This window comes from Nostoc sp., from assembly GCF_036917275.1.
Lineage (GTDB): Bacteria > Cyanobacteriota > Cyanobacteriia > Cyanobacteriales > Nostocaceae > Nostoc.
This window is the reverse complement of sequence record NZ_JBALDF010000015.1, coordinates 1-191,377: the sequence shown is the minus strand read 5'-3', so window position 1 is coordinate 191,377 and position 191,377 is coordinate 1. Positions and strand designations below refer to the sequence as shown.

The following is a 191,377-nucleotide window of genomic DNA, read 5'->3' as shown; positions in this document are numbered from 1 at the left end:
TCACCTACATGGTCACTCAGTTGTCAAGGTTCACTACCTTGCGGCTAATCCTCCAGACCTATATAGGTCTTAGTTTCTAGCCAACGACTCGCACTCCTATAACAACGTCAACGTCCAAAATATCAAAGATGCCTTCGAGCATTTTTCCGATGTCGTTGTTAGCGACTTCGACCCCTTTAGCGATAAACGAGTTTTAGAAATCCTGTTCGCAGAACTGAAAAAGTCCGGAGTCTACACAGAATTCTTTGAGACTTTTCTCAGAGCATTCAATGATGATGCGAAACGTAACAATCCAGAGAGCTATCTCGATTTAGAAAGCAGCATCGAAAAGTATATTGCAGCAAATCCCAAACACACCGCTCATGCCAAAGCAAAGGCAGCCCAGTATTTTACCATCCTCAACCGCCTTGAGTATGTAATTACCCTAGATGCAAAATACAGCGAACCTAGTTTCTTAGAATTTCTACGTTTATTCAATAATATCTATAATAGGCTAAACCGAACTGATGATATCAAAGATGCGATCGAGGTTTATTTTGATAATCAAATTGGCATTATCGAAGTCGAAACTCAAGATCCAGAGCCGAAAAAAAAGAAAATAACTAAAGTCGCGGAAGGCAAAGAACCGACCAGCAATGACTATCAATTTGATATTTTAGCTATCATTGAAGCCCGTAACGAGCAAGAAGACCTAAAGGGAGAACGCATTCAAGAATTTGAATTAAAAATTAGCGCCTTGTTTGACTATGTGCGAAATTGCGATGAGGGCAAACGGTTGATGATTAAAATTAAATCAAATGTTTCAGAAGACGAAATATATGATGACTTTGCCAAAATCTACCGTAAGTACAAAATCTTAAATCGGCGGCAAGTCGGAGATTATTTTTTCAAGGAAATGGAAGATTTGGTCAATAAACTGTGTGATGATTTTGAAGTCATAGTACGTAATACAGAGGAAAAACCGGAGGCATAAGCGATCGCGCCTTTTCTATGCTTTTCTGTAGGTTGCGTTGAGGAACGAAACCCAACACTATCGAGACTTTGTTGGGTTTCGCTACCGCTCAACCTAATACCAATTCTATGTGAGGCTGCGCTTTATTCGCGTAACGGCAATTCATGAATTGCCACTACAGTCTGTAGTTTTGCATCAGTCCTATAGTATATTTGCTCATTAAGATGCTCTTTACCCGATTTCACGCAATTTGAGTTACTTGCTGATTCACACGGGGACGGCCAAAGCGCTCCCAAGCACTTCCACCTCGCAAAAACAACTCTAGGAAGCGCAATGGTTCTCCAGAATCGCCTCTTGACCAACCGGAACTACCAGGAGCAAAGGCTAAAGTTCCTTCAGACACCTTGAAGCTGCCATCAGAATACACTGCATCACTGACCACATCTCCAATTCGGATTACGATCTTGGTTTGAGGCTCCAAGTTAAGTGTATGCGCCCCAATAGTTGTTTTGATGTTGCCGTAGCCATCAATCCAGGCAATTCGATCAGGTGGAACATTTGGGATTTGCTCATTCTTAAGGCTATCTCCCAGAAGGCTAAAATCTTCACCCATAATCGCAGCCGCAGCCGGAGGAAACACATCCCGTGAGCGAAACTGTGAGCCACCACGAGAAACGTTGACTACTCGCAACTCTTTTGTATAGTCTCTGATAAAGGAAAGGGTGTAACCTGCATTCACACCTACTACTTTTACACCATTGGGTAAAAGCGCATAAGTTAGTCCTTCACCTTCATTGTCCCGCCTGGCTTCGGGATCATCCTGACGAGGCGCACAGTTATGATAAATTAAGCGATCGCCAGGGCCTGGGTTGAGTCCCAGTTGAGCAATCCAGAATCCCGTTGCCAAGGTACTGAATGCTGGAACCGAAAGCAAGTGAATTTGGGCATCGGGAAAAGCCATCAGCAGACGTTGTGTGACTTCTGTAAATGCCGGATCTCCTGTACCGTAGTCTGCAATGACGCAGATAAACATTTTGCTTCTCCTTCTGATGGGTGGTAATTTGCAATCAACCTAATTCATAATTATGAATTATTCAGTCATCATGTGATTACAGGGTGAAATGAGCAGACAAGTGTTCATTTCACCCTTATTAGTAACGTTAAAGTCTTAGTTAACGCAATGAAAACAATCACTTCACTTTTTAGCGAAGAACGCAACCAACTCCAGACAGATATTGATAACACAACCAGCATTGAGCAGATAGTTAAGCTGGTTCAGAACCGACTCGATCATCTTGAAAGAATTTACATTGAAAAGCTTAATTTGGCTCAAGTTCGTCTGGCTTCCTTTTTTATGGATACGCTGCGGCAGTCGATCGCCACTCTCGCGGCGGCTAACTATTCTCAACTTGCTCCAATAGAGCAAAGGCAAATTACTAACCCAGGTACAAAGTTTTTTGCCAACAGATTAATCCTGAAACTGCTACAGGCACTAATTTGTATAGGCATCTTAGGCTCGTTGTTTTCTTTAACTAAAACTACCCCAGGCGCATGGATGGCTATCTTATTAACCTCTCTACTTATAGGACTAGAAATTGTACTTCAACTCGAATTAAATAACCAGCAAAATAATTCTATATCTGAAGGGCTATTGGAATTACCTCAACCGATTCTCCGAGTTGATAGCAAAGTATTTCTAGATTGCCTTAGCGATGCTCTCAACACTATCGACCTAGCAGTAGCTAGAGTAGAAGAATCAAATAAACATGAAGGCGACTTAGCAATAGAAGAATTACCAGAGCTATTAAATTTTCTGCAAAGGCTAATGGGCGCATCAAAACTTGATAAACCCCAAATGGCTCATGAACTGGCGAAGCTTCTGCCACAGATTTTAATGTCTCAGGGAATTAACGCTCAAATTTACCGACAAAATGACCCTCATAGCGATCGCGAGTATTTTGACTTTGAGCCAAGTATCGACCCCGATACCAAAGATCACGTAACTCTAACCCCGGCTTTGTTGAAAGGCGATCGCCTTCTTAGGCGCGGCCGGGTAATTGAGCCAGCGTATTCTTCTTCTAAAGAATCATAGACAATAAGGGTATGGAAATTTTAGAAACAATCGGTTTTGATTTAGGACACGGTGAAACGGCTGTAGCTAAAGCTATAGTGGAAAGCATCGACCCCCCCCAGATGTTGGAGATTAATAACAAGAAGAACCAAGTTACAGCTCTTGGTTGGCATCCCAAACTCGGTTATCTTGTGGGAGAACAAGCATTAATTCAAGCTGGCGTTACCCAGCTAACAATCTCTTTCAAACAAAAACCCAACAACGATCCCAAATATCGGGAAACAATTAGCACTTTTGCGGCAACCTACTACCGCCTTTTGAAAGAAAGCAAGCAAGTTCAAGGTGGGGAAGGTAGCTATTTTTACATTGGTTGCCCTTCCGGATGGTCAGTTAGCGATCGCTCCGAATACCAAAAGCTACTTCAAGAAGCTGGCATTCCCCGACTAAATGTTGTACCAGAATCGCGGGCTGCTTTCATGCAAGCCAAGGAAGCCGGGAAGTTAGAGTACGACAAACTTGTTGCATCGGTGCTAATTGTCGATATTGGTTCTTCAACCACAGATTTTACTTTAGTTAAGAGCTTAGAAGAGATCCCGATAGATTTCGGGAGTAATACTTTAGGAGCATCTTTAATTGACAAAGCTATTTTTGCCCGGACTCTCGCCAACCACGAGCAAAAAGCATTACTCGAAAAAGTATTTCAGGAATATCCACACCACCAAGCTCGTTGTGAACTTGCTTGTCGCAAAGCTAAAGAAGATTACTTTTCTAATGAACAGCTATACAGCGATCCTGAATCCTTTGCGCGTGGCTTTGAGTCGATTAACGAACAGATTTATTTCATTCCCCAAGTCAATAAATTGCTGATGGAGGAAATTTTAAACCAGCCCTTACCGGAATTGGAGCATCATAGTTGGGTGCGATCGTTTCGCGACTCTTTAATTGAGGCAAAAGAAAAACTGGACGAACTTGGAGTTGTGCCCAAACTTCTGCTGATGACTGGCGGCGCATCTCGCATGAAGTTCACGCACGTTCTTTGTCAGGAAATGTTTCCCGAACCAGAAACGCTGCTTCGCCCCGATCCGGAACCGGAACGATGTATTGCAATGGGTTTAGCACGAGTAGGACGATGGGATCTACGTGCTGCTGCTTTTAAAGAAGAAGTCAATCAACTATTTACCTCGAACAAGCTCAAAGATTTAATTAAGAGGCATATCCCAGAGTTAATCGAATCATTAACTAAGCCTTTAACAGATGGCTTGATTGTCAACGCAGTTAAACCAGCTTTAAAAGATTGGCAAAAAAACAAAATACGGACTTTAGCAGATTTGGAAACAGCTTTGATCGGTCAAGCAGAACAGTGGCTCAAAAGCGATGCCTCCGGCAACGTCTCCGACGAACGCGCTGGACAGATAATTAATAATCAATGCACTTCTTGGTTTAATAAGAAAATCCAACCTGATTTAGCTGCACAAACTGATCCAATATGTCGAAAGTTTCAGATACCTAGAAGTAGCTTGAGATTCGAGGATAGCATTGACCCAAATTTTGTTAACCCAGAGCTACGAATTGGAGATGCTATCATTGCTGAGACAGTGGCGTTTATTGTCAATGTAATAATTGGTGGCGGCGCTGTGGCTAGCATCATCACTTTAATACTAACTGGACATTTAACCTGGCCTATTGCACTAGTATATGGGGCTTCGCTTATGGCAGCAGGAATGGAGCTAAATCGCAAGACTGTTCAAGAAGTAATCAAGACAAATGTGGATGTACCTGGTTGGATTCGTTCTAGTTTTTTGAGCGACAGAAAAATCGAGGATATATGTGAGCAAATAAAGCCTGAGTTACAGAAAGTTATTCAAGAACAACTGACGGCGGATCAAGAGGCTTTTGACAAACTGATTGGCAAAGTTGAGCAAGGGCTTCAAAAAACCCTTTCCACCAAGGTTCAATCTTGTATAATTCTGATCCAATAGCGGTGATGGGTGGCAGTAAATATAGTTTTTATAAATTCTTATCGCATCGCTGAAGATTTTTTCAATGGTGGCAAGAGTTACTGGACTTTGGACTAAAAGGCTAGAGAAAAGCAGTCATCAGTAACACTGACTGCCGTAAAGTCAATGAAAGTAATCGATAAATCATTGACGTGATGATGCTGACACAACTAGAAAAATTCCGCCAAGCTATCTACGATTGTTTGGGGAAGAAAAATATCGCCGTCAAAATGTACCCCAACGTCAAATAAATCTTCATCTTCTGCTTCTGTTACCTCAATTATTCCAGCCTTATATAGTTCGGTAATTTCCCTGCATTACTTCGTCAGATGTACCCCTATCATATATTAAATAATGTGCAATTCACTCATGGTAAAGTTTCATGACAAGTTTTGACACGAGTAAAAAATAAGTGCATCTGCCATACTAGCCAAGATCCAACTCGCCAAGCTGCCATTGACAGGGGGGTTGTAGATGAATATGAAGGTATGTCTAATATATTTTGGTCATAATGTAACCATTTAACTGGTAGATGTCCCATCGGTGTCGTCGGGGATAATTTAAAAGTTAGTTGATCGTAATTTAACCAGTTTCCCTCTTTTCGCCAACCCAGGCGATCGCCAAGTCTTTTTTCTGTTTCATAATCTATTTTACCGCCTATTTCGTTCCAAATACTTTGCTGAACACTAAAGCCAAAGTAACCTTGACTGTATTGTTGCCAAAATTGATCAATTTTATGAAAAGCTTCACATGAAAAGTTAAGAATATCCTGTTTATAAACTTCATTCCAATCATTCTTACCCATGACTTTTAGCATTAATTTAGCTGTTTCAATATCAGCTTCTTGCCACTTGTACTGTGTAAGAAGGTTTTGCAATTTACTGTAATCAATATTCCAATTACTTTTAAATTCTGTAGTCAACTCAATATCAATATTAGGTTGTTCCGTCAATTCTATTTTCTCTATAAAAAGTTGAGAATAATCAGAAACAATATCTGTTTCATCTATCCCTAGCACTTTCTGTTGATCAACCAGTTGAGTAGACATATAATTAGATATTATGTAAATCGCTTGATTTAAAGTTATCTCATCTTTACTAAAATCAAAGTCATAAACCTGTAAATCTAAAAATTTTGACTTAAAAAAAGCATCTTGTAGTCTATCTTTCTTATCATAACTTGCCACTAATAAATTAAGGATGTCATGAGATATAGTACTAATATCTTGTATCGTCAATAAATTAACTTGAGAATTTAGAGTACTACTTGCTAAATTTTGAATTTCTCCTACAATTGCGTAAAAGTCTGCATCTACTTTTACTACATCATCTATTAAAGATTGAAACGGACTAAAGTAATCTTGTAGAGACTTTTCTAGATTAATTGCTGTTTCAGCTATTTTTGCTATTTCTTGACGAATTTTTGTAGCTCTGACTTGGTATTCATAAATTTCTTGATACACCTCTATATCTTTAAGTATTTTCTGAATAGCTTGCTTTTGATTTTTGGTATCTTCTGCTAAATTTTTAATTCCTTCACTAAGTAGCTTTACTTTTTCTAGTATTAAAAAGTTAGTATTACTTAACAGCAAAATAGATTTTAAATTTTCTTCCTCTTCCCATTTCAAATTATCAATTATTTGAGGATTTGTATGATTTTTTATCTCTAGCTTATTTCTTTCTTCATTTACTTTTCTAATTTCATCATATTTTTGATTAAACAAACTTTTCCAGTCATCTATAAATTTTAATAAAAAAGTTTGATAACTATTTTTATAACTTTCTAAAAAATTAATAAATTGAGTATAATCTCTAATTAATAATTTAACCTCTGCTAAAGTTTCTCCTTGATTAATTTCTTTTTTACATTTGATTATTCCCCAAAAATAAGAACGATATTTAGTACCTTCTTTAATTAAAGTTTGACATTTTCTAATTTTTCTTTGAACTTTTTTTAATTTTGGATTTTTTAAAGTAGGAAATTTGTAATGTGTTTCATAAATCGTAATAGATTCATAAGTAACTAATTGTTTTTGCTTTCTAGTTAGCATCACTTGTTTTAAAATATACAAATAGTTACTAAACTCTTACCCATTTCAATACCTCCGGGTTTTTGTTATAGCGGTAGGTTACACCATCTCTAGTAGTCACAGACTTTTCTTGACTAGCTTTGCTTCTGATCGTAGTAATAGAATAGTCTGTTAATGTCTGAAGCTCTTTATGAGAAAGTCCTACAATTGTAGCGCTCGCTGCTGATTCTGGTTTCATTTTGAGTTCATTTTTAGGGTAAATATCTATCGTAATTTGCTCCTTTTGTAATGGTTTAACAACAATCCCTTTTTGCAATTGATAATCTGGCATAGAAACAAGTTGCCAATTAGATCCTTGTGAAAGTTCTAACACCCATTGATGATAATTAAATAAGCTTTCTCTATGTCCAACACTGATAAAAGTTGTTTTCGTTGATTGTAACTGTTGATATAGATTGCCTTCGTTATTTAAATCTAAAGCACTCGTTGCTTCATCTAAGATAGTGAAACTAGGATGTGTAATTAATAGCCGTGCAAAAGCGAGGCGTTGTTGTTCTCCTAAAGACAATATATTTTCCCAAGGAACTTCTGTATCAAAGCCGTTTACGCGGCTAAGTAAGTGTTGTAGGTTAACTTGTTGCAAAATGTGTTCAAGTTCGCGATCGCTCATCTTCTTGTCTGTGTGAGGATAGAGCAACTGTTGGCGCAAAGTCCCTAAAATAATATAAGGCCGTTGGGGTAAGAATAACACTTCTTTTAGGGGAGGACGCACTAGACGACCAGTTCCCGCATTCCACAAACCAGCGATCGCTCTTAACAAAGAACTTTTACCCCTACCACTAGGGCCAACAATCAATAACCCTTCACCTGCCCCAACAGCTAGTGACAAATTCTCAACAATCACCTGTTCATAATTTGGTGTTTGTAAAGTAACATTCTCAAAAGCTAAACGTTCTTCTTCTAAAATTTGAATAGTACTGACGTTCTCTGGTTGTTTACTAGCAGCCTGTAGTGCATCTGAAAACTCTGCTAAACGCTTTACATAGCCAGAAAACCGCCCTGAAATCCCAAACTCGGCTATTAGTTCTCCTAGAGCATTAGAAAACATAAAGCAAGCAAAACTAGCTTGGTTAATTTGTCCATAATCAATTTTATCCTGAAGAAATAAAGGTGTAAGAATGAACATCGAAAATATGCTAATGGCAGACTGATATGCTCTGCCAAAAGCGTCTTGTCCCCTCTCCAAATTCAGCCTGCGTTCAGCAGTTTTTAAAACATTATTAAATCGGCGCTGAATTATATTTAATTCTTCATCTTCTCCCTGAAAAAAAGCGATTGATTCGGCGTGATTACGAACATGAGTTAAGCAATATGCAAAATCTGCTTTAAATGCAAGTTCTTCTTGGTTAACTTTATTTATTCCTTGATTCAAGTAAACAGCTATTAAATTACCTATAATTGTATAAATAACTAAATAAATTGTAATTTCTGAAGAAACTATCCAGAGAATTATCAAAGAACTTCCCATTTCTAAAGATTTTTCTAGTAAAGAAGATGAGAATCTCAAGCCAATACTAGTAATAGGTTCTATTTCTTGGGATAAGCGTTGATCTGGATTATCTATATCAGATTTAAAATTGATTTTATAATAAGCTTGATTACTTAGATATTTTTCCAAAACGTAATTGTTTAGCCATTTGTACCAGTCAAGAATTATTTTTTTTCTAACATATCTCAAACAAGTTACTAACAAGACCATCACGACAATAATGAGACTGGACAGCCATAAAGTACTGTTGTATTTATCAAGGTCTCTTTGTTCAATAACGATATCAATTACATAGCGATTCCAGTAACTATTTGCAGCATTTGCACAGACAATTACGACTATTAATAATACTAATAAAATGAGCATTCCCCATGAGCGAATCACATCTGAAAATGCTCTTCCTTCTGCTTTTGTTGGATACCAATAAGGCGCGGCAACTACTTTCACATCCTGCCAAAACTGAATCAAGGCTGAAAAAGGATTTGTTGTATTTTGCTCACGCACAGATGGAGTTTGCATATTCTAAAAATGTAGCCGTTACTAATTACACTAGGAATTTTCAAATGGCCTTTGAGAATCAAGTTAGACTCAGAGGCCATTTTTCCTTTTAGAAAATGTCCGAAAACTTTTATGGTGTTGTATTTGAGATTTGCAGATCCCCCTAAATTCCCCTTTTTAAGGAGGAATTTAATTAAATTTCCCCCCTTTTAAGGGAGCCAGCGCTGTGAGTGGGTTTCCCGACTTGTACCCTACGGGGAAGCCAGCTACGCTGTCAGCGTTAACGCAGGGTAGTGACTGGCGTGGGGCTAGGAAGATCAAATCGAATGCACTAGATCAATGGTTCCTCATCAACAATTTCGACTGTTCTGGGAAAAGGGCCTTGGCCAGGCTCAGTAACGACTACTGGGCTAATATGATGTTTCAGTTTGAGTTTTAACTCATCTGAAATGGGCAATTCTTGAATTTCTTTGAGAATAAATCTGACAGATTCAGTTTTGCTACGTTCTGTATAGATGAGCTTGAGAACGTTTTCAATTCCAAATCCCGCTATATATTCCCCTAGAACACCTACCAGCCCAAGCAAGCCTAAACCTCCTAAGAGGCCTAAAGGCCCGCCCAGCGATGAAAGCATAGCGACAACGGCGGCGACACTACCCCCTGATGCAGCCGTTGCAATCACGAAAAGTATGCCAGGAAGGCCTAAACCGGAAATTTTTTTGACGAGTTCATCCATTGTACTTACCTACAATCCTTATAAAGTGAAAACATGACTAAGAGAGTCATTACTAATTTCTTTTGTGAAGAAATTAAAAATCTTACATCTTGCACAAACTAACTGGTGCAAGATGTAAGAAATGTGAGTTAGCCCAACAAAAGACTACACAGTTCATCGATTTGTTGACTTTTATTAGATATTAGTCGATGGGCTATAGCTTGTAACTGACGTGTATTTTGGAGTTTGGTATTATCTATTTCTTCTAGTTCACTATCTAACAATGTTTGAAAGCGATAATAAAAACTTTTAGCTTCTTTATCACTAGGTTCAAACAACTGTTCTAATTCTCCAGCTACCACCTCACTACTACCGTCAAACATAATATTTAAAAGCGGTCTTCCCCATTGCAAGAGTCCCCAATTTTTGACTTCTTTATAAGGGTAGATACTCGTCAGCGAACCGGTACCTAAAGAAACTACTAAAATATCTTCTGTATTCAGGACTTTTTGTGCTTTTCGTTTACTACTAATTTGTGCTTCTAAAATAGCTAAATGGGCTGGATTATTAGCAAATACTCCACCATCGATTAAAGTATAGACGATGCTACTATTGTGGGGGTTTACAAGCCGATGAGGAGCAAAATAAGTCGGAGTGGCACTAGTTGCCAATGCTGCATCTAGGAGCGAAAAACCACCACATAGCTTCTGAAAATTCTTAGATTCTGTTTGCTGTTTTTCTAGTTTGTTTGTAAAAAATATCGGAATTCGCTGCTCTATATCGTAAGTCGTTACAAAAACTTCTTTGAGATTATTTTCTAAAGAAGCATTACCAAAATATTGCCTGAAAATTTTTTCTCTGCTTTCGGAAGGATATTTTGGCTGGAGAAATATATCCTCTAACGGGCCAAGTAGTCTTTCAAACAACGGCTCATAAAATATTTCTACCCCATACTCAATAAATAGCTGTAGGAGATCCTCAGCAGTGTATTCAGCTACTGGCAAGTTATCAGATACATTGGAACTTAATCGGGGTTTAGTTAGTCCAAGTGCTAAAATTCCGCCGCTAGAAGTGCCAGTAATTAAATCAAACAAACTGAATATAGGTTTTTGTGTCCGCTTTTCAATTTCTGATAGGAGTAATGCCGGAATAATACCTCGAATACCGCCTCCATCAATAGAAAGTATTTTATATTTGGGACGGGCTTTTGTATTCATAGTTTCTGGCGATTCCTCCTGAGTTAATATTTGTGCTTGTTGGATATTGACGGGATCTTCAGTTTGGTCTTTTTTGCTTTCCTCGTCATGTGGACTGAGAGCGATCGCAGTTGGAATAATCTCGGATTCTTCGCTATTTGTTTCTGTCTGTTGAATTTCCTTTGATTGGTTTTCGTCGCTTACTAACGATACTGTTGCTGCTAATAAATTTGTGGTTAATGGTGAGATATTTTCTTCAGAAATAACTGCTGTCTCAGTTTGGATCTCTTCAAGTTGAATATCTTCTTGATTGGATGGTTCTGTTGCAAATATAACTGGATTTGATGGTTGTGTTGCAAATGAAATTTCTGCTAAAGTCCAAATAGGATTACCACGAAAATTTCCTTGATAAGACTTTCCAGTTTGGTTTTTGACAGTTGTACCTTGTCCTTCGTCTAATTTCCAGTAAGCCACTAATCCCTCTTCATCCCCGACTATTAGCCCACAACGATGAGTCTGGATTTGTGCTTGAGTACAAGGATAATTCCAAACGCTAATGTTTGCTAATTGTCCTTTAAAATAGACCTGTTTATGTAACGTTGCTCCCAAAGTTATAGAACTTGTTGCTTTGTTTAAAGATGAACCTCTAAGAGAATCGTTGTATTCACGATCGTCAAGGTATACGGTTAGTTGACCGCTATTAAAAACAATAGCAAAAAAGTGCCATTGCCCTATAGTTAGTTCTCCTTGCCCAAAGGTTTTGATACCCTTGCTAACTGTTTCATCAATGTAGACATCTAGGCTTCCTGCTTCACTGATGCCGAATTCAAAATTATCGCTGTATGTCTCTGAAGAACGCGCAAAAAATACATTGCGCGTTCCGTAACTAGTGGCTTTATTTGTTAACTCATGTGGATTTACCCATCCTGAAACTGTAAAAGCTGAACTCCCTTGAGCGAAAACGCCACCAATATCGTTTCTGCCAAAATCTATATAATCATTTACCCCATCAAATGTTAAAACTGTTTGTGTATTTACTAGGTTTATCACAAGGATTTAATCTCCAAACATCAATAATTTGTACTTGTAAACGAGGGATTTAATATTAATAAATTTAATAGTCAAAACTCACTATAGCAGTCCTAAATCATTTGTGAAAATTATATGTCTCTTTCTTCTTTCTTCCCTTTGCGTCCTTGGCACGCCAGTTGCTTCAAGTCGGCACAGCCGCCCAACGCACTGGCTCGTCCTTGGCGGTTCGTTTCATTATCTATATTTTTCACAATTCAGATAGGATTGCTATAACACTTTTAAAAATAAAAGACAAAGAAAATATACGAGGCTCAATCCCCTAATTTTTATTAGTTAGCAATACTTCTGCGATCGCCTGCGAAATGGGGTAGTGTGGTGAATATATCTCCATCCAAAAAAATTCCCCGACTGGGTTAACTTCGAGGAATACATGCCGATCATCGGGGGTGACAATAATATCAATTGCTCCATAGTTTAAGCCAAAATAAGCCATCAGTTTGAGCAGTTTTTTTTCAATATCTTCTGGCAAATCGTAGGGTTGCCAATTTTTAACTAAGGCTCTCCCCTCTTTGCGCCAGTCGTAAGTAGATCCTTCTAAGCTTTGGGAATCTACTGCGGCAGTAAATACGCGGTGTCCGACAATAGTTGCCCGTAACTCCAGCGCCTTGGACACATTTTCTTGAAATGTCATCGGACAAAAACGTAGTCCTTCCATATTCTCCAGATCATCATTTGTAACTGGAGTGGTAAACACAACGTTTTCTCGTCCCTGCTGATCATAAATAGCAAAAGAAGAAAGCATCTTGGTAACTATACCTTGCTTACACTCTTGAGCAAATTGCTTGACTACTTCTGGATTGTTTGAAGTCAGAGTACGTGGAGTTACAAGACCAACTTCTCGTGCAACTTGCAATTGTAGTTGTTTATTATTAGCCCGATCCACATTGGACATTTTATCAAAGTGGAATCCCTGAAGGCTGGCAATCATTCCCCTGACTGTGGCGCGACATTCGTTAATTGACGCATCTCTGTATTGCTTATCCATTAAGTCGGGAATTTTTTCTCCGTAGCGCATCCGCCGATACCAAACTGAGGAAACCTCACTCAAATCTAGCTTCTGTTCACTATCAGTAATAATTACTCGTTCAGTAACGCCAGAGTAAATATCTAGCTTGACTTCAGTGGGATATCTGTCTGTGTCAAACCGAAATGCTTTTTCTCCTCTAGCCTCAATTTCGTTGATGACTAGAGGAATGCTTTCGTTATCTTTACTAAACGTGATTATTAATACAGTCATAAAAAGTATGAAGTGTGAAGTATGTAGACACCTTTTGGGTGGCTTGCCGCAGGCTAATATAAAATATTAAATTTTTGATTATTCATTCTTTCTTTGAAGTAGGGCATCTGCGATCGCACTTGCAATGGGTAAGTTTAAATCCTTTTCCAGCATTCCCCACTCCCCCACAGGGTTGATTTCCAAAAACACGTATTCGCCTGATGGTGTGAGGATGAAATCTAACGCTCCAAACAACAGCCCAAATTTCCCCATAAAGGCTTTGAGACGACGAATTACTTCATCAGGAAGCTGGTGATGTTGCCATGCGCCAACTTCAACACCAGGTTTACGCCAATCAACTTTGGCTGCTGCATACACGTCTGCATTTAGCGCCCCCACAAATACATTACCATTCACATATACTACCCGTAATTCCAGTTGCTTTCGAATTTGCTCTTGAAAAACCATTGGGCAATAGCGGAGTGATTCGGCATCTTGTAAGTCTTCTTCCTTGACGATGCTGGTGTACAGAAAAAACGAGGAGTTAGCTTCCATACTGCGGGAAAGAGCAGTTAAAAGCTTACTCACCATTTTGCCCTTGACTTGCCCGAAAAATTCTCGTGCTGCTTGGGCTTTGTTGGTGACAAGAGTCTGGGGAATAACAAAACCTACTTCAGACGCAATCCGTAGTTGGCGCAGCTTGTTACTTGCATAATCTATCCGCTCTAAATTATCTACCCACGTGGTTCCATTGAGGCTGTCCCAAAAACCATCTAAAGTTGCTTGTGATTCTCTTAGGCAAGCTTCTCGGAACTTTGGCGCTAATTCTTGACTCAGTTGTGGTTCCCAAATACGGCGCATCCAGACAGCTTGCACCTGCTCTGTGCTGATAGAGCGGTTGTTACATTCTATAGTGTGGTAGCTTTTAGACTTATCAAAATGTGCTGTTAATTGTACTTCTAGAGGAAACTTATCAGTATCTAGACGAAATGGTTGCACCCCTTTTTTTGATAAGGCTTCTGCCACTCTATCTATAGTGAAGAAATCACCACTGTGGGTAATTAATAAAACAACATCACGAGACAGGTGCATAAAATATTTTTTTGATAATTTGAGGAGGTAGCTATTAAGTAATAGCAAAAAAATGCTTTCTATAACCCAAAAATCTTTGAAGAATTTAGGGAATTAGAAAAAGCAATTACCTCCATTTTTTAAAAAAGTAATATGAAAGCGATCGCCTACAGCGGGCGCTCTGCACTATCGCGTCTCTAGGAGTAATTTTCAGTTATTTTTTAACTGCTACTCTATTAAATTATTATGAAGTCAATTACAAGGTATTTTCCTGATAAGAAAGGTATTTTCAGATGCAGTAGACTAAATTATTTATCTTCCAAATCTGAAGGATACTTGTAAGTCCAAGGAACCTCTGTTCCTTCAGTAGCTTGCTCTTCCAAGAAACGCACAAAGAATGGTACTGCTACGACATCAACTATTTTGACTGTGTTTGTAGACATAGACTTGTCCTTAAAAAATATTTTTCAATTATATATATATCATTAATTAAATATATTTTCAAGGTCAGTTAAGACAGTTAATAAATAATTCTTATCAGATACTTAGGAAAGTTAAGAAAGTTAAGAAAGTTAAGAAAAAAGTATTTAATAATTATCAATACTAAGTAATCAATATCAAGCTATAGCAATTTTATTTAATTATTGAACAAGTAGGGTGGGTTCGCGGAGATCATTATAGGACTTACGCAAAAATTGCCAAAAAGCTTAATTTATCAAACCGCCAAGACGCCAAGAGCGTCGAGAATTCGTAAAGTGTGCGTAAGTCCTACATTATTAGTAATTAATAATATTTTTAAACCCGTCCCTACTCTTGCATTTTTTTTTACTGTTAACTTCTTTCATACATAATTAATAATAAACCAGATTCCTATACACATAAGTCATAAGTCATTAGACCTCTTGCATAAATTGAATAGACCCCCCTTATAAAGGGGGAAAACTTGAAATCTTGCTCCCTCCCCAACGCATACGGGCAGGGTTGGGGAGGGGTGATTCAAGGATTTTTGCAAGAGGTCTATTCATTCGTGAACAACAAGATCCCCGACTTTAAAAGTCGGAGATCTGAGCAAGGACAATTTTTATAAATTAAAACAGAAACCTATTCTTTCACAGACGATAATTCATGAACAGATTGTCTAACCGCTAAACTCTCAGCCATTTCAACACACTTGAGTTCTTGTCATAGCTGTACGTCAAGCCGTCTCTAGTAATGATAGAATCTCCTCTGCTTGCCTTACTTCTGATAGTGCTAATGGAATAGTTAGTTAATTCACTTATTTCCTTATGAGAAAACCCTTCACTTCTAACTGTTTCTGTCAGTATTTTCGATTGACTTTGCAACTCATTATTAGGTGTGGTTTGAATATTTATTGCTTTTTGATTTCGATAATCCTGCACAGTTAAAAGTTGCCAACTAGAATCTTGTGAAAGTTCCAGAACCCATTGATGATAATTAAATAAACTTTCTCGATGCCCAACACTAATAAACGTCGTTTTCGTCTCTTGCAACTGTTGATATAAATTTCCCTCATTCTTCAAATCTAAGGCACTTGTGGCTTCATCTAATATAGTGAACCTTGGATTAGTCACCAACAGGCGTGCGAAAGCCAGGCGTTGTTGTTCTCCCAAGGACAATATATTCTCCCAAGGAACTTCAGTATCAAAACCTTCAACTCGACTTAGCAAGTTTTGCAGATTAACTTGTTGCAAAACTTCTTTGAGTTCTGCGTCGGTCAATTGACGATTAGTTTTAGGATAAAGCAACTGTTCGCGCAAAGTTCCTAGAATTATATAAGGACGTTGGGGTAAAAATAAGACTTCTTTTAGGGGAGGACGCACCAAACGACCTGTTCCTGCATTCCACAAACCAGCGATCGCTCTCAACATAGAACTTTTCCCTCGACCACTTGGCCCAACAATCAATAAACCTTCTCCTGGGCCAACAGATAGTGACAAGTTTTCGACGATTACCTGTTCATAGTTTGGCGTTTGTAAAGTGACGTTCTCAAAAGCAAAATAATTCTCTTCTATTGTTTTAATAGTACCGACGTTTTCAGGTTCTTTTGCCACTGCTTCTAAAGCATCTGAAAAATCAGATAACCGCTCAACATAACTAGAAAATCGCCCAGAAACGCCAAATTCAGCTATTAATTCTTCCAAAGCGCCAGCAAAGAAATAGCAAGCTGTAGTAGCTTGTCCAATTTCTCCGAAATCAATATCACCTCTAATAAATAAAGGTGCAAGTACTAAGAGTGTGAGAAATTCGATAGTAGCCCGATATCCCCTGTTAAAAATTGCCTGATTTCTTTCCCAATTAATCTTTTCTTTAATATTTTTTATGAGGATACTAAATCTACGTTGAATTATATTCAGTTCTTGTTTTTCTCCTTGAAAAAAAGCTATTGACTCAGCGTGATTGCGGACATGAGTTAGACAATAACTATAATCAGCTTTAGATTCAAGTTCTGCTTGATTAATCTTAATTAATTCTTTATTTAAGTAGACAGCAATCAAATTGCCTATGATTGTATAAAGAAGCAGAGCAACAGCTATCTGTTGGGAAATTGACCAGACAACTATTAAAAAAGTTATCATTTCTAGTGCTTTTTCTAGTAAAGTAGCTGAAAAACTGATAGCACTACTGGTTATCGGTTCAATTTCTTGAGATAAACGTTGATCTGGGTTATCAATATCAGCTTGGAAATTGATTTTATAATAAGCACGATTGTTCAAATATTTATTTAAAATATGATTATCGAGCCATTGATACCAATCAAGAGAAATTTGTTTTTTAATAAATTTAGTAAATCCTACTAAAAGCGTTATCAAGACCAGTCCAACAGCATAAAATGATATAGTATAAGTAAATTTAGAATAATCTTTTTCTTGAATTATGACATCGATTAAATAGCGATGAATGAAACTATTATAAGTAGTTGCAGCTACAAGGGCGAATATTAGCAATATTAAGAGAATAAGCATTCCCCAGGCGCGAAGAACGTCTGAAAAGGCTCTATCCCCTGGCTTTGTTGGATACCAGTAAGGCCCAGCGATCGCTCTTATATCTTTCCAGAATTGAATAAAATCTGAAAATACATTTGTTGAGGGTTGAACTTGAACAACTTGGGTTGGCATATTTTAGAATTAAATTTAATACTTTTTGGTGTTAAATAATCAGCACTAATTTTTCAACTTATATTACCTAATTCTTGAGTGCGGCTCAAAGCAGCAAGCACTGCATTTGAGATGACAGTTCGCATACCACCTTTTTCTAACTCGTAAAGACCAGCAGCAGTCACTCCCCCAGGACTTGTCACCTTGTTTCGTAAGACTGCTGGATGTTCGTCAGTCTGAAACATAAGTTCTACACTACCAGCGATCGTATGCAATGTTAGTTCTTGGGCTTGTGTCCGAGTTAAACCGATCTGAACCCCAGCATCAATCATCGCTTCAATGTACAGAAACACAAATCCAGTCCCCGCGCTACTCAATGCCGTTGCCATATCAAGGTAATGTTCATTTTGGCTAGCAAATTCTTTGCCTAATGGTTGTAAAATTGCTTGAGTATGTGATCGCTGTATTTCTGTCACACTTGATGATGCGCTCCACACCGTAGTCCCATAACCAACTTGTACTGCAATATTGGGCATTGTACGGACAACAGCAGGATGATTCAACCCTTTGCACAAAGATGAAACACTTGCTCCACTCACAATACTAATTACTAAAGTATCAGGTGAAATTTTATCCTTTAGCATAGCCATCACCTCTACCAAAACCTGCGGTTTCACTGCCAATATCACAATTGATGCGCCTTGTACCGCTTCTATATTGCAGGTTGTAATACGTACTCCATATTCTTTTTCTAAATAATGGCATCGCGCAGAAACCGGATTGCTGACAATAATTAGCTCAGATTTTTCAACAGTTTTTGTTGATAACAATCTACTAATTATCATTTCGCCCATTGTACCACCGCCGATCAAGGCAATTTTTAAATCTGTGAGCATATTTTCTCCCTATTATCCAAGTCATTTGATATGTGGTTGGCATCAAGATAGATTAGGTTGAATCACAGCTTTTAATACAGAACCTTGCTCTACATCTGCCAGGGCTTGATTAATTTCTTGTAGTGTGTATGAACGACTAATTATATTTTTCCAAGCAATATTTTTACTGGAATCACTATGACGTTTTAGTAATTCGATCATTCTGTAAAAATGGCTGAAATCAATTCCCCAAGTTCCGCGAATATCAATATGTTTTAGATTAATCTCTAAGTGGGGATTGATGAGAATTTCACCCGTGTTTGTATAATGGCCGACAATAACATAGCGACCTCCATTTCTGGTCATATTTAAGCCCTCTTTGACAGCAATGGGAATGCCTGTAGCTTCAATAGTGACATCAGCACCGTGTCCGTTTGTCAATTCCAAAACCCGCTCAATATGTTGTCGTGGATCGTCAGCCTGAATTATAAGGGTTTCATCTACACCGAAAGATTTGGCAACTAATAATCGGCTCTCAAATTTATCGATGACAATTACTTTACCTGCACCTGATAGTAAAGCTAGAATTGCCACACTCAAACCTACAGGCCCAGAACCCTGCACCACGACAACATCGCCAATTTGAATCTGCGCTCGATCGATAGCGTGTAGTGCAGTTGGTAAAGCACATCCCCCAGCAATGAATTGCTTTGGTGAAACTTGTTCGGGTAAAGTGAGAACTTTCACCCCTGGTTTGAGATAAATTAGTTGAGACCAACCACCGAGTAACCCATCTTTGGCTGAGTAGGTGACACCATAAACTTTGCGTTGGGGACAGCGAGTGGATGCTTTGGCTACTAGACAATACCAGCAGTTGTAACAGGTTTCGTGGACATCGAGAAAGGTGGCGATCGCTCCAGGCTCAATTAAGTTACCATTGACATCGTTAACCCTTCCACCTGTTTCCACAACACGACCAACTGAGAAGTGTCCAGGGATGATGGGATACGGTACTCCCTCTAAACGTCCATGTAGTAAATGTACATCAGTTCCACAAACTTCACTATATAAGGTTTCAAGAATGATTCCACCCTTTTCCAGAATCGGGTCTGGTAATTGTTGCACTACAACTGGTTGATTAGGTGCAGTCATCACAGCTGCTAAAGGCATGAATTACTTCCTCACTATATTTACCAAATTGCTTCCTACTTCCTACTTATCAGCTTCAAGACCACAAAATAATTTCACCATTAGGAAGTAATCCGATCGCAGAAGTAAAAGTCACACGTTGTCCATCCATCGGTTCAACAATGTGATAGTTGCGTGTATTGAAAATGAACACATCTCCTACATAAGGTTGGAAGCTGATTATGTCTGCATCTACAATTACTGTATCACCATAGCCGTAGGAATCGAGTTTATATTGGTCATCTCCTGATTGCCACTGGCGATCGTAAATACGTGTTTTGCCATAATTATTAGCAGAAAATTTTAAGTACAAATTCCAGGAAAGTTGAAAAATAACTGTACCAACTTCCCATTCAGATTGTTCTAACGGAGCATAATCAATATGAAGTTGAGTCCCCTGCTCTATTTTTCTAATCAACCCTGTGTAGTAACTACCATAGAATGGTTCAGAAGCAATTCGCACAGTCGCACCTGTACACTCTCGGATTTTCACCATTAAGCGTTCTAATGGATTAAAAGAGGCTGCCATAATGTAGTCTCTTAATTTAGCTGTGCGTTCTACTGCTTGAAAATAAGCTGCTTTACTAATGCGATTATATTCAAACACTGTGATCCCAATTCGCTCAATCTTGGGATTCACATCTTGATAGCAGTCAAAATTGAAAAATTCAGCTTGATCAACTAACATTTCACACTCTTGGGGTGTAGCAAATTCTTTTAGCCGAATTAAAGGAATTCGGTTTTCCAAGAGCATTCTTAAAGACTCTGTAGTTAAAGGATATTCTTGCTTGTTGTCCCAAACCTTGGATTTAATCTGGTTAGAAGTAGTAGTCATAATACAGTTCCTTACATTTTAATTCATACCTATCGATAGGTGTGTTACTCCCAATTCCGAGTGTTTACAGACAACGTAAAGACGCAAATTTAGCGTCTCTACATAGTTTTTATTAGATGTCGATAGCAGTCCTAAATCATTTGTGAAAATTATATGTCTCTTTCTTCTTTCTTTCTTCTTTCTTCCCTTTGCGTCCTTGGCGTTCTTGGCGGTTCGTTTCATTGTCTACATTTTTCACAACTCAGATAGGATTACTATATTAATTAGTCTCTTGCTTGTTCAATAAACTTTTCGAGTTCTTGAGCTAGGGTCTGGACATGAGGTGGTAACACCATGTTTAGATGATTACCAGGAACTACAACAGTTTCTATATGTTCCACTAGTTCATTCCAGTGATATTCAAGATCGGCATCAGTCTCACTGGCTTTAAATAGAATAATTGAGCCTGAGTAATATTCACCTTTGTAATTTTGTACCGCTTCAGCATTGATCTGGAAAATTTTCAGAAGATGGGGAGCTTGCTCAAAGTCAAAACCTTCTATAACTACATTTTTCTGTTTAGCTTGTTGCTCGACATAAATTATCTGCTCCTCTTTTTCTAATTGTCGCAGTTCCTCTAAACAAAGGTCTAAACGATCTTTGAATAACTCTACTAATAGAAAAGCATAGTCTACTGGTTCTTTATAACTTAGATAAGGAGGATTAGTATCTATTAGAGCTAACAGAGCTATCTGTTCACCTTGATGAGAAAGTTGTTGAGCCATCTCAAAAGCTACTAAGCCCCCAAAAGACCAGCCAGAGAGAAAATAAGGGCCATGAGGTTGAACAGTTTGTAACTCTTGGATATAGTGAGTTGCCATTTTCTCAATGCTAGTATGAGGTTTATTTTCGGGATTTACACCAACACATTCTAGTCCATAAAATGGTATGTCTGAACTCAAATAATAAGCAAGATGGTGATAGCAAACAACATTTCCTCCACCAGGGTGAACACAGAAAACAGGTAGCTGATTGCCATTTTTTTTGATAGGAACTAGGGCAGACCAAGGTAAATAATCTGTTGAAGAACCCAGAAAATGTGCTAGTTCTTCGATAGTGGGATATTGGAACAAAATACCTAAAGGTAAATTTATCTGGAAATGTTTTTGAATCTGAGACATGAGACGGACAGCTAGAAGGGAATGACCTCCAAGTTCAAAGAAGTTATCTTGTATGCTGAGAGCATGAATGTTTAGAATGTCTTCCCAAATTTGTAACAACTGAAATTCACACAGATTTCTAGGTTCGTTAAAGCCCTTTTGCACTTCTTTCTGAACAAGTTTTGGAAGCTGTCTAACTTGCGGAATTTGCTCTGCTGAAATCCTTTCTATCAGTGTTTCAAGGTGCTGCTCTGGAAGGTCAACAATACTGTTCAATAAAGTCTGAAAATGTTCCAAAATAAGGTTTATAGTCGGATTGTCATAACGGTATCGGTTGTAGATGACGCGAAACTCTAGCCCTGAACTTGGGCTAACTAGAATAGTGAGGGCATATTTTGTTTGTGCGCCTATAAAACGAGTCTGAGATTGATTCTTTTCATCGTTCACCGACTGTTTTACTGATGAACCAACTGGATGGTTTTGGAAAACCAGAAGACTTTCGTAAAGAGGTAACGAGCCGGGTACTTCACTCCATTCGTGAATTTGTCCTTCAGAGCAGTATTCATAATCGCGTTGCGTGAAGCTTTGATTTTGGATATCTCTAAGCCAAGACCAAAATGATGCTTGGGGAGAAACCAAAAGCCGCATTGGTAGGGTATTAATGAAAAGACCTAACATAGATTCGGCCCCTACCAATTCCGAGGGACGACCAGAGACAGTCGCGCCGAATACCACATCTTCAAGACCGCTATAGCGACTCAAGAGCAAAGCCCAAACGCCTTGAATTAGAATATTTAAGGTCAAGTGATGTTGCCGCACCAAAGACTGTAAGGCTGCTGTCGCCACAGCTGGTAAGCAGGCTTTTTGTTCACCATAGCGCTCCTCCTGGGCAGAAAAATTAACAGCTTCAGCTTCTATTCCCACTGGGGTTGGACTTTTAAAACCTTGAAGTTTGTCCCGCCAGAATGCCTCTGCCTGCGATAAATCCTGCTGTTTTAGCCAGGTAATATAATTTCTGTAGGGATGACTGGGTTCCAGCAATAAATCTTGACCTTTGCTGAATGCCTCGTAGAATGCGAAAACCTCCTTGAAGATGAGAGGCACGCACCAGCCATCTGTAAGTATGTGATGAGAAGTCCAGACGAATTGATAGGCATTTGAATCTACTTGGAAAAGCGCCAAACGCATTAGCGGTGGTTTAGTCATCTCCAAACCACGCAGTCGGTCTGCACTGAGATAGATTTCTAATTTTTCTTGCTGCTGGGACAGAGAAAGTCCGCGCCAATCTTCTTGTTCTAGTGAAACTTCTACTCCCTTCAGCACAACTTGAAGTGGCTCATTTTGAGCTTCCCAAATAAAGGCTGTTCTGAGGACTGAGTGCCGCTCGATAAGACGCTGCCAAGCTTTTTCAAAAGCTAACGAGTCTAGGTCTTCTTGCAAGTTTAAAATGCACTGCTCAAGATGTATCCCTGACTCAGAAGCAGATAGAGTCTCGAAAAGCATTCCCTGTTGTGAAGGAGAAAGTGGATAAATTGATTCAATGTTTTTAGTTTGGAATCGAGTTAATAATTCATCCAGTTCTAATTGATTTAACTGTGCATCTGGAAAATCGCTCGGTGTATATCCTCTATTCTCTTTTAACTGGCAATGTTCTATTATTGACCTGATTGATTGAATATAGCTCTGTGCTAATTTCTCCACTGTGGAACGAGTGTGAATATGACTATCGTAAGTCCACTCAATTCCTAGTTTACCTTCTACGATTAGAGCATTAATATCAAATAAATGGTCACGACTTTGCTTTAAACTCTGGTTAATGCCAGCAGATTCAGGCGCAAATTTCCAACCGGTTTCTGATTGTACTTGATCAAATTGTCCCAGATAGTTAAAACTAATTTCTGAAGCGGGAATTGTCTCTATTTGTTCATTAACAGTCGAATTTTTACACAAGTAACGCAATATCCCGTAGCCAATTCCCCGATTAGGAATTGCTCGTAATTGTTCTTTGATTGATTTGATTATTTCTCCTGGTTGGTTTAATGAAGGTAGTTGCAATAATACGGGGAACAAACTAGTAAACCAACCTACAGTTCTTGATAAATCTATATCTGGAAATAGTTCTTCTCTGCCATGTCCCTCTAAATCAATTAGTACGGTTGAATTTCCCGTCCACTCTGCTATTGAAAGTACTAATGCACTTAGCAGTATATCGTTAATTTGTGTGTTGTAAGCTTCGTTTACTGACAACAGTAAAGTTTGGGTTTCTTCTTGAGTTAATTTCACTGACACACAAGCAGCACTACCTACTGTATTTTCTGGTTGAATGTCAGCATCATTTAATGGTAATGGTGTTATCTTCGACCAAGGATGTTTCAGCCAATAGTCTAACTCCAGTTTTATAATTTCTGACTGTGCATAATTGTTTAATTTCTCCGCCCAATCAATAAATGCTGTTGTTTTCGCACTTAGCTTTGGAGGTTTCTGAGTAACTAATTGTTGATAAACTCTTTGTAGGTCTGATAATAAAATTCGCCAACTTACACCATCTACTGCTAAGTGATGAATAATAATTAGTAACCTGGCATCATTTTCATCACCCAAGTTAAACATCACCACTTGTATTATTGGACCTGTTGACAAGTTTAAACTTGCTTGATATTCTGCGGCAATTTTTTCTAGAGCTAGTGGTTGTTCATTTTTAGGTGTTGATGATAAATCTACTACGGCGAATGGTACGTTATCATCTAACCCTTGGTTTATTTGTTTGTGTTCAGATGCAACTGATGTGAATTTTAAACGCAAAGCATCGTGATGCTCTAGCAATTTTTTCAAGGCTATTACAATTAATTCAGTTTGCAGATGATTTGGAATCTGCAATAAGACTGATTGGTTATAATGGTGTTGCTCTTGTCTATTTTGTGCAAAGAACCTTTGTTGAATTGGTGTTAGGGATGCAACTCCAGTCACTATACCTTGTTTAGACTCAACATTCACTGTTGTATTGGCAACCCTGGCAAGTTCAGCAATGGTTTGGTTTTGGAATATTTGTTTGGGAGTGATTCGTAATCCTGAGTTTTTGGCACGAGAAACTATTTGAATACTCAGGATGGAGTCGCCACCAATTTCAAAGAAGTTATCGTGGATGCTGACTTTTTCTTTAAGCAGCAGTTGTTGCCAGATGTTGGTTAATATTTGTTCTATGGCTGTACGTGGTGCTACATACTCATGTTCACGGCTAATTTCCCCATCAGGTGTTGGTAGTGATTTGCGGTCTATTTTGCCGTTGGGTGTTAACGGTAGTTTATCTAAAGTAACAAAGCTACTGGGAATCATGTATTCTGGTAGCTGTTGCTTGAGGAATTGACGCAGTTGGTTGGTACTAAGTGATTCATCACTCTTGACTACATAAGCAACTAAGCGTTTACTTCGACTCCGCTCAGTACAAGTGTTACCTAAAATATCCTCTGTGACAATGACTACGGCCTGTTGGATTTTGGGATGGGTGTTGAGGGCTGCTTCGATTTCTCCAAGTTCGATGCGGAAGCCGCGAATCTTCACTTGGTTATCGATACGACCAAGGTATTCAATTGTGCCATCCGGTAAATAACGTGCTAAATCATTAGTTTTATAAAGGCGAGAATCTGGTTCATGGCTAAAAGGGTTAGGGATGAATTTTTCTTTTGTCAACTCAGGACGGTTGAGGTAGCCTCTTGCTAATCCAGCACCGGCAATGTACAGTTCTCCTGGCACACCAATCGGAACTGGTTGCAGATATTCATCTAAAATATAAACCTGCGTGTTAGCGATCGCACGACCAATAGGAACAATTTGTCGTTTAATTTCTTTTTTGCAAGTCCAGAAGGTTGCATCAATACAAGCTTCCGTCGGCCCATAGAGATTGTGCAAGTTCACATTGAGATTACTTAACACCTGATCTTGCAAAGCAACTGGTAAGGCTTCACCTCCGCAGAAGATTTGTTTGAGGGACTGACAAGTTTCGAGTCCTCCTTGTTCTATGAGTATTTGTAACAATGATGGGACAAATTGAACAGTAGTAACCTGCTCTTGGGCAATTAACTCTAACAGGTAAGTAGTGTCAGCATGACCTCCTGGTTGAGCTAATAGCAACTGTCCACCTACTAATAAAGGAGCGTAAAATTCCCAAACTGAGGCATCAAAGCTAAAGGGAGTTTTCTGTAGCACTTTGTCTGCTTCAGTCAGGGGGAATGTTGCTTGCATCCAGAACATGTGGTTGCAAAGGTTGCGGTGAGAAAGCATCACTCCTTTAGGCTTTCCGGTAGAACCAGAGGTATAAATCACATAAGCCAAGTTAGTTGCTTGCACACCAGCGCTCGCATTCTCCTGACTTGACTGAGAAATAAATTGCCAGTCAGTATCTAAACATACAACCTCCGCTTGATGCTGAGGCAACTTTTCAAAGAGTTGCTGTTGTGTCAGCAGCACTGGAACTTGAGCATCTTCAAGCATAAAGCTCAAGCGTTCTTGAGGATAGTCTGGATCGAGTGGCAGGTATGCTCCCCCAGCCTTGAGAATACCCAGTAGTCCTACCACCATTAAAAGCGATCGCTCTACACACAACCCCACTAGCACCTCTGGTTTTACACCCAAGGATTGCAAGTAATGTGCCAACTGGTTAGCGCGACAATTCAATTGCTGGTAAGTTAATTGTTGATCTTCATACACCACCGCCACAGCATCCGGGGTGCGCCCAACCTGTTCTTCAAACAACTGATGGATACACAAATTTTGTGGATAATCAACCTGAGTATCGTTCCACTCTACTAACAGTTGATGTTGCTCAACTTCTGTCAGCAGGGGCAATTGGGAAATTTGCTGTTGCGGATTAGTAACAATGCTTTCTAGCAATGTCACAAAATGCCCTGCCATTCGCTCGATAGTGCTGACATCAAATAAGTCAGTGTTGTACTCCCACGCACCCACGAGTCCCGTAGCAGTGTTCTGCATTGATAAAGTCAAATCAAATTTTGCCGTTGTCCCTTCACCGATCAATGGAGTAACAGTTAACCCAGTCAACTCTACTTGAGACATGGGCGTATTTTGAAGAACAAACATTACCTGGAACAGAGGTGTATGGCTAAGATCCCGTTCTGGCTGTAATGCTTCCACCAGCATTTCAAAAGGCAAGTCCTGATGAGCGTAGGCTCCTAAAGCTACTTCTCGAACACGAGTGAGTAATTCACTAAAGCTCGGATTATCTGCCAAGTTAGTACGTATAACTAAATTGTTGACAAAAAAACCAATTAACCCTTCAACTTCCAAGCGATCGCGGTTAGCAATTGGCGAACCCACCAAAATGTCTGTTTGTCCTGTGTAGCGGTAAAGCAGAGTATCATAAGCTGCTAACAGTGTCATGAACAACGTCACTCCTTGCTGTTGGCTCAGTTTTGTCAACCTATCAGTTAACTCAACTGACAGTGCAAACTTTTCATCCGCTCCAACAAAAGTCTGCACAGCAGGTCTTGGTCGATCTGTGGGCAGTGACAATAAAGCTGGTGCATCTTTTAGTTGTTGTTGCCAGTAATTCAGTTGGCTTTGTAATACATTCCCTTGCAACCAGTCTCTTTGCCAGATAGTAAAATCTGCATACTGAATCGGCAGTAGTGTTAAAGGTGACAGCTGACCTTGAGAATAAGCATTGTACAGTGCTGCTAGTTCTTGGATAAACACACCCATTGACCAACCATCAGAGACAATGTGGTGCATACACACTAACAAAATGTGTTCTGTCTGGGACAGCACTACTAATGTCGCCCGAAATAATACTTCATTGTCCAAGTCAAACGGTTGAATAGCTTGTTGTTGCGCTAATTGTTGTGTAACTATTTCTTGTTCGCTTAGTGGCAGATATTCGCACTCAACAACTGAAACTGTCCAATTCGTTTGTGTTTGAATGATTTGAGAAGGTTTTCCATTAACGGCGACGAAATTAGTACGTAAGGCTTCGTGGCGATGAATAATTTCTTGTAAGCTTTGCTGTAGTGCTGCAACATTAAGAGTTCCAACTAGACGCAAAGCCACAGGAATGTTGTAAGAGGGGCTGTTCGGCTCAAACTGGTCTAAAAACCACAAACGCTGTTGAGCATAAGACAGTGGTAAGTCTGTATTCTTGGTTCTTGGTAAAATGGATGGTGCAGACAGTTGTAAGTTTTGTTGCTGTAGCTGTTCAATTGATTGTGCTAATTCGGCTACTGTTGCTCTTGCAAACAACTCACGCAATGGTAATTCCACTTTAAAAATATTGCGGATACGTGAAACCAATTGCGTTGCTATTAGCGAGTGTCCTCCAAGTTCAAAGAAGTTATCATGTATACCTACAAGCTCTAGTTTCAGCACTTGCACCCAAATTTGTGTCAACAGTTCTTCGATTGGAGTCCGTGGGGCTACATATTTGTCTGTGCGATCATTATATAAATCTGGTACAGGCAAAGCGCGGCGATCTAGTTTGCCGCTAGGAGTTAGTGGCAAAGACTCCAAGATGACAACAGCATTTGGAACCATATACTCTGGCAGCTTTGCTTTCAGGAATTGCCGAAGCTTGCTGGTTGTGTGTGTAGAGTTCTGATGTGCTACCACATAAGCGACTAAGCGCTTATCACCAGGGATATCTTCGCGGGCGATGACACAAGATGCTTGCACATCACTATGTTGGCTTAGAACTGCTTCAACCTCACCCAATTCAATGCGGAAACCACGTATTTTTACTTGATTGTCAATACGCCCCAAGTATTCAATATTGCCATCTGGTAAATAACGTGCTAAATCCCCCGTCTTATATAGTCTTGAATTGTTAAACGGATTAGAGATAAATTTTTCTTGTGTCAATTCGGGACGGTTGAAGTAGCCTTTTGTTAATCCAACACCAGCAATATGCAATTCTCCAGGCACACCGATAGGTACAGGCTGTAAATATTTATCTAAGACATATATCTGTGTATTGGCAATTGGTTGCCCAATCGGAGGCAGTAGCGGCCATGTCTCTACTGAATTAGTCAGGGTAAAATTGGTGGCTACATGGCTTTCCGATGGCCCATAATGGTTGTGCAAAGTACAATCAGTCAATTTGTACAACCATTGAGAAATGGCGGGAGTAATTTGCAACTGTTCACCAGCAGTGATGATTTCCCGTAGATGAGTAGTACCTAATTCACTATCAACAGCTACTTCAGCTAGTTGCTGCAAAGCAACAAAGGGAACAAACAGTCTTTCAACAGCTTTTTCTTGAATAAAACCTAATAAAGCCACTGCATCACGACGCAATTCCTCTGTAATTAACAGCAATGTGCCTCCAGAACACCAGGTAGAGAATATTTCTTGGAAGGAGACATCAAAGCTGATGGGAGCAAATTGCAGCGTTTTTGCTCTACGAGAAATTTTCAGGTTTTCCCGATGCCATAAAATCAGATTGCTAAGGGCAAGCTGATTCATGGCTATACCTTTAGGTTTACCTGTAGAACCAGAGGTATAAATTATATAAGCTAAGTTATTGGCTTGTACGCCAGAGATAAGATTGTCCTGACTGCACTGCGAAATCAGTTGAGTGTCAGTATCTAAGAAGACAAGTTTTGCTTGATGCTGGGGTAGTCTGTCAACGAGTGACTGCTGAATCAACAACACTGAAACTTGAGCATCTTCTAACATGAAACTCAGGCGTTCAGTCGGATACTCTGGGTCAAGTGGCAGGTATGCCCCACCTGCTTTGAGAATCCCTAATAGTCCCACAACCATTTCTAAGGAACGTTCAACACACAACCCAACCAATACATCGGCTTTCACTCCTAAAGACTTCAGGTAGTGCGCCAACTGGTTCGCGTAGCAGTTTAATTGGTGGTAAGTTAGTTGTTGATTTCCAAACTCTACCGCCACTGCATCGGGTGTACGTCCAACCTGCTCCTCAAACAACTGATGGATAGATTGATCGCGCGGATAATCCACCTGAGTATTATTCCATACTAACAGTTGCTGTTGCTCAACTTGTGTCAGTAGGGGTAATTGGGAAATTTGCTGCTGTGGGTTGGTAACAATACTTTCGAGCAACGTCACAAAATGACCCGCCATCCGTTTTATGGTGCAAGGGTCAAACAAATCTGTGTTGTATTGCCATATAGCTATCAGCCCAGAGGGAGTATTTTTAATGAATAAAGTTAAATCAAACTTGGCAGTTGTCTTTTCTGTCGCTAATGGACTGAGAGTTAGCCCAGTCAGTTCTACCTCAGATATGGGCGCATTTTCGAGGACAAACATCACCTGAAACAGTGGTGTATGGCTGAGGTCTCGTTGTGGCTGTAAGGTTTTTACCAACTCCTCAAAGGGGAGGTCTGGATGAGTGTAAGCTTGCAGTGTCAGTTGCCGGACTCGACTTAGCAACTGTTGAAAACTAGGGTTGCCTGACAAATCGGTACGTAGCACTAGAGTATTGACAAAAAAGCCAATTAACCCTTCAAGTTCCAAGCGATCGCGATTAGCAAGGGGCGTACCTACTACAATGTCATCGGAGCCTGTGTAGCGATGAAGCAAGGTAACATAAGCACAGAACAGCGTCATGAATAAAGTAGCTCCCTCTTGCCTACTGAAATTGGCAAGGGCTTGACTCAGTTCATTTGAAAATTCTCTATATTGGATTGCGCCCCGGAAAGTTTGAATAGCTGGTCTTGGTCTGTCTGTGGGTAATTCTAGTAAGGTAGGAGCGTTTTTGAGTAGTTGCTTCCAGTAATCAAGCTGCGTTTGGAGTACTTCTGCTTGCAACCATTCCCGTTGCCAAATAGCAAAATCGGCATACTGAATTGGTAGCTCAGGTAGCTTTGGCGACAAGTTATTGCAGAGAGCTGAGTAAATGGTTGCTAACTCGTGAATCAATACGCCCATTGACCAACCATCAAAGATGATGTGGTGTATTGTTAATACTAAAGCGTGTTCTACCTCTGTGAGTTTAATTACAGAGGCTCGGATTAAAGGAGAGTTAACAAGGTCAAAGGGTCGATTAGCTTCAGTTGTGGCTAATTGTTGGCAAGCGATCGCTCTTTCACTTGCAGGTAGTTCTGTGAGGTCTACTATTGGTACACTTAAAGTTAAGCTGTCAGCAATTACCTGGACTGGCTGCTCGTTGATAGTGCGTAAATTAGTACGTAAAGCTTCGTGGCGAGAGATAATTTTGTTGAGGCTTTGCTCTAGTGCCACGACGTTCAACTTACCGTAAAGTTTTAGAGCTGCTTGTTCGTTGTAGAAGGGGTTATCTGGTTCCAACTGGTTTAATAACCAGAGTCGTTCTTGGGCAAAAGACAGAGGTAAGTTCTGAGGACGTTTAGTTTTGATGAGGGGTAAATCTGTATCGGTGTCCGCATTTTTATCGTGCAGCAACAAGATAAGTTCTGCTTTATTTTTAGCTAATAAGTCACGAGTTTCTAGCGTCAATACTCCCTTGGGAGCATTAGCACGCAACTGCTCACCTTCAACCCACAACTTTACACCCTGTTTATTAAGATCGACTACTAATTGCTCGATATTCATATAATTATTACCCTCACCCCAGCGAATTCGTAATTTAAAATTATTTGTTACTCAAATTGATATTTCTTCTCTCTCAACTGCACCTAAGTTATTATTTGACTCTAGTTTGTTTTCTAACTGGAATGCTATTTCAGCTATTGTGGGAGACTCAAACAAACTTGCTACAGTTAATTTAATAGCAAAATTATTTCGTAATCTGGATAGAACCTGAACAGCTATTAGGGAATCTCCTCCTAATTGAAAAAAGTTATCATGGATTCCTACCTGCTTAATTCCTAATAATTCTTGCCAAATATCGGCAATTTTTTGCTCAATATCATCACGGGGAGCTATATAATAATTGGGTAAATCAGGTCTGGAGTGGAGTGCAGATAATTTTTCTGATTGAAAAATATTCGGCTTTGTTTGTAATGCAATTTCTGATTTTTGGTCAGTCTCTTTTTGCCGATATTTTGTGCTAAATGCGGCTGATGCAGAAGCTTGACCCATAATAATCTGATGCTCAAACGCTTCAGTTTCAGGAAACGCAGCAACTTGAACAAAATCCTGAATGCATAATGCTTCAAACCATTGATCTTTGGTGATAAAAGGCTGACCGGGGTTACGTCTTTTCTCATCTAAAGGTTTCAATAGCAGACCCCAACTGATATCAAAGTCTATTTTCGGCTGAGTTATTTCCCACACCAAGAGGAAGCCGCCAGGAGCTAATAAAGAGTGTATATGCTGGAGTGTTTGATCTATGTTCTGAGTGGCGTGCAACACATTAGAGGCTATGATTACATCAAAACTATACTTTTCAAAGCCTTGTTCAGTTGGCGATTTGTCTATATCTAATAATCGATATTCAACAAATGGATAATCGTTAAACTTCTGTTTGGCTTGAGTTAAGAAACCGCCACCAATATCAGTAAAAGTATAGTTGGTTTGTTTAGGTGGCAACACAGGTAATAATGCTTGCGTAGACACACCAGTACCAGCGCCAATTTCTAGAACTCTTAGCTGAACAGATGATGGCAATGACTTGACCACCTGTTCCAAGCTTGAGCGCAAGATAGAGTTGTAGTAACTAATTAAAGGAGATTCTGAATATGAACCATTGTTTTCTTTTTGGTAAACTAGTTCATTGAAAATCTCTAATGGTTCTTGTTCGCCAATAACAACAGCAGCTAAATTTTCACCACAGCGTTGCACTAAATCTAAATCTACTAAAGATGAAGCAGCGAACCTCGCTCTGACTTGTTCTAAATGTTCATGAATATAATCTTGTGAACACGGCACTAACCCAGAAAATAACCCTTCATGCTGCTGTATTTGTCCTTGTTCTACTAATATTTGCAACCATCTAGATAACAATTGCTGATAGCGGGGAGAAATATAGCATTGCTCCAACAAATTCTCTAAAGAATACTTGTTTTCAGGATTGCTAAAAACCCCTAATTGCTTAAATGCAGAGTTAATGTAGGCTGTACATAAACGATCCAACCACTGTCTATTTTCTAGATATGTTAACTCGTTAAGTTCTACATTTCTAGTATTTGCTTGGTTTTGACCTGCTTGTGTAAGCGATGTCCACAATTGTGATGTTGGGGGTAAGGTTTGCAACTGTTCCCAAGCTGCTTTTTGTGGGGGGTCAATCCAATAACGTTGGCGTTCAAAGGGATAAGTTGGTAGGGGAAGACGATAATATTCATTCTGACTATAGAATCCAAACCAATCTACCTTCACCCCAGCTAGCCAAAGTTGACCGAATGTGGTGAATAAAACACGAGTATCGGATTGCTTTTCTTGAGGATGACGTACCGAAGTCAAGACAGCTTGTGCGGCTGCTTTGTCTGGATGTCTTTTGACTAATGTAGTTAGTGTGTGTCCTGGCCCCACCTCTAGTAATACTTGCTCAGGTGTTGCTAATAATTTCTCGACACCTTGGGCAAACAGCACTGTGGAACGCAGATGTTGAGCGTAGTAGTCAGGATTTGTGGCTTGGGTGACTGTAATCCAAGTACCAGTCAGGTTGGAGATATAAGGAAGTTTTGGGGGATTTAAGGTAACTTTTTTAACTCGTTCTACAAATGCTTCTAAGATTGGTTCCATCATTTGCGAATGGAAGGCATGGGAAGTATGCAAACGCCGGCATTCAATCCCTTGAGCAGCAAGCCGATTTTGTAGTGCATCTATGGCTGCTATGGAACCGGAAACTATACACTGCGAGGGTTGATTAATCGCGGCAACAGAAAGTTCTTGCCCTAATAGGGATTTTAGCTTGTCTGCGGGCAAGGGAATTGAAAGCATTGCGCCAGTAGGAAGTTGCTGCATCATCTGTCCGCGTGCTGCTACCAGAGATAAGGCATCTTCTAAAGAAAAAACTTCTGCTAGAGTTGCTGTTACATACTCGCCAATACTATGACCGATCGCAGCTTGTGGCTCCACTCCATAAGACTGCCATAATTTAGCTAGGGCGTACTCAATTACAAAAATAGCAGGTTGAGCGATCGCTGTTTGTTGAAGTTGCTGCGATGCTTCATCAATTTTTGATTCACTGGGATAAATAATATGACGTAAATCTAGCCCTAGCAATGGTTTAAGAATTTCTGAGCAATAATCAACTTGTTCTTTAAATACTGTTTCAGTTTCGTAAATTTCCCGCGCCATGTTGACATATTGAGAACTTTGACCGGGAAACATAAAGACAACAGGCCGTTCTGTAATCTCTGTATAGTTAGTAAAAACTTGTTGGGCTGCTAAACTACTGAGAGATTCCACACCATCTTCTAAGTCTTGACAAATTAACATCCGTCGGTAATTAAAACCCCGGCGACCACTATTGAGGGTATAAGCCACATCACCCAAATTAAGTTCTGGATGCTCTTTTAAATGCGTGATTAAATTATTTGTTGCCTTCTCAAGAGCATTTGCAGTTTTAGCCGAAAGTACCAACAGTTGATAATTTCTCCCCTGCCCCCCTGCTCCCCTGCTCCCCTGCTCAAAAACAGGAGCTTCTTCTAAAATTACATGAGCATTAGTACCCCCCATACCAAAAGAACTAACTCCAGCACGGCGAGGGGTGTTATTTGTTTTCCATTCAGTCAGGGTTGTATTGACATAAAAAGGACTGTTGGCAAAATCAATTTTGGGATTAGGTGTCTGGTAGTGCAAACTCGGAGGCAGCATTTTATTTTGCAGCGCTAAGACAGTTTTAATCAAACCTGCTATACCTGCTGCTGTATCCAAATGTCCAAAGTTGGTTTTTACCGAACCAATCGCGCAGAAACCTTTTTTATCGGTAGTTTGGTTAAAAGCTTGAGTTAAAGCTGCAATTTCAATCGGGTCGCCTAAAGGTGTAGCTGTACCATGAGCTTCGATGTAGGAAATTGTTTCGGCATTTACACTAGCTAAAGCTTGAGCCTCGCCAATCACGGCAGCTTGACCGCTAACACTAGGAGCAGTGTAGCCGACTTTCATTGCACCATCATTATTAATTGCCGAGCCTTTAATGATTGCATGGATGTGGTCGCGATCGCTTATTGCATCCTTTAATCTTTTCAATACCACAATCCCAGCACCGCTACCGCCAATTGTTCCTTGTGCCTTAGCATCAAAAGTACGGCAGTGTCCATCAGGAGAAAGAATCATTCCCTCTTGATGTAAATAACCTATTTTTTGGGGAATGGCCAGAGTTACTCCACCAGCTAAAGCTATGTCACATTCACCATTTAAGAGACTTTGACAAGCTACATGAACAGCAACCAAAGAAGTCGAACACGCTGTTTGCACATTTACTGCGGGGCCAGTCAAGTTTAGTTTATATGCAACTCTTGTCGGTAAAAAATCTTTATCGTTGGAGATTCCTAATTGGATAGGGTCAATTGTTGCTAATAATTGATGATTAGGATAGAGATTATTCAGCAAATATCTACTCATCCCTACACCACCATAAACCCCGATTAAACCATTGTAAGTTTGCGGGTCATAACCAGCTTTTTCTACAGCTTCCCAAGCCAATTCTAAAAATAGGCGTTGTTGTGGATCTATTAACTCAGCTTCTTTGGCACTATAAGCAAAGAAATTCGCATCAAACAATTCAATGTCTGATAAAGCAGCGCTAGCTTTTACATAATTAGAATTACTCAACGATTCTAGAGAAATGCCAGAATTTATCAATTCTTCATCTGTCAGCCAGGATATTGATTCTACACCATCACGTAAATTCTGCCAAAATGATGCAATATCTTTTGCACCTGGAAATCTCCCAGTAACAGCAATTATTGCTACTTCAGAATTGTTAAATTCATTATTGTTATGCACTGAATTTATGGTCATTTTTACCTTTTTATCTGAGAGCGATATTGTTGTCTGGATTCCAATTGTTTGCTTTTTAAAGATTTAATTTCACTACGATATTGATTCCGAGTAGTGTTTTGCTTGATTGGATCTTCTTTGTGAGTCTTAGGACTTAAGTATTGACTTAAACTATGTATAGTTGGGTAATTAAACATATCAACTATTGACAATTCTAAACCAAATTCTTCTTGTAGTTGCTGGTTAATTTTTACTAGTAGTAACGAATGACCCCCTAGCTCAAAGAAATTATTATAAATTCCTACCTTTTCTACTGCTAATGCCTTTTGCCAAATGCCAGCAATGATTCTTTCTACTTCGGTATTTGGCATTACGTAATCTGATAGTTCCTGATGTAAATCTGGGTCAGGTAAAGCGCGACGGTCTACTTTACCATTAGGTGTCAAGGGTAAGGACTCCAATATCACAAAAGCAGTTGGCAACATATAACTAGGGAGTTTATTGGCAAGAAACTGACGCAGTTCGTCTGTTGTGGGTGTCACATCTTTTTGTGGCACTATGTAGGCGACTAAGCGCTGATTACTCGGAGTTCCTTCATGAGCGATGACACAACAATTCTGCACATCACCATGTTGTCCTAATAGTGTTTCTATTTCTGCCAATTCAATGCGGAAGCCCCGAATTTTTACTTGATTGTCAATGCGTCCCAGGTATTCAATATTGCCATCGGTTAAGTAGCGTGCTAAATCCCCAGTTTTGTAAAGACGACCAGAACGAAAGGGGTTGCTGATAAATTTTTCCTGAGTTAGTTCGGGACGGTTGAGGTAGCCTCTTGCTAACCCCACACCACCGATGTGCAACTCTCCTGGCACACCAATCGGCACTAGTTGCAAATTTTCGTCTAAAATATAAACTTGCGTGTTGGCGATCGCTCTACCAATAGATATTTTATCGTCATCTTCAGTGCATTTGGCGATCGTGGCACAGACAGTAGCTTCTGTTGGCCCGTAAGCGTTAAAGAAGTTTCTGTCAGCAGACCATTGCCTAATTAATTCAGCAGGACAAGCTTCTCCACCTACAATTATTGTTTGCAGTGCCGGAAGTTCCGACCCAGGCATAACTGCTAACGCCGATGGTGGTAGAGTGATATGGGTAATGCAGCGATCGCGTAATTGCTCAATTAATGGTTTCCCTGGCAATAGTGAGTCTTTTGTTCCCAAGTAAAGCGTCCCACCTGACCTGAGCGCCATTACGACTTCCCAAATAGAAGCATCAAAACTGAAGGAAGCAAATTGGAGAACGCGACTATTAGAGTCTACACCAAAAGTCTGAATCTGAGCTTGAGCTAAGTTGCATAGTCCCTTATGCTCAACCATGACACCTTTAGGTCTACCTGTAGATCCTGAAGTGTAAATCACATTAGCTAGATGAAAAGGTTTGACTCCACTGGTTGGGTTTTCTCGATCGTTTTGGGCAATTTGTGACCAGGCTTCATCTAAAAAGACTTGTTTTGCTTGATACTCAGGAAGTCTTTGAATAAGTTGTTGTTGAGTCAGCAGCACCGAAACTTGAGCATCTTCTAGCATGAAACTCAAGCGTTCTTGGGGATACTCTGGGTCAAGTGGTACATACGCTCCACCTGCTTTGAGAATCCCTAAAAGTCCAACCACCATATCTAAAGAACGTTCTACACAAATACCCACTAGCACATCTGGTTTTACACCCAATGAGCGTAAGTAATGAGCCAATTGGTTAGCACGACAATTTAATTGGTAGTAAGTCAGTTGTTCATTTTCAAACACCACAGCCACAGCATTGGGGGTATTCAAACACTGCTCCTCAAACAACTGATGGATACACTTATCAAAAGGATAATCTACCTGAGTGTTGTTCCATTCCACTAATAACTGTTGTTGCTCAACTTCAGTCAGCAGGGACAATTGTGAGATTTGCTGCTGTGGGTTAGCAACAATTGCAGAGAGCAAAGTTACAAAATGATTACTCATCCGCTTAATTGTGCTGGCATCAAACAAATCAGTGTTGTACTCCCACACCCCTACCAGTCCAGTAACAGTGTTTTGCATTATTAAAGTTAAATCAAACTTTGCCGTTATCCCTTCACTTATCAATGGAGTAACAGTTAACCCAGTCAACTCTACTTCAGATGTGGACGCATTTTGGAGGGCAAACATTACCTGAAATATTGGTGTATGGCACAGATCCCGTTCTGGCTGCAATGCTTCCACCAGCATTTCAAAAGGCAAATTCTGATGAGCATAGGCAGACAACGCGACTTCTCGAACACAAGTGAGTAATTCACTAAAGCTCGGATTGCCTGCCAAGTTAGTACGCATCACTAAAGTATTGACAAAAAAGCCAATTAACCCTTCTATTTCACTGCGATCGCGGTTAGCAATTGGCGAACCCACCAAAATATCTGCCACACCTGTATAGCGGTAAAGTAGTGTATCATAAGCTGCCAACAGCGTCATAAAGAGAGTACAACCTTGCTCCTGGCTCAGTTTTTCCAATCTCTGGGTTAACTCAATTGAAAGTGCAAACTCTTGATATGCTCCAGCGAAAGTCTGCACAGCAGGTCTTGGTCGGTCTGTGGGCAGCGACAACAAAGCTGGTGCATCTTTTAGTTGTTGTTGCCAGTAATTCAGTTGGCTTTGTAATACATCTCCTTGCAACCACTGTCGCTGCCAAATTGCGAAATCTGCGTACTGAATCGGCAGTGGCATTAACGATGGGGGTTGACCTTGAGAATAAGCATTGTACAGCGCTGCTAGTTCTTGAACAAAAACACCCATTGACCAACCATCAAAGACAATGTGATGTATACACACTAATAACCCGTGTTCTGTCTCAGACAATACTACTAATGTTGCCCTGATTAATGCTTCAGTTCCCAAGTCAAAGGGTCGTTGCGCTTGTTGTTGTGCTAATTGCTGCAAAGCAATTTCTTGTTCGCTTACTTCGGCTTCGCTCAGTACAAGTGTGGATAAATGCCTTAAATCAACAATTGATACTGTCCCCAGTCCCCTCCTATTGTGAATAATTTGAGTTGGTTGTCCATCAACTGTGATGAAGTTGGTGCGTAACGCTTCGTGGCGATGAATAATTTCTTGTAAGCTTTGTTCTAAGGCTGTAACTTCAAGATTTCCGACTAGACGCAAAGCTAAGGGTATGTTGTAAAAGGCGCTGTTCGGGTTTAACTTGTCTAAAAACCATAGCCGCGTTTGAGCAAACGATAGTGGTAATTCTATATCCTTTACTCTCGGTAAAATGGCTGATGCTGTTAGTTCTAAATCTTGTACTGAGCGAAGTCGAAGTACCTGTTGCTGTAACTGTTGAACTTTTTGGGACAATTGGGCAACTGTTGGTGCAGCAAATAAGCTACGCAATGGTAATTCTACTTTCAAGCTGGTACGCACGCGGGAAATCAGTTGCGTTGCTAGTAGCGAATGTCCTCCAAGTTCAAAGAAGTTATCATGAATACCCACTTGCTCTACTTTTAGGACTTGCGCCCAAATTATTGACAGGATTTCTTCAATTGGGCTGCGTGGAGCAACGTATTTATCTGATAATTGGCTCTGTAAATCAGGTATGGGCAAAGCGCGGCGGTCTAGTTTACCGTTGGGGGTAAGCGGTAGAGCTTCTAAAATAACGATCGCACTTGGTACCATATATTCTGGTAACTTTTCCTTCAAAAAGCTACGTACAAAGCTTAATGTGAGCGTCTGCTCTTTTTGAGGCACAATGTAAGCGACTAGGCTTTTGTTTCCAGGAATGTCTTCGCGGGCAATGACACAAGATGACTGTACTTGGGGATATTGGCTCAGAACTGTTTCGATTTCGCCCAATTCGATGCGGAAACCGCGAATTTTAACTTGATTGTCTATGCGTTCTATATATTCAATGTTGCCATCGGGTAAATAGCGTGCCTTATCCCCTGTTTTGTAAAGGCGAGAATCGAGGTCAGTGCTAAATGGATTAGAGATGAATTTCTCTTGGGTTAACTTTGGTTGGTTGAAGTAGCCTTGCGCTAAAAGGACACCAGAAATATACACTTCTCCTGGTATACCAATGGGTACAGGCTGTAAGAACCTGTCTAGGATGTATATTTGGGTGTTGGCAATGGGACGACCAATGGGAGGAATTAGCGGCCAAGTTTCTACTAAATTATTCAGAGTAAAACTGGTGGCTAAATGGCTCTCTGATGGCCCATAATGATTGTGCAAAGTACAATCACTTAGTTTGTTTAACCATTGAGAAATAGCGGGAGTAATCTGCAACCTTTCACCAGCAGTAACGATTTCTCTCAAATGACTATTAACTAATTCACTACTAACACCGACTTCAGCTAGCTGTTGTAAAGCTACAAAAGGGAGAAACATTCTCTCAATTGCTTTTTGTTGGAGAAAACCTAACAAAGCTGAGGTATCTCGGCGTAATTCCTCGCCAATTAAGAATAATGTGCCTCCAGAACACCAGGTAGTAAAGATTTCTTGGAAGGAGACATCAAAGTTAATCGAAGCAAATTGCAGAGTTTTTGCTCCACGAGAAATTTTCAGATTTTCTCGATGCCACAAGATCAGATTGCCAAGGGCAAGCTGATTCATGGCTATACCTTTAGGTTGACCTGTAGAACCAGAAGTATAAATTATATAAGCTAAGTTATTTGCTTGTACGCCGGAGATGGGATTGTCATCACCTGACTGGGAAATCAGTTGAGCGTCAGTATCCAAACAGACTTGGTTTGCTTGATGCTGGGGGAATCTGTCAACGAGTTGCTGCTGGGTCAGCAACACTGAAACTTGAGCATCTTCTAAAATAAAGCTCAAACGCTCAGTCGGATACTCAGGGTCAAGTGGCACATAAGCCGCACCCGCTTTGAGAATCCCCAGTAGTCCTATGACCATCTCTAAAGAACGCTCTACACACAGACCGACCAGGATATCTGGTTTTATACCTAAAGACCGCAAGTAGTGCGCCAACTGGTTAGCACGGGAGTTTAATTCATAGTAAGTAAGTTGTTGATTGTCAAACACCACAGCTATAGCATTGGGTGTAAGTTCAACCTGCTCCTCAAACAACTGATGGATGCACAAATCTTGTGGATAATCCACTTTTGTATCGTTCCACTCGACAAGTAACTTTTGTTGTTCGGGTTGTGTCAGCAGTGGTAATTGGGAAATTCGCTCCTCTGGATTAGCAATAATACCTTCAAGCAATGTGACAAAATGACCAGTCATGCGCTCAATAGTGCTGGCATCAAACAAGTCAGTGTTATACTCCCATATCCCTACCAGTCCAGTGCTTGTACTGAGCGTAGTCGAAGTGGCAGTGTTCTGCATGATTAAAGTTAAATCAAATCTGGCATTTGCGCCTTTCATTGGGAATGGACTGACAGTTAGCCCAGTCAATTTTACTTGTGATGTGGGCGCATTCTGGAGAGCAAACATCACCTGAAACAGTGGTGTATGACTGAGATCCCGTTCTTGCTGCAATGCTTCCACCAGCATCTCAAAAGGCAAATGCTGATGAGCGTAGGCATCCATTGCGATTTCACGGATACGAGTCAATAATTCGCTAAAACTGGGGTTGCCTGCCAAATTGGTACGCATGACTAAGGTATTGACAAAAAAGCCAATTAACCCTTCTATTTCACTGCGATCGCGGTTAGCAATTGGCGAACCCACCAAAATATCTTCTGTACCTGTGTAGCGATAAAGCAGGGTATCAAAAGCTGCCAACAGTGTCATGAAGAGAGTACAACCTTGCTCCTGGCTCAGTTTTAGCAATCTCTGGGTTAACTCAACTGACAGTGCAAACTCTTGATATGCCCCATTGTCTGTCTGCACAGCAGGTCTGGGTCGGTCTGTGGGTAGAGGCAATAAAGCTGGTGCATCTTTTAGTTGTTGCTGCCAGTAACTTAGTTGGCTTTGCAATACATCCCCTTGCAACCACTGTCTTTGCCATAAGGCGAAATCTGCGTACTGAATTGACAGTGGTGCTAACTGTGACGGCTGACCTTGAGAATAAGTATTGTACAACGCTGCTAGTTCTTGAACAAACACACCAATTGACCAACCATCAGAGACAATATGGTGCATACACAGTAATAAAACGTGTTCTGTCTCGGACAGCACTACTAATGTTGCCCTGATTAATACTTGTGTTGCCAGATCAAACGGTTGTTGCGCTTGCTGTTGTGCTAATTGCTGCAAAGCAATTTCTTGTTCGCTTACTTCGGCTTCGCTCAGTACAAGTGTGGATAAATGCCTTAAATCAACAATTGATACTGTCCCCAGTCCCCCCCTATTGTGAATAATTTGAATTGGTTGTCCATTAACAGTGACGAAATTGGTGTGTAAGGCTTCGTGGCGATGAATAATTCCTTGTAAGCTTTCTTCTAAAGCGGGTATATTGAGAGTTCCTACTAGACGCAAAGCTGTAGGGATGTTGTAGAAGGCGCTGTTTGGGTTTAACTGGTCTAAAAACCACAAACGCTGTTGAGCATAAGACAGTGGCAATTCTGCGTTGTCTGTCCTTGGTAAGATTGGGGGTGCAAAGAGTTCTATGTCTTGTTGCTGCAACTGCTCAATTTCTTTTGCTAATTCGGCAACGGTTGCTGCGACAAACAACTCACGCAATGGTAATTCTATTTTGAAAATGTTGCGGATGCGTGAAAGCAATTGCGTTGCTAGTAGGGAGTGTCCCCCCAGTTCAAAAAAGTTATCATGAATCCCCACTTGCTCTAATTTCAGCACTTGCGCCCAAATCTGTATCAGCATTTCCTCAGTGGGAGTGCGTGGGGCGGCATAAAATTCTCGCAGTGTGCTGTCTAAATCTGGTTTTGGCAGTGCGCGGCGGTCTACTTTGCCGTTGGGAGTCAGGGGTAAGGATTCCAGCAATACAAAAGCACTTGGCACCATGTACTCTGGTAGCTTTGCCTTGAGAAACTGTCGCAGTTCTGGGACTGTGGGAGATTCTTCTACCTGCGGTACTACATAAGCAACTAAACGTTTGTCGCCTGATTCATCTTCTCGCTGCACTACCACATTTTCCCATACTGTTGGGTGAGAAACCAGTAATGCCTCAATTTCTCCCAATTCAATGCGGAAACCACGAATTTTAACTTGGTGGTCAATTCTGCCTAAATATTCAATATTGCCATCAGAACGATAACGTGCTAAATCACCCGTTTTGTATAAATATTTTCCGGCTTCAAAGGGGTTAAAAATAAACTTTTCTTGAGTCAATTCAGGTTTATTCCAATAACCACGCGCTAATCCCACACCACCAACGTGTAACTCACCACTTACTCCAATGGGAACAGGTTGTAAATGTTTATCTAAGATATATATCTGTGTATTGGCAATTGGACGACCAATAGGAACAATTTTCTCATTACTATTGGGTTGACAAGCCCAAAAAGTTACGTCAATTGCCGCTTCAGTTGGGCCATAAAGGTTGTGTAGCTCGGCGTTTAATCGTTCAAAGCAGCGTTGTTGTAGATCGAAAGATAGCGCTTCACCACTACAAATTACCCGTTTGATACTACCACATTTATCTAGTCCTGTTTCTTCTAGAAACACTTGCAACATTGAGGGAACAAAATGAAGTGTAGTAATTTTTTCTTGGGCAATTAGTTGAACTAAATAACGGCTATCTTGATGTCCACCTGGTTTGGCTATAATTAAGCTTGCACCTGTTAATAAAGTCCAGAAGAATTCCCAAACTGAGACATCAAAGCTGAATGGTGTTTTCTGTAAAACTTTTTCGGTTGCTGTTAGTTGATATGTATCTTGCATCCATAATAGACGGTTACACAAACCTTTATGAGTGTTCATTGCACCTTTGGGCTTTCCTGTGGAACCGGAGGTGTAAATTACATAAGCTAAGTTTTCTGCTGTAACTTCACTAGTTGGGTTTTCAGGGCTATAAGCAGCAAATTCTTGACAGTGGGAGTTAATACATACTATTTGCGCTTGGTGTGTCGGTAGTTCTTGGACTAAATGGGGTTGCACTAACAGCACCGACACTTGGGCATCTGCCAACATGAATGCTAAACGTTCTTTGGGATAAGTAGGATCTAAAGGTACATAAGCACCACCTGCTTTGATAATTGCCAATATCCCAATTACCATCTCTAAAGAGCGTTCCATGCAAATGCCAACTAATACGTCTGGTTTCGCATTTAGGGTTTTGAGATAATGGGCGATTTTGTTAGCGCGTTGATTTAACTCTCGGTAGGTAAGTTTTTGATTTTCAAAGATGAGAGCGATCGCATCTGGTGTACGTTCTACCTGCTGCTCAAATAACTGATGGATACACTTATCCTGGGAATAGTCTATTTGAGTACTGTTCCACTCCACCAACAATTGCTGACGTTCTGCTTGACTCAACAGTGGTAATTCTGCAATTGGCGCTTTAGGATTAGTAACAATTGCTTTGAGTAAATTTTGAAAATGTTGGGCTATGCGAGTAATTGTAGCCGCATCAAATAAATCAGTGTTATAACTCCAAACACCCTCTAGACCTCCTGAAACTTCCCAGTAGTTCACCTCTAGGTCAAACCTGACCATTTCATCAAGTGGTAAGGACATTTTCTGGGTGGTTAAACCAGGTAAATCCAAAAAAGACTGTGAGTCATTCTGGAGGGAAAATAGCACTTGTACCAGGGGATTACGGCTTAAATCTCGTTCTGGTTGTAGCTTTTCTACCAACATTTCAAAGGGCAAGTCTTGATGAGCATAAGCTGACAATGTGGTTTGCCGCACTTGTGCTAAAAAGTCAGTAAAGCTGGGATTGCCAGAGAGATCGCCTCTTAAGGCTATGGTGTTAGTAAAAAAACCTATTAGCTGCTCGATGCTCTTGTTGTTGCGGTTAGCGATGGGAGAGCCAACAATAATATCTAACTGACCACTGTAACGAGAAATTAAGACCAAAAAAGCTGCCAGTAGAGTCATAAACAATGTTGCTTGTGACTCTTGGCTCAACTGCTTGAGGCGTTGTGTAAGGTTGCGATCGAGTTGAAAACGCTCAACTCCACCCCGGAATGTCTGAACTGGAGGACGTGGTTTATCAGTAGGCAAGTCTAGTACAACTGAGGCATCCGCTAACTTTTGCTGCCAGTAATTCATTTGGCGTTCCAGAACTTCACCTGTCAACCACTGGCGTTGCCAAACTGCAAAGTCAGCATACTGGATGGGTAATTCTGGTAGTGGGTTGCCCAATCCTTGAGCGAAAGCTGCATATAACTGAGATAATTCATTTTTAAAAATGTTTAAAGACCAACCATCGTAGATGATGTGGTGCATCTTCAACAGCAGTACATATTCTTGATTACTCAGTTGGAGTAGAGTGAACTGTACTAATGGCGCAACAGCTAGATCGAAAGGCTGGGACGCAAGAGACTTGGCAATTTCTCGAATTTGCTCAGTCTGCTGTTGCGCTGACAACCCCTGCAAGTTATGGATTGGCAAAATTAAGGCAGTGGGAGGAGCAATGACTTGGACAGGTTTTCCGTCTACGGTGGGGAAAGTAGTTCTTAAGACTTCATGGCGGCGAATGAGTTCACTCAGGCTCTGCTCTAGTGCAACTATATTCAGCGACCCATGTAGTATTTGAGCATCCAGCAAATTATAAGACCGACTGTCTGGTGATAAATGATGGACAAACCAGAGTCGCTGTTGAGCAAAAGACAGTGGAGCTTCACCGTCCCGTAGCACTCTTGGAATGGGCAATTGATGAGAGGTTTTAACCTGCTTTGCTTGTTGTAAAAACAGGATAATTTCTGTTTTTCGTGCAGCTATTTCCTGACGTAGCGATGGAGTTAATACCCCTTCAGGTGCATGACACCGCAAGCGAACCTCTTTCAGAGCCGCTCCGCTAACGCCATCTGCCTCTAGTTCTATACTTAAATTTGTCAGGTGACGAATAAATTCAAACGTGCTGTTAGTCATGCTCAAAACTCCACTACCTCGCTACTGACTTCTTTAACTGATAAATTCTGTGTTACCAAATCCACTACTTCTATGTAGGCTGCTATCCCAGCTACTGTGGGAGACTCAAATATCATCTGTATAGATAGATCGAGTCCAAAAGCTGAGTTAATCTCTGACAGGACTTGGGTAGCGAGTAGCGAATGACCCCCTAGTTCAAAGAAGTTGTCTTTAACCCCAATGCGTTCAACTCCTAAGATTTCACTCCAGATTTGAGCGATTTGAGCTTCAATAGGCGATCGCGGTAAAACAAAGCCAGTGGAAAGATTTCTCGTGGCTGTATCAGGTGAAGGCAGGGCGCGACGATCTACTTTGCCATTGGGGGTTAAGGGCAGGGAATTGAGAACAACAAAAGCTTGCGGAACCATGTAATCGGGTAGCTTTTGTTGGATATATTCACGCACCTGTGGCACTAGTTTCTGAACCAACTTGCCGTATAAGGGATTGTTTGTGTATTCAGTCCAGGGTTTGGTTGTGACGGCTGAACTATCCCAAAACTTGTACTGAGCGCAGTCGAAGTGAGCGATTGTCTCATCAGATGTCTGCGTTAAACTATGACGGCAGAACACCACATCATAACAACCATCCTGGCTACTCTCCCACCAACTGAGGTGAACTGTGTAACCGAGTTGCTGCCCCAACTGGTAAAACTGTTCTGGATTGATCCCAACTGTTGGCTGTTGTGCTAATATCTGCCGCAGTTGGTTGACTGTTTCCACAATTGGGGGATTTTCCAACCACTGCCAAATCTGTAGTGCTTGCTGTACCCGTTGATTCGGCACACGCCTAATTCCTAAAAGTTCTGGCTGCTCTTTGTGCAGTTGATTTTGAATTTCTGTGAACGAGAGCTTGTCTAGTTGCCAATTTAACCAAGCAATGGTAAATGGCTGAACCTTAGTACCGATATGGAGGGTAACATCATAGCGGAATTGGGTTAGCTCATTTTGCGCGTAACCACGTTTGGGCTGAATTTCCACCCAACCAATCTGGGGAAAACGTGTCTGGAGGGCAATGAAGAAACCCGGATCAATAACCAATTCTTCCTCGGCGGCCAGACTCTGGTGTACCATTCGCTGCCATTGCTCAATAGTTCTATCCGACTCTGCTTGGGACAACTGCACGGCTGCATGGTATTGCTCCAGTAATGGCAAGCTGCGGACATCGCCCACGAAAATTGTACCCTGTTGAGTAATTGTGGCGTTGGCGTAGCCCGTCGTAGACATCGCTCCTTCTAAAACCTGCAACAGATACTCAATGCTGGGGAAATACTGCACGATTGAGTTCAAAACAACAGTGTCGAATTCTCCTTGCGGGATGCCTTCAAAGTTATCTGCCATTTGGTGCAGCAGGCGCACATCTTCTAGACCCTCAACTGTGCTGCATATCTGCTCAACGTGCTGTATGGCGGCGATGGAATAATCGGTTCCCCAATACTGTTGAGAGTGCTTGGCAAGACGAGATAGCAGTAACCCTGTTCCACAACCAATTTCTAATACGCGCTGGGGAAAGTTAGCTTGAATTCGGCTGACTGTATTCTCAACCCACTCCTGCATTTCCCGATCTGGAATTGGCTGTCTGGTATAACTACTGTTCCAACCAGCAATATTAAATATAAGGTCATCTGTGGATGTTTGATTTTGGCTGTAGAGTTGTTCATAGAGCATTTGCCAATCATTAACATACTGACTCTGCCATTGACTAACCTGCTGGGGTAATGTTTGACGATGAAGAGTCGGTACTAAGTAAGCTATCAGACGTTTATCACCAGGCGTATCTTCTCTTACAACCACAACACTCTCTTGCAACAAGGGGTGTTGACTCAAAACGGTTTCAATTTCTCCCAACTCGATCCGGAAACCTCGTATCTTCACCTGATAATCGATCCGACCGAGAAATTCAATATTCCCATCACTTAAGTAACGTGCCTTATCTCCAGTTTTGTAGAGGCGGGAACTGGGGATTGGGGATTGGGGACTGGGGACTGGGGACTGGGGATTAGGAAGAATTTCTGCTTCTTTGCCCCCCTGCTCCTCTGCTCCCCTACCTCTTAAGAAGGGATTAGGAATAAATTTTTGGAGAGTTAATTCTGGTTGATTGAGGTATTCTTTTGCTAGACCATCACCCCCAATATAGAGTTCTCCTGGTACACCAACGCCCACAGGCTGTAGTTGGGGATCTAATAAATATATCTGTGTGTTGGAAATTGGCTGCCCGATGGGAATAGTTGTAGCGTCTTTCGGGACATCCTGCACTAAATACCAGGAACTAAATGTGGTATTCTCTGTTGGCCCATAAACGTGCAGTAGTCGCTGTGGCGCACCATTTTCTAGTACTTCTTTCACCCATTTAGGATCGACAGCTTCGCCTCCAAATAAGAGATGTCGTAGTGAATTGAAAGCATAGGGGGCTTCCTGAGCAATTTGATTGAACAAGGCAGTCGTCAAGAATAATATACTGATTTTTTGCGATCGCAAAAAATCAGCGAACTCTCTGGGCGAAAGGGCTAAATCTTTGCTCACCCCTACTAACCGCGCTCCGTTTAGTAACGCTCCCCAAATTTCAAAGGTAGCTGCGTCAAAAGCGTAATTTGCAGCTTGGGCAATGACATCTGTTGGTTCTATGTTGATGTAGTTTGTGTTGATTACCAAGCGATTCACGGCTCGGTGAGTCACAGCTACTCCTTTGGGTTTCCCTGTGGAACCTGAAGTGTAAATTACATAAGCGAGATTATCGGGTGTTACTGCTGCTATGGGGTTTTGCTGGCTGAAGAGAGCGTTAGCGGAGCTTAACGAAGTTATCGCATCTGCATCAGTATCAAAGCAGACAATACACGCTTGGTGTTTGGGAATTGCATTAGTTAATTTCTGTGTTGTCAACAGCACCGATATCTGAGTGTCTTCTATGATGAAAGCCAAACGCTCTTGAGGATAATCTGTATCCAAAGGCACATACGCCGCACCCGCCTTGAGAATTGCCAATAACCCGACAACCATAGATACAGAACGTTCGACACAAATACCCACCAGCACACCTGGTTTCACGCCCAGTTTTTGCAGATAATGTGCTAGTTGATTTGCCTGTGCATTCAACTCCTGATAAGTGAGCTTTTGCTGCTCAAAAACCACCGCGACTGCATTACTGTTTTGTGCAACTTGGGCTGCAAACAAATCATGAATACATTTATCTGCCGGATAATCCGTTTGGGTGGCGTTCCACTCTACTAACAATTGCTGCCTTTCTTGTGCTGTCAGTAGAGGTAATTGGCTGACTGGTTGTTCTAGGTTAGTAACAATCGCCTCTAGCAAATTCTGGAAATGTTTTATCATCCGGGCGATCGTTGCCGCATCAAATAAATCGCTGCTGTAATAGCAAAAGCCCTCAAGACCTTCGGGAACTTCCCAGAGGTGAACTTCTAGGTCAAACCGCACCGCCTCAACCCCCCAATGCATTTTCTCGACCCTTAAACCAGGTAAATCCCAAGGGTTGGTTGGCGCATTCTGAAGGGCAAACATCACTTGCACCAGTGGGTTGCGATCTAAGTTTCGCTCCAGTTGCAACTCTTCAACTAACATCTCGAAAGGCAAATCCTGATGGTCATAAGCGTTTTGAGTCACCTGTCGCACCTGCTCCAGCAAGGCTTTCAAGGTCAGTTGTGGGGACAGATCGAACCTTAGTGCTAGAGTATTGACAAAAAAGCCAATTAACCCTTCAATTTCTTTGCGGTTGCGATTTGCGATCGGGGAGCCAACTACAAGATCCGTTTGACCACTGTAGCGAGACATTAACACGACAAATCCCGTCAACAGTGTCATAAACAGAGTCGTTCCAGACTTGTGGCTCAGTTGTCTAAGCCGAGAAGTCAGCAAGGCATCAAGTTGAAATCGCTCTGTTCCGCCTCGAAAAGTCTGGATAGCTGGGCGGGGGCGGTCTGTAGGCAATTCCAACAAAGGTGGCGCTGCCGCTAACTGTTGTTTCCAGTAACTTAACTGAGGTTCAAGTACCTGAGTTGTCAGCCATTGGCGCTGCCATAAGGTAAAGTCGGCATACTGTACGGATAACTCTAGTAATTCAACTGCGCTACCTGTGGTAATGGCTTGATAATGGGCAGACAATTCGCGGTTCAAAACGCCTATTGACCAACCATCAGCAGCAATATGGTGAATGGCTATCAGTAGTACATACTCGTCAGTCGCAACTTGCCACATTTTGACCCGCAACACCGGATCTTTCGCCAGATCGAATGGTTTGTAGGCTTCTTTGATCGCTAGTTGCTCTACTTGTTTCCAGGGGTCTGCGACATTTTGTAGATCCACCACTGGTAATGTTATGGCTATATCAGGGGCTATTACCTGTATTGGCTTGTCATGCTTGATCTCAAAACGAGTCCGCAGAACTTCATGCCGCCGCACCATTGCCTCAACCGCTTGTTCCAAAGCTTTGATATTGAGATTCCCCACCAAACGCATCGCGAAAGGCATTGTGTAGGCTCCACTTTCGCCTTCTAAGTGATGGAGAAACCACAGGCGTTCTTGCGCCCAAGATAGAGGTATGTTTTGTCTTGTGGAAACTGGTAAAATTGCTGGAAGCATCAGACTCGAACCAGTTTTCAGTTCACGTAAGATGACTTCACTTAATTGTGCGATCGTCGGTGACTCAAATAGCGATCGCAACGGCAACGAAATCCCAAAAGCTTCTGGCAAGCGAGACATTACTTGAGTCGCTATTAGAGAATGCCCACCTAGTTCAAAGAAATTATTATGAATGCCTACTTTCTCTAACTTCAGCACTTGTGACCAAATCAGGGCTAATTTTTCCTCAGTGGGATTGCGGGGTGCAACAAATTGATCTGCTATTTCACTGAGTAAATCCGGTGCAGGTAAAGCGCGACGGTTTACTTTGCCGCTAGGAGTCAGGGGTAAGGCTTCTAGAATCACAAAAGCACTGGGTATCATGTAATCTGGCAATTTGGCTTTCATGAATTGCCGCAGTTCGCTGATTGTTGGTATCACCTCTTTTTGCGGCACTATGTAGGCGACTAACTGCTTACTTCGACTTCGCTCAGTACAAGTTTGCCCAGGGTGATCCTCACGGACGATGACGGTAGATACTTGCACATCACCATGTTGATTCAGTACTGTTTCAATTTCTCCTAACTCGATGCGGAAACCCCGGATTTTTACCTGATTATCGATGCGTCCCAGGTATTCGATATTACCATCCGGTAAATAGCGTGCCAAATCTCCTGTTTTATATAACTTACCTTCTCCCGTCTCATCAAAAGGATTGAGGATAAATTTATCTTGTGTCAACTGAGGACGGTTAAGGTAGCCTCGCGCTAAAGAAACACCACCAATGTACAATTCTCCAGGTACACCAACGGGTACAGGCTGTAAATACTTATCTAAAATGTAGATTTGTGTGTTACTAATAGGACGGCCAATAGGAGGAAGTAGCGGCCAAGTGTCCACTGAATTAGTCAAGGTAAAAGTGCTGATTACATGGCTTTCCGATGGGCCATAGTGATTATGCAAAGTACAATTATCTAGTCTACTGAACCATTGAGAAATGGCCGGAGTAATCTGCAACTGTTCTCCAGCTGTAACAATTTCTCTTAAATGACTATGAAAAAATTCACGACTAATAGCAACTTCAGCTAGCTGCTGCAAGGCGACGAAAGGAACAAATAACCTCTCAACAGCTTTTTCTTGGAGAAAACCTAACAAAGCTACAGGATCTCGTCTTAGTTCTTCCGTAATTAAGAATAATGTACCTCCCGAATACCAAGTAGAAAACATTTCTTGGAAGGAGACATCAAAACTAATAGGAGCAAATTGCAGCGTTTTCGCTCCACTAGAGATTGGATTATTTTTTAGTTGCCACAGAATCAAATTGTTAAGGGCAAGCTGATTCAGGGCTACACCTTTAGGTTGACCCGTAGAACCAGAGGTGTAAATTACATAAGCTAAGTTAGTTGCTTTTAAATTAGTAATTAGATTATCTTGATCCGACCGAGAAATCGATTGCCAATCAGTATCCAAACAGATAGACTCCGCTTGATGATTCTGTAGCCTCTTAAGCAATTTTTGTTGAGTCAACAGGATGGAAACATCTGCATCTTGCAGCATGAAGCTGAACCGCTCTTGGGGATACTCTGGATCAAGTGGCACATAAGCACCACCTGCCTTGAGAATGCCCAAAATTCCCACTACCATTTCTAGCGATCGCTCTACACAAATACCAATCAGCGTATCTGGTTTTACACCCAATGAGCCTAAGTAGTGCGCCAACTGATTAGCACGACAGTTCAACTGCTGATAAGTCAGTTGTTGATTTTCAAATACAACTGCTACCGCATCCGGGGTACGCTCTACCTGCTCCTCAAACAACTGATAGATACACTTATCACCAGGGTAATCCGCCTGAGTATTGTTCCACTCGACTAATAACTGCTGTTTCTCAGTTGTTGTCAGTAGAGGTAATTGTGAAATAGACTCATGTGGGTTAGTAACAATACCTTCCAATAAGCTCACAAAATGCCCTATCATCCGGGTAATTGTAGCTTGTTCAAATAGGTAAGAGTTGTACTCTAAACTGCCACTAAGTCCTTGCTCACTCTCTATCATCGACAAGGTTAAATCATACTTAGCTGTGGAGTTTTCTATTTCTAAGCGAGTTAGAGATAAACCAGGTAATTCCAATTTTCCAGGCGGCGTATTCTGCAAAATGAACATTACCTGAAATAAGGGAGAGTAGCTGAGGTTTCTTTCTGGCTGCAAAGCTTCTACTACTTTCTCAAACGGCACATCTTGGTGAGAGTATGCTTTCATTGCTGTTTGGCGTACTCTTTGTAGTAATTCCCAAAAGCTGGGATTAAGAGAAACGTCAGTACGCAACACCAAAATATTGACAAAAAAGCCGATGAGAGATTCTATTTCACTACGGTTGCGGTTGGCGATCGGAGAACCGACGAGAATATCTTCTTGATTGCTGTAGCGCGATAGTAAGATGACAAAGCTAGTCAGCAAAGTCATAAATAAGGTTGCGCCTGACTTTTCGCTAAGGCTTTTGAGTTTTTGAGTCAGATACTCATCTAGCTGAAAGCGTTTAATGCCACCACGGTTTGTCTGTATGGGTGAGCGCACTCGGTCGGTAGGAAGTTCTAGCAGGGGAGGCGATCCTGCTAATTGTTGCTTCCAGTAGTCCAGTTGAGTGTCTATGACTTGACCTTGCAGCCACTGTCTCTGCCAAACAGCAAAGTCTGCGTACTGAATCGGCAGTTTAGACAATGGAGAAGGCTTACCAGTCGAAAAAGCTGTGTACAAGGCTGTGAGTTCGCGCCACAAAACACCCTCAGACCAACCATCAAAGACAATGTGGTGGACACTCAGCAGTAGCACATATTCATTTTCACGTAGCTGCACTAGAGAAAAGCGCAACAGCGATCCTTGCTCTAAATCAAAGGGTTGTTCAACTTCGTTTTTTACCAGTTGCAAAACTTGAGTTTCTCTTTCCCTTTCAGAGAGTTCTTGAAGATCCACTACAGGTAACGTCAAGTTGAGATTGGGAGAAATCACCTGAACAGGCTGGTTTTCTGAAGCTAGAAACGTAGTTTGCAATACTTCGTGGCGTTGGATAATTTCATTGAGACTATCCTCTAATGCAGAAATGTTGAGTAAACCCTGAAGACGAAAAGCTAAAGAGACATTATAGGCGGAGCTATCTGGCTGCAACTGTTGAATGAACCATAATCTTTCTTGTGAAAAAGACAAAAGCGGATGTTCATTCCGAGATACAGGCTTCAAATCTGGAGCTTGATTCTGTAAATCGAGAATGCTTGCGATCGCTTGCCAAATATCTTCTCTACTTTTTACTGGTTTGTTTGGTTCTAATGAATTGATTTCAGCAGGATAGCTCATTTTAGTCTTTTTACTTCAGGTTTTTAGGGATATTCTGGAGTATTTGGTTTTGCGAAAAAAGCCCATTTCTAAAAATTATCAGCCTTGCTTTTGCTCAATCAGCTTCACAATAGTTGCTACGCTTTGAAAATTTTCTGCATTAATATCATTAATCTCAAATTTAATGCCAAAATTATTCTGTAATTTAAGTACAAGTGACATAGCATTGACCGAATCTAGACCTATACTAAAAAGATTGCTAGACTCTGATAAATCTTCACCATTAATATTTGGTAAGATGTTTAATACAATATTTTTAGTTTCTTTTTCAATTAAATCAATATTTTTCATGACCTTATAGTTTCTGACAAATTATCAATTAAGTTTTTTCTTAATATTTTACCTAATGGACTTTTAGGAATCTCATCACGAAATTCAATAATTTTTGGTATTTTAAAATCAGCTAACTTTTCTTGACAGTAAGCTAATATATCTTTTGCATCACAAATATCTCGGTTTTGAGGTACAATAACCGCCTTAATAACTTCTCCTGCATAGGAGCCTTTGATGCCAACGACAACGGCTTCTTTAACCCGATCGTGACTTATCAATATGTTTTCTATTTCTAGTGGATCAACTTTGTAACCTCCTGTATCAATGAAGATTTGCTTTCTACCAGTAATATAAATACGCCCGATTTCATCTTTCTTGCCTAAATCACCAGTGAAAAACCAATCATCTTTAAATACCTGTCGATTTAGTTCTGGTTTATTACAATATCCTTCAGTCAGTGCTTGACTTTTGACAATTATCTCTCCAATACTTCCAGTTGGTACTTCTTTTTCGGCATCATCAATAATTTTAATGTCAATATTTTTTAAAGGCAAACCTACAGAAGTATATGTATTTTTTATATTTTCATCTAGATTAATTGCTATAGCACCAGCTTCTGTACAACCATAAAGTTGTCTTACAGGAATGCCAAATCTCTGAAGAAATTTATCAAAAATATCTTTTGATAAAAAGTTACCTGCCGAAAAGCATAGTTTCAGTATGGAAATATCAATTTGAGTGTCATTGGGTGTTTCTGCTAGAGTATTCAAAATATAAGGAACAGCAGGTAAAATAGTAATGTTTTCTTTTTCTATAAGCTCTAATACTCTCGCACGTCTAAAAACAAATGGCACTTCAATGATTTTTCCTTGATGTGAAACTTGTTCTAAAATCACCAGAGTTGCGCCATTCTGTATAGCAGCTAATAAGCAATTTCCTAAACCATGTGCATGGTAAAGTGGCACTACACATAAAATATTATCTGCTGAAGTTATATTAGTAGATTCAGTAAAGTTTTTAACTTCGTGATATAAATTACTTTGAGTTTTACAAACTCTCTTAGGCCTGCCTGTAGATCCAGAGGAATATTGATAAAGTACATCACCTATAAAAGTAGGGATACTTTCCGTAATTGTGGAGTTGTCTAATTCTTTGGTAAGTATATCAGTCTCATCAAGAACAATTAATTCTATTTTTCTATCAATTTTTGAGATAATTTTACGGCTAATTTCTGCTCCATCACTATTAGTAACAATTGCACTAGTATTGCTGTCAATGATGTAGTATTTAAGTTCATCCTCTTTGAGAAGGGGATTGATTGGCAAAGCTATAGCATTTAATTTGGCAGTCGCGTAAAAGGCGATCGCAAATTCTGGACTGTTGGGTAAAATCAAGGCTATGCAGTCACCTTGGCCAATACCAGCAGTACTTAAATGGTTACTTAAGTGTGTAATATAATTATAAAACTGTTGATAGCTAATTCTTAATTGATCGTAGGCGATCGCAGTTTTATCAGGGTATTTTTTGACAACTTCGGCAAGCCTTTGCTTTAACATTATTCTTCTTCCATTAATTTTTAAAATTATACAGGTTTAAGTAAATCTGTGCTTATTTAGAAAACAAATCGTTCATTATCTTTAATAAAATAACTTTCAGGAAACTTTTCTGTAATCATCATTATCGGTTGTTGATTAGAAAAAACTCGATAAGTCCGAGAAAGCATTTTATCTTCTCTAGCAATATTAAAATAATGGAATAATTCTTCAGATATTTCTACACCTGAATCAATTATTTCTTTAAAAGTTTCAAGTTTATGTTCTAACCAGAGCCTACCTATTGGTTCCTGCGATTCAATTAGTCTAGATTTGAATCTACTATCTAGCCTTTCAGGGACAATTATAGATTCAGCATAAATAAAGTTGTTTAAACTAATTTTGCCGCGCAACAGAACTTTTCTCTCAATTACTTGAGTACCTACTTCTAAATTTAAAGCAAGAATAGGTTTTGCAATTTTTATTAATTCTTCTGATAATTTGACTAATTGGATTTTTTCTAATAAATAAGCTTCTAATATTTCTGTCAATGTGCCATCAGTTGTTAGTAAAATTCTTTGAAAAGAACTTAAATTACGGGGTTCAATATATTTAGATACCAATATTTTCTGCATTTTTAATTGAAAATTTGTGTAAATTTATAGTATTTTTGTATTTACAATAAAAAGTTTGTGGATCAACTCATGGGATCAGTGCTAATTCATACACAGTTAAAAAATATTATTTAGGATTTATGCACTTTACAAAATTACTATCATGTGTACTAATGGAAATCTGTTGTTTCAGACTATTGGCTACTAGCTTAATGATCAGTAGCCCTTGCTGGCTAATAGTAAAAAAATCAAACTTGAATGCTTGAAAATCCACACCCACATTTAATTGCTTCTGTTAATGCTTAAGTCATTGTTTAGTTTTAAGTTGACATTAACAATTTATTTATTAGTTTTCTTCAGATATACAATAAACAGATGATCTCAGTTTTATCAAAAAAATACAATAACAGTTAAGACAGTTAAGAACATAGTTAAAACATTCTCTTAGGACATTTAAGAAAGTTAAGAAACTTAAGAAAGTTAAGCCGACACCGCCGACTGGACTTACCAGCATACTTGACTTTCCACAGAAAATTACCAGACGACTGAAGTCGCTGCTAAATGAGCAAAACCCTCGCAGGCGGGTTTCAAACCCTTGATTTTCCATTAGTCCACTCAGGCGGTGAGGGGGTCGCAGTCTTCTCTACGAGACGCTTTGCGTATCGCTAAAGCGAAAGCTCCGCTAACGCGTAGCGTTCGGTTTGTACATCGTCCCGTAGGGAAGGAAAGGTGCTTCCCGTCGTAGGCGGAACGCCTTCCCGTAGGGTATGCGTTAGCCAAGCATTAACGATGTTCGCCTAGCGTCTCCCTCAGGAGAAGGAGCATCGCCCCCGAACCTGGAGGGACTTAGTTTCTGCCACGAATTCCATTTGTCAGGGCTAGGTGCAAGGGAATGAACCAATTATTTCATCAGCTAGTAAAACCAATGGCAAGGTGTGAAACATTGGCAACATTTTTAAATGGGCTAAGAAGTTGTTTGAAAAGTATGATTGTTAAAATTTAGATGCGTTTGCCCTAACCCATACCTCCTACACCCCTGTGTTTCTTGAGAGGTCAGAATTTTACTCATTTTTAGATCAAATTGATTAACTATCTTAAATTTCCTTGATTTTTACTTTTAGGTAAGAGAAGATAATTCTGCAAATGATATAGCGATCGCCTTCTCCACTATCTCTAAGATAATTGCTTTATAGTTATCTCAAAATACATAGCTTTTTTATCGAAGAATTTCTTTATTCATAGAATAATTCCATATAAATAATATTATGTCCTACAAAGTAAAAATATCCTATATAATTTTTAATAATTGACTTGACTATGAGATATCAAGTCGGTGGTAGCCTGAAGTATGATGACTCTACATATATTGTCCGTGAAGCAGACGAACAACTTTATACTGGATTAAAAACCGAAAATTTTTGTTACGTCTTCAACTCTTACCAAACAGGCAAATCATCTCTACTACACCGGACTATTTATCGCTTAGAAAAAGAAAATCATATATGTGTTTATCTGAGTTTAGCTCTATTAGGTACTAATCAAATTACACCTATACAATGGTATAAAGAGATTATTTTCAGCCTGTTTCACAAGTTAAATCTGACAAAACGGGTCAATTTTGAGAGTTGGTGGGAGCAACAATCAGAGCTTGATACTGTACAAAAACTGTATCAATTTGTTGAACAAGTATTGCTGAGAGAAATTCAAAATAATCGCATTTTTATCTTTATCGATAATATTAATAGCCTGTTAAATTTGAATTTTCCGGTCAACGATTTTTTTATCTGGATTAGTTACTGTTATGAGCAGCAAGCACATAACTCAAATTTTAAACGTTTGGGTTTTGCTTTGTTTGGTGTAGCTAGTCTATCTAACCTAATTGTTGCTCGACATCGAACCCCCTTTAAGATTGGTCAAGCAATTAAATTATGCGACTTTCAATTACATGAAGCTATGCCCCTGCTTGAAGGTTTAGAAGAAGTAGTCAGCCAGCGACAGGCAATATTACTGCATATTATCCATTGGACAAGAGGACAGCCGTTTCTCACCCAAAAGCTTTGTCAGTTAGTTGTGCAAGTTGCCTTAGAAAGTTATAAGACACCGATTACCATACCGAACGGTACTGAAGGATATTGGGTAGAACAGTTGGTGCGATCGCGCATTATTCAACATTGGGAATTTCAAGATGAACCTAAACATCTTCGTACTATAAGAGATCGCTTACTTTTTGACGAACACAAAGCAGGAAAGTTATTAAACATTTATCAACAGGTGTTACAAGTAGAGGGACTAAGGAATAGGAACCCGATAGAAAACTTGATACCAGCCGATAATAGTGAAGAACAGACAGAACTGTTGCTATCTGGTTTGGTGGAAAATTATAACGGCTATCTGAGAGTTAAAAATCCGATTTACCGGAGTGTTTTCACTCCTCAATGGGTATCAAGACAGTTGGAAAATCTTCTCTTTTCTTAATAAGAACTAGTAATCAGAATACATCTGTTAGATAAGTTCTGCATTGCTTATTTGATAAATAAGTATAAATTGCTACTATGAATACACATTTAGTCGTATATCTGTGGACTTTGCTTGTGCATAATTTCTGCCGAGTTTTGATCATCAGTAGTTTTATAACTATTAATACTCAGTATGTATAGTTATCCTAAAGCGATAATATTTTTGTAACACACAAACAGAAAAGTCATAACTTATATAAATTAAAAATATTACATTATTTATTTAATCCTATCTATACAAATTTAGGCAAAGACAAGTCCTTTATTTCTTCAAAGAGTTTTTGCAAGACTACCATGAAAATACCGAGTTTAAAAGTAGGAAAAGTAGGAAAAGTAAGATAAATAGATAATTGATGTCAGTATTTACTATCAAGCTAATATAATGTAACTTAGTTGATTAGAGTCTTTATGGATTTTACAAAAAAGGAAAAAATAGTGTATCAAAAATTGCTACATTAAATTTCAGTTTCAGTAGGTAAATAGAAAAAGTTATTGCTTGTGACACTCATTTATAATAAAAACCTGTAATAGCAATGTATAAAACTAAACGGACACGAGGAGTTGTACTAACATCCACAGGAATTAAACGGTTACAAACAGCAATTCTTTCTGTGGAGATAGTAGAAAATAAAGGCGAACACTTGAGTTTAGAAGAAATAAGCTCGCGCATTCATGTTTCTACTAGAACTTTGAGTAAATTATGGTCTTTAAGTGAAAGTGTAGATCAAAAAACTATAAAACTCTGCTTTAGCGCTTTTAATCTAGAATTACACAGCGAAGACTACACCATAGTCAACAAAGCAAATGAGACTGAAACATCTGAGTTATTATCTATTGCAAATATAGAAGAAGATTTATCTCAACGTTCCGAATTCACCTCATTTGTCAAAGAATATCATACACAAACTGAACAGATAGAAAATCTTTGGTCATACCCGGATGGCCCCGTACCTTTAGATTCTCACTTTTATATTGAACGTCCTCCATTAGAGAGAAAGGTTTACCGAGAAGTAACTACTAGTGGCTGCGTGATTTGCATTAGGTCTCCCAAACAGATGGGTAAAAGTTCTCTTGTGTTGCGCCTTTGTGCGTTTGCAGAGAAATTTGGGTATCAGACTGTGAATCTGAATTGCTACCAATTCGATAGTGAGTGTCTAACTGATTTAAATAAACTGTTGCGTCGTCTTTGCTGGAAAATTGCAACAGGGTTAGGTATTGACCCCAACCTTAAAGAAAAATGGAATGAAGAAATTGGCTACAACTTGAGTAGCGGCTTCTATTTAGAAAACTATTTGCTCGATCAATGTCAAAGCCCAGTGGTTTTAGTGTTGAATGAAGTTGACCGTTTTTTTGAATATCCTCACATTTGTCACGAGTTTTTTGCTTTGTTGCGGTCATGGTGTGAGGAAGCACGACACAATCCCAAGTGGCAAAAGCTGAGGTTAGTAATGGTTTACTCAACGGAAGAGTACATCTCTATGGATATCAACCTCTCTCCTTTTAATATTGGTCTACCTATTCGTCTGAACGATTTTACTCAACCACAAGTAGAAGATTTAGCTAGGCGGTATAGTTTAGACTCGTTTAAAGCTAAAGATTTTACCCAATTAATATCATTAGTAGGAGGACATCCAGCACTAATTCAGATTAGTTTGTACTATCTTAGGTCTCAAGAAATGACCCTCCAAGAAATAATAGAGGAAGCGATGGCCAATGGTGGCATCTACCGCGATCATTTATGGCGACAGTTGATCAAACTGCAAGAAAATCCTAGACTTGCCAAGACTTATGCTGAAATCCTGGCAGCAAAACAAGGTATTTCTCTTAATCCTATTGACACTTACAAGCTTGAAGGTTTGGGCTTAATTCGCTTTGAGGGCGATCGCATCTTACCACGTTGCGAACTCTACCGTGCCTATTTTGTCAAGCAACTATGTACAATTGTTTGATAGAGTAACAGTAAGGCATTGACTCAATATCAAGTACCGCGTAGGCGCAGCCCACCGTAGGCATCGCAGGATGCTGATAATATTTAAATACATCTAAGTAAGTAGGCACAATTAAACCAAACTACGTAAACTTATGTAAAGCACAATAAACGCATTGAATATAAGCTTTTAAGTAATTTATATTTCTTAATCTAGTTATATTTTTTAACGCCCATCTACTTATAACAATAGGAAGACATCAGCAATTTTCCGGGGAATTTAATGAGTAAACACTAATTAGAAACCTGGGCAATAATGCATAGTAAATATGCAAAAATAGTAATGGTTTGACCTAAAATCAACTAACCTATAGGACTACTGTTTGATTTCTAAATAATATCTCAGATATAGTTAGGACTTACGCAAAAATTGCCAAAAAGCCTAATTTATCGAACCGCCAAGACGCCAAGAGCGCCGAGAATTCGTAGAGTGTGCGTAAGTCCTAATAGTAAGGGACTGGGGACTAGGGACTGGGGAATGGGTGAAAAGCCTTTTTGTGTCTAAGTTTTATCATTTGTTAATGTCCTAACTACCTTGGCTGTTGCTATACAACCCTGATCAAACGGGCTTTTCAGTCTCAGTATTTTTTCAAAAATAAAATCGGAGTCCTATATTACATAAAGCTGTGCTGTAATATTTGCAATATTTACTTTTAATAATATATTCTACAAATTACTGATCATTTTGTTAATTACTTCGTTTAAAAATTACACTTAGATATGAGATATCAAGTAGGAGGTAGTCTCCGCAGCGACGACCCCACATATGTTATTCGTCAGGCAGACGAAAGACTTTATACCACCTTGAAAGCTGGGGATTTCTGTTACGTCTTCAACTCTCGTCAGATGGGCAAGTCATCCTTAGTACAGCGTACAAGTTATCGTCTTAGGCAAGAAGGGTATAGTTGTGTTTACTTAGACATGACCCGCTTGGGTATCGAGGATACTACACCAGATCAATGGTATAAAGGCATTATTATCAGCTTGATCTACAGCTTAAATTTAGCCGAACAGGTCAACTTTAAGCGTTGGTGGGAGATGCAAGCAGGCATTTCCTCGGTGCAAAAACTACACCTGTTTGTTGAAGGAGTTTTATTACCAAATATTCATGAACGTATTTTCATCTTTATTGATGAGATTGATAGCCTGCTGAGTTTAAGTTTCCCAATTAACGACTTTTTTGCCTGGATTCGTCAGTGCTATAATCTACGACCACATAACTCAAACTTTGAACGCTTGGGATTTGCACTATTTGGTGTAGCAAGTCCCTCTGACCTGATTGCTGATAAACGCCGCACACCCTTTAACCTTGGTAAAGCAATTGAGTTACACGGCTTTGGACTCCATGAAGCCACGCCCTTGCTTCTAGGATTAGAAGAAGTAGTCAGTCAACCACAAACAATACTACAAGAGGTTATTTATTGGACAGGCGGACAACCCTTTCTGACACAAAAACTCTGTGAGTTAATTACTGAAGTTGCCTTTGAAACTACTACAGGAATGATTACCCTACCTTCAGGTACAGAAGCATTGTGGGTAGAGCAATTAGTGCTTAAGCAGATTATTCAAAATTGGCAGTCACAAGACGAACCCGAACATTTGCGTACTATTCGCGATCGCCTTTTATTCGACGAACAACAGGCCGGGCGGTTGTTGGGTATCTATCAACAGGTATTGCAAGCAGAAGAGGCTCTTGAGCGGGAGAGCCAGGGAGCAGGAGAGCAGGGGAGCAGGGGAGAAGAGTTTTCCCCTTTACCCCTTCATTCTGTTCCGAGTGATGATAGTCGAGAACAGACACAACTGTTATTGTCCGGTTTAGTAGAAAGACACAACGGCTATCTCAAAATTAAAAATCCCATCTATCGAAATGTTTTTAATGCCCAATGGGTGTTAAGACAATTAGATAATCTCCGTCCCTACTCGCAAACATTTAACGCTTGGGTAGCATCGCGTTACAAAGATGAATCACGTCTGTTGCGAGGACAAGCTTTAAAAGATACTCAAAATTGGTCACAAGGCAAGAGTCTGAGCGATTTAGATTATCAATTTTTAGCCGCAAGTGTTGAATGCGATCGCAAAGAAGTGCAAATGGCATTGGAGGCAGCACGAGCCAAAGAGGTAGAAGCACGACTCGAACAAGAGAAAAGAACGGCTTTATTACAGAGATATCTACTAATTGCAGTAAGTATTGGGTTGCTCGTTTCTAGTAGTTTGGGAATAGGAACTTTCATTTTGTATCGCCAGACTCAAGAAAGCGAAACTCAAGCTAGAAACAGTGAAATTCAAGCGCTTGTATCTTCTTCTGTGGGATTGTTTGCCTCAAATCGAAAATTGGATGCACTTGTAGAAGCAATCAAAGCAAAAAAAAGACTGCAAAAATTAGGTAAATTAAATATAAATCTTGCACCTCAAGTGGAAAATGCACTGCAACAAGCAGTTTATGGAGCAGATGAATACAACCGTTTTTCTGGTCATACAGCAGCTGTTCTAGCTGTAGATGTCAGTCCTGACAGTTCTCTAATAGCCTCAGCAAGTCTAGATCAAACAATCAAGCTTTGGCGACGTGATGGTACACTAGTTGCAACTCTTAAAGGTCATAAGGGAGCAGTTAGGACAGTCAATTTTAGCCCTGATGGTCAGACACTCGCTTCAGCAGGTGAAGATGGCACTATTAAACTGTGGAAGCTAAACGGTGAGCCAGCACTGTTCGCGCAGCGTCTCCGCCAGGAGAAGACGGGTTTCCCGTCGCAGGCGACTGGCGAACCCCGAAGGGGTCAGTTGCTAAAAACTTTTAAAGGTCACACGGCTTTGGTCTGGGGAGTAGCTTTTAGTCCCGATGGTCAGTTCATTGCCTCTGCCAGTTGGGACAAAACAGTGATAATCTGGAAGCGAGATGGCACAAGGATTAATACGTTTCAAGGTTACATAGACGCATTTAACGGAGTAGCCTTTAGTCCCGATGGTCAGCTTCTTGCTGCCACAAGTGTAGACAAAACAGTAAAACTCTGGAAACGAGACGCTACAGGCTGGCAAAACGCCAAGCTAGTACAAACTCTCCAAGGTCACACTAGTTGGGTTCTAGGAGTAGCTTTCAGCCCTGATGGTAAGACTATTGCTTCATCAAGTGAAGATAAAACTGTCAAACTTTGGCAGCGAAATAGCACAGATGGAAGCTACCGCCAGTATCAAACTCTTACTGGACACAGTGCCGGGATTTGGAAAATTGCCTTTAGTCCCGATGGTCAGACTATAGCCTCCGCCAGTCTCGATAAAACAATTAAACTTTGGAACATTGATGGTACAGAACTGAGGACGCTCAGAGGTCACACTGCGTCAATTTGGGGAGTGACTTTTAGCAAGGACGGTAGCTTTATTGCTTCGGCAGGCGCGGAAAACGTTGTCAGACTCTGGCAGAGTGAAAACCCATTCCAAAAGTCTATCATTGCCCATCAGTCCGGGATTTGGTCAATCGCTATCACCTCCGACAGTTCGACCATAGCCACAGCTAGCCACGAAAATACCGCGAAATTTTGGAGTCGCCAAGGCAAATTGCTCAAAACTTGGACTGAATCTGGAGGCTCAATCTCCCAGGTTTCATTCAGTGGAGATGATAAATTAATTGGTCTTGTCATTAACTATAATACGGTAAAACTCAAGAAGCCAGACGGCACCAATGTTGCTACTTACAAAGTTCCTTACAGCAAAATCATCGGAGCGCTATTAAGTCCAGATGGTCAAACAGTTGCGATCGCAACTGTTGAAAAGATTGCTCAGATATGGCAACGCAATCGCTCTGCACCGCAGATTCTCAAAGGACATCAAGCAGAAGTTTGGCAAGTTGTATTTAGTCCAAACGGTCGATTCATTGCTTCAGCCAGCGGCGACGGTAGTGTTAAGCTGTGGACGCTTGATGGTAAGTTGTTTACAACTCTTGTAGGACACAGTGCAGCAGTATGGAGAGTTGCCTTTAACCAAGACGGTAAAATGGTAGCTTCTGGAAGTGGCGACAATACTGTTAAGCTGTGGACGTTGGATAGTAAGTTGCACAAAACACTTAAAGGTCACACAGCCGCCATTTGGGGAGTTGCGTTTAGTCCCGATGGAAAAATACTTGCTTCTGGTAGCGTAGATGCTACTGTCAAACTCTGGAAGCTTGATGGTACGGAAATAACGACCCTTAGAGGACATACCGCAGCGATTAGGCAAATTGCTATCAGCCCCGACGGGAGTTTTCTAGCTTCAGGGGGTGATGACAACATGCTCATTCTTTGGAATTTGCAGCGAATTCTCCACTTAGATGCACTGAATTATGGTTGCAAGTTGGTGCAGGATTATCTGAAAACTAACACAGCAGTTGACAAAGGCGAAACTCCTGCGGAGTCGCAGCGCTAACGCTTACTCTGCAATCACTCTCAGAACTGAATAGCACGCTTGTAAAGCCGAGTTCAAACTGAATTTTCGTTCTCAGTATTATCTCGTAGTTTTTTTCATAAATCAAATATGATTTCTATATTACCTAATATTTACAATTTGCGCGGTTTTTCTGAGGTAATGATTCTTCGATAATTTTACTCGCAATATTGACAAAATCTCTTTAACTGGCGCTTTATCTGCTTCTAGCTTCTTTATTCTCCGTAATAGTCGTTTTGGAATATACTTGCACTTTTTAACCAGGCGATCGCCATCTTTCCAAAACTCATAAGCTAATCGGCATTAAAATTGCAACATAGCCACCATTGCCCTTGTTTTTTGTCTTTCGATGCCACTTAATGACTAACTCACCCTGATTGAAGAGCTTATCTAATAAAGACTTTAACTCATCTACTGATTGGAATAGCAGTTCAATATATTCAGGTGTGGCTTTTCGATTATGCTCGTACTCTCGTTTATTTTTGTATTGTTTCTAGGTTGTCTGGATCTCCTGCTTGCCAGTAAATTAAATATATAACCTGTTCAAAAGTCAATGATTAAAACAATAGTTTTCTTTTTCATCATTGCACTGATTCTCACTGGGATTTTAGTCAATCCCATTTTAGTCAAAAGGCGAAGAAACCGTCTCAAACATCGTCCTTTTCCTCCACTTTGGAATGCTATTATTGAGAACACTCTTCCCATTTATCCTTGTCTTTCTCCCAATGAACTCAGACGACTTCAAGGACATATTCAAGTGTTCTTAGCAGAAAAGCAATTTATTGGCTGTAAAGGATTACAGGTAACAGAGGAAATGAAATTGACCCTTGCATCCGTCGCTTGTTTACTCCTACTAAATGAACGTGGGCAGTACTTCCCCAGACTTCGCTCAATTCTGGTGTATCCCAATACTTATTTTGTTCAGGAAACGACTTCTATCGGAAATTATGTTGTTGAAGAAAGGCGTGTGGCAAGATTAGGGGAATCGTGGACAACTGACCAAGTAGTACTGTCTTGGGAACAGGTGAAACAAGACACTAATAACTGGAGGGATGGACGTAACGTTGTGCTTCATGAATTTGCCCATCAGTTAGATCAAGAAGATGGTAAAGCTGAAGGAGTTCCGATACTGCAACGCAATTCTGACTATCCTATTTGGGCGAAGGTGATGACACAAGCATATCAGCAACTTTGTAATGATGTTATCCAAGGCGTAAAGACGGTAATGGATAGCTATGGCGCAACGAATCCCGCAGAATTTTTTGCCGTAGCAACTGAAACATTCTTTGAGAAACCGCACCAATTGTTATCCAAGCATCCAGCACTTTATGAGCAACTGCAACGTTACTATCAATTAGATCCTGTGCAATGGGTATCACACAATTTTAGATTTTAGATTTTAGATTTTAGATTGAAAAAAGCAATCAAGTCATTGGCTCTGTCATTTAATTTTAGATTTTGCGGAAAGTCTGTAGCAAGATCCCGCAGGGTGCGGAGGCTTCCTCCAATCAGAACTTTCCAAGACGGATTTTAGATTTATTCCACCAATAAATTTGCTTGCTCTCAGACCTTTTTAAATTTTGCGGAAAGTTGCATGGGCGGCTCTGCCGACTTGAGCAAACTTTCCAAGACGGATTTTGAATCTTCTCTACGAGAGGCTCCGCCAACAATTCCATTATCCAAAATTTAAAATCTAAAATTCGGTGAAGTACCCACTGCTTGGCTTAACTGCGGTAAGCTATGACGGCATAAAATGGGTCTCCTCCAGCTACACCCAACCACTGTAATAAATTTGGTAATGTTGACTTATGAGCTATAACTTCTGCCGTTGTAAATCCTGGAACTGAGGCGAAGTACTCTTTGACTAATTCTACTCGTTGTGCTTCTGAAGCCTCCCGCCAAGCTTGAATTGCCTTTTCAAAAAACATCCGGTTAGAAAAGTTGATAATTGCGACACCACCAGGTTTCAGGATGCGGTAAATTTCAGAAAATACTGCTTCTGGATATTGCACATACTGCACAGATACGCAATTGAGAACAGCATCAAAATCCTCATCTGGTAAAGGTAGCTGCGGATTTTCGTTAAGATTTTGGACAAAGTAATGATTTAAGCGGGGATTTCGTGCTAGTTCCTCATCGTTGAGTCCGTGTCCCTCCACATGGTCAAACTCCATCTCATCTGGCAGATGAGACACCCAACTGCTCATCATATCAAAAATGCGGGTGTTGGGTTTGAGGCGATCGCGATATAAATCCGTTAGCTGTTGAATAAATCCTTCATCGACATGGGTGACGAAGCGGGGATAGGCATAGAACAGCTTATCGTCTGTGTCGTCTAATTTCAGGCGTTGATTCGGTCTTAACTGCATAAATTTCTGTTTGGGATTACTTTTTCCGAAAAATGCGGCAATTTCAGGTATTTTTTCACAATCACTATGTAAGATATTTTAATAACAGCAGGACACATAAACTCGTCTAAATAGCAGCATTCAATTTTGCTCAATTAAATGTTCTATAAACTACACTTCTTGCAGCATATTTGGCGACAAATCCGTCTAGTCAGATTATTACCCTATTTTAGTTTGTTAGTTTGGATACTGCCCTTATTATTACTTACTTCTGGGCACAATAGTCTGATGGCACATGACGAAGGGCTTTACGCATCGCGTGCCCGTCTGATGTTTGATTCTGGTAATTGGATAGATCCTTGGGAAAGGGCACATCATAAAACCCCTGGTCCTTATTGGTTAATTGCCAGCTTCTACAAGCTGTTTGGGATCAGTGATACCAGTGCGCGTCTTCCTAGTATGATTGCTGGGATTTTTAGTTTATGGCTGGTGTATGAAATCGGCAAAATTATGCTGGGCAAAAAATTAGCTTGGCTAGCTGCTGCAATTTTAAGTGTGGAATTTCTCTGGCTGCAATACTGCCGCTTAAGTACACCTGATGTACCGATGATTTTATTGGTACTTTTAGCTATTTTGTCTTTAATAAAAACAGAATTACATTTTAAACATCGCTATTTTTGGAGTTTTATAGCTGGTTTAAGTTTAGGTTTAGGCTTCTTAGTCAGAAGCTTTATGATTTTTTTGCCTATTATAGCTTTATTCCCTTATTTAATTTGGGAACATCGCCGTCATCGTCATCTTACTAACCCAATTTTGTATTTAGGCTTTTTCGTAGGTTTAATCCCTACCTGTATTTGGCTGTGGTTAAACTGGTTGCACTATGGAAATCAAAGTTTTGAGGAGTTGTTCAAGTTTGTTGTGCGGCAAGGTTCTGAGGATAATTATAATAATGGGCCGCTGTTTTATATATGGAATATCCCTTTAATAGCATTTCCTTGGGCTTGTTTCGGGATTTTAGGTTTAGTTTCGACTCTCCGTCGTCCCATTCATCGTTACCAGTTAATACTAGTTGGCTTTCCACTTGTCCTATTTTGTGAACTTAGTATTTTTAGCAGTCGTTTCCCTCACTATAGTCTCTGCCTTTATCCGTTCATAGCTTTATTTGCATCTGTGGGTTTAAACTGGTTAGGCAATATTTACCAAACAGGCATTCCCTCACAATTCCCTCTTCAAAAACGTGGAATAAATATATTATCCCTTTTTGCCATCAAGAATCTGCCTCGAAATCTCAGTTATGGCTTTGGTGGGTTAGGTGTTTTACTTGTGATAGCAAGTATCGGCGTTCTTAGTTGGGGTGGTTCTGATATTCGTAAGTATGCAACTATTGGCTTGGCTATGGGCTTGGGTTGGTTAATTTTGCCTGTAGTGTGGATTAGTCGTTATCACTTTGGTAATAAGTTTCTCACAGCCCGTTACTGGATTGCAGGTTGGTTAATTCCCTGTTGGCTAGCTTTGGCGGCGACAGGTAGCATAGGGCTGTTAAGTGACTATAACCCTGCTTTGAAAGTGTTTTTACAACAACCTGCGATCGCCTCAATTATCCAAACTTATCCTACCTACTATGTGGAAATAGACGCTAAAACCAAAGTACTGCTTAATTTCTATCTTTCTATTCGCCCCCAACCAGTAATCTCTATTTCTCAAGTACCAGCTTTGAGCTATGCTTGGATCTATACTGACCAGTCTTCTAAATTATCTCGACCTCACCGCATTCTTGGTACAGTAAAAGAGTATCAGTTGATTCAAGTTCTTCCCTAAGACAGATACAAATCAACTATTGCTAAAAAAGATCAATCTTGGTAAAATAATAGTACGTACACTAAATATTTTACTCAATGGTTTCTACATCTAATCACTCCCCACCTTTACAGTCGTGGCAGCAAAATCTGGCACCATACAATTTGGGCTACAGAATAAAATTAGTCTCACAACTCCTCAGTCGCAAGTTTACTGAGAAACTAGAACCGTTTGGACTTACGCCATTTCACTGGCTAGTGTTGTGCTGTTTGTGGCAAGAAGATGGTTTACCAACTTCTTGTATTGGGGACAAACTCAAACAAGTGGGAGGGACTTTAACAGGCGTACTAGATCGGATGGAAGAACGCGGCTTGGTGCGTCGAGAACGCGACACCCACGATCGCCGCATCTGGCGAATCTGGCTAACGGATGCAGGTAAGCAATTAGAAGTTGTCTTACCGCCTATTGCGGCAACAGTGCGTGATGAAGCAATGGACGGTATTTCCTTCGCTGACCGGGAACTGTTTTCCCAAATCTTAAACCGGGCGATCGCTAACCTCTCCTAAAGATTATCACACTATCACCCGACCGGGGGAGGTAGTGTGAAGATTTATTTTGAGATAATAGTACGCATACTAAGGAAAAAAGATTTTTTTCCGGAAATATTACGCATTCTAAATAAACGACTATTAATCAAATTATTGAACGAGCAAGCGAGGTAACCATCATGGGCGCTAATACTTTGAACGGACGCAACGGACACAAGACCCCAGTTTTAGAAAAACAAGTGATTCCTGATTTAGAGAGTTTAGAAGCTTTGACAACAGAGACATCCGCAACAGCAGAAGCACCGATTGTAACTCCTGAGATAGAGAAAGAAGTTCCAGCGAAACCGAAACGGAAAAAACCGACTGGTTTAATTTTGGCAGGATTAGGCGTGGGTGCAATCGCCGCAGGTACTTTTGGTTTTCACTACTGGCAATACGCTTCCACCCACCAGGAAACAGACAACGCCACCGTTGCCGGAAATATTCACCAAGTTAGTACCCGCATTCCCGGAACTGTGAGTCAGGTGCTTGTGAATGATAACCAACTGGTGCAACCGGGACAATTGTTAGTCAAGTTAGATCCACGGGACTATGAAAGTCAGGTACAACAAGCAGCAGCAGCCCTAGAAAATGCGCGTGGTCAGGCGCAAGCCGCCCAAGCAAATATTGCCTTAACTTCCCAAACTACCACTGGTAAGACAAGTCAAGCGCAGGGCGATGTCAGCGGTGCGGTAGCAGCAATTTCTACAGCCCAAGCAGCAGTACAAGAAGCCCAAGCCGGGATACCAGCGGCGCAAGCTGAAGTCAGACTAGCCCAAGCGGGGATTCCCGCCGCCCAAGCGCAGGTAGCGCAAACAAATGCGAATTTGGAAAATGCCCAAGCAGATTACAATCGTTACAACCAGTTGTATAAAACAGGCGCGATCGCTCGTCAGCAGCTAGACGCAGCCAAGGCAACTTATAATGTGGCTACGGCACAAAAAAATGCCGCTATTCAGGGAGTAGAACAAGCCCAAGCTAAGTTAGCCTCTGCCAAAGTTGGTGTAGCCAAAGCCCAGTCTCAACTAGCACAAGCGCAAGAAAATGTCACCAACGCCCAAGCTAAATTGGCAGCATCTAAGGGAGGATTGCAACAAGCGACTGCTGGCGGACAAGATACAACAGTAAAACGTAGTCAATACGAAGCGGCAAAAGCGGCGATCGCCCAATCAGAAGCATCGCTAAAAGATGCACAATTGCAACTATCTTATACCAATGTTACTGCTCCCAGTGCTGGACGAGTCGGGAGGAAAAATGTGGAAATTGGCAACCGAGTTGCAGCGGGAGCACCATTAATGGCGATCGTGGATAACAACTATTGGGTAGTTGCGAACTTCAAAGAAACCCAATTAGAAAAGATGCGGCCCGGAGAACCAGTAGAAATCAAGCTGGATACTTTCCCTCATCACACCTTTATTGGTCGTGTTGACAGTGTTTCGCCAGCTTCCGGCGCTCAGTTTGCCTTATTGCCACCGGATAATGCTACAGGTAACTTTACCAAAGTTGTACAGCGCATCCCAGTTAAAATAGTTTTCGACCAAAAGAGCATTCAAGGGTATGAATCGCGGATTACTCCGGGGATGTCTGCGGAAGTTGCCGTGGAAGTCAAGTAATATCATGTCCACTAAATTACCCATAATAAAAGAACCCCACCCCCAACCCCTAAGAGCAGGCTCTTAGGGGAGATAAAGCATAGCTTTGGCTCTTTGGGGTTTTGCGGGTTTAATAAGTAATCAAACGGTAAACGTTATAATACCAAATTGCCTGCAAACAGATGGAAAATCTCTTTCTTGCTATGACATTTTCATACATCTAAAGACAGGCGTATAAAGATGAGGTGAGATGATATTTGTGAGAGCAGATTGGTATAAAACAAACCTTAGATGAAAAAACCGCTACTACCTGCATTAAGGTCAAAAAACTACCAGCTGTTTTTTGCCGGACAAGGTATTTCCCTAATTGGGACGTGGATGACGCAACTGGCGACGATTTGGCTAGTTTATAACTTAACAAACTCCCCATTAATGCTAGGAGTTGTAGGATTTTCGAGTCAAATTCCTAGCTTTTTTTTAGCTCCCTTTGGTGGAGTTTTTGTAGACCGCTTTTCTCGGTATCGTACCTTAATTAGTACGCAAGTCTTAGCGATGATTCAATCGTTAACCTTAGCAGTGCTGGCGCTAACTGGTGTGATTCAGGTATGGCATATCATCGCCTTGAGTTTGTTTCAAGGATTTATTAACGCCTTAGATGCGCCAGCCCGTCAAGCATTTGTGCCAGAATTGGTTGAACGCAGAGAAGATTTAGCCAATGCGATCGCCATCAACTCCACGATGATCAACGGTGCGCGATTAATTGGCCCTGCGATCGGGGGTTTATTAATTGCTAGCGTTGGAACTGGCTATTGTTTTTTAATAGATGGTTTGAGCTACGTTGCTGTAATCGCTGCTTTGTTGGCAATGAAAGTTAAACCTTGGAAAAATTCGGTAACTGACGGTAATCCCTTGCAAAAAGTCAAAGAAGGATTTGTATATGCATTTAGCTTTCCACCTATTCGCTCCATCTTATTGCTATCAGCTTTAGTTAGTTTTATGGGGCTACAAAATACTATTCTCGTACCAGTTATTGCAGAACAAGTTCTCAAAGGTGGTGCAGAAACCTTAGGATTTTTGATGGCGGCATCTGGAGTTGGAGCCTTAACTGGTGGAATTTATCTAGCTACGCGCCACACAATCTTAGGAATTGGTAAATTGATTGCTTTAGCTCCAGCAATTTTAGGAATTGGTCTAATTGCCTTTTCTTTCTCTCGATTTTTACCGCTTTCTTTATTCACAATGTTATTCGTTGGCTTAGGAACAATTCTCCAGATTGCTGCTAGCAACACATTTTTACAAACCATTGTTGAGGACGACAAACGTGGGCGATTGATGAGCTTATACACAATGTCATTTTTGGGGATGATTCCCGTGGGTAATTTATTAGGAGGTGTATTAGCAAGTCATATTGGTGCTACCAATACTTTGATTATTGATGGGATAGCTTGTATTTTAGGGTCGATCATTTTTAGCAGACAGTTGCCTGCTTTAAGGCAAATAATGCGTCCAATTTATGAGCAAAAGGGAATTTTAATAAGTAATAAAGCTTAGGATATAAAACCGCGAATAGATGGTATAAGATTTTATAATAATTTTGTTACTTAACCTTGGAACTGGAACAACACTATGGCTAATACAGGTGTAATTCGTCAGCAAGGGCAAAATCCTGCTGTACCACCAGAACGTGTACCTCTAAGAACCTGGATTGGTGTATTAGCAAGTATGCTTGGTGCATTTATGGCGGTATTGGATATTCAAATAACTAATGCTTCACTGCAAGATATTCAAGCAAGTTTAGGAGCAACTTTAGAAGAAGGTTCTTGGATTTCTACGGCGTATCTTGTAGCAGAAATTGTGGTAATTCCTCTAACAGGATGGTTGTCACGAGTGTTTTCTCTACAACGTTATCTGTTAGTCAATACTGGATTATTTATTTTCTTTTCTATTTGCTGTGGTTGGGCGTGGGATCTTAATTCCATGATTTTTTTCCGCGCCTTACAAGGTTTTAGCGGAGGAGTATTAATTCCTACCGCTATGACAGTTGTTTTAACAACTTTACCCCAATCAAAACAATCAGTTGGGTTAGCTGCATTTGGATTTAGTGCAGTTTTTGCACCGTCAATTGGCCCGACATTAGGAGGTTGGTTAACCGAAAATTTTGGTTGGGAATACAACTTTTATATAAATGTAATTCCAGGGGCATTAATGCTGGCTGGTGTTTGGTACGGAATTAAGCCAGAAAAACCCCAAATTAATTTACTCAAACAAGGTGACTGGTGGGGAATTATTGCAATGGCTATTGGGTTAGGTTCCCTGCAAGTTGTTTTAGAAGAAGGTAGCCGTAAAGATTGGTTTGGTTCAGCTTTGATTGTGCGCCTAAGTGTGATTGCAGTAATTTTTTTAACCGCGTTTTTCTTTATAGAATTAACTCGTAAACAACCATTTATTGATTTACGGCTTGTGCTCAGGCGCAACTTTGGTTTAGCGAGTATTGTTAATGTGTCGTTAGGAGTAGGATTGTATGGTTCAATTTATATTTTACCGCTGTATCTTACCCAAATTCAAAAATACAATGCGCTGCAAATTGGTGAAGTATTAATTTGGGCTGGTATTCCTCAACTGTTTATTATTCCCCTCATACCCAGATTGATGAAACGCATTGATGTGCGGTTAATGGTGGCTGTTGGTGTGACTTTGTTTTCCATCAGTGCATTTATGAACTCTGGAATGACTAATGAAACAGGATTAGATCAATTACGCTGGTCGCAATTTGTGCGGGCAATGGGACAACCCCTAATTATGGTGCCGCTTAGTTCTATCGCCACTGCTGGTTTGAGTCAGAAAGAAGCAGGTTCGGCAAGTGGTTTATTTAATATGATGCGGAATCTGGGTGGTTCTATCGGAATTGCTTCTTTAGCGACTTTATTAGCAAATAGAGAACAATTTCACTCGAATAGATTGGGTGATACAGTATCTTTATATAACCCAGAAACTCAACAGCGAATTGACCAAATGACACAGTATTTTGTTAGTCGGGGAGCAGATTTGAGTACAGCCCAAAATCAAGCGATCGCATCCATATCCAACATTGTCCGCCGGGAAGCGTTTGTGATGGCTTTTAACGATTGTTTCTACTTTATTGGCATTGCTTTGTTACTCAGTGGACTTGCTGTTTTATTCCTCAAGAAGGTGAAGCCAACTGGTGGCGCTGCTGCTCATTAAATTTGTTGTATCAGTTACAATATTTGATAAAACTACTAAGGTACTAAAATGGTCATTAGCCCAAGTGAGTACTATATCTCCCCAGAAGAATATCTAGAAGGCGAGAAATTTAGTGAAATAAAACACGAGTATATCGATGGGCAAGTCTACGCAATGGCAGGGGCAAGTGATGCTCATGTCACAGTTAGCATGAATATATCTATGCTGTTGCGAAACCATCTCCGGGGTAGTGGATGCCGTGTCTACATGTTAGACATGAAAGCACAAATTGATGTCATAAATCGCTATTTTTATCCTGATGTGATGGTGACTTGGGATGCACGAGATAGAGAATTTGAATATTTTAAGTCCCATCCTTGCTTAATTGTCGAAGTGCTTTCTGAGTCAACAGAAGGCTATGACAGAGGAAAGAAATTTGCTAGTTATCGACACTTAGAATCATTGCAAGAATATGTGCTAATTTCACCAGACAGAATGAGTGTGGAATGCTTCCGCCGCAATGAGCAAGGACATTGGGTACTTTACCCTTATGAAAAAGAAGAAGAAGTGCATTTAGCTAGCGTTGATTTTCGTTGTGCGATCGCAGCTATATATGAAGATGTATTATTAGTAGATTAATTAACTTCTCCAATAGTAGATGCTGCACGGACTAAAATCACAGTTTGGTTATTATTGCGGCAGATAGTTGCTGGGATATTACCATGCACTACTTGTTGCAACATTCCTTCACGAGAAGCTCCCAAAATAATCACATCACTCTGGTTGCGTTTAGCACAATCCAAGACGGCTTCTGACACAGAATTTGCATAGAGTGGATCAATTGTTACTAAACCTTTGAGCCGTTGTTTGAGAAAATCAGCAGCTTTTTTGAGAGTTGTTGTATCCGCTTCAGTTTTATTTGCTTCAAACACTTGACATAAGTTAACCACTGGAGTTTTACTCAGTGAAGTCAGTGCTGGAAGCAATTGAATTGCCTGTTGGGAATTGGGGCCACCCGCTATCGGCACTAACCAGCGTTCCAAGTGGGTTTGCTTATTCAGCTTGACTAACACCACATCACAGGCTGCTTGCCGGATAACTGTATCTACTACCCGACTAAAGACCCTTCCCGGTGTGGCTGTGCTACCCTTCCAACCCATCAGCATAAAATTAATATGACGGTCTTGGATAGTTTGCAAAATTGCTTGTGACAAGTCATGAGCAACTCGAATTTGGGTATGTACTGGGATATGCCATGTCCGTCCCAAACGTATTGCTTGCCGCAGTGGGCCCATAGCTGCCTTGATATTCACTTGGGTTTCTGCAAGAATCTTGTGCTGGGGGACAACAATAATATGCAGACATTCTATTTCATAATGGCGATCGCGGGCAATTGCGATCGCCATCTCCAACAGCATACTTGCTGTTTTCGGGTTACTTAATGGCACCAGTAACCTTCCCTGTCCAGTTTCCGGCGCACTGGTATGGTAAATCACGCGGGATGGTTCGGCTTTAGAACCTACAAAATCTTCCGAACCATTGAAATAGGCAGCTTCCACCCGAATAATATCACTACGTGTAATGATACCCACTAAGCGGTTTCCTTGCACAACTGGTAAACAGTTAATCTTGTAACGGTTGAGCAAGTGCAGCACATGGGCAAGGGTATCAACAGGAGAGGTAGTTACTGGTTCTGGAGTCATCACTTGGGCGACAGTGGGATGCTCACTTAAACCTGTTTGGGAGAGATTTGTGATATCTTGTTGGGTTAAGATTCCGACCAATTTACCCTTTTCCAATACTGGAAAGTGGCGGTGGGAGGATTGGGAAAATGCCTGCAATGCCTCATCCCAACTCATCCGGCTCCCCAGAGTTTCTACACTCGGTTGCATGACATTGGCTGCGGTTAGTTGCGTCCAAGGAGCTTGGGGATTGGTTTCTTTTGGCAAATGAATGCCTTTAAATTCTAATAAATGGTCGTATAGTGATCCCGTTTCTAGGGCTTCTGCCACCAAATAAGCAGTTACCGAAACAATCATCAACGGTAACACCAAATTAAAGTCAGTTGTCATCTCAAACACGATGATCACTGCCGTAATTGGGACTCGCGCCACCCCACAGAAAAATGCCCCCATCCCGACTCGTGCATAAGTTGTCGCCAAACTCACAGCCAGGAAGTGGTGTTCTAAGGTTCCTACCAAATAACCCAAAGCTGCTCCCAGTCCTAGTGTGGGAACCAGCAATCCAGCAGGCGCACCAGAAGCGTAGGTAAACAGGATAAGTAGGAACTGAAGAAAGAAAACTAGCGCTACTAATTCCCAGTTTGCTTCACCCGTCAGCAACAGTTCCCGTAATCCAGCGTTGTCCCGAAATAATGAGGGAAGGCAAGCAAATACCAATCCTGTCACTAATCCAGCCAGTCCCATCCGCCAAGGTAAGCTGATTTTGAGAAAGCGACGACTTAAACCCAAACTGGCGAGAACTCCCCGATTGAACAGCACGCCCCCGAATCCTGCCAAAATTCCCAATAGCAGGTAAAAGGGAATTTCCGACACATAAAAGCTGGTGTTGGCAGCCGCTAAATGCAGATTTAAATCTAAACTATGGGTGTCACAAATACGGGCAACAACAGAACCAATAAATGAAGCCAGGATTGCCGTTCCCAAGGTGATGTCAGAGACATCTTGTAAAAGTTCTTCTACAACAAATAATACCCCAGCAATCGGGGCATTAAAGGCAGCCGCCAGTCCCGCCCCGGCTCCGGCTGCAATCAGTTGGCGACGGTGTTCAGGGGAAGTGGGAAACCAGCGACTAAACTGACTGGCTAAGGCTGCACCAATTTGCACTGTAGGCCCTTCCCGCCCCAAGGGCATCCCAGATGCTAGCACCAGCGTTGCACCGACCAATTTCACCACAGCAATTCGCAAGTTGAGGGGCATGGGCACCTTTGCCAGCACCGCTTTTACTTCCGACATGCCGCTACCAGCAGCTTCAGGGGCGATGCGTTCCACCAACCAGCCTGCGAGAAATCCGCCCACTAACCCAATTATCGGCAGTGCCAACAAAGCAGGAAACTGATGGGATATTTGTAGTCGCCACCCACCTAACAATCCCACACCTTGCCCTAACAAGACAGCAGCCAATCCAGAGACTAAACCAATCAGACAAGCTTGCACCATTGCAAGGCGTTTAGTGGGCAAAAGCTTATGGGAGAGCCGCTTCCAATAAATCTGCCCCATGCGTGCCATCTTGATTCTAAACTTGACAACCAATTGGCTACTCATTCCATTCAACCACTATATATAAGAATCACACGAAAAAGTTACTAGGGCGCGATCGCTTCAATTCCAGAGATTTTGCTGGTGTTGGTGTTGACACCGTAGTTGGAGTATCAGAGGATTGCCAAGGCAATTGGTGATGGTTAAACCAATAATCTACAGAAAATCCCATGACGGCAGCTATTAGTAATAATAAATATAATTCTTTTCACCCAACGTTATGGCTGAGTTTTCAGTCAAGCTGGATTGAGATAAATTCGAGCTTCCATCAACAGTGTGATGTCTCATAGAATACCTTCAACTCTCTTGTTAGCAACATGGAAGAGGATTTTTATTAGTTTAAATCAAAACCCCCCGAACCGAAATTACGTATTTAGTTCGGGGAAATTTTGCTATGTGGTGTTCCGAGAAGTTATTCAGAATATCAGCTTAAAAAATAGTTGTGGAAATATCAGGTAGAAATCGGATAAACAATCACAAGCCAAAAACTAAAGCTGCTTCAGACGATAGCCTAGTCCGTGAACTGTGTCAATAAAATCATCAGGATCGCCAAATTCTCGGAGTTTATGACCTAAACTTTTGATATGAGATTTAACAGTTTGTTCGCTCGGTGGGTCTTGCAATGACCAAATTCGCTCAATAATTCCCCCTCGACTCAGTACCCGGCGATCGCTAGAAACCAGGAGTTCCAACAGGCATATTCTTTGGAATTTAGGTATAAAATGTTCGTCTGCATATATTTACTTCATAGGTGCTAAAATTTAAACGCAGACTTCTCCAACAAAGGTCAGCTGAAGCTGTTGCTAGGCTGCAACATTGCTCGAATCTGAGCCATTAATTCCGCCATTTCAGAAGGTTTTGTTATATAGTCATCAGCCCTAACATCCAAACCAATAATTTTATCTGCAAGGCTGTTGCAAGCTTAGTTTACTAATAAAAGATTAACTAAACTTTGAGTAATAGGAAATTTTGTTTGTTGCTCAAAGTGTAAAAACATCGGACTGGGATTTGCTTCTAAAAAGACATACTCACCCGTTGGTTTTAAACGCCAGTCTATCGCCGTCCACTCTAACATCAAGGCTTTGCTGATGGCTAAACATTGTTGTTGAACTAAGTCAGGCAGTTCCACCGGAATTAACTGTGCTTTTTCATCTTCTCGAAAGTCTAGAGAATTACTGCGAATCTCCGCAGCATAAATATCTTCTCCTATTACATAGCTGCGGATATTAGTGCCAGGAATATACTCTTGGAATGTTACCGGAGAAAGTCGTAATACCAAATTTAGCCGATGGGGTTCTAAATGAAAGTCACTCACAAACTGAGTATGTGTCCCACCGTAGACTGGCTTAAAAATTGTCTTTGGTTGGATTTTACAGAATTCAATTACTTGTTGTGGGTTGTTGCTGATTAATGTCGCTGGAATTTCAACGCCCAGAAGCTTAACTTGACTTAGTTGCAAGGGTTTTTCTTTGTGAAACTGGTAAGCTTGCCAAGAATTGACCCATCTAACTGGTTTAGCTTGAAGCAGTGTCCGCAGTACACTCGTTGCATCACTAAAAGCAATTGTCTGCTGACCTTCTGGTAAATTAGGAATGTAAGGAGCAGAGAAATTTCGCCAAAAAACACTCTTAATATCTTGCAAATTTAACTGATGTCCCCCTGGTAGAACCAAGCAGCCAGCTTGAATATCAGGTTGCCAAGAAATTTGTATTTGAGTTGGGAATAAACGAGTATCCAAGTAATTTACTGCTGTACCTGCTTTTGTCAGCGCATCTCTCATGTGTAAAGCATGAGCATCAAAAGAATTACCTAATACGAGAATATTCATCCTTATATAAAATATTGATAGGTCTAATACATAAGTTAGTAGATTACAAGTAACAACCAGCTGCCTCTTGATGAAATAAATTGGCTAAGTAGGTGGACATAATTAAACGTAAAATTATAATCTTTGAAACTCTCTCAGGAAAAAACTTTGTCCATCCTGCCTTCAATTAGAACTGCCAACTGAGCCTCCTACCTAGCACCAGAAATGGATCACAGGATATTATCTTTCAAATGGAAACATAATCATCAAGATAAGAAAGTTTAGTAGTGGCACAGACCACCACCTTCTTCTGCTGCCTCACCCACTTTCGCAGTAATATGATGAGTAGTAGCCACTGGGCCGCCACCACCTTCTTCTGCTGCTTCACCTACTTTTGCAGTAATGTAATGAGTAGTAGCCACTGGGCCGCCACCACCTTCTTCTGCTGCCTCACCCACCTGAGCAGTAATGTACTGAGTTGTAGCTTGTAATCCTCCTGTAATCTTTTCAGATGACTCATCTGTCAATGGCTCTAGAAAATCTAGCTCAATTGCTTCTAAGTCAGATACTTCTAGTTCAAAGGGATGTTTCATATAATTCACCGAAATTTTTCCAGATAAATGTATTCTACGGTACTATATCATAGTCGGAAATATAAACATTTTTGTCCCTTTGGAATCTAGTTATAAAGTGGGAGCAGTGCTCCAAAGTGATGTGCTAAAAATTCTGGGTATAAATCACCTATTTAGTAGTGCGTAGGCAAGCCAGTGCGGTCTTCTCTCTTTGGGAGAGGCTAGTACCAAGGGGTTTTTTCATGAGCAACTGGCGTGCGACTTCTAGTCGCCAGGACTAGATGAATTGAGACTTTCTAAACATCCTCTAATATTGGCTACAAATTTGCTTTCGAGACTTTTTCAATTTGCCCAGTAAAGTATGCTTCCTGATGTTTGAGTTGGTGCGCTAGTTCTAACCCTTTTTGAAAAGCTGTTACTGCTTGAGGAAACTCTTTGCGTTCTAGATACAATTGTCCAATTTGGTCATAAGCTTGCATCAACCCGTAAAAGTTGGCGGCTTGCGTCTGTATCTGCACAAGAATTTCACTAGCCTGCAAAGCCTCGTCTGTTTGTCCTTGAGAACGATACAGTGCAATTAGTTTTTGCAAAGCTTCACCAGCACGAACGTACTCCTGTAATTGCCAAGCAGTTGTATAAGCTTCTTGATAATTTTTAAAAGCTTCTAACAGTAAGTTAGGATCTTTCTTTGCTAGAGATTCGTAATTTGAAGCGATCGCTAGCTTTAATTCTGGTATTTCAGTAAGATTATTTTCATTGACGTAAATTTCTGCTAATTTATTAAGTACATTCAATGACTGCTGTGGTTGGTTTGTCTGCTCGTAAATCTCAGCCAGCCGTTGCAAATATGTTAGCTCGTTTACACGATCGCCAACAGAAGTAGCTAAACCCAACAATTCCTCGTAGATTGGCGCAGCTTTGCGATAATCAAACCAACTCAAATTTAGTTCCCCAATTGTCTTAAGGATTTCTACTAGGACTGTGGTACTTTTTTGCTGTCGTACCACTAACAAAACTTGGTCGTAAGCTTCAAGAGCGAGTTTAGGCGATCGCACATTTTGGTAAGCTTGCCCTAGCGATCGCCACAATTCTAGATCAATTTGGGCAGTTTTTTTCTGAGATTGTACCTGCTTTTGAATTGCTTGCAATCGCTGCGTAATATATTGTACTTCTTGGCTGTCGTTTTGCTTCCAGGCGATCGCCCCGACTCGTGATAGTGCTTGCACCTCTAGTGATGAACCTAAAAAGCGCCGCAAGCGAAGTTCCCGGTTCCAAATTTCAAACGCCGCTACCTGATCCCCTGCTTGCAATTTTGCCGCTGCTTCTTGGTTTAAGGCATCCAACGCTGGTTCTAAGTTTTGCTGTTCTTCGAGAGTTAACGGCTGTTTATTCTTGGGCAAACGTGGTAACAGCGGATCGGGTGTGGTAATTTCTAGGGGACTAGGAGGAAATTTATCCGGTGGTTTGGGCTTTTTAGTCTCTGCCAGTGTCAAGGAACTACTAAAGAGTGTAGCAGCAGTAACAATCACAATTAAGCGCTTGAGCATGGGTACTTTACCTTGCCTTAAGTTAGTTGCATGAGATAATTGGTAATTATCACCATGCCCTATTATTGCCAATACTCAGTTAGGAGTTAGGAGTTTTTTCCCTTCTCTTTCTCTTTTGATGCTCGTTCGCGTGTCAAGCTATCAATAGCATCACCCAAAGCAGTAGTAAGGCTATTGCGGGTTTGGGCGTGGTTATCCTGCTCAGTTTTCAAAGCTTGCAAGAGGCGTGAGCGTTCTTTGATTACGGCGATGAGTTTAGCTTGCAAGTCCTCCACAGATTTTAGTTGTTCTATTTCTTGTTGGATCGCTGTTACTGGTGTCCCAGCAGCCAGTGTCTTGACCTCAAGACCCTGGAGTTTATGCAGGTCTGCCTTGAGGGATGCGATCGCCTGTTGGGACAGTTGGGCATGTGTACGGCGTTGTTCTGCTTCAGTATTGTAAAGCTGACGCCATTTTTGGGCACTTTCCCAAGCAGCATCGCGATCGTGTTGAAGTTCCGCCATCTGCTCTTTGAGTACCTGGATTTCTGTCAACCACTGTTGTGTTAAATCTTGATCCATAAATAAATAGTTATTAGTCAATGGTCATTAGTCAATAGATGCGATTGCTATCCCAAATTTGGGAAAGTAATTAATAAAGGCAACCACTTTTAACTCTAAATCATGCCAAAGCCTCGTTTTTTTCGCTTCTTTCGCCACCTCAATTGGCACACGCTCAAAAAAACTTTTGCCAGGACAATCGAAAGACGACTTTTGGGACTTGCCTCGGAAATCGCCTTCAATGCCATGCTATCGCTGTTTCCAGCAATTCTGGCTCTGCTCACAGCCATTGGCTTATTGGCAGAATCTTTGCAAGCCACCTTTAACAAACTGGCGAATCAACTTAGTCAAGTCCTACCTGAACAAGCCTTGGATCTGATTCGTGATTTTGCCACCACAGAAATTACCAACTCCAAAAACAGCAGTTTATTTTCTCTGAGCTTTGTATTAGCAATTTGGACTGCTTCTGGGGCGGTGAGTACCGCTATGACAGCCCTCGACCAAATCCATCAAATTCCTCCAGAAGACATTCGCCCCTTTTGGAAAGCCAAGCTCATTTCTCTAGGATTAACAGTCGGTACTATGTTGCTTTTAGTATTGGCTTCTTTCTTAGTGTTTACCAGCGACTGGCTATTGGCAATGGTAGTGCGCGGAAATGGTTCTTTGATATTCTTGTTGCATCTTTGGCAGTTGTTACGCTGGCCTTTAGCTTTAAGTATTGTTGCTTTCGCCTTTGGCTTTGTCTATCGCTATGGCCCAAGCCAGTGGAACTCAGGCACGCCAATGATGCCTGGAGCAATTTTAGCAGCTGTTTTTTGGGCAATTTTGTCAGCCCTATTTCGGCTTTATGTGGCGAATTTTGGCAATTATAATAAAGTTTATGGTGCAGTAGGGGCTGTAATAGTTTTAATGCTCTGGCTGTCGATGAGCGCTGCTGTTCTGTTAATCGGCGATCAGTTGAACGTAACTGTCGGCGAAGATATGCGCCCAAAAGCACAGTCAGAATCCCCCGATAAATAGAAAATATAGCTGAAATCTCTGTGGAAATTTTTGCCAAAGCTCAGTAGAAGAGTAGAATATCTAACGATTCAATCCAAAGCTAGCGATCGCCTTTATGTCTGATTCTCCGCCTCGATTTTCGATCATTGAACCTGATGCCAAAGCACCCACTTTGAAGCGCCTGCGTCAGTTAAGTCGGCTGCTGGATAATGTTATTACCATTCCTGGTACGAAAATTGGTTTTGGTCTAGATCCAATTTTAGGACTTATACCTATTGGTGGTGATTTTTTGGGAGTCATGTTTTCTAGCTACATCATCTTAGAAGCAGCGCGGCTGGGTGTATCTAGAGCCACTTTAGGCAAAATGGTTTTGAATGTGATCATTGATGGCTTGGTAGGTGCTGTCCCAGTTTTGGGAGACTTTTTTGATTTTGCCTGGACAGCTAACAGCTATAATATCAAGCTCTTGGAAGAGTACTTAAAGTTTCCTAGCCAGCAAAAGAGTGCAGACAGGTGGTTTATCTTTGCCGTTTTGGCTGGATTGTTGCTAATCTCCATTGTTTTAGTGGCATTACCAGTAATACTAATTAGAATATTGTGGAACGCCTTAACTGGCGGTTAAATTATTTATTGATAAAGGAATGAAAGATTGGTGGCAAGCTACTTTTCCTGAAGGGCAGCAAAGTCTAGTTATTACTGATGCTAAAGGGTATCCTGTACAAATTGCTTATGGCGAAAAAGGTAAAGGTAAACCGCTAATTTTATTACATGGCATGGGTAGTTGGAGCTATAATTGGCGGCACAGTATAGCACCATTATCGAAATATTTTCGGGTAATCTGTTTTGATGCCAAAAATTTTGGTTTTTCCGAAAAACCATTGTCTCGTAGAGAAGACAACAGTCATCAAATTATTGAATTTAAAAGAATTATTCAGGCATTATGTGATGAACCCGCAGTGATTGTAGCTGAATCTCTGGGGGGATTAGTTGCCCTTGCCCTTGCTCAAGAACATCCGCAGTTAATCGCGCAGCTTGTAGTAGTAAACGTACCTATTTTTACCGAACATCTACCCCATTGGGCTATGTGGTTACTTGCCCTAATGCCCTTAGAAATAATGCAAACAATTGACTCCTTACGGCTGGCATATTTGTTTGCACCTCTATTTAGAGAAATTATGGCAATAGAAAGACGTGGGGTATTATTCGATCCATCAATTTTGACACAGGAAGATGTCTATTGGATAACTTACCCGTTTATTGAACTGCCAGGTACGGTTGCCAAAGTTGCTGAAGAGTTACAAATAGCAGCGCGAGAAATTGAGAATTGGCAAGCAAATAAGCCCAATATGCTCACCCAAATTCAAAATAATCTAAGTTCAATTAAATGTCCTACACTAGTTTTGTGGGGTGATCAAGATAGTTGGTTTCCTGCTAGTCATGGTGAAAAATTGCATCAGCATATCCCCAATTCCAAATTACAAATTTTGTCTAACTGCTGTCATGATGCCTCAACTGGCGCTTTTGAGGTGTTGAATGCAGCGATTCTTGAGTTTTTACGGGATAGTGATTTATAAAAAGAATTTATGTTCTAATTGAGTTGATAGTTGTTTTTTTGATTGGCATATCTGAGAGCGATGCCAGCAGCAGTCACTGAGCTTGCGTTACCCCAAGCTACGCCGTAAAGCCTACGGCATAGCTACACTTACAGCATTTTGCATCTAAATGAAGTACATCCTTACCCTCCTTAATCCCCCCGATGTATTGGGGGGAAATTCCCAATCTAGTTCCCTCCCCAATCTATCGGGGAGGGTTAGGGAGGGGTATTTTTGTACTTCATTAACTTGCAATCTGCTGTAGGGCGCAGCGTCTCCAAGAGTTCGATCTAAGTGCGGGCTATCCCTACGCTAAATAAAAAGAAGAGTGGGAGGAAGCATATCAGTCAGCTTTCAAACTCCCACTCTGCCATTTGCCGCTGAAGTGACAGGAATATATGTAGACGTTGCCCGTTATTTGGGGGCTAATGCGTACTTTAACAACAACGCCCATACATATTTAATATTCCTGTTGCAGCAAATGCCAAACCTGATTATTGATATTTATCTACTGAGAAAATCCTCCGCAAATAATTAGTAGAAATAGTTTTTTCTTTTTGAAAATCACTTAGTAAATAGTGTTTTGCAAAAGTAATTTGCCTACGTGGTAGTCCCTGATAACAAAACCCTTGAAGTCGTTTATCTTTATATAATTTAACTTGGTTAATCAGAATCTGGTTGCCATTTTGGCAGGTTTTTAAATTTTCTAATTGTTCATAAGTAACCTTTATGAACTGGATAACCATCTGATCATTGTCCCAATACTTTTTGGCAAGTATAAAAGTGGATCATGCATCCAATCCAATAATTTCAACACACTATCTTCCCAATCTTCTCCAAACCAGCCTACTTATTAGCGCGATCGCTGGATTGTTGACGATAACTCTAATCAAATTTTGCAGATAATAGCTGAACACCGTTTCAATCAAGAGCCTATAATTTATCAACCCCAACTTTGGAAATTGCACAGGACTTAGGAGCAGCGTTGGAACTCTTTCAAAGTATCACTGAAAATTTGGAAGTGAAATTATAAAATAACGCTATGTAAATAGACCTAGACGAAGACGACAGAGATTACAGCTATTTTCAAGGTAAATAGACCACATCTGTCGTAGGGGCGCAAGGCCTTGCGCCCCTACGACAGATGTGGTTTAAATACTTGAATTCTGCTGTAAGCTCACTAGGGATTCCTGATTAACCACTCTTAGGCGATAGTATAACTGTAGATTCTTTCAATTCTCTGATCACCCATGCCAAAACAGTCTATAGGTCTTGATAACCAACTCTATAATTACCTTTTATCCGTTTCGCTGCGCGAACCGGAGATTCTTTTGAAGTTGCGCCAAGAAACCGCTAACCATCCCCGAAGTAGAATGCAGATTTCACCAGAACAAGGGCAGTTTATGAGACTACTGGTGCAACTCATTGGAGCGAAGAAAACCTTGGAAGTTGGAGTGTTTACAGGTTATAGCTCACTCTCAGTTGCCTTAGCCCTTCCTGAGGATGGCAAGATTATCGCTGCTGATGTGAGTGAAGAATTTACTGCGATCGCCCGCCGATATTGGCAAGAAGCCGGAGTTGCTGATAAAATCGATCTGCGATTGGCACCAGCTTTGGAAACTTTAGATGCATTATTGGCATCTGGGCAAGCCGAGACATTTGATTTTGCCTTTATTGATGCTGATAAAGAAAATTATGATGGATATTATGAGCGATCGTTGCAATTGGTGCGTCCAGGTGGATTGATTACTATTGATAATGTTTTATGGTCAGGACAAGTTGCTGACCCGCAAAATCAAGATGAAAGCACTCAAGCTCTCCGGGCGCTCAACCAAAAGTTACATCATGATGAACGGGTTACCCTCTCCCTTGTCCCCATCGCTGATGGACTTACTTTAGCAATCAAGCTACCTTAATACAACATGAGTTTGATGAACCTCTCCCGGACTTGAACTTTAATTCAAGTCTGTACCTCTGCGAGTCGCAGAGGGACGGTTTTGCGTAGTATAGCAAGGGACTGCGGACTGGGTGAAAAGCCTTTTTGTGTCAAAGTTTTATCATCTGTTAATGTCCTAACCACCTTGGCTGTTGCTATAAAACCTCATGGTAAATTCATACTATGATTAATTTGTACAGCGCGTAAGTCCTAATTAAATCATGTGCGGCAAATTACTTGTGATTGTTGTGTGACCTCTCAAGAGCAACCCCTCCCCTTGTAGGGGAGGGAAACCTGTAGCTTTAGCTATAGGCGGGGTGAGGTTATTTTATTATGGGCAATTCAGCGGACATGATATAGATCCTGGAAACGAGGCTTTAAAAGAGTTTTGGCTTAAATTGACACCAATGACAGATGTGCGCCCCTACTGCGTGTTCTACTTCTATTTACTTAGAAGTTATAGCCAATTCCTAATTGTAGTCCGACATCAGTGTCATCCAAAAAAGCAGCATTTACACCACCTGTTAGCGTAAGTTTAGAACCGAGAGGAAGGTCTACACCACCAGTTAACAGTAATCCAATATCAGTATCAGCATTAGCTTCAATTGCTATGCCAGCACCTATGTAAGGAGATATAGCAAAAGTTCTTTCACCCACCGAACCTGCTCTGCGGGGAGAAAAATCCAAAGTTACGGGAACCAGAAATACTGTATCGTCGCCAAATATCACCGATGGTCGCACTGATAGAAAGTTTGTCAGACCAAGTTTGCTGATTACTGTAAAGTTAGTATCGCTCAGAGCTGTATCGTCGCCGCCCAAACCAATGTTACCACCAACCCCGATGTAGCTTCTGCCACCACGAGTAGCTCTACCTACCGTAGGTGTTCCATTTGTGCTTCCTGTTGGTGGCTGATTTAACTGACTAATATTAACATCAGGCGGGATCAGGACTTGGTTGACTGCATGGATAATACCATTGCTAGCTTTCACGTCTGCCTGGATAACTCTGGCATTATTCACCTCGACTTGATTGTTAGCGCGATCAATTTTAATATTTACAGGTCTTCCTTCATCGGTTGCCAGTTTTCCAGGCGAGAATTGACTAGCAGTTACTGCACCAGGAAGCACATGATATCTCAAAATTTTAATCAATGCTTCTCTGTTTTCTGGTTGCTGTAACTGCTGTAAGGTAGCAGCAGGTAAAGCCGCAAATGCTTCATCAGTAGGAGCGAAGACTGTATAAGGGCCTGGCTGTTGAAGAATATCAGTTAAACCAGCTGTCTTTAATAAAGAAGTCAGAGTTGTCAAAGAACTACTGGATGCAGCAAGAGAAACAATATCGGTACCTCTTTGAGTTCCACCAACAATATACTGAGTAGCTGGAAGATTGCTAGCAATGGGTTGCACCCTTCCCTGTTTAGCCAAAGCTTGATATAAGAGTGCCGCAGCTTCTGCACGAGTCAGGGACTGTTGCGGATTGAGTTGTTTTACATCTGGATAATTAACAACAATATTAGATTGTGTTGCTGCTGTCACACTATTTACAGCGTAGTTCGGGATACTTGAGGCGTCATTGTAATAGGTGCTGAGGTCACTACTAGTTCCAGTGTTACTAGGAGTTAAACCTAAACCACTTGCTAAGGCAACTATCCCCTGCACTCTAGGAATTTCTTGATTTGGTCTAAACACATTTCCAGGATAACCTGCCAAAAATCCAGTTTCATAGGCACTCTGAATTGCAGAAGCCGCCCAATAGTTAGCAGGAACATCACTAAATCCACCTGCGCTTAACTGGCGAACTCGGTTTTGGTTACCAAAAGCTTTTTGAATTAAAGCGGCAAATTCAGCACGAGTCACAGCTTGATTCGGCCTAAAGGTGCCATCAGGAAAGCCAGCAATCACGTTATTGTCAGCTAGGGCTTGAATGAAGGGACGCGCCCAATAATCTGAGGAAACATCAGACAAGTTAACTGTTGAAGTAGGTGATGGTGTTGTAAGCGATGGTGTCGCAGGCGATGGTGTGTCAGACGATGGCGTTGTAGGCGATGGTGTGTCAGACGATGGCGTTGTAGGCGATGGTGTATCTAGCGATGGTGTCGCAGGCGATGGTGTGTCAGGTGATGGTATCGTAGATGGAACAGTATTTTGAGATGAAGCTGGGGTAGAAATTACGATGGGAGCTATTATAGCAGATGTCATTCCTAGAACTAGTAAAGCAACCCTTGCTGATGACCAACGAAACAAACTAGACATGGAAATATCCTCTTTTCAAATTCTTGGATTGACTATTGGAAAATGCTGGATAGAAGGTTAAATGAATACAAATATCGAGATGATTGTTTGGTTTGCCTCTATATGGAAACCACAAATACAACCGTTAACTCTGGAAAATTTAAATGTTGGGCATTATAAATAGCTGCTCTGACATCTGATAAAATTTATCCAAATGTTCACCACACATAGTATAGGATTCCTATTTGATTTTTAAAGAACCGCAGATAACACTAATAAGGATAAACAGGCATACTGTGGTAATATGGTATGTTGCAACAATCGACATAATAAGTGCAAGTAGCGAATTTTATAAGTTATAAAATCGCAGTCAAGCTCTAGGAAAATTGGCTTTTAATAGCCGTCTCTTTATGATTGCCCAGGGGGGTTAATGCCGTCAAGCCCAATGTATCATGATCTTTAGCAAGATTAAAGAAATAAAATGTGTTTTGGCAATAAGCTGTATTGTTACATTTTTAATCAAAATTATACAACTAACTAAGGGCTGGATTCCGAGGAAAAACTTTCACTCTTTAGATAGTTGTCCGTGATGGGCAATTTTCAAATGCTAGACTGGAAATTTGCGATCGCAATCTAAATTTTCGAGCATAATTGCGCCAATATTTTTGGCTAGGAATTATTTTTTTGCAAAAGACAATTTTATGAAAATGAACCCACAGATAAACTAGGATTTTCGGAAAATGTCTAATCTGCATAAATTTTGCTTATAACTATAACTCCTTTGCCATTGCCTGGATTTAAACTGGTCTTGTAGCACCAACCTTTGATATAAGCCACACACCACATTCAAGCAAGGTTTACCTGTATTCTGGGTAACGATCGCAGAGTAACTTTCACCTCCGAAAGGAGAGCCATCTTCATAAATAAAATGCTATTTGGGATTAAGCAAATTTTGCCCCACAAGCTGTTCTGCCGTCAGTCCCAAAATGCGATCGCAAGTTGCACTGCAAGCCTGGATAGTGCCATCAGCCAACTGAAGCACCATTCCCTCTTCTTTCCTGACTACCAAAGAATAATTTGCTTTTTTACTAACTTGTCGGTGCAGCAGCTTGTCACTAGCCAGCTGGTTTTGGGACTTTTCCGCGTCTGACATTCTCAAAAGTTAAATAGATTTAAAGTTAATCTAAGATTCCGCGGGTCATACCTAACATAAATTTTAGGACAATATCTTCCACCTTTAGGCTGAATATAGCTAAATTTATCCACCTTTGATCCTCGTGAATGAGTCTTTGATCCTCGTTCATCCACCTTTGATCCTCATTAACGAGTCTTTGATATTCATTCATCCACCTTTGATCCTCGTGAACGAGTCTTTGATATTCGTTCATTTCCACACAATAGGGGCAATCGCTAATTATTCCTAACTTGCCGACAATCAGCCGAAGGTACGCTTATTAATAATGCTACGGGAGCCATAAAATAAAATAAAATTCGCTGTTTTTCCCTTTTGCTACCCAAATACCAAGATGCCTTCTAAGCGAATCCTATTTATCAGTAACGGACATGGAGAGGACAACCATACCTCTTATGTTATTCAAACCCTGCGCCAATTGTGTCCTTCTCTTGATATGGCAGCAATGCCGATTGTCGGGGAAGGAAAAGCTTACCGCAACTTGAAAATTCCCATTATTGGCCCGACGCAAACGATGCCCTCTGGGGGATTTTTTTACATGAAGCGCCTCTATTTGCTCAAAGATTTTCAATCGGGATTGATTGGGTTAACGTGGCGACAGTTACAAGCGTTGTTGCATTATGCTCCCAATTGCGATTTGATTATGGCTACTGGGGATGTTGTCTCTCAGACATTTGCTTACTTAACAAAGCGCCCCTTCGTCTCCTTTATCTCTTGTCTTTCAGCCCTCTACGAAGGGCGGTTACGACTCAATCCGCTGCTGTGGCATGATCTTAATTCTTCTAGATGTCTGGCAGTTTTCACTAAAGATCCTTATACGGCTTATGACCTCCAACGGCAAGGTTTAACTAAAGCTCAGGTTGCTGGCATTCCGGCTTTAGATTGGCTCGTCCCTGCTGGCAAAGACTTGCACCTGAAACCGGACGGGAGAGCGATCGCTCTCCTACCAGGGTCACGGATGCCTGAAGCCGCGCGAAATTTTTGTTTGCAGTTGCAACTAGTGGTAGAAATCGCCAAGGTGATGCCTGAGTCAGGATTACAGTTTCGTGCAGCCTTGATACCGGATTTGATGGAGCAACTAGACGACATTGCCAAAAGTCAAGGTTGGCAGCTGACTCAAGGTATACTCACTTATTCTCTTGCAGGAAATTCTGCTGACAAATCAGCGATTGTGGAAGTGAGATGTTATTCAGATGCCTTTAGTGACATCCTATGTTATTCTACTCTCGTCATTGGTATGGCAGGGTTGGCAGTGGAGGAAGCTGTAGCGATCGGCAAACCAATCATCCAGATTCCTGGAGAGGGTCCTCAATTTACCTATCAATTTGCAGAGGCGCAAACACGGCTGTTGGGCATTTCTGCCCAAACCATCGGCACCAAGCCAGCAACCCCTGAGATTCTCAGGCAAGCGGCTCAACGAGTAGTCGAGACTTTACAAGATTCAGAGTACCTGATTAAGTGCAAAGAAAATGGCCCTGAGCGATTTGGCCCGCGCGGTGCATCTGAGAGAATTGCCCGCCTTCTGCTAACCTATCTGGGAGAAACTGAGGAGAAATTACCGTTGCTGCCAAATTTTAATAATGAAGGTAGGGATAACAGAATGTAGGTAAAACAGCGAGTTATTACAGCAGAATTCAAGTATTTGAACCACATCTGTCGTAGAGGCATAGCAATGCTCATTGGTGTCAACTTAACGTGAAAGTTAGTTTAGAACAAGCTTTTAGAGATTGTCTGTTGTCTGGTTGTTGTCTGGTTCCCAGTCTCTGACTGGGAATGCCTAGTAAGAGGCTCCGCCTCAAGACTAGCGGCAGCAGCCCAATTGAAGTATATTTCCAGCCTTTGGCTGGAAACGAGGTTTTAAAAGGCTTTGGGCTTAAGTTGACACCAATGAGCTTTTTCTCTGCCCAAGAGGACGTGGTTTATTTAGCTGAAAATAGCTAAATAAATCATCAGGCATGAGAGCAAAAAGATGTTATGTGTGGAAAGCTGCTAATTATTGCATTCGGCAATTTTTTATCTATGGTGATACTGCGATCTTCCAACCAGATGGATAAGTTAATACAGCCAATTCACGAGGACAAAAGTTTATCTGCCAAGGTTACACAATAAATTTTGAGATTATTGGATAAATCATGGAAGGGATACTTTGCGGCGCTGGCAGAATATAAGCATACAGTAATTGAACTATGAAAGTCCGCTCTAGCTACTGGCAACTGTTGCCTTATCTGTGGCCCCAATGGCCGCTGTTAATTCGGGGATTGGCTTGTATCTTAGGATTTGTGTTGTTCACCCTAGCAATACCCTATTTAGCAGGTAAGGTCGCTTCTTTTCTTAGTCAGGGAAATGTTAACCAGATTGCCTACTGGCTCGGACTAGCCACTTTAGTATTTTTAGTTCGAGGGTTTTGTCAATACGGGCAGAATGTCTTTATGATCGCTGCTGCTCTGGAAATGGCTTTAAACTTGCGTAAGCGAGTTTACGCTCACCTGCACAAACTCGGATTAGATTATTTTGAAACCACACAGACGGGAGACCTCACTTATCGCCTAACTGAAGATATCGACCGGGTAGGCGAGATTATTGACAAGTTATCCCATCAGTTTCTTTCCAATCTGTTGCAGTTAATTGTAATTCCCATTTACATGCTCTACCTGAATTGGCCGCTGACGCTTGCAGGTTTGATTTTGGCTCCCCTCATGGCTTGGTTGATCGGAGAATTTGGTCAGCGATTACTCGTGCTATCTCGCCAGAGTCAAAATCAGGTTTCCAATTTATCGGCGCTGCTAACTGAAGTATTTAGCGGGATTCGCGTTGTTCAGGCTTTTGCGGCACAAGAGTATGAAGTGAAGCGATTCAATCAGGAAGCAGAACACAATCGTCAGGCTCAGTATCGCACTCAACAACTCAAATCCATTCAGTTTCCTGTTGTCGGTTTTTTGGAAGCAGTTAGTATTATGCTGCTATTTTTATTGGGAGGATGGCAGATTTCTCAGAATCAGCTGACATCTCAAGGGTTTATCAGTTTCTTAGCTGCTGTAGCTTTACTGATTCAGCCAATCGACATGATGATTAGCAATTACAACGAGTACAAACAAACTGAAGCTTCCGTCGAACGCATCTTTGAACTGATGGCCAAGCAGCCTAGCCTCAGCGAAAAATCGAATGCTCTGGAAATGCCACGAGTTATTGGCAAGGTAGAGTATCGTCATGTCAATTTCGCCTACAATCCCAACGAGCCAGTGCTAAAGGATCTCTGCCTGCACGCTTCTCCTGGTGATGTCATGGCTTTGGTTGGTTCTTCTGGAGCAGGCAAATCGACGTTAATTAACCTTTTACTTCGATTTTATGATCCTCAGGCGGGTCAAATTCTGATTGATAATATTGATATCCGTGACGTTACACTCACCAGCCTGCGCCGTCAAATTGGGATTGTTCCCCAAGATATTACCCTTTTTTCGGGAACGATCGCCGAAAACATCGGTTACGGTCAGGAAAAATTAGATTTAGCAGCGATTCAAGAAGCGGCAAAGATTGCCAACGCTCACTCCTTTATCACCCAGTTTTCTCAGGGTTATCATACCTGGGTGGGCGAACGGGGAGTTAACCTATCAGGAGGACAACGCCAAAGATTAGCGATCGCCAGAGCAGTTGCCAACGATCCGCGAATTCTCATCCTGGATGAGGCCACCTCTGCTTTGGATTCGGAATCAGAAGCATTAGTTCAAGAGGCGCTGGAGCGAGTGATGCAAAACCGTACCGTGTTTATTATTGCCCATCGCTTGAGCAGCGTTCGTCGGGCTGACTGCATTCTCGTACTAGAACAAGGACAGGTGGTTGAAGCTGGTACCCACGCCTCTCTACTATCTAAGGAAGGACGGTATGCCCGTTTTTACGCCCAACAGTTCTACTCTACAGATGAGTAGGGCATTGTCATCCTAAAAATTGGCTGACAATATTTCCTAGAGTTAAAAAAACATCCCATCCCTGCGGGACGCTCCGCGAACGTAGGGGCGCAAGGCCTTGCGCCCCTACAAATGTACAAATAATTTTGAACACAAAGTTACTTTTAATAGACCTCTTGCAAAAATCCTTGAATCACCCCTCCCCAACCCTCACGCCACTTGCTTCAAGTCGGCAGAGCCGCCCAACGCAGTGGCTCCCCTTCATAAGGGGAGGGGGCAAGATTTAAAGTTTCCCCCCTTTATAAGGGGGGTCTATTCGAGCTTATGCAAGAGGTCTAATATTCACGAAGGTATCGACAGCGCAATTTTGATTCTTAAGCATCGGAACTACATCGAGATATTTAAGTAGTGAAAGAGTACGGAGATATATCTTTTTTTACAACCCCATGACTGTGCGATAATGTGCTTCAATTTGCGCGACAGTTTGAGACTTACGCTTTGTCTCCCATTGACTGCGATTAAATAATTCTTGCCGTAATTCATCAACGTTAATTGTTGTCACTTTACCATCAGTAATAATTTGCTTGCCATTCACCCAAGCACTATCGACAACATTACTAGGACGCCCTAAAACTAGCAACCCAATGGGATCTGTACGCGGTAGTAATGATAAATTGGTGAGGTCATAAAGTACTAAATCTGCTTTTTTACCCACAGCAAGGGAACCGAGTATGTCTGCCAAATTCAATCCTTTTGCACCGCCCAAAGATGCCATTTCGACTGCTTGTCTGGGCGTAATCCAGTGTTGATAATCTGAGTCTGTAACATTATGTAAAATAGAACCAATTTTGATGGCTTCTAGCAAGTCTTGAGAGTCATTACTAGAAGCACCATCGCAACCAAAAGTCACATTTACCCCAGCTTGGCGATATTTTAAAATTGGGGCGATGCCACTGCCTAAACGCAGATTACTTAAGGGATTATGAACAACTGTAGATTGAGTTTCGGCCAAAATAGCGATATCAGCATCATTTAACCAGACGCAATGGGCAAGTGTTGTGCGATCGCTCAAATATCCGATTCTTTTCAAATGTTCCACAGCAGTACAACCGTACTTTTGTTGAGCGATTTTTTCCTGTGCCCTGGTTTCGAGTAAATGGGAGTGACGACAAAGATTATAGCGATCGCTTAACTCGATACATCCCTCAAATAAAGCATCAGTACACAATGGAATCCCTGTTGGTGCGACTAAAATATTTATACCCTCATCTGGGCGATGAAATTGTCGCACCGCCTCTTCGATGATTTCCAATGTTGCCGCAGTTGAGCGAAAATAAGGTTCATGAGTTTTTGCTGATTCCCCGGATGGTATACCTGCGCTGAGGGATTCATCTTGAATTAAGGGGGCGATAAAAGCGCGAATTCCAATTTCTCTGTAAGCGCGAGTTGCAATGGCGATCGTTTCTAACTCAAGTTTAGGAATTAACACCAGATGATCTACTACACTCGTCCCGCCGGAAAGTAAGGTTTCCACCGCAGTACCCAAGGCGCTCAGATAAACGTGTTCGGGATCGAGGGGGGTAAAATCATACAGTTCTGCTAACCATAATTCTAAAGGGAAGACTGACATGATTCCTCGCTGCCACATCTCTGATGAGTGGGTGTGGGCGTTGAAGAAGCCAGGAAGCAGTAGCTTATTTTTGCCATCTATGGCAGTGCCGATTACTTGTAGATTGGGGGCAATGGCAGCAATTTTACCATCTACAACCTGTACATCTACCGTTGCATAATCATCACTGACGGCAATCAAAACATTTTGGATTGTGAAAATTACCATATTTAACCTTGATTAAGTAATTGTATTTTCAACTAAATTTCAAGTTACAAAATAGAAAATGGTCTTAGGTATTGCAATTTTATGAATTTACCATTACGGACATTGGGAGTTGCACCAAATGCGTGGACAGTGAATGATGCGATCGCAGATATCACTCGTCCTCAAAAGACCCCACAACCCGTTATTTTATCTACAGAAACTAAAACCCTGCATTTAGACTTGGCAAAAGCTGCTATCCTCGTCATTGATATGCAAAACGACTTCTGTCACCCTGATGGCTGGTTAGCGCATATTGGTGTGGATGTAACTCCAGCGCGTCAGCCTATTGAACCTTTAAACAACTTACTTCCAGAACTCCGTGAGGCTGGTGTCCCAGTCATTTGGGTAAATTGGGGGAATCGTCCCGACTTGCTCAATATTAGTGCTGGTTCGCGTCACGTCTATAATCCCACAGGAGGAGGTGTGGGATTGGGCGATCCATTGCCAAGCAATGGTGCTAGAGTACTCATGGCAGGTAGTTGGGCAGCGGCAATTGTAGACGAACTGGAACAGATTCCGGAAGATATTCGTGTGGATAAATACCGCATGAGTGGCTTTTGGGATACGCCCTTAGATAGTATCTTGCGGAATCTAGGAAGGACAACACTATTTTTTGCTGGTGTTAATGCTGATCAATGTGTGCTAGTGACCTTATGTGATGCCAACTTTTTAGGATATGACTGTGTGTTAGTTAAAGACTGTACCGCTACTACTTCTCCTGAATATTGTTGGCTGGCGACATTGTACAATGTCAAACAATGCTTCGGTTTTGTCACTGACTCGCAAGCAATTTTAACAGTGCTGTAAAAGAGTGAGGAGTAATTCGATTTGAGATTGGAGATTAATTTCATGCATGAATGTTCTTTATTTGCTCAATAATTTGAGATTTTAGATTTGTTCTTGCGTTTAAATTCGCTTGATCTCAAACTTTTTAAATTTTGGACTTTACTGCGGAACGCTACGCGTAGCTAGCTTCCCCGCATAGGTACGGCGTGAGCGCTTAGGCAACGCTTTTGAATTATTTGATCCCAAAATCCAAAATTTGAAATCTAAAATCTAAAATTGGGTGATTTAGACATACAACTAATAACTCAATATTCAGGACTTGGATTTTAGGAATTTTCATACCCAACAATCACTTCCAAGGGGATAAATAAATGAATGCTACTCATTGTGTAATTCCGGTTATCAAATCTACCAAAGATTACCAAGTATATCGCATCAGTCCCAACGACTCTAATCGATTAGCAATTATCTTTGATTCGACAAATGCTAATACTTCCTTGACTTGCTGCATTGAAATTTTTGATGTTGGTGGACAAACACCGCCAAATCGCCATCAGTGGGCGGTGGAAATGTTTTTCGTCCTGAAAGGGGAAGCGATCGCCATGTGTGACGGCAAGACTACCACAATCAAAGCTGGAGATAGTTTATTGGTGCCTCCGACTGGGACTCATTTGATTAAAAATACTGGTTCTACTCGCTTGTACACGTTGACTATTATGGTTCCCAATGAAAACTTTTCGGAATTGATTCGCAGTGGTATTCCGACGGAGTTAGATGCAGAAGATATGGCAGTACTGGGGAGATTAGATGCTTTGATGCCCTGTTAAAGATATTTGAAACCTCACTTCTATTTCTCTCTTCTACAAAGCTACGGTGTACACACAAGTTTTGCCGTAGCTATATCTTTATTAATAAATGAAATCTCACATTGCGCTTCTATCTCGCCTCCCCTACCTCCCTACGGTGTACACACAAGTGCAAATTACCCCCCTTAATCCCACGCCACTTGCTATAACGGAGGGAACCTCCGCAACGCAGTGGCTCCCCTTATAAAGGGGGGAAATAAGAAATCTTGTTCCCTCCCCTTGACAAGGGGAGGGTTAGGGAGGGGTAAAACTTACGCTTCAAGTCAGTTCTACCGAATAATTTGTTTAACAACAGTAATAAAGCGTTCCATGTCAACTTGGGTAATAGCTCCCATTGTCGAGACTCGGAAGATAGATTGAGCTAAATTTCCCTGTCCAGAATAAATAATATAATCTCGTGCTTTCAGTTGGTCGTGAAATTCTTCATAGCTGAAACCATCTGGCAAATAGTAGGCATTCAAGACAACGGATGAACTGCCAACAGGAAGTAGAGGTTTAATTCCAATTGAGGCTAACCCGTCTCTAACTAAGCTGGCGAGTTGGTTGTAATGGCTGTGTCTGGTACGCCAACCCCCTGCTTCTGCCATTTCTTCCAAAGCTTCCGTTAAAGCATAAAATGTCTGTACTGATTGCGTAAAAGGTGTGCCGCCTCGGTCTTGTTGCTGGCAATAGGTTGCTAAATCTAAATATAAGGTGCGGGGGATTGTGGCAACTGACGGCAGTGCATCCCGTTGCAGGATAACAAAGGAGGTTCCAGGGACACCATGCAGACATTTATTAGCTGTCGCAGCGCAAGCGGTAATTCCCCAATCTGCAAAATTTAGTTCCTCAGCACCAAAGCTGCTGACAGCATCTACTAAGAGTTTGATGCGGCGTTCTTGACAAATTGGCGCAAGTTCTGCCAAATTATTTAGGCGACCGGTAGTAGTTTCGTGATGGACGACAGCAAGGTGGGTGATGTCGGCGTTTTCATCTAAAAGTTTGACTAAACCGTTGATATCTATTTCGGCATCCCAAGCGTGGGAAAGTGTTATGTAATTAATACTGTGGATTTTGGCGATTTTGGATAGTCGTTCGCCATACACACCGTTTTCAATGACTAGTAATTTCCCATCATTGGGGACTAGACTGCTGATCATTGCTTCCATCGCTGCGGTACCAGAACCTGTGAGGAGAACTGCTGCCCAGCCTACGCTTCCAAGACCATAAACTTGAAGTAATTGTTCGCGGATTCTGCTTTGAAGTTGGGAAAATTCCACCTCACGGTGACACAAATCGGGACGCAACAGGGCATTTCTGACGCGATCGCTCAAATTCACTGGGCCGGGATTTAATAAAATCATTACAAAGGGACGCGATTAATCGCGTCTGTACAACAGTTAGAATTTTATTGCCAGTCGGAACCAATATGTTTCATAAAGCGCTGTAAAACTGCTTCTGGGGTGATATCGGGTCTGGGTAGCTTTTCTAAAGTTCCGGGACGGATTTTTAAATGAGCGAATTTAGGTCTAGTGTTGGCATCTGTGGTAAATAAGGCATCTAAAAGCGCTGGATCGTCTCCGGCTAATGTAACGCCGTAACCACACGCTTCGGCAATTTTGGCAAAGGAGATACCCGCAGAGACGGTGGCTTGTGCGCCTGTGGAATCATGGACTTCATTATCTAAGAGAATATGGATTAAATTAGCACCGCCATAAGTGCCGATGGTAGCAAAATTACCCATTCGCATTAGCGCTGCTCCATCGCCATCAATCACTACTACCTTCAGGTCTGGACGTGCTAAGGATAGTCCCAATCCCATTGAGGAAGCGCAACCCATCGACCCGACCATATAAAGATGATTGGCGCTGTCTTTACTGGCGAAGAGTTCCCGCCCCGTGTAGCCGGTGGTGGCAATTACTACAGTGTTTTCTCCATCAATGAGTTCCACAATTCGAGCCAATGCTTCGCTGCGAGAAACGCGTTGTTCTTTGTGATTCCGAAAAAAGCTTTGCTGAATATGAGCGCTACTACTATTTTCTCGTTCGGGGATAGAAGAACGGGTGAGTGCATGGGGGGCAATCGCTCCTTTACGCATAATTAAAGCATAAGGACAGCGTTCTTGTTGCATATAGGCTGTGGCTCTTTGCAGAACGGGTTCTATTTCTGCCGCGTCTGTGGGAAAAAATTCCCAAGGTATAGTCATTGTTTGCAGCAATTTCTCTGTGATTTGCCCCATTAATTCATGTTGTGGTTCATCTTGCAACAGGCGATCGCCTCGCAGGGTACAAATCAGCAGCAGTGGAATCCGAAAGATATAATTTAGGGACGTTAGCGGGTTAACTGCGTTTCCCAAACCAGAGTTTTGCATCATTACTACTGCTGGTTTTCCACCAATTGCTGCTCCAGCTGCGATCGCTACAGCATCTCCCTCATTGGCTGCGGAGATATATCTAAGTTGAACGTCATTGATGACGTAGTTAATAAAAGGCGTGAGAAAAGAACAGGGTACGCCAGTGTACCAGCCAAAGCCAAGATTACGCGCAGCTTCTACAAATTCCTCTGCCTGAATCATAATTAAAAATTTACAGCAATTTTCAGGTATTTAGACGATTGAGATGGGGAGTTGGGATGAAAGATATTACTTCGACTTCAGAAAGGTCAATGAGCAATTTTATTTTTGTAACCCTTCGTACCAAGAGTCTCAAACGTTGCATGGTGGCTGGTGAGAGGCTTGCTACTTTTGGGACTATTTTCATTAGAATCCTGATTGGCATGAATTCGCATCTGCAATAAATTGTTTCCTGTTGCACTTAAATAAAAAATAATTTGTAGAAATATTAAAAACTTTTGAATTTTATTATTCCACTGTTCCGATAGTTTTTGACTTTGATTGTTCATGATAACTCCGACTGAATTCATCTTTTTACGATAATAAACAACTTGAGTTTAAAAAAGCTCAGATGAGAATTAAATCTACTCAAAGCTAAGAAATTACTCTTTTTTAAGTAATTTTATGATTTGCTCAACATCATTAAGAGAATAGCTTAAGTGTGAATCAATAGCGTTACTTAATTTTTCTTGGTTTAGCTCAAGTATGGCTTGAAAAATTTCCACGTGGATCGCGTTTTGTCCAATTGCCATATTAAATTTTAGTTGGGGAATCCAAATTTTAAAAAAATCCATATAATCTTGTCTATATCGTTCTACCAACCTTCTTGCATATTCTTCAGGATGAGCATTCATAATACGGGTGTGAAGATACTCATCCAAAACAATCATTAATTGATTATCTTTCTCATTAGATGCTAGTTTATATAACAAATAAACCTCTTGAAGACTAATTAAATCTTTTGCTTTTAAAGGTTTTAAAAAGTATTCTATAGCTTCCTTTTCATACTTAAATCTTACTTTTAATCGCTGACAAAATTGTCCAATAGAATACTGTGGAAAGTGTTCAAGCAGAGGATTAGATAAAGTTTTGGCAAATACCTCTCGAAGAGCTTGATTAGGAGGAGTTTCTCCCGTTTCAATTGCTACTATAGTCCTTCGACAGGTATAACACTCTTGAGCTAACCTATCTTGTGACCAAATTATATTTTTTCGTGAGTTTTTCAATATGCGCCCATAGGCTAGCTTTGTTAGCTTATCTTGTATTAAACCATCCATAATTATTTTGGTTCGTTTAGAAGCTTAATTATTTTTTAGTCTATCAAAATCAAATAGTAAATTTAGCGCATGTTTTATGCTCAGGGATGGACGAGCATTGGGCATGGGGATTAGAGAGGAAAGATTATTATTTGAGCTTTAAAACTCAAAACTTGAGCTTCATAACTCGAAACTTCAACCTCACAATTCCCCATGCCCCATGCCCCACTCCCTATTGCTTTAATTGAAAAGCAAGGTCGAGATCATCTAAAGAATTAACATCTAACCAGTTACCGCGAATATAAAGCACCTTGATTGGTTTTCCCTGCTCGATTAAATAATTGCATAATTCTGGCAAACCCAAACTGTTGAATTCCGGTCGTTTTTGTAATTCATTGAGTGCTTCACTCAGCCACTCTCTACCTTGACTCCGCAGGCGTAGCATCCCAATCCAGCGCCCACTAAATTTCCCCAATTGCGTTTGTGTTGTTTTAGAAATGTCTAACAGGTTTACATCCTGTCCAAACAGAGAAAGGTCGTCTGGAATTGAGCAATAAGCGTAGTCAGGTGAACCGCTAACAGACTTACTGTTCGCCACAGAATCAACCACAGCCACAATTTCTCCAGGACATTCTAATAAATCCCGCAGAATGTAGCTTCTAAATAGTAAATCGCCGTAAAGCACCAGCATCTCGTCACTGAAGTTGGTTTGAGCTACGGCTAAGGATGCTAATTCTCCCGTTGTTTCATAATCTGGGTTGCGAATGACTTTAGTCCCCGGAACATTGATGGTTTCTGCTTTGTAACCTGCGACAACGGTAATATCGTTGATGGCAAGTTTCTTGAATTTGTCCACCAACAACCTGAGTAAAGGTTTACCTCCAAGGGGTAACATTACTTTCGGTTTATCTTGCGTCAACGCTGCTAATTCTTGGCCTCTGCTAGCAGCCAAAACGATCGCTTGGGTATCGTGGCGTCCATTGTTAAAGTAACGTTTTTCAGCTTCTTGGAGTTCATCCGCCCCCTGTAGCCGGAAAATTTCTTTTACAGGCGCAATCTCATCTTCAATGTTGATTAAAGTTTCGCTGGCTTTCACTTCGCGAGCGATCGCTTGCATACTAGCAACAGCAGCTCGAATCAGATGATTTGCCCAAATGACTAAATTCACTTCAGCTTTGCGAAAAACATCGGTGGGAGTGCTGTAATATTTGGTTGGTATAATTACTAACGGGGAACGACCCGCCCACTCTTTAGCAAAGGCTAACACTTGATCAGGACGCGATGATTTACTGTGAATCAGGATGGCGTTGGCTCCTGCGGCGTGATAAGCTTCAGCTCGGCGCATTGCCTCTGAAAGATCCCACCCGGCAATCAAAGCTTCGAGTCGGGCGACGATGCAAAAATCTGGATCTGTTTGACTATCTTTACCTGCCTTAATTTTGCCGGAGAATTCATCAATATCAGCCAAAGCTTGGCGACTACCATTAATGAAACTATTGGTTTTGGGAAAAAGCTTATCTTCAATACAGACTCCAGCAATACCTCGCTGTTCTAACTTCTTAACCAGGCGACGCATATTATTAAAGTTGCCATAACCAGTATCCCCGTCTAGCAAGATGGGGATACTGGTGACATCAGACATGAACTCTAGCATTTCCACAACTTGAGTCCAACTGGCTTCATTATTATCTCGAACGCCATATTGAGCCGAAAGGGCGAGTCCACTCGCCCAAATTCCTTTAAATCCAGCCTCTTCCACAATCCGGGCGCTAATCCCATTGTGAGCTTCCATGATGAAGTCAAGTTGAGGCGATTCTAGTAATAACCGCAATTGGGCACACTTATTTAATTTTGCAGCGTTGACAATGGGTGCAAATATTTGATGCATTTATTCTACTTTTTTCAACCTATATAATATAGCGGTTCTCAATCGCATGGAATACAGACCTAACCCCCAGCCCCTTCCCTATAAGGGAAGGGGGGTAAGATTCAAAGCCTCTCTCCTTTTAGGAGAGAGGAATGGAAGTGAGGTCAAACTGTAATGTATCCAAACCAAAACCGCTAGAAATGAAGATATTTTCAGACCTTTTCTACGACTTCTATCTGAGGTAAAATCTCGTTTTGGGCGCGTTGAATATCCTGGGGAAAATCAATTTCGAGCCAAGGTAAACCAGTGATGTCTTCGTAGCCAAATGTTTCTGGAGTTTCTAAGAGCAGATCCCGAATTACTTCTTCATAAGGTTCATTATCGCGTCCGTCTGCAACATATTGTTCTGTGCGAGTAGCAATCCGGTGAGCAGCAGCACTTCCAAAACGAAAGAATCCCACTGATTCGCCAATCAAATCATAAGCCAAACCAGGAGGTACTTGTTTGCGAAACTCCACTAGATACTTATCTCTAACGCAAAGCTTCACAGGTTCATCTCCCGGTTCAAAATCTCGATCTAGTAAAAAGCTGTTGGCGATATTTGTCTTTACCAGTCGTTCGATGATGCCGCGATCGCACAACACATCTGCATCCATTAATAATATGTCATCGCCAGCAACTAAATGCTGACGTACAGTCCAAAGGCTGATCGTACTGCCTTTGGTGTAGTCAGGATTATAAATTGTACTGACCCAATTTTCGGCTCCTAATGCTTTGATTTCATCCTGAATTCTTTGTGCTTGATAACCCACAGCAATCACTACTTCGTCAATCTGATAATGACGGAGGTTGTTCAAATGGCGCTCTAATAGAGATTTCCCGTTAAATTTCAGTAAGCATTTGGGTTGATTTTGCCCATCTTTACCTAAGCGTCGGCCAACGCCAGCAGCTAATATAATTGCCTTCATTGTCAAGTCACCAACAAAGCTATAACACCAGGAAATCTAAGAATTTTCCCAGTATTTATAATGACTGTTTTTTGTTCAAAATAATGTTTATTAATTAATTCTTAATCTGGAATAGGTTTGTTTTGTTCCGACTGGGAATACAATACGCTTGGGTTATGCTTTAGCTTACATTAATCAACAATAAAATTAGCTGATAATAAAATCTCATAAAGATTAACATCATTTTGAACTAAGCAAGCATGACCGCTATTAGGTAAAGTTATTATCTGAGAATTAGGAAAAATATTATTTAAACGTTGTGCTTCTGCTGATGAAGGTAAAAGTCGGTCATCTTTACTAGCAATTAATAAGACAGGTTGAGTAATTTTAGATAATTTTTTCTCATCAATATCAAATTCTCTCATCAAAGATAGACGTTGATTAGCAGTTTCTTTTGGTGCAGAACTGGTTGAGTTTGAAAGAGCTTGACTAGCAGCAGGTGAAATTTTATTTAAATTAGCTAGAAAAGGCAAGGATAAAAACGAAGAAATTTTATAAAATAATTGAGGTGTGTAAGGGAACAAAAGCGAACCTAAATTTAACCAAGGTACTCGATGAAATGAAGAAGCAGAATTAATTAAAATAATTTTTGTAAATAGTTGAGGGAATTTTTCTAAAACTTTTAGCGCCAAGCAACTTCCGAATGATTCTGCACAAAGATAAACAGGCGAGCGCGGTACTTTTTCTAGTTCTATTTGGGTTAAAGTTACCATTTCTTGTGTCATTTCGTCCCAACTTGTTAAATCGTCAGACGGAATGACAAAACAACGGACATCAAAAGCAGCCTCTAAACCTGCTGTTTGAATATACATCAGTTCCTTTCCAGTCTCATCCATGCCTGGGATAAATACAAAGAGTGGATAATTAGGATTAGATGGCTGGGGAGCCAGAAAATAGGGATGGCTGCGAACTTTAGATAGCATGGCTAAACTAATATCAATAACGAAGGGAATAATTAGAGCGAAACACCTGGCGAAAACCAAAATAAGCGATCGCATCTTTCATATTCGAGACAAAACGTTTTAGCATACCCATGCGGGTGTCGGTGACATACTCCAAAGTTAAGACAATGCGCTGTTCATTTTCACCCAAGGGAGTAACTCTGTGGTAAAGTTTGTCACCATTGAATAATACTAGAGTACCGGGGGTTATGGAGAGCGATCGCGTTTGTGTCTCCCGTTCAGGAATATCCTTGTAGAGTTGATATTCCAGCTTACTGGATGAATTATCAACTAAACCAAGCAACACTGTATAACGTTTCCCATGATAGTAAGAGGTATCGTAATGATACTGGATATGGTCTCCAGGCTCAGTGTAGTAGTACAGCGCGTAAGTATGGGGATCAGCATCAGGACAGGGAAGGAGTTTTTCTGCCGTAATTTTGTTGAGGAACTCGAAAAAGGCACTAAGTTGATAAAACTCTCCAAAAATCGGAGCAAGGCTGTCTAAACTATAGCGGCTAATACTACCGCCCTTTTTATGATTGGGAATATAGTTGCGGTTTATAGCAGGTTGCAAAGATGGCAACAGCGCCAAAAACTTCTCGATGATGGAGTTAGGGAGAAAGTTCTCAACCACCAAAAATTCATTTTGAGCCTGAAACTCAGCTTGAAATTTCTGGTAATCAACAGCTGCTATAGCTTTATCAATTTCAGTTTGAAGCTCCATTGATTATTTGATACTAATATAAGATTGCAAAAATAAACATACCATTCACTCAATAAATTGTCCCACAATACCCACAACCTTCACAGTTGCGTCCTTACTTTATATTTACTATCAAAAATATCATAATCTATCCTTATATATGAAAAAGCCGCTTGCTAACTCTATCAAGGGGTTTTCAGGCTGCATGGATTTATTTTACTTATCTGAGGAGTGTAACTCTATCCTTCATTCTTTACGCTGATTATAATTTCACTCTCAACTTGGTAATACCAATTTAATGTGAAGCTGCACTAAATGAGTAACTCTCTATTCTTGGCGCTCTTGGCGTACTTGGCGGTTCGTTTAATATTCTGTGCATCTTCATACAGAATTGGTATAAGACCTTTAATAAATGCGATCGCTCTTTTACACTCAACATAATTTATTCTTTTTACAAAAACTTTTTTAGATAACACCGCAACTACACATCGTTATTGTCCTGGGCTACTGACGTGTTAATAATTTTTATGTCAGGGGTAACACTAAAACCTTTTGGTTTTAATTGTTGAGATGATTTTTCAAATAACTGATTAATTCTATATTTAAGGTCTTTCTTGGAAAAGTTTATTATTACTTGAGTAACCGATTCAAGTAAATCAGTCCATAAAGGATTATCAGAATATATTTTAAAAGTTTCAGTAAGTACTTTTTCTTCTTTTACCGATGGTGCTATAACAATAAAAATATCATCCTCTTGTTTAATAGAGATATACATAGCAATTCCTGAAGGCGGTACTAAATTCTTATTAAAAAAGCTTTTCCCACAACTACTAAAATTAAAACCTATAGTAGGTGCAGAAATCACTAATTTGAAACTAAAAAAACATTCATTATCTACAATAATAGCATCTTGAATAAAATTATAAGGAGCAATTTTAGAGCCTTTTTCATCAACAATATATATATCTTTTCCTGGACTACATTCAATATGTAAAGCGATTTTATCAATCAGTTCGCGGATAAAATCAAAATTTCTACCTACATATGCATAGGTATCCTCATAATCTTTGTTCACACTATCGACCAGATGTTGAAATATTGATTTTGGCATAATGATAAAACTTTTAATAAAATAATAGTATCATGTTTAAATGAAACAAGTAAGTATTGTCACCAAGTTTAATAAGTGCGATCGCAAAATTTGATTATGCATTCAAGAAAGCTAAAAAGCCTGTTTTATTAGCTTTCTGCCCCATGCGCCGTTATCCTAGTTTGATTCAGGTTGCGGGAGTGCCCAAAATTGCCAAATTACCCATATAGCAAAAGTTGGTGCCCCAATTGTAGCTGCCATTAGTAACGGCTCTAGTCCATGCAGTAAGGTAACTATGGGAAACAAATACAGCACGTCTTCAATGTCAAACCCAGCGAAATTTGGTTGACGACTGGCGTCTTTACCTAAACGCTGTTCCATTTGGTTTCGCAAATGAAAGATGCAAGCAACAGACACACCAGATACTATCCCCATTAGTAACGCCCACCAACCAAATTTTCCCTCCTTAAGACCATATCCAATACACACAAACAAAAGAATGTGGATGATGGCGTCACTAGCGAGATCATACTGATGTCCCCATTTGCTGCTTTTCCCACTCAAACGAGCTAATTCCCCGTCGGTGTGATCTAGAAAGTTGGATAAAGCAAATAGCACTGCGCCAATATTAGCCCAGATCGCATCGCCAACTGCAATTGCTACCGCGGCCGCCAACCCTGTCACAAGTCGCACTGTCGTGAGATGATTGGGGTTTACCCAACTGTCTTTTAGAGGTTTAACTAGCCAGTAAGCAAGTTGAGCATCCCAAGGCTTGGTGATCATAGATGAACTTGAATTTGATATGGTATTTGAATACATATAACATTTACAATTACCACATCTAGCTAGAGATACAGATTTTTATTGAATAACTGGCAGTTTTAGGATATAGCGGTTCTTAGTTGAGTGAATTATTGAATGCTTTTAGCGAAGTCGTATGCGCCTCCACGTTCAAGGGCGCGTTCGTAAGCAGGTCGTGCATGGATGCGCTCGACAAATTGCTTAATCTTTGGTCGGCTTGAGATGAGTTCAGCTTGCATAGCGACTATTTCCAGAGGAAAGCTCATTTGGATATCGGCGGCAGTAAATTCTTCGCCTACAAACCATGTACTCTTATTAAGTTCACCTTCTATGTAGTCAAAGTGAAGCTTGATCTGGGGTGCGATAAATTCGTCGTTTACGCTACTGTCTTTTATACCAAAATTGTTGAAGACGAGGTTCATCACCAGAGGTGGCATTGCAGAGCCTTCGGCGTAATGCAGCCAATAGGTGTAGCGCAGATGCTCCGGCGTACCAGATGGCGGGACTAGCCGACCATTACCGTAGCGATCCACTATATATTCGATGATAGCGCCCGACTCTGCAACAGTGAGGTCTGCATCTGTGATCACTGGTGACTTGCCGAGCGGATGGACTTCACGCAGCGATGTCGGTGCCAGCATTGTTTTCTGGTCGCGTTCGTAGAATTTAATCTCGTATTCGATACCTAATTCTTCGAGTAACCATAGCACGCGCTGCGATCGCGAGTTGTTGAGATGATGGACAACGATCATAATTGCTACTTTTTGATAATGGGGTTGATAGGAGCTTTTACTCATCTCAACCTATCATCAGTTCTCCCACTGTTCATCTATCTGCTGGTTTGTTTTGAGTCTTGTGGCGATCGCACCAAAGGCAGCTTTAGAAACGTGACAAAATGTCTAGAGTGAAACTGCATTACTGACCGAGGAGTAATTTAGCCTAGTTTGTGCTTATTCCTCTTGCCATTATTGCTGCCAATAAGGGAATCAAGCCAAAAAGTGACCAATAATTCAGATTTTCATTGACTCCGAACCCACAATCATTAGCAGGGGTTGCTACTGCATTCTCTGGTGATTCCAGCTTTGACTCGGAAGAATTGGCTGGTATCAGCTTTGTTGTGGCCTTTGTTTTGAAGTTTGATGGTTGTAAATGAATATAGGAATAATCGAGCCTTACAGTGACGGGTTTTTAGAAATTGTACCAGAGGGTGAAGACAGCGATTATTGGCATATTGCAGCCATACACATCAATGGCCAAGCTTACTGCCCTACCCCTCGGCTTTATCGTTCAGAAAGAGCGGCATTAGCAAAAGCTACACAAATTTATGATTGGATAGCTGATCACGAAGGAGAAATTAGTAATGGGGCTTGTAACTGCTCTGAATTGAAACTCATCCTATGGCAGCAACCAAAAGTATAGCAACAGCCAAGGTGGTTAGGACATTAACAGATGATAAAACTTAGACATAAAAAGGCTTTTCACCCAGTCCCCAGTCCCTTGCTATATCTTAGTTGCGCTACGTTTTCGAGTTTGCTTGCAGCGATCGCCTCATCACCCGAAGCATCCAGCCAAAAGGTTTTTTGTTTGGGCTAGGATACGGGGGAGGGATTAGAAGTGGGGGGTTAATTTGCGGTGACAAATTGGCGAAAGAAAAGTTGCTGCTAGGGAGAGCGATCGCTTCTTGCGTGCAACTTTGACTCGCTTGTATTTTCTAAAGACAAACTGTTAGCCCAAACTTTTCTCTCTACAAGACGCTGAACGCAAACGCTTGTATATTTTTAGCTGGGATACTCAGTTTTAGTGAGGAGCAATAAAAGTGAAATAATAAACTAGTATGCCTTGCTAGGAGATACAGCCAATCAATATTGAGATTTTGATCACCGCTTCTAACTGACTTGTAAAATGTCAACCCCAAAAAAATCCCTCCATCGTTATGACTGTAAAAATCCAGACTGAAAAAGACTTTTTTACTGCAAGCACTAATATAAATATCAATCAAGAAACAGAAAACGAAAAAGTTTTATGTTCTCATTGCCAGCGCACACCTACGAACGGTATTAAATGTAAAGGAATCTGTGTGGCTGACAATGATTATTAAGGGGATGATTTTTTGACAACGCATCCACTCGTAAATTCTGTGAAGGGATTGCGAGGCTTGATCACTAAGCTGAAGTTTTTCCCTTATATTACCTTAAGAGTACTCCAAGTAAAAAAGTGCCCAATTGTCATTGCGAATGGAGCAAAGCGGAATGAAGCAATCGCAATATATTGGGATTGCTTCGTTACACTTCGTTGCGCTCGCAATGACAGGTTTTGGATCATTTATTTTTTGGAACACTCTAAAAGAGTAACAATACTCTCCTTTTTTTCACTGAGCTTGATACAGAAAAATAAATATTAAAGCTTTAGATAAAATATAAAATATGTAGTGTTAAATCAGATTTTTTATCCAAGATAAAAATATGGAAAACAATCAAGAATACCATATGTCTTCAGATGAATTTCGTCATTGGGGATATAAAACTATTGATTGGATAGCTAATTATTTAGAAACAGTAGAGCAACTCCCTGTTTTATCTCAAGTAGAACCTGGAGACATTAGAGCCAAACTACCAGAAACGGCCCCGGTAAAAGGAGAGTCTTTTGCAGACATTTTACAAGATTTAGATGAAATCATCGTACCAGGATTGACTAATTGGCAGTCTCCAAACTTTTTTGCTTTCTTTCCTACAGGTATTTCTGCACCATCAATTTTAGGAGAATTAGTCAGTGCAGGACTTGGAGTTCAGGGGATGTTGTGGGCAACTTCTCCAGCTTGTACTGAGTTAGAAACTCATGTTCTAGACTGGTTAATAGATATGTTGCAACTTCCCTCACAGTTTAAATCTTCAACCACAGGAGGAGGAGTAATTCAAGACTCAGCCAGTAGTGCTTCTTTAGTAGCTTTGATAGCAGCTAGAGAACAGTTAAAAGCAGATATTAATCAACTGGTTGTCTACACTTCTATTCAAGCACACTCTTCAATTGATAAAGCTGCCATTGTAGCGGGAATTAAACGAGACAATATCCGTTTAATTGAGGTTGATGCTGATTATAGAATGCGTCCAGAATTACTACAACAGCAGATTATTTCAGATATTGAATCTGGATTAATCCCTTTTTATATTGCTGCTACTGTAGGGACAACCTCATCTCATGCCATAGATCCATTAACAAAAATAGGTGCGATCGCTCAAATACATAAGATTTGGTTCCATGTTGATGGTGCAATGAGCGGTACAGCAGCTATATGTCCTGAATATCGGTGGATTCATCAAGGATTAGAACTAGCAGACAGCTATTGTTTTAATCCTCACAAATGGATGCTAACTAATTTTGATTGTACCTGTTTTTATGTGAAAGACCGAGCTAAACTAATTCATGCATTATCTATCATGCCTGAATTTCTCAAAAATCAAGCTAGCACGTCTGGTAAAGTTATTGACTATCGAGATTGGCAGATTTCTTTAGGACGTAGATTTAGAAGTCTCAAACTGTGGTTTGTAATTCGGCACTATGGTATAGAAGGCTTACAGCATTATATTCGCAAGCATATTGCTTTAGCACAAGAATTTGCTGAATGTGTAAAATCTCATCCTAGTTTTGAACTGGTTGTGAATCCCCCGTTAAATTTGGTATGTTTTCGCCATAAATTGGGTGATGCAATTAACCAAGAAATTATTAACAAGATCAACTCTTCGGGTAAAATCTATCTCACTTCTACCAAGCTTGAGCAAAAATTAACTTTAAGAATGTCAATTGGACAAGCAACCACAGATAAAATACACGTACAGCAGGCTTGGCAATTAATTTGTGAAACTGCTGAGAACATAGAAAATCATTAACTCACTTTTCGCCACACACGCTCAACAGCTAAACCATTAAGTATACGTTGAGCGTGCAGCTTGTCTGTTGGCTGCTAGCGTGTAGAAGACAAGCACGGAATACAATGCTAACGTGCTTGTTTCTCAAAGGTTTTCCGTATTTACCTTATAAGGTTTTGGTGGACTCACCAGGCTTGAGCACAATCTTGATACAGTTGTCCTGCTTGTCCTTGAAAATTTGGTAGCCGTGGGGTGCTTGATCTAGCGGCAGACGATGGGTAATCACGAACGATGGATCGATATTGCCATTTTGAACGTGATCGAGCAACGGACGCAAGTACCGATGAACGTGTGTTTGTCCCGTTTTCATCGTCAAGCCTTTATTCATGAAAGCCCCCATAGGTATTTTGTCTACAAAACCAGTGTAAACACCGGGAACAGATACGGTGCCGCCTTTGCGACAGGCAACGATCGCTTGACGCAGCACATTGGGGCGATCTGTCTCTAGACGTACTGCTTGCTTCGCTTTGTCATAAAAGCCTTCCAAACCCAAACCGTGAGCTTCCATGCCCACTGCATCCATTACCGAGTCGGGGCCGCGTCCACCCGTCATTTCTTTCAGGGCTTCACCCACCTCGATTTCTTCATAGTTAAGGATTTCTGCCCCACCAGCTTTTGCCATCTGGAGGCGTTCGGGAACGCGATCGATCGCAATCACCCGCTCTGCACCGAGAAGAAAGGCGCTTCTAATCGCAAATTGCCCTACAGGGCCGCAGCCCCAGATTGCCACAGTATCTCCAGGCTGGATATCACAGTTTTCCGCAGCCATGTATCCGGTGGGGTAGATATCGGTCAGAAACAAAACCTGTTCATCTGTCAGTCCATCTGGAATCTTGAATAAACCAACATCGGCAAAGGGAACGCGGGCATATTCAGCTTGACCTCCTGCGTAGCCGCCTGTAAGATGCGAGTAGCCAAAAAGACCCGATGGGGAATGACCCAGCATTTTTTCTGCCATCCAAGCGTTGGGATTGGAGTTATCGCAAAGCGACCATAAATCTCGATTGCAGAAGAAACACGAGCCGCAGGAAATCGTAAAGGGGACGACAACGCGATCGCCTATATTTACATTCTTGACAGCTCTCCCCAACTCAACGACTTCTCCCATGAATTCATGACCCAGGATGTCGCCTTTTTGCATCGTCGGGTTGTAGCCGTCATAAAGATGTAAATCAGAACCACAAATCGCCGTTGACGTGATTTTAACAATAGCATCACGCGGATTAATAATTTTGGGATCGGGTACGGTTTCGACCTGCACATTATGGGTACCTTGCCAGCAAACTGCTTTCATATGTTGAATTTCCTGAAGTTAAGTTGTTTGTTAATAATGAAATGCATCTACCAGGACTTTTGTCAATTACCTTTCGGTGAAGCCGGGTTCACCGCAGTAGAACTGGTTGAGCGTCAATGCGGATGCGGAATAGCGTATAGGGCTTCTGACGCAGGTCTATTCCGTTTTGGTATTTCGCCTGACGATGCAACTGGTTTGCAGTAACGTCTGGTTCTAATGTGCCTAACGACTCATCTGTGGGCAACTTTTGTAACTGAATAACCATGAGTAATATCTCCTAAATAGGGCTAGGATTTGCTTGAAAGGTCAGCAGCATGAATCAGTTCTGGTTCGGACAAATGATCAAATTTCTAGTTTTGAGATCCGCTACATTGGTCAGCGAACGCTTTGAACTCCACAGCATCGTGACTACAGAACAGGCGCACACCCTTATTGCGATCGCTCGATAAGAATCAGCCTAAATGTGTGAGATTGCCGACTCCGCGATTAACTTCGTTGATGCCGTTAGCCTAAGCGATGCCTACGGCGGGCTGCGCCAACGCTCTCCATTTCAAAACAGTGTCAACTGAGCATATTCCATTGATTACGTGTAAATTACTAGTTGCCTGATCCCGGCTCACTGAGCTTGCGATGCAGTTCAGCACTTACGGTATCAGGTAAGACCTTGCTCACTGTGCCCAGAAGCTTCGTCTTGAGTGAACCTGCGATGATCTCATGCTTACCTGCCATTAAAGCGTCGAAACCCTGCTTGGCGACCTCAGATGGATCGTCCTTTTTATCCGCGCCTACCTTGGTGTCGTCCATATCCGCACGGTGGAAGAAGTTGGTATCAGTCGGCCCGGGCATGAGCGCGGTGACGGTAACACCTGTATCCTTCAATTCGCTACGTAGCCCCTCTGAAAAAGAATGCACAAACGCTTTTGAGGCGGCGTAGACTGTCTCGAACGGCCCGGGCATCAAAGCGGCGATCGACGATGTGAAAAGGATTCGACCTTTGCCAAGCTCAACCATATCCTTTACAACTAGTTTGGCAAGATGGACAGATGACACAACGTTCAAATTAATTAGATTGAGTTCGTCCTTCAGGTCAGTTTCACGAGCGAAGTCGCCGCTCACACCGACACCGGCGTTGATGGCGATCGCATCCACTGGTCGGCCAGTCGCTTTAATCTGCTTGTAGAGCGTCTCAACACCGTCATAGTTAGCCAAATCAGCTTGCACCGTCTCAACCTGAGCACCTAGATCTTTGAAAGCTTGAGCAGCTTCATTGATACTCGATCCGGTGGCTGTAACTAGAAGATCAAAGCCGTTTTGGGCAAACTGTTTGGCAAGTTCGTAGCCAATACCGTTTGAGGCACCCGTCACGACAGCAAGGGGTCGGGTCAAAGAACTGTTCATAACCGTTTGTTCAAACTCCTATATAATTGCTCCACGCTCGTAAGTCTTGGCAAGCTTCTGTCTCACTACCAGACCGTCTGCGTGGACTGTAGGCTTTCAATTCTTATAATTTTAGGGAGGCAGCAGTGTAGTTACGTCTTTCCCAGGAAATATCACTGCTGTGTCTTTAAGGTTACTTTTATGGAGTTTTGGATATATTTTTAGCCCTCATTTAGTTGGATAGTTGTGCTTAACTTCTACCTCTGGCAAACCTCAGATTTTAAGGGACTAAGTACAGGTTTGCATAAAATTGTATCGTTTATTAAATGTACAGGGACACAATGCCATTGCAGAGGGACACAATGCCATTGCAGAGGGACACAATGCCATTGCAGAGGGACACATTGCCATTGTAGAGGGACACATTGCCATTGTAGAGCGACACAATGCCATTGCAGAGGGACGCAATGCCATTGCACAGGAACACATTGCCATTGCACAGGGACACATTGCCATTGCAGATGGACGCAATGCCATTGCCAAATTTAATTCGTTACAAATTAATGAAATGCTCTACTAATACAATTTTTTTATGAGGCTGCACCAAATTTTATTAACTTCTTATTTCTTTCTTTGTGTTCTTCTCTACGAGACGCTGCGCGTAGCTTGCTTCTCCGCAGGAGTATGCGGTTCGTTCCTCATATAGGGCGCATCTTCATATCGAATCGGTATAATATCAAGTTCGGTTAAACACTTATAATATCTGTGGGTTGGGTTGAGGAACGAAACCCAACATTAACAAGAAGTATTTGTTGGGTTTCACTGGCTTTCAACCCAACCTACATTGATAGATTTTATTACAAGTAATCACCCGAACTTCATATAAGTAGTGACAGTCACATAGCAATGGTGAAATAGGACTTTTAGCTAGCTTTAATAGTCTATTTTTTCCAAAATATCTAAACAAAGCCTCAGCCCTATTTGCAACAAAACTCAGCTGTATTATGCGTGAGCTATCAAATTTAGATTTAGCACTTGTAGCAACAAATGCTTAGTACCTAATATTGACAGTTAACTACGAACTTTGGTGAGGATTTTTTGAGAATAAAAGGAAGCTGATTCTTCATTTTTGGCGCAATCTTGAGCAAACTTAATCAGATGGTGTCCCACAAGTCCAACGTGAACCAAGTTTTCAATATCACCTGCTTTCAGGGCTGGCTTGGCCATTTTCCAAAAAGTTTGACGATAGTTACTAAATATGCCTATCCGCAGCAAAATATTGGTTAAATAAGTTAAACCTTTGCGAATATTAGCCCCAGAAGTGCGAGCTGGGCTATTGGGTACTTCGATGCGGTTTGGGTAGGTGTGTTCCATATTGTAGGCGAACCGCTCATATAAAAATTCTGGCTCATAAGCTGTTGTAATGCAGCGCCGCCACATCTCAATAACTTGCTCGTAGGGCATCAAAAATTCAACATTTGATTCGCGACTTTCATCAAAGACAATTCGTCCTTCTGCTTCTAACCTCCGCCATAAAGGAGTTCTAGGTAATGCATGAAGTAAGTTAATTGTCAACATGGGAATTTGCGATGCCCGAATAAATTCGATAATTCGGTCTGCTGTTTCTGGTGTATCTGTATCTAACCCGATGATGATTCCTGATACTACTTCCATGCCATAACTATTTAAAACCTGAATCGCTTTTAAGATTGGCATACTCAGATTTTGGTCTTTGGAAATAGCATGGAGAGCATTTGGTTCAGGTGTTTCAATGCCGCAAAAGATTGTGCAGAAATAAGCTTCGCGCATCATCTCTAGCAATTTTGGACTTTGAGCTAGGTTGAGCGTTGCTTCACAGGCAAACTGGATGGGGTAGCCGTTGCGTTTTTGCCAGTCAATCAGATGAGGAATTAACTTCATGGCGGCGCGGCGATCGCCAACAAAGTTATCATCGACAAAATACACTGCCCCCAAATTGCCAGATTGTCGCATTGCGTCTAGTTCCGCAACTACTTGCTCTGGTGTTTTCATCCGGGGACTGTTGCCGTAGAGTTCTGGAATATCACAAAACTCGCAGCGATAAGGGCAACCACTGGAAAACTGGACATTTGCCAGGAAATAATCATTGATATTCAGCAAATGATAAGCTGGAGTGGGAAACTCTGTTAGGGGCAAACGTTCCTTAGTTTCAAAGCGAATTTGCTGTTGGGGACGTTGCGAATTTTGATCGAGATATTCGATCATGCGATCATTGGCATCTCCCAATTCACCCAAACTTAAAATGTCAAACTCAGGATAATATTCTGGACACCCAGATACCGAGGGACCACCCACAACTGTGATTTTGCCGGCTCGATGGGCAAGTTCATTAATTTGATTAATCTGTGGTTTCTGGATATGCATTCCACTCACAATCACCACATCAGCCCATTGGTAATCAGCCCTAGTTGCTGATTTGACATTCTCATCAATAAACCGCACTTCCCATTGTTTGGGTAAGTAGGCAGCCACAATTAAAATACCTTGGGGTGGCATAAAAGCCCGGACATTACCCATAAGTGGGTAGGCGTGATGAAAAGTACCAAAGGAGCGGCTGTATTTAGGAAAGATACACAGAATGCGTCGATGGTGCAAAGGAACGTAGCGGGTTCCTTGATTGACAGGAGCGGTTTTAGAATCGGCCGCGACATTAATTTGTTGATCCAAAGACTTCATATTCACAGTCATCGCAAATTTCACCCCGGAAAACTGAGCAGCTAACTTGACAATCTACTGGCAGAATCAGTTGTAGTTGCAACTAGCTTACCGTGATATTTCAGAAGTTTTTAACTGTAAAATATAAAATCTCCCCTAAAAGCGCAAACTGAATTGGTTTACAAGCTACTGTGATGGAAATGGGGCATTGGGGAGCCACTACTGAACGCGAATGTGTCTCCTTTAGGAGTAGACGGGTTTCCCTTATCTAGTTGGCGTTGGGGCAATGCCCAACTTGTACTCCTTTGGAGAACCCGTAGGGTAACAACTGGCGTCATGGGGGTATGAGCGTTTGTTATGAATTTGATTTACTTTGTTTTGCGTTCTTCTTGGGGGATGGTGGCGATCGCGATCGCTACCGGATTTCTGAGTGGCGGTAGTAGTGCTGGCTTGATTGCCCTAATTAGCCGTACTGCTAGTAGCAGTTCCACTTCCAGGCTGACATCCATAACTTGGGGTTTTGCGGGGCTAGCAATAGTTGCACTGATTACCAGTATCATTTCCCAAGTGATGCTGATTCGCCTTTCTCAGAATGCTGTTTTGCAATTACGGATGCGTTTGAGTCGCCAAATTCTCGCTTCTGAGTTGAGTCATCTCGAAGGCTTAGGGAATCCTCGATTATTGGCAACTCTAACAGAAGATATTCAGGCGGTTGCCAATGCTGTTTATCAGCTGCCTTTTATCTTTATTAATCTAGCGATCGTCCTGGGTGGTATAGCGTATATAACTTGGCTCTCTTGGTTAGTACTACTGATGGTTTGTGGTGTTACAGTAGTAGCGATCACTAGTTGTCAGTGGCTACTCAACAGAGGCGGGAAATTGCTAGCCCTAGCTCGTGAAGATGAAGACCATCTGTTTAAACATTTTCGCACCATTACCGAAGGAGTCAAGGAACTCAAGCTAAATTATAGGCGGCGTCAAGACTTTTTAGAAGAAAAACTGCAATCAACTGCTAACGAATTTCGTGATCACAACGTTAACGGTCTAACCCTTTTTGCCATAACTTCAAGCTGGGGTCAACTCGTATTCTTTTTTGCCCTTGGTTTTGTGCTGTTCGCGTTGCCCCATCTGCTTACCATCAATCCTCAAACTCTCTCTGGCTACATTTTGATCTTGACTTATTTGGTGTTACCAATGGATAACATCATTAGCAAACTTCCCCTATTAAGCAAAGCCAGCATTGCCTTGCAAAAAATAGAGTCACTGGGTTTATCTCTAGCTAGTCGAACTGAAATATCGACTGTTCCACCTGCCCTTAAATCTGACTGGCACAGCTTGAAATTTAAAAATGTTACCCACACTTATTACACAGATCAAGAAGACAATAGCTTTATCTTTGGCCCCATCGACTTGACATTCTATCCTGAAGAAGTAGTCTTCATTGTTGGCGGTAATGGTAGTGGTAAATCTACATTAGCTAAACTAATTACTGGACTTTATATTCCTGAAAACGGCGAGATTTGGTTTGATAGTGAGTTAATTAGCGGACAGAACCGAGAATGGTATCGCCAGCATTTTTCCGTGGTATTTTCCGACTTTTATTTATTTGAAGAACTTTTGGGATTAAAAAATTCTAACTTAGATATTCAAGCAACCAAATATTTAAAACAACTACAACTAGACCATAAAGTTAAAGTTGAAAATGGGCAACTTTCCACCACTGCACTTTCTCAGGGACAACGGAAACGACTAGCTTTACTCACAGCCTACTTGGAAGATCGACCAATTTATCTATTTGATGAGTGGGCAGCGGATCAAGATCCAATATTCAAAGAAATATTTTATACTGAACTACTCCCAGAACTGCGATCGCGGGGTAAAACAGTGCTGGTGATTAGCCACGACGACCGCTATTTTCATTTAGCAAACCGAATTATCAAACTTGACTATGGACAAATAGAGTACGACAAAACTTAACCCAAGCGGATTGGGGTAAATGACTTACTTGTTTGATTTATGAGAATTGCAACATCCAGCTTTCCGACTTTTTTAAGAAGTCGGAAAGCTTCTTTCTCACGAATGATTCAAGATTGCTATAGTTTTTTCAAGTTAAAATCTGAAGGTAGTGCGGAGCCAAGCAACTACACTATCAGGATTGTCAGAATCAAAGTCTGGTGCAGTAATCCATATTACACCGGGGGTGATCGCAATATTGTCATTAACTTGATATTGGTAAAAGCCCTCAATATGTAAAGAGGTATCTTTGTCTACTTGACCAACGCCCGCTCCTAAATTGATGTTTTTACTTAGAGTAGTCAACTTTGGCTCCATGCCCACAAAAATGCCTCCCAAACTACCTTTGCTAAATAAATCGGGAAATGAGAGTCCGGCACCCCAGTCCCAGACTTCTGCATCACCGCTCCCTAAGTAACGGTGCGCGGAATAACCTACCCATCCATTTAATGCCACAGATGGATTAATCCGATAAAGCGCTTCTACACCATAAGTATTCGCTAAAGTTCCTTTTCCAGCCACGGTACTGTTTGCTAAGTTACTGCCGATAACTGGGCCGAAGTTTGTGCCACTTATACCTGTAGTGTTTGGTGGACTATAAGTATTGGCGTAAGTCAAAGCTAGCCGGAAATTATTCTTGGGGCTAGTGTATAGTAATTGTCCTAAAGCTACATACCTGCCTGAAAATAAGCCATTATTTTCTGTAGGATTGTTACCGTTAATCGAGGTGTACTCCAACCCTAATTGAAACTGTTTATTAAAGTCATGGAGAATAGCGATTCCGGCTCCGGTATCTCCGTAGTCATAGACCATATTTCGCCGCGAATATCGTGAGATCCCATTCGCTGCTGACCCCTCAAAATACGGGTTGATGGTTCCACTCAAGCCTAGTTCAAAGGCTCCATCAGACTGAGCAAAAACATTAATTGCAGTATTACTACCAGCTAAAAAACGATAGCGCAGACCAGAGAGGAAAAATTGATTGTTGGGAAAAAGTGGACTGGCGTAATCAGAAGTTTTGCCATCATTAGTTCCAAGTGTTCCACTTCTTGTTCCTCCAGAAGCGGTAATATTTCCTCCTGTGAGTGCTATCCGCAGTTGATCTGTACCGGTGAAACTGGTGTTTAAGCGCAAAATAACCCGGTCTTGAAATGTGAAGATGTGAGGTGCGGGTTGCTTGGTGACGACGTTATTGCCTGCTACAATTCCTCCAATCACAGTCTCAACTTCACCAACAAGTTTAGTTGTAGTGGAAAACTGCTGTGCTTGAAGAGTCGCTGTTCTTGCTTCCAACGAATCTACTCTCCCCCGCAGTTCGGCCAGTTCTGGCGCAAATTGACTTTGGAGTTTTTGCAATGTTTCTAAATCTTCTTTTCTCAGCAGATCGCTAGTTCCTGCACTTACCAACTCATTGATTCGAGCTAGCGCTGCGTTTAGTCCAGCCGCAAACTCGTAACGAGTCATTGCCCGATCACCTTGAAAGGTTTGATTGGGGTAGCCTGCAATCACCCCATACCGTTCCACTAAAGATTGCAAGGCTTGAAACGCCCAATCAGTAGGTTTTATATCTGATAACTGCGAAACAGAAGTTACCTGTTCTTTTGCTGTATTGTCATCTTGCGATCGCACTTGATGTCTGCTGACTGTAGGATCGTTAGTCTTAAAAGTAGGTAATGGTTTAGGTGAGAGTAATTGTGAAATAGGTGTAATTTTCTCAGCCACATAATTGTTGCGACCAGGAAAAAATACAGGTGACTGCCCAGAAGCAGGAACAAGGGTGGTATCACTCACAGTAGATGCAACAGATTCAGGTATATTAGCCTGACTTTTTGCCGGATTAATAACTGAGATAATTGAAATATTTACCAACAAAAGTAAGTACAATCTAAACTTTGAATTCCAGCGAACAATCGACATGACTCCTCAACCTTAAAAGTGAAATAACTGACTAAAAATTGAACAGCAAAAGCCGCAGAAATATTTATCACAATACTTCTACTTACATGCCAGATTATTTACTAGCAAATATCTAGCTGGCTATATATCTGAAATCTCAGAGTCTCAAACCAGCAATCCAGTGATTGAATATGAAAGGAAAGAAAATCGTATCCGATTATTTTTTATCTAAATACTGTAACACGATAGGTTTACAGTACTTTGGCAACTTATTTTTGCATAGAGATTTGTAAAATGCAAGTATCGTTACTTTAGAACAGTAAATTTTAATTAAAGATTCGCCATGCCCGAATTGCCAACATCGTACTTGTAAAAAGGTGCGTTGCCTGATATTACACAGCACTATTTTGCGATCATTCTGGCAGCAAACAAGACTAAGGTGATTACTTTGTGCCTGAAAAATAAATAACACTAGTAGCTGTAACCCGCAAAATAATCGCTTTCCTCAACAATACAGACATTGTTAACAGTGATGTTTATAATGTCAATTGCTGTTTAAAAGTTAACCAATCACCTTATCTCTATGTCATTATTGTGTCAATCTTATGTCAATGTTATCTCAAGATAATTTTCTGTATAAATAATTACCTGTAACAGCAAAAAATTATTAGGCTTTTATCAAGTCGTATCTTCTGCCGCACTAGTCGCCAAAAATTAAAAAAATTAACTCAATTTCAAAGGTCAGCAGAACAGAGTTATTCCACTTCGCTGATTACAGAAAATCAGGTAATCGCTTTGAAGCTTGGAAAATAAATCAAATGAGAAATGCTGATTTTTTGGTTGGTTCTTAACCTTGGTTTTGGTCAAAATTAATTTAAACCGCGTCCACCTTGAAAACTGTAGTTATTTCCGTATGAAAAGAAAAAACCCTCATCCCCTTCTCCCAAATTTGGGAGAAGGGGAGAGGGTTTTACGGTAAGGGCAAAAACTACGGTTCTCAACATAGATGAGGTTTAGATGCGATCGCCCTGGCTGTCTCTCCCATCAGGACAATCGTCTTTACTAGCAAGCGCATTCACATTTTTGACACAACTGTGTAATAGGTTTGTCAAAATCATGTGTTATGGATAGTGAACACAATATCAATTAATTATATAAGGCAGGTAATTCCTGCCTTTTCTTATAAATACTTTGGGTACAATCAAGTAATATTGTCATATTTTTGACATTAAATAATCATAGTACCGAGACAAAATGCAGTATTTAATTCATTAACTGAGGTTTTTGTCAAGAGTCATTTATATACGCTTACCTTGAGTCGAGCAACACTATTACAAGCGTCCATAGCAAAAATTCAACATCTCAACAGTCATCGATTAAGAAGTTTATACAGCAATCTGGAATCAAACGCGCAGAAAATTTTGCTCGTTTTTCTTGAGTGAATAGCAAAGCGATCGCTAAAGTAATTGTTCAGAGAGATCACCACAGCCTATTCTCTGGCAATAACTATATCGTTGGATTTAATAACGGCATAAGCCTCTTTCCCCTCAGACAAATCCAACTCTTCTACCGATACTCTGGTGATAATCGAAGTTAACTCAACTTTGTGAACAATCTCCAGCGTCACCTCACTATTAACGGCTCCAGTGACAACTCGTTTAACAATACCCTTGAGAATATTGCGGGAGCTAACTTTGAGTGGTTTCTTTTCAATACTAATTTCTATCTCAGGCTGTTGAGCGTAGATATCTTCCTCTTCCGTGTTTATGGTTGGTTGCGAGTTGGATGATGAAGAGTGTTGATTGAGACCACGTACTAGTTCCCGGAGAATCTCTGTCTTGGTGCGCTGAGACTGGCCGCAGAACTCTTCCAAAATCTTCCGCTCCTCTTCTGAGGTTTGGAATGTGACCCACCCTTGTTCTTTTTTAGGCATAAATTTACTGATATAGTTGGGAAAATATTGGTATTATTATTATTCTACCTAGCATCAATTTTAGAAAAAACCTCTCAAGCACCTTTTTTATGAAAAGAAGACAAATTCTTGGCTTCCTGGGTATAGCAGTTGCAGGCTTGCTTCTGGCAATTGGTTTACCATTGGTTACTCCTTCTGTTGTAATAGCACAGTCAAACACCAGCATACTCGTGTCCGCAGCCGCCAGCTTAAAAGAGACACTAGAAGAAATTAAGCCTCTATACCAACAAACTAAATCAAATGTCAACATTACTTATAATTTTGGGGCATCTGGTGCCTTGCAGCAACAGATTGAGCAGGGTGCGCCGGCGGATATCTTTATTTCTGCTGGCAAAAAACAAGTGGATGCCTTAGAAGAAAAAGGACTTTTAGTACCAGGTAGCCGTACTAACCTAGCAAATAACCGTCTAGTCTTGATTGTGGCTCAGGATGTTGTTGGCATCAGCAGCTTCTACAATTTAACAGATAGTAAAATTAAAAAAATTGCGATCGGTGAACCCAGAAGTGTACCTGCTGGGCAATATGGGGAGCAAGTCTTAAAGAAATTGAAACTTTATGATCGAGTTAAGTCTAAATTGGTCTTTGCTAACAATGTACGTCAAGTCTTGGCAGCAGTAGAAAGTGGCAACGCCGAAGCTGGTTTAGTTTATGCTACTGACGCCAAAATCTCCAACAAAGTAAAAGTTGTAGTCGCTGCTGACGATAAGTTTCACTCACCGATTGTCTATCCAATGGCAGTAATTAAAGGCAGTAAAAATATTCCCGCAGCCAAAGAGTTTATCGAGTTTTTATCTGGCAGTGAAGTCAAGACTGTACTCAAAAAACATGGGTTTATTGTAAGTTAGTCAAAAGTCAAAACCCTTTTATTCTGAGTAGAAAATGTGTAGGGTGTGTTAGCGATCGCGTAACACACCGAAAGCATCCTCAATGGCGCGTTAGGAACGTAACGCACCCTACAAAAGTTAAAAAATCCATTAGAGGACTTTTCAAATATCCTCTAAGGCTTATCGTTTAAGAAGCTGTGGACTGTAATTTTTCTAGTCGTGCTAGCACTTCTGAACTGTGAATGCTTGGGTTGACTTTGACAAAAGTCTCGCGCAAGATGCCTTGAGGATCGATGAGAAAACTGTGGCGCATCGATAAGAAACCGAGCCACGAACCGTAAGCTTTACTCACTGAACCATCAGTGTCAGCCAACAGCGGGAATTTTAGTCCCTCTGAATCACAAAATTTGGCGTGAGAATCAATGTCATCAGCACTTACGCCAATAATCTGGGCGTTTTTTTCGAGGTATTGCGGTAAGTCTTGCTGAAAACGGCGAGCCTCTATAGTACAACCAGAGGTGAAGTCTTTAGGATAAAAGTAGAGGACTAACCACTTACCGTGCAAGTCAGAGAGGGAAATTTGGCCATCCCCTGTATTAGTTGGCAAAGTAAACTCTGGTGCGGATTGATTAATTGCAGGAAGTTTACCACCAAGAGCATCAGCAGCAGGGGTAAAATTCAGCCAGCTGATCATAGAAATACAGCTGACAAATAATATGCTTAAAAAAGTGCGGCGGAAAATCATAGTGCAAACCAGAATTACAACTTTACACAAGTTTACAATTCTTGGTTGCTATTAGTCTCGCTCTGAGTGAGATTCGGGAGGGGTATCTGTACTTTCGATGTATTGGCTATCTAAGAGAAAGGCTCCCTTAGCGAAGCGAATACCCCAATATCCACCGGGACGACGGTCAATGACTATACCTTCCTCGCCAATGTGAATCACATCGGGGGGGCGCAGCATGGGCATAGGTTCAGCAGTTTTGACGTAGGACGGTAGTGCCACAACCCGGACTTTACTACCAATAGCGAATTCTTTAGACATTTTGAAACAGCTAGGAGTTATGAGTTATATGATGTCCGGCAAATCACCTGTAATATGTCATTGCGACTGAAACGAGGCAATCACAGGGTTTTGGGATTGCTTCCCTTCTCTACGAGACGCTCCTCGAACGATCGCAATGACGGTTATTTAAGCGGACTTGATATTAATCAAAACTCATAACTCCTAACTTTTACTAGGGGTTATCCAATTTTCTATTTTGGTATCAAGAAAGAGGGAAAGGAAAAGGGGAAAAATTTCATCCCTTTTCCTCATCTTCTGCAAGAAGTCTATTAATTTTTGACTATGGAAAACAATGCCTGAACATCAGTAAAGGTAAATGCCACAGTAATTATAGTTACCAAGTATCTGGGGCTTTAACCCAGATACTTGGTAACTATTTTTTGAAAGATTATTATTGAGGATTGCCTTGTTGGCCGCGTGAAGGGGCATTCTGACGGAATTGCTCTATTTTTTGCCGCTGTTCGGGGGTTAAGACTGCTTGAATCTGTTGTTTCTCAGACTCTCGAATTTGTCGGATTTGGCTTTTCTGTATTTCACTCAGATTTAAGTCAGCAAAATCACCTTTTCCGCGACCATGATGTTGACCTGGTTGCCGTTGACCTGTTTGTCCTTGAGCCTTACGCGCTTGCCACTCAGCCCGACGCGCTTGTTTTGTTGCCTCTAACTTGGCCTTTTGTTCTGGGGTGAAAACTGCCTCCATTTTGGTGCGGCTATCGCGACGAATTGCCTGAATTTGGGTTTTTTGGGCATCTGTTAGATTCAAGTCTTTCCAAGGGCCCCTTTCTTTTTGTGGACTTTGTGCAAGTAACACGGGTGAAGGAGAGGCTGTTTGAGCATCAACAGCAAAGGAGGTTGCAGTTAAAGTTAAGGCGATCGCTCCAGCGACTAACGATAATGCTTTGAGTTTCATTACTTATTTGGTGGTTTTTTCCTGGTTGGATGCCACCATCATAAGAATTTATCTTCAGTAGTCACATGAGGAGAAAGTCATGGTTTTACCCATGACTTTAGTCATGATGGAATTTTAACAAATTTGACTGACAATAAATAATTAGGGGTTAAGAGTTAGAACTGATAAGTTATGAATAATGCAGATTTTGATTATGATTAATTTATAAATCCTTATTTTGCGTATTATCTAATTTTTGGACATTGCACTTGCTCTTAATTGCTCATTTAGCGATAAATTTAAGCATTTGCTGAAGTTCTAATCGTTGGATGCCGCTGAAAAGTTCTGAACTCCTAACTCCTAATTCATAACTCATAACTGGAATGAAGCGACTAATGAATCGCCCAATTGAGATTAAGAAACATCCTTTTCCATCTCTGCTTTATCTGGAGTGGATACTACTGGCAATCACTGCATTGACAGCAGTTATACCACCTCCGTTACGGCGATTTGGTCCAAAACCTCCAGAACTATCAATTTGTAGTATATTTCCAGACTTATCAATTTGCAATCTCTTGCCAGAACTGTCAATTTATAGTCTAATTATTTTTGCCTTAATGGGCTTAAGATTACCCAAAAATAACCAGATAGCTAAGGTAATATACACAGTAATTGAAATTATATTAATTTTAACAACTGGACTTTTTGGTGAAAGATTTGCTCGCCTTTTCTCCGTTTTATACATAATTTTAGTTACTCGCAGTTGCTTAATTTTTAAGCTACCTGGACGTTTATTCGTTACAAGTCTCTCATTTACCTTATTTCTATTTACTACACAGCTAAAATACCAGTTATTCAATTATCAAGCATCACCACAAGCACAAGAACGATCTCGTTTTTTTAGCTGGAATTGGTCGTTAACATTTGGCTTAAGTTTAGTTTTTGTATTGTTGATGATGAATGCAGTATTATCTGAACGGTACAGTCGAGAAAAGCTAGCGATCGCTAATGAAAAACTCCGTCAATATGCCATGCAAATTGAAAATCAAGCTACCTTGGAAGAACGTAACCGCATTGCTCGTGAAATTCATGATTCATTAGGACATTCTTTGACTGCTTTAAATCTGCAATTAGAAACTGCTTTAAAATTGTGGCAATCTAATCCAGGTAAGGCAGAAACATTTCTAGCAACAGCAAAAGAATTAGGATCAAAAGCGTTAAAAGATGTCCGTCAATCTGTTTCTACTATGCGTTTTAATCCCTTACAAGAGCAATCTTTAGAACGTGCGATCGCTAGTCTTTCAGAAAGTTTTCATCGCTCCAATGGTATTTTACCAATTTATCAAATCAATCTGGAATCTACTCTCTCACCTGAAATCAACACCGCTATTTACCGGATTACTCAAGAATCATTGACAAATATTTCTAAATATGCGTATGCAACAGAGGTTAAACTAGAACTTACTGAGATCAGAGGAAGTTTACGATTGATAATTCAGGATAATGGTAGAGGTTTTGATTTAGGGCAAAATACTACTGGTTTTGGACTTCAGAGTATGCGCGATCGCACTTTAGCACTTGGAGGTGAGTTTAATATTAACAGCGATCCTGGTTCTGGTTGCAAAATTACAGTTAATATTCCTTTAACAAGGTTCTGGAGTTTAGACTAAAAGCGATATGACAGAACGCAAATAAAATGGAATTAGAGATTAAAAATATTATTTTCTCAGCCTCAAAGCATCCGCGACCTTTTTCAGTTTGGGACATTCTCCTTTTAGGAGAGAGGTTTGGAGAGAGGTCTATATAACTCGGTGCGTTACGCTTCGCGGTAACACACCCTACATTGTTTCCCTCATCTCCCCCATCTCTCGTATGACCCAAACCTCTAACCAGGAAACCAATATATTAGGTAAATTCACAAGTGTACTTGGCTTGCTGGGTGCGGCGCTTTTCTTTGCAGGCTGGATTTACCGTTGGTCATATTTCTACTTTTTCAGCTAGAAGTCAATACTCTCGATTTACCTGCACAGTCTTTTTTGATAGTTCCCCTGCAAATATTTTTAGGAGATGGTTGGACAATCTGCAAAACTGTGATCGCTTTTTTTGTAGCTGCAATCGCCATTCAAGCAACGTTATGGTTAATTAAAATCATCAGTGAGACGGTAGTCTCTGCAAGCCAATTACTATTGAGTCGCATTATCTCTGCAACCCAACACAAACGCTCATGGACAGCTAAATAGCTAAAATCTCTGGCTGAATTTAGTTCTGGGCAACTGCGCTCAGTGGAATTTCTGCGATCGCTAGTCAATGAGATAGTAATAGTATCCTGGGTATTAATTGTGATATTTGGGTTAGCTCGTTGGCAAGGCATTGCAGATGCCCGACGAGACGCTGGTCAAAACTCCACCTTGCCTGTTGTAGCCTTAATTACACCTGAAGAAAAGTTTGCTGTGGGACGCAAACTTGATGATATATTTGCCGATCCGTCCTTGAAAGGTTATCGCATAATTGGCGATCAGGGTTTATTCGAGGATTTGCGAGGCAGGGAAGATAATGATAGCAATCCACAGCAGCCGCGAGTCTGGCGCTTACTCTTAGAACGTGGCGGCTGGATTTATTTGTTTCGCGCATTGCCTTCAAATGTAAAACTTGACGAGATACCCTCAGTATTGGCAATTCAAGAAGCTGACAAGGGACATATCATCATTCGCAGTCCAGAAGCTTCCAAAACTAGTTCTCCTTCATATATTAGACCTCTTGCATAAGTCGAATAGACCCCCCTTAATCCCCCCTTATAAAGGGGGGAAACTTTAAATCTTGCGCCCTCCCCTTGTAAAGGGGAGGGTTGGGGTGGGGTGTTAGGAACTTTTGCAAGAGGTCTATTGAATAACTTGTTTAAATTTAGGTTAATAAAAAGTTATTTATCCTTAACCATTGTTTTATAATGCCCCTTAACTACAGCATCTAGCTCAAGTTACCGCAGATTTAGGGAAAAATTTGATGAACCAGGGGCAACGGACTCCAAAATCAAGGAGATATTTGACTGAATTTGTTCAGACTTATATCGTTAAAACTTTACACCCTGCAAGACAGTGGCGTGTACAACTAATACGATGGTTGTACAAGTATTCTGCGTGGGGTGTTGCGTCCCTATTCTTGGTCGGAGTTAGCTTGAGTATCGTAATGGCTGCCTGCTCTCCACGTAATATCAATAATACTGGTAATGCTGGCGCAGCTTCCCAGAGTGATGTAACCCTAACCTTTGTTTTTTACTTGGTTACTAATGCAGCATACCAGCAGATTATTCCCAAATTTATCGAACAGTGGAAGAAAGAACATAACCAAAACGTCACTTTTAATCAAAGCTATGATGGCTCAGGTTCCCAAACTCTTGCCGTAATTGACGGTAAGGAAGCTGATGTCGTACACCTGTCACTTGCCCTTGATATTAATAAACTTGTTGAAGCAGGTTTTATTCAACCGGGTTGGGAAAAAGAAGCGCCTAATGATGCAATTGTTACCAAATCTCTAAATGCGTAGGCGTAGCCCGCCGCAGGCATCGCTATTCGTCAGGGTAATCCCAAAAATATCAAAACTTGGACAGATTTAGCACAAGATGGTGTAAAAGTGGTTACAGCTGACGTTAGAACCTCCGGTGGCGCTCGTTGGAACTTCCTTAGTCTGTGGGGTTCTGTGACAAAAACTGGCGGCAATGAAAATCAAGCAATAGACTTTGGAGATAAAGTCTATAATAATGCACCTTTATTACCCAAAACTGCTCGGAATGCCAGCGAAGTATTCTTCAAAGATGGTCAGGGTGATATTTTGCTTAACTATGAAAACGAGATGATTTTATCAACGCAAAATGGCGAGAAAATCTCATATGTTGTGCCCGATGTAAATATCTCCATCGACAATCCTGTTGCTGTTGTAGATAAGAATGTCGATAAACATGGGACTCGGCCGATTGCAGAAGCATTTATCAAATTTCTTTACACCCCAGACTCGCAACGAGAGTTTACTAAATTAGGATTTCGTCCCGTTGACTTGACGATCGCAAAAGAAACGGAAGGCAATTTTCCCAAAATTAAAACTATCTTTAAAGCGGAAGATTTAGGAGGATGGAACGAGATTCAGAAGAAATTTTTTGATGAAGGTGCAATATTTGACAAAATTAGGGCTAAAAAGTCTTAAAAGTTTCGTTATTTAATCATCTTTTCTAAAGCGATTTGCAAATCTTTTGTCAAATCGCTCACAGCTTGTTTAGCTGCATAGCGATCGTCCTGACAATTTCGAGAGCGTTCTGTAACTGAAATTGGCTCCCCCACGGTGATTTGTGCCTGTCGCAAACCTAATCGAGGTCGCCCCGGAAGGGTTGTATCCTGAATTCTAGAAAGCATATCGAATATTAGCAAAGCTGTTTCTGCAAATCGTTCTGCCGTCGGTTGTTCCTGAATATAAGTAGCTGTGACTGCAACAAAACTTTCCACTATCCGCATATGCCGCATTCGCAAGTCTGCTTCCTCTGCAATCCAGTCTGCCAAACCACGTTTAAAGGGTGATAAAGTATTTATATCTGGCAAATCTTCCCGATAAATGTAATTCCAGCCAGCCTCTTCTAAACGGCGACAGCGGTCAATAAAATTCCCCTGCGCTTGAACTCCAAAATATTGCTCGGTAACTTGTAAAGCCTTATCCAGTAAGCGATGAAGTCGGGCAATCAACACCTGATTAGGACTAGCAGATTCATCAGTTAAGATGGTTTTTGGGATGTCTTGATGATAGAAGCGACGATAAAACTCTTCCATCTCGGTAATCAGATATTCAGCCAACCTCCAGAGGCGTTGATAGTAAATCTCTTCGCCATCGCCCTGAGCAATTTCCTTAATTGGCAAGCCACTATCAGCTTCCAACTTACTGAGGAGCCAATCCAGTTTAGACCAAGGTGGTTCAACGTAACCATACTGGATGGCGATCGGCACAATGATCACAGTCTCACTCCGGTTAGCTTTTTGTAAGTCTTCTACACACCAGAACCCCATTTGAGCAACACCGGGTTCCAGTGGGCTAACAATACCACTGTGACCATTAGTACCTCCTTCTGGTGCCACTGCGATCGGTAGTTTGGCATTAGCAAACAACTCCCGTGCTGTTTGAATAGCTTGGCGATCTAGTCGTCTACCGCGATGAACTGGCACACCACCCAGCCGTGAAAACAACCAACCTAGCCAATCTCCAGCCCAAACCGTCATCCCCCGGTCATAGAGAAAATAACTGTGAACAAGGGATTGTAATCGAATACCTTTTTGACGAGCAACCTCTGGCACAATGCGAGAAAGCAAATATTGCATACAAAGGGGATCTTCCACCTCTGGGTGACGAAATGCCAACAAAAAGCGAATTTTTCCAGCCTGGAATTGCTGATAAAGTTCGGCCAATACTTCAACATTCTTGGCTTCAATCCTGAGAATACCAGCTGGTAGCCAAGGCCGAGTACGAAACCGTAGTGCGATCGGCAGTAACCAGCGAAAAATCTGGAGTATCAGCGGATTAAACTGTTGGGGAATAAATTTCAGTGGTGGTTGAGTAGAGTGAATCGTTTTGGGCAAGTCGCTCTCCAGATTGCATTTCTAGCGATTGTACAACGTGGGGTCTTGGTTTTACATCGACGCACAGATAAGTCTAAGAGGTTGTTTGAAAAGTGGTTAACTGTGATTTTAATTGCGTTGTTACCCCCCTTAGTCCCCCCTTATAAAGGGGGGAAATAAGAAAAATCCGGTTCCCTCACGCTACATGCTTCTCCCAAGGGGAGACGCTGCGCGAACAAGTCGGGCATTGCCCGCCCAACGCGGTGGCTCCCCTTATAAAGGGGAGGGTTAGGGAGGGGTAAAAAAATATTTTATACATCATTATGGACTTTTCAAACATCCTCTAAAGGACGGAAGCCACTTTTGTCAGACATGGCTCAGTTTTACCTCTCTAATGATAGACACTATCAGCGAATAAAAAATTATTTTCGATGTTTAGGAAAATTGCGTAATAGATACCAAAATACGGCTAAGTTCAACAAGAAAATCACTATTTTTATCGGAGAGATACCCCGAATTAATTCATAAATCTCTGGTGGAATACTGATACCGACAAGCACCAATACTAAGACATGTGCCCAACGTTTCTCGTTCCACAAACCAACAGCTTCAATAGTAGTTACAATAGCGTAGATTCCTGTGCCAATGCCGCTAAAGGCTAAGGTTCTTGGATTTAAGTTGATAACTTTTTTTAAAACCCAATCAATAATTATCGATTTTCCTTCTAAAACGTAATCCTTTGAAAAAATATCTAGATTTTGATAATTTTTTAATGTCAATAATAAAGCGATCGAAGTAACCATAAGCAGCAAGGCAGTAAATGATTTGTAGAGGACAATTGCCACTAACCCCAATGGACGCTTTTTCAAACAACCCCCTAAGTATATATAAGCCCAACTTTGATTAACTGGCTCTGGAGCCTGCCAACTAAAACGCTTATTGTAGCAGTACTTAATCGCCCAATCTTTACCATTTTCCCCTTTGTCCAAACAAGTAAACTGAAATGCTGAGTATCAAACTATTCCTGACAGCTTCAGAGACTCACCCAAATGGGTGAGAAACAATTCACCCTATCGACTGAACTAACTGTAGGAGGTTAAGGTTTATAACAAAGGAGACACTGTTATTAACAATCAAGTAATTAAAACTTATAAAGATAACCCCATGAAACTTACAACTTTGATTAATTCTGTAGCTATTATTGGTACTTTTGCCCTTACATCTGGAATTGCTAACGCTGAACCACCTACACATAACAACTATGCTGATGCTGGGCAAACAAATATAGCTATCAACTCTAACACATTAAACAGTAATTCCAAGAATGCCAGCTACCTCAAACCTTTTAATCTCGTTTCTCTCGCTTACCAAGGTGGTTTAAAGCAGCAGGGTATTCCCAGTGGGGGAACTCTAATCTATGAACGCCAGAACAGGAAGATTGTTGGGGAAGATTTAGTTAAGGCCGCTATCAATGCGAACAAATTACCGCCGCAAATTTTGAACGATCAAAATTACGTGAGTGCTGTAAGGGCAGAGTTGACTTCATTATATAGAGATTTATCTAACTAAGTACGGCTTTAAAGATCGGGTCAATTGGATGCAATACCAACTTACCTCTGGCTTAACCCCTCGCCTAGAAAGTGCTAAAACCCCATTCTGTATTAAAGAATGGGGTTTTGATTTAGGTGTGTTTTCTTTGGGATATTTGAAGCGATCGCTATTTAAATTTGCGATCGCACATTTAAATAAATCATATCCAATGGAGGTTAGCGGACTCGAACCGCTGACATCCTGCTTGCAAAGCAGGCGCTCTACCAACTGAGCTAAACCCCCATAAAATTAAAATAGTAGGTAACTTTGGTTGCAGTTGCTATTCTAACTTAATATTGTTCCGTTACTAAAGGGATGAAGCCAGAAAATATCCAAGTTGTTGCAGCATTGTATAAATTTGTCAAGCTGCCAGATTTTGCCGACAAACGAGATCCTCTGCTATCTTACTGTCAAACGCAAGGTGTCAAAGGGACTATTTTGCTGGCACAAGAAGGCATTAACGGTACAATTGCAGGTTCGCGTCAGGCGATTGATTCTGTTCTCTGGTTTTTGCGTTCTGATCCCCGTCTAGCAGACCTAGAATATAAAGAGTCCCATACCGAAATCCCGCCCTTTGAGCGGATGAAGGTGCGGTTGAAGCCAGAAATTGTCACTTTGGGATTGCCTGAAATTGACCCAAATGAACAAATTGGTACTTATGTCAGTCCCCAGAAATGGAATAATTTGATTTGTGATCCCGAAGTCACTGTGATTGACACCCGCAATGATTATGAGGTGAATATCGGTACTTTCCAAGGAGCAGAAAATCCCCAGACTAGCTCATTTCGAGAATTCCCTGATTATGTGCGCCACCACCTCGATCCAACGAAACACAAAAAGGTTGCTCTGTTTTGTACGGGCGGTATTCGTTGTGAAAAAGCCTCATCCTTCATGCTTGTCCAAGGCTTTGCAGAAGTTTATCATCTCAAAGGCGGCATTCTCAAGTATTTGTCAGAAATTCCAGCAGAGGAAAGTTTATGGGAAGGAGAATGTTTTGTCTTTGACGAGCGGATAGCCGTCACTCATGGATTAGAGTCAGGAAGTTGTGAGCAATGCTTCAATTGTGGGCGTCCGATTTCTGAATCAGATAAGGCGTCTGGTAAGTATGAGCAAGGTATCTCCTGTCCCCATTGTTTTGATAGCCTCACCGAGGAGAAAAGAGCGCGTCAACAGGAAAAATGGCGGCACTACCAAACCCAAGTTAGTAACAAAAATCGGGATGTAAGCTAACCGCAAAGTACGCAAAGAATTTTTGGGTACTTTGTGTTATTTGCGGTTTGTTTTATCTTGGGCGTCCCAATGTAGTGATATATAAAACAGCTTCATCAGCAGGGATACCCAAAACTTCATTTACTTGGTCATCAAAGAATCCACCGATACCACTGACGCCTAGATTCAGGTGGACTGCGGCTAAATTCAGGCGTTGTCCCAAATGTCCGGCATCCATATGTAAGTAACGGTAAACGCGATCGCCATACTGAGCGATCGCAGCTTTGAGATCAGCTGTATGAAACAACACCGCTGCTGCATCTCGCCCTAATTCTTGCCCCAAACAGAGAAAATATAACTCTCGCCGAAAGTTTTTAAACCGAATTTGGCGTAATTCTTGGGCTTTGGGCGCGTAATAGTAACAACCTGCCTCCAATCCTTTAACTCCGCAGACAGCAATGAATGTTTCTATTAAATTCAGATCAAAGTAGTCTGGAGAAATATCTAAACTTTGGTCGATGTAATTTTGCGGTTGGTAAGTAAAATCGAGTAAATCTTTCAATTCATCGAAGGTTAAATCATCACCATTATAAGCGCGGGTAGAGCGTCGCTTGTAGATAGTATTTTCTAGTTCTGACAGTTTTTGTCCCCAGTCTATAGGTGCGGTAGTGGTAGGAATTTTTAAGCAGAAAGGAAAATTATATTTATCCTCCAAAGATTTTTCTTGTTTGATAGTTGGTAGATTGAGATTGCCAGTTATACCTGATTGGATCTGGGTGTGTCGATGGAAATATGTCAGCAGTTCGCCATCGGGGATTTGGGGATAACTGGTTTCAGTGGCCGAAGGTAAAGCAGTACATCCCAATGGCAAATTTTGATTGACATCTAACAAGTCTGCCAGAGGTAAGACAGCGATCGTACCTTCTTGTTGCGGATCGATATAAAGCAGATCGTTTACCGATTCATCCACAAAGCCGCCGATTAAATGGGGGCGATAGTCATTAATGGCAGCAGCCAATTCGATATTGCCCAACAGGTGTCCCGTATCGAGAAAAATCCGGCGATAAGCCCGATCTTCATAGCGCCACGCAGAACGATAGAAAACCGCAGTGACAATAATTGCTAGTTGGGTATTTTCTAAGGAAGGATGCCAGAAACAAGCAGCTTGGAGGGTTTGCCAAACATCATTTTCCCAATAATGCATTAGAGAATGAGTCCGACACTGGTAGTTATACAGACCAGGCGGCAATAACGCCGTACCACGGGAAACCACATAGACTTCGGCAGGGTATAGTCCGCCTGCACTGGGAGCAGCACGTAAATACACCCCACTACCCATAGAAGGCATTCTCGCCGTTAATCCATAGCTGTGAAACAGCAGGCGTGAAAGTCTTTGCCACCATTGAGCATCTGGATTATTAACAAATGCCTCTGGTTTTTCTTGGATATAGGGTTTGAGAGCAAAAGTAGAGCCAATTTTGTACTCTTTGAAAGGCACTGGCTGTTTAGCCCAGTCTATCCCTTGACTTTTGGAGGCGAGAGTCTCAGGGTCGTATTTAGTCCGTTCGTGGTAATGCTGGGCAATTGATTGGTGTAATTCTGGCATAGTACTTTTAATATCCTTGAAGCATCCTTTTTTTGATCTTGGCATTCATTAGCCTCATTGTTTCGTGTCAATTCGTACAATCCTCAGAGTCATAAAGTGGTAATTGGTAACAACTGAATTAGGCATTGGGCATTGGGCATCGGTTATTTACCCCCTGCTCTCCCATCTTCCAATACTTTTCGGTTAAGCTTTATGCGGTGTTGAGAATGAAAAAGTTAAGATGCTCACTTTGAATTCCAGTTCCTTAATGAAGCAGTTTTTTGGGTGGATACTTTGTACCTGTCCCTCCAATCAAGACTAACTACCAAAAAAAGACATAACTTTTTTAAGTTATGTCTAAGAAGTTAATTTACAAAGCAAGATTAGTAGAGGTTAGAACTTTTTGATTTGCTGGGGTACATGATAGTGACTAGTGCTATATGGTCATAATCGATAGGATATGTACCTTAGCTCATGGAAAGTGCAGACCAGATTATTGCAGGAAACGACAGGTTGAATGATGGTTTAGAGGGCAAAAGATAAACTTATTAATTTTAGGACTTACGCACACTCTACGATTCTTGGCGTTCTTGGCGTCTTGGCGGTTCGATAAATTAAGCTTTTTGGCAATTTTTGCGTAAGTCCTAAATTTATCTTAATTTTTCACAACTGCCGAATCGCAATTTCCAATCCTTCATATACACCGCGAAGAAAATCTAAATCTAAAGTAGCGATCGCATCACTATGTTTGTGATAATGTGGATTTCGCAGGAATGCCGTATCTGTGACCATAATTGCCGGATAACCCAAATCCCAGAAAGGTGCATGATCACTACGTCTGGTTTGAGGAACTATTAAACCTCGATTCGGCACGGGTAGCCATTGACTAGGTACGCCAGCTTTGCGAATATTACGGCTCATGCCAATTAAATCAGGTAATGTCCGCAAATTGCCAATTAAAGCAATAAAATTACCTTTATCTGGGTAGAAACGTTCCAGAGGAGAGGGGTAACTTTGAGAGCCAGGTGTAGAATCCTTATAGCCCAGCATTTCTAGGGAGATCATTAAGCGTAGCTGTTGCTTTTGTTGGTGCAACAGGGCTGCATAGTCAGCACTACCCAGTAAGCCGTATTCTTCCATATCGAAAGCAACTAGCCTTAAAGGATATCTTACAGGTTCACCAGCAAACTTTCTCGCTAATTCCAGCAACACCGTTACACCAGTGGCATTATCATCAGCTCCTGGTGTTCCCGGAACAGCATCATAATGAGCACCAATTAAAATAGGTGGCAAATCCTTTTTTTGTCGTCTAGCTTGGGAGGGTAAATTTAATATCAAGTTCTTACAAGCTTTACCTCTGACTTCAAAGGTGTGGATTTCCACACTCCCCCATTGGGAAAATTGCTGGCGGATGTATTCTTGGACAAAAAAATGTCCAGCCGTTGCCATGTAAGGATCGCGTTCTCGCGCTATCTCACTCAGGGAAGTTTGTAATCGCTCTGTTAAATTCAATTCTTTAAAATAGTGGCAATATTAGAGTTTTCAGGCACTCAAAACTTGCAGAGCAAGTATTATTATGGTGCATTTACCGACTTGCAGATCCAGTGCATAGAAGTAGACGGATAACAAGAATTGAGGCTGCTTGGACATACCAATCATCGTCAATGCTATCCTAGTCTTGCAACTATCTCCTTTAGCTGCACTTCTTAGCTTACTGCCTTAATGATGACTATTATACTATTGAGGTGTTTTCATCCTGTAGCACAAAGCTAGAGGTAGTTCCGCCCAATCATAATAAATATATAAGACACTTTAGGAGAAGAGTAACGCATGGGCAAGGTAGTCGGCATCGACTTGGGTACAACCAACTCAGTAGTCGCCGTTATGGAGGGTGGCAAGCCGATGGTGATTGCCAATGCAGAAGGAATGCGGACAACCCCCTCCGTAGTTGGCTTCAGCAAAGAAGGTGAAAGGGTGGTTGGGGAAATGGCACGGCGACAAACCATTCTCAATCCACAAAATACCTTTTTCGCCGTTAAACGCTTTATTGGGCGCAAATATGGCGAACTTAATCCAGATTCCAAGCGTGTACCCTACACCATCCGCAAAGACGAAGTAGGTAATATTAAAGTTGCCTGTCCCCGTCTGAATAAGGATTTCGCCCCAGAAGAAATTTCGGCAATGGTGCTGAAGAAATTGGCAGAGGATGCTAGTCGCTATTTGGGTGAACCAGTGACAGGGGCAGTGATTACAGTACCCGCTTATTTTAACGATTCTCAGCGGCAGGCAACCCGCGATGCTGGCAGAATTGCCGGTTTAGAGGTGCTGCGGATTCTCAATGAACCAACTGCTGCATCTTTAGCTTATGGATTTGATCGGGGTGAGACGGAAACTATTTTAGTATTTGACTTGGGTGGCGGTACTTTTGACGTATCGATTCTAGAAGTTGGCGATGGCATATTTGAAGTCAAAGCTACCAGTGGAGACACGCAACTTGGTGGTAACGACTTTGACAAAAAAATTGTAGATTGGTTAGCAGATCAATTTCTGGAAACAGAAGAGGTAGACTTAAGACGCGATCGCCAAGCCTTACAACGTTTGATGGAAGCAGCAGAGAAAGCCAAAAGAGAACTTTCTGCTGTCAGCGTCACTGATATTAATTTACCCTTCATCACTGCCACTAACGATGGCCCCAAACATCTAGAAACTCGCCTGACTCGTTCCCAATTTGAAGATTTATGTAGTGATTTGGTGGGGCGATTGCGGACACCAGTGAAACGCGCCCTCAAAGATGCCGGACTATCACCTAGAGACATTGAAGAAGTTGTGCTAGTGGGTGGTTCTACACGGATGCCAATGGTGAAGCAGCTTGTACGGGACTTGATTGGTACAGAACCCAATGAAAACGTCAACCCTGATGAAGTCGTAGGAGTGGGTGCAGCAATTCAGGCAGGCATTCTCGCAGGCGAACTCAAAGATGTGCTGCTTTTGGATGTCACACCCCTCTCTTTAGGATTGGAAACCATCGGCGGCGTGATGAAAAAACTCATTCCTCGCAACACCACCATCCCAGTCCGCCGTTCTGATATTTTTTCCACATCAGAAAATAACCAAAATACTGTGGAAATTCACGTAGTCCAGGGTGAACGGGATATGGCAGCAAACAACAAGTCTTTAGGACGGTTCAAGCTGTATGGCATCCCACCAGCGCCACGGGGTATTCCTCAAGTTCAGGTGTCATTTGATATTGATGCTAACGGTATTTTACAGGTAACAGCCTTAGATAGAACCACTGGGCGAGAACAGAGTATCACCATTCAAGGCGCTTCCACCTTGAACGAGTCGGAAGTGAATCGGATGATTCAAGACGCTCAGAAATACGCCGATGTTGATCGCGAACGGAAAGAAAGGGTAGAAAAGCGAACTCGTTCTGAGGCGTTGATTATCCAAGCAGAACGACAACTCAGAGATGTAGCGCTCGAATTTGGTATGCAGTTTGCCCGCAGCCGCCGCCAAAGAATTGATAATATTTGCCGAGACTTAAAGGAGAGTCTCAAGGAAAATAGCGATCGCGGTATTGACCAAGCCTACGCCGACTTGCAAGATGCTCTGTATGATCTAAACCGGGAAGTCCGTCAGTCTTATGATGAAGAGGAAGACGACGACTTGTTAGGTACTATCCGTGACATTTTTACCGGCGGTGATAAGGATAAAGAACGCGAATCTCCCAGAGATACATATCGGGAACGCGATTCCTATGGTAAGGACTATGGCAGAGATTACGGTAAAGATTACGGTAAAGACTATAGCCGAGACAGTCGTTCCTCCTATGAAAGCCGTCCTCCCCGCAAATCCCGTCCTAACTACCAAGATAATTGGGATGATGAAGAAGACAACGATTGGTTGTAATACTTCTAATAAAAGTTAGAAGTGAGAAGTTAGGAGTGAAAACTTAAAAATTAAATCTTTCAACTCCTAACTTTTGTACAGATGCAATTAATCGCGTCTCCACTCCTAACTCCTAATTAATCCAAAATCTAAAATCTAAAATTTAAATAACTGACTATGCAAAATTTGCCGAACTTTCGAGATTACTACGAGATTTTAGGAGTATCTAAAGACGCCTCTAGTGAGGAAATTAAAAAGGTTTATCGACGGTTAGCAAGGCAATATCACCCCGATCTGAATCCGGGTAACAAAGCATCTGAGGAAAAATTTAAGGATATCGGCGAGGCTTATGAAGTCCTTTCAGACCTAGCCAAGCGATCGCAGTACGACCAGTTTAGCCGCTACTGGAAGCAAAAAGGCTTTGCCGGCAACCCTAAGACGCCAAAGGCTAAAACTTGGCAGAGTAGCCAAAGCGATCGCAACAGTAATCAGGACGTAGATCCAAGCCAATTTTCTGACTTTGAAAGCTTTATTAATCAAGTTATCGGCGTCAAAAATAAGAATGGCACAAGTAACTCCAGTAATGGCAATACTAGCGATCCGTTTCGTTCCCCTAGAACAAAAGTTGCCTACACCGTTAACACACCACCTCGCACTACCCGTCGGGATATAGAAGCTAGATTAACACTCCCACTAGAAAAAGCTTATCAAGGTGGTAATGAACGCATTCGTTTAGAAGATGGGCGATCGCTAGAAGTTACCATGCCTCCAGGTATGATAACAGGTCAAACCATTCGTTTGCGGAACCAAGGCGTTGGTGGTGGCGATTTATACTTAAAAATTACGGTTGAACTTCATCCATTATTCAAGTTAGAAGGTTTAAATATCCTCTGCCAAGTACCAGTTACTCCCAGTGAAGCAGTTTTAGGAGGACAGGTAGAAGCACCAACTTTGGATGGGCCAGTGAAAATGACAATTCCCCCAGGAGTTAGGTTTGGTCAAAAATTTCGACTAGGGAATAAAGGCTACCCCAGCGATGACGGTAAACGTGGTGATCAATTAGTAGAAATTCAAATAGTTACCCCGAAAAATATTAGTCAGGAAGAACAGGAACTGTACGAAAAATTGCGGCAAATTGAAACTTTTAAACCCCGCGCTAACTTATTGACTTAGGGATGAAGTAGTGTATAATCTCAGATTGACCTAAAATAGGTCAAATCTACCTTATCTCCAGTGCATGTCAGCAGAAATCAAATTTCGTCACTACTTTGTTGACGAAGCAGGTGATCTTACATTCTTCGATAAAAAGGGACGCATCATCGTAGGTCAACCCGGAGCATCTAAATTTTTTATGGTTGGTGTTGCTCAAATTTTTGATCCAGAACAAGTTAACTAGGAACTGAATGCACTCCGCGCAAGCTTGATGACTCATCCTCGCTTCAAGAATATTCCCTCTGTGCAACCTGAAGCGAAAAAGACTGCGATTACCTTTCACGCTAAGGATGACCATCCCGAAATTCGTGAAAAGGTTTTTGAACTGATGGAGTCTTTCGATATCAAAGTTTTAATTGCAATTCGGAGTAAAGCTGATATGGCAGAATCAGCAAAAGCAAACTTTAAGAGCTTAGGTACAAAGCTTCAGCAGAACGCAATTTATGACGATCTCATAACACGGGTGTTCAAAAATCTGTTGCATAAAGCAGATGTTATCAATATTGCTATTGCTAGACGCGGTAAGGCAGTACGCGAAGAAGCACTAGAACAAGCCATCAACCAAGCTCAGAAAAACTTTGAGTCTCAATGGAAAATTAGCTCAAATAGTTCGATTATCATTGAGCCTACTTATCCATCTGAAGTTGCTGGTTTACAAGTCATCGACTATTACCTGTGGGCTGTACAGCGATGCTATGAACGCGACGATGACCAGTTTTTTCTGCCCCTTGCTAAGAAATATAGACTGATTATGGACTTGGACGATAATCGCAACAAACCTTATGGAGAGTGGTATAGCGATCGCAACCCATTAACTCTTGAAAAGCTAAAAGGGGCTAGGTCTAAGTAGAATTACTACTCGGACACACGGCATGAAGCCGACGTTCGCCCCTCTAAATACTATTGTACAGTATATAAATACAACCATTCAAGTCCTCATCTATAAAAGGTTTGGGCATGATGCCAGAATCTCATCAGCCATTTTTGCCTCTGTGGAATGGGCAGAGGTTTACAATACTAGAAAAAACTTGATTGCAAGGTGACTCAAACAGCCGTGAATCAAAACGGGGCAATGCCACAAAGCAGCGAACCAACTTATTACTCCCTGCTAGGACTGCATCCCTCGGCATCGGTAATCGACATTCGTCGCGCTTATCGGCAATTGAGCAAACTCTATCATCCTGATACTACAGACTTGCCGACTGCGATCGCCACTCCCAAATTTCAGCAAATCAACGAAGCCTACGCCACCCTTAGCCATCCAGAAAGTCGGTTAAGCTACGATTTAAAAATTGGCTATTCCCGCTTTGGAGTGATTCAACCACTCTCTGATTTGAATCATCCCGTCTCGCGTTCCCATGACTGGTCAAAATCAGCTTACCTCGATGCGAGCGATCGCCCCCTCTCATCTGGCGAAATCTTTGCTTTATTTATGCTGGTGTTAACATTTGTAGGTTGTCTGCTACTAGCAGTTGCCATTGGCTTAACTCGTGGTGAGGCCGCTTTCCAAACCCATTTGCTGCAACTAACTGCATTTGTACAACAGCAAATTACCCATGCGTCGCAACTAATTACCTCTATGATAATTAAAAATTAAAAAATTTCCTAATCCAAAATCGTTCGACCGAGCCAAGCCGTTTGCGTAGCGTTCCGCAGGAAAGTCCCAAATCTAAAATCCCAAATATCTATGCCTCTTCTTCCCTCTGATACCCCCCTATATAATCATTCCCTGCCACAAATTGAACAGTGGCTAAAAGACCAAGGCTGTCAACAAGACGATGTACAGAGACATTGCTGGCGTATACAGAGGTCTACTTGGCAAGCTGAACTATGGCTCGACGTTGAGCAAATTGTAGTGCGATATGTCCAATCTGGGGAAAATGGACAAGATATCCAACGTTCATTCAAATATTCTCTCAGTCGGGATGATATAGAACAAGCTGTGTTTTCAGGGCCATAAGAAAGTGCTAAGTATAGCAGGAGGCAGGAGGTAAAACTATTGCTAACTCTAGCATTCACCCTTTCTAAATGTCCTAACCTATGTGACTACGGCTATACAATTCACCCTAAATTTAGGAAAGTCGATAGCGATCGCATTTCCACAAATTTTGACGGTAAAATTTGTTGAGCATAAAATTAGTGCTATCGCTGATTATTTGACTTGAGAAATGATCGGGAGCGATCGCGCCTCTAATAATAAAAGTAGAGCATGAATGACTCTGAACTTCACCAGCAGATTACTGCGATCACCAATCTTGTAAAGTATGTATAGCTGACAAAAGCGATCGCTTGCAATTAATGTGCGATCGCGTCAAAATGATTGAAAGCAATACTCACCCTACTGAATCACTTATTACACAGTACTATAGTACAGACGCGTAGACGCTCGGAGAGCGGCTTCTACTCAGCACTATTTTACACTTTCCCAAACCGCCGTTCCCGTTGCTGGTAGGCACACAAAGCACGGTGAAACTCAGCGCGGTCAAAATCTGGCCAGAGAGTATCGGTAATGTAAATTTCTCCATAAGCCATTTGCCAGAGCAGGAAATTTGAGAGGCGCATTTCTCCACTTGTGCGGATTAACAAATCTGGGTCAGTAATTCCTGCTGTATACAAGTGGCTCTCAAATACTTGTTCGTCAATTTCATCGGGTTGTAGCAGACCTTGCTGGACTTGTTTTGCGATCGCTTGACAAGCTTGTAAAATCTCCTGTCGTCCGCCATAATTAGTTGCCACCGAAAACCGGATACCACGATTATCCTTAGTTTCTGCCATTGAACGGGATATTTCTTGTTGGAGCGATCGTGGCAGGTCTTGCAAATTTCCCACAAACTTAATTTGAACATTCTTTTCGACCATTTCCCGCAGTTCTTGGCGCAAAACTCTTTGAAACAGAGTCATCAAAAAATCCACTTCTTCCTGCGGTCTTTTCCAGTTCTCTGTTGAAAAAGCATAAGCCGTCAGCGCCTGAATTCCCCAATCCTGACAACAGCGAAGTAAATCCTTGAGAGCATCTACTCCTCGCTTATGACCCATAATCCGGGGTAACCCCTGACGTTTAGCCCATCGACCATTGCCATCCATAATCACCGCAACATGCTGCGGCAATAGTTCTCGTTTTAAGTCAGTAGGCAAATCTTGCAATTTACTTTGTTGTGCTGTCATTTTTTATCTCGAGAAGCGGTCGATGGTAATCTGAGTAAACGTGAAACCAGTGCTAGTGTCTTCCCACCTATCTGACGAACAAAACTCAACACCCCAGGAGCAACAGCTTCCCTATCCACAGTTGGAGACAAAAGAGCCTCTTCTAATGACTCTTTCAGTTTCTTAATCGTCAGCGGTCTATTTAGGGTTCCTCGTTCCGCTAAGGAAATGGAACCCGTTTCTTCAGATACAACGACACAAATGCAATTTTCGACCCGCTCAGTAATTCCCATTGCCGCTCGGTGGCGTGTTCCTAACTGGCGCGAGGCTGTGCGTCCCGAAAGTGGTAAAATTATACCCGATGACACGAGCCGTGAGCCACGAATCAATGTTGCTCCATCGTGTAACAAAGTTTTTGGCTGAAAAATTGTTTGGATTAGTTCTTTAGAAACCTCCGCATTTAGCTTTACTCCTGGCACAGAAAAATCTCGCTCATCAATTTGCCCTGTGGTTTCCAAAATTAGTAAAGCTCCAATGCGGTTTTTTGACAATTCTTTAACAGCCTCGACAATTTCATCAATTACACTATCAGATTTAGGGATTGCCAGCCGGTCGGGTTGAAACAACTGGCGGAATTCGCCACGCCCCAATTGTTCCAAAAACCGTCGAAACTCTGACTGTAAAGCAACTGCCATTGCTACAGCACAACCAATCACCAACTTTTCCAGTACAAAACTTAGCAGAGGTAGTCCTAATCTGCCACTTAGTGCTGAGGCTAGCATTAAGATAATGAATCCCCGCACCATCCACAGTGTCCGGCGCTCACTAATAATAATTAGTATCATGTATGTCAGCGCCAGCACTAACACAATATCCAGAGTCCCAAGTAGCAAGGACTGTGACCATCCTAGGTTTGTCAGCCATTGCTTCCACCAATCTCTCATGACATCTGGATTAAACTTTTGCCTCTAATTACGGTTATGAGTTGGGAGTGAAGAGTTATGAATTATGAGTTATGAAAAAACCTTTAATTGACAACTCCTAATACCAATTCTTTGTGAAACTGCACAAAATTAAACTTGGTCACACTTGGGGCAAAATCCCCAAGTTCTGGAGCACCCTTAGAGATAATCGGTATAACTCCTAACTCCTAACTTTTAACTCCTAACTCTTGACTTTTCAGTCTTTCTGGTAGGCGATCTTGTCGAATTAAGTCTTGATAAGTTTCACGTTGCAAAATTAAATTTGCTTCGCCATTCGTCACTACAACTGCTGCCGGTCGGGGCAAGCGATTGTAGTTAGATGCCATACTGTAATTGTACGCACCAGTTCCCATAACTACGAGAATATCTCCTGGTTCAGTTTTTGGGAGTAGTGCATTTTTAATCAGAATATCTCCTGATTCACAATGTTTCCCAGCAATTGTGACTGTTTGGGTTAAAGGAGAAGACATTTTATTAGCAACTACTGCCCGATAAACTGATTGGTAAGTAATTGGGCGAGGATTATCGGACATTCCCCCATCGATCGCTACGTAGGTACGAATTTCTGGGATAACTTTGGATGAACCAATAGTATAGGCAGTAACGCAAGCTGTGGCAATTAGCGATCGCCCTGGTTCACTAAGTAATTTCGGCAAAGGCAGGTTTTCGGCTGCACAAGCTTCTTGGATTACTTCACAAATTGCCTTTACCCACTCTTCAATGCTGGGGGGATCGTCTGATTCTGTATACTTAATCCCCAAACCACCACCAACATTTAACTCTGTAATATTTAGACCAAACTTAGCAGCATCCCGCAGCCACTGCACCATAACAGCCGCCAAATCTTGATGCGGTTGGCGCTCAAAAATTTGGGAACCAATATGAGCGTGTACCCCTACACAATTAAGGATAGGTTGTTGAGCGACAAAACCAAACACCTCATCTAAATCGTTGGGATCAAAGCCAAATTTGCTATCTAAATGTCCCGTGCGAATATATTCATGGGTGTGACACTCGATACCTGGAGTTAGCCGGAGCATAATCCGGATTGGAAGAGAGGGTTGGGCTATTTCGACAAGGGTACGCAACTCGTGCCAGTTATCTGCCACAATGGTGACACCAGACTCGATCGCTAAAATTAGTTCTTCACGAGATTTATTATTTCCGTGAAGGTAGATTTTATTGGGACTAACACCCGCTTGCAGGGCGGTGTAAAGTTCCCCCCCAGAAACTACATCGATTCCTAGCCCAACAGAAGCTGCGATCGCACAAACTGCTAAACAATTCCAAGCTTTTGAGGCATACAATACTTGAGATTCGCCCTTATAGTACTGTTTGAAAGCATCTCGGTATTGCTGACAAGCCGAACGCAGGGTTTCTTCATCTAAAATATATAAAGGTGAACCAAACTGCTCAACTAGGGTTGTGACATCACACCCACCAATTTCTAGGAGGTCATGGTTATGAACTTTGGCACTCAAGGGTAAAAGTTCTTGATTAGGCGATGGATTTGCGTTGGCGTCGTATCTTTGAGGTAAATATTGACTTCCAGAATGTTGAATCCCAGTAGGGTGAGTCGATACCATAAATATAAAAGTTGTCCTTGTTCAAATTACGGGCTTTGAGTTCGTCTCCCGATTCCCAGTTTACAAAGGGTTTGTAATCTTATTCAATAAATGTGATCTCATCAGACTTAGAAATTAAATTACTGACACCAGAAAATCTCAGTGCAATACTAGAACTCGATCAAGCCTGTTTTGGCGGGCTTTGGACTCTGGAGGGCTACAAACGAGAATTGGATAGTCCCAACAGCGATTTACTCGGTTTATTTTCCCAATTCTCTACCATAAGTTTGCTAGGAATCGGTTGCTTTTGGTCAATTTTAGAGGAAGCCCACATTACAATTTTGGCAGTTCATCCCCAATATCATCGTCAAGGTTTGGGTGCAGCTTTACTATATTCACTCATTAAGACAGCTTGCGATCGCGGTTTGGAGCGAGCTACCCTCGAAGTCCGAGCTTCTAACTTGGCGGCAATATCTTTATATCAAAAATTTGGCTTCAAAACAGCTGGGCGACGACGGCGTTACTACCAAGATAACGGTGAGGATGCGCTAATCCTTTGGATGTCAGACCTCCAACACCCCCAATTTCAAAAGACTTTGGACAATTGGTATAGCCTAGTTAGCGATCGCTTGGACAAATCCTCTTGGCACTTGCTTTTTAAATAACAGAGGTAGGCGAGAATAAATCAAACTATGTTAATTAATGTAAAAAATGTGGATCGAATTTAACTCGTAGTCTTCGCGTAAGGTCTTTAGCCCTACTTCGAGAGATGAATCATTACCTACAAATCTTTAATTATTTACGCTGTTCAACTTCGTTAGGGATTATTAATTTTGAATTATCAAGGCTTGTGATCAGCTTCAGCAAAAAAATGTAACTTTGCTACATCTATATATATTTAAATATTTTATAATAAAAAATAAAACTATAATTAAAAACTATATAAAGTTTTGAATGATTGACATTTTAAGATATATATGTTAAGAGTAAGAGTTTGGAATAGAGTAAATAAACTCTTAATGTAAGTAGTCAGCTATTTGTAATAAATCCCAAAAACGCTGGTGAACTAAAGCTCCTCAGTACACTAGCGACATAAAAGTAGTCAATAGTTAACAATAAGCCCATCAACTTAAGTCATAGCTTCAGGATGTCTATAATCTGTTATACAGGCATCCAAAAGCTTTGCCTGTGCTAAAATCAGCATACCGGCACGACCGCAGATGATGGGATAAAGCCATGTTTGAGCGCTTCACAGAAAAAGCCATTAAGGTAATCATGCTGGCCCAAGAAGAGGCCCGCCGTTTAGGTCACAACTTTGTCGGAACCGAGCAGATCCTCTTGGGTCTGATTGGCGAAGGCACTGGAGTGGCTGCCAAGGTGCTGAAATCAATGGGCGTCAATCTCAAAGATGCCCGAATTGAAGTTGAAAAAATTATAGGACGGGGATCAGGCTTTGTTGCTGTGGAAATTCCGTTTACGCCACGGGCAAAGCGAGTTTTAGAACTCTCCTTGGAAGAAGCACGCCAACTGGGGCATAACTACATTGGCACCGAGCATCTGCTGTTGGGCCTAATCCGCGAAGGGGAAGGTGTCGCAGCCAGGGTGCTAGAAAACCTCGGTGTGGATCTATCTAAGGTAAGAACCCAAGTCATCCGCATGTTGGGAGAAACTGCCGAAGTTTCACCAGGCGGTTCATCCGGGCGCACAAAAACCCCGACTCTGGATGAATTTGGCTCAAACCTGACCCAGATGGCAATAGACAATAAGCTCGATCCAGTGGTGGGACGCGCCAAGGAAATTGAGCGGGTGATTCAGATATTGGGTCGCCGCACTAAAAATAACCCAGTGCTGATTGGGGAACCAGGGGTTGGTAAAACTGCGATCGCTGAAGGTTTAGCTTCCCGCATTGCCACGAAAGATATCCCTGACATCTTGGAAGATAAACGCGTCGTCACGCTGGATATTGGTTTACTCGTAGCAGGAACCAAATACCGGGGTGAATTTGAAGAACGCTTGAAAAAAATCATGGATGAAATCCGCTCTGCGGGTAATGTCATTCTCGTGATTGATGAGGTACACACCTTAATTGGTGCGGGTGCAGCAGAAGGTGCTATAGACGCAGCAAATATCCTCAAGCCAGCTTTAGCCAGAGGTGAGTTGCAGTGTATCGGTGCTACAACCCTAGATGAATACCGGAAGCACATCGAGCGAGATGCAGCGCTGGAGCGGCGTTTCCAACCAGTGATGGTTGGCGAACCTACAGTTGATGAAACAATTGAAATTTTATATGGTTTGCGCGAACGCTACGAGCAACACCACAAACTGAAAATCTCCGACGAAGCATTGGTGGCGGCGGCGAAATTGTCAGACCGTTACATTAGCGATCGCTTCCTCCCAGATAAAGCCATCGACTTAGTTGATGAAGCTGGTTCTAGAGTGCGCTTGATTAACTCCCAACTGCCACCCGCAGCCAAAGAGTTAGACAAAGAACTGCGTCAGATATTAAAAGAAAAAGATGACGCAGTGCGCTCTCAAGACTTTGACAAAGCTGGAGAATTGCGCGATCGCGAAATGGAAATCAAAGCCGAAATCCGGGCGATCGCTCAAAGCAAGACCAATGCAACAGGCACAGAAGGTGAAGAACCTGTAGTTACAGAAGAAGACATTGCCCACATTGTCGCTTCCTGGACTGGGGTACCGGTGAACAAACTCACCGAATCTGAATCTGAAAAGCTGTTGCACATGGAAGACACCTTGCATCAGCGTTTAATTGGTCAGGATGAAGCTGTGAAAGCAGTTTCACGCGCAATTCGTCGCGCTCGTGTCGGTTTGAAAAATCCCAATCGACCCATAGCTAGCTTTGTCTTCTCTGGGCCTACTGGTGTAGGTAAAACCGAGTTGGCGAAATCCTTAGCTGCTTACTTCTTCGGTTCCGAAGAAGCGATGATCCGCTTAGATATGTCCGAATACATGGAGCGTCACACCGTCAGCAAGCTGATTGGTTCCCCTCCAGGTTATGTTGGTTATAACGAAGGTGGTCAGCTGACCGAAGCCGTGCGGCGGCGACCTTACACCGTGGTGTTGTTCGACGAAATCGAAAAAGCACACCCCGATGTATTCAACATGCTGCTGCAAATTTTGGAAGACGGTCGGTTAACTGATGCCAAAGGTCGCACGGTGGACTTCAAGAACACCTTGCTGATTTTAACTTCCAATATTGGTTCTAAGGTAATTGAAAAAGGCGGTAGCGGTATCGGCTTTGAATTCTCCGAAGATGCCAGCGAGTCAACTTACAACCGGATTCGCTCTTTGGTGAACGAAGAACTCAAGCAGTACTTCCGTCCAGAGTTCCTCAACCGACTCGATGAAATTATCGTCTTCCGTCAGTTGAGCAAGCCTGAAGTCACCCAAATCGCCGAAATTATGCTCAAGGAAGTATTTGGTCGTCTAACCGAAAAGGGTATCACCTTAGAAGTCAGCGATCGCTTCAAGGATCGTTTGATCACTGAAGGTTACAGTCCCAGCTACGGCGCAAGACCGTTACGTCGGGCAATTATGCGCCTGTTAGAAGATAGCCTAGCAGAAGAAATTCTGTCTGGTCGTATTAAGGATGGCGATACTGCCTTAGTTGATGTGGATGAAAATGGCGTTGTACAAGTTAGTTCTCAACAGCGTCGGGAATTGTTACCCCAAGGTGTTGAGTAAGATTTAGATTTAGAGTTTGGGATTTAAATCTCAAATACAAAATTAGCAAACGGTAGAGTATTTATTGCTCTACCGTTTTTTTGTGGGAAAATATCTGAGTTTGCGATCGCTATGTTTTGATTTTGCTCGTAATTCTGGAATCTAGCTGTTTTCAGCTTTCATCTGGAGTAATACCAACAAATATTATATATTGGTATTATACAGGAGAAAATTGTATGCAAAAAAATACAAGTGTTACCTTGGGTGAGCATTTTGAAGCGTTTATCGCCAATCAAGTTGACAGCGGTCGTTTTGCCAGCGCCAGTGAAGCGATTCGAGCGGGACTGCGCCTTTTAGAAGAGCGAGAAATAAAACTTGCCGCTTTGCAACGAGCATTGACAGAGGGGGAGAACAGCGGATTTGCTGACTATTCTCTCTCAGGATTGCTTGCAGAACTTGATCGTGAATAGCGCATGTCAGCATTTCGCCTTACTGAATTAGCCACTCAAGACTTGCTATCAATCGGTCGCTACACCCAAAAAACATGGGGAATTGAGCAGAGAAACCGTTATCTTGCTATCTTGGACGATTGCTTTCATCTCTTGGCACGAGAGCCACACAGGGGACGTACTTGTGATGATATTCGCTCAGGATATCGCAAGTACCACATCGGACGACATTTGATCTTTTATCAGGAAACCAATGAAACTATCGATATTATTCGTATTTTGCATGATCGTATGGATGTGGAGTCTTATTTCAACGAAGACTAACCCAAAGACAACCTATTCATTAACATGAGAATTATTACCCCAAGGGGTTGAATAGGATTTAAAATTTTAGCTTTATCGTTAGCATATTAAATTGATCGAATAAGCACTAAAAGGTATTCCAAGTTATGACCTTCAGTGATGTATTTGAAGCAATTAAAAGTCTTTCCAGTGAGGAAAAGTTAGAAATTCAACTGTTATTGCAGCAATATCTACGAGAAGAAAGGCGTGAAGAGATTTATCAAAATTTTCAGGCGGCGCAAGTAGAACAGCAAAATAGTAAACTAAAGTTTTCCTCAAATATCGATGAACTGAAAAATTTGATTTCTGAAATACACGTAGGATGCGTTAACGAAGCATAACACACTCCTTCCTAATGCACCCTACATATACTTAGATTTTTTCACAAATCAAATCGGATTGCTATATTTAATAACTAATAGATTGATTAACAGCTTGAGTAGTAACACTTAAAAAAAACTCAATTCAACAAAGTGTAAGTTAAGTGTTTTCATTAAGGCTGCTTGTAAACAAAACACATAGTATTGAATAGTAAGTCTGTAATAGTTTAAATAACAGCTTTTCATTAATATCAGTCAGGGGTGAATACATCTCAAAAGATGAAGTGGTATTAAAAAGCTAATTTTATAGTAATGCTTTCAGTGCATTGCTACCAATTTTATGCAGATTTTTTGCACATTTGCATACAACAATTATCTTGATAGGACAATTGATAAATGACAATTACATTAACAAAAGGCCAGCGTATTTCACTTGAAAAAGTTGCACCTGGTCTATCCGAAGTGTTTGTTGGTTTAGGATGGGATGTGAAAGCCACAGACACAGGTCAAGACTTTGATTTAGATGCATCTGTCTTTCTATTAAATGCAAATGGAAAACTGATTTCTGATGCTCACGTCATCTTTTATAACAACCAAACAAGTCCCGATCCAGAAAAATCAATTCAACATACTGGAGATAATCTCACAGGCGCTGGTGAAGGAGATGATGAAGTCATCAAAATTAATCTCAAAAAAGTTCCTGCTGATATTCAAACAATTCTAATTGCAGTGACGATTCATGAAGCCGAGGTGCGGCATCAGAATTTTGGTCAGGTGCAAAATGCATTTGTACGAGTTGTTAATTCTCAAACTAATGAAGAAGTTGTTCGCTACGACCTGGTGGAGGACTACTCCACAGAAACATCGATGATTATGGCTGAACTTTACTTCAAAGACAATGAATGGCGTCTCAACGCTGTAGGTTCGGGTTATCAAGGCGGCTTACAAGCACTTCTCGAACGCTACAAATAAGCAATTATTTATTGCAGAGACATAACTGATACTAGTAAAAATCTAAGGAGTCTACAAAATTATGGCAGTTACACTTACAAAAGGACAACGTGTATCACTCGACAAAGTTGCACCAGGACTAACTGAGGTATTTATTGGTCTTGGATGGGATGTCAAAGTAACGGACACTGGTTCTGCTTTTGACTTAGATGCAGCAGCTTTTATGGTGGGGAGTAACGAAAAACTAATTTCAGATAATCACTTTATTTTCTACAACAATCTTGTCAGTCCAGATCAAAATAAGTCAGTTGAACACACAGGAGATAATCTGACAGGCGCAGGCGATGGCGATGATGAAGTCATCAAAATTAATCTACAAAAGGTTCCTGCTGATGTTCATCAAATTTTTATTACTGTAACTATTCATGAAGCCGCAGAACGGAAGCAAAATTTTGGTCAAGTTCAAAATGCTTTTGTGCGCGTCGTTAATGCTCAGAGCAATCAAGAAGTAGTCCGGTATGACTTAGTAGAGGATTACTCAATCGAAACTGCATTAATTATGGCTGAACTCTATCGTAAAGACGGAGAGTGGCGTTTAAATGCTGTTGGTTCAGGCTATCAAGGTGGATTAAAAGCTTTATTAGACCGTTTTAGCTAGGAGATTGAGTATGGCAATTAGTTTACAGAAAGGACAACGGATTTCACTTTCTAAAGAAGCCCCTGGTCTAAGCAAAATGATGTGTGGACTGGGCTGGGATGTTGCTAAACGCTCAGGCGGTGGATTTTTTAGTAATTTTGGTGGCGGTGGTCAAAACTATGATCTAGATGCATCTGTAATCTGTCTAGATGCAAATGGCAAGTTAACGGCTAAAGAGAATATTATCTACTTCGGTAATCTTCAGCATTTGTCTGGAGCCATAACTCACACAGGGGACAATTTAACTGGTGCAGGTGATGGCGATGATGAAGTGATTATAGTTGATTTGCCGCGCATACCTGCCCAGATTGTTAAGTTAATCTTCGTAGTCAATATTTACGATTGCATTGCCCGTAAGCAGGACTTTAGTCAAATTGAAAATGCTTTTGTGCGCCTGGTGAATGCAGCTAATAACAAAGAACTGGCTCGATATAACCTCTCCGGTAAGGAGTATTTGGGCATGACTGGGATGGTCTTAGCTGAAGTGTATCGACACAATGATGACTGGAAACTAGCAGCTATTGGCAATGGTGTCAATGTCAATGGCTTAAGTGAACTTGCTGGCTCTTACTCTTAAATACTGAGCAAATTTGTAATTATGGCTATTACACTTCAAAAGAGTGGCGATTCCCACAAAATAGACCTGAGTAAAGCAGGTAACTCTAAGCAACTGACAGTTCATATCAACCTGAATTGGAATCAGCAGTCCAATCAAAACGCTGGATTCTTTTCTAAGTTGCTTGGAGGTAATAATGCTCCTGACCTTGACTTAGGCTGTATGTATGAAACTGTAAATGGTGAAAAAGGGGTCATTCAGCCTCTAGGAGGAAATTTTGGAGCCAAAAATTCTTCTCCTTACATCTTTCTTGATAAAGATGACCGTACTGGAGCAGCCTCAGACGGTGAAAATATGTTCATTTCCAGACCGGACACAATTAAACGAGTGATGTTTTTTGCCCTAATTTATCAGGGAACACCCGATTTTAAGTCTGTAGGTGGTCGGATGCTTTTCAAAATCAGTAATGGCGAGGAAATTTATCTGGAACTTAATAACCCAGATACAAATCGACCTTTCTGTGCTGCTGCTATGGTAAGTAACATTGGCTCTGAAGTTACGATTTTAAAGGAAGAGAAATACTTTAGTGGACATAAAGAGGCAGACGATTACTATCGTTTTGGCTTTAGCTGGGTAGCTGGCTCTAAGTAAAATGTCGCTCTACGATCGCCTGAATCTAACTAAGACAAATCGTAAGCTGCAAGTTCCGATTTGGGAACGGATTAACCTTGATAGACCTTCAAAACCTCGCTGTCAAGGTTGCCGTTCTCATATCCAAAGTAATTGGCGAGTGTGTGCATATTGTGGATGGTTGATTGTTGCAAAAAACACTGAAATTCGCCATTGTGTTTGGGTCAATATTTCAAACATGATTATCGGCACTGAAGATAATAGCACCATGCTAGAAGTTATGGCAGATGCGCTTGCTAAAGTCTTCAGTGCTTTTAGGAGTGTAAATGTGTTTTTGACCTCAGAACCACCTGATGAAAAAGAGTGGAACCAAAACTTTACCCATGTTTATGTGTTTGTTGATCAAGAACCAGTTGACTATCTAGGAATTGCCAGTTTCCGTCATAGTAAAGTTACAGATCGTGCTGCTGTTCGTATAGACCAAGTACTTAATGCTTCTTACCGAGCGAGTCTGAATCTGAGTCAATTGTCTAACTTGATTGCTAATACTATTACCCACGAAATAGGTCACACTTTGGGATTAGACCACTCCCAATTACCAACAGATGTGATGCACGATGGACTCGATCATGGAATTCACAGTTTGATGCCTCCCTCATTTCATGCCGAACAGATCATCTTGATGAATAACGCCATTCGGAAACATAAATTCTTGCCAGTGCATTGATGAAAGTAGATTAATAAACATATCACTCTTTTCACAATGAATAATTGCTATGGTGTTCGGCTGCATACTGCCATTGCATAGTTCTGTATGGCATTCAGTAATGCCTATCTGGTGTTGATGTCTAATTTAGCTCTGATATAGCTTTTGAGAATTCAATGGATGGAATATGCTTACTAATGAAAAGAGTCAGGGCAACAAGATTCAATTACCATATCAAGGACTAACTTCGGAGGAAGTTAAGCTCAATCGCCAAAAATATGGAGCCAACGTTCTTACTCCTCCAGAACGAGAGCCATTATGGAAATTGTTCTTAGAAAAACTTGAAGATCCAGTAATTCGGATTCTGATGATTGCGGCTGCGATCGCTATTAGTGTCGGAATTTTTGAGGGTGAATATGCTGAAGGTTTAGGGATTGTAGCTGCTATCTTGTTAGCGACAACTCTCGCTTTTTTTAACGAATACAAAGCCAGCAAAGAATTTGACATTCTCAATCAAGTTTATGACGAAGTATTTATCAAAGTCATCCGAGATAGCAGCTTTACCACCGTTAAGCGTAAAGATTTAGTTTTTGGTGATGTTGTATATGTAGAACAAGGTGAAGAAATCCCAACTGATGGACAAATTTTAGAAGAAATATCTTTAGAAATTGACCAGTCAAAAATCACGGGAGAAGCGGAACCAGTTAAAAAGCTTACTCAGGCTGACGCAGAAAATCAAGGTATTGAAGAAGGAACCTACCCAGCTTACAAAATTTATCGCAGTACGATTGTTGAACAAGGACAAGGTTATTTTGAAGTTACTGCTGTTGGTGACAATACAGAAATTGGTAAATTGGCAACAGCAATTGCCAGCATCGAAAATACAAAAGACACACCGCTTAATCATCAACTAGAAAAACTTAGTAAACTTATTGGTGTAGTTGGTCTTGGATTTGCTGGTTTCACTTTCGTATCTTTACTGGTGCGCGGTTTTGTCACTAAAGAATTAAGCTTAAGTTCTCAACAGTGGTATGTTGTCGGACTGTCAATTATTAGTGTATTAATAGTACTTAGCCGAGTATGGCTACCTGTAATTTATGATGGTCTGGAGCTAGCTGGTAGCAAACTTGTAACACCAAAATGGCTGGAAAATAATAGTCTTCCTAGTTGGTTAAAAACAGTTGGTATAGGATTAGTATTTTTCACTATCGGACTTGCTTTAGGCTATCCTCTAGGACTAATTCCTGGCTCTATAAATAACTGGGTTCCTGGTAGTGTTGCCAAAGCATTACTGCACTACTTTATGGTAGCTGTGACAATTATTGTGGTAGCTATGCCAGAAGGTTTGGCGATGAGTGTTACCCTCAGCCTTGCCTACAGTATGAAAAAGATGGCGGCTTCCAATAATTTGGTGCGTCGGATGCACGCTTGTGAAACTATTGGTTCAGCTACAGTAATTTGCTCTGATAAAACTGGCACTCTTACCCAAAATCAAATGCGGGTATATGAAGTCAATTTTCCTAGTTTGAATTCTCAACTGTTGCCAGCACTTAAAGATGTTAAAGGGTTAATCGCAGAAGCGATCGCAGTTAATAGTACTGCTGATTTAGAGAAAAAACCTTTGCAGGCTCCTCGTCCTATTGGCAATGCCACAGAAGGAGCTTTACTTTTATGGCTAAATAGCCAGGATAGTGATTACATATCTTACCGGGGTAATTTTCAAATAAAATCCCGAATGCCTTTTTGTGGTCAGAAAAAATACATGGGCACAATTGGCATTTCCTCTGTAACTGGGGAAGATGTGCTTTATGTGAAAGGAGCGCCAGAGGTAATTTTGGAGCGTTGTTCGCAAATTCTTACACAGCAAGGACTAGAATCACTCAAGAATAAAGCCGCGATCGCATCGGCAATTAAAGAATATCAAAGACGAGGAATGCGGGCACTAGGGTTTGCTTACCATGAATCACAGCATTCGAGTGAGACGAACTTGGACGAAATTGCTCATGACATGACTTGGCTGGGGTTTGTGGCAATTTTAGACCCCTTGCGGAAAGAAGTACCTGATGCCATCCAAGCCTGCTTAAATGCAGGAATACAAGTCAAAGTTGTAACAGGTGATAACTCGGAAACAGCTAAGGAAATTGCTCGTCAAATTGGACTTTGGCAAGAAGAAGATGACTTGAATAGCGGTTATTTACATTTGACTGGTCAACAATTTGACCAACTGAGTGACGAAGAAGCGAGTCAAGCAGTACTGCAATTAAAGGTACTTTCCAGAGCGCGGCCACTTGATAAGCTGCGGCTAGTGAAACTATTACAGGAAAATGGTGAGGTGGTAGGTGTCACCGGAGATGGTACAAACGATGCAGCTGCTCTCAAGCAAGCTCAGGTAGGTTTGGCAATGGGAAGTGGTACAGCGATCGCTAAAGAGGCCAGCGACATCATTTTGCTTGACGATTCTTTTCGCAGTATTGTAAATGCAGTTGTTTGGGGGCGATCGCTTTACCAAAATATCCAACGATTTATTCTGTTTCAGTTAACAATCAACGTTGTGGCGTTGGGAATTGCTTTAGTTGGGCCATTTATCGGTGTAGCGTTACCTCTAACTGTCACCCAAATGCTCTGGGTAAACTTAATTATGGATACCTTTGCTGCTTTGGCTTTGGCGACGGAACCCCCTCATCGGAGCGTCATGCAGCACTCTCCTCGTAACCCAGAAGCCTTTATTGTCAGCAAAGCAATGGCACAAAATATTTTTACTGTTGGGTTAGCATTTTTGCTCTTTCTGGTTGGTTTCTTACGCTACATCCGTCGAGATGGAGAAATCACTCCTTATGAGCTTTCTGTGTTCTTCGGCGTGTTCGTAATGTTACAGTTTTGGAATTTGTTCAATGCTCGATGCTTGGGATTAAAGCAGTCTGCCTTCAAAGGTTTGTCTAAGAATAAAGGATTTGTAGCGATCGCTATTACCATTTTTGTCGGACAGATATTAATTATTCAGTTTGGTGGTAGCGTTTTTAGAACAGTACCTTTATCTTTGGTGGACTGGATAAGTGTAATTATTGTAACATCGACAGTGCTTTGGATTGGTGAGCTATGGCGCTTCATAATGCGGTTAAAATTGAAAAGTCATCTGCGAGAATCCTATTAACTACTGCAAATTTTGGCAAATCCTTGGTAAACCGATATCAAAAATTACATCGGAAATTTTAATTCCAAGGCGTCGAGTAAAATTTAGAACTTGGGATTAAATCTAAAATAGAAAATTACAAAACGGTAGAGCAATAAATACTCTACCGTTTTTTGTGTGAAAATATCTTGCAGTATAGCTTGGTAGTAGAATTAGTATACAACATCAACAAAGGAGCAAAGACGTGCAAAGCATACTTTTAAGCCGCGAAGAAGTTGCACGACGTGCGAAAGAACTATACGAAAACGGCATTCGTCAACAAGTGGAACGAGAAGAAAACATCGGTAAAATGGTGATTATTGATATAGAAACAGGTGAATACGCAATTGATAAAATAGGTATAGAATCAGAAGAATATCACCGCATGATTGACGCTGGTATTTTGAGCGCTCGCACCACATAAACGCCGCTTTTTAACATTGCAGAATCTGGGGTACAATACCGCCTTACAGTGGTTGAGATGATTATCCCGATTTTAGATATGCGTCTATTCCGAGAAAAACAATGGTTATTTAGCCTACTGGTAATATCTCTAGTTCTATGGCTGATATGTTTAGGAAACTCCCCTTTACGAGATTGGGATGAAGGTACTGTGGCACAGGTTGCCCGTGAAATTTGGCGTGCCCCACTTGGTTCAATGCATTGGCTTTACCCCACCTTGGGAGGTGAACCTTATTATAATAAGCCACCCCTGATGCACTTACTAATTGCTTGGACTTACTCTATCGGAGGCGTGAATGAGTGGACAACACGTCTACCAGGTGCAGTGTTAACTGCCTTGGGAGTGCCTTTGCTTTACTTGGTGGGATGTTTGCTTTTTAACGAAAGTTTATCAGCTTTGTTTGCTGCTTTAGTTTACTTAACGATGTTGCCTGTGGTGCGTCACGGAAGGCTAGCAATGCTAGATGGTACAACTATTACCTTTTTCTTGCTTTTATTGTTTTGTTTGCTAAAAGCACGTCAAAATCGGCGGTATGCTTTAGGCGTGGGATTTTGTCTAGGGTTGATCGCTTTAACTAAAGGGATGATGGTTTTGCCGCTAGGAGCGATCGCTTGTTTATTCTTGATTGCAGATCGGCAGTTTGCTTTGTTAAAAAGCCCCTATTTATTAATGGGAATATTTTTAGGAAATGCACCAGCGATCGCTTGGTTTGCTGCTCAATGGCAACATTATGGCGAAAATTTCTTCCAAGTGAATTTTCAAGCACAAACCTTTGATCGCTTTACACAATCTGTTGAAGGTCATAGTGGCCCTCCCTGGTACTATTTTATTGAGTTAATTAAGTATAGTTTTCCTTGGCTATTATTTTTACCGGGAGGTTTTTATCTAACTTGGAAAAAACGTCATACTACCTGGGGTTGCCTAATTATTATTGGCACAATTGTTTATTTAACAACCATCTCTTTAATGAGAACTAAACTCCCGTGGTATATTATGCCTCTATATCCATTTTTAGCTTTGGCAATTGGTGCTAAACTTAGCGAAATTTGGCAGCACGGTCATTTTAGAGTGCGAAGTTGGACAATATTTCTAGCTATTATTGCTTTTGCTGGTTTGGGAGGTTGTGTCTACTTTATTATTGCAAATAAAGAGCCTATTTTAATAGTCATGAGTGTTGTTTTGGCAATAAGTATGGCTACCGCAACCTGGCTAGTTAAACAGCGCGATCGCAACTTTATTCCAGTGTTATTTACAGGGATGTATTTAGTTTTAACCCTGTTGATGAGTTCACAATCATGGATTTGGGAATTAAAGGAAGCTTTTCCAGTTAAACCAGTAGCAGACTTAATTCGGGCAAATGTTTCGCCAGGAACACAAATTTATACCTCTTTTGCTTATGGGCGTCCTAGTTTGGACTTTTACAGCGATTGCAAGGTAACTGCTACAACTGTGCCACTTTTACAAAAAATGTTATCTAATAAATCTTATTTACTGTTAGACAATGTGGCTTTACAGCAAATCAATTTAACTGGGAGTAAAATTATAGGAGAAGCTAACGGATTTACACTGATTACAAAAAATTAATTATACCAACGAATATTGGATAGGAGATTACCTAAGATACCCGACAACTTTCACAAAGTCAGGCCTCTTATTTATCGGTAAACGATCAATGAATGATATTAATCAACCTAAGCTACCCAAAGATCGTGGGCAAATCGAATAGAAAATGTGAACATTAGTATTCCAAAAAAGTACATAATTGGGTATCCCCAACGAGGATAATGGGAAAGTAATAACCCAAATGCCATTGACAGCGATATAATACCGTAAGCGTAGCGTTCCGATGAGGCTGTAATCCCAGTGTTTAAAATTAAAGCGAAGGAAGAAAACCCATAGGCAACAGTAACAAGGGGAATTTTAGCCCGTGATAACCATAGTAAATATATCCCACCAAAAACTAGTGCAATTTTAACTAGTTCATCTTTTGCTAATACCCACAACGATAGCCATAAAAAATATAATCCATAGCGGAATTTAATCATCCCCAGATGTACCTGAAAGCGCCATAACAAACAGCCACTAACAATAATTATTAGAAAGAATAATGGATGTAAAAAGTCTTTAATATAACCAGATTTCCAATTAGTGAAACCTATCGTAATTTCCATTAGCATCTGCCACCAACCCTGCCAAGCAAATCCTGTTGCATCACCACGCCATGCTTTTTGTGCATGGATGAAAGCCAAAGCGTCACCAAATTGAATTTGACAATAAAGACTGTACAAAGATATACCCAAACCAACAGCTAAACTAGCAATGTAGGCTTTTATACCTCTACGTTCTTTCCAAGAAACAAACAGAAAAGCGGGGATAAGAGCAACTCCAGGTAGTCGCGTCGCTGTAGATAATGCTCCCCAGAATGCTGCCCAAATATATTGCTTTTTATCAAAAGCTCGTAAGGCAGATGTGGTACATAACAAAAACAGACCTTCAGTGTAAATTACGGTTCCATAAAGGGAATAAGGACACCATGCTAAAGTAGCTGTTGCCCATCGTGCTGTGGTTGTACCATAAAGCTCCTGTACCCAAAAATAAAGTATGATCAAGGCAGCTAAAAAAGCCCCATTATTAACTAATATAGCTGCCACTTTAAAAGGCAAGCCGATGAACATAATTATCCGGCTTAACAATGGAAATAAAGGGAAAAATGCAACTGCGTGCATTTCTTTTACTTGACTAGAGAAATCGTAACCAGAAGTCACAATTCTCTCATACCAAAAACTGTCCCAAGCATAGAAAACGTCCCAACTAAAGGTGGCAGCAACGCCAGGTGATGAAGTTGGAAACAATGGGGCAATCAGTAACATAGTGATGGCTATTAGAAGCCTACTAAACAGCCACATTGTCATGACAAAAAATAAGCCATTAGCCAAAATTTTTTTTCTGATATTCATCTTTGCAGATAGATAAATTAACTTTTGATTGATATTTTAGCAAAATTCAGTTTTTAATTTTGGATAAATAATCTCACCATTTCGTACAACAAACCAGAGTGTAAAGCCTAAAGTTATAGAAAACAATTGGATATATAGGAGTATCTAAATAGCCACAAAACAAGGACATTTGCACAAAGATAGCCACCAAAAAATATTGGGAGAAGTAAAAGGCAAAGATCAGAAAAAATATATCAGCAGGGTAGATATATCCGTCGTGCATTTTGGGCAGGATATATGGCATAAATAAAACTGATATACTAGCTAAGTATGTGAATCTGTTCTGAATAATTTTTCGTCTACTTTTATAAACAATATATGACAATAAAAATATTGCAGATATACTTAAAGTTAAACTTATGGGAACAAGAATATTATAAAAGTTACTGAGAACCCATTGATAAAGATTAGGTGCGTTTTTAGCGAGTTCTTTATATTTATTAGCTTGATTAAAGTATATTAACTCCCCCGTCAACAAACGTTCTAGCTGACTGAATTTTATTCCACTCAATGGGGTGAGAGTGAAAAGTTACTTTTTAGTAGTAAGCTAAAAATGTTTTAATTTGCATCCTCCAAAAAATAAATCTCTTGTAGGGTGGGCCGAAAAGTCAGCCCTAGTTGTGCAAATAAAATGCGCGACAGCTTATACCGTTTTTAGATGGTAAGAAATATTTAAATCTTTACCAAAGTTTTTGCTATTTTATGGTCTTCCACTTTAATTTGTAAGTTACAATTGCGAATTATATTCCCTTTCTTTTATCTTCTTATAAAGTTGGGATGCTAGCGTGCCTAAACCTAATTTCTGAAGTAATAAATATTTATATGTTTCCCCGGTAGACACACGAGATGTACTTTTGAATAACCATGCATCATTATCAACTGTGAAGGGAGTTGCAACCTTAGCTACAAGAAACGAAGAAGTATTATCTGAATTTGAAATTAACTCTTCCCAACCAGCTGGCTGTTTTTTGCCCCAATTAAAAATTTCCTCTAAACTGACAACTTCTAAAAGTTCCCTTCTAATTAAACATCCTGAATTTCCAAAAAATTGAAAGGGATGAGAAAAAACATCACTGCCAAAATAATCTTTATTTGGACGCCACTTTCCCCCAGCACTTCTATCTACATGCATTAAATTTATTCCCATAATATTTTTATCTTCATTAAGGATAGTAAGACCATGTTCCAAGAGATTAATGCAGTCTTGATGCGAACCAACTATTTGAATATCGTCATCTAGATGGAAAATATAATCAGATTTACAAAGATTCAGACTAATTACTTGTCCAAAATTACAATGAGGAGGATGGCTCCTAGTATTATATCTTACGCTATCAAAATGATTGATTTGATTGGATGATTGAAGTACTTTCATCGCATTGAAATCAGGGCTACTATCATCTAAGAATATTTTTTCAGCAAACGGAAGCTCTAGTAATTTAGCCCAGCTTTGTATAGCACGACCAACAATCACTGAGCGGTAATTGCGTAACGACTTAATATATGAGCATGTAGAAAATGATGTTTTTTTCCACAAATCATTACTGAAATTTTGCATATTTTGCATTTCGTTATCCCTTTATACTGTATTTAGAGCAAAGGTTAGAGTATACACCATCAACATAATTTTTTCCTAAATTCGATTTTACTACGAATCTGCAAAACAATTGTGACGCCTCCGTCAGCCTTTTCGCTTAATTTAACAATACTCCGGACAGTTTTCGCCCCAATGCATAAAAAAGCCACTTATTGTTGTAGGCTGCAAATAGTTAAAAAAAAGCATACTGCTAGATAAACTATGAATACGGTAGAAACGATACTCGCCCAAATGGGTAATTTAGCAAACCTGATCATAGATACTTAGTGATTTTAGTTACTATGGTTATGATTATATTGGGAAAAGTGAACTTCATAAATCTAAGTTGCTACAGTCAAATCTTGGAGAAGACTTATTGACAACAGTTTAGCCAAGGCTTTGAGTTTATGGAATTAAATCGGCGAGTAATTGAACAGGCAATGCTTTGAACCTGGCTAAATTAGAGGTGACACAAAAACAGATTGTAAACAAAGAACCTTGATTTATCTAATAAGGCAGTTTTTATGAAAATAGCATATATAATTTTGGCACATAAATATCCGCAACAATTAGTACGTCTTATTTATAAACTAAACACAGATGATGTTTCATTTTTTATACATATAGATAAAAAAGCTGATTATAAGATTTATCATCAGGTACTGACTCAACTCAAGGATTTTCCAAATGTCTCTTTCATAAAGAGATACGATTTAGCATGGGGAAGTTTTGATATTGTCAGAGCTAGTCTTAAAGGAATAGAATCAATAGTTGAAACAGGTACTTACTTCGATTATGTTATATACTTATCGGGTCAAGACTATTTGATTAAGTCAAATGAACAAATTAAGAAGTTTCTCCAAGAAAATAAAGGTAGAGAATTTTTAGAGTATTTTCCACTACCTTGTGATAAATGGTACGAAGGAGGTTTAACTAGATTAGAATCTTGGTATATTCGTTGGAAAGATAAGGATTTTTTTATCGCAAAAAAGCGTGAGTTTAAATCTCGCATTAACTCTTTTTTATATTCATTGTTGATTTTGCTTTTACCGAAAAGACATAAATTTCCTGAAGGCTTTGCTCTTTATGGAGGTTCAGCATTTTGGTGCTTAACAGGAGAATCTATAAAATGGATAAATGATTTTGTAAAGCAAAACCCTAAGTTTATTAATCGTTTTAATTATACTTATTGTCCAGATGAATTGTTTTACCAGATCATAATTGTAAATTCACCTTTTAAGGATAAAATTATTAACACTCGCTTGACATATTTAGAGTGGTCTAACGTTAATTCGCTTCACCCCAAAATTTTAGAAAAAAATGATTTTGATAAAATTAGAGACTCAGAAAAATTATTTGCCAGGAAGTTTGATATGACTATAGACCCGGATATATTAGATATGATTGATGAAATGATATTGAATCGATCTTAACTTGCAAATAAATTTTTAATTTTGGTCGGAGAGAAGAAATAATAAATGTTACCGACTATTGAATTTTGGACAAAAAAGAGTGGTTTGCGTAAAATATCCGTGAACCAAACGTAATTTCAAAAATACTCAGATGATTGCTTAAAGTTGATGTTGATCCAGCCGCCATTGTTTGGTAAACGGACAGTCCACCAGTATCCGTGAATAAGATAAAGTGATTTTGTCAATCAGTTTAAATACTTAAAAAACTGATAATAAAAATGATAATCGCCACTTTCGAGGAGGATAAAAGACAGGGGGATATTTTCTTTCTTTGCGTCTCCCCTTCTTTGCGTCAGTGTATCGATTATAGCGATTGCTGTTATTAAAGAGTCCCAAGCAATTTATAGTGAGAGTTGTTTGTAAATCCTTAAGCAATTGTGAAAGCGATTACTCTCGTTGGTTCCACTGGTTCTATTGGTACTCAGACTTTAGATATTGTTACTCAGTACCCAGATCAGTTTCGGATTGTGGGATTGGCAGCTGGGAACAATGTAGAGATGTTAGCTGCTCAAATTCGGCAGTTTCGACCGAAAATAGCAGCAATCTGCTCAGAAGATAAATTACCAGCGCTCAAAGAAGCTCTTATTGACCTCGATCCCCAACCGATTTTACTGGCAGGTGATGCCGGAGTGATAGAAGTCGCTCGCTACGGCGATGCCCAAACCGTTGTCACTGGTATCGTTGGTTGTGCTGGTTTGTTACCCACGATCGCAGCTATTGAAGCTGGTAAAGATATTGCCTTAGCAAACAAAGAAACCCTGATTGCTGGGGCCCCTGTGGTTCTACCCCTAGTTGAAAAACACGGTGTAAAATTACTCCCAGCCGATTCCGAACATTCCGCAATCTTTCAATGCCTCCAAGGTGTGCCAAAGGGAGGCTTACGGAAAATTTTGCTTACTGCATCTGGTGGGGCTTTCCGGGAATGGGATGTAGAAAAGTTAGCAGATGTAACCGTTGCTGACGCCATCAAGCATCCTAATTGGTCGATGGGGCGGAAAATCACAGTAGACTCTGCTACTTTGATGAATAAAGGACTGGAAGTAATTGAGGCTCACTTTCTGTTTGGGTTAGATTATGACAATATCGAAATTGTCATTCATCCCCAGAGCATTATTCACTCGCTGATTGAACTGCAAGATACTTCAGTTTTAGCCCAACTCGGTTGGCCAGATATGCGCTTACCCTTACTGTATGCTCTATCTTGGCCCGATCGCATCTATACCAACTGGAAACCACTAGATTTGGTCAAAGCTGGAAATTTAACCTTCAGTGAACCAGATCACCAGAAGTATCCTTGTATGCAGTTAGCTTATGCTGTGGGTAAGGCTGGTGGTTCGATGCCAGCTGTGTTAAATGCCGCAAATGAGCAAGCTGTGGCTTTATTTTTATCAGAAAAAATTCGGTTTTTAGATATTCCCCGGTGTATCGAATCGGTGTGCGATCGCCATCAAAATGATAACTGTGCTAATCCCTCTTTAGATGATATTTTGGCAGCAGATAAATGGGCAAGACAAGAAGTTTTAACTGCAACTGAAAAGTTAAAAACTGACTCGCGGATAATTTCTCTGCGATAAAATTTTTTAGTTCAGATTGGACTGGGGATCAGAAATTGATGCTTAGTACAGCACGGCGTAAATAAACATACCATTTCAAATGGTGCAAAAGCCCAGAATACAATTCTTTTGACTTTTGACTTCCGCCTTGCGGTACTAGTCCCCAATTTTTAATCCCTAGCCTCTAATCCAATTAATGTGGAAATCATTTCACATTATGGCAAAAACATAGTCACCATACAAAAAGTGAACAAATTGAACATAGTCGGTGGCTTCCGGATCAGCCATCAGTTTTATGTATATTTATAATTTATCTCCAAACAAAATTAAAAATCTTTACAGAAACTTTGCAAAAAAAACGGCATTTTACATCAACAATTCTCTCATTTTTAGGTAAAATATTTCCAGGCTAATTATTATAAAAAACCCCATCATAGTAGATATTAAAAATTGGGTTCAGTATCTTTTCTACCAATGATTGTTACCAAAACAAAAACTTACCCTTTTGAAGAAACCCACTCTCAGATAAGGGCAATTATTAAGGAATTAATATATGATTGCTACGCTGATTGTAGCTTGGATAGTCTTCATAATATTGTGGAAGCTGGTGAAAGCAACCGTGAGCAATGCATTGACTATTGCGGCAATTCTTGTTTTATTAAATATTGGTTTTGGCATTACTCCACAAGATATTTGGCATTACGTAACGCAGTTTGCTCAAAATCTGTCACAGATCCAAAATGGCAAGTAAAAATCGATACTTCACTTTTGCTAATGAAAGGTGAAGTATAAAATATGAAATGACAAAACTTTTAACTTTGACGGCAGTTGCATCAAAGTTTCTATGGTGTTTACAACCTTTCTTGGTCAATTATTATTTAATGCTGAAACCTTAGCCAAGGCATCCTTAAAACTCGGCGGTAACTGACGCATAATCTTGCCTCTTTCGCGATCTAAAGCTACTAAAGTCACTTTGGCTGTGACGTACAATTGTTGTCCATCAGTTGAGACAATAGCATAATCCCAATTGATTCGGACACCAGTTACCTCAGCCATGCGTGTTTTTACCACCACTGCCATACCCAATTGAATCGAACGATGATAGCGCACCGATAGTTCTACAACTAGTAAATCGCAGCCTATAGCGACTAAATCAACAAATTCAATCCCTATAGATCGCAAGCATTCAATCCGCGCTTCTTCCATCCAAGCTATATAGGAACCGTGCCAGACAAGACCGGCATAGTCAGTGTGGTGGGGTTGCACTCTGACAGGATATTCAAACCAATTCCCAAATTCATGACTTAATGGATTGTCAAGGGCGCTGGTTGGTGGTAGTTTCGGTTGAGTGGGTTTTTCTTCTGACATTTTCAAATTTCTAAGTATCTATAAATTGTCCATATCTGAAATAGCATAAAAATTAATTGCGTTGCCGGACTTCTTGATTTAATATTTACACTTCCGAGTATAGGGAGTGTTTTGTTATGCAGCCTAATTTTCAGTACGTTAGTGTTGTTACTTTGACTCTACTTAGTTTACTAGGTTTTGGGATGGCTTACCCAGAAAATAAACAGGTAAGTACAAATGCAAAGTTGAGGTATGATTTCGGAGAAAAAGCTCAAGCTTTACCCAAGAATAATCAGTTCTCAGAAATTGAAAGGCTCAACGAAGAGGCTATCAAAGAATCTCGGCAAGAGCAATCCAAAGAAGCGTTGCAGAGATTACAAAAAGCATTAGCCATCAGCAGAGAACTTGGAGAACGCTCTTGGGAAGCCGTAACACTCAACAATCTCGGTAGAATTTACCAAAGTCAAAGAAAGTATCCTGAAGCACTTCAATCTTATCAGCAAGCCCTATTAATTAACAAGGAACTTGGGGGTCTCGTTCGACTTGGCAAAACATACAGTAACATAGGTTACTTATTCGATATCCAAAATAAACCAGAGTTAGCAATTTTTTTCTACAAACATTGCTTGATTAATCGTGAGAAAGCTCGCTTGAATCCATCAGCACTGAGTGCGCTACAACCAGATGCTTATAGCATAACTGTTAGCCAGACATATCGCATTTTGGGTGAACGATTACTCAAACAAGAACGTGTTCCTGAAGCACAAAGAACAATAGATTTACTCAAAGTTGAAGAACTAGAGGAATATCTCCAGAGTGTGCCAGGTAATCAACGTACTGTCAAAGGTATTAATATAGCGGCAACAGAAAAACCAATTAAACAAAAGTTAGAGCAAACCTTAGATAATGCTGTTGTGCTAGGTAAAGAACTGACAACACTGCGGAAAATTTCCCCCAAAGAGCGATCGCTCGAACAGAAACAACGGATTGAGCAATTAGTCTCAAATCAACAGCAACTTTTGGATAAATTTAACGAATTTATCAATAGTCCTTCAGTGAAAGCACAGGTAGAGCAAATTAGCCGCACAGCTAGGCGGCAAAATTTGGATTTGCAGAGTCTCAACGAACTTCGAGATAATTTGGCGCGATTGCCTCAAAAATCGGCACTCCTCTACCCACTGATTTTAAAAGATAGCTTGGAATTGGTATTAGTAACTCCTGATTCTCCACCAATTCATCGCACCGTTGGTGTAAAACGCGAAACCCTCCATCAGACAATTGCTGCTTTCCGCCAAGCTTTAATCAATCCCAGTCGAAATATCAAAGCACCTGCACGCCAATTGTATGACTGGCTAATTAAACCGATAGAAAAAGACCTGAAGCTATCAGGTACACAAACTCTGATTTACGCTCCAGATGAGCAGTTACGCTATATTCCTTTAACTGCTTTATATGATGGCAAACAATGGCTAGTGCAGCGTTTCAATGTTAATCACATTACATCTGCCAGCCTGACTAACTTAAATACTCCACAACAATCTACTTTGCGGGTTTTAGTCGGTGCTTTTACTAAAGGTAATTATCAAATTAAAATTGGGAATCGACAGGTTGCTTTTGCTGGTTTGCCCTTTGCAACGCGGGAAGCGGAAAGTTTAGCCGCTACAGTTCCTGAAACTACGACACTTTTAGACGATGCCTTTAGCCCCAAAGTTGCTGTACCCCAAATGGATGATTATACAATTGTCCATTTAGCGACTCATGCAGCCTTTGTGGTGGGAAAACCAGAAGATTCGTTTATTTTATTCGGGAATGGCGATCGCGTTAATTTTAGAAATGTCGCCACTTGGTCACTCCCCCATGTAGATTTGGTAGTGTTGAGCGCGTGTGAAACCGGCTTGGGAGGCAAGTTGGGTAACGGTGAGGAAATTTTGGGCTTTGGATATCAGATGCAACAGACCGGCGCCAGAGCCGCGATCGCCTCGCTGTGGTCAGTGGATGATGGTGGTACACAAGCACTTATGAGTGCTTTTTATGGTATAATATCTACTGAGAAGTTGACTAAAACTGAAGCTTTAGGACAAGCTCAAGTCTCATTAATTACCGGAGACTGGAAGGCAATGAGTCATAATCTACCCGCAGCAGCAGTTAATGACTTTAGTCACCCGTACTATTGGGCACCTTTTATTTTGATTGGTAATGGGCAATAGAAATAAAAATTCATAATTAGGGAAAACACACAGTCAAGCAAATATAATGATAGTTGCTACTGCCTAGATTCACCAGCTGACCTTAGTAACACGCAACACCTGCGATTTCGATAGCTGCGATATTCCATTACTGAATCCTTTTACATAGCCCTAACAAAAACTGCGATCAGGTTTTGATGATATTTTGGGCAAAGGGGAGCGCCCAACTACCCAACCTCTAACTTTGGTGTCTTTTAACACCTTCCAGCTAAAGGCTCAAAATCCGGCTCGTAAGGTTTTGGCAGATACAAAAAAATATGCGATGGGCCAGCCACGAGCCAATCACTTAATGATAATGGAGAATAGGTAAGAGCGATCGCCAACTAAGCCACCATTACCAATTAGCGATAATTAATTTCTAAGAAAGCGATCGACCTTTGGAACCTTAATACTTCTTGGCAAGAGTTTTAGAGCCTGTATCAGTTTGCATAGATTGCTTGACAAGATTAGCCAGTTCATCTAATTGGCTAATTGCCTCCGCACCTTCTAACTTCATTAATTCGCGGTCATCCCGCATTTCCGTCCAAGTAATCCCGTAATCAGACACTAAAAACCGAATTAGATGATTATCACCCAAGCCAACCATAAACGATGCACTATTCATTTGGTCGCCACAGGTATAGCAGGACGCAAGATACCCACGCCGCTCTAGTACAGTCGCCAAAGCTTGCAGGTTCATTACCAAGTCTTGGACGAATTGTCGATGTTGATGTGCTAGTCTCAGAAACACTTTTGTCCTCCAGACACCACAGTAATTTGAGTCTCTTTTATATTTTCTTTAGATTTTCTCATCCACTGGTATTGTAGACTATTCATTACAATTACCAGACAAATGATATTGAGTCGTTAATTGACTACCTTGTTTAGGGTAGTGGATCGGGATTTTGAGCGCCGTATCAAACTATTCAGTTTGCAAATTCAAAATATCGGACAGAATTGCTGAATTTAACTATATCTTTATACATTTCTGCCAGCGTAGATTCTTACAAGAAGCGATCCGCTTTTAGAGTAACTTAAATCTCGCACTAGTCAAGTACGGAAATGCTACATATTTCGTTTTTAGAAGCGACGGACAGCCAAATTTACTGTTATTAGAGGCTAAAACGTAGTTTTACATTGTTATAGTGTCTTTTTTAGATTATTTGCTCTGTTCCTTTTTTAACGTAGACTTTATATTGATAAATGATTAGTATACCAAATTCGTTCCTCCCGTGTATAAAGTTGAGCAGATGAGAGTGCAAATTTTAGATCCAGTACTAAAACTAGATTAAGTATAGTCCTTTATACAGAGTTTACCTCATCTAATTAATAGATAAGTCTAAGTGTAAAATCCACAATGGATCAACTCAACACTGACAATACCTAAACTCAGCAGAGCAATGTTGCCATTTAGGCAATATTTTCAGCTATTTTGGCTCAAAAAGTTGTACCAACCAAAGCACAGAAATTTTACCTAGCAATGGCTATTCTACCCTAGTGACAGGTAAGTGGCATTTAATTCAGACTTGCGATCGCCTACAACGGGCGGTTACGCCATCGCACTGCCAGGGCTTCATTCAATTCCTGGCCGTTACAACGGGGTTGAACATTTCTTTGGCTTCTTAGATACAGGACTTACGCAAAAATTGCTAACTTCGCTTAATTTATCGAACCGCCAAGACGAGGCAGTGCGTTGGGCGGCTCTGCCGACTTGAAGCAACTGCCGTGCCAAGAACGCCAAGAATTCGTAGAGTGTGCGTAAGTCCTAAGATAGATTGAAACATCCCCAAACACTCTATATTCTCTACGAAGACAATAAACCTATTTCAGTTAATCGTTATCCTAAGAATTTTCTCACTACCGATTACTGAACACAAACAGCGATCGCATTACTCAAACAAGCAAAAACCAAGTCAACAGACAAGCTATTTTTCTTGTATTTTGCCAACAATGCTGTTCACTCAACGTTTTATATTAGTGTCACGAAACATTACTTGTAGTGCTAACAAGTTTTTCCCCTTTCAACATCCGCGCCGCAGCTTCAAGGAGAGCTTCTTCGAGATAGGGCTTGGTAAAGTAGCCACTAGCACCGAGTTGAGCTGCAATTTGTCTGTGCTTGTCTGCACCCCGTGAGGTGAGCATAGCGATCGGTAGGTGGTTGAGGTTAGAGTCTTTCTGGATGCGAGAGAGTAACTCCAGACCATCACAGCGGGGCATTTCGATGTCGCAAAATACAATATCACAAGGCAGACCGGAGCGGAGTTTATCCCAAGCTTCCTGGCCGTCACGCGCCTGTTCTACGCGATAACCTGCTTTGTTAAATGTCAAGGATAGCAATTCTCGGACTGTAATTGAGTCATCGACTATCAGCACTGTTGGATCAATTTTTGCAGGAGAGGTGTCTGGGGGAGTAGTTTTCTGTTGCCAAGAATTGCCACCAATTTGTGTAGAAATCCGTCCTTGGAAAATGTCAATTATTTCCAGCACGTCAGCAATAGGCATAATGCGGCCATCACCCAGGACTGTAGCTCCAGCTACACCAATGGGTTTAGGTGCTGGTCCTTCAAATTGCTTAATTACAATTTCTTGTTCGCTCAACACCAGGTCAATCTGTAGAGCAATTAAGGTATTTGCCGATCGCACTACCACCACAGAAACCATATCATCATCTCTGGTACCGCCATAGACATTGCCACGACTGATTTGGCGATTGAAGGTTAAAAGTTCCTTCAGAGGTCGGAATGGCAGTACCGTATCACGCCAGGAAATAAACGATTGCCCATTGCCATCGTGCTGGATATTTTTGACTGGTATATCCAACGTATCTTCTACACCGTCCATCGGGAAAGCGATTCTAGCTCGATCAGAGACACAGCAGAGAGCTTTACAAATACTCAGAGTCAGTGGTAGACGAATGGTGAAAGTGGTTCCCTTACCGATCGCAGAATCGGTGTTCACTGTCCCCCGAATTTCGCTAATTTCGGAACGCACTACATCCATACCCACACCACGACCAGAAATTTCATCTGCTTGGTCTTTGATCGTAAAACCAGACTGGAACAGCAGATCGTAGACTTCCAGGCGAGACATGGCTTTTGCCTGCGCTTCCGTAATCATGCCAATCTTTACCGCCTTAGCTTTAACCCTTGCTGAATCTATACCTGCGCCATCATCGCCTACAGAAATGATCGTTTGGTTGCCTTGGTGAAAGGCACGGATAGTAATGATTCCCACCGGTGGTTTACCAGCAGCTTGTCGTTCTTCTGGCGTTTCAATACCGTGAGCGATCGCATTATTCAGCATATGAGTTAACGGATCGGTCAGATGATCCAAAATCATCTTGTCAATTAAGGTATCGCCACCTTCGATCACCAACTCAACTTGTTTGCCACACTTAATGGCGTTGTCGCGCACTCCTCGCCGCCAGCGATCGATAGTTTGGGCAAAATGCACCATTCGCGCTCTTGTTAATCCCTCTTGTAGCTGGGTGGTTACTTGGCGGAACTGCCTTGCGACTCGCTCAGTTTCTTCGGTGACAAAATCAATGTCACTTGCCGACTCACGCACTCGCACAATCCGCTCAATCATCTGCTGTGAGAGTGTATGGAAAGGAGTAAAACGATCCATTTCTAACTCGCTAAAACCCCTATCGGCATTGGAATCTGGCGCTTGAAAGCCGGAGTCTTTCTTTTTGCGTCCAGCTAACAGAGAAGCTTCCAGGAGCGATCGCTCGTACAACTCTTGCATCCTTGCGCCCACATCCGAGAGTTGTTGTACCTGAATCAGCAAGTTATCTAATGACTGCCGCAGCCGTTCATGATCCTGCTCTAAGGTATTGCGATTTACCACCAACTCCCCAACTAAATTACTCATATCGTCCAGTTGCTTAACTGGAACCTTCATCGTTTCTTCAAATCTCGTAGCCCGACGAGTAGAGGGGCGGGGAGTTTTGCTGGTGTTAGATTTTAGTAATGGTGAATGGGATATTGTTTGATCTGCTTCTGCCAGCAACTTCTCCAAATCACCAAATTCATCTTTTATGGCTGGCGATGGAATGGGATTATTAGCCAAGACTGGCTGAGTATCGAAGGGCTGGCGTTGGGGTAGCCCGTCGTAGGCATCACTGTCGTTATCTGTACCTAGCAATTCTTCTAGGGCTGCAAAATCTACTTCTGGTATTGAGGTAGCTTTGGGGTTAAGTGCTACTTCCTCTTGTAGTAATGCTTCCAAGTATGCAAATTCATCTTCTAGAGCAACTACTTCAATGGTTTCTGTCGTTACTAATTCTTCAGTTGAGGTAACAATAGCATTTTCTTCCTCTAACACTGGTGCAGTTTCAAATGTCTCTCCTTGATCCCATAAATCAGTTTCTACATTTTCCTGAATAAACGTTTCTGTGAAGTCATTAACAACTTGTGAGTCAATTATTGCCGTGTTTTCTTCTAATTGTTCCTGGTTTGTTGCTTCTGATATAGCAGTTTCTGTAAACAATAAATCATTTGCAAAACTAGGCTCAGTACCCTCAAAATCTGTGTTGTCTGTGAACTCAAAGGTCGTTTGTAAATTATTGTTCGGCTCAGTACCTAAAACTTCTGGGCTTGTCTGGACTAAATCTGAAGTTTCCCCAAAACTTATATCTAAAGAAGTTTCTGTAACCAATGGTTCATCCACAGTATTATCTGTGGTTTCCATCTGAATATAGGTGGAGTCATCTATAGCTCCATCCTCAAACAGCAGTTGCGGATTTTCATCGAAAGAGCCGAACAAATCACCTGGTTGTCCTGGGGGTGAATCTGAAGTTTCACCAAAATTGATATCTAAAAAAGTTTCTGTAGGCGATAGTTGATCCACAGTATTATCTGTGGTTTCCATCTGAATATAGGTGGAGTCATCTATAGCTACATCTTCAAACAGCAGTTGCAGATTTTCATCGAAAGAGTCGAACAAATCATTTGGCTGTACTGGGGCTGAATCTGAAGTTTCACCAAAATTGATATTTAAAGAAGTTTCTGTAGTTTGTTGTTTATCCACAGTATTATCTGTGGTTTCTATCTGAATATAGGTAGAGTCATTTGTAGCTCCACCCTCAGACAGCAGTTGGGGATTTTCATCGAAAGAGCTGAATGAATTAAGTTCCAGATCAACGGCAGATATCTCTGGGGGCTGATTAGTAAATTCTGGAACAAAATCTAAGGCTTCTGGTTGTTGCGATCGCCTGAGAATTTCTTCCCCTGGATGCTGGGCGAACAATGGCGTTTCTGGCGGGGATGGTTGGATGCGATCGCTGATTGTCGGGGAAATAGTTGAGTTACTCGGTGCTAACTCATCAAATAAATCATCTCCAGAATCTGATGAGAATACCAAATCTAGCTGCTCTTGGTGCTGGAAATTGATATCAAAATCTTCTTCTATGTCAAAACTGGCTATAGGAGAAGGTATGGGCTGCTGACTGTCGGCAAAAATGTCATCAGCCTCGTCAGCAAACAAACTCTCCTCTAATCCGCTTTCCACATTCTGCTCAATTAAGGAATCAAATTCATCCTGTTCCTCTATTGTTTCCTGATTCCAGAAGTTGCTTAGATCATTTTCTGATTGAGAAAACTTAGGTACTACTGCTGGAGATATATCAAATAAATCACCAACTTCTGGTTCACTTGTAGACAATAATGGATGTTCTTCCATTTCAGTAAACAGGTTGTCCGAAGACAAGCCTGTTTGCTGAGGTAATTCTACGTAGTCACTAGGGATAATTTCTTCTACCCAATTTGCCTTTTTAGTTTCTAAGAATAAGTTATCAAAACTGTTTTGTTGGCTGGTAGATAGTTCTACACTGGCAAACGCCTCAGTTTCTGGTTGAGTCACTTCGCCTGTAGGCAATAGTTCAATATCATCATCTAGTGCCAGTGTCAATAAATCTTCAACCACATCGTTTTTGTTGACACTATTTTGGACAATCTCTCCAGGTGGCTGCTTCGGATCACTAGTAATCTCAGTAAATTCTTGTAAATTTTTGTCAGGGTAAGAGTCTAAATTTAGATTAATTACGTTAATATCGCTCAACTCTACAGTCGTAGCGGATGTTTGTTGATTTTGCGGTTCTGAATTCTCTTTTTCTATGAAGTTGTCACCAAATAACAAAGATAAGTCTTCTGTCGTGGCTGTGATTACTGGGTGCTGCTCGTTGCTTGTGTCTTCATCAAAGGAGAGTAAATCGGATAAGTCGCCATCAGCAGCCTCAGCGTCAGTGCTGCTGAAATCAATTCCAAAGTCATCGGTGGGGACAATATCTAAGGTTTCTTCTTGATGCCAGGTTTCATCGAGTTCGGGAGTTTCGCCTTCAAATAGATCGGCAAGGGTATTTAACTCAGCTATTCCAACCTCTGGACCATTGGGGTCAAGATTGCTACTGATTGGATGTGCTTCGTCATGTATGGTGAAAGAAAAACTATTGTGAGTTGCAGCGTTTAATGGTATCCCTTGTAACTGAAGATCAGGGCGTTCGCTACTATCCTCGTCTAGATTAAATTCCTCAATTGGCTCAGATAGGTTAGTTATGATTAACTGCTCAGTTTTCGCAGTTTTTGGAGTGTTGACGGATAAAATTAGCTTTGGCGCAGTTGATGGTTCTGTCAAAGCCGTAGGCTGTTCATCAAACAAATTGGGGGTAATTTCTAACAACTCAATTTCTGCAAAGCTCAAAAGTGCTTCTAGTTGCTGACTAATTGCAATTTCGGCTTGCTTACCTTGCAGGACTAATTCTAGAGCTTGCTTGATTTCAGTAATGACAATTTTAGCTAGAGTCAGATAAGTGTTTTCGGGATTGCCGATCGCACTGGCTGCTGCTTGACACAAACCACACCACTTGGACAAATTCCAAGTCTCACCAAGTTTGACTAACTGGTAACAACATTGCTGAAGGTTTTGTCGAGTTGAGGGTGTTGTTGTTTGCTTAAACAGTTGCAACATTTCCCGCAGTGTTTGCAATACCTGGGCTTGGAACTTGCCCCAATTATTATTTTCTTTGGCGATAACTGGCGATAGCGCAGCGTTAACGACTCTGTGAACGTCTGGCATCTCCTGGGGTGCTACAGAGAAGGATATTTCTGAAGATTCCTGATCGGTGTCTTCTGCCAAACTGGGAATATCTTGCCGCAGAAAAAGTTCAGTAAGTGTGGAGACGTTCTCTACAGAGGTTGTGTGTAATTCTGTTGCCGAAGGACTGGTGGCTACTCCACTGTTCCCTTGTTCTACAAGTAATTCCAAATGCTGATTCAGCCATTGAAAGACTGGCTCAGTTTCTAACATCAAAGTATTAGCTGCATCTTCAGAAAGACCAAATGGCCCGCTCAAATGCTCTAACAGCGCTTTTAAGGTATCAGATACACCGAGAAATAAAGACTCTAACTTTTGGTCAACCTGAACCGGATGCTCTATGAGGAGTTTGAAACAATCTTCTAGACGATGGGAGGTATGCTGGATGCTAGTCAATCCAAGCATCGCTGCTCCTCCTTTGATGGAGTGAGCCGCCCGGAAGACTTCGCTAATTATTTCCGGGTCGTTCAAAGTCCCCTCTAAATTCAGCAACCCCTGCTCAATAGTATTCAGGTGATCCCTGGCTTCTTCGATAAAGTAACCCAAAATCCGCTGTTGTTGTTCCGGCAGCATAGCAAAAGTTATGAGTTGTGAGTTATGAGTTGTGAGTTATGAGTTATGAGTTATGAGTTATGAATTATGAGTTATGAATTATGAGTTGTAATTTTTATTTTTAACTTCTCATTCTTAACTCATAACTTTGTTGTGAGTTTTGATTTTTATTTCTAACTCCTCACTCCTAACTCCTAACTTTGTTACCTGGTTTCCATAGTTTCTACTCGGAAACGTTCAACGGAGGCAATCAAGTCACGGGATACACCTACTAAGTGTTGTAGGGCACCGGAAACTCGCTGGGCTTCCTGGGAAGTTTCTTGCGCGGTGAGTTCTACTGATTGCATTACATGAGCGACGGCGCGGGAGGTTTCAGTTTGTTCCACAGTGTCGCTAGTAATTGAGCGCACAAGAATATCGATGCGATTCGCCACTTGAATAATGTTTTCGAGCGATCGCTTGGCTTCTTCTGCCAATTTTGTCCCTTTAATTACTTGTTGTGTGCCTTCTTCCATCGCGGTCATCACCGAGCCTGTTTCGCTTTGGATTTGCATCACAATTTGTTCAATTTCCTTGAGGGATTTGGCAGATTTATCTGCTAGTTGGCGCACTTCGTCTGCGACGATCGCAAACCCGCGTCCAGCTTCTCCCGCTCTTGCCGCCTCAATACTAGCATTGAGTGCTAACAAGTTTGTTCTCGAAGCAATCTGGGAAATCAACGCCACAATTTTAGAAATTTCTTGGGAAGATTCCGCCAACCGTTTCACTTTGCGAGTGGTTTCGGCAACGGTTTCTCGAATTTCCAAAATCCCCGCCACAGTATTTTCTACTGCTTCCCCACCTTTAAGAGCGATCGTACTAGCATCACGGGCGACGGTTTCGGCTTCCCGCGCCGCCTCTGCTACCCGCTGAATCGAATCGGTCATTACCTGTACAGAATTCAGCGTCACTGCCAACTCTTCTGCTTGGCGCAAAGCATCACCAGATAAGGCTCTAGCAAAGGTTTCAGAGTTGGTTGCACCTTTTGTCACATCCTTCGCTGCCACTTTTACTTGTTGAACGATATCCCGCAGGTTTTGAATTGTCAGGTTAAAGGCGTCAGCTACAGCCCCCAGTACGTCGGCTGTCACTTCAGCTTGGACTGTTAAATCTCCTCTAGCAGCTCCTTCTACATCATCCAACAGGCGAATCACCTGACGTTGCAGGTTTTCTTTAGCTTCCTCTTGTTCATCGGCTTTCCGCTGGGCTTCACTTGTAGTCGTGAAAACTACCCGCGCCATTTCATTAAAGCCAGTGGCTAAGTGCCCCAATTCATCTTCAGAAAACACTGTGGCTTGAGCATTCAAGTTTCCTTGGCGTACAGCCTCAAACTGAGCTTGCAGATCATTGGTTGTGCGGCGAATTTGTTTGAGTGCAAGATTTCCCATGAAGCCTGCGGTAGCAAAACCTGCAATCCCAGCGGCTAGTGACATTGCCCAACCTGTGTTTCGTACTGATTCTCGTTGTTGGGGTGGAGAAAATGTGGTGGCGACAAAGCTAACTGTGGCTACAACCAGTGCTGAGACAATGCCCACACTTCCAGCAATTAACCATTGTTTCCTTTCTATGGAGGCATTTTCTAATGGTGCTAACCAGCCTTGCTCGACGCTAACGGTGGGTTCTAGTTTCGAGACATCTGTTTGGCTAAAGACTGGAACTGCTTCATGCGAACCAGTCATCGAGAATAGTTCCTCTTCGCGATCGCTAGCTACATCACTTAAAAAAGCCTCCGCGCTTTGAGGGCGTCCACTACCACTAGTTTCTGCTGGAGCAGAATGCATTGCTGCATCACCGATGTTAGAATCTCTTTCGATCAGGTCAAACCCTGGAATGTTGCCTAAATCGTCAAATTCCTCAAAGTCATCTAAAAACTCGATATTACTCTTAGAATTTTCTCCTATATTGTTTGAGTCTTCATAAGAGGTTAAACCCTCTGAGCCAAAGGCAGACTCAAATGCTTCCATATCAAAATGTTCATCGTCATCAAAGCTATTTTTACCGCTGATTTCACCTGATTTAAACTGCTTTTCTTCGAGAGGTAGATTGCGGCTAACAGATGAAGAATTATCAGATAAATTTGGCAATAAATCTTTATTATTTCCCAAGTTTTTTGATTTCACCCAATCATCTGCTTCGGTTTCAGGCAAATTATCTTGATTTTTGTATTCCAAGTTCTTTGTTGACGAACTGTTTCTAAGTTCTTCCTCAACAATTAGTAAAGTTTCATCTTCAAAATCAGATTTTTTATATTCTAAATTTCCAATCCGAAGCTCTGGAGATTTTGGATCACTCAATAAATCAGGCAAATTCTTCTCGCTATGACCAGTTTGTGAATTAGAAAATGAAGAGTTATTATTGTCAATACCTGAACTTCCGTGATCAGAATTTATCCTATTATCTGAAAACTGACTATTTACTAATGATTCTTCAGACATATCTTCCTGCCAGAAAGCAGGCAACTCTAATTCTGTTTTCTCCTCCCAGTTGCTATTTGACTCTTGTTCCTCCGATTCTTCATCCAAGGCAAAAGGATCATCACCAAAAGCTGTAGATGAATCTGATATTTTTCTCTTTTCAATACTATCTTCTGTGGGAATGTCAAATGGACTATTTGAAGATAGCTCCTCAACGCCATTCACACTTTCTTCATGCTCACCAAAAAAGTTCAAATCAAGGCTCTTGCTGTCAAACTCCTCACTAGCGCCCAAATCTTCTAATTTTTGTTCGTTATATGCCAGTGCATCAGATATGTTTGAGGAATTTATTTGCTCTTCACTTCCTGATGGATCAATCTCTCCACTAAATGACTGGAGGTATTGATTGATATTCTCAATTCCATTATTGGCAAAACCAATAATTTCTTGATTATTAGTCAAACGTAATACCTGTTGATATTCTTCTTTTGCTACATCATACTGCTGCAAAACATAGTAAATGTGACCCCTTAATAAATGGGAATTGGGGTCATTTGGTAAATTTTGCACCACTTGGTCAACTAAAGTGGCGGCAACCTCATAATTCCTTTGAACATAGGCGGTCATCGCCTGTTGATATGTTGGCTCGTAATTATCAATACTTGCTGCCATTTCCTCCTCCAATTTCATCCTGCCCACCGCGCACTTCGTAAAATTGCCATTTGATCGAGCAGTCGCAGACACTGTTTGTTTTTAGCACTTAGTAACCACTCTCCACGTAAAAAGGGAGCCATAGTATCTGGAACACTAATTGATGGCATGAGATTCTGGACATCCAACCAGTCCATACCACCAATTTCCTCGACTGCTAAACCCACTATCGTGTCTTGCTCTTCAATGGCAATCACCGAAATTTCAGCTCTATCCGTGTTTAATGCACTTGCTTCCCCAAGAAATTGACCCAAATCAGCCACCCAAATAACTCGACCTCGTAAATTTAGAGTACCCAAAAGTAAAGGAGAAGCATTAGGAATCGGGGTGATTCTATCAGGACTTAGTTCAATTACCTCCCGAATACCAGTTGCTTGTAGTGCAAACTCCTGATGCGAGGGAATGTAAAACCTCAAATGTAACTCACCTTCAGGACTTTCTACTTGTAATTCAGGTCGGAAATGGTCTTGACCACTGCCACTTAAAAAGTCCGGTTTGCTGACCATATTGCTTTTATCCTTATCCTCGCAGCAGTTGTTTGACTGTTCCTACCAACTCGGTTGGTTGAAACGGTTTGGCTATGTAGGCATCTGCACCCTGCTTCATGCCCCAGTAGCGATCAAATTCTTCGCCTTTGGAAGAACACATAACCACAGGGACATTTTGGGTTTTTGGATCGGATTTTAACCGCCGACAAACTTCGTAGCCGTTCATCCGGGGCATGACAATATCCAATACCACTAAATCGGGAGGTGCTATTTGAATTGCCTCCAATGCTTCTAATCCGTCACTGGCATGGGTCACTGTTAAGCCAGTTGCTTTCAGGAGGTCTGTAATCATCTCCCTTTGCGCGATACTGTCTTCCACAATCAGAACTGTACTCATAAGTGTCTATTTACCTCCTGATGTAGACGTTCCTACTTGGAACATTCCCTGATTCCTCCGCAAGGATTAACTGTATAAATTAATTCTATTTTTCACTATTTTCCCGGATATTGACGTTTCACTGAGTTGGCTGACTCTGTGATAACATCTTTTAACTCATCTTTTAGTAGATCAACAAATCTTCGATCTGTTCATGTGCCCATGCGCTCTCAATTTTGGATTAATGCGATTGCTATAGATTGTTCAATTCCATTTTCCAAAATCCAGAATCTAAAATTCTTCTGCCCCATGACGCCACTTGCCTTAAGCGGGGGAACCCGGACAACGCAGTAGCTCCCCCATGCCCAATTTTCATTGGTTGTTGATATATTTCTGGACGAGCATAAGCAACTCAGTATCTGTAAACGGTTTTGTTAAATAATCTGTTGCCCCGACCATACTAGCTTTGACTCGATCAATAAATCCATCTTTACCAGTAAGCATAATAATCGGTATGAGCCGAAATGCTGTTGAATGTCGCAGCATGGCGCAAACCTCGTACCCCTCCAATTCCGACATGGCAATGTCACATAAAATTAAATCCGGCTTGAGTTGAAACACCAGACTCAGTGCCTCTAAAGGATTGGTGAGAGCGATCGCTTCATAACCTTGTGGTTGTAAGATGGAATTTACAGTCTCACCGATGGCGATCGCATCGTCAATACATACTATCCGCCCCTTTTGTTTTGCCTTCAATTCCCAGCTATCCGTGTGGGTATCTGGTTTAGTCGTCTCTAAATATACTAGTTGTAGCCAACTCTGTTGCACATATGGATATATTGCCTTAGCGACTGTCAAAATGTCTCGGTTAAGATAGCGAGCCAGTTGACGCAGGGATGTTTTACCATCAGCCCAATGTTGCAGCTTATTTACGGTTGCTTCTGGTAGCGAGGATTGTAGCTGAACTTTGTCAGATAGCACTGGCAATTGTTCTGGAGACTGAATGTGTGGATATAGTTGCTTCCACTCTTGCACTTGCTTCGTAATTTTTGTAACAAATGGAGCAATCTCGAAAGTGTTTAATTGCGGGGCAAGTGCCGCACCCTGATGGAAAATGAAGTTACCTTGGTGTAAACTCAGCAGGTCAAAGAGAGTTTCATGCACCAAGCCGTGAATAATACTACCAGCTATCTTTGGGTTGATGATATTCCGCTCCAAGAGTGCCCAAAGATACGCATACTCTGGGGCGTCGGTTGATGGTAGGGAGGCAATTTGTTTGTCGGTAAGTCGCATCTCTACTCGGTAATGACGTAAATAATCGCTAATTCTAGATAAACTACTCTCACCTTCTTGACAATAGATGATTTCACCATTGAGGAAAAACACGAACCAAGACTGTTGTTGGAGACGATAAATGCTTGCTCCATCTCCACCCAGTCTGTTGTTATGGTGAGAGCTATGAGCTTCCACCCATAGTTGCCCAGTTCGCTGTCCCAACTCAATCAATTGTAGGATACTGCAAATATCAATTTCATTTAAATTTCCCTGCATTTAGCTAAAAAGTGCTCCTTAAGTATTGCTGAATTTTGAATTTTGAATTGTGAATTTTGACTTCTTCTTTAAGTATTGATTATGGAGTATTGAAAAGATTTTTACTCTGTATCTTTATTCTCATCCGAGAATACATTAAGCCATAAACCTTAATTTTTCGTAATCCACTTCGACAAAGCTAGTGTTAACACGGAAGTCATCATCACTGTCATCAGTACAAAATATAAAGGCGCGACCAATTCGCTTTTATAAGTATCAAGACGTAACATTTCGCGTCTATAGTTTTGTCTGTCTTGTTCTCCTAAACTTCAGTTCAGTGAGACAAGTTAACAGAATTATTTAAGGTATATCCCAAAACATGAACTTTAAGTGCATCAATAAGGACTAACGGTGTGCTGTATTTAGCAGAAGTACAAAAACAGAAAGGTGGTTTACTTGGTGGCGGTGCCAAAACCGAACTGAAACTGCTAGCTTGTCAGCGAACTGACCAGAATTGGAGTACTGTGTCGGAAGAAGTGATTGCTGCTGAGGACGCAAGCAAATTAAATGATGGTGCTTTGGTACTAGTTGAACTAAATCCGAATCGTCAAGTGCAGCGGATTCAAGAAGCAGGGCGTCCACTGGTCAACATTTTGCAGAATTTTTCTCGGCAATTGGAGAAATTTAAGCTCAAGGAAGATGAGATTGATCAGTGGAAGCAGTCGCTAACGTTTCAGGCGCAAGAGTTGAATCGCCGTGAAATGGACATGGAAGTACGCTCAGAACAGTTGCAACAATTGGAGGATGAGTTGCAACAACTTGAGGAGCAAAAACAGAAAGTTGACACATCCCGCCAAGAAATTGAACGGTTACAAACAGAAGTTGAGCGCAACCGCCATGAATTGGAAGGCGCTTGGGAGCATTTGCATGGTGAGCAGCGTCGCCTGGAGGAGCATCAAGCGGATTTCCAACAGGGGACAGTTTTAGATGAGGAGCAAAGTCGGGTAATGAGTGAGTTACTCGATCGCTTATCTAGTCGTGTTGCTCCGACGGAAACAGTCAGAGAACACCTGCATCTGGCTTTTGAATTGGTTCAAAAGCAGCAAGCTACTCTCACCCCCCACTGGCAAAAACTGGAGGAGCAAAAAACTGCGATCGCTCAACAGCAAGAAGAAGTTGAGCGTTTGTCACAAACTTTTAGCGATCGCCAAAATGCATGTCTTCAAGCACAAAATTCTCTAGTTCAGCAAACAGCCCAATTACAGATAAATACAGTAGACCTTACTAGCAAGCAAGAGTATGCTCGGATAATCAAAGAGCAATTACGAAACGCCGAAGAGTTATATCAACAGATTCACTCTTTAGCAGCAACATCTGGTGATGTAGTTCTTGGCCAGCAAGCTGATGTGAAAGCTTTGGAAAAAATGCCTTTAGAAGAACTACAAAAAATAGTGCAAGACTTGCAATATAAGGTGCAAATAGACGCTAGCTTTGTTCATGATCAAGAACAAGAACTTACATATAAACAAGAAGCTATAGAAGAACTCCAAACTAAAATAAATCACGCATCTGACCATGACCACATCAATTTGGAACTGGAATTAACGGATGAAAAAGACCTTTACCAGATGCTAAACTCCAGTTTGGTGGGACAACGCCGCAATATGCTACAGCATCAGAAGTTTCTCAAGCAACACCAAACTGTACTGCTACGGCGGCAAGGACATACTCTTACTAACGAAGCAGAAAGTAACAATAAAATTAATTTAGAACCGATTCTGTTACAAATTGAAAACCAGCGGCAACAATATTTACAGGAAATCCCAAAATTGGAACGGGAAATTGAGCAGATTCGTTCTGGTATTGAGCTAAATCAGGGAATGATTGACAATCAAACTCACGATTTGGATGAAAAGCGCCAAGAACTCAAAGCGATCGAGGAAAACTTGCTGTCCCTGCAAAGAACAACTGCTGAGTACTGGGGTCGGGTGAATTTGTATCAAGAAGCACTACAACCAATTCAGGATTCTCTAGATGGCTTACGGCAAAAGCTGCAAGAAATTGGAGAATCTTTGAATCAATTTCAGGAAATTGGTGATTATCAACTTCAAGCGATCGCCCAATTGCGTCATACTCTTGAGAGTTTAATATCTCAGCCAGAATTATTAGCGTCTTAACATTTAAAACAGATCCAGTCGCCTTCTACTTGAGCGATCGCACCACCAGGAAATGGATCAGTTTGCGATCGGTTGGGCGCTATAATTAAAGCCGTTAATTTTTCGATGTGTTCAAAACTCGCTGCATCAGTCAGTATTTGCTGCAATACCTGACGCATCACCCGACGTTGCACTGCCAATGGTGCTTTTTGCAATATCCGACGATTTAAGCGTAAGGGAAGATGAGGAGTAAGAGAATCTTCCTCATCCTCAATACCCATAGCCTTTTTCCGCAACTGCTCCGCAACTTCTTCGAGATATTCTACTTCTGCTTGGAGAAGTTCTGCTGTTTGGGCTAAGGCTGATTCTACTTGAGGGTTGAAATTATCCCGTAAATATGGTAGTAACTCTTGGCGAATGCGGTTGCGGGCATATTGCAAATCTTGATTGGTGGAATCTTCCCAAATTGGTAATTTAAACTCTTGACAAAATTGCTCTGTTTGTGTACGCGTGATTTCTAAAAATGGACGTACTAGCATAATGCCCGTAGTTAAAGGGCGTTGCCAAGTTAGGGCTTGTAAGCCATCAGCACCAGTACCGCGAATTAAGTTGTAGAGGAGAGTTTCGGCGCGATCGCTGGCGGTGTGTCCTGTAACTATATACTGATAATTGTTTGCTTGAGCGATCGCACTTAAAGCTTGATAGCGCCAATCGCGTGCAGTAGCTTCACTATTTATAGGTTTGCTCGCTGTTTCTAAATAAAAGGATATACCCCAAGTTTTAGCTAAATTTTCGACGTGATTAGCATTAGCTTGGGAGTCAGAACGCCAGCGATGATCACAGTGAGCAATACCCAAATACCATCCCCATTTGGATTGTAAATCTAAAAGTAATTTTATTAAACACAGAGAATCTTGTCCGCCGGATACAGCGATTAATAGGCGCTGGTTGCGCTCAAATAAGTGGCGCGATCGGATGGTGCGATGTATTTTTGCATGTAGGGAAGTCCACACCATTTTTAGAATTTCTCATAGTTTTTGGATTTGACTTGCAGCTATAACTTGTTTAACAGTTAATTTTAATCCTCTCTGCGTCTGTGCGTGAATCTTATCCCCAATTCAATGGATAATATACGGAATCTTGGATAAATTCGTAGGTAATTTAATGGCTGAAATTCAAGTTGGTATTGAAGGCGAAAACGCACCAGCAGCAGCCGAGGCTTTGCTAGAAATTCCCGGAATATCGGGAAGCTACGAAGTTCCTAGCCAAAAAGAGGCGACTCTAGCAGCTGTTGCTACCATTGTCGGGATTGTGGGTGGTGCTGCTGCTTTAGCTGAACAAATCCGCAAATGGTATCAAGAATGGCATAAATCCCATCTAGGAAAGCAATTTGATGTGGTAATTCTTGACCCTGAGACTGGAAACAGGATTTTACTCGAAGAAGCTACTATAGAGGAAATCACGGAAATCCTCAAATCTATCAGCAAATAAGTGCAAACTATCCGCATTCAACTTCGGGAAAGTACGCAGGAAACAGTTGAACTCAGATATTGGCTACCTGAAAATAATCACTATGAATCACGTCGCCTGAAATTGGCAGAAATCGCTAATTTCCTTAAACAAGGTGAACGAGATTACTATAATCTGCTGCCCTATTTACCAAGAATCGGGCAGCAGTTATTTTTTTGGTTGGATGGCGATGGACGCTGGTTGAGTCGAGGTATTGCTGACTGTCGCGGTGAGGGGTTGGTAATTGCCATTGATACTGATAAAAAACTGGCACATCTACCTTGGGAAGTGTTGCATGATGGTGAGGATTTTTTGGTCAAGCGGGTTAATCCAGTGGTGTTACCTCTGCGCTGGATTGAGAAAGAAACGGAACCGTTTTCTGTGGAAGCACGACAATTGCGAGTATTGTTTATGGCAACCGACCCGGAAGATGTGCAACCAAAGTTAGAGTTTGAACAGGAAGAAGCGAGAATTCTGGCTGATACGCGAGATTTTGCTGTAGATTTGCGGGTGGAAGAAAGCGGTTGCGTGAGCGAGTTGGGTAAGGTGTGGAGTCGTTATCTTGATGACTTTGATGTGTTTCACCTCACAGGACACGCCTCAATTAAAGATGAAGCACCTTACACGCCTTACTTTATCACCGAGACGGAAATTGGCGATCGCCACGAAACCACAGCCGCAGAACTGGCGGAAGTCTTCCGGTTTCGCTTTCCCAAGTTGGTGTTTTTATCTGGGTGTCGGACTGGACAAGCACCAGATAAAGGGGCTGTGCCTTCAATGGCTGAGGCACTGATTGCCCAAGGCGCTAGGGCGGTTTTAAGTTGGGGACGGCCTGTGGAAGATCGGACAGCTACAGCCGCCGCCGCCCACCTCTACGGCAAATTGGCAGCCGGATATCAATTAGTCCAAGCACTCGCTAGCACTTATCAGCAGTTGTTTAAACAGAATGTGCGTGACTGGCATTTGTTACGGTTATATGTCCAGGGAGAATGTCCAGGTGCGTTGGTGGAAGTGTTGCGAGATTTGCCACTCTCTGCGCCGGAACCTGCATATCAACAGTTTTTAGATCCCGATACCCAACAGGTGCGGGTGGCGAAACCCTCTGAGTTTGTTGGCAGACGGCGGACTTTGCAACGTTGTCTAAAAGCAATTCGCACTTCATTAGGGGTACTAATTCACGGATTGGGGGGTGTGGGTAAGAGTACTGTGACGGCGCGACTATTAGAAAGGATGGTTGGCTATCACAGGCTGGTGAACTTTCGGCAACTGGATGAGGACAAACTGCTCAAAACTCTTGCTGAACAATGTACCTCGGAATGGGGGCATGAAATTCTCAATGGCAAGTTACCCTTGATGCAGCGCCTCACCAAGTTTTTCACTGAAGGACTGAATACCAAAGAACAGCGCTTTGCCTTTGTGCTGGATGATTTTGAGGCTAATTTGGAATTACGAAATGGGGTTTATGTCTTGCAACCACAAGTTGTGGATGTACTGCTGGCGTTGCTGAAGGCGATTCAAAATTCCCAACTTCCCCACAAGGTAATTATTACCTGTCGCTACAATTTCACATTGTCGGAACTGAATCATCGTCTGTACCGCGAACCTCTGGGGGCTTTGGGTGGGGCAGATTTAATTAAAAAGTATAATCGTCTGCATTCGTTTAATGGCAGTTGGCAATTTCAGCCAGATTTGCCGGAACGTGCCAAACAAGCAGCTGATGGAAATCCTCGGCTGTTGGAATGGTTAGATAAGATTTTGCAAAATTCCCCCAAGTCGCTGGAAGCGGAGAAGGGAGTTGAGATGATTCTGCAAAAGATGGCAGATAAGGAAAAGGAATTTCGTGAGGATATTTTGGCACAGGAATTGCTGAAGCAGCAAACTCCAGCTTTGCGTCAAATGCTGGGGAAGTTGTTGGTGTATGAGTTACCTGTTCCTCTAGCTGCGATTTCCCCGATTTGTGAGGATATCTCAAGTTGGGAAAGTCATATTCAACGCGCTGAAATTTTGGGTTTGTTGGAAGTTACCCTCACCAACAACACAGAGAGGTTGTATCGTGTTCCCCGGATTTTGTCACCGTTGCTAGAGTTTCCAGAAAACCCCAAGGGTGAAGAGTTGTATAAACAAGCTGCACAAATTTTGTATCGTCTGTGGTGGGAGGCGAGAATTGCTACGGAAGGGCAAGGATTAGAAATTCATCGCTTGGCGTTGTTGGGGAAGGATGAAGAAATTGCTGGGAAAATAGCTAGTCCATTGGCGAACCGCTTGCGGAATAAAAGTCGATTTCGGGAAGCAATACATCTGTGTAAATCAACCTTAAAAATTACTAAAAACCATAGGGTTCTCAGAGAAATTGCTTGTTGTGAACACCAAATGGGTGAGGTTGAGCAAGCATTAAACTATTATCAACAAGCTTTAAATCTTTGTTCCGCAGAAGACGAAGCAGAATTAGCGTCAATTTATCATCATCTTGGGATACTGAAAGCCAATAAAGGGGAAGTGGATCAAGCGATCGCACTCTACAATCAGTCTTTGGAAATAACTGAACGCATTGGAGATGTCCAAACCAAAGCGGGGACGTTGCACCAATTGGGACTTATCTACGCCAATAAAGGGGAAGTGGATCAAGCGATCGCACTTTACAAACAGTCTTTGTCAATAAATGAACGCATTGGTAATGTCCAAGCCAAAGCGGCAACGCTGAACAATCTGGGAATTCTCTACGTCAACAAAGGGGAAGTGGATGAAGCGATCGCACTCTACAATCAGTCTTTGGAAATAAAAGAACGCATTGGAGATGTCCAAGGCAAAGCGGCAACGCTGAACAATCTGGGATATATCTACGCCACGAAAGGGGAAGTGGATCAAGCGATCGCACTTTTCAATCAGTCTTTGTCAATAAATGAATGCATTGGAAATGTCCAAGGCAAAGCAGCGACGTTGCATGAACTGGGACGTATCTACGCCAATAAAGGGGAAGTGGATCAAGCGATCACACTCTACAATCAGTCTTTGGAAATAACTGAACGCATTGGTGATGTCCAAACCAAAGCGGCGACGTTGCACCAAGTGGCACGTATCTACGCCAACAAAGGGGATGTGGATGAAGCGTTCGCACTTTTCAATCAGTCTTTGGAAATAACTGAACGCATTGGGGATGTCCAAACCAAAGCGGCGACGTTGCACGAACTGGGACGTATCTACGCCAACAAAGGGGAAGTGGATGAAGCGATCACACTTTTCAATCAGTCTTTAGAAATATTTGAACGTATTGGTAATATCCAAGGCGAAGCGGCGACGTTGCACAAACTGGGACGTATCTACGCCAACAAAGGGGAAGTGGATGAAGTGATCGCACTCTATAATCAGTCTTTGGAAATAGAAGAAGGCATTGGTAATGTCCAAGGTAAAGCAATGACTCTGTGGTGTTTAGGACATTTGGCAGAACAACAGGGTGAATACACTAAAGCGATATCCTATTTGCAACCAGCTTTAGAGATTTTGCAGCGATTGGAGTCACCGGATGCTGAAAGTGTGAGTGCAAGTTTTGCCAGAGTGCAGCATAAACTACAGAGTGAAGAAGATTAGCTTATATCTTGCACGATTCTCGATTAGCACCATCGCCCGCCCAGAAATAAATTTCTAGGCTAATAGCCTAAGTCCACTCAAGTGGACTGTAATTTTTTACCAGTCGTCTTTAGACGACTTTAACTATTAGCCTCAGAATAAATTCTGAGGCGGTTATTGCAACTAATTCGTAATTCATAATTACAGCTTGGTGTTGAAAGAATACCGAAAGATTTTTTGTCTCATGCAGAGGCACAGACAAGAATGCAAGAGTGCGGTTTAAGTAAATGAAAACTGCTGTAATGAGTCTTTGATACTCGTGAATGAGTCTTTGATACTCGTGGATGAGTCTTTGATACTCGTGGATGAGTCTTTGATACTCGTGGACGAGTCTTTGATACTCGTGGACGAGTCTTTTATACTCGTGGACGAGTCTTTGATACTCGTGGATGAGTCTTTTATACTCGTGGACGAGTCTTTGATACTCGTGGACGAGTCTTTTATACTCGTGGACGAGTCTTTGATACTCGTGGACGAGTCTTTTATACTCGTGGATGAGTCTTTTATACTCGTGGATGAGTCTTTTATACTCGTGGACGAGTCTTTACAGCAATTTAGGTGAGAGAATCAGGATCTACACCGAGCGATCTTAATCGTTCTGCAAATAATTGGGCGCGTCTTTCAGCTTGTTGAGCCTGTTCTTGTGGTGTTAAAAGCCTTTGTCCTTGCGGATCGTACCAATACAACCACTCGCGGGGAATGCCTAGATAAGTTCCCCGTTCCATACCAATTCCTAAACCAATCTCTGGTAGCCAAACGGGACTACCATCTTCTAGTGCAGTGTAACCACCATCAATTAATTTATATACTTCCAACCGTGGCTTTCGGCGACGAAATGGATTATAGACTACATAATACAAAATCCCTAGTTTTGCATACTCGGCTTTTTTAGTTGAGTATTCGCCACGGTAGTTTTGAGATACCACTTCCAACGCTAATATTGGTACTCTCCTCTCTTCCCAAAGCACATAACTGGGGCGGAGGTTTTCATCATAAAATCGCTCTACCCCCAAACTCAAAAACCCATCTGGCACGATTGGCGGTAAATCTGGGTCATAATAAATACCCATATCTACGCCAAAAAACCAATCCATGCGTTCTGGCCATGCCATTGCTAGAAGCGCTTTAAGTAAACCCGGAATCAAATCTTGTAATTCATTATCTACGGGGGTATCATCAGAGTCTGGTAGCTCCTCAGATGAGGGCAAACAAGCTAATGGATCGTAATTTAGCATGATTGATTTCCCGTTCCTCAGTTATGAATACATCTTTATTTTATTAATGAATTTTGATAGCAATTTAAATGAGAGAATCAGGATCTATGCCAAGCGATGTTTAACGACAAACCGTTGCGCGTTTACGCAATTGTTCTGCTAATAATTAAGCTTGTTCTTGCTCCCCTTTTTAAGGCTACTGTTTATACACAAGTTAAATTACCCCCCTCAATCCCCCCTTATAAAGGGGGGAAGCCGGAAATCTGGTTCCCTCCCCAATATATCGGGGAGGGTTAGGGTGGGGTAAAAACCAGATTCGTAAACTACTTCAGACTTGTGTGTACACCGTAGGATGTATTAGGGGGAAGCCGGAAATCTGGTTCCCTCCCCAATATATCGGGGAGGGTTAGGGTGGGGTAAAAACCAGATTCGTAAACTACTTCAGACTTGTGTGT

130 protein-coding genes, 1 tRNA gene and 1 pseudogene are annotated in these 191,377 nt (G+C 41.2%); 61 read left to right on the top strand and 71 right to left on the bottom strand.

What is annotated here, in order from left to right; translation table 11 throughout:
• Positions 1-748: 748 nt before the first annotated feature.
• Complete coding sequence (locus tag V7K35_RS06475; RefSeq protein ID WP_335077368.1) at positions 749-973, top strand: hypothetical protein; 225 nt, start codon at positions 749-751, stop codon at positions 971-973.
• Positions 974-1,193: 220 nt separating this feature from the next.
• On the opposite strand, the gene V7K35_RS06470 is transcribed toward V7K35_RS06475, so the two are convergent.
• Positions 1,194-1,985: an SAM hydrolase/SAM-dependent halogenase family protein gene (locus tag V7K35_RS06470; protein ID WP_335077366.1), complete on the bottom strand. Its 792-nt coding sequence runs from the start codon at positions 1,983-1,985 to the stop codon at positions 1,194-1,196.
• Between the two features lie 147 nt (positions 1,986-2,132).
• On the opposite strand from V7K35_RS06470, the gene V7K35_RS06465 reads away from it, so the two are divergent.
• Complete coding sequence (locus V7K35_RS06465) at positions 2,133-3,044, top strand: hypothetical protein (RefSeq protein ID WP_335077365.1); 912 nt, start codon at positions 2,133-2,135, stop codon at positions 3,042-3,044.
• Positions 3,045-3,055: 11 nt separating this feature from the next.
• A complete protein-coding gene (locus V7K35_RS06460) occupies positions 3,056-5,002 on the top strand; it encodes an Hsp70 family protein (protein ID WP_335077364.1) in 1,947 nt (648 codons plus the stop codon).
• 385 nt (positions 5,003-5,387) lie between these two features.
• Here the strand turns inward: V7K35_RS06460 and V7K35_RS06455 are convergent, their stop codons facing one another.
• The 19 genes from V7K35_RS06455 to V7K35_RS06365 all read right to left on the bottom strand — a co-directional run bounded on the left by V7K35_RS06455 (position 5,388) and on the right by V7K35_RS06365 (position 55,789).
• Positions 5,388-7,091, bottom strand: coding sequence for a GUN4 domain-containing protein (locus tag V7K35_RS06455; RefSeq protein WP_335077362.1), 1,704 nt, complete (start codon positions 7,089-7,091; stop codon positions 5,388-5,390).
• A gap of 7 nt (positions 7,092-7,098) precedes the next feature.
• Complete coding sequence (locus V7K35_RS06450; RefSeq protein WP_335077360.1) at positions 7,099-9,117, bottom strand: ABC transporter ATP-binding protein/permease; 2,019 nt, start codon at positions 9,115-9,117, stop codon at positions 7,099-7,101.
• A 310-nt stretch (positions 9,118-9,427) separates the two neighbouring features.
• Positions 9,428-9,832, bottom strand: a complete 405-nt coding sequence (locus V7K35_RS06445) for a hypothetical protein (RefSeq protein WP_334793943.1) — start codon at positions 9,830-9,832, stop codon at positions 9,428-9,430.
• A gap of 128 nt (positions 9,833-9,960) precedes the next feature.
• The gene (locus tag V7K35_RS06440; protein ID WP_335077358.1) at positions 9,961-12,057 is read right to left on the bottom strand and encodes a patatin-like phospholipase family protein; all 2,097 of its coding nucleotides are present in this window, start codon (positions 12,055-12,057) and stop codon (positions 9,961-9,963) included.
• Between the two features lie 110 nt (positions 12,058-12,167).
• Positions 12,168-12,290: a hypothetical protein gene (locus tag V7K35_RS06435; protein ID WP_335077356.1), complete on the bottom strand. Its 123-nt coding sequence runs from the start codon at positions 12,288-12,290 to the stop codon at positions 12,168-12,170.
• 68 nt (positions 12,291-12,358) lie between these two features.
• Positions 12,359-13,336, bottom strand: a complete 978-nt coding sequence (locus V7K35_RS06430; protein WP_335077354.1) for an MvdD family ATP-grasp ribosomal peptide maturase — start codon at positions 13,334-13,336, stop codon at positions 12,359-12,361.
• Positions 13,337-13,414: 78 nt separating this feature from the next.
• On the bottom strand, positions 13,415-14,407 hold the full coding sequence (locus tag V7K35_RS06425; RefSeq protein ID WP_335077352.1) for an MvdC family ATP-grasp ribosomal peptide maturase: 993 nt from the start codon (positions 14,405-14,407) through the stop codon (positions 13,415-13,417).
• A gap of 287 nt (positions 14,408-14,694) precedes the next feature.
• Positions 14,695-14,829, bottom strand: a complete 135-nt coding sequence (locus V7K35_RS06420) for a microviridin/marinostatin family tricyclic proteinase inhibitor (protein WP_335077350.1) — start codon at positions 14,827-14,829, stop codon at positions 14,695-14,697.
• A 702-nt stretch (positions 14,830-15,531) separates the two neighbouring features.
• Positions 15,532-17,523 (bottom strand): ABC transporter ATP-binding protein/permease, encoded by a 1,992-nt coding sequence (locus V7K35_RS06415; RefSeq protein ID WP_335077348.1) that lies wholly within the window; start codon positions 17,521-17,523, stop codon positions 15,532-15,534.
• A gap of 53 nt (positions 17,524-17,576) precedes the next feature.
• Positions 17,577-18,398 (bottom strand): pyrroline-5-carboxylate reductase, encoded by an 822-nt coding sequence (gene proC, locus V7K35_RS06410; RefSeq protein WP_335077346.1) that lies wholly within the window; start codon positions 18,396-18,398, stop codon positions 17,577-17,579.
• 42 nt (positions 18,399-18,440) lie between these two features.
• Positions 18,441-19,547 (bottom strand): zinc-binding dehydrogenase, encoded by a 1,107-nt coding sequence (locus V7K35_RS06405; RefSeq protein ID WP_335077344.1) that lies wholly within the window; start codon positions 19,545-19,547, stop codon positions 18,441-18,443.
• A gap of 55 nt (positions 19,548-19,602) precedes the next feature.
• Positions 19,603-20,400, bottom strand: a complete 798-nt coding sequence (locus V7K35_RS06400) for a hypothetical protein (RefSeq protein ID WP_335077342.1) — start codon at positions 20,398-20,400, stop codon at positions 19,603-19,605.
• A gap of 263 nt (positions 20,401-20,663) precedes the next feature.
• The gene (locus tag V7K35_RS06395; protein ID WP_335077340.1) at positions 20,664-31,085 is read right to left on the bottom strand and encodes an amino acid adenylation domain-containing protein; all 10,422 of its coding nucleotides are present in this window, start codon (positions 31,083-31,085) and stop codon (positions 20,664-20,666) included.
• Between the two features lie 51 nt (positions 31,086-31,136).
• Complete coding sequence (locus tag V7K35_RS06390) at positions 31,137-35,402, bottom strand: beta-ketoacyl synthase N-terminal-like domain-containing protein (protein ID WP_335077338.1); 4,266 nt, start codon at positions 35,400-35,402, stop codon at positions 31,137-31,139.
• Between the two features lie 2 nt (positions 35,403-35,404).
• Complete coding sequence (locus tag V7K35_RS06385) at positions 35,405-45,355, bottom strand: amino acid adenylation domain-containing protein (protein ID WP_335077337.1); 9,951 nt, start codon at positions 45,353-45,355, stop codon at positions 35,405-35,407.
• Positions 45,356-45,357: 2 nt separating this feature from the next.
• The gene (locus tag V7K35_RS06380; protein WP_335077334.1) at positions 45,358-53,310 is read right to left on the bottom strand and encodes an amino acid adenylation domain-containing protein; all 7,953 of its coding nucleotides are present in this window, start codon (positions 53,308-53,310) and stop codon (positions 45,358-45,360) included.
• Positions 53,311-53,388: 78 nt separating this feature from the next.
• Positions 53,389-53,640, bottom strand: a complete 252-nt coding sequence (locus tag V7K35_RS06375; protein WP_335077332.1) for an acyl carrier protein — start codon at positions 53,638-53,640, stop codon at positions 53,389-53,391.
• Positions 53,637-55,178 carry a class I adenylate-forming enzyme family protein gene (locus V7K35_RS06370; protein ID WP_335077330.1) on the bottom strand — a complete coding sequence of 514 codons (1,542 nt, stop codon included), beginning with the start codon at positions 55,176-55,178 and terminating at the stop codon, positions 53,637-53,639. The genes V7K35_RS06375 and V7K35_RS06370 overlap by 4 nt, the downstream gene beginning before the upstream one ends.
• Positions 55,179-55,234: 56 nt before the next feature.
• Positions 55,235-55,789, bottom strand: a complete 555-nt coding sequence (locus V7K35_RS06365) for a chorismate--pyruvate lyase family protein (protein ID WP_335077328.1) — start codon at positions 55,787-55,789, stop codon at positions 55,235-55,237.
• A gap of 1,296 nt (positions 55,790-57,085) precedes the next feature.
• Between V7K35_RS06365 and V7K35_RS06360 the strand changes: the two genes are divergently transcribed.
• The 4 genes from V7K35_RS06360 to V7K35_RS06345 all read left to right on the top strand — a co-directional run bounded on the left by V7K35_RS06360 (position 57,086) and on the right by V7K35_RS06345 (position 66,077).
• On the top strand, positions 57,086-58,243 hold the full coding sequence (locus tag V7K35_RS06360; RefSeq protein WP_335077326.1) for an AAA-like domain-containing protein: 1,158 nt from the start codon (positions 57,086-57,088) through the stop codon (positions 58,241-58,243).
• A gap of 574 nt (positions 58,244-58,817) precedes the next feature.
• Complete coding sequence (locus V7K35_RS06355) at positions 58,818-60,233, top strand: AAA-like domain-containing protein (RefSeq protein WP_335077324.1); 1,416 nt, start codon at positions 58,818-58,820, stop codon at positions 60,231-60,233.
• Positions 60,234-60,991: 758 nt separating this feature from the next.
• Positions 60,992-64,663 carry an AAA-like domain-containing protein gene (locus V7K35_RS06350; protein ID WP_335077322.1) on the top strand — a complete coding sequence of 1,224 codons (3,672 nt, stop codon included), beginning with the start codon at positions 60,992-60,994 and terminating at the stop codon, positions 64,661-64,663.
• 571 nt (positions 64,664-65,234) lie between these two features.
• Complete coding sequence (locus V7K35_RS06345) at positions 65,235-66,077, top strand: zinc-dependent peptidase (protein ID WP_335077320.1); 843 nt, start codon at positions 65,235-65,237, stop codon at positions 66,075-66,077.
• A gap of 328 nt (positions 66,078-66,405) precedes the next feature.
• Here the strand turns inward: V7K35_RS06345 and V7K35_RS06340 are convergent, their stop codons facing one another.
• The gene (locus V7K35_RS06340) at positions 66,406-67,050 is read right to left on the bottom strand and encodes a class I SAM-dependent methyltransferase (protein ID WP_335077318.1); all 645 of its coding nucleotides are present in this window, start codon (positions 67,048-67,050) and stop codon (positions 66,406-66,408) included.
• A gap of 138 nt (positions 67,051-67,188) precedes the next feature.
• Between V7K35_RS06340 and V7K35_RS06335 the strand changes: the two genes are divergently transcribed.
• The 6 genes from V7K35_RS06335 to V7K35_RS06310 all read left to right on the top strand — a co-directional run bounded on the left by V7K35_RS06335 (position 67,189) and on the right by V7K35_RS06310 (position 74,845).
• Positions 67,189-68,847 (top strand): glycosyltransferase family 39 protein, encoded by a 1,659-nt coding sequence (locus V7K35_RS06335; protein WP_335077315.1) that lies wholly within the window; start codon positions 67,189-67,191, stop codon positions 68,845-68,847.
• A gap of 77 nt (positions 68,848-68,924) precedes the next feature.
• Positions 68,925-69,392 carry a MarR family winged helix-turn-helix transcriptional regulator gene (locus V7K35_RS06330; protein WP_335077313.1) on the top strand — a complete coding sequence of 156 codons (468 nt, stop codon included), beginning with the start codon at positions 68,925-68,927 and terminating at the stop codon, positions 69,390-69,392.
• A 161-nt stretch (positions 69,393-69,553) separates the two neighbouring features.
• Positions 69,554-71,026 carry an HlyD family secretion protein gene (locus V7K35_RS06325; protein ID WP_335077311.1) on the top strand — a complete coding sequence of 491 codons (1,473 nt, stop codon included), beginning with the start codon at positions 69,554-69,556 and terminating at the stop codon, positions 71,024-71,026.
• 270 nt (positions 71,027-71,296) lie between these two features.
• Positions 71,297-72,556, top strand: coding sequence for an MFS transporter (locus V7K35_RS06320; RefSeq protein WP_335077309.1), 1,260 nt, complete (start codon positions 71,297-71,299; stop codon positions 72,554-72,556).
• 75 nt (positions 72,557-72,631) lie between these two features.
• The gene (locus V7K35_RS06315) at positions 72,632-74,227 is read left to right on the top strand and encodes a DHA2 family efflux MFS transporter permease subunit (RefSeq protein WP_335077308.1); all 1,596 of its coding nucleotides are present in this window, start codon (positions 72,632-72,634) and stop codon (positions 74,225-74,227) included.
• A gap of 48 nt (positions 74,228-74,275) precedes the next feature.
• A complete protein-coding gene (locus V7K35_RS06310; protein WP_335077306.1) occupies positions 74,276-74,845 on the top strand; it encodes a Uma2 family endonuclease in 570 nt (189 codons plus the stop codon).
• Here the strand turns inward: V7K35_RS06310 and V7K35_RS06305 are convergent.
• The 7 genes from V7K35_RS06305 to V7K35_RS06275 form a co-directional block, all read right to left on the bottom strand.
• The gene (locus V7K35_RS06305; protein ID WP_335077376.1) at positions 74,842-77,454 is read right to left on the bottom strand and encodes a chloride channel protein; all 2,613 of its coding nucleotides are present in this window, start codon (positions 77,452-77,454) and stop codon (positions 74,842-74,844) included. The genes V7K35_RS06310 and V7K35_RS06305 overlap by 4 nt on opposite strands.
• A 61-nt stretch (positions 77,455-77,515) precedes the next feature.
• Positions 77,516-77,656: a hypothetical protein gene (locus V7K35_RS06300; RefSeq protein WP_335077304.1), complete on the bottom strand. Its 141-nt coding sequence runs from the start codon at positions 77,654-77,656 to the stop codon at positions 77,516-77,518.
• Between the two features lie 316 nt (positions 77,657-77,972).
• A complete protein-coding gene (locus tag V7K35_RS06295) occupies positions 77,973-78,176 on the bottom strand; it encodes a winged helix-turn-helix domain-containing protein (protein ID WP_335077302.1) in 204 nt (67 codons plus the stop codon).
• A gap of 230 nt (positions 78,177-78,406) precedes the next feature.
• Positions 78,407-79,312 (bottom strand): ATP-grasp domain-containing protein, encoded by a 906-nt coding sequence (locus V7K35_RS06290; protein WP_335077301.1) that lies wholly within the window; start codon positions 79,310-79,312, stop codon positions 78,407-78,409.
• A 260-nt stretch (positions 79,313-79,572) separates the two neighbouring features.
• Positions 79,573-79,884, bottom strand: a complete 312-nt coding sequence (locus tag V7K35_RS06285) for a hypothetical protein (RefSeq protein WP_335077299.1) — start codon at positions 79,882-79,884, stop codon at positions 79,573-79,575.
• A gap of 296 nt (positions 79,885-80,180) precedes the next feature.
• A complete protein-coding gene (locus tag V7K35_RS06280) occupies positions 80,181-81,410 on the bottom strand; it encodes a hypothetical protein (RefSeq protein ID WP_335077297.1) in 1,230 nt (409 codons plus the stop codon).
• Between the two features lie 86 nt (positions 81,411-81,496).
• A complete protein-coding gene (locus V7K35_RS06275) occupies positions 81,497-81,970 on the bottom strand; it encodes a hypothetical protein (RefSeq protein ID WP_335077295.1) in 474 nt (157 codons plus the stop codon).
• Positions 81,971-82,072: 102 nt separating this feature from the next.
• Between V7K35_RS06275 and V7K35_RS06270 the strand changes: the two genes are divergently transcribed.
• From V7K35_RS06270 to V7K35_RS06260, 3 genes are all read left to right on the top strand, one after another.
• Complete coding sequence (locus V7K35_RS06270; protein WP_335077293.1) at positions 82,073-82,969, top strand: YihY/virulence factor BrkB family protein; 897 nt, start codon at positions 82,073-82,075, stop codon at positions 82,967-82,969.
• Positions 82,970-83,063: 94 nt separating this feature from the next.
• Positions 83,064-83,570: a DUF4112 domain-containing protein gene (locus tag V7K35_RS06265; protein ID WP_335077291.1), complete on the top strand. Its 507-nt coding sequence runs from the start codon at positions 83,064-83,066 to the stop codon at positions 83,568-83,570.
• Between the two features lie 19 nt (positions 83,571-83,589).
• On the top strand, positions 83,590-84,522 hold the full coding sequence (locus V7K35_RS06260) for an alpha/beta fold hydrolase (RefSeq protein WP_335077289.1): 933 nt from the start codon (positions 83,590-83,592) through the stop codon (positions 84,520-84,522).
• 512 nt (positions 84,523-85,034) lie between these two features.
• On the opposite strand, the gene V7K35_RS06255 is transcribed toward V7K35_RS06260, so the two are convergent.
• Positions 85,035-85,286 (bottom strand): hypothetical protein, encoded by a 252-nt coding sequence (locus V7K35_RS06255; RefSeq protein ID WP_335077287.1) that lies wholly within the window; start codon positions 85,284-85,286, stop codon positions 85,035-85,037.
• Between the two features lie 504 nt (positions 85,287-85,790).
• On the opposite strand from V7K35_RS06255, the gene V7K35_RS06250 reads away from it, so the two are divergent.
• Positions 85,791-86,456 (top strand): class I SAM-dependent methyltransferase, encoded by a 666-nt coding sequence (locus V7K35_RS06250; RefSeq protein WP_335077285.1) that lies wholly within the window; start codon positions 85,791-85,793, stop codon positions 86,454-86,456.
• 470 nt (positions 86,457-86,926) lie between these two features.
• Here the strand turns inward: V7K35_RS06250 and V7K35_RS06245 are convergent, their stop codons facing one another.
• A complete protein-coding gene (locus V7K35_RS06245; RefSeq protein ID WP_335077283.1) occupies positions 86,927-88,729 on the bottom strand; it encodes a fasciclin domain-containing protein in 1,803 nt (600 codons plus the stop codon).
• A gap of 910 nt (positions 88,730-89,639) precedes the next feature.
• Positions 89,640-89,861 (bottom strand): PAS domain-containing protein, encoded by a 222-nt coding sequence (locus V7K35_RS06240; protein ID WP_335077281.1) that lies wholly within the window; start codon positions 89,859-89,861, stop codon positions 89,640-89,642.
• Positions 89,862-90,234: 373 nt separating this feature from the next.
• On the opposite strand from V7K35_RS06240, the gene V7K35_RS06235 reads away from it, so the two are divergent.
• Positions 90,235-91,506: a lipid-A-disaccharide synthase-related protein gene (locus V7K35_RS06235; RefSeq protein ID WP_335077279.1), complete on the top strand. Its 1,272-nt coding sequence runs from the start codon at positions 90,235-90,237 to the stop codon at positions 91,504-91,506.
• A gap of 580 nt (positions 91,507-92,086) precedes the next feature.
• Positions 92,087-93,823, top strand: coding sequence for an ABC transporter ATP-binding protein (locus tag V7K35_RS06230; protein ID WP_335077277.1), 1,737 nt, complete (start codon positions 92,087-92,089; stop codon positions 93,821-93,823).
• A 415-nt stretch (positions 93,824-94,238) separates the two neighbouring features.
• Here the strand turns inward: V7K35_RS06230 and V7K35_RS06225 are convergent, their stop codons facing one another.
• Positions 94,239-95,639 (bottom strand): amidohydrolase, encoded by a 1,401-nt coding sequence (locus V7K35_RS06225; protein ID WP_335077275.1) that lies wholly within the window; start codon positions 95,637-95,639, stop codon positions 94,239-94,241.
• 81 nt (positions 95,640-95,720) lie between these two features.
• Between V7K35_RS06225 and V7K35_RS06220 the strand changes: the two genes are divergently transcribed.
• Entirely contained in the window at positions 95,721-96,485 is a 765-nt protein-coding gene (locus tag V7K35_RS06220; protein ID WP_335077274.1) for a cysteine hydrolase family protein, read from the top strand.
• 350 nt (positions 96,486-96,835) lie between these two features.
• The gene (locus tag V7K35_RS06215) at positions 96,836-97,291 is read left to right on the top strand and encodes a cupin domain-containing protein (RefSeq protein WP_335077272.1); all 456 of its coding nucleotides are present in this window, start codon (positions 96,836-96,838) and stop codon (positions 97,289-97,291) included.
• 308 nt (positions 97,292-97,599) lie between these two features.
• Here the strand turns inward: V7K35_RS06215 and V7K35_RS06210 are convergent, their stop codons facing one another.
• From V7K35_RS06210 to V7K35_RS06160, 11 genes are all read right to left on the bottom strand, one after another.
• Positions 97,600-98,673, bottom strand: a complete 1,074-nt coding sequence (locus tag V7K35_RS06210) for a 2-aminoethylphosphonate aminotransferase (RefSeq protein WP_335077270.1) — start codon at positions 98,671-98,673, stop codon at positions 97,600-97,602.
• Between the two features lie 44 nt (positions 98,674-98,717).
• Complete coding sequence (aepY, locus tag V7K35_RS06205) at positions 98,718-99,884, bottom strand: phosphonopyruvate decarboxylase (RefSeq protein WP_335077268.1); 1,167 nt, start codon at positions 99,882-99,884, stop codon at positions 98,718-98,720.
• An 86-nt stretch (positions 99,885-99,970) separates the two neighbouring features.
• Entirely contained in the window at positions 99,971-100,210 is a 240-nt protein-coding gene (locus V7K35_RS06200; protein WP_335077266.1) for a hypothetical protein, read from the bottom strand.
• 93 nt (positions 100,211-100,303) lie between these two features.
• A complete protein-coding gene (locus tag V7K35_RS06195) occupies positions 100,304-100,978 on the bottom strand; it encodes an FCD domain-containing protein (RefSeq protein WP_335077264.1) in 675 nt (224 codons plus the stop codon).
• Positions 100,979-101,189: 211 nt separating this feature from the next.
• Positions 101,190-102,845, bottom strand: a complete 1,656-nt coding sequence (gene aepX, locus V7K35_RS06190; RefSeq protein ID WP_335077262.1) for a phosphoenolpyruvate mutase — start codon at positions 102,843-102,845, stop codon at positions 101,190-101,192.
• Positions 102,846-103,036: 191 nt separating this feature from the next.
• Positions 103,037-103,792 (bottom strand): phosphocholine cytidylyltransferase family protein, encoded by a 756-nt coding sequence (locus V7K35_RS06185; RefSeq protein WP_335077260.1) that lies wholly within the window; start codon positions 103,790-103,792, stop codon positions 103,037-103,039.
• Positions 103,793-103,962: 170 nt separating this feature from the next.
• Positions 103,963-104,754, bottom strand: coding sequence for an alpha/beta fold hydrolase (locus V7K35_RS06180; protein ID WP_335077258.1), 792 nt, complete (start codon positions 104,752-104,754; stop codon positions 103,963-103,965).
• A gap of 13 nt (positions 104,755-104,767) precedes the next feature.
• Positions 104,768-105,499 (bottom strand): 2OG-Fe(II) oxygenase, encoded by a 732-nt coding sequence (locus tag V7K35_RS06175; RefSeq protein ID WP_335077256.1) that lies wholly within the window; start codon positions 105,497-105,499, stop codon positions 104,768-104,770.
• Between the two features lie 460 nt (positions 105,500-105,959).
• Positions 105,960-106,589 (bottom strand): hypothetical protein, encoded by a 630-nt coding sequence (locus V7K35_RS06170; RefSeq protein WP_335077254.1) that lies wholly within the window; start codon positions 106,587-106,589, stop codon positions 105,960-105,962.
• A gap of 156 nt (positions 106,590-106,745) precedes the next feature.
• Positions 106,746-107,351 carry a CDP-alcohol phosphatidyltransferase family protein gene (locus V7K35_RS06165; protein WP_335077252.1) on the bottom strand — a complete coding sequence of 202 codons (606 nt, stop codon included), beginning with the start codon at positions 107,349-107,351 and terminating at the stop codon, positions 106,746-106,748.
• A gap of 128 nt (positions 107,352-107,479) precedes the next feature.
• Positions 107,480-108,121: a glutathione S-transferase family protein gene (locus tag V7K35_RS06160; protein ID WP_442939694.1), complete on the bottom strand. Its 642-nt coding sequence runs from the start codon at positions 108,119-108,121 to the stop codon at positions 107,480-107,482.
• A gap of 397 nt (positions 108,122-108,518) precedes the next feature.
• On the opposite strand from V7K35_RS06160, the gene V7K35_RS06155 reads away from it, so the two are divergent.
• A complete protein-coding gene (locus V7K35_RS06155; protein ID WP_334793697.1) occupies positions 108,519-108,788 on the top strand; it encodes a hypothetical protein in 270 nt (89 codons plus the stop codon).
• Between the two features lie 1,043 nt (positions 108,789-109,831).
• Positions 109,832-111,253, top strand: coding sequence for a pyridoxal-dependent decarboxylase (locus V7K35_RS06150; protein ID WP_335077250.1), 1,422 nt, complete (start codon positions 109,832-109,834; stop codon positions 111,251-111,253).
• A gap of 145 nt (positions 111,254-111,398) precedes the next feature.
• Here V7K35_RS06150 and V7K35_RS06145 read toward each other — a convergent pair whose 3' ends face one another.
• Positions 111,399-112,586: a zinc-dependent alcohol dehydrogenase gene (locus V7K35_RS06145; protein WP_335077248.1), complete on the bottom strand. Its 1,188-nt coding sequence runs from the start codon at positions 112,584-112,586 to the stop codon at positions 111,399-111,401.
• Between the two features lie 88 nt (positions 112,587-112,674).
• The gene (locus V7K35_RS06140; protein WP_334796190.1) at positions 112,675-112,851 is read right to left on the bottom strand and encodes a hypothetical protein; all 177 of its coding nucleotides are present in this window, start codon (positions 112,849-112,851) and stop codon (positions 112,675-112,677) included.
• 49 nt (positions 112,852-112,900) lie between these two features.
• Between V7K35_RS06140 and V7K35_RS06135 the strand changes: the two genes are divergently transcribed.
• Positions 112,901-113,035 carry a hypothetical protein gene (locus V7K35_RS06135; RefSeq protein WP_335077246.1) on the top strand — a complete coding sequence of 45 codons (135 nt, stop codon included), beginning with the start codon at positions 112,901-112,903 and terminating at the stop codon, positions 113,033-113,035.
• 148 nt (positions 113,036-113,183) lie between these two features.
• On the opposite strand, the gene V7K35_RS06130 is transcribed toward V7K35_RS06135, so the two are convergent.
• Complete coding sequence (locus V7K35_RS06130; RefSeq protein WP_335077244.1) at positions 113,184-113,984, bottom strand: SDR family NAD(P)-dependent oxidoreductase; 801 nt, start codon at positions 113,982-113,984, stop codon at positions 113,184-113,186.
• A 289-nt stretch (positions 113,985-114,273) separates the two neighbouring features.
• Here V7K35_RS06130 and V7K35_RS06125 point away from each other — a divergent pair, with 289 nt between their 5' ends.
• Entirely contained in the window at positions 114,274-114,543 is a 270-nt protein-coding gene (locus tag V7K35_RS06125; RefSeq protein WP_335077242.1) for a hypothetical protein, read from the top strand.
• Positions 114,544-115,034: 491 nt separating this feature from the next.
• On the opposite strand, the gene V7K35_RS06120 is transcribed toward V7K35_RS06125, so the two are convergent.
• Entirely contained in the window at positions 115,035-116,690 is a 1,656-nt protein-coding gene (locus tag V7K35_RS06120; protein ID WP_335077240.1) for a B12-binding domain-containing radical SAM protein, read from the bottom strand.
• Positions 116,691-117,014: 324 nt separating this feature from the next.
• On the opposite strand from V7K35_RS06120, the gene V7K35_RS06115 reads away from it, so the two are divergent.
• The gene (locus V7K35_RS06115; RefSeq protein WP_335077239.1) at positions 117,015-118,634 is read left to right on the top strand and encodes a cyclic peptide export ABC transporter; all 1,620 of its coding nucleotides are present in this window, start codon (positions 117,015-117,017) and stop codon (positions 118,632-118,634) included.
• 132 nt (positions 118,635-118,766) lie between these two features.
• On the opposite strand, the gene V7K35_RS06110 is transcribed toward V7K35_RS06115, so the two are convergent.
• The gene (locus tag V7K35_RS06110) at positions 118,767-120,587 is read right to left on the bottom strand and encodes an iron uptake porin (protein ID WP_335077237.1); all 1,821 of its coding nucleotides are present in this window, start codon (positions 120,585-120,587) and stop codon (positions 118,767-118,769) included.
• Positions 120,588-122,055: 1,468 nt separating this feature from the next.
• Positions 122,056-122,499, bottom strand: coding sequence for a TOBE domain-containing protein (locus tag V7K35_RS06105; protein ID WP_335077235.1), 444 nt, complete (start codon positions 122,497-122,499; stop codon positions 122,056-122,058).
• Positions 122,500-122,588: 89 nt separating this feature from the next.
• Between V7K35_RS06105 and modA the strand changes: the two genes are divergently transcribed.
• Positions 122,589-123,383 carry a molybdate ABC transporter substrate-binding protein gene (gene modA, locus V7K35_RS06100; RefSeq protein ID WP_335077233.1) on the top strand — a complete coding sequence of 265 codons (795 nt, stop codon included), beginning with the start codon at positions 122,589-122,591 and terminating at the stop codon, positions 123,381-123,383.
• 166 nt (positions 123,384-123,549) lie between these two features.
• Here the strand turns inward: modA and V7K35_RS06095 are convergent, their stop codons facing one another.
• From V7K35_RS06095 to V7K35_RS06085, 3 genes are all read right to left on the bottom strand, one after another.
• Positions 123,550-124,107, bottom strand: coding sequence for a peroxiredoxin (locus V7K35_RS06095; protein ID WP_335077231.1), 558 nt, complete (start codon positions 124,105-124,107; stop codon positions 123,550-123,552).
• A gap of 51 nt (positions 124,108-124,158) precedes the next feature.
• Positions 124,159-124,407, bottom strand: a complete 249-nt coding sequence (gene sipA, locus V7K35_RS06090) for a regulatory protein SipA (protein WP_335077229.1) — start codon at positions 124,405-124,407, stop codon at positions 124,159-124,161.
• Between the two features lie 412 nt (positions 124,408-124,819).
• Positions 124,820-125,338: a Spy/CpxP family protein refolding chaperone gene (locus V7K35_RS06085; RefSeq protein WP_335077227.1), complete on the bottom strand. Its 519-nt coding sequence runs from the start codon at positions 125,336-125,338 to the stop codon at positions 124,820-124,822.
• 374 nt (positions 125,339-125,712) lie between these two features.
• Here V7K35_RS06085 and V7K35_RS06080 point away from each other — a divergent pair, with 374 nt between their 5' ends.
• The 4 genes and pseudogenes from V7K35_RS06080 (at position 125,713) to V7K35_RS06065 (ending at position 129,511) form a co-directional block, all read left to right on the top strand.
• On the top strand, positions 125,713-126,987 hold the full coding sequence (locus V7K35_RS06080) for a sensor histidine kinase (RefSeq protein WP_335077226.1): 1,275 nt from the start codon (positions 125,713-125,715) through the stop codon (positions 126,985-126,987).
• 303 nt (positions 126,988-127,290) lie between these two features.
• Complete coding sequence (locus V7K35_RS06075; protein ID WP_335077224.1) at positions 127,291-127,557, top strand: hypothetical protein; 267 nt, start codon at positions 127,291-127,293, stop codon at positions 127,555-127,557.
• Positions 127,558-127,656: 99 nt separating this feature from the next.
• The gene (locus V7K35_RS06070) at positions 127,657-128,082 is read left to right on the top strand and encodes a hypothetical protein (protein WP_335077222.1); all 426 of its coding nucleotides are present in this window, start codon (positions 127,657-127,659) and stop codon (positions 128,080-128,082) included.
• Positions 128,083-128,317: 235 nt separating this feature from the next.
• A pseudogene (locus V7K35_RS06065) lies at positions 128,318-129,511 on the top strand (sulfate ABC transporter substrate-binding protein).
• A gap of 8 nt (positions 129,512-129,519) precedes the next feature.
• On the opposite strand, the gene V7K35_RS06060 reads toward V7K35_RS06065, so the two are convergent.
• On the bottom strand, positions 129,520-130,926 hold the full coding sequence (locus tag V7K35_RS06060) for a lysophospholipid acyltransferase family protein (RefSeq protein ID WP_335077221.1): 1,407 nt from the start codon (positions 130,924-130,926) through the stop codon (positions 129,520-129,522).
• 401 nt (positions 130,927-131,327) lie between these two features.
• Positions 131,328-131,774 (bottom strand): DUF2127 domain-containing protein, encoded by a 447-nt coding sequence (locus V7K35_RS06055; RefSeq protein WP_335077219.1) that lies wholly within the window; start codon positions 131,772-131,774, stop codon positions 131,328-131,330.
• Positions 131,775-132,069: 295 nt separating this feature from the next.
• On the opposite strand from V7K35_RS06055, the gene V7K35_RS06050 reads away from it, so the two are divergent.
• Entirely contained in the window at positions 132,070-132,474 is a 405-nt protein-coding gene (locus V7K35_RS06050) for a hypothetical protein (protein WP_335077217.1), read from the top strand.
• Positions 132,475-132,665: 191 nt separating this feature from the next.
• Here V7K35_RS06050 and V7K35_RS06045 read toward each other — a convergent pair.
• Positions 132,666-132,738: transfer RNA gene (locus tag V7K35_RS06045), tRNA-Ala, on the bottom strand.
• A gap of 72 nt (positions 132,739-132,810) precedes the next feature.
• On the opposite strand from V7K35_RS06045, the gene trhO reads away from it, so the two are divergent.
• On the top strand, positions 132,811-133,725 hold the full coding sequence (gene trhO, locus V7K35_RS06040; RefSeq protein WP_335077215.1) for an oxygen-dependent tRNA uridine(34) hydroxylase TrhO: 915 nt from the start codon (positions 132,811-132,813) through the stop codon (positions 133,723-133,725).
• A 52-nt stretch (positions 133,726-133,777) separates the two neighbouring features.
• On the opposite strand, the gene V7K35_RS06035 is transcribed toward trhO, so the two are convergent.
• Together V7K35_RS06035 and V7K35_RS06030 are read right to left on the bottom strand one after the other, a co-directional pair.
• Positions 133,778-135,310 carry a SagB/ThcOx family dehydrogenase gene (locus V7K35_RS06035; protein ID WP_335077374.1) on the bottom strand — a complete coding sequence of 511 codons (1,533 nt, stop codon included), beginning with the start codon at positions 135,308-135,310 and terminating at the stop codon, positions 133,778-133,780.
• A 642-nt stretch (positions 135,311-135,952) separates the two neighbouring features.
• Positions 135,953-136,801, bottom strand: coding sequence for a M28 family peptidase (locus V7K35_RS06030; RefSeq protein ID WP_335077213.1), 849 nt, complete (start codon positions 136,799-136,801; stop codon positions 135,953-135,955).
• A gap of 318 nt (positions 136,802-137,119) precedes the next feature.
• Here V7K35_RS06030 and dnaK point away from each other — a divergent pair, with 318 nt between their 5' ends.
• From dnaK to V7K35_RS06000, 6 genes are all read left to right on the top strand, one after another.
• Positions 137,120-139,198, top strand: coding sequence for a molecular chaperone DnaK (gene dnaK / locus V7K35_RS06025; protein ID WP_335077211.1), 2,079 nt, complete (start codon positions 137,120-137,122; stop codon positions 139,196-139,198).
• A gap of 156 nt (positions 139,199-139,354) precedes the next feature.
• Positions 139,355-140,350: a J domain-containing protein gene (locus V7K35_RS06020; RefSeq protein WP_335077209.1), complete on the top strand. Its 996-nt coding sequence runs from the start codon at positions 139,355-139,357 to the stop codon at positions 140,348-140,350.
• A gap of 64 nt (positions 140,351-140,414) precedes the next feature.
• Entirely contained in the window at positions 140,415-140,573 is a 159-nt protein-coding gene (locus V7K35_RS06015; RefSeq protein WP_335077208.1) for a hypothetical protein, read from the top strand.
• A gap of 27 nt (positions 140,574-140,600) precedes the next feature.
• Positions 140,601-141,239 (top strand): hypothetical protein, encoded by a 639-nt coding sequence (locus tag V7K35_RS06010; protein ID WP_335077206.1) that lies wholly within the window; start codon positions 140,601-140,603, stop codon positions 141,237-141,239.
• Between the two features lie 222 nt (positions 141,240-141,461).
• Positions 141,462-141,986, top strand: coding sequence for a J domain-containing protein (locus V7K35_RS06005; protein ID WP_335077372.1), 525 nt, complete (start codon positions 141,462-141,464; stop codon positions 141,984-141,986).
• A gap of 90 nt (positions 141,987-142,076) precedes the next feature.
• On the top strand, positions 142,077-142,349 hold the full coding sequence (locus V7K35_RS06000; protein ID WP_335077204.1) for a DUF3143 domain-containing protein: 273 nt from the start codon (positions 142,077-142,079) through the stop codon (positions 142,347-142,349).
• A gap of 455 nt (positions 142,350-142,804) precedes the next feature.
• Here V7K35_RS06000 and V7K35_RS05995 read toward each other — a convergent pair whose 3' ends face one another.
• The 3 genes from V7K35_RS05995 to lysA form a co-directional block, all read right to left on the bottom strand.
• Positions 142,805-143,554: an isoprenyl transferase gene (locus V7K35_RS05995; protein ID WP_335077202.1), complete on the bottom strand. Its 750-nt coding sequence runs from the start codon at positions 143,552-143,554 to the stop codon at positions 142,805-142,807.
• Entirely contained in the window at positions 143,551-144,477 is a 927-nt protein-coding gene (gene cdaA / locus V7K35_RS05990; protein WP_298919984.1) for a diadenylate cyclase CdaA, read from the bottom strand. The genes V7K35_RS05995 and cdaA overlap by 4 nt, the downstream gene beginning before the upstream one ends.
• 206 nt (positions 144,478-144,683) lie before the next feature.
• Positions 144,684-146,102 carry a diaminopimelate decarboxylase gene (gene lysA / locus V7K35_RS05985; protein ID WP_335077201.1) on the bottom strand — a complete coding sequence of 473 codons (1,419 nt, stop codon included), beginning with the start codon at positions 146,100-146,102 and terminating at the stop codon, positions 144,684-144,686.
• Positions 146,103-146,194: 92 nt separating this feature from the next.
• Here lysA and rimI point away from each other — a divergent pair, with 92 nt between their 5' ends.
• From rimI to V7K35_RS05920, 13 genes are all read left to right on the top strand, one after another.
• Positions 146,195-146,746: a ribosomal protein S18-alanine N-acetyltransferase gene (rimI, locus tag V7K35_RS05980; RefSeq protein WP_335077199.1), complete on the top strand. Its 552-nt coding sequence runs from the start codon at positions 146,195-146,197 to the stop codon at positions 146,744-146,746.
• Positions 146,747-147,317: 571 nt separating this feature from the next.
• Positions 147,318-149,786: an ATP-dependent Clp protease ATP-binding subunit gene (locus V7K35_RS05975; protein WP_335077197.1), complete on the top strand. Its 2,469-nt coding sequence runs from the start codon at positions 147,318-147,320 to the stop codon at positions 149,784-149,786.
• Positions 149,787-150,001: 215 nt separating this feature from the next.
• Complete coding sequence (locus V7K35_RS05970; RefSeq protein ID WP_335077196.1) at positions 150,002-150,235, top strand: type II toxin-antitoxin system ParD family antitoxin; 234 nt, start codon at positions 150,002-150,004, stop codon at positions 150,233-150,235.
• Between the two features lie 3 nt (positions 150,236-150,238).
• The gene (locus tag V7K35_RS05965) at positions 150,239-150,538 is read left to right on the top strand and encodes a type II toxin-antitoxin system RelE/ParE family toxin (RefSeq protein ID WP_335077194.1); all 300 of its coding nucleotides are present in this window, start codon (positions 150,239-150,241) and stop codon (positions 150,536-150,538) included.
• 125 nt (positions 150,539-150,663) lie between these two features.
• A complete protein-coding gene (locus V7K35_RS05960; RefSeq protein ID WP_335077192.1) occupies positions 150,664-150,897 on the top strand; it encodes a hypothetical protein in 234 nt (77 codons plus the stop codon).
• A 375-nt stretch (positions 150,898-151,272) separates the two neighbouring features.
• The gene (locus V7K35_RS05955) at positions 151,273-151,848 is read left to right on the top strand and encodes a TerD family protein (RefSeq protein ID WP_335077190.1); all 576 of its coding nucleotides are present in this window, start codon (positions 151,273-151,275) and stop codon (positions 151,846-151,848) included.
• A 61-nt stretch (positions 151,849-151,909) separates the two neighbouring features.
• Positions 151,910-152,485 carry a TerD family protein gene (locus V7K35_RS05950; protein WP_335077188.1) on the top strand — a complete coding sequence of 192 codons (576 nt, stop codon included), beginning with the start codon at positions 151,910-151,912 and terminating at the stop codon, positions 152,483-152,485.
• A 10-nt stretch (positions 152,486-152,495) separates the two neighbouring features.
• Complete coding sequence (locus V7K35_RS05945; protein ID WP_335077186.1) at positions 152,496-153,101, top strand: TerD family protein; 606 nt, start codon at positions 152,496-152,498, stop codon at positions 153,099-153,101.
• Between the two features lie 21 nt (positions 153,102-153,122).
• Entirely contained in the window at positions 153,123-153,731 is a 609-nt protein-coding gene (locus tag V7K35_RS05940; protein ID WP_335077184.1) for a tellurium resistance protein TerA, read from the top strand.
• A 1-nt stretch (position 153,732) separates the two neighbouring features.
• Positions 153,733-154,437 (top strand): zinc-dependent metalloprotease family protein, encoded by a 705-nt coding sequence (locus tag V7K35_RS05935; RefSeq protein WP_335077182.1) that lies wholly within the window; start codon positions 153,733-153,735, stop codon positions 154,435-154,437.
• A 166-nt stretch (positions 154,438-154,603) separates the two neighbouring features.
• The gene (locus V7K35_RS05930) at positions 154,604-157,567 is read left to right on the top strand and encodes a calcium-translocating P-type ATPase, PMCA-type (protein ID WP_335077181.1); all 2,964 of its coding nucleotides are present in this window, start codon (positions 154,604-154,606) and stop codon (positions 157,565-157,567) included.
• Positions 157,568-157,790: 223 nt separating this feature from the next.
• Entirely contained in the window at positions 157,791-158,009 is a 219-nt protein-coding gene (locus V7K35_RS05925; protein ID WP_335077180.1) for a hypothetical protein, read from the top strand.
• Between the two features lie 78 nt (positions 158,010-158,087).
• Positions 158,088-159,632 (top strand): ArnT family glycosyltransferase, encoded by a 1,545-nt coding sequence (locus tag V7K35_RS05920; RefSeq protein WP_335077370.1) that lies wholly within the window; start codon positions 158,088-158,090, stop codon positions 159,630-159,632.
• A gap of 107 nt (positions 159,633-159,739) precedes the next feature.
• Here the strand turns inward: V7K35_RS05920 and V7K35_RS05915 are convergent, their stop codons facing one another.
• Together V7K35_RS05915 and V7K35_RS05910 are read right to left on the bottom strand one after the other, a co-directional pair.
• Positions 159,740-161,005, bottom strand: coding sequence for a hypothetical protein (locus V7K35_RS05915; protein WP_335077179.1), 1,266 nt, complete (start codon positions 161,003-161,005; stop codon positions 159,740-159,742).
• A gap of 766 nt (positions 161,006-161,771) precedes the next feature.
• Positions 161,772-162,611 (bottom strand): hypothetical protein, encoded by an 840-nt coding sequence (locus V7K35_RS05910; protein ID WP_335077177.1) that lies wholly within the window; start codon positions 162,609-162,611, stop codon positions 161,772-161,774.
• Between the two features lie 533 nt (positions 162,612-163,144).
• Here V7K35_RS05910 and V7K35_RS05905 point away from each other — a divergent pair.
• The 3 genes from V7K35_RS05905 (at position 163,145) to V7K35_RS05895 (ending at position 166,396) form a co-directional block, all read left to right on the top strand.
• Positions 163,145-164,053 (top strand): beta-1,6-N-acetylglucosaminyltransferase, encoded by a 909-nt coding sequence (locus tag V7K35_RS05905; protein WP_335077175.1) that lies wholly within the window; start codon positions 163,145-163,147, stop codon positions 164,051-164,053.
• Positions 164,054-164,469: 416 nt separating this feature from the next.
• A complete protein-coding gene (gene dxr / locus V7K35_RS05900; RefSeq protein WP_335077173.1) occupies positions 164,470-165,666 on the top strand; it encodes a 1-deoxy-D-xylulose-5-phosphate reductoisomerase in 1,197 nt (398 codons plus the stop codon).
• Between the two features lie 532 nt (positions 165,667-166,198).
• Positions 166,199-166,396, top strand: a complete 198-nt coding sequence (locus tag V7K35_RS05895) for a hypothetical protein (RefSeq protein ID WP_335077171.1) — start codon at positions 166,199-166,201, stop codon at positions 166,394-166,396.
• A gap of 116 nt (positions 166,397-166,512) precedes the next feature.
• Here V7K35_RS05895 and V7K35_RS05890 read toward each other — a convergent pair whose 3' ends face one another.
• On the bottom strand, positions 166,513-167,013 hold the full coding sequence (locus V7K35_RS05890) for an acyl-CoA thioesterase (protein ID WP_335077169.1): 501 nt from the start codon (positions 167,011-167,013) through the stop codon (positions 166,513-166,515).
• A gap of 116 nt (positions 167,014-167,129) precedes the next feature.
• Between V7K35_RS05890 and V7K35_RS05885 the strand changes: the two genes are divergently transcribed.
• A complete protein-coding gene (locus V7K35_RS05885; protein WP_335077167.1) occupies positions 167,130-169,199 on the top strand; it encodes a CHAT domain-containing protein in 2,070 nt (689 codons plus the stop codon).
• 424 nt (positions 169,200-169,623) lie between these two features.
• Here the strand turns inward: V7K35_RS05885 and V7K35_RS05880 are convergent, their stop codons facing one another.
• Entirely contained in the window at positions 169,624-169,968 is a 345-nt protein-coding gene (locus V7K35_RS05880; RefSeq protein ID WP_273766912.1) for a DUF1815 family protein, read from the bottom strand.
• Positions 169,969-170,725: 757 nt separating this feature from the next.
• Here V7K35_RS05880 and V7K35_RS05875 point away from each other — a divergent pair.
• Complete coding sequence (locus tag V7K35_RS05875; RefSeq protein ID WP_335077165.1) at positions 170,726-170,932, top strand: hypothetical protein; 207 nt, start codon at positions 170,726-170,728, stop codon at positions 170,930-170,932.
• A gap of 265 nt (positions 170,933-171,197) precedes the next feature.
• Here V7K35_RS05875 and V7K35_RS05870 read toward each other — a convergent pair whose 3' ends face one another.
• The 5 genes from V7K35_RS05870 to V7K35_RS05850 form a co-directional block, all read right to left on the bottom strand.
• The gene (locus V7K35_RS05870; RefSeq protein ID WP_335077163.1) at positions 171,198-176,882 is read right to left on the bottom strand and encodes a hybrid sensor histidine kinase/response regulator; all 5,685 of its coding nucleotides are present in this window, start codon (positions 176,880-176,882) and stop codon (positions 171,198-171,200) included.
• A gap of 182 nt (positions 176,883-177,064) precedes the next feature.
• Positions 177,065-179,986 carry a methyl-accepting chemotaxis protein gene (locus V7K35_RS05865; protein ID WP_335077161.1) on the bottom strand — a complete coding sequence of 974 codons (2,922 nt, stop codon included), beginning with the start codon at positions 179,984-179,986 and terminating at the stop codon, positions 177,065-177,067.
• Positions 179,987-180,000: 14 nt separating this feature from the next.
• Positions 180,001-180,531: a chemotaxis protein CheW gene (locus V7K35_RS05860; RefSeq protein ID WP_334794248.1), complete on the bottom strand. Its 531-nt coding sequence runs from the start codon at positions 180,529-180,531 to the stop codon at positions 180,001-180,003.
• 13 nt (positions 180,532-180,544) lie between these two features.
• Positions 180,545-180,910: a response regulator transcription factor gene (locus V7K35_RS05855; protein WP_069073698.1), complete on the bottom strand. Its 366-nt coding sequence runs from the start codon at positions 180,908-180,910 to the stop codon at positions 180,545-180,547.
• Between the two features lie 351 nt (positions 180,911-181,261).
• A complete protein-coding gene (locus tag V7K35_RS05850) occupies positions 181,262-182,440 on the bottom strand; it encodes a response regulator (protein WP_335077159.1) in 1,179 nt (392 codons plus the stop codon).
• Between the two features lie 392 nt (positions 182,441-182,832).
• Between V7K35_RS05850 and hmpF the strand changes: the two genes are divergently transcribed.
• On the top strand, positions 182,833-184,596 hold the full coding sequence (gene hmpF, locus V7K35_RS05845; protein ID WP_335077157.1) for a pilus motility taxis protein HmpF: 1,764 nt from the start codon (positions 182,833-182,835) through the stop codon (positions 184,594-184,596).
• Here hmpF and tilS read toward each other — a convergent pair.
• Positions 184,593-185,591, bottom strand: a complete 999-nt coding sequence (tilS, locus tag V7K35_RS05840; protein WP_335077155.1) for a tRNA lysidine(34) synthetase TilS — start codon at positions 185,589-185,591, stop codon at positions 184,593-184,595. The two genes, hmpF and tilS, sit on opposite strands and share 4 nt — an antisense overlap.
• 148 nt (positions 185,592-185,739) lie before the next feature.
• Between tilS and V7K35_RS05835 the strand changes: the two genes are divergently transcribed.
• The 3 genes from V7K35_RS05835 (at position 185,740) to V7K35_RS05825 (ending at position 190,270) form a co-directional block, all read left to right on the top strand.
• Positions 185,740-186,066, top strand: a complete 327-nt coding sequence (locus V7K35_RS05835) for a hypothetical protein (protein WP_335077153.1) — start codon at positions 185,740-185,742, stop codon at positions 186,064-186,066.
• Positions 186,067-189,669 carry a tetratricopeptide repeat protein gene (locus tag V7K35_RS05830; RefSeq protein ID WP_335077151.1) on the top strand — a complete coding sequence of 1,201 codons (3,603 nt, stop codon included), beginning with the start codon at positions 186,067-186,069 and terminating at the stop codon, positions 189,667-189,669.
• Positions 189,670-189,967: 298 nt separating this feature from the next.
• On the top strand, positions 189,968-190,270 hold the full coding sequence (locus V7K35_RS05825; protein ID WP_335077149.1) for a hypothetical protein: 303 nt from the start codon (positions 189,968-189,970) through the stop codon (positions 190,268-190,270).
• Here the strand turns inward: V7K35_RS05825 and V7K35_RS05820 are convergent.
• Positions 190,263-190,943 carry a Uma2 family endonuclease gene (locus tag V7K35_RS05820; protein WP_335077148.1) on the bottom strand — a complete coding sequence of 227 codons (681 nt, stop codon included), beginning with the start codon at positions 190,941-190,943 and terminating at the stop codon, positions 190,263-190,265. The genes V7K35_RS05825 and V7K35_RS05820 overlap by 8 nt on opposite strands.
• Positions 190,944-191,377 lie beyond the last annotated feature (434 nt).

Excerpts from the sequence above, each read along its gene's own strand:
- sipA (WP_335077229.1), bottom strand. The coding sequence starts at position 124,407 with ATGTCTAAAGAATTCGCTATTGGTAGTAAAGTCCGGGTTGTGGCACTA.
- V7K35_RS06305 (WP_335077376.1), bottom strand. The coding sequence starts at position 77,454 with ATGGCACGCATGGGGCAGATTTATTGGAAGCGGCTCTCCCATAAGCTT.
- V7K35_RS06225 (WP_335077275.1), bottom strand. The coding sequence starts at position 95,639 with ATGGTAATTTTCACAATCCAAAATGTTTTGATTGCCGTCAGTGATGAT.
- V7K35_RS05945 (WP_335077186.1), top strand. The coding sequence starts at position 152,496 with ATGGCAATTAGTTTACAGAAAGGACAACGGATTTCACTTTCTAAAGAA.
- V7K35_RS06000 (WP_335077204.1), top strand. The coding sequence starts at position 142,077 with ATGCCTCTTCTTCCCTCTGATACCCCCCTATATAATCATTCCCTGCCA.
- V7K35_RS05870 (WP_335077163.1), bottom strand. The coding sequence starts at position 176,882 with ATGCTGCCGGAACAACAACAGCGGATTTTGGGTTACTTTATCGAAGAA.
- V7K35_RS05910 (WP_335077177.1), bottom strand. The coding sequence starts at position 162,611 with ATGCAAAATATGCAAAATTTCAGTAATGATTTGTGGAAAAAAACATCA.
- V7K35_RS06420 (WP_335077350.1), bottom strand. The coding sequence starts at position 14,829 with ATGTCTACAAACACAGTCAAAATAGTTGATGTCGTAGCAGTACCATTC.
- V7K35_RS06365 (WP_335077328.1), bottom strand. The coding sequence starts at position 55,789 with ATGCAGAAAATATTGGTATCTAAATATATTGAACCCCGTAATTTAAGT.
- V7K35_RS06155 (WP_334793697.1), top strand. The coding sequence starts at position 108,519 with ATGAATATAGGAATAATCGAGCCTTACAGTGACGGGTTTTTAGAAATT.
- V7K35_RS06395 (WP_335077340.1), bottom strand. The coding sequence starts at position 31,085 with ATGAATATCGAGCAATTAGTAGTCGATCTTAATAAACAGGGTGTAAAG.
- V7K35_RS06265 (WP_335077291.1), top strand. The coding sequence starts at position 83,064 with ATGTCTGATTCTCCGCCTCGATTTTCGATCATTGAACCTGATGCCAAA.
- V7K35_RS05940 (WP_335077184.1), top strand. The coding sequence starts at position 153,123 with ATGGCTATTACACTTCAAAAGAGTGGCGATTCCCACAAAATAGACCTG.
- V7K35_RS06135 (WP_335077246.1), top strand. The coding sequence starts at position 112,901 with ATGAATCAGTTCTGGTTCGGACAAATGATCAAATTTCTAGTTTTGAGA.
- V7K35_RS05975 (WP_335077197.1), top strand. The coding sequence starts at position 147,318 with ATGTTTGAGCGCTTCACAGAAAAAGCCATTAAGGTAATCATGCTGGCC.
- V7K35_RS06050 (WP_335077217.1), top strand. The coding sequence starts at position 132,070 with ATGAAACTTACAACTTTGATTAATTCTGTAGCTATTATTGGTACTTTT.
- V7K35_RS06465 (WP_335077365.1), top strand. The coding sequence starts at position 2,133 with ATGAAAACAATCACTTCACTTTTTAGCGAAGAACGCAACCAACTCCAG.
- V7K35_RS06310 (WP_335077306.1), top strand. The coding sequence starts at position 74,276 with ATGGTCATTAGCCCAAGTGAGTACTATATCTCCCCAGAAGAATATCTA.
- V7K35_RS06360 (WP_335077326.1), top strand. The coding sequence starts at position 57,086 with ATGAGATATCAAGTCGGTGGTAGCCTGAAGTATGATGACTCTACATAT.
- V7K35_RS06370 (WP_335077330.1), bottom strand. The coding sequence starts at position 55,178 with ATGTTAAAGCAAAGGCTTGCCGAAGTTGTCAAAAAATACCCTGATAAA.
- V7K35_RS06215 (WP_335077272.1), top strand. The coding sequence starts at position 96,836 with ATGAATGCTACTCATTGTGTAATTCCGGTTATCAAATCTACCAAAGAT.
- V7K35_RS06445 (WP_334793943.1), bottom strand. The coding sequence starts at position 9,832 with ATGGATGAACTCGTCAAAAAAATTTCCGGTTTAGGCCTTCCTGGCATA.
- V7K35_RS06145 (WP_335077248.1), bottom strand. The coding sequence starts at position 112,586 with ATGAAAGCAGTTTGCTGGCAAGGTACCCATAATGTGCAGGTCGAAACC.
- V7K35_RS06015 (WP_335077208.1), top strand. The coding sequence starts at position 140,415 with ATGTCAGCAGAAATCAAATTTCGTCACTACTTTGTTGACGAAGCAGGT.
- V7K35_RS06460 (WP_335077364.1), top strand. The coding sequence starts at position 3,056 with ATGGAAATTTTAGAAACAATCGGTTTTGATTTAGGACACGGTGAAACG.
- V7K35_RS05855 (WP_069073698.1), bottom strand. The coding sequence starts at position 180,910 with ATGAGTACAGTTCTGATTGTGGAAGACAGTATCGCGCAAAGGGAGATG.
- V7K35_RS06330 (WP_335077313.1), top strand. The coding sequence starts at position 68,925 with ATGGTTTCTACATCTAATCACTCCCCACCTTTACAGTCGTGGCAGCAA.
- proC (WP_335077346.1), bottom strand. The coding sequence starts at position 18,398 with ATGCTCACAGATTTAAAAATTGCCTTGATCGGCGGTGGTACAATGGGC.
- V7K35_RS06165 (WP_335077252.1), bottom strand. The coding sequence starts at position 107,351 with ATGATCACCAAGCCTTGGGATGCTCAACTTGCTTACTGGCTAGTTAAA.
- V7K35_RS06240 (WP_335077281.1), bottom strand. The coding sequence starts at position 89,861 with ATGTCAGACGCGGAAAAGTCCCAAAACCAGCTGGCTAGTGACAAGCTG.
- V7K35_RS06020 (WP_335077209.1), top strand. The coding sequence starts at position 139,355 with ATGCAAAATTTGCCGAACTTTCGAGATTACTACGAGATTTTAGGAGTA.
- V7K35_RS06010 (WP_335077206.1), top strand. The coding sequence starts at position 140,601 with ATGACTCATCCTCGCTTCAAGAATATTCCCTCTGTGCAACCTGAAGCG.
- V7K35_RS06385 (WP_335077337.1), bottom strand. The coding sequence starts at position 45,355 with ATGACTAACAGCACGTTTGAATTTATTCGTCACCTGACAAATTTAAGT.
- V7K35_RS06095 (WP_335077231.1), bottom strand. The coding sequence starts at position 124,107 with ATGATTTTCCGCCGCACTTTTTTAAGCATATTATTTGTCAGCTGTATT.
- cdaA (WP_298919984.1), bottom strand. The coding sequence starts at position 144,477 with ATGAGAGATTGGTGGAAGCAATGGCTGACAAACCTAGGATGGTCACAG.
- V7K35_RS05960 (WP_335077192.1), top strand. The coding sequence starts at position 150,664 with ATGACCTTCAGTGATGTATTTGAAGCAATTAAAAGTCTTTCCAGTGAG.
- V7K35_RS05950 (WP_335077188.1), top strand. The coding sequence starts at position 151,910 with ATGGCAGTTACACTTACAAAAGGACAACGTGTATCACTCGACAAAGTT.
- aepY (WP_335077268.1), bottom strand. The coding sequence starts at position 99,884 with ATGATTCAGGCAGAGGAATTTGTAGAAGCTGCGCGTAATCTTGGCTTT.
- V7K35_RS06415 (WP_335077348.1), bottom strand. The coding sequence starts at position 17,523 with ATGCCAACCCAAGTTGTTCAAGTTCAACCCTCAACAAATGTATTTTCA.
- V7K35_RS06270 (WP_335077293.1), top strand. The coding sequence starts at position 82,073 with ATGCCAAAGCCTCGTTTTTTTCGCTTCTTTCGCCACCTCAATTGGCAC.
- V7K35_RS06325 (WP_335077311.1), top strand. The coding sequence starts at position 69,554 with ATGGGCGCTAATACTTTGAACGGACGCAACGGACACAAGACCCCAGTT.
- V7K35_RS05860 (WP_334794248.1), bottom strand. The coding sequence starts at position 180,531 with ATGGTCAGCAAACCGGACTTTTTAAGTGGCAGTGGTCAAGACCATTTC.
- V7K35_RS06340 (WP_335077318.1), bottom strand. The coding sequence starts at position 67,050 with ATGCAGTTAAGACCGAATCAACGCCTGAAATTAGACGACACAGACGAT.
- V7K35_RS06390 (WP_335077338.1), bottom strand. The coding sequence starts at position 35,402 with ATGACCATAAATTCAGTGCATAACAATAATGAATTTAACAATTCTGAA.
- V7K35_RS06160 (WP_442939694.1), bottom strand. The coding sequence starts at position 108,121 with ATGATCGTTGTCCATCATCTCAACAACTCGCGATCGCAGCGCGTGCTA.
- V7K35_RS06345 (WP_335077320.1), top strand. The coding sequence starts at position 65,235 with ATGATTAAAACAATAGTTTTCTTTTTCATCATTGCACTGATTCTCACT.
- V7K35_RS06105 (WP_335077235.1), bottom strand. The coding sequence starts at position 122,499 with ATGCCTAAAAAAGAACAAGGGTGGGTCACATTCCAAACCTCAGAAGAG.
- V7K35_RS06180 (WP_335077258.1), bottom strand. The coding sequence starts at position 104,754 with ATGCTATCTAAAGTTCGCAGCCATCCCTATTTTCTGGCTCCCCAGCCA.
- V7K35_RS05850 (WP_335077159.1), bottom strand. The coding sequence starts at position 182,440 with ATGCAGGGAAATTTAAATGAAATTGATATTTGCAGTATCCTACAATTG.
- V7K35_RS06210 (WP_335077270.1), bottom strand. The coding sequence starts at position 98,673 with ATGATTTTATTAAATCCCGGCCCAGTGAATTTGAGCGATCGCGTCAGA.
- lysA (WP_335077201.1), bottom strand. The coding sequence starts at position 146,102 with ATGGTATCGACTCACCCTACTGGGATTCAACATTCTGGAAGTCAATAT.
- V7K35_RS05895 (WP_335077171.1), top strand. The coding sequence starts at position 166,199 with ATGATTGCTACGCTGATTGTAGCTTGGATAGTCTTCATAATATTGTGG.
- V7K35_RS06400 (WP_335077342.1), bottom strand. The coding sequence starts at position 20,400 with ATGACTACTACTTCTAACCAGATTAAATCCAAGGTTTGGGACAACAAG.
- V7K35_RS06170 (WP_335077254.1), bottom strand. The coding sequence starts at position 106,589 with ATGCCAAAATCAATATTTCAACATCTGGTCGATAGTGTGAACAAAGAT.
- V7K35_RS06320 (WP_335077309.1), top strand. The coding sequence starts at position 71,297 with ATGAAAAAACCGCTACTACCTGCATTAAGGTCAAAAAACTACCAGCTG.
- V7K35_RS06255 (WP_335077287.1), bottom strand. The coding sequence starts at position 85,286 with ATGGTTATCCAGTTCATAAAGGTTACTTATGAACAATTAGAAAATTTA.
- tilS (WP_335077155.1), bottom strand. The coding sequence starts at position 185,591 with ATGGTGTGGACTTCCCTACATGCAAAAATACATCGCACCATCCGATCG.
- V7K35_RS06195 (WP_335077264.1), bottom strand. The coding sequence starts at position 100,978 with ATGGATGGTTTAATACAAGATAAGCTAACAAAGCTAGCCTATGGGCGC.
- V7K35_RS06335 (WP_335077315.1), top strand. The coding sequence starts at position 67,189 with ATGTTCTATAAACTACACTTCTTGCAGCATATTTGGCGACAAATCCGT.
- V7K35_RS06450 (WP_335077360.1), bottom strand. The coding sequence starts at position 9,117 with ATGCAAACTCCATCTGTGCGTGAGCAAAATACAACAAATCCTTTTTCA.
- V7K35_RS06430 (WP_335077354.1), bottom strand. The coding sequence starts at position 13,336 with ATGACTGTATTAATAATCACGTTTAGTAAAGATAACGAAAGCATTCCT.
- aepX (WP_335077262.1), bottom strand. The coding sequence starts at position 102,845 with ATGCATCAAATATTTGCACCCATTGTCAACGCTGCAAAATTAAATAAG.
- V7K35_RS05995 (WP_335077202.1), bottom strand. The coding sequence starts at position 143,554 with ATGACAGCACAACAAAGTAAATTGCAAGATTTGCCTACTGACTTAAAA.
- V7K35_RS06005 (WP_335077372.1), top strand. The coding sequence starts at position 141,462 with ATGCCACAAAGCAGCGAACCAACTTATTACTCCCTGCTAGGACTGCAT.
- V7K35_RS06275 (WP_335077295.1), bottom strand. The coding sequence starts at position 81,970 with ATGGATCAAGATTTAACACAACAGTGGTTGACAGAAATCCAGGTACTC.
- V7K35_RS06185 (WP_335077260.1), bottom strand. The coding sequence starts at position 103,792 with ATGAAGGCAATTATATTAGCTGCTGGCGTTGGCCGACGCTTAGGTAAA.
- V7K35_RS06220 (WP_335077274.1), top strand. The coding sequence starts at position 95,721 with ATGAATTTACCATTACGGACATTGGGAGTTGCACCAAATGCGTGGACA.
- V7K35_RS06245 (WP_335077283.1), bottom strand. The coding sequence starts at position 88,729 with ATGTCTAGTTTGTTTCGTTGGTCATCAGCAAGGGTTGCTTTACTAGTT.
- V7K35_RS06350 (WP_335077322.1), top strand. The coding sequence starts at position 60,992 with ATGAGATATCAAGTAGGAGGTAGTCTCCGCAGCGACGACCCCACATAT.
- V7K35_RS06200 (WP_335077266.1), bottom strand. The coding sequence starts at position 100,210 with ATGAACAATCAAAGTCAAAAACTATCGGAACAGTGGAATAATAAAATT.
- V7K35_RS06260 (WP_335077289.1), top strand. The coding sequence starts at position 83,590 with ATGAAAGATTGGTGGCAAGCTACTTTTCCTGAAGGGCAGCAAAGTCTA.
- V7K35_RS06375 (WP_335077332.1), bottom strand. The coding sequence starts at position 53,640 with ATGAAAAATATTGATTTAATTGAAAAAGAAACTAAAAATATTGTATTA.
- V7K35_RS06470 (WP_335077366.1), bottom strand. The coding sequence starts at position 1,985 with ATGTTTATCTGCGTCATTGCAGACTACGGTACAGGAGATCCGGCATTT.
- V7K35_RS05965 (WP_335077194.1), top strand. The coding sequence starts at position 150,239 with ATGTCAGCATTTCGCCTTACTGAATTAGCCACTCAAGACTTGCTATCA.
- V7K35_RS06130 (WP_335077244.1), bottom strand. The coding sequence starts at position 113,984 with ATGAACAGTTCTTTGACCCGACCCCTTGCTGTCGTGACGGGTGCCTCA.
- V7K35_RS05885 (WP_335077167.1), top strand. The coding sequence starts at position 167,130 with ATGCAGCCTAATTTTCAGTACGTTAGTGTTGTTACTTTGACTCTACTT.
- V7K35_RS05835 (WP_335077153.1), top strand. The coding sequence starts at position 185,740 with ATGGCTGAAATTCAAGTTGGTATTGAAGGCGAAAACGCACCAGCAGCA.
- V7K35_RS05920 (WP_335077370.1), top strand. The coding sequence starts at position 158,088 with ATGCGTCTATTCCGAGAAAAACAATGGTTATTTAGCCTACTGGTAATA.
- V7K35_RS05930 (WP_335077181.1), top strand. The coding sequence starts at position 154,604 with ATGCTTACTAATGAAAAGAGTCAGGGCAACAAGATTCAATTACCATAT.
- modA (WP_335077233.1), top strand. The coding sequence starts at position 122,589 with ATGAAAAGAAGACAAATTCTTGGCTTCCTGGGTATAGCAGTTGCAGGC.
- V7K35_RS06315 (WP_335077308.1), top strand. The coding sequence starts at position 72,632 with ATGGCTAATACAGGTGTAATTCGTCAGCAAGGGCAAAATCCTGCTGTA.
- V7K35_RS06080 (WP_335077226.1), top strand. The coding sequence starts at position 125,713 with ATGAATCGCCCAATTGAGATTAAGAAACATCCTTTTCCATCTCTGCTT.
- V7K35_RS06175 (WP_335077256.1), bottom strand. The coding sequence starts at position 105,499 with ATGGAGCTTCAAACTGAAATTGATAAAGCTATAGCAGCTGTTGATTAC.
- V7K35_RS06250 (WP_335077285.1), top strand. The coding sequence starts at position 85,791 with ATGCCAAAACAGTCTATAGGTCTTGATAACCAACTCTATAATTACCTT.
- V7K35_RS06085 (WP_335077227.1), bottom strand. The coding sequence starts at position 125,338 with ATGAAACTCAAAGCATTATCGTTAGTCGCTGGAGCGATCGCCTTAACT.
- V7K35_RS06280 (WP_335077297.1), bottom strand. The coding sequence starts at position 81,410 with ATGCTCAAGCGCTTAATTGTGATTGTTACTGCTGCTACACTCTTTAGT.
- trhO (WP_335077215.1), top strand. The coding sequence starts at position 132,811 with ATGAAGCCAGAAAATATCCAAGTTGTTGCAGCATTGTATAAATTTGTC.
- V7K35_RS06120 (WP_335077240.1), bottom strand. The coding sequence starts at position 116,690 with ATGACTGTGAATATGAAGTCTTTGGATCAACAAATTAATGTCGCGGCC.
- V7K35_RS06285 (WP_335077299.1), bottom strand. The coding sequence starts at position 79,884 with ATGAAACATCCCTTTGAACTAGAAGTATCTGACTTAGAAGCAATTGAG.
- V7K35_RS06405 (WP_335077344.1), bottom strand. The coding sequence starts at position 19,547 with ATGCCTTTAGCAGCTGTGATGACTGCACCTAATCAACCAGTTGTAGTG.
- V7K35_RS05905 (WP_335077175.1), top strand. The coding sequence starts at position 163,145 with ATGAAAATAGCATATATAATTTTGGCACATAAATATCCGCAACAATTA.
- V7K35_RS06380 (WP_335077334.1), bottom strand. The coding sequence starts at position 53,310 with ATGAGCTATCCTGCTGAAATCAATTCATTAGAACCAAACAAACCAGTA.
- V7K35_RS06230 (WP_335077277.1), top strand. The coding sequence starts at position 92,087 with ATGAAAGTCCGCTCTAGCTACTGGCAACTGTTGCCTTATCTGTGGCCC.
- V7K35_RS06300 (WP_335077304.1), bottom strand. The coding sequence starts at position 77,656 with ATGGGATTTTCTGTAGATTATTGGTTTAACCATCACCAATTGCCTTGG.
- V7K35_RS05890 (WP_335077169.1), bottom strand. The coding sequence starts at position 167,013 with ATGTCAGAAGAAAAACCCACTCAACCGAAACTACCACCAACCAGCGCC.
- V7K35_RS06150 (WP_335077250.1), top strand. The coding sequence starts at position 109,832 with ATGGAAAACAATCAAGAATACCATATGTCTTCAGATGAATTTCGTCAT.
- V7K35_RS05915 (WP_335077179.1), bottom strand. The coding sequence starts at position 161,005 with ATGAATATCAGAAAAAAAATTTTGGCTAATGGCTTATTTTTTGTCATG.
- V7K35_RS05955 (WP_335077190.1), top strand. The coding sequence starts at position 151,273 with ATGACAATTACATTAACAAAAGGCCAGCGTATTTCACTTGAAAAAGTT.
- V7K35_RS06115 (WP_335077239.1), top strand. The coding sequence starts at position 117,015 with ATGAATTTGATTTACTTTGTTTTGCGTTCTTCTTGGGGGATGGTGGCG.
- dnaK (WP_335077211.1), top strand. The coding sequence starts at position 137,120 with ATGGGCAAGGTAGTCGGCATCGACTTGGGTACAACCAACTCAGTAGTC.
- V7K35_RS06235 (WP_335077279.1), top strand. The coding sequence starts at position 90,235 with ATGCCTTCTAAGCGAATCCTATTTATCAGTAACGGACATGGAGAGGAC.
- V7K35_RS05935 (WP_335077182.1), top strand. The coding sequence starts at position 153,733 with ATGTCGCTCTACGATCGCCTGAATCTAACTAAGACAAATCGTAAGCTG.
- V7K35_RS06140 (WP_334796190.1), bottom strand. The coding sequence starts at position 112,851 with ATGGTTATTCAGTTACAAAAGTTGCCCACAGATGAGTCGTTAGGCACA.
- V7K35_RS06355 (WP_335077324.1), top strand. The coding sequence starts at position 58,818 with ATGTATAAAACTAAACGGACACGAGGAGTTGTACTAACATCCACAGGA.
- V7K35_RS05970 (WP_335077196.1), top strand. The coding sequence starts at position 150,002 with ATGCAAAAAAATACAAGTGTTACCTTGGGTGAGCATTTTGAAGCGTTT.
- V7K35_RS06425 (WP_335077352.1), bottom strand. The coding sequence starts at position 14,407 with ATGCACCTGTCTCGTGATGTTGTTTTATTAATTACCCACAGTGGTGAT.
- V7K35_RS05820 (WP_335077148.1), bottom strand. The coding sequence starts at position 190,943 with ATGCTAAATTACGATCCATTAGCTTGTTTGCCCTCATCTGAGGAGCTA.
- V7K35_RS06110 (WP_335077237.1), bottom strand. The coding sequence starts at position 120,587 with ATGTCGATTGTTCGCTGGAATTCAAAGTTTAGATTGTACTTACTTTTG.
- V7K35_RS06035 (WP_335077374.1), bottom strand. The coding sequence starts at position 135,310 with ATGCCAGAATTACACCAATCAATTGCCCAGCATTACCACGAACGGACT.
- V7K35_RS05865 (WP_335077161.1), bottom strand. The coding sequence starts at position 179,986 with ATGGCAGCAAGTATTGATAATTACGAGCCAACATATCAACAGGCGATG.
- V7K35_RS06290 (WP_335077301.1), bottom strand. The coding sequence starts at position 79,312 with ATGAATATTCTCGTATTAGGTAATTCTTTTGATGCTCATGCTTTACAC.